The sequence below is a fragment of the Roseburia porci genome, from assembly GCF_009695765.1.
In the GTDB taxonomy this organism is placed as follows: domain Bacteria; phylum Bacillota; class Clostridia; order Lachnospirales; family Lachnospiraceae; genus Roseburia; species Roseburia porci.
This window is the reverse complement of sequence record NZ_VUNI01000002.1, coordinates 1-230686: the sequence shown is the minus strand read 5'-3', so window position 1 is coordinate 230686 and position 230686 is coordinate 1. Positions and strand designations below refer to the sequence as shown.

Annotated in this window: 236 protein-coding genes, 3 tRNA genes, 1 other RNA gene, 2 pseudogenes, 2 riboswitches and 1 other annotated feature (1 of these 245 cut by a window edge); of the genes and pseudogenes, 36 read left to right on the top strand and 206 right to left on the bottom strand. The window is 42.3% G+C overall.

Going from position 1 to position 230686, the window contains the following annotated elements:
• A riboswitch (SAM riboswitch) is annotated at nt 1-94 on the bottom strand; it reaches 8 nt to the left of the window's first position.
• Between the two features lie 204 nt (nt 95-298).
• Entirely contained in the window at nt 299-1426 is a 1128-nt protein-coding gene (locus FYJ75_RS02520) for an HD-GYP domain-containing protein (protein ID WP_154428496.1), read from the top strand.
• Nucleotides 1427-1500: 74 nt separating this feature from the next.
• Here FYJ75_RS02520 and FYJ75_RS02515 read toward each other — a convergent pair whose 3' ends face one another.
• From FYJ75_RS02515 to FYJ75_RS02480, 8 genes are all read right to left on the bottom strand, one after another.
• Nucleotides 1501-2802, bottom strand: a complete 1302-nt coding sequence (locus tag FYJ75_RS02515) for a UDP-N-acetylglucosamine 1-carboxyvinyltransferase (protein WP_154428494.1) — start codon at nt 2800-2802, stop codon at nt 1501-1503.
• A gap of 133 nt (nt 2803-2935) precedes the next feature.
• Entirely contained in the window at nt 2936-3469 is a 534-nt protein-coding gene (locus FYJ75_RS02510; RefSeq protein ID WP_154428492.1) for a shikimate kinase, read from the bottom strand.
• A gap of 90 nt (nt 3470-3559) precedes the next feature.
• The gene (locus FYJ75_RS02505) at nt 3560-4669 is read right to left on the bottom strand and encodes a peptidyl-prolyl cis-trans isomerase (RefSeq protein ID WP_154428490.1); all 1110 of its coding nucleotides are present in this window, start codon (nt 4667-4669) and stop codon (nt 3560-3562) included.
• 43 nt (nt 4670-4712) lie between these two features.
• On the bottom strand, nt 4713-8264 hold the full coding sequence (gene mfd / locus FYJ75_RS02500) for a transcription-repair coupling factor (protein ID WP_328596837.1): 3552 nt from the start codon (nt 8262-8264) through the stop codon (nt 4713-4715).
• A gap of 236 nt (nt 8265-8500) precedes the next feature.
• A complete protein-coding gene (gene pth / locus FYJ75_RS02495; protein ID WP_154428488.1) occupies nt 8501-9070 on the bottom strand; it encodes an aminoacyl-tRNA hydrolase in 570 nt (189 codons plus the stop codon).
• Nucleotides 9071-9276: 206 nt separating this feature from the next.
• Nucleotides 9277-9552, bottom strand: a complete 276-nt coding sequence (spoVG, locus tag FYJ75_RS02490; protein ID WP_154428486.1) for a septation regulator SpoVG — start codon at nt 9550-9552, stop codon at nt 9277-9279.
• A gap of 26 nt (nt 9553-9578) precedes the next feature.
• Nucleotides 9579-10694 carry a glucose-1-phosphate adenylyltransferase subunit GlgD gene (glgD, locus tag FYJ75_RS02485; RefSeq protein WP_154428484.1) on the bottom strand — a complete coding sequence of 372 codons (1116 nt, stop codon included), beginning with the start codon at nt 10692-10694 and terminating at the stop codon, nt 9579-9581.
• Nucleotides 10691-11965 (bottom strand): glucose-1-phosphate adenylyltransferase, encoded by a 1275-nt coding sequence (locus tag FYJ75_RS02480; protein ID WP_456300123.1) that lies wholly within the window; start codon nt 11963-11965, stop codon nt 10691-10693. Before FYJ75_RS02480 ends, glgD begins: the two co-directional genes overlap by 4 nt.
• Nucleotides 11966-12229: 264 nt before the next feature.
• Here FYJ75_RS02480 and murC point away from each other — a divergent pair, with 264 nt between their 5' ends.
• The 4 genes from murC to FYJ75_RS02460 all read left to right on the top strand — a co-directional run bounded on the left by murC (nt 12230) and on the right by FYJ75_RS02460 (nt 17285).
• Complete coding sequence (gene murC, locus FYJ75_RS02475; protein WP_154428480.1) at nt 12230-13609, top strand: UDP-N-acetylmuramate--L-alanine ligase; 1380 nt, start codon at nt 12230-12232, stop codon at nt 13607-13609.
• Between the two features lie 337 nt (nt 13610-13946).
• Nucleotides 13947-15038 carry a DnaD domain protein gene (locus FYJ75_RS02470; protein WP_154428478.1) on the top strand — a complete coding sequence of 364 codons (1092 nt, stop codon included), beginning with the start codon at nt 13947-13949 and terminating at the stop codon, nt 15036-15038.
• A gap of 39 nt (nt 15039-15077) precedes the next feature.
• The gene (locus tag FYJ75_RS02465) at nt 15078-16058 is read left to right on the top strand and encodes an ATP-binding protein (protein ID WP_154428476.1); all 981 of its coding nucleotides are present in this window, start codon (nt 15078-15080) and stop codon (nt 16056-16058) included.
• A 42-nt stretch (nt 16059-16100) separates the two neighbouring features.
• Nucleotides 16101-17285 carry a ribose-phosphate pyrophosphokinase gene (locus tag FYJ75_RS02460; protein ID WP_154428474.1) on the top strand — a complete coding sequence of 395 codons (1185 nt, stop codon included), beginning with the start codon at nt 16101-16103 and terminating at the stop codon, nt 17283-17285.
• 93 nt (nt 17286-17378) lie between these two features.
• Here the strand turns inward: FYJ75_RS02460 and FYJ75_RS02455 are convergent, their stop codons facing one another.
• The 31 genes from FYJ75_RS02455 to rpsJ form a co-directional block, all read right to left on the bottom strand.
• Entirely contained in the window at nt 17379-17915 is a 537-nt protein-coding gene (locus FYJ75_RS02455; RefSeq protein ID WP_154428472.1) for a bL17 family ribosomal protein, read from the bottom strand.
• Between the two features lie 177 nt (nt 17916-18092).
• On the bottom strand, nt 18093-19052 hold the full coding sequence (locus tag FYJ75_RS02450) for a DNA-directed RNA polymerase subunit alpha (protein WP_328596836.1): 960 nt from the start codon (nt 19050-19052) through the stop codon (nt 18093-18095).
• 172 nt (nt 19053-19224) lie between these two features.
• A complete protein-coding gene (rpsD, locus tag FYJ75_RS02445; protein ID WP_154428470.1) occupies nt 19225-19818 on the bottom strand; it encodes a 30S ribosomal protein S4 in 594 nt (197 codons plus the stop codon).
• Between the two features lie 19 nt (nt 19819-19837).
• Nucleotides 19838-20233, bottom strand: coding sequence for a 30S ribosomal protein S11 (rpsK, locus tag FYJ75_RS02440; RefSeq protein ID WP_154428468.1), 396 nt, complete (start codon nt 20231-20233; stop codon nt 19838-19840).
• Nucleotides 20234-20306: 73 nt separating this feature from the next.
• Entirely contained in the window at nt 20307-20675 is a 369-nt protein-coding gene (gene rpsM / locus FYJ75_RS02435; protein ID WP_154428466.1) for a 30S ribosomal protein S13, read from the bottom strand.
• Nucleotides 20676-20966: 291 nt separating this feature from the next.
• Nucleotides 20967-21080 (bottom strand): 50S ribosomal protein L36, encoded by a 114-nt coding sequence (rpmJ, locus tag FYJ75_RS02430; protein WP_003022746.1) that lies wholly within the window; start codon nt 21078-21080, stop codon nt 20967-20969.
• Between the two features lie 122 nt (nt 21081-21202).
• Complete coding sequence (gene infA, locus FYJ75_RS02425; protein WP_012741348.1) at nt 21203-21421, bottom strand: translation initiation factor IF-1; 219 nt, start codon at nt 21419-21421, stop codon at nt 21203-21205.
• Between the two features lie 47 nt (nt 21422-21468).
• Nucleotides 21469-22257 carry a type I methionyl aminopeptidase gene (gene map, locus FYJ75_RS02420; RefSeq protein WP_154428464.1) on the bottom strand — a complete coding sequence of 263 codons (789 nt, stop codon included), beginning with the start codon at nt 22255-22257 and terminating at the stop codon, nt 21469-21471.
• Between the two features lie 2 nt (nt 22258-22259).
• Entirely contained in the window at nt 22260-22904 is a 645-nt protein-coding gene (locus tag FYJ75_RS02415) for an adenylate kinase (protein WP_154428462.1), read from the bottom strand.
• Between the two features lie 64 nt (nt 22905-22968).
• On the bottom strand, nt 22969-24285 hold the full coding sequence (secY, locus tag FYJ75_RS02410) for a preprotein translocase subunit SecY (RefSeq protein WP_154428460.1): 1317 nt from the start codon (nt 24283-24285) through the stop codon (nt 22969-22971).
• Nucleotides 24285-24725, bottom strand: a complete 441-nt coding sequence (gene rplO, locus FYJ75_RS02405) for a 50S ribosomal protein L15 (RefSeq protein ID WP_154428458.1) — start codon at nt 24723-24725, stop codon at nt 24285-24287. Before rplO ends, secY begins: the two co-directional genes overlap by 1 nt.
• Before the next feature lie 24 nt (nt 24726-24749).
• Nucleotides 24750-24935: a 50S ribosomal protein L30 gene (gene rpmD / locus FYJ75_RS02400; protein WP_022749225.1), complete on the bottom strand. Its 186-nt coding sequence runs from the start codon at nt 24933-24935 to the stop codon at nt 24750-24752.
• Nucleotides 24936-24949: 14 nt separating this feature from the next.
• Nucleotides 24950-25459, bottom strand: coding sequence for a 30S ribosomal protein S5 (gene rpsE / locus FYJ75_RS02395; RefSeq protein ID WP_154428456.1), 510 nt, complete (start codon nt 25457-25459; stop codon nt 24950-24952).
• 69 nt (nt 25460-25528) lie between these two features.
• Nucleotides 25529-25897, bottom strand: coding sequence for a 50S ribosomal protein L18 (gene rplR / locus FYJ75_RS02390; protein ID WP_154428454.1), 369 nt, complete (start codon nt 25895-25897; stop codon nt 25529-25531).
• Between the two features lie 19 nt (nt 25898-25916).
• On the bottom strand, nt 25917-26456 hold the full coding sequence (rplF, locus tag FYJ75_RS02385; RefSeq protein ID WP_154428452.1) for a 50S ribosomal protein L6: 540 nt from the start codon (nt 26454-26456) through the stop codon (nt 25917-25919).
• Nucleotides 26457-26490: 34 nt separating this feature from the next.
• On the bottom strand, nt 26491-26892 hold the full coding sequence (gene rpsH, locus FYJ75_RS02380) for a 30S ribosomal protein S8 (protein WP_154428450.1): 402 nt from the start codon (nt 26890-26892) through the stop codon (nt 26491-26493).
• Nucleotides 26893-26995: 103 nt separating this feature from the next.
• Nucleotides 26996-27181 carry a type Z 30S ribosomal protein S14 gene (locus FYJ75_RS02375; RefSeq protein ID WP_154428448.1) on the bottom strand — a complete coding sequence of 62 codons (186 nt, stop codon included), beginning with the start codon at nt 27179-27181 and terminating at the stop codon, nt 26996-26998.
• 16 nt (nt 27182-27197) lie between these two features.
• Nucleotides 27198-27737 (bottom strand): 50S ribosomal protein L5, encoded by a 540-nt coding sequence (rplE, locus tag FYJ75_RS02370; protein WP_154428446.1) that lies wholly within the window; start codon nt 27735-27737, stop codon nt 27198-27200.
• Between the two features lie 22 nt (nt 27738-27759).
• Nucleotides 27760-28071: a 50S ribosomal protein L24 gene (rplX, locus tag FYJ75_RS02365; protein ID WP_154428445.1), complete on the bottom strand. Its 312-nt coding sequence runs from the start codon at nt 28069-28071 to the stop codon at nt 27760-27762.
• A gap of 11 nt (nt 28072-28082) precedes the next feature.
• Nucleotides 28083-28451: a 50S ribosomal protein L14 gene (rplN, locus tag FYJ75_RS02360; protein WP_014080983.1), complete on the bottom strand. Its 369-nt coding sequence runs from the start codon at nt 28449-28451 to the stop codon at nt 28083-28085.
• Nucleotides 28452-28469: 18 nt separating this feature from the next.
• A complete protein-coding gene (gene rpsQ, locus FYJ75_RS02355) occupies nt 28470-28724 on the bottom strand; it encodes a 30S ribosomal protein S17 (RefSeq protein ID WP_328596831.1) in 255 nt (84 codons plus the stop codon).
• Between the two features lie 32 nt (nt 28725-28756).
• Nucleotides 28757-28966: a 50S ribosomal protein L29 gene (gene rpmC, locus FYJ75_RS02350; RefSeq protein ID WP_154428443.1), complete on the bottom strand. Its 210-nt coding sequence runs from the start codon at nt 28964-28966 to the stop codon at nt 28757-28759.
• Entirely contained in the window at nt 28956-29393 is a 438-nt protein-coding gene (gene rplP / locus FYJ75_RS02345) for a 50S ribosomal protein L16 (protein ID WP_154428441.1), read from the bottom strand. The genes rpmC and rplP overlap by 11 nt, the downstream gene beginning before the upstream one ends.
• A gap of 2 nt (nt 29394-29395) precedes the next feature.
• Nucleotides 29396-30052, bottom strand: a complete 657-nt coding sequence (gene rpsC, locus FYJ75_RS02340; RefSeq protein ID WP_154428439.1) for a 30S ribosomal protein S3 — start codon at nt 30050-30052, stop codon at nt 29396-29398.
• 11 nt (nt 30053-30063) lie between these two features.
• Nucleotides 30064-30450: a 50S ribosomal protein L22 gene (gene rplV / locus FYJ75_RS02335; RefSeq protein WP_154428437.1), complete on the bottom strand. Its 387-nt coding sequence runs from the start codon at nt 30448-30450 to the stop codon at nt 30064-30066.
• Between the two features lie 28 nt (nt 30451-30478).
• Nucleotides 30479-30760, bottom strand: coding sequence for a 30S ribosomal protein S19 (rpsS, locus tag FYJ75_RS02330; RefSeq protein WP_154428435.1), 282 nt, complete (start codon nt 30758-30760; stop codon nt 30479-30481).
• A 16-nt stretch (nt 30761-30776) separates the two neighbouring features.
• On the bottom strand, nt 30777-31619 hold the full coding sequence (gene rplB, locus FYJ75_RS02325; protein ID WP_154428433.1) for a 50S ribosomal protein L2: 843 nt from the start codon (nt 31617-31619) through the stop codon (nt 30777-30779).
• A 127-nt stretch (nt 31620-31746) separates the two neighbouring features.
• Nucleotides 31747-32046: a 50S ribosomal protein L23 gene (rplW, locus tag FYJ75_RS02320; protein WP_154428431.1), complete on the bottom strand. Its 300-nt coding sequence runs from the start codon at nt 32044-32046 to the stop codon at nt 31747-31749.
• Nucleotides 32046-32666, bottom strand: coding sequence for a 50S ribosomal protein L4 (rplD, locus tag FYJ75_RS02315; RefSeq protein ID WP_154428429.1), 621 nt, complete (start codon nt 32664-32666; stop codon nt 32046-32048). Before rplD ends, rplW begins: the two co-directional genes overlap by 1 nt.
• Before the next feature lie 31 nt (nt 32667-32697).
• Nucleotides 32698-33381: a 50S ribosomal protein L3 gene (gene rplC / locus FYJ75_RS02310; RefSeq protein ID WP_154428427.1), complete on the bottom strand. Its 684-nt coding sequence runs from the start codon at nt 33379-33381 to the stop codon at nt 32698-32700.
• Nucleotides 33382-33536: 155 nt separating this feature from the next.
• A complete protein-coding gene (rpsJ, locus tag FYJ75_RS02305) occupies nt 33537-33854 on the bottom strand; it encodes a 30S ribosomal protein S10 (protein WP_154428425.1) in 318 nt (105 codons plus the stop codon).
• A 352-nt stretch (nt 33855-34206) separates the two neighbouring features.
• Here rpsJ and FYJ75_RS02300 point away from each other — a divergent pair, with 352 nt between their 5' ends.
• Nucleotides 34207-35064, top strand: coding sequence for a class I SAM-dependent methyltransferase (locus tag FYJ75_RS02300; protein ID WP_154428423.1), 858 nt, complete (start codon nt 34207-34209; stop codon nt 35062-35064).
• A gap of 222 nt (nt 35065-35286) precedes the next feature.
• Here the strand turns inward: FYJ75_RS02300 and FYJ75_RS02295 are convergent, their stop codons facing one another.
• The 21 genes from FYJ75_RS02295 to FYJ75_RS02195 form a co-directional block, all read right to left on the bottom strand.
• On the bottom strand, nt 35287-36228 hold the full coding sequence (locus tag FYJ75_RS02295; protein ID WP_154428421.1) for a magnesium transporter CorA family protein: 942 nt from the start codon (nt 36226-36228) through the stop codon (nt 35287-35289).
• A gap of 15 nt (nt 36229-36243) precedes the next feature.
• Nucleotides 36244-37335 carry a tryptophan--tRNA ligase gene (trpS, locus tag FYJ75_RS02290; protein WP_154428419.1) on the bottom strand — a complete coding sequence of 364 codons (1092 nt, stop codon included), beginning with the start codon at nt 37333-37335 and terminating at the stop codon, nt 36244-36246.
• Between the two features lie 365 nt (nt 37336-37700).
• Nucleotides 37701-39134, bottom strand: a complete 1434-nt coding sequence (locus tag FYJ75_RS02285; RefSeq protein ID WP_154428417.1) for a hypothetical protein — start codon at nt 39132-39134, stop codon at nt 37701-37703.
• Nucleotides 39134-39991 (bottom strand): ABC transporter ATP-binding protein, encoded by an 858-nt coding sequence (locus FYJ75_RS02280; protein WP_154428415.1) that lies wholly within the window; start codon nt 39989-39991, stop codon nt 39134-39136. The genes FYJ75_RS02285 and FYJ75_RS02280 overlap by 1 nt, the downstream gene beginning before the upstream one ends.
• A 54-nt stretch (nt 39992-40045) precedes the next feature.
• Nucleotides 40046-40399, bottom strand: coding sequence for a GntR family transcriptional regulator (locus FYJ75_RS02275; protein ID WP_154428413.1), 354 nt, complete (start codon nt 40397-40399; stop codon nt 40046-40048).
• A gap of 171 nt (nt 40400-40570) precedes the next feature.
• Entirely contained in the window at nt 40571-42253 is a 1683-nt protein-coding gene (locus FYJ75_RS02270; RefSeq protein WP_154428411.1) for a carbon starvation CstA family protein, read from the bottom strand.
• Between the two features lie 426 nt (nt 42254-42679).
• A complete protein-coding gene (locus FYJ75_RS02265; RefSeq protein ID WP_154428409.1) occupies nt 42680-43765 on the bottom strand; it encodes an NAD(P)H-dependent flavin oxidoreductase in 1086 nt (361 codons plus the stop codon).
• 136 nt (nt 43766-43901) lie between these two features.
• Nucleotides 43902-45278: a TIGR02679 family protein gene (locus FYJ75_RS02260; protein WP_154428407.1), complete on the bottom strand. Its 1377-nt coding sequence runs from the start codon at nt 45276-45278 to the stop codon at nt 43902-43904.
• Nucleotides 45268-49335 (bottom strand): TIGR02680 family protein, encoded by a 4068-nt coding sequence (locus tag FYJ75_RS02255; RefSeq protein WP_154428405.1) that lies wholly within the window; start codon nt 49333-49335, stop codon nt 45268-45270. The genes FYJ75_RS02260 and FYJ75_RS02255 overlap by 11 nt, the downstream gene beginning before the upstream one ends.
• Nucleotides 49328-50467 carry a TIGR02678 family protein gene (locus FYJ75_RS02250; RefSeq protein ID WP_154428403.1) on the bottom strand — a complete coding sequence of 380 codons (1140 nt, stop codon included), beginning with the start codon at nt 50465-50467 and terminating at the stop codon, nt 49328-49330. The genes FYJ75_RS02255 and FYJ75_RS02250 overlap by 8 nt, the downstream gene beginning before the upstream one ends.
• Nucleotides 50464-51939: a TIGR02677 family protein gene (locus tag FYJ75_RS02245; protein WP_154428401.1), complete on the bottom strand. Its 1476-nt coding sequence runs from the start codon at nt 51937-51939 to the stop codon at nt 50464-50466. Before FYJ75_RS02245 ends, FYJ75_RS02250 begins: the two co-directional genes overlap by 4 nt.
• A gap of 99 nt (nt 51940-52038) precedes the next feature.
• Nucleotides 52039-52764, bottom strand: coding sequence for an HAD family hydrolase (locus tag FYJ75_RS02240; RefSeq protein WP_154428399.1), 726 nt, complete (start codon nt 52762-52764; stop codon nt 52039-52041).
• 43 nt (nt 52765-52807) lie between these two features.
• Nucleotides 52808-54310 (bottom strand): S41 family peptidase, encoded by a 1503-nt coding sequence (locus tag FYJ75_RS02235; RefSeq protein WP_195838922.1) that lies wholly within the window; start codon nt 54308-54310, stop codon nt 52808-52810.
• A 219-nt stretch (nt 54311-54529) separates the two neighbouring features.
• Entirely contained in the window at nt 54530-55129 is a 600-nt protein-coding gene (locus tag FYJ75_RS02230) for a hypothetical protein (RefSeq protein WP_154428395.1), read from the bottom strand.
• Between the two features lie 949 nt (nt 55130-56078).
• Nucleotides 56079-56534: a GNAT family N-acetyltransferase gene (locus FYJ75_RS02225; RefSeq protein ID WP_154428393.1), complete on the bottom strand. Its 456-nt coding sequence runs from the start codon at nt 56532-56534 to the stop codon at nt 56079-56081.
• Between the two features lie 199 nt (nt 56535-56733).
• Nucleotides 56734-57111 carry a TnpV protein gene (locus FYJ75_RS02220; protein ID WP_154428391.1) on the bottom strand — a complete coding sequence of 126 codons (378 nt, stop codon included), beginning with the start codon at nt 57109-57111 and terminating at the stop codon, nt 56734-56736.
• A gap of 9 nt (nt 57112-57120) precedes the next feature.
• The gene (locus FYJ75_RS02215; RefSeq protein WP_154428389.1) at nt 57121-58641 is read right to left on the bottom strand and encodes a MobA/MobL family protein; all 1521 of its coding nucleotides are present in this window, start codon (nt 58639-58641) and stop codon (nt 57121-57123) included.
• Between the two features lie 325 nt (nt 58642-58966).
• Nucleotides 58967-59200 (bottom strand): complexin-2, encoded by a 234-nt coding sequence (locus FYJ75_RS14815; protein ID WP_154428532.1) that lies wholly within the window; start codon nt 59198-59200, stop codon nt 58967-58969.
• Nucleotides 59201-59316: 116 nt separating this feature from the next.
• On the bottom strand, nt 59317-60297 hold the full coding sequence (locus FYJ75_RS02205) for an AAA family ATPase (RefSeq protein ID WP_154428387.1): 981 nt from the start codon (nt 60295-60297) through the stop codon (nt 59317-59319).
• Between the two features lie 103 nt (nt 60298-60400).
• Nucleotides 60401-61477 carry a tyrosine-type recombinase/integrase gene (locus FYJ75_RS02200; protein ID WP_154428385.1) on the bottom strand — a complete coding sequence of 359 codons (1077 nt, stop codon included), beginning with the start codon at nt 61475-61477 and terminating at the stop codon, nt 60401-60403.
• A 14-nt stretch (nt 61478-61491) separates the two neighbouring features.
• Entirely contained in the window at nt 61492-61680 is a 189-nt protein-coding gene (locus FYJ75_RS02195; RefSeq protein WP_154428383.1) for a DNA-binding protein, read from the bottom strand.
• A gap of 164 nt (nt 61681-61844) precedes the next feature.
• On the opposite strand from FYJ75_RS02195, the gene FYJ75_RS02190 reads away from it, so the two are divergent.
• Complete coding sequence (locus FYJ75_RS02190) at nt 61845-62336, top strand: helix-turn-helix domain-containing protein (protein WP_154428381.1); 492 nt, start codon at nt 61845-61847, stop codon at nt 62334-62336.
• Nucleotides 62337-62533: 197 nt separating this feature from the next.
• Here the strand turns inward: FYJ75_RS02190 and tuf are convergent, their stop codons facing one another.
• The 14 genes from tuf to rpmG form a co-directional block, all read right to left on the bottom strand.
• Nucleotides 62534-63721 carry an elongation factor Tu gene (gene tuf, locus FYJ75_RS02185; protein WP_154428379.1) on the bottom strand — a complete coding sequence of 396 codons (1188 nt, stop codon included), beginning with the start codon at nt 63719-63721 and terminating at the stop codon, nt 62534-62536.
• A gap of 137 nt (nt 63722-63858) precedes the next feature.
• Entirely contained in the window at nt 63859-65976 is a 2118-nt protein-coding gene (gene fusA / locus FYJ75_RS02180) for an elongation factor G (protein ID WP_154428377.1), read from the bottom strand.
• Nucleotides 65977-66005: 29 nt separating this feature from the next.
• The gene (gene rpsG, locus FYJ75_RS02175) at nt 66006-66476 is read right to left on the bottom strand and encodes a 30S ribosomal protein S7 (RefSeq protein WP_328596828.1); all 471 of its coding nucleotides are present in this window, start codon (nt 66474-66476) and stop codon (nt 66006-66008) included.
• Between the two features lie 178 nt (nt 66477-66654).
• Complete coding sequence (gene rpsL / locus FYJ75_RS02170) at nt 66655-67074, bottom strand: 30S ribosomal protein S12 (protein ID WP_154428375.1); 420 nt, start codon at nt 67072-67074, stop codon at nt 66655-66657.
• A 165-nt stretch (nt 67075-67239) separates the two neighbouring features.
• Entirely contained in the window at nt 67240-71106 is a 3867-nt protein-coding gene (rpoC, locus tag FYJ75_RS02165; RefSeq protein WP_154428373.1) for a DNA-directed RNA polymerase subunit beta', read from the bottom strand.
• Nucleotides 71107-71125: 19 nt separating this feature from the next.
• A complete protein-coding gene (gene rpoB, locus FYJ75_RS02160; RefSeq protein ID WP_154428371.1) occupies nt 71126-75058 on the bottom strand; it encodes a DNA-directed RNA polymerase subunit beta in 3933 nt (1310 codons plus the stop codon).
• Nucleotides 75059-75198: 140 nt separating this feature from the next.
• The gene (gene mgtE / locus FYJ75_RS02155) at nt 75199-76626 is read right to left on the bottom strand and encodes a magnesium transporter (protein ID WP_235906982.1); all 1428 of its coding nucleotides are present in this window, start codon (nt 76624-76626) and stop codon (nt 75199-75201) included.
• A 401-nt stretch (nt 76627-77027) separates the two neighbouring features.
• Nucleotides 77028-77402, bottom strand: coding sequence for a 50S ribosomal protein L7/L12 (rplL, locus tag FYJ75_RS02150; protein ID WP_154428369.1), 375 nt, complete (start codon nt 77400-77402; stop codon nt 77028-77030).
• Between the two features lie 79 nt (nt 77403-77481).
• The gene (gene rplJ, locus FYJ75_RS02145; RefSeq protein ID WP_328596827.1) at nt 77482-78045 is read right to left on the bottom strand and encodes a 50S ribosomal protein L10; all 564 of its coding nucleotides are present in this window, start codon (nt 78043-78045) and stop codon (nt 77482-77484) included.
• 43 nt (nt 78046-78088) lie between these two features.
• Nucleotides 78089-78228, bottom strand: a sequence feature (ribosomal protein L10 leader region).
• A 103-nt stretch (nt 78229-78331) separates the two neighbouring features.
• Nucleotides 78332-79027: a 50S ribosomal protein L1 gene (gene rplA / locus FYJ75_RS02140; protein ID WP_154428367.1), complete on the bottom strand. Its 696-nt coding sequence runs from the start codon at nt 79025-79027 to the stop codon at nt 78332-78334.
• Between the two features lie 94 nt (nt 79028-79121).
• A complete protein-coding gene (gene rplK / locus FYJ75_RS02135) occupies nt 79122-79547 on the bottom strand; it encodes a 50S ribosomal protein L11 (protein WP_154428365.1) in 426 nt (141 codons plus the stop codon).
• Nucleotides 79548-79562: 15 nt separating this feature from the next.
• Nucleotides 79563-80081, bottom strand: a complete 519-nt coding sequence (gene nusG, locus FYJ75_RS02130) for a transcription termination/antitermination protein NusG (protein ID WP_154428363.1) — start codon at nt 80079-80081, stop codon at nt 79563-79565.
• Nucleotides 80082-80098: 17 nt separating this feature from the next.
• A complete protein-coding gene (gene secE, locus FYJ75_RS02125; protein ID WP_154428361.1) occupies nt 80099-80314 on the bottom strand; it encodes a preprotein translocase subunit SecE in 216 nt (71 codons plus the stop codon).
• 28 nt (nt 80315-80342) lie between these two features.
• Nucleotides 80343-80492: a 50S ribosomal protein L33 gene (gene rpmG / locus FYJ75_RS02120; protein ID WP_328596826.1), complete on the bottom strand. Its 150-nt coding sequence runs from the start codon at nt 80490-80492 to the stop codon at nt 80343-80345.
• Between the two features lie 300 nt (nt 80493-80792).
• Between rpmG and fliD (FYJ75_RS02115) the strand changes: the two genes are divergently transcribed.
• Entirely contained in the window at nt 80793-82097 is a 1305-nt protein-coding gene (gene fliD / locus FYJ75_RS02115; RefSeq protein WP_154428359.1) for a flagellar filament capping protein FliD, read from the top strand.
• A gap of 43 nt (nt 82098-82140) precedes the next feature.
• On the opposite strand, the gene FYJ75_RS02110 is transcribed toward fliD (FYJ75_RS02115), so the two are convergent.
• From FYJ75_RS02110 to FYJ75_RS02025, 18 genes are all read right to left on the bottom strand, one after another.
• Nucleotides 82141-82596 (bottom strand): hypothetical protein, encoded by a 456-nt coding sequence (locus FYJ75_RS02110; RefSeq protein ID WP_154428357.1) that lies wholly within the window; start codon nt 82594-82596, stop codon nt 82141-82143.
• A gap of 72 nt (nt 82597-82668) precedes the next feature.
• Entirely contained in the window at nt 82669-83829 is a 1161-nt protein-coding gene (locus FYJ75_RS02105; protein WP_154428355.1) for a CgeB family protein, read from the bottom strand.
• Nucleotides 83830-84068: 239 nt separating this feature from the next.
• Complete coding sequence (locus FYJ75_RS02100; RefSeq protein ID WP_154428353.1) at nt 84069-85238, bottom strand: glycosyltransferase family protein; 1170 nt, start codon at nt 85236-85238, stop codon at nt 84069-84071.
• A 63-nt stretch (nt 85239-85301) separates the two neighbouring features.
• Nucleotides 85302-87533 (bottom strand): hypothetical protein, encoded by a 2232-nt coding sequence (locus FYJ75_RS02095; protein WP_154428351.1) that lies wholly within the window; start codon nt 87531-87533, stop codon nt 85302-85304.
• A gap of 175 nt (nt 87534-87708) precedes the next feature.
• A complete protein-coding gene (locus FYJ75_RS02090; RefSeq protein WP_154428349.1) occupies nt 87709-88017 on the bottom strand; it encodes a hypothetical protein in 309 nt (102 codons plus the stop codon).
• A 91-nt stretch (nt 88018-88108) separates the two neighbouring features.
• A complete protein-coding gene (locus tag FYJ75_RS02085) occupies nt 88109-89293 on the bottom strand; it encodes a glycosyltransferase (protein ID WP_154428347.1) in 1185 nt (394 codons plus the stop codon).
• Between the two features lie 19 nt (nt 89294-89312).
• Nucleotides 89313-90467, bottom strand: a complete 1155-nt coding sequence (locus FYJ75_RS02080) for a glycosyltransferase family protein (RefSeq protein ID WP_154428345.1) — start codon at nt 90465-90467, stop codon at nt 89313-89315.
• A gap of 1 nt (nt 90468) precedes the next feature.
• On the bottom strand, nt 90469-92517 hold the full coding sequence (locus FYJ75_RS02075) for a glycosyltransferase (RefSeq protein ID WP_154428343.1): 2049 nt from the start codon (nt 92515-92517) through the stop codon (nt 90469-90471).
• Nucleotides 92510-93751, bottom strand: a complete 1242-nt coding sequence (locus FYJ75_RS02070; protein ID WP_154428341.1) for a glycosyltransferase family protein — start codon at nt 93749-93751, stop codon at nt 92510-92512. The genes FYJ75_RS02075 and FYJ75_RS02070 overlap by 8 nt, the downstream gene beginning before the upstream one ends.
• An 83-nt stretch (nt 93752-93834) precedes the next feature.
• Nucleotides 93835-94197, bottom strand: coding sequence for a molecular chaperone (locus tag FYJ75_RS02065; RefSeq protein WP_154428339.1), 363 nt, complete (start codon nt 94195-94197; stop codon nt 93835-93837).
• 97 nt (nt 94198-94294) lie between these two features.
• Nucleotides 94295-94726, bottom strand: coding sequence for a sugar 3,4-ketoisomerase (locus FYJ75_RS02060; protein ID WP_154428337.1), 432 nt, complete (start codon nt 94724-94726; stop codon nt 94295-94297).
• A 17-nt stretch (nt 94727-94743) separates the two neighbouring features.
• On the bottom strand, nt 94744-95922 hold the full coding sequence (locus tag FYJ75_RS02055) for a formyltransferase family protein (RefSeq protein WP_154428335.1): 1179 nt from the start codon (nt 95920-95922) through the stop codon (nt 94744-94746).
• A 14-nt stretch (nt 95923-95936) separates the two neighbouring features.
• Complete coding sequence (locus tag FYJ75_RS02050) at nt 95937-96986, bottom strand: CatB-related O-acetyltransferase (RefSeq protein ID WP_154428333.1); 1050 nt, start codon at nt 96984-96986, stop codon at nt 95937-95939.
• Nucleotides 96987-98186, bottom strand: a complete 1200-nt coding sequence (locus tag FYJ75_RS02045; protein WP_154428331.1) for a radical SAM protein — start codon at nt 98184-98186, stop codon at nt 96987-96989.
• A 12-nt stretch (nt 98187-98198) separates the two neighbouring features.
• Nucleotides 98199-99293: a DegT/DnrJ/EryC1/StrS family aminotransferase gene (locus FYJ75_RS02040; protein ID WP_154428329.1), complete on the bottom strand. Its 1095-nt coding sequence runs from the start codon at nt 99291-99293 to the stop codon at nt 98199-98201.
• A 16-nt stretch (nt 99294-99309) separates the two neighbouring features.
• Nucleotides 99310-101409 carry a glycosyltransferase gene (locus FYJ75_RS02035; RefSeq protein WP_154428327.1) on the bottom strand — a complete coding sequence of 700 codons (2100 nt, stop codon included), beginning with the start codon at nt 101407-101409 and terminating at the stop codon, nt 99310-99312.
• 158 nt (nt 101410-101567) lie between these two features.
• Nucleotides 101568-102218 (bottom strand): glycosyltransferase family protein, encoded by a 651-nt coding sequence (locus FYJ75_RS02030; RefSeq protein ID WP_154428325.1) that lies wholly within the window; start codon nt 102216-102218, stop codon nt 101568-101570.
• An 8-nt stretch (nt 102219-102226) separates the two neighbouring features.
• Nucleotides 102227-103207, bottom strand: a complete 981-nt coding sequence (locus tag FYJ75_RS02025; RefSeq protein ID WP_154428323.1) for a hypothetical protein — start codon at nt 103205-103207, stop codon at nt 102227-102229.
• 109 nt (nt 103208-103316) lie between these two features.
• Between FYJ75_RS02025 and FYJ75_RS02020 the strand changes: the two genes are divergently transcribed.
• Genes FYJ75_RS02020 through FYJ75_RS02010 form a run of 3 tightly spaced genes read left to right on the top strand, consistent with a single transcriptional unit; the run spans nt 103317 to nt 106854 of the window.
• The gene (locus tag FYJ75_RS02020) at nt 103317-104492 is read left to right on the top strand and encodes a CgeB family protein (RefSeq protein WP_154428321.1); all 1176 of its coding nucleotides are present in this window, start codon (nt 103317-103319) and stop codon (nt 104490-104492) included.
• Entirely contained in the window at nt 104489-105670 is a 1182-nt protein-coding gene (locus FYJ75_RS02015; RefSeq protein WP_154428319.1) for a CgeB family protein, read from the top strand. Before FYJ75_RS02020 ends, FYJ75_RS02015 begins: the two co-directional genes overlap by 4 nt.
• A 20-nt stretch (nt 105671-105690) precedes the next feature.
• A complete protein-coding gene (locus tag FYJ75_RS02010; protein WP_154428318.1) occupies nt 105691-106854 on the top strand; it encodes a CgeB family protein in 1164 nt (387 codons plus the stop codon).
• A gap of 53 nt (nt 106855-106907) precedes the next feature.
• On the opposite strand, the gene FYJ75_RS02005 is transcribed toward FYJ75_RS02010, so the two are convergent.
• The 13 genes from FYJ75_RS02005 to flgM form a co-directional block, all read right to left on the bottom strand.
• On the bottom strand, nt 106908-107720 hold the full coding sequence (locus FYJ75_RS02005) for a flagellin N-terminal helical domain-containing protein (RefSeq protein WP_154428316.1): 813 nt from the start codon (nt 107718-107720) through the stop codon (nt 106908-106910).
• Nucleotides 107721-107909: 189 nt separating this feature from the next.
• Nucleotides 107910-108395 (bottom strand): flagellar protein FliT, encoded by a 486-nt coding sequence (locus FYJ75_RS02000; protein WP_328596824.1) that lies wholly within the window; start codon nt 108393-108395, stop codon nt 107910-107912.
• Nucleotides 108396-108405: 10 nt separating this feature from the next.
• Entirely contained in the window at nt 108406-108783 is a 378-nt protein-coding gene (gene fliS, locus FYJ75_RS01995) for a flagellar export chaperone FliS (RefSeq protein WP_154428314.1), read from the bottom strand.
• Between the two features lie 57 nt (nt 108784-108840).
• The gene (gene fliD, locus FYJ75_RS01990; protein WP_154428312.1) at nt 108841-111645 is read right to left on the bottom strand and encodes a flagellar filament capping protein FliD; all 2805 of its coding nucleotides are present in this window, start codon (nt 111643-111645) and stop codon (nt 108841-108843) included.
• Between the two features lie 44 nt (nt 111646-111689).
• Nucleotides 111690-112109, bottom strand: a complete 420-nt coding sequence (locus FYJ75_RS01985; protein WP_154428310.1) for a flagellar protein FlaG — start codon at nt 112107-112109, stop codon at nt 111690-111692.
• A gap of 143 nt (nt 112110-112252) precedes the next feature.
• Nucleotides 112253-112558, bottom strand: a complete 306-nt coding sequence (locus FYJ75_RS01980) for a hypothetical protein (RefSeq protein WP_154428308.1) — start codon at nt 112556-112558, stop codon at nt 112253-112255.
• A 59-nt stretch (nt 112559-112617) separates the two neighbouring features.
• Nucleotides 112618-112836, bottom strand: a complete 219-nt coding sequence (gene csrA / locus FYJ75_RS01975; protein ID WP_154428306.1) for a carbon storage regulator CsrA — start codon at nt 112834-112836, stop codon at nt 112618-112620.
• 3 nt (nt 112837-112839) lie between these two features.
• Nucleotides 112840-113304 (bottom strand): flagellar assembly protein FliW, encoded by a 465-nt coding sequence (gene fliW, locus FYJ75_RS01970; RefSeq protein WP_154428304.1) that lies wholly within the window; start codon nt 113302-113304, stop codon nt 112840-112842.
• Nucleotides 113305-113402: 98 nt separating this feature from the next.
• Nucleotides 113403-114935, bottom strand: a complete 1533-nt coding sequence (locus FYJ75_RS01965; protein ID WP_154428302.1) for a flagellin N-terminal helical domain-containing protein — start codon at nt 114933-114935, stop codon at nt 113403-113405.
• A gap of 11 nt (nt 114936-114946) precedes the next feature.
• Nucleotides 114947-116836 carry a flagellar hook-associated protein FlgK gene (flgK, locus tag FYJ75_RS01960; protein ID WP_154428300.1) on the bottom strand — a complete coding sequence of 630 codons (1890 nt, stop codon included), beginning with the start codon at nt 116834-116836 and terminating at the stop codon, nt 114947-114949.
• Between the two features lie 38 nt (nt 116837-116874).
• On the bottom strand, nt 116875-118578 hold the full coding sequence (flgK, locus tag FYJ75_RS01955; protein WP_154428298.1) for a flagellar hook-associated protein FlgK: 1704 nt from the start codon (nt 118576-118578) through the stop codon (nt 116875-116877).
• A 21-nt stretch (nt 118579-118599) separates the two neighbouring features.
• A complete protein-coding gene (locus FYJ75_RS01950; protein WP_328596823.1) occupies nt 118600-119112 on the bottom strand; it encodes a flagellar protein FlgN in 513 nt (170 codons plus the stop codon).
• 25 nt (nt 119113-119137) lie between these two features.
• A complete protein-coding gene (flgM, locus tag FYJ75_RS01945; RefSeq protein ID WP_331467420.1) occupies nt 119138-119440 on the bottom strand; it encodes a flagellar biosynthesis anti-sigma factor FlgM in 303 nt (100 codons plus the stop codon).
• 184 nt (nt 119441-119624) lie between these two features.
• On the opposite strand from flgM, the gene FYJ75_RS01940 reads away from it, so the two are divergent.
• Complete coding sequence (locus FYJ75_RS01940; RefSeq protein ID WP_154428284.1) at nt 119625-119963, top strand: XRE family transcriptional regulator; 339 nt, start codon at nt 119625-119627, stop codon at nt 119961-119963.
• Between the two features lies 1 nt (nt 119964).
• On the opposite strand, the gene FYJ75_RS01935 is transcribed toward FYJ75_RS01940, so the two are convergent.
• Nucleotides 119965-120942, bottom strand: coding sequence for a dipeptidase (locus FYJ75_RS01935; protein ID WP_154428282.1), 978 nt, complete (start codon nt 120940-120942; stop codon nt 119965-119967).
• A gap of 106 nt (nt 120943-121048) precedes the next feature.
• Between FYJ75_RS01935 and FYJ75_RS01930 the strand changes: the two genes are divergently transcribed.
• Nucleotides 121049-121121 (top strand) — tRNA-Gly (locus FYJ75_RS01930).
• Between the two features lie 124 nt (nt 121122-121245).
• On the opposite strand, the gene FYJ75_RS01925 is transcribed toward FYJ75_RS01930, so the two are convergent.
• A complete protein-coding gene (locus FYJ75_RS01925; RefSeq protein ID WP_154428280.1) occupies nt 121246-122628 on the bottom strand; it encodes an MATE family efflux transporter in 1383 nt (460 codons plus the stop codon).
• 113 nt (nt 122629-122741) lie between these two features.
• Nucleotides 122742-122850, top strand: a riboswitch (TPP riboswitch).
• A gap of 216 nt (nt 122851-123066) precedes the next feature.
• Here FYJ75_RS01925 and thiS point away from each other — a divergent pair.
• The 4 genes from thiS to FYJ75_RS01905 all read left to right on the top strand — a co-directional run bounded on the left by thiS (nt 123067) and on the right by FYJ75_RS01905 (nt 126010).
• Complete coding sequence (gene thiS / locus FYJ75_RS01920; protein WP_328596822.1) at nt 123067-123273, top strand: sulfur carrier protein ThiS; 207 nt, start codon at nt 123067-123069, stop codon at nt 123271-123273.
• An 84-nt stretch (nt 123274-123357) separates the two neighbouring features.
• Nucleotides 123358-124134: a thiazole synthase gene (locus tag FYJ75_RS01915; protein WP_154428278.1), complete on the top strand. Its 777-nt coding sequence runs from the start codon at nt 123358-123360 to the stop codon at nt 124132-124134.
• A 24-nt stretch (nt 124135-124158) separates the two neighbouring features.
• Entirely contained in the window at nt 124159-125379 is a 1221-nt protein-coding gene (gene thiH, locus FYJ75_RS01910) for a 2-iminoacetate synthase ThiH (protein WP_154428276.1), read from the top strand.
• Nucleotides 125372-126010 (top strand): thiamine phosphate synthase, encoded by a 639-nt coding sequence (locus FYJ75_RS01905; RefSeq protein ID WP_154428274.1) that lies wholly within the window; start codon nt 125372-125374, stop codon nt 126008-126010. Before thiH ends, FYJ75_RS01905 begins: the two co-directional genes overlap by 8 nt.
• A 23-nt stretch (nt 126011-126033) precedes the next feature.
• Here FYJ75_RS01905 and FYJ75_RS01900 read toward each other — a convergent pair whose 3' ends face one another.
• The 4 genes from FYJ75_RS01900 to FYJ75_RS01885 all read right to left on the bottom strand — a co-directional run bounded on the left by FYJ75_RS01900 (nt 126034) and on the right by FYJ75_RS01885 (nt 129574).
• Entirely contained in the window at nt 126034-126846 is an 813-nt protein-coding gene (locus tag FYJ75_RS01900; protein ID WP_154428272.1) for a GTP pyrophosphokinase, read from the bottom strand.
• Nucleotides 126847-126944: 98 nt separating this feature from the next.
• Nucleotides 126945-127166, bottom strand: coding sequence for an HPr family phosphocarrier protein (locus FYJ75_RS01895; RefSeq protein ID WP_235906981.1), 222 nt, complete (start codon nt 127164-127166; stop codon nt 126945-126947).
• Nucleotides 127167-127240: 74 nt separating this feature from the next.
• On the bottom strand, nt 127241-128173 hold the full coding sequence (gene cysK, locus FYJ75_RS01890) for a cysteine synthase A (protein WP_154428268.1): 933 nt from the start codon (nt 128171-128173) through the stop codon (nt 127241-127243).
• Nucleotides 128174-128266: 93 nt separating this feature from the next.
• A complete protein-coding gene (locus tag FYJ75_RS01885; protein WP_154428266.1) occupies nt 128267-129574 on the bottom strand; it encodes an O-acetylhomoserine aminocarboxypropyltransferase/cysteine synthase family protein in 1308 nt (435 codons plus the stop codon).
• Nucleotides 129575-130081: 507 nt separating this feature from the next.
• On the opposite strand from FYJ75_RS01885, the gene FYJ75_RS01880 reads away from it, so the two are divergent.
• A complete protein-coding gene (locus tag FYJ75_RS01880) occupies nt 130082-130663 on the top strand; it encodes an ECF transporter S component (RefSeq protein ID WP_154428264.1) in 582 nt (193 codons plus the stop codon).
• A 117-nt stretch (nt 130664-130780) separates the two neighbouring features.
• Here the strand turns inward: FYJ75_RS01880 and mnmA are convergent, their stop codons facing one another.
• The 11 genes from mnmA to tadA all read right to left on the bottom strand — a co-directional run bounded on the left by mnmA (nt 130781) and on the right by tadA (nt 139773).
• Nucleotides 130781-131866 carry a tRNA 2-thiouridine(34) synthase MnmA gene (gene mnmA, locus FYJ75_RS01875; protein WP_235906980.1) on the bottom strand — a complete coding sequence of 362 codons (1086 nt, stop codon included), beginning with the start codon at nt 131864-131866 and terminating at the stop codon, nt 130781-130783.
• A gap of 7 nt (nt 131867-131873) precedes the next feature.
• Nucleotides 131874-132311 (bottom strand): Fe-S cluster assembly scaffold protein NifU, encoded by a 438-nt coding sequence (nifU, locus tag FYJ75_RS01870; RefSeq protein WP_075680266.1) that lies wholly within the window; start codon nt 132309-132311, stop codon nt 131874-131876.
• 58 nt (nt 132312-132369) lie between these two features.
• Nucleotides 132370-133554, bottom strand: a complete 1185-nt coding sequence (gene nifS / locus FYJ75_RS01865; protein WP_154428262.1) for a cysteine desulfurase NifS — start codon at nt 133552-133554, stop codon at nt 132370-132372.
• A 90-nt stretch (nt 133555-133644) separates the two neighbouring features.
• Nucleotides 133645-134334, bottom strand: coding sequence for a YoaK family protein (locus FYJ75_RS01860; RefSeq protein ID WP_154428260.1), 690 nt, complete (start codon nt 134332-134334; stop codon nt 133645-133647).
• A 43-nt stretch (nt 134335-134377) separates the two neighbouring features.
• The gene (locus tag FYJ75_RS01855) at nt 134378-134812 is read right to left on the bottom strand and encodes an RrF2 family transcriptional regulator (protein WP_154428258.1); all 435 of its coding nucleotides are present in this window, start codon (nt 134810-134812) and stop codon (nt 134378-134380) included.
• A 91-nt stretch (nt 134813-134903) separates the two neighbouring features.
• Complete coding sequence (gene nudC, locus FYJ75_RS01850; RefSeq protein WP_154428256.1) at nt 134904-135779, bottom strand: NAD(+) diphosphatase; 876 nt, start codon at nt 135777-135779, stop codon at nt 134904-134906.
• 27 nt (nt 135780-135806) lie between these two features.
• Nucleotides 135807-136634: an energy-coupling factor transporter transmembrane component T family protein gene (locus FYJ75_RS01845; protein WP_154428254.1), complete on the bottom strand. Its 828-nt coding sequence runs from the start codon at nt 136632-136634 to the stop codon at nt 135807-135809.
• On the bottom strand, nt 136634-138334 hold the full coding sequence (locus FYJ75_RS01840) for an ABC transporter ATP-binding protein (RefSeq protein ID WP_154428252.1): 1701 nt from the start codon (nt 138332-138334) through the stop codon (nt 136634-136636). Before FYJ75_RS01840 ends, FYJ75_RS01845 begins: the two co-directional genes overlap by 1 nt.
• Nucleotides 138335-138351: 17 nt before the next feature.
• On the bottom strand, nt 138352-138903 hold the full coding sequence (locus FYJ75_RS01835; protein ID WP_154428250.1) for an ECF-type riboflavin transporter substrate-binding protein: 552 nt from the start codon (nt 138901-138903) through the stop codon (nt 138352-138354).
• Nucleotides 138904-138957: 54 nt separating this feature from the next.
• Nucleotides 138958-139219, bottom strand: an RNA gene (gene ffs / locus FYJ75_RS01830) — signal recognition particle sRNA large type.
• Nucleotides 139220-139287: 68 nt separating this feature from the next.
• Nucleotides 139288-139773 carry a tRNA adenosine(34) deaminase TadA gene (tadA, locus tag FYJ75_RS01825; protein WP_154428248.1) on the bottom strand — a complete coding sequence of 162 codons (486 nt, stop codon included), beginning with the start codon at nt 139771-139773 and terminating at the stop codon, nt 139288-139290.
• A 57-nt stretch (nt 139774-139830) separates the two neighbouring features.
• Here tadA and FYJ75_RS01820 point away from each other — a divergent pair, with 57 nt between their 5' ends.
• Nucleotides 139831-140385, top strand: a complete 555-nt coding sequence (locus FYJ75_RS01820; RefSeq protein ID WP_235906979.1) for a GNAT family N-acetyltransferase — start codon at nt 139831-139833, stop codon at nt 140383-140385.
• A gap of 3 nt (nt 140386-140388) precedes the next feature.
• On the opposite strand, the gene FYJ75_RS01815 is transcribed toward FYJ75_RS01820, so the two are convergent.
• Nucleotides 140389-141441 (bottom strand): DUF6128 domain-containing protein, encoded by a 1053-nt coding sequence (locus FYJ75_RS01815; RefSeq protein ID WP_154428246.1) that lies wholly within the window; start codon nt 141439-141441, stop codon nt 140389-140391.
• 157 nt (nt 141442-141598) lie between these two features.
• On the opposite strand from FYJ75_RS01815, the gene FYJ75_RS01810 reads away from it, so the two are divergent.
• Nucleotides 141599-141985 carry a Fur family transcriptional regulator gene (locus FYJ75_RS01810; RefSeq protein ID WP_154428244.1) on the top strand — a complete coding sequence of 129 codons (387 nt, stop codon included), beginning with the start codon at nt 141599-141601 and terminating at the stop codon, nt 141983-141985.
• Nucleotides 141986-142034: 49 nt separating this feature from the next.
• Nucleotides 142035-142577 (top strand): NADH peroxidase, encoded by a 543-nt coding sequence (locus FYJ75_RS01805; RefSeq protein ID WP_154428242.1) that lies wholly within the window; start codon nt 142035-142037, stop codon nt 142575-142577.
• A gap of 380 nt (nt 142578-142957) precedes the next feature.
• On the opposite strand, the gene FYJ75_RS01800 is transcribed toward FYJ75_RS01805, so the two are convergent.
• Both FYJ75_RS01800 and FYJ75_RS01795 read right to left on the bottom strand, forming a co-directional pair.
• Nucleotides 142958-144316 carry a flagellin N-terminal helical domain-containing protein gene (locus tag FYJ75_RS01800; protein ID WP_154428240.1) on the bottom strand — a complete coding sequence of 453 codons (1359 nt, stop codon included), beginning with the start codon at nt 144314-144316 and terminating at the stop codon, nt 142958-142960.
• Between the two features lie 124 nt (nt 144317-144440).
• Nucleotides 144441-144698 carry a carbon storage regulator gene (locus FYJ75_RS01795; protein ID WP_154428238.1) on the bottom strand — a complete coding sequence of 86 codons (258 nt, stop codon included), beginning with the start codon at nt 144696-144698 and terminating at the stop codon, nt 144441-144443.
• Between the two features lie 333 nt (nt 144699-145031).
• Here FYJ75_RS01795 and FYJ75_RS01790 point away from each other — a divergent pair, with 333 nt between their 5' ends.
• Complete coding sequence (locus FYJ75_RS01790; protein WP_154428236.1) at nt 145032-145463, top strand: helix-turn-helix transcriptional regulator; 432 nt, start codon at nt 145032-145034, stop codon at nt 145461-145463.
• A gap of 222 nt (nt 145464-145685) precedes the next feature.
• Here the strand turns inward: FYJ75_RS01790 and FYJ75_RS01785 are convergent, their stop codons facing one another.
• The 4 genes from FYJ75_RS01785 to FYJ75_RS01770 are packed head-to-tail and all read right to left on the bottom strand — an operon-like array spanning nt 145686 to nt 147572.
• On the bottom strand, nt 145686-145988 hold the full coding sequence (locus FYJ75_RS01785; protein ID WP_154428234.1) for a Dabb family protein: 303 nt from the start codon (nt 145986-145988) through the stop codon (nt 145686-145688).
• Nucleotides 145989-146011: 23 nt separating this feature from the next.
• Nucleotides 146012-146497: an NADAR family protein gene (locus FYJ75_RS01780; RefSeq protein WP_154428232.1), complete on the bottom strand. Its 486-nt coding sequence runs from the start codon at nt 146495-146497 to the stop codon at nt 146012-146014.
• The gene (locus FYJ75_RS01775) at nt 146494-146913 is read right to left on the bottom strand and encodes a hypothetical protein (RefSeq protein WP_154428230.1); all 420 of its coding nucleotides are present in this window, start codon (nt 146911-146913) and stop codon (nt 146494-146496) included. The genes FYJ75_RS01780 and FYJ75_RS01775 overlap by 4 nt, the downstream gene beginning before the upstream one ends.
• A gap of 5 nt (nt 146914-146918) precedes the next feature.
• The gene (locus FYJ75_RS01770) at nt 146919-147572 is read right to left on the bottom strand and encodes a DUF3990 domain-containing protein (protein WP_154428228.1); all 654 of its coding nucleotides are present in this window, start codon (nt 147570-147572) and stop codon (nt 146919-146921) included.
• Between the two features lie 237 nt (nt 147573-147809).
• On the opposite strand from FYJ75_RS01770, the gene FYJ75_RS01765 reads away from it, so the two are divergent.
• The 4 genes from FYJ75_RS01765 to FYJ75_RS01750 all read left to right on the top strand — a co-directional run bounded on the left by FYJ75_RS01765 (nt 147810) and on the right by FYJ75_RS01750 (nt 150522).
• Complete coding sequence (locus FYJ75_RS01765; protein ID WP_154428226.1) at nt 147810-148058, top strand: hypothetical protein; 249 nt, start codon at nt 147810-147812, stop codon at nt 148056-148058.
• Nucleotides 148059-148293: 235 nt separating this feature from the next.
• Nucleotides 148294-148650, top strand: coding sequence for a PadR family transcriptional regulator (locus FYJ75_RS01760; RefSeq protein WP_154428224.1), 357 nt, complete (start codon nt 148294-148296; stop codon nt 148648-148650).
• Nucleotides 148637-149647: a permease prefix domain 1-containing protein gene (locus FYJ75_RS01755; protein WP_154428222.1), complete on the top strand. Its 1011-nt coding sequence runs from the start codon at nt 148637-148639 to the stop codon at nt 149645-149647. Before FYJ75_RS01760 ends, FYJ75_RS01755 begins: the two co-directional genes overlap by 14 nt.
• An 86-nt stretch (nt 149648-149733) precedes the next feature.
• A complete protein-coding gene (locus FYJ75_RS01750; RefSeq protein ID WP_154428220.1) occupies nt 149734-150522 on the top strand; it encodes a DUF4097 family beta strand repeat-containing protein in 789 nt (262 codons plus the stop codon).
• A 40-nt stretch (nt 150523-150562) separates the two neighbouring features.
• Here FYJ75_RS01750 and FYJ75_RS01745 read toward each other — a convergent pair whose 3' ends face one another.
• From FYJ75_RS01745 to FYJ75_RS01735, 3 genes are read right to left on the bottom strand one after another with little or no spacing between them, the layout of a single operon-like run.
• Nucleotides 150563-150943, bottom strand: coding sequence for a DUF3783 domain-containing protein (locus FYJ75_RS01745; RefSeq protein ID WP_154428218.1), 381 nt, complete (start codon nt 150941-150943; stop codon nt 150563-150565).
• A gap of 16 nt (nt 150944-150959) precedes the next feature.
• Nucleotides 150960-152747 carry an ABC transporter ATP-binding protein gene (locus tag FYJ75_RS01740; protein ID WP_154428216.1) on the bottom strand — a complete coding sequence of 596 codons (1788 nt, stop codon included), beginning with the start codon at nt 152745-152747 and terminating at the stop codon, nt 150960-150962.
• A gap of 12 nt (nt 152748-152759) precedes the next feature.
• Nucleotides 152760-154550, bottom strand: coding sequence for an ABC transporter ATP-binding protein (locus tag FYJ75_RS01735; RefSeq protein ID WP_154428214.1), 1791 nt, complete (start codon nt 154548-154550; stop codon nt 152760-152762).
• Between the two features lie 115 nt (nt 154551-154665).
• Here FYJ75_RS01735 and FYJ75_RS01730 point away from each other — a divergent pair, with 115 nt between their 5' ends.
• Entirely contained in the window at nt 154666-155547 is an 882-nt protein-coding gene (locus tag FYJ75_RS01730) for an AraC family transcriptional regulator (protein ID WP_154428212.1), read from the top strand.
• On the opposite strand, the gene FYJ75_RS01725 is transcribed toward FYJ75_RS01730, so the two are convergent.
• From FYJ75_RS01725 to FYJ75_RS01635, 20 genes and pseudogenes are all read right to left on the bottom strand, one after another.
• Nucleotides 155534-157957 (bottom strand): HAMP domain-containing sensor histidine kinase, encoded by a 2424-nt coding sequence (locus tag FYJ75_RS01725; protein WP_154428210.1) that lies wholly within the window; start codon nt 157955-157957, stop codon nt 155534-155536. The two genes, FYJ75_RS01730 and FYJ75_RS01725, sit on opposite strands and share 14 nt — an antisense overlap.
• Nucleotides 157950-158648 (bottom strand): response regulator transcription factor, encoded by a 699-nt coding sequence (locus tag FYJ75_RS01720; RefSeq protein WP_154428208.1) that lies wholly within the window; start codon nt 158646-158648, stop codon nt 157950-157952. Before FYJ75_RS01720 ends, FYJ75_RS01725 begins: the two co-directional genes overlap by 8 nt.
• 145 nt (nt 158649-158793) lie before the next feature.
• Nucleotides 158794-160392, bottom strand: a complete 1599-nt coding sequence (locus FYJ75_RS01715; protein ID WP_154428206.1) for a DEAD/DEAH box helicase — start codon at nt 160390-160392, stop codon at nt 158794-158796.
• Nucleotides 160393-160487: 95 nt separating this feature from the next.
• Nucleotides 160488-160805, bottom strand: coding sequence for a GIY-YIG nuclease family protein (locus tag FYJ75_RS01710; protein WP_154428204.1), 318 nt, complete (start codon nt 160803-160805; stop codon nt 160488-160490).
• Nucleotides 160806-161013: 208 nt separating this feature from the next.
• Nucleotides 161014-162648, bottom strand: a complete 1635-nt coding sequence (locus tag FYJ75_RS01705; RefSeq protein WP_154428202.1) for a tetratricopeptide repeat-containing diguanylate cyclase — start codon at nt 162646-162648, stop codon at nt 161014-161016.
• Nucleotides 162649-162662: 14 nt separating this feature from the next.
• On the bottom strand, nt 162663-163364 hold the full coding sequence (locus tag FYJ75_RS01700) for a M23 family metallopeptidase (RefSeq protein ID WP_154428200.1): 702 nt from the start codon (nt 163362-163364) through the stop codon (nt 162663-162665).
• Between the two features lie 99 nt (nt 163365-163463).
• Complete coding sequence (gene rsmA, locus FYJ75_RS01695; protein WP_154428198.1) at nt 163464-164330, bottom strand: 16S rRNA (adenine(1518)-N(6)/adenine(1519)-N(6))-dimethyltransferase RsmA; 867 nt, start codon at nt 164328-164330, stop codon at nt 163464-163466.
• 15 nt (nt 164331-164345) lie between these two features.
• Complete coding sequence (locus FYJ75_RS01690; protein ID WP_154428196.1) at nt 164346-164741, bottom strand: serine/threonine protein phosphatase; 396 nt, start codon at nt 164739-164741, stop codon at nt 164346-164348.
• Nucleotides 164742-164764: 23 nt separating this feature from the next.
• Nucleotides 164765-165541, bottom strand: coding sequence for a TatD family hydrolase (locus tag FYJ75_RS01685; protein ID WP_154428194.1), 777 nt, complete (start codon nt 165539-165541; stop codon nt 164765-164767).
• Complete coding sequence (locus FYJ75_RS01680; protein WP_154428192.1) at nt 165541-166083, bottom strand: NUDIX hydrolase; 543 nt, start codon at nt 166081-166083, stop codon at nt 165541-165543. The genes FYJ75_RS01685 and FYJ75_RS01680 overlap by 1 nt, the downstream gene beginning before the upstream one ends.
• Nucleotides 166084-166122: 39 nt before the next feature.
• Nucleotides 166123-168120, bottom strand: coding sequence for a methionine--tRNA ligase (metG, locus tag FYJ75_RS01675; RefSeq protein ID WP_154428190.1), 1998 nt, complete (start codon nt 168118-168120; stop codon nt 166123-166125).
• Between the two features lie 563 nt (nt 168121-168683).
• Nucleotides 168684-169049, bottom strand: coding sequence for a zinc-ribbon domain-containing protein (locus FYJ75_RS01670; RefSeq protein ID WP_195838921.1), 366 nt, complete (start codon nt 169047-169049; stop codon nt 168684-168686).
• A 253-nt stretch (nt 169050-169302) separates the two neighbouring features.
• Complete coding sequence (locus tag FYJ75_RS01665) at nt 169303-170292, bottom strand: calcium/sodium antiporter (RefSeq protein ID WP_154428188.1); 990 nt, start codon at nt 170290-170292, stop codon at nt 169303-169305.
• A 34-nt stretch (nt 170293-170326) separates the two neighbouring features.
• On the bottom strand, nt 170327-170911 hold the full coding sequence (locus FYJ75_RS01660; RefSeq protein ID WP_154428186.1) for a manganese efflux pump MntP: 585 nt from the start codon (nt 170909-170911) through the stop codon (nt 170327-170329).
• A gap of 276 nt (nt 170912-171187) precedes the next feature.
• Nucleotides 171188-172414 (bottom strand): tyrosine--tRNA ligase, encoded by a 1227-nt coding sequence (gene tyrS / locus FYJ75_RS01655; RefSeq protein ID WP_154428184.1) that lies wholly within the window; start codon nt 172412-172414, stop codon nt 171188-171190.
• 408 nt (nt 172415-172822) lie between these two features.
• Complete coding sequence (locus FYJ75_RS01650; RefSeq protein WP_328596838.1) at nt 172823-173794, bottom strand: MFS transporter; 972 nt, start codon at nt 173792-173794, stop codon at nt 172823-172825.
• Between the two features lie 9 nt (nt 173795-173803).
• Nucleotides 173804-174022: a hypothetical protein gene (locus FYJ75_RS01645; RefSeq protein ID WP_154428180.1), complete on the bottom strand. Its 219-nt coding sequence runs from the start codon at nt 174020-174022 to the stop codon at nt 173804-173806.
• A 219-nt stretch (nt 174023-174241) separates the two neighbouring features.
• The gene (locus tag FYJ75_RS14580; RefSeq protein WP_268878575.1) at nt 174242-174364 is read right to left on the bottom strand and encodes a hypothetical protein; all 123 of its coding nucleotides are present in this window, start codon (nt 174362-174364) and stop codon (nt 174242-174244) included.
• Nucleotides 174365-174404: 40 nt separating this feature from the next.
• A pseudogene (locus FYJ75_RS14810) lies at nt 174405-174670 on the bottom strand (HipA N-terminal domain-containing protein); the annotation flags it as partial.
• A complete protein-coding gene (locus FYJ75_RS01635; RefSeq protein ID WP_328596819.1) occupies nt 174657-174935 on the bottom strand; it encodes a helix-turn-helix domain-containing protein in 279 nt (92 codons plus the stop codon). The pseudogene FYJ75_RS14810 and the gene FYJ75_RS01635, both read right to left, overlap by 14 nt.
• A 212-nt stretch (nt 174936-175147) precedes the next feature.
• Here FYJ75_RS01635 and FYJ75_RS01630 point away from each other — a divergent pair, with 212 nt between their 5' ends.
• Nucleotides 175148-175966, top strand: coding sequence for a Cof-type HAD-IIB family hydrolase (locus tag FYJ75_RS01630; protein WP_154428178.1), 819 nt, complete (start codon nt 175148-175150; stop codon nt 175964-175966).
• Between the two features lie 58 nt (nt 175967-176024).
• Here FYJ75_RS01630 and FYJ75_RS01625 read toward each other — a convergent pair whose 3' ends face one another.
• From FYJ75_RS01625 to FYJ75_RS01610, 4 genes are all read right to left on the bottom strand, one after another.
• Nucleotides 176025-177371: an ATP-binding protein gene (locus FYJ75_RS01625; protein ID WP_154428176.1), complete on the bottom strand. Its 1347-nt coding sequence runs from the start codon at nt 177369-177371 to the stop codon at nt 176025-176027.
• Between the two features lie 246 nt (nt 177372-177617).
• Complete coding sequence (locus FYJ75_RS01620) at nt 177618-178181, bottom strand: DUF6591 domain-containing protein (RefSeq protein ID WP_154428174.1); 564 nt, start codon at nt 178179-178181, stop codon at nt 177618-177620.
• Nucleotides 178182-178258: 77 nt separating this feature from the next.
• The gene (locus FYJ75_RS01615) at nt 178259-178588 is read right to left on the bottom strand and encodes a MerR family transcriptional regulator (protein WP_195838920.1); all 330 of its coding nucleotides are present in this window, start codon (nt 178586-178588) and stop codon (nt 178259-178261) included.
• 503 nt (nt 178589-179091) lie between these two features.
• Entirely contained in the window at nt 179092-179895 is an 804-nt protein-coding gene (locus FYJ75_RS01610; protein WP_154428170.1) for an AraC family transcriptional regulator, read from the bottom strand.
• A 225-nt stretch (nt 179896-180120) separates the two neighbouring features.
• Here FYJ75_RS01610 and FYJ75_RS01605 point away from each other — a divergent pair, with 225 nt between their 5' ends.
• Nucleotides 180121-182133, top strand: a complete 2013-nt coding sequence (locus FYJ75_RS01605; RefSeq protein ID WP_154428168.1) for a beta-galactosidase — start codon at nt 180121-180123, stop codon at nt 182131-182133.
• Nucleotides 182134-182233: 100 nt separating this feature from the next.
• Here FYJ75_RS01605 and FYJ75_RS01600 read toward each other — a convergent pair whose 3' ends face one another.
• The 16 genes from FYJ75_RS01600 to FYJ75_RS01525 all read right to left on the bottom strand — a co-directional run bounded on the left by FYJ75_RS01600 (nt 182234) and on the right by FYJ75_RS01525 (nt 194272).
• Complete coding sequence (locus FYJ75_RS01600) at nt 182234-182968, bottom strand: hypothetical protein (protein ID WP_154428166.1); 735 nt, start codon at nt 182966-182968, stop codon at nt 182234-182236.
• Nucleotides 182969-183044: 76 nt separating this feature from the next.
• Nucleotides 183045-184328 carry an MFS transporter gene (locus FYJ75_RS01595; RefSeq protein ID WP_154428164.1) on the bottom strand — a complete coding sequence of 428 codons (1284 nt, stop codon included), beginning with the start codon at nt 184326-184328 and terminating at the stop codon, nt 183045-183047.
• Nucleotides 184329-184424: 96 nt separating this feature from the next.
• Nucleotides 184425-184832 carry an ATP synthase F1 subunit epsilon gene (gene atpC / locus FYJ75_RS01590; RefSeq protein ID WP_154428162.1) on the bottom strand — a complete coding sequence of 136 codons (408 nt, stop codon included), beginning with the start codon at nt 184830-184832 and terminating at the stop codon, nt 184425-184427.
• Between the two features lie 11 nt (nt 184833-184843).
• The gene (atpD, locus tag FYJ75_RS01585; protein WP_154428160.1) at nt 184844-186235 is read right to left on the bottom strand and encodes a F0F1 ATP synthase subunit beta; all 1392 of its coding nucleotides are present in this window, start codon (nt 186233-186235) and stop codon (nt 184844-184846) included.
• Between the two features lie 49 nt (nt 186236-186284).
• Nucleotides 186285-187145 (bottom strand): ATP synthase F1 subunit gamma, encoded by an 861-nt coding sequence (gene atpG / locus FYJ75_RS01580; RefSeq protein ID WP_154428158.1) that lies wholly within the window; start codon nt 187143-187145, stop codon nt 186285-186287.
• Between the two features lie 21 nt (nt 187146-187166).
• A complete protein-coding gene (atpA, locus tag FYJ75_RS01575; protein WP_154428156.1) occupies nt 187167-188675 on the bottom strand; it encodes a F0F1 ATP synthase subunit alpha in 1509 nt (502 codons plus the stop codon).
• Entirely contained in the window at nt 188672-189238 is a 567-nt protein-coding gene (gene atpH, locus FYJ75_RS01570) for an ATP synthase F1 subunit delta (protein WP_154428154.1), read from the bottom strand. The genes atpA and atpH overlap by 4 nt, the downstream gene beginning before the upstream one ends.
• The gene (gene atpF / locus FYJ75_RS01565; protein WP_154428152.1) at nt 189223-189756 is read right to left on the bottom strand and encodes a F0F1 ATP synthase subunit B; all 534 of its coding nucleotides are present in this window, start codon (nt 189754-189756) and stop codon (nt 189223-189225) included. Before atpF ends, atpH begins: the two co-directional genes overlap by 16 nt.
• Nucleotides 189757-189812: 56 nt before the next feature.
• Nucleotides 189813-190067: an ATP synthase F0 subunit C gene (gene atpE / locus FYJ75_RS01560; protein WP_154428150.1), complete on the bottom strand. Its 255-nt coding sequence runs from the start codon at nt 190065-190067 to the stop codon at nt 189813-189815.
• A gap of 120 nt (nt 190068-190187) precedes the next feature.
• The gene (gene atpB, locus FYJ75_RS01555; protein ID WP_195838924.1) at nt 190188-190877 is read right to left on the bottom strand and encodes a F0F1 ATP synthase subunit A; all 690 of its coding nucleotides are present in this window, start codon (nt 190875-190877) and stop codon (nt 190188-190190) included.
• Nucleotides 190878-190954: 77 nt separating this feature from the next.
• On the bottom strand, nt 190955-191359 hold the full coding sequence (locus FYJ75_RS01550) for a hypothetical protein (protein ID WP_235906978.1): 405 nt from the start codon (nt 191357-191359) through the stop codon (nt 190955-190957).
• Nucleotides 191352-191609 (bottom strand): AtpZ/AtpI family protein, encoded by a 258-nt coding sequence (locus FYJ75_RS01545; RefSeq protein WP_154428146.1) that lies wholly within the window; start codon nt 191607-191609, stop codon nt 191352-191354. The genes FYJ75_RS01550 and FYJ75_RS01545 overlap by 8 nt, the downstream gene beginning before the upstream one ends.
• The gene (locus FYJ75_RS01540) at nt 191606-192091 is read right to left on the bottom strand and encodes a deoxycytidylate deaminase (protein ID WP_154428144.1); all 486 of its coding nucleotides are present in this window, start codon (nt 192089-192091) and stop codon (nt 191606-191608) included. Before FYJ75_RS01540 ends, FYJ75_RS01545 begins: the two co-directional genes overlap by 4 nt.
• Nucleotides 192092-192105: 14 nt before the next feature.
• Nucleotides 192106-192735, bottom strand: coding sequence for a uracil phosphoribosyltransferase (upp, locus tag FYJ75_RS01535; protein WP_154428142.1), 630 nt, complete (start codon nt 192733-192735; stop codon nt 192106-192108).
• 11 nt (nt 192736-192746) lie between these two features.
• Nucleotides 192747-193196, bottom strand: a complete 450-nt coding sequence (locus FYJ75_RS01530) for an arsenate reductase/protein-tyrosine-phosphatase family protein (RefSeq protein ID WP_154428140.1) — start codon at nt 193194-193196, stop codon at nt 192747-192749.
• 23 nt (nt 193197-193219) lie between these two features.
• Complete coding sequence (locus FYJ75_RS01525) at nt 193220-194272, bottom strand: L-threonylcarbamoyladenylate synthase (RefSeq protein ID WP_328596817.1); 1053 nt, start codon at nt 194270-194272, stop codon at nt 193220-193222.
• Nucleotides 194273-194576: 304 nt separating this feature from the next.
• Between FYJ75_RS01525 and FYJ75_RS01520 the strand changes: the two genes are divergently transcribed.
• Nucleotides 194577-194747: a DUF362 domain-containing protein gene (locus FYJ75_RS01520; protein ID WP_154428138.1), complete on the top strand. Its 171-nt coding sequence runs from the start codon at nt 194577-194579 to the stop codon at nt 194745-194747.
• A 23-nt stretch (nt 194748-194770) separates the two neighbouring features.
• Here FYJ75_RS01520 and FYJ75_RS01515 read toward each other — a convergent pair whose 3' ends face one another.
• From FYJ75_RS01515 to FYJ75_RS01470, 10 genes are all read right to left on the bottom strand, one after another.
• Nucleotides 194771-195436, bottom strand: coding sequence for a MerR family transcriptional regulator (locus tag FYJ75_RS01515; protein ID WP_328596816.1), 666 nt, complete (start codon nt 195434-195436; stop codon nt 194771-194773).
• A 129-nt stretch (nt 195437-195565) separates the two neighbouring features.
• Nucleotides 195566-196897: a replicative DNA helicase gene (gene dnaB / locus FYJ75_RS01510; protein WP_154428134.1), complete on the bottom strand. Its 1332-nt coding sequence runs from the start codon at nt 196895-196897 to the stop codon at nt 195566-195568.
• A 16-nt stretch (nt 196898-196913) separates the two neighbouring features.
• Complete coding sequence (gene rplI, locus FYJ75_RS01505; protein WP_154428132.1) at nt 196914-197360, bottom strand: 50S ribosomal protein L9; 447 nt, start codon at nt 197358-197360, stop codon at nt 196914-196916.
• Nucleotides 197357-199408 carry a DHH family phosphoesterase gene (locus tag FYJ75_RS01500; protein WP_154428130.1) on the bottom strand — a complete coding sequence of 684 codons (2052 nt, stop codon included), beginning with the start codon at nt 199406-199408 and terminating at the stop codon, nt 197357-197359. Before FYJ75_RS01500 ends, rplI begins: the two co-directional genes overlap by 4 nt.
• Nucleotides 199409-199583: 175 nt before the next feature.
• Nucleotides 199584-200516 (bottom strand): SPFH domain-containing protein, encoded by a 933-nt coding sequence (locus tag FYJ75_RS01495; protein WP_154428128.1) that lies wholly within the window; start codon nt 200514-200516, stop codon nt 199584-199586.
• Nucleotides 200517-200519: 3 nt separating this feature from the next.
• Entirely contained in the window at nt 200520-200984 is a 465-nt protein-coding gene (locus FYJ75_RS01490; RefSeq protein WP_154428126.1) for an NfeD family protein, read from the bottom strand.
• Between the two features lie 47 nt (nt 200985-201031).
• Nucleotides 201032-202210 carry a sensor histidine kinase gene (locus FYJ75_RS01485; RefSeq protein WP_154428124.1) on the bottom strand — a complete coding sequence of 393 codons (1179 nt, stop codon included), beginning with the start codon at nt 202208-202210 and terminating at the stop codon, nt 201032-201034.
• A gap of 14 nt (nt 202211-202224) precedes the next feature.
• The gene (locus FYJ75_RS01480; protein ID WP_154428122.1) at nt 202225-202917 is read right to left on the bottom strand and encodes a response regulator transcription factor; all 693 of its coding nucleotides are present in this window, start codon (nt 202915-202917) and stop codon (nt 202225-202227) included.
• A 12-nt stretch (nt 202918-202929) separates the two neighbouring features.
• On the bottom strand, nt 202930-203871 hold the full coding sequence (locus tag FYJ75_RS01475) for a DUF975 family protein (protein WP_154428120.1): 942 nt from the start codon (nt 203869-203871) through the stop codon (nt 202930-202932).
• Between the two features lie 165 nt (nt 203872-204036).
• The gene (locus tag FYJ75_RS01470) at nt 204037-205188 is read right to left on the bottom strand and encodes a PucR family transcriptional regulator (RefSeq protein WP_154428119.1); all 1152 of its coding nucleotides are present in this window, start codon (nt 205186-205188) and stop codon (nt 204037-204039) included.
• A gap of 165 nt (nt 205189-205353) precedes the next feature.
• Between FYJ75_RS01470 and FYJ75_RS01465 the strand changes: the two genes are divergently transcribed.
• Nucleotides 205354-205515: a hypothetical protein gene (locus FYJ75_RS01465; RefSeq protein ID WP_154428117.1), complete on the top strand. Its 162-nt coding sequence runs from the start codon at nt 205354-205356 to the stop codon at nt 205513-205515.
• Nucleotides 205516-205777: 262 nt separating this feature from the next.
• Entirely contained in the window at nt 205778-207199 is a 1422-nt protein-coding gene (locus tag FYJ75_RS01460; protein ID WP_195838919.1) for an aspartate ammonia-lyase, read from the top strand.
• 78 nt (nt 207200-207277) lie between these two features.
• On the opposite strand, the gene rpsR is transcribed toward FYJ75_RS01460, so the two are convergent.
• The 10 genes from rpsR to FYJ75_RS01410 all read right to left on the bottom strand — a co-directional run bounded on the left by rpsR (nt 207278) and on the right by FYJ75_RS01410 (nt 212888).
• A complete protein-coding gene (rpsR, locus tag FYJ75_RS01455) occupies nt 207278-207541 on the bottom strand; it encodes a 30S ribosomal protein S18 (protein ID WP_154428115.1) in 264 nt (87 codons plus the stop codon).
• A gap of 48 nt (nt 207542-207589) precedes the next feature.
• Nucleotides 207590-208030 carry a single-stranded DNA-binding protein gene (locus tag FYJ75_RS01450; RefSeq protein WP_154428113.1) on the bottom strand — a complete coding sequence of 147 codons (441 nt, stop codon included), beginning with the start codon at nt 208028-208030 and terminating at the stop codon, nt 207590-207592.
• Nucleotides 208031-208048: 18 nt separating this feature from the next.
• Entirely contained in the window at nt 208049-208339 is a 291-nt protein-coding gene (rpsF, locus tag FYJ75_RS01445; protein WP_154428111.1) for a 30S ribosomal protein S6, read from the bottom strand.
• 183 nt (nt 208340-208522) lie between these two features.
• Nucleotides 208523-208714 carry a DUF951 domain-containing protein gene (locus FYJ75_RS01440; RefSeq protein WP_154428109.1) on the bottom strand — a complete coding sequence of 64 codons (192 nt, stop codon included), beginning with the start codon at nt 208712-208714 and terminating at the stop codon, nt 208523-208525.
• Between the two features lie 24 nt (nt 208715-208738).
• Nucleotides 208739-209461 (bottom strand): NAD-dependent protein deacylase, encoded by a 723-nt coding sequence (locus FYJ75_RS01435; RefSeq protein WP_154428107.1) that lies wholly within the window; start codon nt 209459-209461, stop codon nt 208739-208741.
• Between the two features lie 72 nt (nt 209462-209533).
• The gene (locus FYJ75_RS01430) at nt 209534-210184 is read right to left on the bottom strand and encodes a potassium channel family protein (protein ID WP_154428105.1); all 651 of its coding nucleotides are present in this window, start codon (nt 210182-210184) and stop codon (nt 209534-209536) included.
• A 13-nt stretch (nt 210185-210197) separates the two neighbouring features.
• Nucleotides 210198-211601 carry a TrkH family potassium uptake protein gene (locus tag FYJ75_RS01425; RefSeq protein ID WP_154428103.1) on the bottom strand — a complete coding sequence of 468 codons (1404 nt, stop codon included), beginning with the start codon at nt 211599-211601 and terminating at the stop codon, nt 210198-210200.
• Between the two features lie 17 nt (nt 211602-211618).
• A tRNA-Met gene (locus tag FYJ75_RS01420) sits at nt 211619-211692 on the bottom strand.
• Between the two features lie 93 nt (nt 211693-211785).
• Nucleotides 211786-212313: a spore maturation protein gene (locus FYJ75_RS01415; protein WP_154428101.1), complete on the bottom strand. Its 528-nt coding sequence runs from the start codon at nt 212311-212313 to the stop codon at nt 211786-211788.
• Nucleotides 212310-212888, bottom strand: coding sequence for a nucleoside recognition protein (locus FYJ75_RS01410; RefSeq protein ID WP_154428099.1), 579 nt, complete (start codon nt 212886-212888; stop codon nt 212310-212312). The genes FYJ75_RS01415 and FYJ75_RS01410 overlap by 4 nt, the downstream gene beginning before the upstream one ends.
• Nucleotides 212889-213090: 202 nt before the next feature.
• On the opposite strand from FYJ75_RS01410, the gene FYJ75_RS01405 reads away from it, so the two are divergent.
• A complete protein-coding gene (locus tag FYJ75_RS01405; protein WP_154428097.1) occupies nt 213091-214884 on the top strand; it encodes a DUF885 domain-containing protein in 1794 nt (597 codons plus the stop codon).
• Here the strand turns inward: FYJ75_RS01405 and rsmI are convergent.
• The 9 genes and pseudogenes from rsmI to FYJ75_RS01360 all read right to left on the bottom strand — a co-directional run bounded on the left by rsmI (nt 214863) and on the right by FYJ75_RS01360 (nt 222963).
• Nucleotides 214863-215702, bottom strand: coding sequence for a 16S rRNA (cytidine(1402)-2'-O)-methyltransferase (gene rsmI, locus FYJ75_RS01400; protein WP_154428095.1), 840 nt, complete (start codon nt 215700-215702; stop codon nt 214863-214865). The genes FYJ75_RS01405 and rsmI overlap by 22 nt on opposite strands.
• A gap of 237 nt (nt 215703-215939) precedes the next feature.
• Nucleotides 215940-216680, bottom strand: a complete 741-nt coding sequence (locus FYJ75_RS01395; RefSeq protein WP_154428510.1) for a tRNA1(Val) (adenine(37)-N6)-methyltransferase — start codon at nt 216678-216680, stop codon at nt 215940-215942.
• Between the two features lie 328 nt (nt 216681-217008).
• Nucleotides 217009-217911 (bottom strand): annotated as a pseudogene (locus FYJ75_RS01390) (PSP1 domain-containing protein); the annotation flags it as partial.
• 4 nt (nt 217912-217915) lie between these two features.
• Nucleotides 217916-218905: a DNA polymerase III subunit gene (locus FYJ75_RS01385; protein WP_154428091.1), complete on the bottom strand. Its 990-nt coding sequence runs from the start codon at nt 218903-218905 to the stop codon at nt 217916-217918.
• 15 nt (nt 218906-218920) lie between these two features.
• Nucleotides 218921-219361, bottom strand: a complete 441-nt coding sequence (locus tag FYJ75_RS01380) for a YaaR family protein (RefSeq protein ID WP_154428089.1) — start codon at nt 219359-219361, stop codon at nt 218921-218923.
• A gap of 12 nt (nt 219362-219373) precedes the next feature.
• Nucleotides 219374-219964 (bottom strand): nucleoside/nucleotide kinase family protein, encoded by a 591-nt coding sequence (locus FYJ75_RS01375; RefSeq protein WP_328596815.1) that lies wholly within the window; start codon nt 219962-219964, stop codon nt 219374-219376.
• Between the two features lie 33 nt (nt 219965-219997).
• Complete coding sequence (locus FYJ75_RS01370; RefSeq protein ID WP_328596814.1) at nt 219998-221410, bottom strand: aminotransferase class I/II-fold pyridoxal phosphate-dependent enzyme; 1413 nt, start codon at nt 221408-221410, stop codon at nt 219998-220000.
• A 12-nt stretch (nt 221411-221422) separates the two neighbouring features.
• Nucleotides 221423-222334: a hypothetical protein gene (locus FYJ75_RS01365; protein WP_154428087.1), complete on the bottom strand. Its 912-nt coding sequence runs from the start codon at nt 222332-222334 to the stop codon at nt 221423-221425.
• Nucleotides 222334-222963, bottom strand: a complete 630-nt coding sequence (locus FYJ75_RS01360; protein WP_154428085.1) for a type IV toxin-antitoxin system AbiEi family antitoxin domain-containing protein — start codon at nt 222961-222963, stop codon at nt 222334-222336. The genes FYJ75_RS01365 and FYJ75_RS01360 overlap by 1 nt, the downstream gene beginning before the upstream one ends.
• Nucleotides 222964-223228: 265 nt before the next feature.
• On the opposite strand from FYJ75_RS01360, the gene FYJ75_RS01355 reads away from it, so the two are divergent.
• Nucleotides 223229-223435: a hypothetical protein gene (locus FYJ75_RS01355; RefSeq protein WP_154428083.1), complete on the top strand. Its 207-nt coding sequence runs from the start codon at nt 223229-223231 to the stop codon at nt 223433-223435.
• Here FYJ75_RS01355 and FYJ75_RS01350 read toward each other — a convergent pair.
• Entirely contained in the window at nt 223424-224824 is a 1401-nt protein-coding gene (locus tag FYJ75_RS01350; protein ID WP_154428081.1) for a D-alanyl-D-alanine carboxypeptidase family protein, read from the bottom strand. The genes FYJ75_RS01355 and FYJ75_RS01350 overlap by 12 nt on opposite strands.
• 164 nt (nt 224825-224988) lie before the next feature.
• Between FYJ75_RS01350 and trmB the strand changes: the two genes are divergently transcribed.
• Nucleotides 224989-225630 (top strand): tRNA (guanosine(46)-N7)-methyltransferase TrmB, encoded by a 642-nt coding sequence (gene trmB / locus FYJ75_RS01345; RefSeq protein ID WP_154428079.1) that lies wholly within the window; start codon nt 224989-224991, stop codon nt 225628-225630.
• A gap of 62 nt (nt 225631-225692) precedes the next feature.
• Here the strand turns inward: trmB and FYJ75_RS01340 are convergent, their stop codons facing one another.
• Entirely contained in the window at nt 225693-226637 is a 945-nt protein-coding gene (locus FYJ75_RS01340; RefSeq protein ID WP_154428077.1) for an alpha/beta hydrolase, read from the bottom strand.
• Between the two features lie 139 nt (nt 226638-226776).
• Nucleotides 226777-226849: transfer RNA gene (locus FYJ75_RS01335), tRNA-Lys, on the bottom strand.
• Between the two features lie 595 nt (nt 226850-227444).
• On the opposite strand from FYJ75_RS01335, the gene pepT reads away from it, so the two are divergent.
• Nucleotides 227445-228668 carry a peptidase T gene (gene pepT / locus FYJ75_RS01330; RefSeq protein WP_154428075.1) on the top strand — a complete coding sequence of 408 codons (1224 nt, stop codon included), beginning with the start codon at nt 227445-227447 and terminating at the stop codon, nt 228666-228668.
• Between the two features lie 77 nt (nt 228669-228745).
• On the opposite strand, the gene FYJ75_RS01325 is transcribed toward pepT, so the two are convergent.
• Nucleotides 228746-229891, bottom strand: coding sequence for a hypothetical protein (locus FYJ75_RS01325; protein WP_154428073.1), 1146 nt, complete (start codon nt 229889-229891; stop codon nt 228746-228748).
• Nucleotides 229892-230048: 157 nt separating this feature from the next.
• The gene (locus tag FYJ75_RS01320) at nt 230049-230513 is read right to left on the bottom strand and encodes a hypothetical protein (RefSeq protein ID WP_154428071.1); all 465 of its coding nucleotides are present in this window, start codon (nt 230511-230513) and stop codon (nt 230049-230051) included.
• Between the last annotated feature and the right edge of the window lie 173 nt (nt 230514-230686).

Here is a 230686-nt window from a genome sequence, read left to right as displayed (position 1 = left end):
GTTCGATTACTCGCTCAGGTTGGCACCTTCCTGTCTCAGACGGGGTTGCCGTGACTTCATAGATCCTTTGTATCTCCATCACTCTGAATAAGAGAAAAGCTACAATATTGAATTTTCAAATCTCCATCGCATACATTACACCTATTTATATGCCTTGTCAACCCTAATATTCTACAATTGAGAAACTATTTCATTGACTTTCCTGCTTTACAATTTTATACTTAAAAGATGATGAAAGGATTCATCACAAACGCAATTTTCACTTTACATACAGCCTATGTACGAGGAGACATAATTTATGAAAATATACTCTGCAGAGCAGCTTAAACCAGGGATGACAACAGCTGCACGCGTAGAAACCGAAAATGGTCAGATTCTTGTATTGGAAAATACGGAGCTTACATCCCGTCTGATCAATCGTATCCGTTTTTATCGGATTCCAGAAATTGCAATCGTGGAAGAAGAGAATAACGAATCAGCCGAGCCAAATGAACCGGCTGCAGCTCCGGCTCCTCAGCCAAAGGCCGAGACCGGTCTTTTACAGAATTCCACTTTTTCACAGAAAATGAAACAGTCTGTTGCCTTCAAACATCAGCAGATTGATTATCTTTTCCTTACCGAGAAATTAAAATCCTGTCTTCAGGATATCGTTCATAATAACTCTGACGTAAATTTCGACGAACTTTTAAGTCTGACATCCGAACTTTTCCGTTCCAAAAAGACTGCGATCGAATTATTTGATTTTCTCTACAGTGTCAGAGGTGTCAACGATTCCGTTTATGCGCACAGTCTTAACGTTGCCATGATCTCCCGCATGATCGGAAGATGGCTGCACATGGATTCTCATGATCTGGATGTGCTCATGCTCGCAGGACTGCTTCACGATATCGGAAAGCTTCTGATTCCGGAAGAGATCTTAAATAAACCGGGCAAACTTACCGACGAAGAATTCCAGGAGATTAAAAAGCATCCGCGTTACGGATACGATATCCTGAAAAACCAGAATATTGATTCCCGTATTAAAAAAGCGGCTCTGATGCATCATGAACGCTGTGACGGCTCTGGATATCCATCCGGGCTGACAGAAGACACGATCGATTCTTTTGCCCAGATCATTGCTATTGCCGATGTCTATGACGCCATGACTGCTGCAAGATCCTACCGTTCGCCAATGTGTCCGTTCCAGGTAATCGGATGTTTCGAGAAAGAAGGCTTCCAGAAATACCACACCCGTTATATTCTGACCTTCCTGCAACATATTGCTTCCACTTATCAGAACTGCCGTGCGATTTTAAACGATGGCCGTGCATGTAATATCATTATGCTGAACAACAGTGCTTTATCTCAGCCAATTGTACAGCTCGATGATAATACCTGTATTGATCTTTCTACCCAGTCATCGCTCTATATTACAGCTTTGATCTAATATGAAATATCCGCACAGCAAAAAAGGATGCATCCTGTAACTCACAGGAATGCATCCTTTTATTTTATTTTGATTTAAGATACCTTCAGAATAAACTTCTGTAATTCTTTCTCCGAGGAAACTTTCTCTATACTCGCTCCAAGTGCTCTGAGCTTGCGATCCAGATCTTCGTATCCACGTTCAATGTAATAAATATCATCGACGATCGTAATGCCTTCTGCTGACAGACCCGCAATGACAAGTGCTGCTCCGGCTCTTAAATCCGGTGCGTTGACTCTTGCTCCGGTATATTTGTTCACACCACCGATGATTGCGATGTTGCTCTCTACTTTGATGTTGGCTCCCATGCGGGTAAGCTCATCGACATATTTAAAACGATTCTCAAAAATGCTCTCGGTCACTGTGCTGGTTCCTTCTGCGATTCCCAGTACAACTGCCATCTGTGGCTGCATATCGGTTGGAAATCCCGGATAAGGAAGTGTCGTAACCTGAGTATGCTGAAGATGCATTGGTGCTTTCGGTGCGATCACACGTACTGCATCATCCATTTCTTCTACTTCACATCCGACCTCAACAAGCTTTGCACTTGTTGCTTCCAGATGCTTTGGAATGACGTTCTTTACAACAATATCTCCACCGGTCGCTGCAGCAGCAAACATAAATGTTCCTGCTTCGATCTGATCCGGAATTACGGAATATTCCGTCTTATGAAGCTTCTCAACACCGACAATACGGATCACATCGGTTCCCGCACCACGGATATTGGCTCCCATGCTGTTTAAGAAGTTGGCAACATCTACCACGTGTGGCTCTTTGGCCGCATTCTCAATGACCGTCTTCCCCTCTGCCATTGCTGCTGCCATCATGATGTTGATGGTTGCTCCGACAGATACTTTATCCAGATAAATATGTGTTCCGTTCAGCTGTTTTGCTCTGGCTGTTACATGTCCATAAGCGATATCAACATCCGCGCCCATTGCACGAAATCCTTTGATATGAAGGTCAATCGGGCGGCTTCCGATGTCACATCCACCAGGAAGCGCTACCTCTGCACGCTTATACTTTCCAAGCAGTGCTCCGATCAGATAATAAGACGCTCTGATCTTACGGATAAATTCATTGTCCACGACTACATCACGGATAAATGATCCGTTGATCTTTACTTTGTGTACATCGATGCGCTCTACATGCGCTCCGATCTCTTCGATTGCCTGTAAAAGGACGTTAATGTCCCTGACATTTGGTAAATTATCTATTGTAACGGTCTCATCCGTCATAATTGCAGCCGCTAAAATAGCAAGCGCTGCGTTTTTCGCACCACCAATCTCAACTTCGCCACGTAATGGATGCCCACCTTTGATTACGTACTGTTCCATATCACACCTCAATGATCTATATACAAACGGGCCTGCGCCCTCAACAAAATTATCTTTACGAACAAGTAATTATACAAGAAATAAATAGCGTTTGTCAAGGCAACCACACTGGAAATCGCCTTCTTTATTTATACTATTCGTATTTTTGTTTATTGTTATTCAAAAACTGTAATTTTTCAATGAGTTTTTCAACAGTTTGTTCAACGTTTAAGTTCTCTTCTGACACACGTACATGCGCATATTTTTCGTAAAGAGGTGTACGCTCCAGATACAGGTCATGCAGTGTCTGTCCATCTCTTAAAACAACCCCTCTGCCCTTGATATCTGCAAGACGTTTTTCCAGGATCTCGTATGGCACTTCGAGATATACGACCGTGCCGATGTCACGCAGATGTTCCATTGCTTCTTTCCCGTATACCACGCTTCCGCCAGTTGCAATGATCGTATGCTCTGCCTCGATTCCGGCATTGACACGGTTTTCGACTTCAATGAATCCATCCGTTCCAACTTCCTCGATGATCTCACACAAAAGCTTTCCTTCCTGCTCCTGAATCACAAGATCTGCATCTACAAACTGATAGCCCAGCACTTTCGCCAGAATTACTCCTACTGTACTCTTGCCGACTCCCGGCATTCCGATCAAAACAATATTATTGTGTCCTTCCATTTTATCCCTTTCTCTTTCTGCATTGTAAAAGGCGCAGCATAATTTATGCTACGCCTTTTATGATAACGATTCTCGTATAGACTTGCAATATTAATTTGCACTTTCTGTGCCATCAATTGTTTCAGATGCGCCGCTTTCTGTTGTTGCTTCTGTTCCTGCGGTATCACCCTGTGACGGTTCTTCCGTCTCTGTTGATTCAGTCTGCTGTGTGAGTGAGTTCGTAAATTTGATCTTTGCAACGACTTTATCTTTTACTTTCCACTCAGCATCCTCTTCCCATTTGGAAAGTGTATCATTGTACAATGTATCTTTACGGTCTTTCAGAATGTCCTCGCGGTTCTTCTGTGTGGCTTCCTCATCATGGTCACTGTCAATACGCACAATGTAAAGTGCCTTATCGGTTGTGATCAGATCCGAGATCTCGCCTTCTTTTAATCCATCCATCGCGGTCTTCACATCGGAATCCAGATTACTGTCATCGGAATCATAGGTTCCTGTACTTACGGAAAAACCATACTGTTCTGCAACAGATTCCAGATCGGATGGCTGCTCAATCGCAGCTGCAACATCCTGTGCTTTCTGTGTCAGTTCTGCTTTCTGATCATCGGTATACTCTGTATACTGATAACTGCTGTCATAGGTTCCGTCTGTCGGAATCTTAAGCATGGAATATGCTCTCATGTTTGCTTCGTCATCCGAAATGTCTGTATCTACATCTGCAACGATCGCATCATACATTTTATCCTTGATCGTGTAAAGTGTAAGTACTTCCTCAACGATATCCTGTGTTGCTCCCATCTCCTCTAATGCATCCTTGCTGTTTGCATCCATAAAAGCTGTGGCTGCATCTGTGATGCTCTGTTTCTCATCATCTGAGATCGTCACCCCGTAATCGTCCATGTGAAGCTGAAGTGTGTACATTTCCTGCAGACTCTTCATAAGCTGGGACTTGGTTGTATCCTCAAGTGTAGAGCCATCTCCGTAAAGATCCTTGCTCCATACTTCATCCCCAAAATAGCTTTTATAGGCATCTTCCAGTCTTGCCTGCTGATATCTGCACATAAAGTTGGCAACTCCGAGTTTGATTTCCTGATCTCCAAGTGTTGCAACTGTTTCGTTTTTATTTAATGCACAGCCGGTAAATGCAGTTGTGCAAAGAACCCCCGCCAACAGCAGTGCTGCAAATCTTTTTATCTTCATATATCCTCCTAAGTATCTCCCGAATAGTCCGGAGCATTGTCTGCTATATTATAGTGCTTTTTTCGCTATCTAGCAAGATTTTTATTTGCATATCAGACAGCAGCTTCTCTAAGATTACAAGGACATCCTGTGTCTTTTCCCTCGAATTACCTTTCAATATATAGGAAAAATATGGATTTTTGGTGTCCATGGTAAACTTCAAAAACGGCGCATATGCTTCCAGCAGTTCCGGGATCTTTGCAGGGTCAACCTTTGCTTTTTCATACATTGTAAGCTTCAGTTCGTTGCCTTTTTGCACGATATCGGACACGTATACGCTGTGTGCTTTTGCCTTCAGTCTTGCGATCGTAAGCAGGTTCTGAACCGATTTCGGCGGCTCTCCAAAGCGGTCGATCAGCTCCTCCAGCATTTCCTCGGATTCCTCCATGGTCTCCACACCGGCGATCCGCTTGTAGATATCCAGCTTCTGAAGCTCGTTTGCGATATATGTGGACGGAATAAAAGCGTTGGTTTCCACATCCACAGAGGTGTCGAATTTTTCTGCCGGTGCGATTCCTTTTGCCTCTTTTACTGCTTCATTTAGCATTTTACAGTACAGGTCGTAGCCGACCGCCTCCATGTGTCCACTCTGCTCTGCGCCAAGAAGATTGCCCGCGCCGCGGATCTCCAGATCCCGCATTGCAATTTTAAAACCACTTCCCAGTTCGGTATACTCTTTGATCGCTGCAAGTCGTTTTTCCGCAACTTCCTTTAACATCTTGTTTCTGCGATACATCAGGAACGCATACGCAGTCCGGTTCGATCTTCCGACACGTCCACGCAGCTGGTAAAGCTGGGATAACCCCATGTTATCCGCATCATGGATGATCATGGTATTGACATTGGAGATGTCCAGTCCGGTCTCAATGATCGTCGTTGAAACCAGAACATCGATCTCTCCATTAATAAAGCTGTACATGATCCGTTCCAGCTCCGTCTCCTTCATCTGTCCGTGTGCAAATGCAACGTTTGCCTCAGGGACAAGCTGCTGGATTCTCTGTGTTACCTCATCAATATCCCGCACTTTATTGTATACATAATACACTTGTCCCTCGCGCGCCAGTTCCCTGGTGATTGCTTCCCGGACAAGCTCATCGTTATATTCCATAACATACGTCTGGATCGGGACACGGTCCATCGGCGGTTCCTCAAGAACACTCATATCACGGATTCCGATCAGGCTCATATGCAGGGTACGTGGAATCGGTGTTGCAGTCAGTGTAAGCACATCCACATTTGTTTTCAACTGCTTGATCTTCTCCTTATGTGCAACGCCGAAACGCTGTTCCTCATCGATGATCAACAGTCCAAGATCTTTAAATGTCACATCTTTGGAAAGCACTCTGTGTGTTCCTACTATGATGTCTACCTGTCCTTTTTTCACGCCCTCGATGGTCTTTTTCTGTTCTGCTGCAGACCGGAAGCGGCAGAGCAGGTCCACCGTTACCGGGAAATCCTTCATCCGCTGTGAGAAGTTATTATACACCTGCTGGGCAAGGATCGTGGTCGGAACCAGGTAAACGACCTGCTTGTTTTCCTGAACTGCTTTAAAAGCCGCGCGGATGGCGATCTCCGTTTTGCCATAGCCGACGTCTCCGCAGATCAGACGGTCCATGATCTTGCTGCTTTCCATGTCCTTTTTGGTTTCCTCGATGGCGATCTCCTGATCCTCGGTCTCCTCAAACGGGAAAAGTTCCTCAAATTCACGCTGCCATACGGTGTCCGGGCCATAAACATAGCCCTGCTGCTTTTCCCTTGCCGCATACAGTTTTACAAGATCCTGTGCGATCTCTTTCACAGCACCGCGGACACGGTTTTTCGTGCGTCCCCACTCCTGTCCGCCAAGCTTGTTTAATTTCGGTCTTTTGGCGTCTTTTCCGGCGTATTTCTGGATCTGCTCCAGCTGTGTCGCCAGAATATAAAGGTTGGAGCCACCCGAATATTCAATCTTGATATAATCTTTCACGGTTTTGTCGACTTCGATCTTTTCGATTCCTCGATAGATTCCAAGTCCGTGATTTTCATGAACGACATAATCGCCTACGCTTAAATCCGTAAAACTCTGGATTTTTTCTCCTTCGTAGGTACGGCGGCGCTTCTTCTTTTTCTTTTCTGAGCCGAAAATATCAGTCTCTGTGATGACAACGAACTGCAGGATCGGATATTCAAAGCCTTTGTGGATCTTACCATAGCACACCATGATTTCCCCTGGTTGTACGATATGGTCATAGTCCTCCGTATAAAAAGCTGAAAGTTCTTCATTTCTCAGGTCTTCTGCAAGTCTTTTCGCTCTTGTTCTGGAGCCGGAAAGCAGGATCGTCTTATAACCGTTCTTCCGATATTGCTTCAGGTCTTTGACAAGGAGATCAAAGCTGTTATTGTACGGATTGACATTTTTGCCGTGGATCGTATACTGTCCAATGTTCTTCATCCCGTTTGTTTTCATATCCAGCGCGTTGAGTGCCAGACATGGATAACGTTCGAGTGTTCCAAGAATCTCTTTTATGCCAAAGAGTTCTTTCATCTGTCCGGGGAGAATATATCCTTTCTCCAGGCGCTGTTTCATGCTTTCCGAAAATTCTGTTTCTGTCTGGCGTCCTCGTTCCACGCTGCGGCTCATCTCATCAAAAAAGACAATCGTATCATTTTTATCGAAATAATCCAAAAGTCCGTTCCGTTCCCCACAAAAATAGGATAAAAAAGCATCCATTCCGGTGCACATGGAGAGTTCCCCCCATTCTTCCGCCAGTTCGTCCACCATGGAAGTTGTGCGGTATGCTTCTTCCGTTTTCATATCTTTCCGAAGCTGATCTGCTGCTTTCTTCGCCTCTTTCCGTATCTTATCGATTCCGGCATTTTTCTGTTCTTCAGTCAGAACAAGCTCACATGCGGGATAAACCGTCAGTTCCTCCATAAGTTCTATGGATCTCTGGCTCTCGGTATCAAACGAGCGCAGTGTGTCTACCTCATCTCCCCACATCTCGATACGCACCGGATTTTCCTCCGTCAGCGGGAAAATATCAAGGATTCCTCCTCTTAAGGCAAACTGCCCCATGGTCTCAACCTGATATTCCTTTTCGTATCCCATGCGCACCAGCTGCGCAGTGATCTTTTTCAGATCCAGAATATCCCCGGAATGAATTGTAAGCACGCTGTCCCACATGTTCTGCGGAGGTGCCATCGTGTTCATCAGCGCATCAAAGGTTGTGATCAGTGTGACCTGCTTTTTCTCATGAATTGCCTTGAGCGCATTGACCCGCTCTGCCGTAAGCAGATTCCCGCGGATATCGGACTGATAAAAAAGCACATCTTTCGCCGGATAATATACCGCATCCGGATCAAAAAAGCTGTAATCCTCATACAATTCTTTGGCTCTTTGCTCATGAAAAGTAACAATGATCTTATTTTTCAGACCATTGTCCATCGCATAGATCATATGTGGTTTTTGTGCATCCGTACACCCTGAGACCGTGATCACACCACGTTCCTTTTCCAGAGTGTCCGCCATCTCCTGAAACCCTTGCAGTTCCTGAAGTGGTTCCAAAAAAGCTTTCACGTTCTTTCCTCCTGTTATTTTTATCAGACATTTGCGAAACTCTTACAAACAACTTATTTTGGCACGAACTGCGAATACAAATAATCTCAGGCACGTTCTCGCTGCTCATCGCTGGCAGCGGATACGTAAGCGACCAAAGTACGGTCGCTAAGTACCGGCTGCTCTGAAGCACCTGCGAGTTATTTGTATTCGCAGTTCATGCTCAATATATGCTTCAAGAGTTTCGCAATTGTCTGTTATTTTTTTCCATTAAAATTGTTCATGGCCTGGTCGATGTCCCCACGCAGAATCATGCCTGCTGCTGCGATTGCATCCTGAATGGCAGACTCAACGAGCTTACGGTCTTCCTCTGAGAATCGTCCGAGCACGTGATCTGCGAGATCCCATCCTTCCGGTTTTGCACCAACGCCGACTTTGATCCTCATGAAATTCTGTGTTCCGGCGTGCGCTATGATGTTCTTGATTCCATTGTGCCCGCCTGCACTTCCTTTTTTGCGGATACGGATATGTCCCGGGTCAAGACTGATGTCATCAAATATGACAAGCATCTCTGTTTCCGGGTCCATTTTATAGAAATTCAGTGCTTCTATTACACTTTCCCCGCTCAGATTCATATAGGTCAGTGGCTTTAAAAGCATAACCTTCGTGCCATCAATGACACCTGTTCCGCACAGACCTTTGTGCTTTTTCTCGGTTATACTGATATTATATTTATCTGCAAGAGCATCAATGACATCAAAACCGATATTGTGTCTTGTATGCTCATATTTCTTATCCGGATTACCAAGTCCCACGATTAAAAACATACTTCTTACCTCTTTATCTGTTTTCCACAATGACATTTATATAGTTTTCACAATGCCTGTGTTTTTTATCAGTATAGCGGATTTTTCCATATATCTCAATGAAACTTTCCTATAAAGCCGAAAAAGGGAGCGGCCTCCTTTCGGAGTCCGCTCCATGTAAAAACCATATGAAATTATACATTGTGTGCCTGCAGTGGCTGCCTGCATCATACCTCTTCAGGTACGGATGCCAGTTCTTCCTGATATTTATTGAGAATCAGTGTCTGAATCCTCTCTCTTGTACCGGAATTAATTGGATGAGCAATATCCCGGTATTCTCCATCTGCTGCCTTTCTGCTCGGCATCGCAATGAATAATCCTTTTTCCCCCTCAATCACTTTAATGTCATGAACAACAAACTCATCGTCAATCGTAATTGAAACTACGGCTTTCATTTTGCCCTCTTTATCCACCTTACGGATACGTACATCTGTTATCTGCATGTCCTTTCAGCCTCCTCACTTAATGTCTAAAGCATGTAACGTTCATTCTCCTCGGAAACAATCTTAATACCATTCTCTCCGCAATAATACGTATTTGCTTTTAATGTACCCCTGCTTTCCACAATACAATTTTCCACATGGGTATTATCCCCAATGTATGCGTCATTTAAAATGATAGAATTCTTAATTACGCAATTCTTTCCAATAAATACTTTTTTGAACAGGATGGAATTCTCAACTTTACTGTTGATAATGCATCCGCTGGCGATCAGGCTGTTGGATACATCAGACCCTGTATTATATTTAGCTGGTGGAAGATCATCCACTTTGGAATGGATCTTCGGCTCAGCACGGAAATAACTTCTTACTTCCGGATTCAAAAAGTCCATATTGGTCTGATAATAAGAATCTACACTTGCAATATTGCTCCAATACTCGTTTGTCTTGTAAGCATAAATTCTCTTAATGTTCTTATATCGGATCAGAACATCATTGACAAAATCGAAACGATTCTCTTCTGCCGCTTTCTCGAGTATCTCGATCAGCTGTCTTCTTCGGATTACATAAACACCTGTAGAAATGGTGTTGGACTGAGCCATCAGTGGTTTCTCTTCAAAATCGATGATTCTGGAATCTTCATTCATACGAATGACACCAAAACGGCTTACGTCACTTCCAACCGGCATATCTTTGCATGCGATCGTGATATCTGCTTTCTTCTCGATATGATAATCTAGGATCTTGTTGTAATCCATCTTGTATACACAATCGCCATTGGTGATGATGACATATGGCTCGTGACGTTTCTTCAGGAAATCAATGTTCTGATACATTGCATCTGCTGTACCACGATACCAGTCACTGTTCTCTGCTGTCACAGTTGGAGTAAACAGGAACAGACCTCCCTGTTTACGACCGAAATCCCACCACTTGGAAGAACTCAGATGTTCATTCAGAGAACGTGCATTATACTGTGTCAGCACTGCTACTGTCTGTACATGGGAATTGCTCATATTGCTTAATGCAAAATCAATACAACGGAAACTTCCGCCTACCGGCATTGCTGCAATTGCACGTTTTCTTGATAATTCTTTCATGCGGTTGCTGTTACCGCCAGCTAAAATAATACCTACTGCCTTCATTTTCTGTCACCTGCCTTAATAATCACTTCGCCGCTTGCCAGATTACCATCCGGATAATCCGCTTTTTCTGTCACACCTGAGATTGCTGTATTCTTGCCGATCTTAACTCCTTCCGGAATCACAGAAGCTTCTCCGACTGTTACAAGTCCAAATGAATAAATGCTTGCATTCAGTTTATTCGGAGCTTCCTCTCCTGTTCCAAGAACTGCGCCATCTTTAATCTCGCATTTTTCAGCGACAATGGATTTATCAATCGTGACATGATCTCCGATCATCGTATCCTGCATAACGATCGAATCACGGATCACGGTACCTTTGCCAATATGTACATTCGGGCCGATTACGGAATTCTCTACATCTCCGTATACTTCTGCCCCTTCCCCGATAATACTTCTCTCAACATGAGCTTCCGAAGCAATATACTGTGGTTCAATGCTGTCTGATTTGGTGTAAATCTTCCAGTACTCTTCATATAAATTGAATTCCGGAATCAGATCGATCAGTTCCATATTGGCTTCCCAATAAGAACCAAGTGTTCCTACATCCTTCCAGTATCCGTTAAATTCATATGCGAAAAGACGTTTCTTATTCTCAAAGCAGTATGGAATAATATGTTTACCGAAATCGCATCCATTCTGATCTTTCATGGCGATCAACGCATCACGCAATACCGGCCATGAGAAAATGTAGATACCCATAGAAGCGAGGTTGCTTCTCGGATGCTCCGGTTTCTCTTCAAATTCCATGATCTTTTTTTCCTCATCTGCAATCACAATACCGAAACGGGATGCTTCTTCCATCGGAACCGGCATCGTAGCAATCGTTACATCTGCATTGTTCTCTTTATGGAAATCAAGCATAACCTCATAATCCATCTTGTAAATATGATCTCCGGAAAGAATCAGAACATAATCCGGATTATACTGTTCCATATAACGTATATTCTGATAAATTGCATTCGCAGTTCCGGAATACCATTCACTGTTGTTGCTTCTTTCGTACGGTGGAAGTACGGTAACTCCACCATTGTTGCGATCGAGATCCCACGGAATACCAATCCCAATATGTGTATTCAGTCTGAGTGGCTGATATTGAGTCAGCACCCCGACCGTGTCGATTCCCGAATTAATACAGTTGCTTAACGGGAAATCAATGATTCGATATTTGCCGCCAAACGCAACTGCCGGCTTCGCAACATCAGCCGTCAGAACACCAAGTCTGCTGCCTTGACCGCCTGCTAACAGCATAGCTATCATTTCTTTCTTCATCACGTCAATCACTCCTCGTCTGTTCATGTTTTTGGGTAATTAAATTATAGCATATTGCCTTTTTAGTAACAACATTTTTCACAATATTTATTTTCATTTTTGTTTTTTTTCGTCAGATTACACAATTTTTACACTATTTTACATCTTTTGCGAAAATTCGATATGCTTCGCAGAAGAAACGCGGTAGTTTGTCTTTGCAAAATATGTGAATATGGTTATAATAATAAAGAACTTTTAATCCATTATATATAATAGGTAGGTAGTTTTATGTATAAATTAAACTTTAATCAGCCGGTTCATGTTCATTTTATCGGAATCGGCGGAATCAGCATGAGTGGTCTTGCTGAGATTCTTCATGAAGAGAACTTTACAATTTCCGGATCCGATGCCCATGAGTCCGATCTGACCAGAAATTTAGAAGCCAAAGGCATTCAGATCTTCTACGGTCAGAAAGCGAAAAACATCATTCCGGGAATTGATCTTGTCGTATACACAGCAGCAATCCGTGAAGATAATCCGGAATTTGTTGCCGCAAAAGAGAAAAATATTCCAATGCTCACCCGTGCAGAGCTGCTTGGCCAGATCATGGATAACTATGAACGCTCCATCGCAGTTGCCGGAACACATGGAAAAACGACCACCACTTCCATGATCAGCACGATCCTGTTAGAGGCAAAGGCAGATCCAACCATCAGTGTCGGAGGTATTCTCCAGTCCATCCACGGTAATCTGCGTGTCGGCAATTCGGAAGTTTTCATCACCGAAGCATGCGAGTACACCAACAGTTTTTTGAACTTCCGTCCAAGATACAGCATTATCTTAAATATAGAAGCAGAACATCTGGATTTCTTCAAAGATCTTGATGACATCCGCCATTCATTCCGTGAATATGCATCCAATACACTTGCAGAGGGCGCAACGATCATAAACGGAGATATTCCGGATTATCAGGCAATCGTGGAAGGTCTTCCACAGGAGATCATCACCTACGGTCTTACTGATTCATCCGATTATTACCCTGCCAATGTCCAGTTCAACGACAAGGCATGCGCTTCCTTTACCGTTATGCACAAAGGTGAAAAAGTCATGGACGTCAGCCTGAATGTTCCTGGTATGCATAATGTATCCAATGCACTTGCCGCCGTTGCTTTATCTGTGGATATGAAGCTTCCACTTGAAGCAGTCCGCCTCGGACTTGATAAATTTGGTGGCGCAGACCGTCGTTTCCAGTATAAAGGAACCGTCGACGGCATCACGATCATTGATGATTATGCACATCATCCAACCGAGATCCGTGCAACTTTAACAGCAGCCAAGAATTATCCACATAAGCGTCTTGTTCTGGTATTCCAGCCACATACTTACTCCAGGACCAAAGCATTTCTCAATGATTTTGCAGATGTGCTCTCCATGGCTGACATGGTTGTCCTTGCTGATATTTATGCAGCACGTGAGAAAAACACATTCGGAATCAGTTCCAAAGATATTCTTGCAAAGCTGAAAGAAAAGGGAACGGATGCACATTATTTCCCTTCTTTTGAAGAAATTGAGAAATTTTTACTGGAAAATTGTACCGACGGAGATTTGTTGATAACTATGGGCGCCGGAAACGTAGTAGAAATCGGCGAAAACCTGCTTGGAAAATAGTTTTTCCACCTTATCCACACAACAGACTGGATATCTTCCATCTGCTGTGTGGATTTTTTTTCATTAATCACCAGCTTATCCACGTTATAAAAACATTGGTTTTATTGCCAGATTTCCGCATTTTTCATGCGTTTCAGAGGTTTTCCACGTAGTTATCCACATTATCAACATTTTTGTTCACATCTTTTATCCAAAATATGAACACTCTATCCATTCGCTTTCGACCCGTTTGTGAATACTTACCATCTTCACTTTAAAATGTGATTGTGCTATAATGCCTACAGAATCCGGCTCGAACATGGTATTTTCATGTCGGGCCAATGAAAGAGGTAATAACATGGCAGCCATTCAATTACACAGTGATTGTCCAGATGCAATGACAAGTGTTTCCAATTATTTTATCGATCATTACATGCCGGAAGCCAATGGCGAATTTGTAAAAGTATACATATATCTGCTCCGCTGCATGGCATCTTCTTCCAAAACGGTGTCTGTGTCTGCAATTGCAGATCTTTTTGAACATACCGAAAAAGATGTTGTCCGTGCCTTAAAATACTGGGAGAAAGTTGGTCTTCTCAAGCTTGAATATGCCGATGACGCCTCGATTCTCGGTATTTATTTTCTTACAGTAAGACCGGAGACTTTGGATGCGACAGCTCCGATTCCGACCACGACGGTCCAGAAGGAAGCGGCACCAAAGGAGACTTCCACCGTCTCACAGAAGAGTGCTTCCAAAGCCCCTTCTAAAAAAGAGTATACGCTTGATGAGATCAAAGCATTCCAAAAAGATGAAGATATTTCAGAACTCTTTTTTATCGTGGAGACCTATCTGAAGCACCCACTGAATCCAACCGATATCAACACGATCCTTTACTGGCATGAGTCCCTGCATTTTTCTACAGAGCTGATCGTTTACCTTGTGGAATACTGTATCAGCAAGGGACACTCGAGCATCCGTTATATGGAAAAGGTTGCTCTTGGCTGGTGCAGCCAGAACATCACAACCGTGGAACAGGCAAAAGCCAATTCTGCCGCACACAGCCAGGTCTACTACGGTGTCATGAAGGCTCTCGGAATTTCCGGCCGGAATCTTGTGGAATCCGAGACAGTTCTGATCACCAAATGGACCAGGGAATTCGGATACGATATGGAACTCATCCAGGAGGCCTGCAAACGCACGATCACCGCAACGCATCAGCCGAGCTTTGAATATACCGATTCCATTCTCACAAGCTGGCATAAGAATCGTGTACATACGTTAAAAGACGTTGCAAGACTGGATTCCAGCTACAATCGCAATAAAAAGGCCGCAGCAGCTTCCAATACTTCAGCTCCGGCTTCCAAAAATAAATTCAACAATTTTAATCAGCGGGAGTACGATTACGACCAGCTGGAAAAAATGCTATTAACCACTTCAGTCCATGAATAATTTCCGGGCTGAATCACATGATATACCGGAGGAACACTCATGCCTTTAACAAATGCACAATATGATGAGATCATCCGCAGCTATGATGCAATCCAGCTGAAGAACTCCAGACGCCGCCAGGAGCGGTTAAAAGAGGTCTATGCGAAGGCTCCACGCCTGAAGGAACTGGACGACTCTATCGCATCCTGCTCGGTCGCACAGGCACATAAATATCTTGACGGACAGACTCAGGCACTGACAGAGCTGAAAGTCCAGCTTGCCAACATCCGTCAGGAACGCCAGGCTTTAATCCGCGGTCTTGGATATTCCACAGATTACCTTGCACCGATTTATGATTGTCCGGACTGTAAAGATACCGGTTTTATTAACGGCAAACGCTGTCACTGTTTTAAACAGGCAATGATCAACGTTGTCTATGCCCAGTCTAACATCCGACAGATACTGGAAAAAGAGAATTTTGACACCTTTTCCTATGAATATTATTCCGATGATGATGTCAATCCGGCGACCGGGCTGTCATCCCTTGCCACTGCCAAACACGCAGTTATGGAATGTCGGAAATTCATCGACCAGTTTGATAAGAAACCAAAGAATCTGTTCTTCTATGGTGACACCGGAGTCGGCAAAACTTTCCTCTCCAACTGTGTCGCAAAAGAGCTGTTAGATGCAGGTTATTCTGTTATCTACTTTACAGCCTTTCAATTATTTGATATATTAAGCAAAGGTGTGTTTGAAAAAGATTCCGATGCAATCGCTGCACACCAGAATATCTTTGATTGTGATCTTCTGATCATCGACGATCTTGGTACGGAGCTTTCCAATTCGTTTACCACATCACAATTATTCTTATGCATTAATGAGCGTATACTTCGCCAGAAATCGACGATTATATCGACCAATCTTAATATGAACCAGATGGTGGATATCTATTCCGAAAGGACTTTGTCCCGGATTTCCAGCAATTACACAATACTGAAGCTTTTCGGCGACGATATTCGTATCAAACGCCGTATGCGATAAATAAATAATAACCAATCAATGTTTTTATGGAGGAGTCATCAAATGCCAAAAGATGAAAAATTTTTAGAAACTATTCCACAGGGAATTCTCGCCCTCATTCCTACAGAAAGCTGTATCGAAATGGGTGAAAAGGTAGACCACTATCTTGCAAAGTGGAGAGGCAGAAGAGAACACGATCACCTCAACGATATCGCGTTTAAAGATTACGCAAAGGACAGCTATATCATCAAACCTTATACCCCAAGATTTGGTTCCGGTGAAGCAAAATGTGTGATCAACCACTCTGTTCGTGGTTACGATGTCTACATCATGGTCGATGTTACAAACTACAGCCTTACCTATTCTTTATGTGGACACACCAACCATATGTCACCAGACGATCATTATCAGGATCTGAAACGTGTCATTGCAGCTATCGGTGGAAAAGCAAGAAGAATCACTGTTATCCTTCCATTCCTTTATGAGAGCCGTCAGCACAAACGTACCTCCCGTGAGTCCTTAGACTGTGCTTTAGCTCTTCAGGAACTGATCGCAATGGGTGTTGATAACATTATCACATTCGATGCACATGACCCACGTGTACAGAACGCAATTCCTCTGAAAGGATTCGACACAGTACAGCCTGCATACCAGTTCATCAAAGGTATCTTAAAGAATGTAAAAGATATCAAGATCGATGCTGATCACTTAATGATCATCAGCCCGGATGAAGGCGCAACCGGTCGTGCAATTTATATGGCAAACGTATTAGGCGTTGATATGGGTATGTTCTATAAACGCCGTGATTATAGTACAATTATTGATGGACGTAACCCAATCGTTGCCCATGAGTTCTTAGGTGACTCTGTAGAAGGCAAGGATGTTATGATCATCGACGATATGATCTCCTCTGGCGAAAGCATGATTGACACTGCAAAAGAGCTGAAAAAACGTAAAGCAAAGAGAATCTTTGTTGTATCTACGTTCGGCCTTTTCACAAACGGACTTGAGAAATTTGACAAAGCTTACGAAGAAGGTCTTATTTACCGTGTTGTTACTACAAACCTTACTTATCAGACACCGGATCTTCTTTCAAGAGAATACTACATCAGCTGTGATATGAGTAAATATATCGCCTTCATCATCGATAACTTAAATCATGATGCTTCTATCAGCGAGCTCTTAAACCCATATGACAGAATCAAAAAACTCGTTAACGAATATAACGAGGAGCAAAAACAGGCATAATAAAACAAAAGAACCGGTTCACAAATCCATCGATCTGTGAACCGGTTCTTTTTATTATATCATGCATTCGCACAATACTGCGACAGCGGATAATTAAACTAACTCAAGAACTACTTCTAAAGCTCCGTCACCTTTACGCTGACCGATCTTTACGATTCTTGTGTAACCACCGTTACGTCCTGCATACTTAGGAGCGATCTCATCAAATAATTTAGCTGTAAGATCAACTTCTTTTGTATTCTTTTTCTTTCCAGATGCAGTAGTTGGAACTTCTTTTACAGTGTAGAGAACTTTCAGCATCTCTCTTCTTGCATGAAGACGTGAAGGTTTATCTTTCTTGATTGTCTTCTCAACTTCATCGTATACTGTAACTTTTTTTCCATCAACAACTTCTTTTACTCTCTTGCCATCTTTGTCCTTGCGGGCAACTTTAGCTTTTACAGTAACTTCTTCGAAGTTGTCTTTTTCTCTTACTGCAGAAGCGATAAGACCTTCAGCGATCTTACGAACTTCTTTTGCTTTTGCTTCTGTTGTAACGATCTTACCGTTAGCGATAAGTGCTGTTACCTGACCTCTTAATAATGCTTTTCTCTGGCTTGAGGTTCTGCTTAATTTGCGATACTTTGCCATTTTAATATCCTCCATTTGTGGAACATCCGGCCACGCTCTTTGGTCTTACTTACCGAATGTGTAATCTTGTTGTGGCAGCATTGCTGCCAGGTGCCACTCATGAGTTAGACATAGGCCACGCTCTTCGGTCTTACTGGTTCTGCCTATATGAGTTATAAAAAAGGGTTAGGCGATTGATTAGTCTTCACCCTGATTTAACTGTAATCCTAATTCTTTTAACTTCGCTAATACTTCTTCTAAAGATTTGCGTCCAAGGTTACGAACCTTCATCATATCTTCAGGTGTTCTGTTTGTAAGTTCCTCAACAGTGTTGATTCCTGCTCTCTTTAAGCAGTTGTAAGAACGTACAGACAGTTCAAGCTCATCGATGTTCATCTCAAGAACTTTCTCTTTTGCATCGTTCTCTTTCTCGATCATTACTTCTGCCTGCTGTGCAGCATCAGATAAGTCGATGAAGAGGTTCAGATGCTCGCTCAGAACTTTTGCTGCAAGTGATACAGCCTCGTCTGGCTCTAATGTTCCGTTGGTATATACATCTAATGTGAGCTTATCGTAGTCAGTGATCTGACCAACACGGGTATTCTCAATTGTTAAATTTACACGCTCTACCGGAGTATAGATAGAATCAACAGCGATCACACCGATTGGAGTATCCTCTGTCTTATTCTTATCAGCGCTTACATATCCTCTTCCTTTTGTGATTGTAAGCTCCATGTATAACTTGCTTTCAGCTCCGCCATTTAAGTGAGCAATTACTAAATCCGGGTTCATGATCTCGATATCGGAGTCAACCTGAATATCAGCTGCTGTAACAACGCCTTCCCCTTCGAATTCAATATAAGCAACTTTTGGTTCATTAGTAGAGCTATTATTTCTAATAGCAAGACATTTGATGTTCATGATGATCTCAGTAACATCTTCCTTAACTCCTGGAATAGAACTGAATTCATGTAAAACACCATCAATCTTAACCTGGCTTACAGCTGCTCCTGGTAATGAAGAAAGCATGATTCTTCTTAAAGAATTACCAAGTGTTGTACCATATCCTCTTTCCAAAGGTTCTACAACAAATCTGCCGTATTTTTTGTCTTCTGAAATTTCAGCGATTTCAATTTTTGGTTTTTCAAAATCGAACACTACAAAGTCCCTCCTTCTCGGGTATCGTTGCTAGTTTTTAAGTCATACTGCTTCCTCCGGTACTATTTTCCCGGAAAAATCATATATCTCTATAGATAGCCGGAAGCAGATTATGGTGCAAGCACCCAATCCGCTTCTGACAAAAGTTCTAATCCGCTTAATAACGGCTATATTATTTAGAGTATAACTCGACGATAAGCATTTCATCAACTGGAACGTCGATCTGCTCACGTGTTGGTAATTCTTTTACAGTTCCCTGTAATTTCTCAGCGTCAACATCTAACCATTCTGGTACGATTCTTCCGCCTGCAACTTCAACGATATCTTTCATACGCTGGATGCCTTTTTTGCTCTCTTTGATTTCGATTACGTCTCCAGCTTTTACTAAGTAAGAAGGAATGTTAACAACTTTTCCGTTTACTGTAACGAATTTATGGTCAACAACCTGTCTAGCTTCTTTTCTTGTACGAGCAAATCCAAGACGGAATACTACGTTATCCAGTCTGGACTCAAGAATTGTCATTAAGTTTGTACCAGTCATGCCTTTCATCTGGTCAGCTTTCTCATAGTAGTTATGGAAAGGTTTCTCTAATACACCATAGATGAATTTTGCTTTCTGTTTCTCTCTTAACTGAAGGCCATACTCAGAAACCTTCTTGTTTGCTCTCTGTAAATTTCTTTTGGATTTCTTATCATATCCTAAATAACTTGGTTCTAATCCAAGGGATCTGCATCTTTTCAGTACAGGTACTTTATTAACTGCCATCTTAATCTATACCTCCTAATTAAACTCTTCTGCGTTTTGGTGGACGACATCCATTGTGAGGTACTGGAGTTACGTCTTTGATGGAAGTAACTTCAAGACCACAAGCGGAAAGAGCTCTGATAGCGGCTTCTCTACCAGATCCTGGTCCTTTAACCATAACGTCAACTGTTTTTAAGCCATGAATTAAAGCTGCCTTTGTAGCTGTCTCAGCTGCCATCTGTGCAGCATATGGAGTAGATTTCTTTGAACCTCTAAATCCAAGACCACCAGCACTTGCCCATGATAAAGCATTACCCTCAGTATCAGTAATAGTTACGATTGTATTATTAAAAGATGACTGAATATGTGCCTGTCCGCGTTCAACGTTTTTCTTTACACGCTTTTTAGTTGTTTTCTTTGCAACGTTCTTAGCCATATCTAAACTAACCTACTTTCTTATTATTCAAAATGTTACGTTACTATATAAGGAATACCTCTGTATTCACCGATTATTTTTTCTTATTAGCAACAGTTCTCTTAGGACCTTTTCTTGTTCTTGCGTTGGTCTTTGTTTTCTGACCACGAACTGGAAGTCCTTTTCTATGACGGATTCCACGATAGCATCCGATTTCCTGAAGTCTCTTAATATTAAGAGCGATCTCTCTTCTTAAATCACCTTCTACAGTCTGTGTCTCATCGATGACTGCGCTGATTCTCTTTACTTCTTCGTCAGTTAAATCTCTAACACGAGTGTTAGGATCTACGTTAGCTGCTTCAAGGATACGATTAGAACTTACTCTTCCGATTCCGTAAATGTAAGTTAAACCGATCTCAACACGTTTTTCTCTTGGTAAATCTACACCTGCAATACGAGCCATGTGTGTTTACACCTCCATAAAATTTTCCTGATTATTATAGTAACGATATATCTGCAACCATATATCTCATCCGAAAAATACCCGCATACAGCTACGGTTGCACGCCCTGAAATGTGTGCATACGAATACTTTTACCATATTGTTCAATTCATCGCCTAAAGGCAGTCTTCGCATATTTCGGATCTACCACTCGGTATTATAGTAAATCCCCAGCTTATGCTGCTGTTTTATTATGAAACAGCACAATGGTATTGCGCTGCAGCCGCACATAATAAATAATTTGGAAGCCGATTAACCCTGTCTCTGTTTATGCTTAGGATTCTCGCAGATAATTCTGATGCTTCCTTTTCTTTTAATGACTTTGCATTTTTCGCAAATAGGTTTAACTGATGATCTTACCTTCACAGCAAATCCTCCTTTCTCTCTAAAAGCCCCAATTTAACGGCTTTTATAAGCTTTCATGGGTACTTTCCAAAAGTGTCCGTATAACATTATACACATCGGGCACCTGGAAGTCAATCACTTTTTTATTTGTCACGCCAGATAATTCTGCCCTTTGTCAGATCATATGGTGACATTTCAATTGTTACTTTATCTCCCGGTAAAATACGAATGAAGTTCATTCTTAATTTACCACTGATGGTTGCTAAAATCTGATGTCCATTCTCAAGTTCTACTTTAAAGAATGCATTTGGTAATTTTTCAACTACAACACCTTCTACTTCAATTACGTCTGCTTTTGACATATCTTAATTCCTCCTAATGAATTCCCTTCCGGGATCTATATTATCTGTTAAAAGAGATCCAGAAAACCTGCCGCTTTCTCGTCCTCTGTCAATGAAAGGATCTCAGGCCTGCCTTCTGTGATCAGGATCGTATTCTCATAATGTGCGGATAAGGACATATCCTCTGTCACAACGGTCCACTCATCATCCATCCATACAACTTCCGGTGTTCCCATGTTGATCATCGGCTCTACCGCAAGTGTCATTCCCGGGCGAAGTTTGATGCCTCTCCGGAACTGTTTGAAATTCGGGATCTCCGGATCTTCGTGGAGATGTGTTCCGATTCCATGTCCAACCAGGTCTCTTACGACTCCGTAGCCAAAGCTTTCTGCGTAGGTTCCGATCGCAGCTCCGATGTCATGAAGATGTTTTCCGGCAACTGCCTTTTTCATTCCTTCGAAAAAGCTCTGTCTCGTCCGGTCGATCAGATCCTGTGCTTCTTTACTGATCTCACCGACTGCAACTGTCCGCGCTGCGTCTGAATGATATCCTTTGTAGATGACTCCCGCATCCAGGCTCACGATATCGCCTTCCTGCAGGATCTTATCCTTACGTGGGATTCCGTGCACCACTTCTTCGTTTACCGAAACACAGATTGATGCAGGATAGCCACAGTAATTTTTAAAAGAAGGAATGCATTCATAGCTTCGAATCATTTCCTCACCAAGTCTGTCTACGTCAAGCGTAGACATTCCCGGCTTTATTTCTTTTCCCAGATCCTGATGTACTCTGGCAAGAATTCTTCCCGCCTCGCGCATCAGTTCGATTTCTCTGGCAGACTTAATCGTTACAGACATAATTATTCACCTAAAATTGTAACGATATCAGCGAATACTTTATCCATTGGCTGTGTACCGTCAACTGATTTTAAAATGTTCTGCTTCTTATAGTAATCGATAAGAGGCTGTGTCTGATCATGATATACAGATAAACGTTTCTGAACAGTTTCTGGCTTGTCATCATCTCTTAATACGGTCTTGCTGCCACAGGCATCACATACACCTTCTACTTTGGTAGGATTGAATACGATGTGGTATGTTGCGCCGCAGTTTAAGCATGCACGTCTTCCGCCCATACGTTTTACAATGTTCTCATCCGGAACATCAACGTCGATTGCATAATCCATTGTCTGGTTGATCTTTGCAAGTGCTGCATCCAGTGCTTCTGCCTGAGGAATTGTTCTTGGGAATCCGTCTAATACGAATCCGTTTGCACAGTCGTCCTGCTGGATACGATCCATAACGAGATCACAGGTAAGCTCATCTGGTACTAAAGCGCCCTGATCCATATATGTTTTTGCTTTCTTGCCTAATTCTGTTCCGTTTTTAATGTTTGCACGGAAAATATCTCCTGTTGAAATATGTGGAATCTGATATTTTGCTGCAATCTGTTTTGCCTGTGTTCCTTTTCCTGCTCCTGGAGCGCCTAACATGATAATTTTCATTTTCAATCTCCTATGTTTATTGCACGAATGGAGATACGGCAATGCCAGTATCTCCAAAGTACAATTAGTCGTTTAAGAATCCTTTATAGTAACGTACTAACATCTGTGATTCAATCTGTTTTACTGTCTCAATTACAACTCCAACGATAATGATGATGGATGTTCCACCGAAGGAAACGTTCGCACCAAATACACCATTAAAGAAGATCGGGACAAATGCAACAAACGCTAATGCCACAGCACCTATAAAGACAACATAATTTAATATTTGATTTAAGTAATCACTGGTTGGTTTACCTGGTCTGATACCCGGGATAAATCCACCAGAACGTTTCATATTATTTGCAACTTCAAGCGGATTGAATGTAATCTGTGTATAGAAGTATGCAAATGCAATGATGAGTATGATATATACGACTAAGCCAATGCTGTAGATCATATTGTCCGGATCACACCAGTTTGACTGGGATAATCCTTTTAATACCTTACTCCAAAATCCTGTTCCCTGTCCTTTACCAAGAATAGAAGCGATGATAACAGGAGTCTGCATCAATGACTGTGCAAAGATGACAGGAACAACACCACCGGTATTTACCTTTAAAGGAATATTGGTCTGCTGTCCACCAACCTGTTTTCTTCCCTGAATCTTCTTGGAATACTGTACAGGAATTCTTCTCTCAGCGCCCTGAAGTAACACTACGAATAATACCATTGCAACAATGATTGCAATAATAACAAGTGCTGCTACAGTTCCCTGTGGGATGCTTTTGCCCGAAATGAACTGATTCCAAAGGGAAAGCAGATCTTCCGGCATACGGGAAATGATATTGATTACCAATACGATAGAAATACCGTTTCCCACGCCCTTTTCCGTAATACGTTCACCAATCCACATCAATACAGCAGAGCCTGCAGTAAGTGATGTCACGATCATGATAATTGTAAGTGGGCTCTTATCTGTCAAGTATCCGCTTCTGTAAAATCCAATTGCCATCGCAATTGACTCAATGAGACCAAGTGCGATTGTTAAGTAACGGGTAATCTCAACAATTTTCTTTCTTCCTTCTTCGCCGTCACGTTGCATTTCCTCTAACTTCGGAATTGCAATCGTAAGCAGCTGCATGATGATGGAAGATGTAATATACGGTGTGATATTCAACGCAAACACTGACATGTTTAAGAATGAACCACCTGTAACTGCATCGAAGAAACTTAATCCGTCTGCTGTCTGGTTCTTGAACCATTCCGAGAATACCTTGCCGTCAACACCAGGAATAGGAAGCTGACTTCCTATTCTGATGACAATTAACATTAAAAATGTAAAGATGATCCGGTTACGGATATCTTTAATTTTAAATGCATTACGGACTGTTTCGAGCATTAGATCACCTCTGCTTTTCCACCAAGAGCTTCGATTTTTTCTTTAGCGCTTGCACTGAATGCATTTGCCTGAACTGTAAGCTTCTTAGTAAGTTCGCCATTTCCAAGAATCTTAACGCCATCTCTAACGTTCTTTACGATTCCTGCTTCTACTAATGTCTCAACAGATACTACTGCGTCATTATCGAATCTTTCTAATACAGAAAGGTTAATACCAACGATTTCCTTAGAGTTTCTGCATTTGAAACCTCTCTTAGGTAATCTTCTGTATAATGGCATCTGTCCACCTTCGAAACCTGGTCTAGGTGCTCCAGAACGAGCTTTCTGACCTTTGTGGCCCTTACCAGCAGTCTTACCGTTTCCTGAACCGTGTCCACGGCCTCTTCTGAAATTATCACTCTGAACTGATCCTTCAGCTGCTTTTAAACTAGATAAATCCATTACGGCACCTCCTTGTCTTTTTAATTATGCTTCTTCTACTTTTACATATGGTGCAACTTTACGAAGCGCGCCCTGTGTAGCTGCGTTATCTGGTAACTCAACTGTTTTGTTTAATTTTGTTAATCCCAGAGCTTCGATTGTTTTCTTGTTCTTAGGAACTGCACCAATTGTTGACTTAATAAGTGTAACTTTTACTTTCTTATCTGCCATCTTTCAATTCCTCCTTAACCCAAGATTTCTTCTACAGATTTACCGCGAAGTTTAGCAACCTCTTCTGGGGATCTTAACTGTTTTAAAGCGTCGATTGTAGCAAGTACAACGTTCTGCTTATTGTTAGATCCTAAAGATTTTGTACGGATATTTGAGATACCAGCGATCTCGCATACGGAACGAGCTGGACCACCAGCGATAATACCAGTACCTTCAGGAGACTTCTTTAATAATACGGAAGCACCTGTGTGTTTTCCAGTTACATCATGTGTAATAGAGTTATTCTCGTCTAATTTAACACTGATCATGCTCTTGATTGCGTCTTCTTTTCCTTTACGGATAGCTTCTGGAATCTCAGCTGCTTTACCAAGACCAGCGCCTACATGACCATTCTTGTCACCTACAACAACGAGAGCTGTGAAACGCATGTTTCGTCCACCTTTAACAACTTTTGTTACACGTTTGATGTCAACAACCTGGTCAACTAATTCTAATTGACTAGCATCAATGATTTCACGTTTCATGTTTGTTTCCTCCTAAAATTTTAACTCTTCCAGGGATTGCCCATGGAAGCAGGAGTTCATAGGGGACTCCTAGAACTCTAAGCCAGCTTCTCTTGCTGCTTCAGCTAATGCTTTTACCTTGCCCTGATATATAAAGCCACCTCTATCGAAGACAACAGTTGTAATACCTTTATCTAATGCTTTCTTTGCAATAACAGTACCAAGATGTGCTGCTGCATCAACGTTATTAGTCTTTTCTACTTCTGCCTTAACATCTTTGTCAAGAGTAGATGCAGAAACAAGGGTATTTCCAACTGTATCATCAATAATCTGAGCATACATATGGTTATTGCTTCTGAATACAGCTAAGCGAGGACGCTGTGCTGTACCTGCAAGATGATTACGCATTCTTCTATGTTTCTTTTCACGAACTTCAGTTCTTGATTTCTTACTAACCATTTCTTGTCCACTCCTTTAATTATTTTTTACCAGTCTTACCAACTTTACGTCTAATAACTTCATCAGCATATTTGATACCTTTTCCTTTGTAAGGTTCAGGTCTTCTCTTATCTCTGATTTCAGCTGCGTATTGGCCAACTTTTTCTTTATCGATACCTTTGATAATAATCTTATTATCCTGAACTTCTGACTCAAGACCTTCTGGATCTTCCATTTCTACCGGATGAGAATATCCTAAGTTTAATGTAAGTTTCTTTCCAGCCTTAGAAGCTCTGTAACCTACACCATTCACTTCAAGTGTTTTTGTATAACCTTCTGTTACACCAACTACCATGTTGTGAATTAATGTTCTTGTTAATCCATGTAAGGATTTCATTTTTTTCAAATCGTTAGGTCTTGTAACTACTACTTCTTCACCTTCTAATTTGATGTCCATCTCTGATGGAAGGGTTCTCTCAAGAGTTCCCTTAGGACCTTTTACAGTCACATGATTATTTTCTGCAATGTCAACAGTTACACCTGCTGGGATTGCGATTGGCATTCTTCCTATACGTGACATGCCCGTACCTCCTGTATTTTATAATGGTTAATTGTTACCAAACAAATGCTAATACTTCGCCACCAACCTGAAGCTTTCTAGCTTCTTTATCAGTAATGATTCCCTGGTTTGTAGAAAGAATAGCAATTCCTAATCCACCAAGTACTGAAGGGATTTCATCTTTACCAGCGTATACACGAAGACCTGGTTTAGAGATTCTCTTAATACCTGTGATGATTTTCTCGTTTTTATCTGCGCCATATTTTAAAGTAACGCGGATAGATTTGAAGTTACCGTCTTCAACGATCTCATATTTCTCGATGAATCCTTCGTTAACAAGGATATCAGCGATAGCAACTTTGATTTTAGAAGATGGGATATCTACTGTATCATGTTTAGCAGTGTTTGCATTACGAATTCTTGTAAGCATATCTGCGATTGGATCACTTGTTACCATGATGTATATTTCCTCCTTTGATCTGTTTATACATAACTTATATGGGGGAGTCTGGGTCAAGCTCCGCCTGTATCAGGCGCGCTTTCACCATATCGCTCTCGGCCTACCAAGAAGCTTTCTTAACTCCTGGGATCTGGCCTTTGTATGCTAATTCACGGAAACATACTCTGCAGATTCCGTATTTTCTTAAAACTGAATGTGGACGACCACAAATTCTGCAACGTGTATATTCTCTAGTAGAGAATTTAGCTGGACGCTGCTGTTTAACTTTCATAGATGTTTTAGCCATTAAAATTCCCTCCTAATTATTTAGCGAATGGCATATTGAACAGAGTCAATAATTCACGTGCTTCTTCGTCAGTTTTTGCTGTTGTAACAAAGATTACATCCATACCTCTTACTTTGTCTACTTTATCGTATTCAATTTCAGGGAAGATGATCTGCTCTTTGATTCCAAGTGCATAGTTACCGCGGCCATCAAATGCGTTAGGGTTAACACCTCTGAAGTCACGTACACGTGGTAATGCTAAGTTGATCAAACGATCAGCGAACTCATACATTTTCTCGCCACGTAATGTTACTTTACATCCGATTGGCATGTTCTCTCTGATTTTGAAGTTTGCGATAGCGTTTTTAGCCTTAGTTGTTACAGCTTTCTGACCTGTGATTGCTTCCATGTCTTTTACAGCTGCTTCAAGGATCTTAGCGTTCTCCTTAGCTTCTCCAACACCCATGTTTACTACGATCTTGTCAAGCTTTGGAACTTCCATTACATTTTTATATCCGAACTTTTTGATCATTGCGTCTTTGATCTCATTATCGTACTGCTCTTTAAGTCTACTCAACTCTCTGTCCTCCTCTCTTCAATTAATCGATAACGTCGCCTGTTGATTTTGCGTAACGTACTTTCTTATCTCCATCCATTTTGAAACCTACACGAGTAGCTGTTCCTTTGTGAAGATACATAACGTTAGATGCATCAATAGGTCCTTCCTGATGAAGGATTCCGCCCTGCTGGTTAGCCATGCTTGGTTTTGCATGTTTTGTAACCATGTTTACGCCTTCAACAAGAAGTGTATTGTTTTTTCTGTTTACAGCAATAACTTTGCCTTCTTTGTCTTTATCTTTTCCAGCGATTACTTTAACCATATCGCCTTTTTTGATCTTCATACTTGCCATCTTCGTTCCTCCTATAATACTTCTGGAGCCAGAGATACAATCTTCATAAACTGTTTCTCACGAAGCTCACGAGCTACTGGTCCAAAGATACGAGTTCCTCTTGGAGTTTTGTCGTCTTTAATAATAACTGCAGCGTTCTCATCGAATTTAATATAAGAACCGTCTTTACGACGTGCACCTTTTACTGAACGAACAACTACGGCTTTTACTACGTCACCTTTTTTAACAACACCGCCTGGTGTTGCATCTTTAACAGTAGCAACGATCACATCGCCGATGTTCGCATATCTTCTGGTAGATCCACCCATTACGCGGATAACAAGTAACTCTTTTGCGCCAGTGTTATCTGCGACTTTGAGTCTGCTTTCCTGCTGTACCATGCTTGTAGCCTCCTTTAATTATTTTGCTCTTTCCATGATTTCTACAAGTCTCCATCTCTTATCCTTAGATAATGGTCTTGTTTCCATAACTCTGACGGTATCACCGATCTTTGCATCGTTGTTCTCGTCATGAGCTTTTAATTTATATGTCTTTTTAACGATCTTGTTGTAAAGTGGATGTCTTACGTTGTCTCTTACTGCTACAACGATTGTTTTATCCATTTTATCGCTTACAACAACACCTACACGTGTTTTTCTAAGATTTCTTTCCACGGTCGAAGTCTCCTTTCTGATAGGATATTGGATTACTCAGCAACTTTCGCTTTTTCGGTGATAACAGTCTGAATTCTAGCGATGTTTTTTCTAACTTCCTTAATTCTGCTTGTGTTATCTAACTGATTTGTTGCGTTCTGGAATCTTAAATTGAAAAGTTCTTTTTTAGCGTTAACTAATTCTGTCTGTAAATCAGCTACAGACTGTGATTTTAATTCTTCTAAATATGCACTAGTTTTCATTTGATTCACCGCCTTCTAAATCTGCACGAGAAACTACTTTACATTTGCAAGGTAATTTATGTGTAGCAAGACGTAATGCTTCTCTGGCTACGTCTTCCGGTACACCGGAGATTTCAAATAATACTCTACCTGGTTTCACAACAGCTACCCAATATTCCAGGGCGCCCTTTCCTTTACCCATACGAACTCCCATAGGTTTATGAGTTACAGGTTTCTCTGGGAAAATTTTAATCCAAACTTTACCACCACGTTTGATATATCTTGTCATAGCAACACGGGCTGCTTCGATCTGGTTAGCTTTAATCCAGCATGGCTCTAATGATACGATACCATATTCACCATAAGTAAGTTTATTTCCTCTTAAAGCTTTTCCAGCCATAGAACCGCGGAACTGTTTACGATGTTTTACTCTCTTTGGCATTAACATAATTACTGAGCTCCTCCTTCCTTATTGGCCTTTGTAGGAAGTACTTCGCCTTTGTAGATCCAAACCTTAACACCAACTTTACCGTAGGTTGTATCTGCTTCTGCGAATCCATAATCAATATCTGCTCTTAATGTCTGAAGTGGAATAGTTCCATCAGAGTAGAACTCTGTACGAGCCATATCTGCTCCACCAAGACGTCCGGAACAAGAAGTTTTAATACCCTTGCATCCAGCTTTCATTGCACGACCCATGCAAGACTTCATTGCACGACGGAAAGAAACACGGTTCTCTAACTGTAATGCGATGTTCTCAGCTACTAACTGAGCGTCTTTGTCTGGTCTTTTTACTTCTTTGATATCTACTACTAACTTCTTGTCTGTAAGTTTCTGAACTTCTGCTTTAACCTTCTCGATTTCAGCTCCGCCCTTACCAATTACAACACCTGGTTTAGCAGTGTAGATGATAACTTTTACACGGTCAGATGCTCTTTCGATCTCGATCTTAGAAACACCAGCAGCGTATAATTTTTTCTTTAAAAATGTTCTGATATTGTAATCTTCAACTAAGTAATCAGCGAAATCAGCATCAGCATACCATTTAGAATCCCAATCTTTGATAACACCGACTCTTAAGCCATGAGGATTGACTTTCTGTCCCATGAATTGCCCTCCTATCTTTCATCAAGCACGATTGTAATGTGGCTCATTCTCTTTTCGATTCTGTAAGCTCTACCCTGTGCTCTAGGTTTGATTCTCTTCATTGTTGGTCCCTTGTTAGCGTAGCACTCTGCTACTACAAGGTTCTCTGCTTTCATACCATTGTTGTTTTCAGCATTGGCGATCGCTGATTTTAATAATTTCTCAATTACGCTTGAAGCGTATCTTGGGTTGTATGTTACGATTGCAAGTGCAGTCTCAACATCTTTACCACGGATTGCATCTAATACGAAGCAAGCCTTCTGAACAGACATTCTAGCAAAAGATAACTTTGCTGAAGGTCTTGTATCTTTAACTTCATTTCTCTCTCTTTTAATCTGGGATCTATGTCCTTTTGCCATGGATGAAACCTCCTTTCAATAAAAAATCTTATCTAACGCCTGATTTCTTCTCGTCTTTTCCATGTCCTTTGAAAGTTCTGGTTGCAACGAACTCTCCGAGTTTGTGTCCAACCATGTCTTCAGTAACATATACTGGAACATGTTTTCTACCGTCATGAACAGCGATTGTATGTCCAACGAAAGATGGGAAAATAGTAGAACGACGTGACCATGTCTTAATTACAGACTTGTCACCGGAAGCGTTCATAGCGTCTACTTTTTTCAGTAAGCTTTCATCAGCAAATGGTCCTTTTTTAAGTGAACGTGCCATTAATTTAACCTCCTAATTATTTTAACGCTCTACCGTCTCTTCTTCTTACGATGAGCTTGTTAGATTGTTTGTTCTTCTTTCTGGTCTTTAAGCCAAGAGCAGGTTTGCCCCATGGAGTACATGGACCTGGACGTCCGATTGGAGCGCGGCCTTCTCCACCACCGTGTGGATGGTCATTCGGGTTCATTACGGAACCACGAACTGTTGGGCGAACACCCATGTGACGTTTACGTCCGGCTTTACCAAGGTTTACGAGGTTATGGTCACCGTTTCCGATAACACCGATTGTAGCTCTACATCCGATAGGAACTAATCTCATTTCTCCTGAAGGAAGACGAAGTGTTGCGTATTTTCCTTCTTTTGCCATTAACTGAGCACTTAATCCAGCAGAACGAACTAACTGTCCTCCCTTACCTGGAAGTAACTCGATGTTGTGGATCTGAGTACCAACTGGAATGTTTTCAAGTGGTAAGCAGTTTCCTACTCTTACTTCTGCTTCTGGTCCGTTCATGACTTTCATGCCATCTGTAAGACCCTGAGGAGCAAGGATATATGCTTTCTCACCATCTGCGTAGCAGATCAGCGCGATGTTTGCTGTTCTGTTTGGATCGTATTCGATTCCGATTACAGTAGCTGGAATTCCATCTTTTCTTCTCTTGAAGTCGATGATTCTGTATTTTCTTCTGTTTCCACCACCGTGGTGTCTAACTGTGATTTTACCCTGATTGTTACGACCAGCGTTCTTCTTTAAAGAAGTTGTAAGGGATTTCTCAGGAGTTGTTTTTGTAATCTCAGAGAAATCAGAGCCAGTCATATTTCTTCTGGAAGGTGTATATGGGTTATATGTCTTAATTCCCATTGTTTTTCTCCTTTCAACGTTTTCATTATCGCGTCTTTACTGACGCATATGCGCGATAAGCAGAGTGTTGTGACTGTTTAAATGCAATCAGCAAGCTCGCTTCCGAGGTGCTCTGCTTATTTTATAATTATAAGCCTGCGAAGATCTCGATATCTTTGCTGTCAGCTGTTAACTGAACGATAGCTTTCTTTGTCTTAGCAGTTTTGCCAACTTTCATTCCACGTCTCTTGTTCTTTCCGTCAGAGTTCATTGTGTTAACTTTGGCAACTTTTGTTCCTTCGAACATTCTTTCAACTGCTTCTTTGATCATTGTTTTGTTTGCTTCTGGATGAACTAAGAATGTGTATTTTTTCTCAGCCATAGCTGCCATACTCTTCTCAGTTACTACAGGTTTGAGGATTACATCATAATACTGTACGTTTGCCATTATGCATACACCTCCTCGATTGTTGCAACAGCAGCTTTTGTAGCTACTACTGTGTCATATTTTAATACATCAAATACGTTAAGCTCATTTGTCTGAGTTGTCTTAACTGTTGGGATGTTCGATGCAGATGCGATTACGTTTGTATCCATCTCGTTTAATACAACTAAAGCTTTGTTTGCTTTTAAGTTGTTCATAACCTCAACAAATTTCTTTGTTTTGATCTCATCCATCTTTAACTCGTCTACTACAACGAATTTGCTCTCTGCCACTTTAGAAGTTAAAACAGATTTTAATGCTGCTCTCTTTTCTTTCTTGTTCAGTTTGAAAGAGTAATCTCTTGGTACTGGAGCGAATACCATTCCACCACCAGTCCACTGTGGAGCTCTTGTAGATCCCTGTCTTGCATGACCGGTTCCTTTCTGTCTCCATGGTTTTCTTCCGCCACCGCGAACTTCAGAACGTGTTTTTGCTTTCTGAGTTCCCTGACGATTATTTGCAAGCTGCTGAAGTACAGCCATATGAACTAAGTGTTCGTTTACTTCTACACCGAAGATTGCGTCGCTTAATTCGATAGTGTCTACTTCTTTGCCTTCCATATTATAAACAGCTACTTTAGCCATCGTAAAGTTCCTCCTTTCTTATTCAGCGCTATTAGCGAGCTACCTTGCATGTTTCTTTTACTGTGATAAGAGCTTTCTTTGCTCCTGGAACAGCACCTTTAACAAGCAGTAAGTTGTTCTCAGCGTCAACTCTTACAACTTCAAGATTCTGAGTTGTAACTTTTACGCTACCCATATGTCCAGGCATTCCTTTTCCTTTGAATACGCGGCTTGGTGAAGAACATGCACCGTTGGAACCCTGATGACGATGGAATTTAGAACCATGAGCCATAGGTCCTCTGTGCTGGCCTAATCTCTTAATAGCACCCTGGAAACCTTTACCTTTAGAAATTGCAGTAGCGTCAATTTTGTCGCCTTCTGCAAAGATGTCAGCTTTGATTTCATCTGCTAATTTGTACTCATCAGCGTTCTCGAATTTGAATTCTCTTACAAATCTCTTTCCGGATACACCAGCTTTTGCAAAGTGTCCCATCTCAGCTTTGTTAACGCCATGTCTGTTTCTGATTTCTTTTTTGCCGTTAGCATCTTTGTTAACAACTTTTTCTTTCTTGTCAACAAATCCAACCTGTACTGCACTGTATCCGTCGTTCTCAACTGTTTTGATCTGAGTAACAACACATGGACCAGCCTGAAGAACAGTTACTGGAACTAAAACGCCATCAGCGTTGAAGATTTGAGTCATTCCGACTTTTGTTGCTAAAATTGCTTTCTTCATTTCTTTACCTCCTGTTTTCTACAGCGGAACGCTTCATGCCCGACCCTGCGGTCAGAGTAGCGGAACCGTTCATCCTAGAGCAGTCATATAACATGTATATAAACCATTCGGGGATATTCATTTCATTACCTTAATAATAAGGATTGGTGAAAGATTTATTTCTCTTTCATTTTGATATCAATGTAAACACCAGCTGGCATCTCTAAACGAGATAATGCGTCAACAGTTTTCTGTGTTGGTGCAATGATATCGATAAGTCTCTTATGAGTTCTCTGCTCGAACTGTTCACGGGAATCTTTGTACTTGTGAGTAGCTCTTAAGATAGTAACAACTTCCTTCTTAGTTGGAAGTGGCACCGGTCCGCTCACCTGTGATCCGTTCTTCTTTACAGTCTCGATGATCTTCTTAGCTGAACCATCAACTAATTCATGATCATAAGCTTTCAATGTGATTCTCATTACTTGACTTGCCATAAAAAAAGTCGCCTCCTTTTCGCACTTTAATTTCAGTACGACAAGCGGTGACTGTACACATCTCCGTGTGTGTCATAAAAACTCTCACACGTTGTTTCTACTCTATGGTAGACCTTGTTGTTTGTACAGTGACTTGCCGTCAGTTTCCTAACTTGACATTCGCTCCACGGAAAACCTGCCATGTGGGCAGCAACCTCACGCTTCATAGCTATCATGCCACAGCAAGACATAGTATACACTAGTGTGTCCTGGATTGCAAGTACTTTTTTTATTTTTTTCAAAATGCTCTTGGTTTTCTAACAGATACCTATTATAATAGAAGAAACACATTTAAGAAAGGATCTATCAATTTATGTTTTTAGCAGATGGTTGGAAAGATTATGAAGTTATAGACTGCTCCAAAGGTGAGAAATTAGAGCGTTGGGGAAAATACTTACTGGTTCGCCCGGACCCTCAGGTAATCTGGGATACCCCAAAGAAGGAAAAAGGATGGAAGCACATGAACGGACACTATCACCGCAGTGCAAAAGGCGGCGGCGAATGGGAGTTCTTTGATCTGCCAAAGCAGTGGACCATCCACTATCAATCACTTACTTTTAATCTGAAGCCATTCAGTTTCAAGCACACCGGACTTTTCCCGGAGCAGGCAGCCAACTGGGACTGGTTCTCCGCTAAGATCCGCAAAGCAGGACGCCCAATCAAAGTCCTGAATCTTTTTGCATACACTGGTGGTGCAACACTTGCCGCCGCAGCTGCTGGCGCTCATGTCACACACGTGGATGCTTCCAAAGGTATGGTGACCTGGGCAAAAGAGAACGCCGTTTCTTCAGGTCTTAAGGATGCTCCGATCCGCTGGATCGTAGATGACTGTGTAAAATTTGTTGAGCGTGAGATCCGCCGCGGTAACCATTATGATGCGATCATCATGGACCCGCCTTCCTATGGACGCGGTCCAAAGGGTGAGATCTGGAAGATCGAGGATTGTATCTACCCTCTGGTTCAGCTTTGTGTAAAGCTGCTTTCTGATGATCCGTTATTCTTCCTGATCAACTCTTATACGACCGGCCTTCAGCCTGCTGTTTTATCTTACATGATGAATACCGAGCTGAAAAAGTTCCACGGAACTATCACCGCAGATGAGATCGGACTTCCAGTCTCCTCCAATGGACTTGTTCTTCCATGCGGGGCAAGTGGACGTTTCGAACGGTAAAAATCAAAATATCCATAAAACACATAAATATTTTCGGAAACTCAGAAGAACCTATGCAGTGAAATAAGCAGGTATTCTGCCACGGCTGGTACTTAGGCGGTGTTCTTTAGCGCCTTATGTACCATTGCCAGTGGCAACATAGCGAAAGCGTACCTGCGTTTTCATGCATAGGTTCTTTAAGTTCATTGTAAAGTATCATGTGTTTTATGGATATTTTTGATTTTACAGCATCTTCTTCTTCCTGAGGATGAAAAGAATGATGAGGCAGACGATCAGAATGAGCACACATATAATAAGGAAGCCGTGTGGTGTTTTGGCAAATGGCATCCATTCTGCGGCCACGTTCATTCCATATATTCCGGATATGATGGTCGGAATCGCCATAACAAGCGTGATCGATGTCAAATACTTCATGACGTTATTCAACCGGTTATCAATAACCGAAGACATCAGTTCTCTTGTTCCGTTTATGATGTCTCGGTAAATGCTTGTCATCTCGATTGCCTGTTTGTTCTCGACAATTACATCTCCAAGAAGTTCCTTATCTTCCGGATACTGCTCAAGTCTCTTGTATCTGGTCAGCCGGTCAAGCACCACCCCATTCGCACGAAGTGATGTTGCAAAATATACGAGTGTGGATTCCAGTTCATGAAGTGCGATCAGATCCACATCCTCGGTGTCCTCTCCGACACGTTCCTCAATCTCAGTACGCTTCTTGTCAATGACACGCAGATCACTCTGATACAGAGCAGAGATGCGATACAGGATCTGGTATACAAAACGCAGCTTTTTCTTTGTGGAAAATTCCTTTACGCGGTTATTTAAAAATGCCTGAAGCACCGGCGTATCCTCTGTACAGACCGTTACAATCTCATCCTGAGTTAAAATAATACCCAGAGGAATTGTTGTATAAGATTCTTTGTCATGGCGTATTTCGATCGTTGGAATATCGACCAGAATCAAAGTATAACCATCCTGCATCTCAATACGGGAACTCTCTTCCTCATCGAGAGCCGCCAGAACATCTTCGATATCGACATTCAGCTTTTCTGCGATTTCCTGTCCTTCCGCGACCGTTGGATTGATCATCTGTACCCAGACTCCATTATTCACCCATACTTCTTCATGGATCAGGCGATCATCTGTTTTCCAATATTTTACCATGACTGGCCTCCTTGTTTACCGGATGTCGGAGTACTTTTCAGCCTGTGCCCGAATGAGCTCCTCATCCTCAAAGTAATTGATTTTCATTGCACGTTTTACTTCGGATAATGTCTGTGCTGCAACTTCACGTGCTGCATCACTGCCTTTTTTCAAAATGTCATAAACTGTCGGAATATCCTTCTCATATTCCGCTCTTTTTGCACGGATCGGTGCAAGTTCTTCCTGGATGACATTGTTCAGGAATTTTTTAATCTTTACATCACCAAGTCCGCCGCGTTTGTAATGGTCTTTTAACTCATCCAGACAACTGTACTCCGGCAGATATTCTTCAAAATGTGCCTTTGTGCTGAATGCATCCAGATAGGTAAAGACCGTATTGCCCTCAATATGTCCCGGATCTGACACCTGAATGTGGGTAGGATCGGTATACATACTCATAATCTTTGTCTTAACGTCTTTCTCTGTGTCCGCAAGATAAATACAGTTGCCGAGTGACTTGCTCATTTTCTGTTTTCCATCAATACCAGGAAGACGCAGACATGCCTCGTTATCTGGCAGAAGCACCTCCGGCTCTACCAGAACTTCATCATAAATCGAGTTAAACTTACGAACGATCTCTCTTGTCTGCTCGATCATCGGAAGCTGGTCTTCGCCGACCGGAACCGTTGTTGCCTTAAACGCTGTAATATCAGCAGCCTGACTGATCGGATAGTTGAAAAATCCAACCGGAATGCTGGCTTCAAAATTACGCATCTTAATCTCGGATTTTACCGTAGGGTTTCTCTGTAAACGGGATACCGTAACAAGATTTGAGTAAAAGAACGTAAGCTCTGTCAGCTCAGATACCTGAGACTGAATAAATAATGTGGATTTTGCAGGATCAAGTCCGCAGGAAAGATAATCCAGTGCAACCTCAATAATATTCTGTCTTATTTTCTCCGGATTATCGAAGTTGTCTGTGAGTGCCTGTGCATCCGCGATCATAATAAAAATCTTATCAAATTCCCCTGAATTCTGCAGTTCTACTCTTCTCCGTAAAGAACCAACATAATGGCCAACATGAAGTCTTCCAGTTGGTCTGTCCCCTGTTAAAATAATTTTGTCCATGTAATTTTCCTCCTGTTATATGTATGTGAGGAAATTCGGTGAGATCATGCAGGAGTTCTTAAAAATCTCCTTTACATAAAAAGCCCTTATCCGCAAAGGGATAAGAGCTTACTCTATCAGCCACCTAAGTTTATCACATACTATCATATGCTCTCGAAATAACGGTTCGAATCCGTCAGCGCCTACTGATCTGTAACGTTCGGGCTGCCCTCATGAGTCCATTCCATATATCTTACGGTACCGCATTCCCAGCATCTGCAGTTCTCTGTGACTTTCCAATATATTTACTACTCTCAATCATCGGTTTCCACTCTTGATGCTATCAAAATTTCATGATAAAGTCAACCTTTCCGGCCCGATTTACCCTACATTTCCACATAGCTTCCGTCCTCCGTCGGGAAACTGTAGACCGAAAAACCGCCGCTTTTTGTATTGGCATCCTCCGGCGAAATTACCTTCACTGCATGTTTGGGACAGATTGCGGCTTTGGTCGGAATCGATTTGACACTGTCATCCAGCACATATACATAATAAATACGTAAGTTGTCTGCATCCGCCAGGGCATATTCACACTGATATTCGTCATCATAGCTTGCGATATAAGCATCATATTCGAACTTTTCCGTATCATACAGCAGATGATTTACCGGAACAGGAACCTGATCCTCGCCCTCGTAAGTAACGGTATAATCAGCCAGACGTCTGATCTCCTTTTGGTATTCCTCATCGGAATACGTTATTGCTGCAAAACGTATCACAGATGAAATACTGGTCCAGTCATCCCCATAGCTTTCATTCACGTGGGCATAATATTCCGTGCATTCTGCACCGGATGTCAGTTCCGGAAAAATCTGTCCATACGTATCCACCAGTTCTTTTGGCACATCGTTCCAGTAAGACTCCCAGTCATTGTAAGCTGACGGGTCATCTGCATTGATCTTCATGATTTCCCTGGTTTTACTGTTCAGATTTTCCTTCGTATCCAATGTAAAAAATACAATGAACATCGTCACTGCGATCAGAAGTACTGCAATGATAAGAAGTGTGCGTTTCCCAGACACCATATTGGATGTTGCTGCATCGCTTTCTTCAATCTCCTGCCAGGCCCCGGATTCCTGCCCTTTTACATCAGACCGGAAAAGTCTCAGACATCCTCTGTAACAGATTACTCCGGAAACGATCATAACAGCCAGCATCCCTGTCATCATCGCCCATACTGGTGCAATCCAGATCAGTTCCGATATCCGATAGGTTCCATTTTTTCCAGTGTATCTGATCCAGTTGGAAATTCCTATCACAAAGCCAATCCCAAGAAGCAGTTCTGCCACATTCCAGCACCATCTTGTTCGCTTCGAGCGGTGAAATGCTCCATAACAGGTCCAAAACCACGCAGTCATGGCAATCATCGTCCCAAATAAAACCTCCAGCAGATCTCCGCCACCAATCATACGGCTCCATACGGTGGTATCACCTGCGATAAGCGCTCCGATCCGAAACACCAAAAGTAAGATAATCCACGTTACCACCAGCAAAAACGGAAATGTTACAAACATCAGATTGGCCACCACAAAATGATCGGAAACCGGCAGTGTGCGGGCAGTTCTTCCTCTCGCCGCAACTGCCATCCCGCTTCCGACCAGGCAGTAAAAACATACCAGCCACACCGAAAGATCCAGCCGGACAGCGAGTTGGTTCCCGAATCCTGATATCAGGATCAGTAAAAGAAACATCACGACACCATTTACCGGTGCACACTGTTTGCTCAATAATTTCTGATATGCCGCAATTTTTTTCAACATCAGTCCCTGTTTCCCCCTTCCCCGTAAATCATAAGATCTTCGATTTCTGCACGTTTTACTTTTGCCCCCGGCAGATGGAGAAATATTTCCTTTTCACTGGTCAGTCCGGTATATCCAAAACTGTTTTCCCTGACTCCGGTCATTTTGCCGGAAAGTTCATCGGTCATTGCTTCTTTTCCAATCTGAACAACCGCATACCGTTCAAGCAGGGAATCCTTTTCTTCCATGAGCACCAGATGCCCCTCTGCGATCAGCGCAATATAGTCTGCGATTTTCTCCAGATCACTTGTAATATGCGTGGAAAAAATGACTGTTTTCTCCTCGTCCATCATAAATTCCTGGATCAGTTCCAAAAGTTCTGCCCTTGCTGCCGGGTCCAGTCCCGCTGTCGGCTCATCCAGAATCAGTATCTCCGGGTCACGCGCAAGCGCCATCGCAAACATAAACTTTGTTTTCATTCCTTTTGAAAAACAGCCCGTTTTCTTTGTGGCATTGATTTCAAAACGTTCCATAAGCTTCTGCCATTTTTCCATATCAAAACATGGGTACATTTTTGCCGCCCACTTGGCTGTTTTTACTGCACTCCAGTCAGCCGGATAACACAGGCTGTCGTATACAACTGCCATTTTGTTTTTGATCGCCTGTGCATCTTTGTTCAGCATAAGACCGTCATAAGACACAATCCCTTTATATGGAAGATACAGGTCTGTAATCGTCTGGATCAAAGTTGTCTTTCCTGCGCCATTCTTCCCCACAAGTCCGGTCACACAGCCCTTTGGAATATCCATATCAATGTTGGACAATGCAAAGCCCGGAAGCCGCACACTTAAATTTCTGATTTCAATTGCATGTTCCATGTTCTTCTCTCCTATCCTGATTAATCAGGTAATTAATAGCTAATTGCCTACTGGTTAACTTTCTTTCCAGATCTCATCTACTGCGTGCTGCAGTTCCTCTTTCGAAATGCTGGCGCCTTCACAAAATGTTTTGATCTCTTGCAGTTTCTGTGTCAGCTGCTCTAACCTTGCTGCCTTTTCCTGCTTTGCATTGATCTCGGCTACAAAAACGCCCCGGCCCTGAATGCTGACAAGCAGTCCTTCCTGGCACAGGTCATCATACGCACGCTTCACGGTAATAATACCAATTCCAAGTTCCTTCGCCATCCGCCGGATGGACGGAAGCATCTCATTTGCAGATAATTCACCGGAAAGCACCGACAGTTTTTCCGTATTTGGCGGTGTAATCCATGATTTTCTTTTGGGCACGGAGAATCTGTTATGTATTATGTGGAAATCTGCAATTTTTTGGGTGTAATAAATTATTTTCCGTTATTTACGGAGAATTTATTAGCCGCTCGCAATTTGCCCAAAACAAAAAACCTCCGGAGCTGCCTCCGAAGGTTTTGCTTTTGCGTATTATGTATGGAAAAATCCTTTTTATGCTTCTTCTTTCTTTGCTGTAAACAGTTTCTTTAAGCAGCTGAATGCAACAAGTACACCAAGTACCATCAGAAGAATTGCAACGATGAACTGAAGTCCGTCTACTAAGAAGGTAGCCTGGCCAGCTGCGATATTTGCAACAAGTGCGATCGTTTTCTGGATCAGAGCTGTAAATGTAACTGCAAGCATAACGAACATTGGGATATATAATGTCCAGCCGGTTCTTCCTGTTGTCTTTAAGAATACAGCCAGTGCGATCAGTACTAACGCTGCCAGTAACTGGTTTGCTGATCCGAACAGCGGCCATACATTGTTGTATCCGCCAAGTGTTAACAGATATCCGAAGAACAATGTGATTACAGTTGCAAAATATTTGTTTGTCAGCACTTTCTGCCATGTTGGCATTTTGGAAGTATCTGTTGTATCACCATAAAACAGTTCCTGGAAAGACATACGTCCGATACGGGCTACGGAATCCAGTGAAGTAAGGGCAAGTGCGGATACGCACATTGTCATAAATACAGTTGCAAGCTGAACTGGAAGTCCAAGTTTCTCTAAGAATCCTGCAACACCTGATGAGAAGATTGCAAATGGTGTTCCATCCGGTTTTGTTCCGTTTACAGCAACGGCACCAACAACAACCAGTGATACGATACCAAGTAAAGACTCAACGATCATTGCACCATAACCAACCATAGGCATATCTTTTTCATTGCTGATTGTCTTAGATGATGTTCCGGAAGATACCAGGCTGTGGAATCCGGATACAGCACCACAGGCGATTGTTACGAATAATGTCGGGAACATGTAGCTTCCGTTTACATTAAATCCATTAAATGCATTCAGCTGCATTGTTGGATGTGCAACAACGACACCAACAACAGCACCGATGATCATACCAAGCAGCATAAAAGTTGTCATATAATCTCTAGGCTGCATTAAAAGCCACATTGGCATTACAGATGCAAGGAAAAGATAAGCCATAACAATGTAGATCCATGTTGTTTTGGTTGCATACCAAGGAAGTTTCATTCCGATTGCAAACATTACAACCAGAAGAACAATTGCAACAATTGCACGAACAACTTCGTTCATTTTTACATGTTTCTGGATCACTCCGAAAATTACTGCAACTACGATAAATAACATAGAAATTGAAGCTGCTGCGGAGTTTGCATAACTAACTTCAGCAGTCATACCATCAACGCCTTTTCCCATGAAGGTTCCGGCAACCATATCGGTAAATGCTGCGATAACCAGAAGTGTAAATAACCAGCAGAATAACATAAAGAGCTTTCTTCCGGTTTTTCCGATGTACTTCTCAATGATCATCCCCATTGATTTTCCTTCGTTTTTAACAGATGCATATAAAGCACCGAAATCCTGTACTGCTCCGAAGAATAATCCTCCGATGATCAGCCAGAGAAGTACTGGAACCCATCCGAATACCGATGCTAAAATCGGTCCGGTGACAGGTCCTGCACCTGCGATTGATGAGAACTGATGAGAAAATACGGTGAACTTAGAAGAAGGAACGAAGTCCTCACCATCCTCATGTGTATAAGCCGGGGTTTTTGCATTTGGGTCAATTCCCCATTTCTTGGCAAGCCAGCGACCATAAAGCATATAGCCGGCGCCCAAAGCTACGATACCAATTAAAACTATAACTAAACCATTCATTGAATCTCCCGCCATTTGGCGGCTCCCTTCTATATATTCGCAAAGAGTATCCGAAACAAAAAACCTCCGTCCTTTTATAAAGACGAAGGTTTATACTTCCGCGTTACCACTTTACTTGCCGCATCAAACGGCCTCTCACTCTCATCTCTGCCATACATCAAAACAGAAATAAGGTTCCTTGTAACGGTAGGAAACCGGTAACACTTACTATTTCATAAGAAAATTCAGTGCACTGCTCGCAGAGGATAATCATCAGACGAATTCTCTGCCTCGCACCACCCGGCAGTTCTCTGTACGCATCCTGATTCCGATGATCGTATTCTGTTCTTTGCATTTACTCTTTGTTAACTGATACAATAGCACTGCCCATTTAGAAAGTCAATATTCCGCTGTATATGTAATTTTCATTTGTTTTATAACTTTTGGTTATGTTGCCTGGATCCCGGACAGAAGTTCCTGCATCAGGGCATGAACCGTCGTCATTTCATGGATTCTTCCGACATTTGCGCCACAGAACACAAGCCCGTTATCCACATCACCTTTTACCGCATCAATCAAAGCCTTTGTGATGCAGTATGGCACTTTGGCAGGATTGCATTTTTCCAGACAGTTGTAGCATTTTGAAATTGGCATTTTCGCCTTCTCGAGATGCTCTATAAAACGGTTTCGAAGTGCTCTGCCTGGCATTCCCACCGGGCTTTGTATGATCTGAACATCCTTTTCGTCAGCATGAATATATGCCTGTTTATATGCTTCAGAAGCATCACACTCCTCGGTCGCAACAAAGCGGCTCGCAATCTGCACGCCATCTGCGCCAAGTTCCAGTGCATGGGAAATATCCTTTCCGTCAAAAATCCCTCCTGCAACGATAACCGGAATCTCTTTTTCGTATTTTTCTTCGTATTCCTTTTTGCAGTCGATGATACTCTGGATTTCTTCATCAAACGATGCATCTGTTGTCTGTGCCAGCTGCTCTCTGGAAAATCCAAGATGACCTCCCGCCTTCGGTCCTTCTATCACAATAAAATCCGCTGTCCGGTCATATTTGTGTGACCACATTTTGAGGATCAGCTGAGTCGCTCTTTTTGAGGAAACGATTGGTGCAATCTTTGTTTTGCAGTTCTCACCGATCAGCCCCGGAAGGCTCATTGGAAGCCCTGCGCCACTGATAATTACATCCGCGCCTGCTGCAACAGCTTCTTTGACATGCTCCTTATAATGCTTGAGTGCTACCATAATATTCACACCAACAAGTCCGTTTCCACATGCAATCTCTTTCGCGCACTGGATGTGTTTTCGGATTGCTCTGCGGTTGCAGCCCGCCTGATCTTTCTCAAAGCCTTCCTCATCATATCCAATCTGTGCTGTCGAGATCACACCGACTCCGCCTTCTTTCGCAACAGCGCCAGCCAGCCTGCTCAGGCTGATCCCAACGCCCATTCCGCCCTGAATGATTGGAAGATTTGCAATTTTATCCCCAATCCGAAGTTCTTTCCATTTATGTTCGCCCATACTTATCCCTGACCTCCAATTCGCTTTAATAGTTTGATTATCAAACTATTTTAAGTATAGGCTTTTATGGTTTGTGTGTCAACGTTTAATTGTATGTTTTACTTTATTATGTAGTTTCAAATACTACTTGCTTGTTTTATTTTTGGCTGAGGTCATTTTCTCGTTTAGATGCGGGACTTTTTCTTTCCGTTTCGCTAACGATATCATTTAATAACTCCTGCAGGATATTTTCCTGATATCCGGCCTTTTCTTTCTTTTTTACAGCTTCCGCTGTCAGCTTTAACTGTGGATGATGGATATTTTCTAATTTACGGATTCCAACCGTTCCAATCACTTCGTTTGAACAACTCTTTTCGTAGTCCTCTGCTTCCATTCTCCATATGTGGAATCCATCTCCAAACTTCTGCCAGAGACGGTCTGCAATACGGATTCCATCTGGATCAATATCTCCACTATAATATATCTGTGCACCGCTTTTTAAAATCATAGGAAGTAACAGCTGTACTGCCGAACGAGGCTGCCCAGATGTGCAAAGCAACGTGTATTGCCGATTTCCAAGATTATGGATCAGATATGTAAAAACCATCTCATTTTCCACCACATAAACAGATCCGCCGGAAAACATATCTGCCTGTGTTCCAGCCGGCAGCGCACCCACAATTCCACACAGATTTTCCATTGTGATCACATAGGGTTCTTTTCTACTGCAAAACAATTCATACGCTGGATGCCAGCCTTCGTTTGTCAGCAGGCGCAGTCCGTATGCATGCACAAAGGATGAAATATTATCCGGAATAATATGTACACTCTGCATCAGCCTGCGCCAGCCATGAGCACTTTCCGGCAGCTCTGCTCCCTTGCAATAACAGATTCCATGAACGAGAAGCTGCCCCGGGATGGTGCCACGATCAAAATAATGCGGATTATCCGTTATATCGGCTGCAAAAACTGCTAAAGGAACATCAGTTTCCAGATCGTGCAGTTCTTCTAAGCGGATCAGTGCCTGTCCGACATTTCGCACAAGCTTTTTCGCCTGCCCCGGATTTTTCCCATATTCTTTTATGATCAGCTGATAACCGTATTTTTTTGCAATGGTGACATCCTTCATCCATTTGGAAGAGGCAGTGTCCTCACCTGCTGCACTGGAAACATAAGAAACCAGCTCACCGAAAAAATCACTTTTTCTTTTTTGTTCTTCTTCCATCTCTGATTGATGGGTTCTTAGCTTTTTCCCAAAATATTCTTCCAGAAGGATCTGCATATCAACTGGACCAAAACGTGTCTTCTGCAGACCTTCTTCAAATTCTGAAAATGAAAAACGAATGGTTTCCTCATAAAACGTTTTACCGATCATGCCTCCAATGGCCCTGCGCTCGGCTTCCGATGTATTCTTTAACGTAATGCGTCCGGCTATTCTTCCATAGGAGCGCCATTTTTTCCATAATTCCTGAAAGCACCTGTGATATGCACTCTGATTCCGGAAATATTGTGCACATTCTTTCTCATTGCTCATCCAGCACTCTTTCCCTTCCATTCCATGTATAGCGGATCACGGAAACTGTTTTCGAATTCTGTGGCCTTAATAATTCTGCAATCCTGAGTCTCTTTACCGTCTTAAAACAGCCCCATAATGCCTGGGAATTCATGATATAGTCAAAATCAAGTTTCTGCACCAGTTCAAACATACTGCTGATATTCTTGTCATCTACGCCAGCAAATGCCTCATCCAGTGCGACCATCCGCGGATGATCCTTCTTCTCCGCTTTCTGGTACTGTGCGTTTACTGCTGCAAACAGCGGAACATACATTGCCATTGCTTTTTCTCCACCGCTAAACCGGTTAAATGCAGCATTGGTCAAAAGCTTCTTAGGTTCTTCTCCCTTTCTGAAAAACATATGGAATTCAAACCATTTCCGATAATCCAGTGCATCCCGGACCAGATCCATGTAGTTGATTACTCCATTGTCTTCTTCCAGCTTCTGTTTTTCCATCCGGATCTTACTCCGGAAATGTGCAGCCACCCTCTCAATATCATCCATCGTAAGAAGTGCCCGGTCACGAAGCAGTATCTCCTCTAACTCCGCAGTATCAAGTTCCACATCATTTTCCGCTTTCCGTGGTTTCCAGTCCAGGGAAAAGCTGAGTCCCATCGACGTGTCCATCTCCCGCATCAGTTTTGACATATCCCATACCCATTTCCTGCTCTCTGCGATCCGGTCTGTCAGCTGCTGACTGATCGTCTGGGATAAAATATCCTCAAACAATTCTCTGTCCTTTTTCTGGATCAAAAGTTCCGTCTCATCAATTGCAGCCTTCAGTATATGATAAAATTCTTCCAGATATACTTTCTTGCCATTCCATGTGGATACAATACGTGCACGGCTGCGCAGGGCATCTGTTTCTCCCACCGGCTGGCTGATGTCCGCTGCAAAGCAGTTCTCGATCGCTGTTCCATAGCTTGTCAGGCTGCCATTGTGTCTCTGGTATGCAAGGTACAGTGACTGAAACATCTCAGACGGTGATTTATCCTTATCCCCTTCCCTGAGCAGCCCTACTGCCTCCCCTGCACAGTCAGAAAGTGCTTTGTTCTCCTGTTCGATAACAAGCTTAAGGGAAAGTTCTTCTTCAAAATAACTACGGAGCAGTGTCTCATGGGCAATTTTCTGCTGGAGCAGGCTCTTCTGCTCCGGCTCCTCATTTGTCAAATGCTCTAACCTGTCATTTAAAACAGCCATTTCTTTATCTATAGAAGTCATTTCCGTTTCCATATTTCGGAGTTCTTCCCGGAGCGTTTTCAGACGGTTTGCTTTTTCCACAATGTCTGGACGGTTCAGATACTCTTCACACTGCTGGATCTCAACATCCCTCTTTTTTACCTCCGTGCTGCATTTATCCCTTTGTGCAAATGCATCATCCATAGAATTCTCATCCTGTTCCACCATATCCTTTCTGGATATTATGCTGCTTCTGGTGTTCTCTAGGGATAGCAGATTCTGCCTGATCTCCTGCCATACACAGCCGAATTCCTCTGCTGCGTCAATCGCCTCATTGTATGCCCGCTCTGTTCTTCCATAAGGAAATGGTCTGCACTGTTGAAGCATGATCTGATACTGGTTGTTTTTCTCCTTCACCAACCTGTTTTCCTGCTGCAAGGTCTCCTGGTACTGTTTCTGGATCTGCTGCAGGGCAAAGCTGCTTTCTTTTTCCTGATCCAGTGAGGCATTGATCTGTGCAAAACCAGGCAGCTTCCCATATTCGCTCTCAAGCGCAGTAAGATTCTCGTTGAGCTGAGCAATAAGGGTATCCAGCTCTTTGATCGCTTTTGTCTGCTCCTCCAGGCGATTCGTAAGTTCACTGATTCTTTGTTCCTTACGTCTTTTTCTTGCAAGAACTCCGATATATTCAGCATCTCCCGCCTTATCAGCACGTCCAAGCAGAATCCCCTGTCTGTACCATCCATCCTGCTTCAGACAGATTCCTGCCTGTTTCTCATCCGATTCATAAATATTGCTGAGGATCTGCTGCACACTGTCCCGTAGATCTGACGCAAGTTCATCACCAGCCACTAATCCTGCAAAATCCGAATTACCGGGTTGTTCTATCGAAATAATGGAATCCAGAAATTCCGGGTACTGCTCCTTTATTCTGTCCAGATCTTCCTGCGATACAACCAGCGCATCCAGAATTCCTGCCTTCTGAAGCTGTGCTTCAAGCCTTGCACTTGCAGCCGGATCCAGTTCTTCGGAAAACTCCACGGTCTTATAAAACGGAACTGCTGGAATCCCAAGCTGCTGCAATGCCGCCCTTGATTCCTTTGTACACTCATCCCGCTCCGGTTCCAGTTCCTCCTGGTTACGGACCATATCCAGCTGCTGCAATGTCTGCTCCAGTGATTCCTGTTTCTGTCTACGCTCATTTTCCCTGTCATATCTGATATCAAGAAACTTCCGTCTCTGCTTTTCGTAATCACTTCGCAGCAGTTCCTGCAAAGTTCCTGCATCCTTCACAGATTGATATTCCCTTACCTTCTGCTCAGCCTCCTGCAAAACTGCCGGATCCGGCTGCCAGATAGCAGATGCCTTCCCAAGCTCATACAGATCCACGATCCACTTGTCGATGCTTCTTACAACCTGTTCTTTTGCCTCCTCAAGTGCCTGTTCTTTCTGAAGCTTCTGGCTTTTTTCCTGCTCCAGCTTCTGCGAAATGCTGTCATATCGTCTGCCCAGCTCTTCATACTCAGCAATCGCCTTTTTGCATTCTTCTAACAGCTTTTTTAAAACATTCAGGCTTTTTGCGACTTCTTCCGAAGCGCTGGTTTCCTCGTTTCTTACCATACGGATGGCACTCTCGAACTGATCCCATTGCAAAATCTCCTGCTGTTCTTCCAGTTCCTCTGTCTGCTCCTGTAAATCCTGCTGCTTCTGTTGTAAACACTCCTGCAGCTCTTTCAGCTGCTCATATCCAATCCTTATTTTCTCCTTATAATGATCGATCTTATCGACCCAATGCTGCATATCCTTTGCTGCCACAGCTCTTTGTTCCCTGGCCATTTCGAGTTTATGATCAATCTCCTCAAGATTCATGTCCATAAGACCGTTCCGCTCTGTCTCAGCCAGTATCTTTCTCTCCTTTAGCTGTCTGAAAAGCACTCTTTTTTCTTCACAGGAATCTGTCATCTGCCGGATCTGTGAGTCCATGGCATCTAACTTCTGTTTTGCATCCGAAACTTCCTGTTTCTTTTTCAGATATGCCTGTGCTTTCTTTGCAAGCATATACTGATTGTAGCGTGTGTACTCGGTCCGTATTGCCCTGATATCAGAAAACGCACGGTTAAGCATCTCAAGACTGTCCTGGATCTCATCCATTTTCTCCATGGCATCCACCATGGCTCTCAGATCCTCATCCGTTAATGTCTGTAAAGAATCATTTAAGATCTCGTATACCTTTGTCGGTTTAAACTCCTTGGAAAGCTTTGGCGCCCTTACCTTCACCAGAAGTTTAATAAACTGTTCATACTGTTCTTCTTTACGGAAGCCGAAAATATACTGGTTTACATGCTTTTTATACTCACTCTGACTGTCTGTAATAAAATTCTCCTCGCCAAGAGCGGCTCTCATCTCCCGCTTATCAATGGGAATCCTGCTTGTGCCAACCTCCTTATAAAGCCACAGATCCGTTCCGATCCGTCTTCCATCCAAAATAACAAAACCCCAGAAATCCATAGGCTTTCCGCGCTTCGCACGTTGTCCGATCCCGATCGTCCGATATTCCTTTGTCTCTCCATGCTCCTTGCTGAATTCGAGAAAAAGATAGCCGGTTGACTCATCTTTTCCTTCCTCACCCAGGAAATAATATTCCATTCTCCGGTCACTTGAGCCAAATGGATCTAACCGGCTTGGAGTGCGGTCTCCATCCAGTACAAAAGGGATAAAGCTTTGCGTGGTAATTGATTTTCCTGAACCGTTCTGCCCACGCAGCAACAGTTTTCCGTCTGCAAATTCAAAATCTTCCTCATCATATAACCAGAAATTCACAAATCCGATCCGGTTCATTTTCCAACGCTCAGTCATCTTTCGCTCCTCCATTAACATCAGACGGGTAGACTCCACTCACTCTTCCTGCGACTGGATATATTACGATCCGTTCATCCTCACACCTGATCATCTGCCAGTTTTTCATATATTCCTTCACGGTTTCTACGAATTTTGTTTTCTCCATTTCACGGAATTCCTTACTCCATGCAAAAAGCCACTTTTTACGGCAGGAGAGAATGATGTGCTCAAATTCATAACGATCCACATATATGCACTCATTGTCACTTTTTTTCAGGCTGCCCGCTGCCAGCTCGTCCTGAATGCTGCTGCAGACCAAAAGCACCACTTCCGGAAGCATCGCATTCCTCGGATGAACGCTTCCATAACAGTCATCCTCATCCAACGTCAGACATGCTGTATTTTTATATATATCCAGTTGTCCCCCCAGATTCTCTCTTAAATATTTTGCCACCCACTGTCTCTGGTTCTTGAGGTAGCGTGCATCTGCATCATCACTTTCTTCCCAGTACATTGCCGGGCACACCGCAAGCTGCCGGTAGACGCGGTTAATACGTGCCGCACCTCTGTCCTCCTGCACTTCTTCAAAATCGGTTGTCTCAAAATCCTTCCAGGATTGATATCCAGAAATATCCATTGGGAAACTTGTCGCAAAATATCTGGAATATCCGGTATTTTCATACAATACTTCCTGACCAGCTTCCATACCAAATGCTTCACTCTGCCCTTCGTATACCCGAAGCATCTGAAGCCGTTCCATATATTGCAAAACCCGTACCAGAGACTTCCTCTGGGTAAAAGAAGTCCAGTCAACCTCCATATAATCCTTCAACTGCGTTTCTACATAATCGATCAACTCTGAAAGCAGAAACTGCTCCTGCTCTTCTTTATCCTCCAGGTACATAAGTACGACACAAAGAATGCAGTAATCTCTGATCTCTGTAAATTCGCCGATTCCCATAAAAGGCTCTGCATGAGCCGGCCGCTTCTCCAGTTTCAGCAGATTCTCCGTATGAACCAGCTTCCAGCCAAGCTGTTCCCTGACAAAACGCTGAAATTGCGGAATATCCCTTTTTACTCTGTAATAACTTTCTTTATCTGTATCCCTGCAGATCCAGAACTTCTCAAATAATGTCCTTAATTCATTCATGACTCTTCAAACTCCAATATATACGCAGGCATGACCAGATCACCATCCTCGCACTTCAGCACACAATCCTCTTTTCCGCGGATCAACCGGTATTCCTGTCCATATTCTGTTCTTCCAAGCTTCTGCGAATTCATGTTTGCCTGAGCAATCCATTGTAAAAAAACAGTTCTTGTTTCTTCAGTAACAGGTTCTCTGATTTCAGAAAAAACGATTTTATGATCTTTAATATACTGCATGACAATTTCTTTTTGTCTTTTTGCCTGTCTGAGGTATGCTTCCCTTTGTATCATCTTTTCAAGAGATTTATCCTCAAATCCCCGCCGGTCCTTTTTCTCACGGTAGTTTCGTGTATGGGGTTTCAACAGAAATCCGGCTGATTCCTCTTCATATATACTGTTGTTAATAGAATCCTCTTCTCTTGGATAAATTGTTTTGAAATGCTGGATTCTCTGAACACCAAATACATGGGCTGACAATCTTTGCGCTTCATCCAGATCTTTACATTTCAGAAACAGTTCTAAGAATTTTTTGTAGTCGTCTTTCCGGCTGATTCCCCAGTTCTGGATCTGTACAATCAGCGCAGCATTCTGGATAATGCTCCGGATTACATCATTTGTGATTTTTAGTACCTTTTTGCACTCACACTCCCTTTTATCCGAATCCAGAAACCAATTTTTCAGGGAGTTCCATTTGCCCTCCACATTTTCCCTTATGCCAGGCTCTGCATTCCCCTGAAGTTCAAGAATTGCATGCGGAATATCAAGTTCACTTTGTACTACTTTATCCAGAATGATCCCTTCCATGATAGGAAGATTCTTGATCAGGATCTGCTCAATCCTATGGGAATGGCGCTGCATCTCCTGCACAAATTCAGTCAGATATTGGATAAATTTGTCTTTATGAACGACAAATTCTACGGATTTCATCAATTGATCCGACTTTCCGGAATAAAAGTCACGCAGATAATCTTGATAATTCTGGTTCAGGCGCTTAAAATCCTCCTGAAGCATACTCCACCATTCATTGACTTCTTTCATTGATGCCCGTTCCATCTCAGGCACCTCGCTCAAGCTCTTCTCCAACCGTACAAAAAAATTCGTGGAAAGGTTTCCGGATTCCAGAAAAACAGTTTCAAGCCGCACTGTCAGACGCTCAATCTCAACTGCATATTCTGACATTGTATACTGATACTGTTTATTTTTGTAATCTGCGATTGTATATACTCTGCCCGGATCCTGGATTGGTGTAAGATTCTTCCATTTTACCAGTGCATCCAGATCTAAAACCAGCTGTTCCATCGAATAATTTTCAAAAGCTTCATCCTGTTTCAGAAGTGCAAAAACATCTTCCTTATACAGCTGAAAATTCATCTTTTCGTACTCACGATAAAAACACCTCATAATCTTTCTATATACCGGTGCATTCGGGACGGAAAGATAAGAGGTTTCATTGATCTGCCCCAGGTACTCCATCTTAGTACTTCCTTTCGCGTATTTTTACCATTCATTTCTTAACTTTAGCATATCATAACGAAGTGTATCTATCTAGTATTTTTACGACTCGTTTTAAAGCTATCCTGCAAAAATATACATCAGCACATCCATCGGAGAATCAAGCTGGTTAAATGCTTCCTTTTTCTCGTCCAGAAACGGAACTTTACTGATATACCACCGCGCCTGCATGGCATGCATTCCGGCTTGCGATGCTGCTTCCAGTTCATGGCTTCCACCGTCTCCAATATACAGGCATTCTCCCGGTTTCACCTGCAGATCTGCAAGACAACGCCTGAAAATCTCCGCATCCGGTTTCTTCACACCCTGTTCATAAGACAGATATGCCTTATCGAAATACGGAAAAAGAAGGCTCTCCCGAATGGCATCCACTTCCTCCGAATAACAGTTACTGATTAAAGCCACCTTCATCTGCTTCTCCTTCAACGCATTTAACATCGGGATCATCTCCGGATGAAGATAGCGAAAACATGCCTTTTTTGCCTCTTTCCGGCTTTCAATGATCTTCTCAAAATGCTCTGTTGAATAACAGTTGTTCTCCTTCAAAATCCCCTCTATCGCCTCTTCCAGCGTGACCTGCCCTATTGTCCGCGCTTCCTCTGTCGGCTCCCAGCACGCATCAAATGTGTCTCTGTCGATCCCGGCGTCTTCTGCCATCTGTGCCCGGAAATATATGCACGGTCCATGCATCAAGTGCAGACCGCTTCGGTCTTTCGGAATATCTTTTGCATCCCCATACTGGGTGATGAGTGTTTCATACATGTCAAAAATTACTGCTTTTATCATGCTATTATCTCAACCATTCCTTCCATTACCTCGTTCATCGCCATCATTGTTTCTTTGTATCTATAATACTGTACAACTTTTCAAACTCATCCCCCGGACTGCATTCAAAATCCGGTTCGATCAGCTCTCCGTCTTTTTGAGGATCAATCCTGTACCATTTCTTAATGGAAACCGACATCACAAGTCCGGAATTCTTTAAATAAATCTGGCTGATATCTCCATAACTGCTTGGATTATTCCCTGATGCCTGTCCGATAATTTTTCCCATATTATTATCTTTTATATACATGGCAAAATCCATTGCCGATGAATATGTATACACAGATGTCAAAACGTATACATTACCTTTAAAAGTCAGGTCATTATATTTTTTGTTTTTACAAATCCCTTCATTCGCATTTACGTAAAAACAGCCATATCTTACTTTTGAGCCCATTCCCCTATATGTATCAACATTTAAATATCTGATAAATTCATTTACAACAGCGGACGCACCACCTCCGTTGTTGCGCAGATCTACTGCAACATTTTGTATATTTTTATCCTGAATTTCTGTAAACATACTTTTCAGGCAATTCCGATACTCCTGATTATAGTTACAGCTATTCAATGTTAATGTTGCAAGACTTCTGTCCGTATCAATCGTATAATAGACAAAAGGGTCTTCCTCATCCGATTCCTCTGTCTCATCCAGATTATTATATCTGCAGTACTGGTCATAGGTAACATAATCTTTTGTATAATAGGTTTCATCTGTTTTCTCACCGGAAGGCTTCAGAAATGTATAGGTAATTCCATCATCCGCATTATACCCAAGCATGGTCAGTGCTGATAAATCTGTTACATCATTACAAAATCTGGCATATCCGTATTCTTTTGAATCCGCACTATAAAGATTCAATTTTTCATCATATATGTTATCCACCCCAATACCATTGATCGCGATTATCTGATCACCGGCAATCTCATGTTTATACCATTCATTCAAGTACAGATAACTGTCATCATTCCAGATTGCTGCAGACGTATGGCCATCATGAAACTGCGACAAAATACTCTGTAGTTCAGCCTGTACTTCTGCTACTTCAACTTCATCCTTCCCCTTTAAATAATCAACTACATCCTGATACTGTTTTTCAACACCATCTGGCATTCCTTTATAGCATAAAGGATGGATTTTTCTTACATATTTCATGGCATAATCGATATCTGCAATCGCATCTTTACCTGATATTTTCTCATTATAGTTTAAAAAAGTATACGAATTCGGATGTTCAGAAATTGAATTCCACCATGGATTTAAATATTCTCCCGCAAGGCATATCATAATTGCGAATATTCCGATACACACATTCACAATTCTTACCGCAGTCTTTGCCTTTCCGTTTTTCCAGCCAACAATTATAAACATCAATAATACAAGTGCCACAGCTATCGGCAAAAAATCCGGCATTGACACACAAAAAATATTAATAAACGGCATAGCCATTGCTGCAATATAAAAAACAGTGATTACGCCAAAAATGATCCAATTGGCTTTTTTCATTTTCATCCTCCAGCTATCATCTATTGTTTATCACCTTTCTAAGATTCATTATAACGGATATGAACTCAAATTGCGAATGCCGTCTGTTTTAAGCTTCAACACATTACCTATGGAAAATAAACTGCCGCAACAGGATTATGGCTTTCAAAATTCTAACTTTGAAAATTCAGACTTTTGCACAATCATCATGGCAGATGTTCTGATAACCACATGCTGCCATTATAAGAAAAACTCTTGTATATATGATTCTACTATAGCAGTATTCAACGGCTCTTTGCTTGTCTCTCTTGTAATTATCAGGTTTTTCCCGATTAGATAGCCATTCTTTTCGTATAAATTTAATTTATGCATATTATTTTCCACATAATTGGCATCATCCATTCTGCCCAAATGTTCAAAAATATAAATTTTCCCTGTTCTTCTGTTCATAATTGTAAAATCCGGTCTGCATATAATTACCTTATTCCAATCCAACAGTTCAATCGGCTTTTCATATCGATATGGCACATCATATCTATATAATAAATCGGATATTAACATCTCGGATTTAGAACGCACTCTCTCCCCATTTGCTGTATAAAATTCTGACCGATCCTCTTCTTCAAAACTTCCTGCCGGATATTGATCCGTCAAAAAATTTTGTATCTTTTGCTCAAGAGGTTGGAATACAGGCATAATCAAATTTTTTCTTGCATTGCATAACGATTGGTAACTATTATTTATAATCTGATTCTTATAAATTTCATCAGCCAAATATAGTTTTGTTAACATTCCCTCTATTATGGGAATTATGTCTTCATAATACTCTCGCTGAGCCACTCCTTTTATCCACTTTATGTTCTTTTTGCTTACATATTTTCCATCTATAAAATACTGATCTGTACCATTGCTCCTTGAACAGCGCAGATGTCCTTTCGGTAATATTTCGACTTCTTCTTTTACTTTTTTAATGCCTTCTCTATTTCTTGAATCTCTTTATAAATCGTAACTATCGTTGCCCCCCTCTTTCTTCTCCCTTACTGTCTATTTTTCTCTTTCCTTTTCCCAGGCAGTAATTTATTTACTTTTTTGAATATTCTTATTTTCTCTTACTGCTTACTTTTCTTTTTTCTGTTTTCAGGCAGTATTTTCTTTACTTTTGGGACTTTCCGTCTTTTCTTTTACTGTCTAAAACCTTTCAATCTCAAAGTAAGCAGTAAATTTCCCCATTTATGTTGCCTTCTGCATTATTTTACTGCTTAGTTGCTACTTTCTGTTTTCTAGACAGTAATTGTCGAATTGAATGTCATATGCGGCTATATCATATATGGATTTGCTGTTATTTATGGCTTTGCTGTTTTACGTGGATTTGCTGTTATTTGAGTAACTTTCGACTCTGAATACGCTCCAGATTGGATATGAATTTACAAGTGCGAACACTTTATGATATGAAACAGAATATTGTAAGAAAATATATTATAGAAAATACAGGGGAAGTGAATATCACTTCCCCTGTATAAATGCTAGTTTATATAATAATCTATTGATTATTCGATAACTGTAGCAACACGGCCTGAACCTACAGTACGTCCACCTTCACGCTATATGAATAGCGTTTTTCGATATATTTTCTATGCTTTTTATGGCTAAAATCTGCATATTTTCTTTAGATTTAGCCGTCTTATTTTTATTTGCATGATTTCTTGGCACCGTTTTGGCACCGGAATACATCTCTTAACCAAACTGAAATTTGTCGAATGGAATATCTATACACTTTTATCTCGTAAACTTAATCTTTGAGACTCTTCTTATAAATAGTTACTTCCCCACCCATATATTCATACCCTTTACCAACAGCTATCCATCCCGTTTTTTCATAGTAATTAACTAAATCTGTATATAAGTAAATTTGTTCATAGTGTTTATTTCTACAATATTCTTCTATGAACTGTTGTAGTTGCTGACCAATCTTTCGATTTCTATAATTTCGGTTCACAACTAATGCCGATAACCACGGATATAAATCCTGTCGTGAAAGTAAATCCCCTCTCCAAAGACCAACTGTACCTACTAAAGTCTCATTCTCAATTGCCACAAATGTTATTGGAAGTTCATCTTCCTCCATACTATGTTCTATTAACTCTTTATAAAATCTGTAGCTTGTCTCACATCCAAATTCTTGATTCAGCCAGTTAATTACTTGCTCTTTATATTCAATGCAATCTCTTAATAGTTTAATATTCATCTAAATCTCCTTAAGAACTTTGTACATTGTACTCAATCTTTTTTCATATTTTCTAATCATTATGTTTTTATCACAAACCTATATCTTATATCCTTCACAAAATTCAAATTTTTCTCTTAGTCCAAAATGAGTATATCATAACAGAAGTTATTTTGCGCCAAGAATTTAAGAATGCGGAGCATTACGCTCCGCACCCACACTACACATATATCAACTCTTTTAATACGATTTCATCTGCCGAACTTCTCACATTATTCATCAGCCCTACCCACTTCATCTGGTCGGTAGCTTTTAATTCTTCCGTAATCCCTGTTCCGGCTTTCATCTGCTCTACAAGAAGTTCTAATCTCTCATAACATTGTGTATCAACCTCATGCAAATACTCATTCAATCTCCCATTCATAAGTAGCTTGATATATTCCCCTCTGCGGTGGTTCTTCAAATACTCCCACCGCATCCGTCCATACTTACCAATCTCATAGTGTGTCCCTTCTGGTATCTGCAAATCCGGATAATACAATCCATCCTCTCCAAGTGTGTAACTAATTCCATTTTCTCCAATGATGTGTTTCTCCATAAACTGCTCCTATCTGCCACCTCTATCACTCCTGTAATGATGGCTCTGTCTGTTGTTTTCTCGTTCCCTTACTTCCTGTGTCTTTCTTTGCAATTTTGCTTTTAAACTGTCCGGTTCTGCCTTATTTCCGGTCTGCTGTTCCCACTTTGCAACTGCCGACTGATAATCGCTATACTCTGCTTTGGACGCTCTGTATTCAGCCAGAAACTCCTTCACATTCTTATATCCATAACCCTGCACCATACTTGATAGGTACTGTTTCATATTGGCTATCTGTGTCTTTAGCTGTTCTGCCTGCTCCTGCAACTCCTTACGCTGTTTTGCCTTAAAGATGCCCTTTGTTCCAGCAAGCTCCTTCTCCACGCTGGCAAGCTGCTGTTCCCTCTCATAAATGGCTGTATTTTGTTTCTCCAGTTTATTATAAATATCTGCAAGTCTCGGATACTTGGAAGCAAGTGCTGACTTCTTAGGCATTTCCGGCACAAGCTCACTCTCTGCTTTTACAAATGATTTTATCTCCTTAACAGGTGTCTGTTCTGGTTCTGCTTTAATAACTGTTTCTATGCCCTTATCTGCCTTTTGTGAAGCCATCTTGAACACCTTGCCAATGAGAAGCTCCAACGCATAAATAGCGGTCATAATCAGGCTTTTTAGCAGTGCCGGATTTCTTCCCGACTTCTGAATGGAAGCCTTTACTTTCTGTCCGATTTCGCTCTGCTTCACTTCCAAAATCTGTCCCTCCGGCACACCGCTAATTAATGCTCTATCCACCGTCTGATTCCACATGACACGGTACTGGTTATCAGTTTTTATCTGCTCCGCTTTTGGGTTGTTCTTACCAATCTTTTTCGTAGGCAGATACACACCGTTTCTGTCAAAAACCTTGAGCTTTTGCCTGTCATCTTTTACATAAATATTGATAAGATCAGTGTAAGAGTGTTTCACTTCATCAAGGAAACTGTCGCTCTTAAACCTGCTGTCCTTGATAGTGAAAAGATTACGCTCGTACACTTCGCCCTTAGGGATAATTTTACAGCCACTCCGAAGCTGTCCGACTTCATCCAGTATCTCTTTTTTAGTTCGTACATGCTTACCATTTTCATCATAAAACATATTTCTTGTGGCAATCTTCTCCACCGGCTCATCAAGTAGCTTTCGCTCTGAAAAGATGAGATGGATATGATAATTGGTCTTGCGTTTATTATGGTGCAACGCTGAAACACACTCCACACCGTAACTCTGTTTGAAATGCTCCGTGAAAAGTTTCAGCAACTTGTCCGGCTCATAATCCACGAAACTTTCCGGTAGCGCAATGATAAGCTCCCTGGTTTCAATGCAGGTTCCTTCCGTTCCACTTTTCTTAAATTCCTCCTGATTGCACCTAGCAAGTTCTGTCCAAAATTTACGGTCAGTTGTTTCATAAACTGCGTACAAATTTTCCTGTCTTGCTTTGCTCGATATATAACTGATTCTGCCTTTTACATTTGGCAGTTTTGACATCTGTATAAATGAATTTCTTACAATAGGCATTGCCCCCTTTCTTTGAAAAAATGATAGTGGTTATGCTATCGTGAGTGGACACTTAGGTGCCCGTTTACGAACCTATTGCCGTATCCGGCATAACCACAAATGCGTTAGCATTTGTAAGGACAGCCACGCTGTCCTTTGCCCCCTGCAAGGGCGAAATACACAGAGCATAAAACGAAGTTTTGTGCGATGGGTGTATTTCGCTCTCAAACGCCGAGGGCTTGTGAGTGTAGTCCGCTTTTGCCATTACACCCTAATCCGGCTTTCTTCTTAACTGCCATATACAGGAGCGTGACACGCTCCCGTCCTACACACTGAGGGGAAAAATTTACCATCGGAAGCTTCGGTACATTCCCACCTTTTCCAGATACTCCTGCCTTGCCTTTTCTCTTTCTTCCTCAGTTGGAGCCGTCTTATATTTTGTGTATAAATCCCGCCTTACCATAGCTTCCAATTTTTCTTCCAAACCTTTCTTTATCTCCGGTAAAACATCATCTATTTCCACCAAGTGATATTTAAGGAGTGCAATAAATAATTCCTCTGAAATCTGCACATTCTTCAATCCTATCAATCCATCCTTTCCATCAAGACCGCAACAACGCAATGTCTATAAATTTTGCAACCTTGCAAGGTTCATTACCGCAAATTTTATATAGTCTGCATTGTTGCGTTCTTCCCTTAAATCTGCTTTATCTTATCCAGTTCCCAATACCATGAGTTATTGATTTTTCTTGCCCTGATGCCCAGCTCCTTTTTTGCATTTTCCAATGTTCTTTTAGAAATTCCCTGTTCCTCAGCCATATCAAAAATCTCATTACTCTGTACCGCATTAGAAGTCTCTGCCAACTCCCGAAGCATCTGCTTTGCCAGCTCCAGTTTATTTGCTTTTGGGGCAATACCGCCAAGTACTTCATCAGCTGTAATCTCATAATCTCCCAACCACTTAAAACCATTTTCCATCAGTTCAAATGCCTTGGGGTGTCCGAACTGTGCCAGATTATTTTTTATCTGAACAACTGCTCTGATATTGGGTTCTCCTTCCACTCTGCCAACTAGCAACACACTCCTTGCTACCGCAAAGAAATCAATGGAACCCATGCCCCTATAAGCCGCCTTATTACCGGATGCCTTATTCATATGACCGATAAGAATAATGGCACATTTGTATTTCTCTGCCAAAGCTCCTAAACGCTTCGTCATATCCCTTGCTTCATTTGCCCTATTCATATCCATGTCACCGCCCAAGTATGCCTGTATCGGGTCTAAAATCAACATCCTCGCTCCGGTCTGTATAATAGCTTCTTCCAGTCTTTCATCTGCCATAGAAAGAGACTTGTCGCTTTCATCAATTACCACTATCCGCTCACAATCTGCACCTGCTTTTTCAAGCCTTGGTTTTACAGTATCTGCAAGCCCGTCCTCGGCAGTCTGATAAATAATGTTCATTGGTTCCGTCAACTTCATATCATTATCCAGCCCCTCTCCATTGGATAACTTGGCTGCAATATTTAATATCAAGGTTGTCTTTCCGTCTCCCGGATCACCTTGTACGATTGTCAGCTTTCCATAAGGGATGAATGGATACCAAAGCCACTCAATCTCCTGCGACTGTACTTCTGACATCTTAATCATTTTCAGTTCTGTTTTCTTTTCTTCCATAAAGTCCTCCGTTTCCTAAAATCTCATTGTCACACAGAAGAACCTCTGTTATACTTATGCTGTGATTACATAGATGACAGAGGTTTTCCTGTTATCACAAGTCCTAGCAGTTGCCGCTGTTAGGGCTTTTTTCTTTTTCAAAATCCAGCATATCCGCTACTTTTCTTTGTTGATTCGGATATAAGTGTCCGTAAGTATTTAATGTGATACGAATATCCTTGTGTCCAACCCTCTCCTTTATCAGAATAGGCTCAATTCCTTTATTGATTAAATACGCCACATGTGAATGTCTAAGGTCATGCACACGAATATCCTTTACTCCTGCTTTTGCAATCTGACGTTTCAATTTATTCTGTACCGCTCTTGCACAGATTGGAAACAATCGCTCATCATCCGGAAATCCATATTTCTTATCACAGAACTCTTTAATCGCATCCCTTAAGAACTCCGGAATATCGATTGTACGAATTGATTCCGGTGTCTTTGGTGTCGTAATTACATCTTTTCCATCAATACGATAATAGGTCTTTGTGATATGCAATTTACAGTTCACGAAATCAAAATCCCCTTTTGTGAGTGCAAGCATTTCCCCTTCTCGAATACCTGTCCAAAATAAAATCTCAAACATTAGATAATAGTGGTCGCTTTCATCCATTGTCTCAAGAAATGTCTCATACTCATCCACCGTCCAAAATGTCAAACTTCTAGGAGCATCCTTTCCCATGCGTTTAACCTTTTTACATGGATTATTGCTCAAATCATAAACATTCATTGCATGAGTAAATAAACTCGTCAGCTGATTGTTAATCATTCGCAAATAGCTTTCTGAATACCCTTTCTTATACATCTCATTCTGCCACTTGATGATTTGAGGAGCCGTGATATCACACATCTTCATGTCTCCAAAGTATGGAATAACATGTCGCTCCATCATCTGCTTTTTACTTCTGACACTTCTCTCCTTAAGTTCGTTCTGCTTATCCTCAAAATACTGTTCCATGAAGTCCTTTAGGAGCATATTCATGTCGCCTTGTTCCTTTAAGGTTCTTTCGTTTTCATACAATTTAGCCTCTCGCATGGTTTTAAATCCACGTTTCTTACGTCTCTTCTTTTTGCCATACATGTCTACCTCGTACCACTGGGCAACCCATGTTCCCGTTGTTTTGTCTTTACAAGCCATAATCTTCCTCCTTTCTACGATGCTTCAAAGCCATAAAATTTTTCTGCGAAGAATTTGCGTGGCACTTTGCCAGCTTCTACTTCGTATCCCATGGATGCAAGTTCAAGATTCAATTTCTTGATAACCTTGTATGCATGGTCTCTGGAACATTCCAGATAGTCCTTAACATCATCTGCCGTTAATAAATACTTTGTACGATTCATGGTCTCACCTCCTTTTTAGAATGTACGATTTTCGTACTGTTTATATTGTCATTATAGTGTACGAATTTCGTACTGTCAATCATTTTTCGTACATTTTTAAATTTTCTATGTACTTTTTTCGTACACCATGTTATAATCCATAAGTAGAAAGGATGGTGTTAGCCATGGGAGACGGACAAAGATTAAAGGAAATCCTTGAACAGAAAGGTAAAAGTGTACGTTGGGTTGCGAGAGAAACCACTATAAGCCCAACGACTATATACTCAATCATTCAAAAAGATACTTCTATTCGTTTTGATTTCGCATTACGAATTGCCAATGCTTTAGGTATCGAAGTATCTGAGATTTGCTCAGATGCATCTCTCAATTCAGAGAATTGGGACAAAAACGATTCTATCACTCTACCAGAACTTCCATCCGGCATGGATGAAATTTTGGATGGGAACCGAATCAAACGATACCTCAAAAATACCTTATATCCACTTATGTGTTTGTTTGGGAAAAATAATATGCCTAAATTAGATGAACATCTGACAAACTACTATCAGTTATCAGATGAAGGCAGAAATGATGTAGACCAATATATCAAAGCACAGCTGTCTATCAAGAGAGACCCTGACCGTGCAGCTGATATAAAGAAAATAACAAAATGGTAGGAATTGAATCCCTTAAGTGTCAAAACTTAGGGGATTTTTTATGTCCAAAGATTGACGAACACAAGTATTATCACGTATCATGGAGCCATTTTGGAGCCACTAATCAAAATTTATTACGTGCAAACGTAAAAAAGGCTCTCCGTGTAAAAACACGGAAAGCCTTATAATTACTAGCTTTGTGACACTATCAATTGAAATTATTCAACGATAGTAGCAACTCTACCAGAACCTACTGTACGTCCACCTTCACGGATAGCGAAAGTAAGACCCTGCTCCATAGCTACTGGATGGATCAGTTCGATTGTCATCTCTACGTTATCACCAGGCATGCACATTTCAATACCAGCTGGTAATTCGCAAACACCTGTTACGTCTGTTGTTCTGAAGTAGAACTGTGGACGATAGTTGTTGAAGAATGGAGTATGACGTCCACCTTCGTCTTTTGTTAATACGTAAACCTGAGCTGTGAATTTTCTGTGGCATGTAACTGTTCCTGGTTTAGCAAGAACCTGTCCACGAACGATCTGATCACGGTTGATACCACGAAGTAATGCACCGATGTTATCACCAGCCTGAGCCTCGTCTAACTGTTTACGGAACATCTCGATACCAGTTACAACTGTTTTCTGAACGTCTTCTTTAACACCTAAGATCTCAAGTTCGTCGTTAAGGTGTAATGTTCCTCTTTCTACTCTACCTGTAGCAACAGTACCACGACCTGTGATTGTGAATACGTCCTCTACTGGCATTAAGAATGGTTTATCTGTGTCACGGATTGGATCTGGGATGTACTCATCAACAGTATCCATAAGTTCCATAACTTTGTCGCCCCATTCTCCCATTGGATCTTCAAGAGCTTTTAATGCAGAACCTTTGATGATTGGGCAATCATTGAAGCCGTACTCTTCAAGCTGCTCTGTTACTTCCATCTCTACTAACTCGATAAGTTCTGGATCGTCTACCATATCGCATTTGTTTAAGAAAACAACGATGTAAGGTACACCTACCTGACGGGATAATAAGATGTGCTCTTTTGTCTGAGCCATAACACCGTCAGTAGCAGCTACTACTAAGATAGCTCCGTCCATCTGAGCTGCACCAGTGATCATGTTCTTAACGTAGTCAGCATGTCCTGGACAGTCAACGTGTGCGTAATGTCTTTTCTCTGTCTCGTACTCGATATGAGCTGTAGAGATAGTGATACCTCTTTCTCTTTCTTCTGGAGCTTTATCGATGTTCTCGAAATCAGTAGCTTCGTTACCAGCAACTCTTGCTGCTAATACTTTAGAGATAGCTGCTGTTAAAGTAGTTTTACCGTGGTCTACGTGTCCGATTGTACCAATATTACAATGTGGTTTTGTTCTTTCAAACTTAGCTTTTGCCATTTTTGAACGTCCTCCTTAATTTTGTGCCCCTTATGGGCTGGGTTTTGATTTGATTATATAAAATAATTCGCGCTTTTTCAAGCTATTTTATAATGTAACTCCCCGTTTTTTCGGGGAATTACAATATTACTGTATTACTATTTCTGAATACCGGAAAGTACTTTCTCCTGTACGTTCTTTGGTACTGGCTCATATTTCTCGAAGAACATAGAGTAGTTACCACGACCCTGAGTCTTAGAACGAAGGTCAGTAGCATATCCGAACATCTCTGCCAGAGGTACGAATCCACGAACGATCTTTCCACCGCCGAGATCATCCATACCTTCAATACGTCCACGACGTGAGTTGATATCACCGATAACATCACCCATGTACTCTTCTGGCATAGTAACTTCTACTTTCATGATTGGCTCAAGTAATACAGGAGCTGCTTTCTGCATAGCCTCCTTGAAACACATAGAACCAGCGATGTGGAATGCCATTTCAGAAGAATCGACTTCATGGTAAGATCCATCGTATACAGTAGCGTGGATACCAACTACAGGGAATCCGCCAAGCAGACCAGCCTGTGTAGCTTCTTCGATACCTTCGCCGATTGCTGGGATGTATTCCTTAGGAATAGCACCACCGACAACAGTAGAGTCGAATTTGAATAATTCTTCTCCGTTGGCATCCATTGGCTCGAATTTAACTTTACAGTGTCCGTACTGTCCACGTCCACCAGACTGTTTTGCATATTTGTATTCCTGATCAACTGCTTTGGTGAATGTCTCTTTGTATGCAACCTGAGGTGCACCAACGTTAGCCTCTACCTTGAATTCACGAAGCAGACGGTCAACGATGATCTCAAGATGTAACTCACCCATACCAGCGATGATTGTCTGACCAGTTTCCTGATCTGTATGAGCACGGAATGTAGGATCTTCTTCTGCAAGTTTTGCAAGAGCCTCACCCATCTTACCCTGTGCAGCTTTTGTCTTAGGCTCGATTGCGAGCTCGATAACTGGTTCAGGGAATTCCATAGACTCAAGGATTACTGGATGCTGCTCATCACAGATTGTATCACCTGTTGTTGTAAATTTGAAACCTACAGCAGCTGCGATATCTCCGGAGTAAACAACGTCAAGTTCCTGTCTCTTGTTGGCATGCATCTGAAGGATACGTCCAACACGCTCTTTTTTATCTTTTGTTGCATTTAATACATAAGATCCTGATTTCATTGTTCCGGAGTAAACACGGAAGAATGCAAGCTTACCTACGAATGGGTCAGCCATGATCTTGAATGCTAATGCTGAGAATGGTTCGTCGTCTGAAGAATGTCTCTCAACTTCGTTACCATCCAGGTCAACACCCTTGATAGCAGGGATGTCTGTTGGTGCTGGCATATATTCGATAATTGCATCCAGTAACTTCTGAACACCTTTATTTCTGTATGCAGAACCACAGCATACTGGAACTGCTGTACACTCACAGGTTCCTTTTCTTAATGCTGCTTTCAGATCTGGGATAGATGGCTCTTCACCTTCCAGATACTGCATCATTAAATCATCATCTAATTCGCAGATTTTCTCGATCAACTCTGTATGATAAAGTTCTGCCTCATCTTTCATATCCTCTGGGATATCTGTGATAGAGATGTCATCACCCTTCTCATCATTGTAGATGTAAGCTCTCATCTCGAATAAGTCAATGATTCCTTTGAAATCATCTTCTTTACCGATTGGTAAGTAGATAACGATTGCGTTCTTTCCTAATCTTTCACGGATCTGATCAACAGCGCCGTAGAAGTTTGCACCTAAGATATCCATCTTATTGATGAATGCCATACGAGGTACATTATAGGTATCAGCCTGACGCCATACGTTCTCAGACTGTGGCTCAACACCACCCTTTGCACAGAAGACACCAACGGCGCCGTCTAATACACGAAGGGAACGCTCTACTTCAACTGTAAAGTCTACGTGTCCAGGAGTATCGATGATGTTGATACGGTTCTCCGGAGCACCTGGCTTCGGTTTACCATTCTCTTCGATTGTCCAGTGACATGTTGTAGCGGCTGAAGTAATTGTGATACCTCTTTCCTGCTCCTGCTCCATCCAGTCCATGGTAGCAGTACCTTCATGAGTATCACCGATTTTATAGTTTACACCAGTATAATAAAGAATACGCTCTGTTAATGTTGTTTTACCAGCATCGATATGAGCCATAATTCCGATATTTCTGGTTCTCTCAAGTGGATATTCTCTTCCAGCCAAGATTTTTTCCTCCTATAATTGTGCGAAAATTAGAAACGATAATGAGCAAAAGCTTTGTTTGCCTCTGCCATTTTGTGCATATCTTCTTTTCTCTTTACAGATGCACCAGTATTGTTTGCTGCATCCATAATCTCGTTAGCCAGTCTTTCTTCCTGGGTCTTCTCTCCTCTTGCGCGGGAGAATGTTGTTAACCAACGAAGACCTAAAGCCTGACGACGATCAGGACGAACCTCGATTGGTACCTGGTATGTTGCACCACCAATACGTCTTGCTTTTACTTCGAGAACTGGCATTACATTGTTCATTGCCTCTTCGAATACTTCAAGAGCTGGTTTTCCTGTTTTCTCTTCTACTTTAGCGAAAGCTCCGTATACAATTTTCTGAGCTACACCTTTCTTACCATCTAACATGATGTTATTGACAAGCTTTGTAACTACTTTGCTGTTATACATTGGATCTGCTAAAACGTCTCTTTTTTGAGTATGTCCTTTACGTGGCACGGTACTTCCCTCCTTAATCATGATTTTTTGATTTTCGATTAATTCAACGGTACTCACATGTGTCTTTCTAATGTGTTCGTGCGGAATTTATATTCCAATAAGTGAAATCCCCGGCATTTCAGGGCAATCCCAACACTAACCTATTTAGTTCTGTTTGTGATACTATTGTCTGCTAAAATTATTTAGCGGCCTTTGGTTTCTTAGCACCATATTTAGAACGAGCCTGTTTTCTGTTTGCAACACCTGCTGTATCAAGTGTTCCACGGATGATATGGTATCTTGTACCTGGTAAGTCTTTTACTCTACCACCACGAATCAGAACAACACTATGCTCCTGTAAGTTGTGACCTTCTCCTGGAATATAAGATGTTACTTCGATTCCATTTGAAAGACGAACTCTGGCGATCTTTCTAAGAGCTGAGTTAGGTTTCTTAGGAGTTGCTGTTTTAACAGCTGTACATACACCTCTCTTCTGTGGAGACGCATTATCGATTGGTCTCTTCTGTAAAGAGTTGTAGCTCTTCTGAAGTGCAGGTGCTGTAGACTTCTTAACAGATGTCTGACGTCCTTTTCTTACTAACTGGTTGAATGTTGGCATTATTTTCACCTCCTGTAGTTTATCTAAATGTGCGCGAATGTATGCACACTATCTGATTATATAAACGTTTTTCCCTGTTGTCAAGAAAAATTTCCAACGAATTTTCTGCCTGCTCCAAAAAAGAACCCCATACAGTTTCAGACTGCATGGAGTTCCTTTTGTATTTTATTCTTCGGTTGTTTCTGTTTCATCTGCGATATCAGTCATCGCTTCTGCTTCATCTGTATTTACAGCTTCTGCACTTTCTTCGGTCTCAAAATCAAGATCGTCCATATCATCGAATGTTAATTCGTCATCCTCATTGATATCACTGTCAAGTTTGATATTGCGATATCTCTTCATTCCAGTACCAGCCGGAATCAGTTTACCAATGATTACGTTCTCTTTCATACCGATCAGTGGATCGATCTTTCCTTTGATTGCAGCCTCAGTAAGAACTTTGGTTGTTTCCTGGAATGATGCTGCTGATAAGAAGGAGTTCGTTGCAAGGGAAGCTTTTGTAATACCAAGTAATACCTGGGATCCAACTGCCTGTTCCTTACCTTCTTCTTCCAGTTTCTCATTCAGTTCAAGGAAGTCAAGAGAGTCAACCATGCTTCCTGGAAGCAGATCGGAATCTCCGTTCTCTTCGATACGGATCTTCTGTAACATCTGGCGAACGATAACCTCGATATGTTTATCGTTGATTTCTACACCCTGTAAACGGTATACACGCTGAACCTCACGGAGCATGTAATCCTGAACAGCACGAACACCTTTGATCTTTAAGATATCATGTGGGTTTACAGAACCTTCGGTCAGTTCATCACCGGCTTCAAGTACTGCACCATCCATGATCTTGATTCTGGATCCGTAAGGGATCAGATATGTCTTGGATTCGCCTGTTTCTTTATTTGTTACGATAACTTCACGTTTTTTCTTTGTATCTTTAATGGTAGCAACACCACCGAATTCTGTGATGATTGCAAGTCCCTTAGGCTTACGTGCCTCAAAAATTTCTTCGACACGAGGAAGACCCTGTGTAATATCGTTACCAGCTACACCACCGGTATGGAATGTTCTCATGGTAAGCTGTGTACCTGGCTCACCAATGGACTGTGCTGCGATGATACCGATTGCCTCACCAACCTGTACTGCCTGGCCGGTTGCCATGTTGGCACCATAACATTTTGCACAAACACCCATATGTGATCTACATGTCAGAATCGTACGGATCTTCACCTGAGTGATTGGATCACCGTTCTCATCCACACCTTTGCTCATAACCTCAGCTGCACGCTTTGGTGTGATCATATGGTTGGCTTTTACGATAACATTGCCATCTTTATCACAGATTGTATTGCAGGAGAAACGGCCTGTAATACGTTCCTGTAAGCTCTCGATCTCTTCTTTTCCATCCATGAATGCCTTAACAACCATTCCTGGAATCTCACGACCGGTTCCTGCGCAGCAATCGGACTCACGTACGATCATGTGCTGTGAAACGTCAACCAGACGTCTTGTCAGGTATCCGGAATCGGCTGTACGAAGAGCTGTATCGGACAGACCTTTACGGGCACCATGTGCGGACATGAAGTACTCCAATACGTCAAGACCTTCACGGAAGTTTGACTTGATTGGCAGCTCGATGGTTCTACCTGTTGTATCTGCCATCAGACCACGCATACCTGCTAACTGTTTGATCTGTTTATCGGAACCACGGGCTCCGGAATCAGCCATCATAAAGATGTTGTTATATTTATCAAGACCTGTCAGAAGTGCTTTGGTAAGCTCATCATCGGTCTCTTTCCATGTCTCAACAACTTCTTTGTAACGCTCTTCTTCTGTAATCAGACCACGTTTGTACTGTTTTGTGATCTTATCAACCGTATTCTGAGCGTCCTCGATCATCTGTGGTTTCTGAGGTGGTACGGTCATGTCGGAAATGGATACGGTCATAGCAGCTCTTGTAGAGTATTTATAACCCATTGCCTTTACATCATCCAGTACTTCCGCAGTTGTTGTTGCTCCATGAATGTTGATTACTTTTTCAAGGATCTGTTTGATCTGTTTCTTACCTACATGGAAGTCAATTTCCAGCTTCAGAAGGTTCTCAGTCTTTGTTCTGTCAACAAATCCAAGATCCTGTGGAATGATCTCATTAAAAATCAGAAGTCCAAGTGTAGTCTCAACAAATCCGGTAACTTCTTCACCGTCAGCATTTTTTGCTCTACGGAAAACATAAATTTTCTGGTGAAGTGTGATCTCTCCGTTCTCATAAGCGAGCAGAGCCTGATTCATGCTGCTGTAATGATATCCGAAAAGATCCATTGGTGTACAAAGTACGCGGCGGTTACCATCTGTCACGTCTTCAAACCAGATCATATCGTATAATCCAAGTTCAGCTTTTCCATCTGCACCAGGAGTTGTAAGCTTTTTGAGCTCTTCCAGATCATTGTATACAGTATCCGATACTGCATGAACATCTTTATCCTCTTTATGATCTGCAAGTTTTCTCATAGTCAGGTAATAGATACCAAGGACCATATCCTGAGAAGGAACGGCTACCGGGCCACCATCGGATGGTTTCAATAAGTTGTTCGGAGATAAAAGCATAAATCTACACTCAGCCTGTGCCTCAACAGACAATGGAAGGTGAACAGCCATCTGGTCACCGTCGAAATCGGCGTTGAATGCGGTACATACTAATGGGTGAAGTTTGATTGCTTTACCTTCTACCAGGATTGGCTCGAATGCCTGGATACCTAATCTATGCAGTGTAGGAGCACGGTTTAACATAACCGGATGCTCTTTAATTACTTCTTCAAGCACATCCCAGACCTCTGTCTGAAGTCTTTCGACCATCTTCTTTGCGCTCTTGATGTTATGTGCGGTTCCGTTTGCAACGAGTTCCTTCATAACGAATGGTTTGAATAATTCGATTGCCATCTCTTTTGGAAGACCACACTGGAAAATCTTAAGTTTTGGCTCTACACAGATAACGGAACGTCCTGAGTAGTCAACTCGTTTTCCAAGTAAGTTCTGACGGAAACGTCCACCTTTACCTTTTAACATGTCTGATAAAGATTTGAGTGCTCTGTTTCCAGGACCTGTAACTGGACGTCCACGACGGCCGTTATCGATCAGGGCATCAACAGCTTCCTGAAGCATACGTTTCTCATTACGGACAATGATATCCGGTGCGCCAAGATCCAGCAGTCTTCTCAGACGGTTGTTACGGTTGATGATTCGTCTATATAAATCATTCAGATCGGATGTTGCAAAACGTCCACCATCCAGCTGAACCATAGGACGTAAATCCGGTGGGATAACAGGGATAACTGTCATGATCATCCACTCAGGTTTATTTCCAGATTCGCGGAAAGCTTCTACAACTTCCAGTCTTTTGATGATACGTGCTCTCTTCTGTCCGGTTGCATTCTCAAGTTCTGCCTTTAATTCAGCAGAATCTTTCTCAAGATCAATGCTCTCTAACAGCTCACGGATTGCTTCTGCACCCATTCCAACACGGAATGCACTTCCGTACTGCTCTCTGGCTTCCTGATATTCTGCTTCAGAAAGAACCTGTTTGTATCCAAGTCCTGTATCACCAGCGTCCAATACAATGTATGATGCAAAATAAAGCACTCTCTCTAATACACGTGGAGACAGATCAAGGATAAGTCCCATACGGGATGGGATACCCTTGAAGTACCAGATATGGGAAACAGGAGCTGCCAGCTCGATGTGTCCCATACGCTCTCTACGTACACTTGATTTTGTGATCTCTACGCCACAACGGTCACAGACAACGCCCTTGTAACGGATCTTTTTATATTTACCACAATGACATTCCCAGTCTTTGGTCGGTCCGAAGATCTTCTCACAGAATAAACCATCTTTCTCTGGTTTTAAAGTTCTGTAGTTGATTGTTTCAGGCTTTTTAACCTCTCCGTGAGACCATTCTCTGATCTTCTCCGGAGATGCTAAACCGATCTGAATTGCATCGAACTGAACAGCCTGGTTCATATCTTTAACGTTTGTTTCTGGCATTTACGACACTCCCTTCCTTCTATTCTTCGTCAAGAGCTTCTGAATCACTGTAGAACTCAGAATCATCATCAAACTCAGGTTCTGCCTCTGCTTCTTCTTCCACATTTACCAGCTCTTCATTTTCAGCATCGAATTCCTGCTTTGTAAATCCATGCTTTTCGAAGGACTCACTGTCTTCAAATGCGAAGTCTTTATCGTTACCGATGATCGCATTGATATCGGTATTACCATATTCACTGGTTTCAATGAGTTCTACCTCATTACGATCCTCGTCAAGTACTTTGACATCCAGACCTAATGACTGAAGCTCTTTTAAGAGAACCTTAAAGGATTCTGGAATTCCCGGTTCAGGAATATTATCACCTTTAATGATTGCTTCGTATGTTTTAACACGACCTACAACGTCGTCGGATTTTACTGTCAGGATCTCCTGCAGAGTATATGCAGCACCGTAAGCTTCCAGTGCCCAAACCTCCATCTCTCCGAATCGCTGTCCACCGAACTGGGCTTTACCACCCAAAGGCTGCTGTGTAACCAGAGAGTAAGGACCTGTTGAACGTGCATGAATCTTATCATCTACCAGATGATGCAGTTTCAGGTAATGCATGTGTCCGATTGTTACTTTACCATCGAAGAATTCACCAGTACGTCCATCGCGGAGCTGTACTTTTCCGTCGCGGGAAAGTGGAACACCTTTCCAGAGTTTTCTGTGTTCTCTGTTGTCATACAGATACTGCATTACATCTTCACGCAATACATCTTTGTATTTATCTTCAAATGTATCAGAATCCGGATTGCCGTCTGCCTCTGCTTCTTCTTTGTTGAATGGAAGGTTTACATAGTCATTTGCAAGTTCCAGAGTATCCTGAATATCAATCTCTTTTGCTCCATCAAATACAGGAGTTGAGATGTTGAATCCCAAAGCCTTAGCTGCAAGGCTTAAGTGAATCTCAAGGACCTGACCGATATTCATTCGGGAAGGTACACCTAATGGATTCAGTACGATGTCAAGCGGACGTCCGTTTGGCAGGAATGGCATATCTTCTACTGGTAATACACGGGAAACGACACCCTTGTTACCATGACGACCAGCCATCTTATCGCCGACAGAAATCTTTCTCTTCTGTGCGATGTAGATACGAACTGCCTGATTAACACCTGGAGATAACTCATCTCCGTTTTCTCTTGTAAATACTTTGGCATCTACAACGATACCATATTCACCGTGTGGTACTTTTAAGGAAGTATCACGAACCTCTCTTGCTTTTTCACCGAAGATTGCACGAAGCAGTCTCTCTTCAGCTGTCAGCTCTGTTTCTCCCTTCGGAGTAACTTTGCCGACAAGGATATCTCCCGCACGTACCTCAGCACCGATACGGATAATACCTCTCTCATCAAGGTCTTTTAATGCCTCATCACCAACGCCAGGAACATCGCGGGTAATTTCCTCCGGTCCTAATTTGGTATCACGTGATTCTGCTTCATATTCCTCGATATGGATGGATGTATATACATCATTCTGTACAAGACGCTCACTTAAAAGAACAGCATCCTCGTAGTTGTATCCTTCCCATGTCATGAAACCAATCAGTGGGTTCTTACCAAGAGCAAGCTCTCCGTTTGATGTAGAAGGACCGTCTGCGATTACCTCTCCTGCTTCCACATGCTGACCTTTAAATACGATTGGTCTCTGGTTGTAGCAGTTTGACTGGTTACTGCGTGAGAATTTTGTAAGGATATATTCTCTCTTATTTCCGTCATCTTCTTTAATTACGATGCGGTTTGACTCAGAACTTTCTACGGTACCTGCAGCTTTTGCAACGACACAGACACCAGAGTCAACGGCAGCTTTTGCTTCCATACCTGTACCTACTACAGGAGCTTCTGTTGTCAGAAGTGGAACGGCCTGACGCTGCATGTTGGATCCCATCAGAGCACGGTTCGCATCGTCGTTCTGAAGGAATGGGATCAGGGCTGTAGCAACTGAGAACACCATCTTAGGAGATACGTCCATGTAATCAAATGCAGTCTTATCGTACTCCTGTGTCTCTTCTCTGTAACGACCAGATACCGAATTACGTACGAAATAACCATTCTCATCCAGCTTTTCGTTCGCCTGCGCTACATGATAGTTATCCTCTTCATCCGCAGTCATGTAAACAACTTCATCTGTTACACGTGGATTCTTAGGATCTGATTTATCGATTTTACGGTATGGTGCCTCAACAAAACCATACTCATTGATTCTTGCATAACATGCAAGAGAGTTGATCAGACCGATGTTAGGACCTTCAGGTGTCTCGATTGGGCACATACGTCCATAATGGGAGTAATGTACATCTCGAACCTCGAATCCGGCACGGTCTCTGGAAAGACCACCAGGTCCTAATGCTGATAAACGTCTCTTATGGGTCAGCTCACCAAGTGGGTTGTTCTGATCCATGAACTGTGACAGCTGGGAAGAACCAAAGAATTCTTTTACAGCAGCTGTTACCGGTTTGATATTAATTAAGGACTGAGGAGAAATTCCTTCAAGATCCTGTGTTGTCATTCTTTCACGGACAACTCTCTCTAATCTGGAAAGACCGATACGATACTGGTTCTGTAACAACTCACCTACCGCACGGATACGTCTGTTTCCCAAGTGGTCGATGTCGTCTTCTGAACCACATCCCCACTCCAGATGCATATTATAGTTAATTGATGCGAAGATATCCTCTTTTGTAATATGCTTTGGGATCAGATCTGCAATATCTCTCTTGATTGCTTCGATACGCTCTTCAAGAGTCTCATTCTCTTCCATGATCTGGGCAAGCACTGGATAATAAACAAGCTCATGGATGCCAAGACTCTCCGGATCTTCAATCTCCGGAATCCATGTTCTGATATCAACCATCATAGAAGAAAGCACTTTGGTATTTCTTGTTTCTGTCTGAATCCATACATATGGAACCGCTGCGTTCTGGATCTGATCAGCCATCTCTCTTGTTACCGTTGTACCAGCTTCTGCAAGTACTTCACCTGTAGATGGATCTAAAACATCCTCAGCAAGGATCTGACCATTAATACGGTTTCTCAGTGCTAATTTCTTATTGAATTTGTAACGTCCGACTTTTGCAAGGTCATATCTTCTCGGATCGAAGAACATTGCTGTAATAAGGCTTTCAGCACTTTCTACAGAAAGTGGTTCGCCCGGACGAATCTTCTTATATAACTCTAACAGACCAGCTTCATAGCTACCCTGTGGATCTCTCTCGGTGATTGTCGGATCCTTTGCAAAAGAAGCAAGAATCTTTGGTTCCTCGCCAAACATATCAAGAATTGCCTGGTTTGTGCCCACACCAAGAGCACGTAATAATACCGTAATCGGCACTTTACGTGTTCTATCTACTCTTACACTGAAAACGTCATTGGAGTCTGTCTCGTACTCTAACCATGCACCACGGTTAGGGATTACCGTACAGGAATACAGAGTTTTTCCCACTTTATCGTGAGCAATTCCGTAATAGATACCAGGGGAACGAACCAACTGGCTTACGATAACTCGCTCAGCACCGTTGATTACAAATGTTCCGGTCTCTGTCATAAGAGGAAGATCACCCATGAAAATTTCATGTTCGTTGATTTCATCTGTCTCTTTGTTATGAAGTCTTACCTTAACCTTTAAAGGTGCGGCGTATGTTGCATCTCTTTCTTTGCATTCCGGAATTGTGTATTTCACATCATCTTCGCATAATGTAAAATCAACGAATTCCAAGCTAAGATGACCGCTGTAATCAGCGATCGGAGAGATATCTGCAAATGCTTCTTTCAGACCTTCGTCTAAGAACCACTGATATGAATCCTTCTGGACTTCGATCAGGTTTGGCATTTCCAAAACCTCTTTTTGTCTTGAGTAACTCATACGCATGCCTTTTCCAGCCTGGACTGGACGTATTCTGTTTTTCTCCATTGACGTTTCACCTCTCGTTTTTATTTTAAAACCCACTTTTCAAGGCTTTTACCCCGAAAAAAGGACATAATTAAGCCTATTGCACCACAATAGTGCAACGTATAGTATACAACAAGAGATATTGAATTGCAAGAACTTTTTTAAAAATGCATGATACCCAGAAGGAATACCCATGCAAGTCCATAATAGGTCACAACAGCGACCAGGTCATTGATCGTCGTGATCAGCGGTCCTGATGCAACTGCCGGATCAATATGGATCTTTTTAAAGAACATTGGAACAAGCGTACCGATCAGACTCGAGATCAGCATTGCCAAAAGCAGCGACGCTCCGATGCAAAGCGATACGGCAAACGCAAAGTCCCACGCATATCCTTTGAAAAAATGAATATATAACCCGATCAGAGCAAGAGAAAACGATCCTAGGATCAATCCGTTCACAAGTCCAACACGTCCCTCTTTAAATACCAGACCAAATTTCTGTTTTGTTGTCAATGTTTCATCCATCAGCACACGGATGGTTACGGCCAGTGACTGTGTTCCGACATTTCCCGCCATATCAAGGATCAATGACTGAAAACAGATCACAATCGTAAGTTCCGATACAACATTTTCAAACAGACCTACAACCGAAGATACGACCAGTCCAAGTCCAAGAAGAATAACCAGCCACGGAAGACGTTTTTTTACACTGTCATGTAAAGATTCTTCCAGGTCTTCTTCTGCAGTCAGACCTGCGAACATCGCATAATCTTCGCCCATCTCATCATCTACAACCTTGATGATGTCCTGTGCCGTAATAACGCCAAGGAGTTTATTGTCTTCATCCAGTGCAGGAATGGAATCCTCCGAATAATCTTTGATCCATTCGATACAGTCATCAATCTCTTCCTTCGCATATACGAACGGATAAGATGTAACGATCAGGTCATCCAGATTTTTATCCTGTCTTGCAATGATCAGATCATTCAGGCTGATTGCACCACAGAAAACATTCTGTTCATCCACTATATATAAAGTAGAAATATTATCATTATCTGCTGCCTGACGAATCAGTTCTTTCATCGCCTGCTTTACTGTCAGATTCGATGTGATCGAAATAAAATTCGTCGTCATCCTGCTTCCGATCTGATCTTCATCGAAGGATGCGATCAGTGCTACATCCTTTTTGGTTTCATTGTCGATCAGCTCGATCAGCATTTCACGTTCTTTTTTGTCAAGCTGCCTGAGCAGATGTACCGCCTTGTCTGCATCCATTTCCGAAACAATTGCAGCTTTTTTTCGAATGTCCATCTCTTCCAGATAACCAGCAACATCATCTTCATCTACATATTCGAAAATTGTAGAAAGATCTTCAATATCCAGAATCCGATAAAGCCGCTGTCTTTCCGAAACGCTCATTTCATCAAGCGCAGCTGCAATATCGTTTTCATGGTAATCCATCAACCGGTCTTTCATAGCCTTCGGCGACAGATTGCTCCGGATTACATCTGCGATTTCTTTCTCATAATCCGGTTTCTGAACAGCCATTTCTCCAGCCGTCATTCCTTCAAATTTCTTTTCTTCCATCTCATTCTACCTCCACGTTCCAGAGAGCAGGTAAAGCTCCCGTCTAACAACCCGGTTGTCTGCGAACGAAGAACAAGATTTCCGCCCCGGCGTAAAATGCCGGTTACACTTTTATCATCAAAAAGAGACCCGGACGGAATACACCGCGGGCTGAAAATCCATACTTCTGTTTTACACAGACAACCATGCTACTTTGCCCATAACTGTCATCCGTCATGGTCTCACCTCATTTCTTATCGTAAAATTCTTTATTGCAGCGGTCTTAACCGCCTTGGTCATTATACCATTTCAATATATAAAATAAAAGGACGAATTGAACACATATTTTGGCGCACACGCAAAAGAGCCACACCGGAATCCGGTGTGACTCTATCCATTCACTTTATCTTAAATAATCGAAATTATTTTAAAGTTACTTTAGCGCCTTCAGCCTCAAGTTTAGCCTTAGCATCTTCAGCGGAAGCTTTATCAGCTGCCTCTTTGATTACCTTTGGAGCTCCGTCAACTGCGTCTTTAGCTTCTTTTAATCCAAGACCAGTGATCTCACGAACAACTTTGATAACCTTAACTTTGTTTGGTCCAACTTCTGTTAATTCAACGTCAAACTCTGTTTTCTCTTCAGCTGCTGCTGCGTCTCCGCCTGCTGCTGCAACTACAACGCCTGCTGCTGCAGATACGCCGAACTCTTCTTCACAAGCTTTTACTAAATCATTTAATTCTAATACGCTTAACTCTTTGATAGCATCGATAAATTCTGCTGTTGTTAATTTTGCCATTTTATTTTCCTCCATTATAAAAATAAATTCGTCTGTGGTCATCTTCCACAGTGCATTTCATTTGGTTCCAGTGAATATATTATTCTGCTGGAGTCTCAGCTGGAGCTTTTGCTTCTGCTGCTTCCTCAGCTGGTGCTACTTCTACTGCTGCATCTGCTGCGCCGCCTTTCTCAGCGATCTGGTTAAGAACGCGAGCAAGATTTGTAACTGGGGACTGTAAGCTTCCAAGTAATTTGGAAAGAAGAACTTCTCTTGATGGGATAGAAGCGATTGTCTGCATAGCTTTCTCATCATAGTATGTTCCTTCTACAACGCCGGCTTTGATCTCTAAGTTAGGAGCTTTCTTAGCGAATGCTGCTAAAACTCTTGCTGGTGCTGTTGCATCATCTGTAGAGATAGCGAAAGCGTTTGGTCCTTCAAGTACTTCTCTCAGGCTTTCGAATTCAGTTCCGTCTACAGCACGTGATACTAAAGTATTTTTGTATACTTTGTAAGAAACGCCTGCTTCTCTTAACTGTTTACGTAACTCTGTATCTTCTGCAACGGTAAGTCCACGGTAGTCAACAACTACTACGGAAGCTGCATCTTTGATACTTTCTGAAATTTCCTGTACGATAGGCTGTTTAAGTTCTACTTTTGCCACGAATCGTGCACCTCCTTATTTTATTTTGCATAAAAGACGTGAGGTATAATCAAAGAAACCTCCCTGCCTGACGACAGAGAGGTACAAGTTCATCTCAAGATGTTACCATCTAAAAATTCCTCGGTAGGCCACTCGGTTACGCCTTTCGGCACCTACTGTCTTCGGCAATATGCTTTGCTATTATAATACGTTATATTACGGATGTCAATAACTTTTCCGCAAAAACTTTGCTTGCTTTTCATAGGTCTTATTCGGTCAGATCTCTGACCGGATCTGTTCCCAGATATTACTGAGAGATTTTAACTACGTTTAACTTAACGCCAGGTCCCATTGTAGAGGTTAATACTGCGCTCTTAATGTACTGACCTTTTAAGCTAGCAGGTTTTGCTTTGTTAATTGCACCCATAAGAGACTGGAAGTTGTCGCTTAATTGTTCTTCTGTGAAAGAAGCTTTTCCAACTGGCACATGGATAATATTTGTTTTATCTAATCTGTACTCAATCTTACCAGCTTTGATGTCGTTAACAGCTTTGGTAACGTCCATTGTAACAGTTCCAGCTTTTGGGTTTGGCATTAAGCCCTTAGGTCCAAGGACACGTCCCAAACGACCTACAACACCCATCATGTCAGGTGTAGCAACAACAACATCGAAGTCTAACCATCCTTCGTTCTGGATCTTAGGAATTAATTCCTCGCCACCAACGTAGTCAGCTCCAGCTGCCTGTGCTTCATCTACTTTTGTTCCTTTAGCGAATACTAAAACTTTTACTGTTTTACCTGTTCCGTGTGGTAATACTACTGCACCACGGATCTGCTGCTCTGCATGACGTCCATCACAACCGGTTCTAAGATGAAGTTCGATTGTTTCGTCAAATTTTGCTGTAGCATTCTTCTTAACAATGCTGATAGCATCTGCAACATCATAAAGATTTGCCTTATCGAATGCTTTTACAGCGTCTTGATATTTCTTTCCTCTTTTCATTGAAAATAACCTCCTGGTGGTATTATCGGGAGAGGGCCCTCCCACTTTCTATAGTTACATCATCCCGCTTACAGCGTGGATCTCTGACTGTCTGTTAGTCTACTACTTCAACACCCATAGATCTTGCTGTACCAGCGATCATGCTCATTGCTGCTTCGATAGAAGCTGCATTTAAGTCTTTCATCTTAAGCTCTGCAATTTCCTGAACCTGAGCTTTTGTGATCTTTGCAACTTTTGTTTTGTTTGGTTCACCAGAACCAGATTTGATGTTGCAAGCTTTTTTGATCAGTACTGGAGCAGGTGGTGTTTTAGTAATGAAGCTAAAACTTCTATCTGCATATACAGTAATAACTACAGGGATGATTAAGTCGCCCTGATCGGCTGTCTTTGCATTAAACTGCTTTGTAAATTCTACGATATTTACACCATGCTGTCCAAGAGCTGGTCCAACTGGTGGAGCTGGAGTTGCCTTACCAGCAGGAATCTGCAATTTAATATATCCTTCAACTTTTTTTGCCATTTGGAATTTGCCTCCTTAATTCATTTTCTTAACATCTGCGAAACTTACTTCTACCGGTGTTTCGCGACCGAACAGCTCTACATTGATTGTAACTGTCTGTTTGTGTTGATTCATCGAAGTGATCACACCACAGGTATCTTTCCAGACGCCTCCGATAACAACGATCATATCTCCTTCTTCGAAATCAACCACAACGTTCTCAGCCTTGATACCCAAAGGTCTCATCTCGGCATCAGTGAGTGGTACTGGCTTGCTTCCTGGTCCAACGAAACCGGTAACACCTCTGGTATTTCTTACGACATACCAGGTATCGTCATTCATAACCATATGAATCAGCACATAGCCAGGAAACATTTTCTTGGAAACCTGTTTCTTAACTCCGTTCTTAACTTCAGTAACATCTTCCAGTGGAACACGTACTTCTAAGATCTGATCTTCAAGATGTCTGTTCTCAATTGTTTTATCAATGTTCGCTTTGACTTTGTTCTCATAACCTGAATAGGTATGAACTACATACCAGTTTGCCTCTGCCATAAATCACTTTGCCTCCATTATAATGTAAAACCTACAAGGAAATTCACACCGTACTGAATCAGTGTATCCATCAGTGCGATAATAAGACCAACGATAACAGAAACAGCCACTACCGCAACAGTCTGTCTAACAAGTGATTTCTGTTCAGGCCAGATGATCTTTTTGAACTCAGCCTTGAGACCGGTAAACCAGCTCTGTTTAGGAGCTTTTTCTACTTTTTCGGTTTCTCCCATGTTCTCACTCCTTCACTCAATCCTCAGACTATTTTGTTTCCTTATGCATTGTATGAGTCTTGCAGAATCTACAATACTTTTTGGTTTCCATTCTGTCCGGATGAGCTTTCTTGTCCTTTGTCATGTTGTAATTACGACGCTGACACTCTGTGCATGCTAATGTAATTTTTGTGCGCACAACTTCCACCTCCGTTTAATTTCTTTGTGTTGTTTGTTTCTTTTGTGCCTAAAAAAAGGCATAAAAAAAAGACCTACTTCCAAGCCTGTTCACTGTATCACAATCCTTACTCTATGTCAACACTTTTTCTTCTTTTTCTATATTTGTAGTTGCATAGTGCAATCGCGTGATATATAATAAATCTGTATAAATGGATTTATTAACAGGTACATCCCCACAGATTCAATGCAGCATAACAGAACCAGGAACGGTTTTTCGCATTGTTTTTGTCTATTTCAAGGAAGAAAGGAGGGGGATAGATTGTCTAAGATTGACACTGCGTACGCATATTATCTCATGACGTACGGTAATAAAGCGACTTCACGCTATGATTCCCATAAGAAGAGCGAACTTCGTAACATCTATAACCGCATGGTCAAGACGAACACCGATTCCCCGCTCTATAAATTGAATAACCCGGATGATGCCAAGGTTTATGCAATAGACATCAAGGAAAGTGCCAAATCGATTGAGAATGTGGTTTCCTCCTTATCGGATACTACCGACAATTCGATTGAAAGTGCTTTTTTAAAAAAAGTTGCCGTTTCCTCGGATGAAGATTCCGTATCGGCCCGCTATATCGGTGATGGTTCTGAGGATGAATCCGCAGATCATTTCCAGATCGAGGTTCAGAAGCTTGCCGAGCCTCAGGTCAATACCGGTAACTATATTGATAATTATGCTTTTTCCATTATGCCCGGAAGCTATTCTTTTGATCTGAATACTTCGTCCGGCGCATATGAATTTCAATATAATGTAAACCTGAAGGAGAATAATCTCGATGTCCAGACCAAGATTGAGAATCTGATCAACAATTCCGGTCTCGGCCTCGATGCCCGGATCATCACCAACGAAGAAGGACGAAGTGCTTTGCAGATCACTTCCAGACAGACTGGTCTGGCATCGGATGAGGATTCGTTGTTTAAAATTACACCGAGTGCAAATGCCGAATCGATCCATGCCATGGAAGTTCTTGGCTTAAACAGGATCTCTTCTCCGGCTTCCAATTCTTCTTTCTTATTAAATAATGTAGAGCAGAGTTCTCTGTCCAATACATTCACGATCAATCAGGCTTTTGAGCTGACTTTAAATGAACCTTCCAAAGATGGTCAACCAGTCGATATCGGCTTCAAGCCAAATGTCGATGCGGTTGCGCACAATATCGGGACTCTGATCGATGCTTATAACCAGATGCTCTCCATCGCGGAAAAGCATTCCGGCTCCGGCATCCAGACCAATAATCTGCTGTTCCACGACATCAGCGGAATCTCGCTTCATCACAAGAGTGATCTTGAAGCGATCGGTATTATGGTCGATGATCACGGAGAGCTTTCGATCAACAAAGAGGCACTTGAGCCTGCCATCGCTCCGGAAAATGCAGACAGTACATTTCAGACCTTGTCGCAATTAAGGGATTCCATGAATGTCAAAGCAGAGAATGCATCCATCAATCCTATGCGGTATGTAGACAAGGTTATTGTGGCTTACAAGAACCCGGGTCATAATTTTGCCACACCATATATTACCTCCATCTACGCCGGTATGATGCTAGACAGTTACGCATAAAAGCAGCACACAGAAATTTCGATTTCCATGTGCTGCTTTCTCTTTATACATATGCTTCCAGTTCTTCCAGCATGTCTTTTTCAATATTTCGCAGTTTCTCCGCAATCGCAAGCGCCCGGTGGTCTGCGCCGGTATATTTGTTCATGTATTCACTGATCGACTGAATCCCCATACTGCAGCCATCCATCAAAAGCTTTGCTGCCTGGTGTGTATCTCCATTCAAAGTCATTTTTACTCCGGTCTGCGCTTTTGCCCAAAAAGATGCCATCGGATCCGGATCTTTATCTTCCACTCCCACCTCACAGAGGATATGATGACATTCCTCCCCGAGCTTGATGTGTTCATTATTTTTTCCCTCCAGCAGCTTCTTCAGGTCCTCATTCCCAATGTACGACATCATCTGTTCCATGCTGTTTGTGGCCATTTTACTTCCTGCTTCGCACTCCCGTAAAAGTTCCACCGTATCTGTATTCATTGCCTTTTTTGTTTTATGGCACATACTTTGTCACTCCTTTCGCAACACTGTTGATTTTCTATCATCAGTTATCAGTGTATGCAAAAAAAGTGCAGCTTATCCATAAATTGTCTCAAGCATCGTCTCAATCCGATTCTGATAGGTATGATGCTCACAAACCTTGCGATAGCCATTTTCCGCAATCTGTCTCCGCTCTTCCTCATGAGTAAGATAATATGCCGTTTTCTCCCGAAGGTCCTCAACCCCGTCAAAGCAGACAAGATCCTCTCCTTCTTTAAAATAAAGGGGAATCTCCGCCTGGTAATTTGTCATCAGGAAACCGCCTGAGCCAAGAACATCCCACATGCGCAGCGGGATTCCACTTTTGATGTTCGGAATCGTGAGATTCAGATTGATCTTTGATTCACGGAACACCTGTGGCATTTCACTCCAGTAGTCTACGGAACCGCAATAATGCACACGGATCAGATCACTCACGTTGCTGTTGCTGTATACATTCACTGAAAAATGCTTGGAAAGCTCGATCAGCGCACGCCTTCTCTGGATCTCTGCCACCTTAAACCCAAGAACCGTTGTCTGGAAAATCAATCCCAGATCTGAAAAAGATCCCTCTGATTTGTCCAGTTTAAAATATTCCTGCAGCTGTTCTAAAATATCCGCTGTCAGCATAGGTTCTATAATATTCGCACCGCTGATGTTCAGCTGCGCCTCCATTGCCGCGTCAAAATAGCCTTTCAGATACTCCGGCAGCGTCGGTTTGATCTTATCATAAGAATTTCTTTCATACAGGCTTCCAACAAAAGCAACATCCCCACGGTATTTTCCAGGGTGCTCGCAGTTGGAACAGACAAGATCCAGCCTTTTTGCATCGACTGCAAGCGGCAGATACCAGATATGTTTTACCCCCATGTTGCGAAATTCATAATAATTGGTCTTGTCAAATGTAAAAATATAATTACAGTCATGAAAAACCGACTCATGATACATGCTGATCAGCGGATTGTCACAGGTCCAGGATACGTATTTCACGCCGAGTTTCTCGCATACATTGGAAATCAGCGCAAAATAATTCACCGTAAACACCATATCGTAATCGCCGTGAAGCAGCAATTGTTCAATTTTCTTTTCAAACTCCGGGTCGATGTCATAATTGCCGAGTGGCTGCTCAATGTTGTCGACCGAATGCCCCATCATGCGAAAGGTCTGCTCGATGTCACGGTAATTGTATGCTTTCCAGCGGTACATCAAAATTCTCATTGCATTCTCCTCATTATTCTCATTCAAGCCATTTCTTGTAAAATTCTCGCTATGTTCTCAGAGATTGTACAAAATAATAGAAAACTTTGAAGACACGCTTTCGCTACGTGTCGCTCGCAGTGGTACTAAGCGACCAAAATACGGTCGCTAAGGACCAGCGGCTCCCCAGTGTCTTCAAGAGTTTTTATCATTTTGCACAATCTAAGCCGTCATGGCGACAAATTTTAGATGAAACGCTTTCATTCCATCATTGCGCAGATCTCCTGCGCGCGGTTCTTCCAGGTATGAGAGGCGCGTGCCGCCTCATAGCCGCGGTCGGCGAGTTCCTGCAGCTGTTTCGGATGCGATAGCAGTTCATAGACTTTTTCGGGAAGTTCACGCATCTGTTCCAGGCAAAACATCGATAGCTGCTGTCCATCTGTAAAGATGTCATTTAAGTACGTGGAATCGTCTGTCACAACTGCTGCCCGCGCTAACATTCCATTAAAAATGCGGTCATGCGCGCCCGCCTTGAACCATGTCAATGTGTTGAGCACGATCTTTGAATCATTCATAAGTGGAAGGATTTGAGGCGCCAGCACTTTTCCTCCATAGATCAGGTTCGGATTATCACTCCATTCGCACTGGTTCCAGCCGACACCATATGCCGTGACGGAAATTCCATTTTCCACCAGGCTTCGCACCGCCTGTTCCCGGAAAAAGGATGTTGCATAAGAATCCAGAAACCGCATTGTGACAATTAACTCATGCAGCCGTTCATCCGATATGTCTCCCCTCACTGACCGGACATACTCTTCAATCGCCTGCTCCGTTGTCTTATATGGATGATGCACCAGCTCTGCAAGCACGGTCTGCGCCATGTCTTCCCCATCCACCTCCGGGATTGAACGCAGATCCGGAATCATTTTTGACACGGTATAGATCGGAAGTGCACCGGCATAAAGCACAGATATCTTTCTTGTTTCAAGCGCACCGCCATGAGGAACATATTCCACTCCGGCATGCGGAAGGAAACCGCATTTTCGGATATTCGGGAAAAACCGTCTGATATATGCCACATGATTCCTATCGGTGCACAGAATCACTGCCATCTCTGGCATATGAGACAGCGGCTTGCCATAATGAAACGGGTGATCCATCAGAATATCAACATACGGCACATTGTATACATCCCAGATATTACGTCCATCCGCAAGATCCAGATTATAGCCAAGATTATTAAATGTAACGACCGCTGCATCATCAGACTTCTCCAACAACTTCAACAGTTCTTCCTTGCTTTTCTCCTGATGCGAAGCATGATAAACAAATGTTTCCATTCCCATCTGTGAAAATGCCTCGATCAGACTGTCCGTAAATAAATCAAGGGTGTCATAGACACCCTGAAAAAATATCATTGTTTTGCTCAAATCGTCCCTCTCCAAAACACTTTTTAGCATCATATCCGGATAAATATTCCGTATTTTCAATTCTTATTTTACCATAAAAATCAGGGTGTCAAAAGGGAGTTTTTTATTTTTGGACCAGCAAATTGCACAAAGCCAGCAGATTATGAACATACCGACTAAAAATGACGCAAATAATCCACATATATCCGGTGTATCATCCCCTGTGTCCGGTGCATAAGTGTGTGTAATCGATGGCTCTGTTTCCTTTTCCGTCATCTCTGTCGATAACACGGTCATATTTTTTCCTGAAACTGGAGCTTCTTCTGATTCTGTCACCGGCATTATCTCAGGGATTGTCTCAACTTCCTGTTCTGGTAATTTCTCAGGCATTTCTTCGCGTTCCTGCTCTGGTACATCTTCCGGAATTGTCATAGTTCCACGTATCACAGCAAACGTTGAAAACCGATCGGTCATAAACCGTAACAAAGCACCTTCTTTTTCACAATCCAAAAGGGCGTATTCCAGCTCACCTGTCTGCGGATTCCGATGCATCCGTACAATATAATATTGTATCAACGCAGGTTCTCTGGAAAAATAACTTTCCTTCTGTATCCACTCATCCGGAAGCCGCATCTGAAACTCCACCGGCTCCGATGCCATCCTATGCCATGCCCCCGCATCCTCTGTCATGTATAAGCCATCTTCCGTCTCATAATAACTCATCGGTGAAAGTGCAAATGCCAGCCCTGCATAATCCAGATGTTCATCCGTTTTCCCGCAAATCTGAGCCAGAATATTCTTTTGCTCTTCCTCCGTCAGTAAAGCCATCGAAAACTCCATCCCCAGATTGTCAAATGCGATACGATTATAGTAATTCTGCTGTCCTCTGTAATCCACCCCAAATCGTGCCGCATTCTGCTGAGGACTGCCACTGATCCGATAACCAGCTCCGCTGCAAGCCTCATCTTCATAGAAATAAATGCCTTCAGCCGGCATTCCATCCGCCCATATCAATCCACTTTCCTCTTTTGCAATCGAAAAATAAGCATACCCCAGCTCATCCGGTCCACGCACACAGGAACTTTTCCTCCCCACTCCGATACTTCCGTTAATGATCAGCTGTGTATCCACACAATCGCCAAGAAGCACCAGTCTTGAAACATCCCCGTTAACACGAACCTCTAATCCCCCTGTCTCAGGGAAAAAACGCGTTCTGTCCTGGATCACAAGTTCCTTCACATTGCCCATAACCTCAATCAATCCCGTGCGGAGCGTCAGGTTATCATAATTTCCGTTCAGTTTTACTGGTTTGGTCAGATCTCCTTCTATGATAAGCCTGCTGTCCGCAGGAATCCTATCCTGTGAAAATGCCTCTTCAAGCTCATATGATGATAAATATCTGCCATCTTTTTCTGCGGTCCGCTTCCAGTGCATTTTTCCATCCGTAAAACTGCCCTGATAAGCAAATACATATCCCTGCTCTTTCTCATAGTTCTGCTGCCAGTCAGTCCTTTTCTCAAGCGGAAAAAGTTCCGAATTCCACTCACCCTTTCGGAATAACGTCGGCTCCGCATCCTGCATACCATACGGCATTTGATCCGCTGGTGCAAATTCCTTGCAAAGCAGCACATCTTTTTCCAGAACACCATCATAATAATATTCGTACAGATCAATATTTCCAACCGAATATCCCGGTTCTAATATACAATCCCCTGCATAATTGTTGTAATCCTGTGCGCCTCTTACGCTTTCCGTTCCATAAATATAATCCGAATCCATCGTCTTATGAAGGACGGAAAGGCTTTGCACATCTGCTCCAATCTGCACATGTTGCAGAATCTCATTCTCACAAATGCGCCCTTTCTTCTGTCCATCGATTTCTCCAAGCGTGAGCGTTTTAAGTGGCTCATTTGTTGCAATCTTTGCATTGCCGCCAATAACCCGAACCTGGTCTGTGCGAGCATCCTGTTCCACGCAGACAGCCGGTGCATGCTCCGCGTCTGCCTCTGTGGACACATATTGCAGCACGATCTCATCAAATGTTCCATGCGTAATATGAATATCTTCCAAAGGCTCCACGTAAAATGTCAGTTCTTCAAGCTTTGTCTCCTGTGGAATCTGCTCCAGAATCTCCTGCATTTTGTTGTTTGTAACCGCATACCCAATCTTCAGAGAATCTCCTTCGGAAAGCACATCCATTTCCGCGTCATTCCGGTCAACCACACACTCCTTCGCCTCAACCTGAAGCGGACTACTACCAAGCCCTAATGCGGCCAGCATCAGCGCGTAGGAACAAATTCTTTTTGTTTTTGTCATAAACAGCTCCTTATCTGTAACTCTTGTTATGATCATTCCTCGCGAGTACTGACCTGCTATCGGTATGAACCGCCGGTCATATCTCCAATGTACAACGAGTCCTCAGATAAAAGCAACAAAAATCAGCCCCTGCCACATAACTTTGTGAGAAATAAATAATTGAAGCTAAAAGTGTTTATGCAGAACGTATATTATCTGTATGTAATTTCTTCCGCAGTACATTCAAAAGACGGTAATAACTGCTCCAGGATCTGATCTGCGTCATAATCCGGCGCCATCTTCTCTGCAATCTCATATATCCGCCGAATTGTATAATCTCGTCAATCGACATATCTTCAAACTGTGGAATGATTGTTTTAATAATATTAGCCAGAATCTGTGGATCTGCCAAAATACATTTTGCATAATCATCACACATTGCCTTTCCCCGTTCCACCTCATTCAACGTCTGAGCCAGATACGTGCCTGCTTTCCTGTAAATCATAGCCCCTTCTCCTTTTTGCACAAAAGAGAATTCCACAATAAAAATTCTCCCATGTTATTCAGTTACAGTATTATCGGAATCTTCGGCTGAATCAGTTTCCAATATTCGACAGCTGTCTGCCTGCTGGTGGATATGAACCACATTTTTGATAAAAACTCTTTGCCCTTTTCTGATCCCCCAGACATTCATAAATTACCCCGATATTGTAGTAAGCAAGATATGAGTTTGCCCCTTTGGTTCGCCCCTCCGGCATCTTTACCGCCCTTTTGAATTCTTCCACTGCGGCATCAAACATCTCATTCTTCATATAAATTAATCCCATAAGGAATTTAAAATCCGCCGTATTTCCAAATTCTTCATAGATATTCTCAAAAAACAATGCCTGCTCTGCTTGACCTGAATTGATCAGTGCATATCCATATGTCTCCACCATATCAATGACATATTCCAGTTTTGGATTAAGGTCAAAATACAATCCACATTCGAAATATGCACACGCCATCTGAAAATCGCCAGCCATATAATAGCCTTTACCCAACTGATAAAGAATGTATGGTAGTCTGTCATCATGCTGCAATTTTTCTGCCTGTTCATCTGCCTGAACAATGATATTTGAAATATAACTCAAACACGCCTTTGCATTCAGCTTTTCAAAATCATCTTTTGTAAGTTCAATGCCACCCTTGTAACTTAACACCAGACGCTGCAATTCCAGATCAAGAAGATCGATATTTCGTTTTGCCTTCTTCTTACGTTCTTCCTCTGACAGATCATACCCACTGTGTAGTATTGTCACCGGCGCTTCATACGTTTCATAGTCTTCTTTTCCATTCAAATCCGTCACCTGCTCGTGGATTCTTCCCTCATAATGAAACTGTTTTCTGGAAAATATCCGATTGATCCATTCTCTGTTTTCCTGCTGCATATCATTTCTGTGAAAAACATTTCTTCGTTTTATTCTTCCAACCTGATCCACATTCCGATCTATTAACTGATTCAACGCATCCAGATCAATCTGATCCAGATATTCATCACTGTCTATCACCATAACAGTGTCATTGGAAGCTTTGGAAATTGCAAAATTTTTAGCAGCCGAAAAATCATCGCACCATTTAAAATCATATACATTAGATGTGTATTCTAATGCAATTTCTTTTGTACGGTCTGTAGAACCAGTGTCAACTACAATAGTCTCAAATCCTGTATTCTGAAAAGAAGTGAGACATTTTTCAATATTCAGTTCTTCATTTTTGCATATGATACAGATTGATAACATTTTTCTCGTTTCCTTATATCTAATCTTTAAATGACCAATTTATCATCTTTCTTAACTGCACATCATAGGAAAAATTCCTTTTCACCTTTTCATATCCACATTTTGCAATCTGTCTGCGTTCCTCTTCGTGTTTCAGATAATAATCCAACTTCCACTGCATGTCCTGAACACTGTCAAAAAGTACCAGTTCCTGCCCATCCACAAAATATTCAGCCAATTCTGGCTGATAATTTGACATAAGAAATCCACCAGCTCCCATAATATCCATGGCACGAAGTGGAATTCCACTTGTAATGGAACGAAGCGTAATGTTCAGATTAATTCTTGAATGGCGAAATACGTAAGGCATCCCCTTTTCATAGTCAATTATGCCCCGTTCCTGTATCCCATGATTTGGGAATTTCGATGCAGAATATAACGCCACAGTTCCAATTTGTGCTGCTGCACACAGCAATTGTTCCCGATCTCTTGCCGTAATTTCCGCGTTTAACATGTTGGAATAAAGATAAGCTGCTGAAACCTGGTAACTCCCATCTAAATCCATTTTTATATATTTTTTTAACTCAAGGCTTTTCTCTCCTTCAAGAATTTCATCCACGAAATTATAGCCATATACTTTCTGCTGCGCAGAAATAACCCCTTCCAGATAGCCTTTTATATACTCTGGCACATATTGCACCTGTCGATAAGCATTGTTTTCATATAAACTTCCCACAAAACTGATTTGCTCTGTATATGGGATTTCGCCACCCATAGGACCTAAAAGCTCATCTAACCGGGCAACATTTACTGGCAATGGCATATGAAATAATCCTGTTTTTTTCCGCAATTTAATTTGTTCATACTGATTCTTATCAAAAACAAATAATTTTACATAATCGCTCTGCGCGGAAGGTGAAAAGACCGTCAAATGCGGAGTATCGTAAACCCAGGATATGTATATTTTCCTGAGGCGTTCTGCACTTTTAGCTATCAACGGAAAAAAATCAAATGACAAAAAGCAATCACACTTTTGCTCGACAAATATGTTCTCAAGTGCCACAGAAAACGCTTCATCTGCCTCATAATCAGAAAATGGAATATGGCAGCATATAACCTCATATCCCAGTCTCACAAGAGATTCTGCCATATCCTTCTGTGAATTTTCATACCATGTATAATACAAAATACGCATGTTAAAGTTCTCCAATAATTAACTGTTGTACCTTCTTCTGGAAACATTCGGGTGAAAAATATTTTTCATATATTTTTCTTCCTTCCTGCTTGACATCACGCAACTTCTTATAATTTATAACAATATATTTCATTATATCTTTCAATGCCTCAATATCTCCCACCGGAAATATGAATCCATTTGTGCCATTATCCATATATTTTGAAATACCTGTTGTCGTTGTGCAGATACAGACTTTCTCCTTCATAAATCCTTCGACCATCACAGCCGACATCGACTCGATCCGAGATGGGACAACAATGCAATCTATCTCTTCATAGAATTCATATAACTGCACCTGTTCCATAGAATCCAGCAAATGGATGCATGGAAATAATTTTTGTGCCCTCTTTATCATCTCTATGATTTCCTTATTGGCTGTCTGCATCGAACCACAAATATAAAATTCGCAACAACTTCGTATTTCTTCCGGCAAAGAAAGAATTGCTCCAAGAAAAACTTCCTGACCTTTCATTCCATCGATCAATCCTATCTGGGCAAAACGTATCTTATCATGCTTGTATGTTACGCTCTGTTTCCGTATATCAGGAATGCATATGTTAAGCAACTTAGAATCGCATGCCATATATTTCTTTATCTGTTCCTGAACATAATAACCAGCCGCCAGAACGCGAATATTCTTTTCGAGCTTTAACTGTTTGAGATAGCCTTTAATCTGCTCAAACAACAATTCATTTTCATGAATCCACCAATACACATTTTCATTTTTTCCACTAAAAAACTGGCAGATTAAAGCTCCTGCTAATGTATTCACGATAATTGCATCATAAACTCCAAGAAGTTTCGCCAGTTCTTCTTCATTTTGCGTCAGATTCTCGATGACCCAGCAGGCAATTCCAAGCTTATCGTACTGAATTTTTTGCTCCCCATCCTTAAACGATATGACATCTACTGTGAAACCGTTTTCTAACAAAGTCTCCGCAAGCTGCATAAGAGCGACCGGTGCTCCAGTATATGACAGCTGATGTGTAATCAATAAAATCTGTTTTGTTTTTTTATTCCATTTTTCTGCCAACTTATGTCGATTGATATCAATTGTTTGTTTTAATTTAGCAGTATCTCGTGCGAAATTTTGACCTCCCCAATGTAATATGAAAGTATTTCGACATAATACATTATAAAAGCCTGCTTTTTGCACTCTGAGTCCATAGTCATAGTCCTCGTAATTGCCAGGCGAAAAACGTTCGTCCAATGTTCCAACTTGTGAAATCATCTTATTTTTTATGAGCAATGCAAATCCTACGAGCCATGTTTTATACTCATATGGCGATTCCATCGGCACATTTATATTTTTTGCTGCCTTTAAATAACCATCCGGTGTCGGATCATCAATCAGTATCTTTTGACCATTTGATGCATAATTTGTTATACTTCCTGCTGTTCCGACCTTCCCATCGCTATATAATCCCATTCTAAGCCAGAACACAGCATTTGGTGTAAGCACAGTATCATTATTTAACAAAAATATGTCATTGCCTTTGACGGCTGCTCTGATTCCCTGATTACAGCCTTCTGGGAATCCACAATTTGTCGTATTCAGTATAAGACGGACATCCTCCTGTTCTGCAAGCCACTCACGAATTCCATCTGTCGATGCATTATCTGCTACTATAATCTCATAAGTGCCTTTTTTCAAAGTAGCACGAATACTTTTTATGCATAACATCATAAGATCCCGGATATTATAAGAAACAATAACAATAGATATATTTCTGACATCCACCTGAAATTGTTCTTTTACATATTCTTTCATATGGATAATTTCATGTCTATCATCATTATCACAATATAATTCAGCTTGTTCATAACACAAAAAAGCCTGTTCATATTGTTTTTTCATGTAATGATAATTTCCAAGCATGTAAAATAATTCATAATTTTGTCCGTCCAGCTTCATTGCTTCCTTTATACAAGCAAAAAGGCCTTCCAAATCGCCTGTGCTTTCGCAATCAGCCCCTTTAATAATTAATTCTTTTACCTTGTCAAGCATTGCGTTCTCCTGTATTATGTCTGCTTCTTATCTTCTTTGCTGCCCGTTTACTGTATGCCAGAATGGGTCCTGTTCTTTCTATATTGCGAATTATCATTTCTATTTTACTTACCTCACCCTGATTTCCACTTTCATGATACCAGTTTTCTACTTGCCTAAGAACCTTTGACTTATCCAGGCTAAAATGCAGGATCAGATTGATCACAGAATCAAACGACAAGGCGCCGCCATATATTTTGTCTTTTAGATCCTCATAATCCAATTCTGGCATATCGCATTCCATTCTTAACAATCTAAAACGTGTCTTACAATATTTCTCCATCATTTCATCTAATGTATGAAGTCCATCAAAGAAAGCCGGTTTATACTGATTTTCGCTATCACGAATTGCAAGTTCCAGCATAACAGCATACATTTCCAGCCTGGAATTTTTCATTTGACCTTTGCGATATACTGACAACACATCATCGATCTGCTTCCATTCCTGCTTTTCAACAAGGTTCCCTACCATATCAGCAAGTTCATCACTCAATTCTTCCCATTCTCTATGATATACAAATTCAAAATCATCCTGTTCTGTTAAAAATTCAGGATACTCTTTTTGACATATTTTCCGATTGCTATCATAGTTTTTTAACTTTGCATAATTGCATTCATGAATCACCCAGGGTTCTCTTTGATATGGCACAACAATTTTATAACCTGCACGTCGCATCTCAAATGATTGGGAAACATCATAAAAATCAAAATTCTGAAACAGATCTTCACGCCATGGAATATCAACTTGTGTTGCGATCAGTAGACCATCAATTGCATCCACTGCCATATCCTTTTCCTGATTTGGCGCACATATCATCCGATACGCAGCATCTGGTTCTCTGGTATCCACACACCCTGCATTCCATGCCAGATAAGTCACAGCATTCTGTGGCATTCCAATTCCACCGACCATACCGATCATCCCAATTGATGGATCTGAACGAAAAATATTTACAATATCTGGAATAAAATTCCGATTTCGAATAAAAACGTCCTGATGTAAATATATTTTATATTTTGCATCTGATTGTCTCATTCCCTCATTGTATCCCCCACACATTGACTGTGCTCCACGGATACATATAATGTCAACTTCCATATCATACGGGCACTGCAGATTTTTTATGTAATAAGTACATTCATTCAGATATATTTCATTCGATGCACAAATAATAAAGCATATCTTCTCTTTCATCGTCCAGTTCCCTCACTTATACATCATATAAAAAACAACAAGAGATATGTTTTTACACATATCTCTTGCAAAAAAACAATAAATTACGCAATTACTTCCTGCGCTGCATTCCCAAGATTCTCAAACTCCGGTATCAATTGTGTGATTGCATCAGCCATTTTAGTATCATCCTTATCCTTGATGGCTGCTCCAAGATTTAATATTTTATTATTAAACTCTTCTTTATCGACACGCTGTTTTCCCTCGTTTAGTAAAGACATTGTTCCATTCATAACATTGATTTCCCAGTTCATTGCATCAACAATTCCTTTCAGGAATTTATCTGTGTCATCGAGACGCTTTCCTGATAACTCCTTCACAATAATGTTCATGTTCTTTACTAAACGCTGGTTAAATTCAACTAATGTTTCCAGTGCTTCTTTCTGTTCACTTCTGTTTTCTCCCATGATATTCCTCCCTGCATGTACTACTCATATTTATATCGGCAATTCTTTAGTTTTCATAACGCAATATATCGTAAGATATAAATAATTACCCATATGTCTATTTTTCTTCATTCTCCATATCTTGTATTTCTTTTGTAAACTCTGCATAATCCCGTATATATTCCTGTGGATCATAGTGCTCACTTGCTAAACATAACAATACACTATCCTCTGAAAAATCGTACATATCTTTCCAAACCATTGTCGGAAGATATACTCCTGTATGCGGACGATTCAGACAATATATTGCTTCATTTCCCATGCCATCTTTCACTTTTACTTTGCTATTTCCAGCAACATTAATTAAAACAAATTCTGTTTTCCTATTTGCATGCTGTCCTCGTACAACATCCTTATCTGAACCAAAAATATAAAAAGCGCGTTTTATATCAAATGGGATATCCTGTTTCCCCTCTATAACGACCAGTTTTCCTCTCTCATCACCTTTTTGTTGAAAGTCTAACATCTTTACTAAATTCATATTATGCATAATTCCACCCCACACTTTTACATTTTACTTAATAATTCATCTAATTTATATCCATCATCTTTTAAATAACTTTCTAAATTTTTTCCTCTATAATCCTCTCTTTCTATATCTACTCCCAAATCAAAGAATTTTTTTAGTAATTCAATATCGTCATACTGCAAATATGCAGCCTTCGCATACATCAATAAATTCGTTCCATTATTATTAACAGCAAAAATGTCTGCACCATTAATCAATAAATAATCTACAACTTTTTTTTGGTTATTATATGTGGCCACCATCAATGGTGTCCAACCATGTTCATCACATTCATTTATATGTTTTTTTACAGAGCATATATCTTTCACCAAATCCAGGTCACCTGTTTTACATGCTTCCAACAACTCATAAAATCTATCTATATAAAGTATAATATTATAATCAACAGATGCAAACATTATCCCGTTTTCATTTTGTTCAACAATTGTTCCTGCTTTTTTTAATGATCTAATATCCGTAATTTTACTATCAATAATCTTCTTTCCACATACAACAGGTAATTGATACTCTCGAAAACTAAATGCTCGAATTTGTTTTTGTATTCCCAAAGCTGTTTGGCGTAAATCAATTTTTAAATTTGAATAATCAATATATTTTTTCGAATAATAGGTAGACCCTTTTGCCTCCTGCGGATATGCATGTACCTTATCCTGTATAACATTTTCAATCTGACTTAACACAAGCTGTGTGCCATTCGATATGTATTTTGAATATAGATCCCGACTTGTATCCTGTTGATCAACCTTTATTTTTTTCTGTGCAATAATATTTCCTGTATCAATTCCCTTATCAATCTCATGAAATGTCACTCCAACCATCTCTTCTCCATTTAAAATAGGAATTGCTGATGTGTACATTCCCTTATAGCTCGGTAAAAGCGAAAAATGAATATTATACAGTCTTGCATCTTTAAACAAGTCCGGATTAACAATTTTATCAAATTCTAAAGATATAAATATCAAATCATCTCTCATGTACATATCTTCCAAATGATATTCTGGGACATTACATCTTTGCGAGAAAAAACGTAAAGATTTTTGCCATGAATTTTTTCCAGTTTCTGTTTTATTACAAACAACACCTAATTCATATCTGCCATTATTAATTCTAATCAAATATTCCAATACATCAACTGCTATATTATTTTTCCCTGCCACACATATAAACACCTTTAGTAACCTCCAAAAATAGGAGTATCCACTCCTGATATAATCTCAACATTATCTCCATATACTTCTGCCCAACACATAAGTTGAACTGTCTCTGTTTTTCTATTTATAATCAAATGTTTTATAAACGGAATATAATTTTTAACTTCCTCAAAGGATACCTTTTCTACACTCAAGGTACATTCAAATGCATTATTTTCTTCCATAATATGTTGAATTTTTTTAATGTTTTCCATAACCATATCATCTGTCTGAGGTTCTTTATTTAACACAATTAATAGAAGTTCTTTATTTTTGTCCTTTTTAAAGCAAGCCAAAAATTCATCTATAACATATGATAAAATTGAATAATTATCATCGTCATCTACTAGCATTAAATATCTGTCTTTATCATCAGAGCAACCCAAATCTTTGATTTTATTTATCTGCTCGTCAGCCTCCAAATAAAATTGTTTACAGAACTTCTCAACTTCTCCAAAATCTTCTGCATATTTTTTTATTTTTTCCTCATTCCAATACCACCATTGTATTTTTTGCAATTGCTGAATAATATTTTTTTCAAAACGATAACCAATAACTTTCGCTGGATTTCCTCCAACAATAGCATATGGCGGTACATCTTTTACAACATGGGAATTTGCTGCGACAACAGCTCCATTATGTATAATTACTCCTCCCATAATAGTAACTTTATTTCCAATCCAAACATCATTTTGAATAATCACGCTTCCATGTTCCCCATGATCGTTATACCCTTTATGAAGTGATTCGAAAACCTTCGCTGCTGACATTGTTACATTGTGATAATTCTTTCCTCTTCCAACAATAATGTACAGATCCTTCGCTATTGAACAGTATCTTCCAATTTGCAAGTTATAAATCAATCTTCCAACAGGAATCTGTCCCTCATCTGAATTTTCTATAGTAGCATTCACTATATAGCTTTCCTTATCAATAGAAAATAATTTATATTTTGGATATTCTTGATATTGACATAAACAATTTTCTATTTTTTTCACAGAATACGGTGCTATCGCTATTGTATATACCATTTATACCTCTCTCACCTTTACTCTATTATCCTCAATCTGCTCAGCTACTGGTATATGACATTTATTTCTGGTTCCCCATCCTTTACAATGTCTGCATATTCTAAGGAATCCATTTTGAACATATCCCAGATTATATTCTAATATCATTGATTTCGTTAGATTTTCATCTCTAAAGTTAATTGCCTCATCATCATCTAAACCTTCTTTCGAATAAAATGCACTGTTCGCCCAATGTCCATGCCCGCAATAATATAATTTTCCATTTATATACGCTCTACAAAAATTCCCACATTCATCAAAATATGCTTCCATTTCCTGATTGTCTTTTCTTAATGTGGTTTCTCTAAATCCAAAATCTATCCACGAAGATGCTTTCACCAAATATGCCGGTATCTTCCAAGCGTTTAATGTATCAATAAAAGCATCACATTTTTCCTTCCATCCAGATACTGTTTGATATTCTGATATGCTAATGTCAAGCATATCTTTATGTTCAGCAAGAAAACGTAACATATTGTCTGTCGGTATTACTGTCGCATTTGTGGTTATTGCAATCTTTCCAATTCTGTCTCCATAAAATTGCAATAGATAACTTAAAACCTCCACTAATTTGTCTGATACAATAAAGGTTTCTCCCCCTGTGCAATCATATGTATAGCAAAAATCAACTTTGGAAAAAAATAAATCAATTTCCCTTTTCATCTGCTCAACATCTGGATTTTTTTGTTTTAAATAAGGAATGCTTGCCGAACAATTTTTACATTTTAATGTGCATGTATAATTTGGAATATGATTGATAAAATTTACATAGCATTTTCCATATGAATAATATGCCCATAATGGCAAATATACCCTTTCAAATACACCAGCTTCAAAAAAGTCCTCATTCTCTTTAAGCTCTTTCAAAATAAGTTTCTTTTTTAAAAGAATCTGTTCCTCTCTGTCATCTGTTGTTATTACCAAAAAACTTTCTTTTTGTAATAATTTTGGCAAAATCTCATCTAATGTATAAATTATAGAGGATCCAATACTTTGTCCAGCTAAATTTCCATCACAAAATATTACATTACATCTCAAAAATTCTACTTTACGGAATATTTCAATTGTTTGCTCATCAACGCCATAAAAAATAATGGTTTTCTTTTGTTTCATTTTAGCGCCAATTATTTCAAGCTCGCTGCCTCTATTTTCCCACTTCATTTTGATCCTTCCCTAGTTAAATGCATTTAGTGCATCTATAACTCTCTTCTGTTCTTCTTCTGTCATACCATTATATAACGGTATCGACAAAACTGTATCCGCATATTGTTCTGTTATTGGCAGTGTACCTTTTTTAATGTGTAAGTATTGATATGCTTCTGATAAATGAGGTGGAATAGGATAATGAATAATGGTTCCTATTTCCTTTTGCTCCAAATAACTGATCAGTTGTTCTCTTTTTTCTGTTCGAATGACAAACTGATGCCAAATATGTGTCGACTTATCTCTTATTTTCGGTAAAGCTATATTTTCATTTTTAATTTCATCTAAATAGCGCTCACACAGAACAATTCTTTCCTGCTCCAGTTCTTTTAAATGTTTAAGCTTTACTCTAAGTAATCCTGCCTGTATTTCATCCAACCGTGAATTTGCACCAACTACTTTATTATAGTATCTTTTTTCGCTACCATAATTTCGAAATATCTTAACATTATTTGCAATCTCTGCATCGTTTGTAACAATAGCTCCGCCATCTCCATATGCGCCTAAATTCTTAGATGGATAAAAAGAAAAACAACCTATATCTCCAAATGTTCCTGTTGTTTTTCCATCGTAACATGCTCCATGTGATTGTGCGCAATCTTCAACAACCCTTAAATTATATTTTTTACTGATCTCCATAATTTTCTGCATGTTAGCAGCTTGTCCATATAAATGAACAACCAAAATTGCTTTTGTCTTATCCGTAATCTTTTCTTCTATTTTAGATGCATCAATATTATAGTACTCATCTGGTTCAACAAAAACAGGTGTTGCCCCATTTATAGTAATCCCCATAACACTAGCTATATATGTATTTCCCTGCACAATTACTTCATCACCTTTTCCAATTCCCAAAATTCGAAAAGCAATCCATAATGCATCCAATCCACTTGCTAAACCGACACAGTATTTGGCACCAACATAATTTGAAAACTCTTCTTCAAAATTACTTACTTCTTTCCCTAAGACATACCACCCAGATCTTAATACCTCCAAAGCTTTCTCCTCATACTCATTTTGGAACATATAAAATCCTCTGTCTAATCTATTTGGCATAATTTTCATAAATAATTTCCTCCCCTCAGTCAAAATATCTTGGTTCAGTGTTTAATTTATAGAAATCCTGTAATCCAAATCCATACTGTTTGTCCAATATTTCTCTGTATTCCTCATCTTCCAGTAATTCTATAAACCATTTTTCTGCAAAACAGTTTCCCCTTTTCCAAAGCAGAAAAGCTTTTTCACATATAATTTCCTTTTCACTTACTGCATTCGGATTTTTCATTTCGTCTTTAAATACTTTTTTAAATTTTGTAGGAGTCATTCTTTTTATAATATCTTCACAAATCCACTGTGTTTCGTGTTGATCCCGCCTTTGAGTACTCGGATTAATTTCACTCAAATTCTTACCATTTGCACTAAATCTTCTATATAACGTCAATTTTTCTTGCAGTATATATACTGGAGCTTCTAAAAGTACTTTCATCCACAGATAATAATCCTGCAACTGAACAAGTCCATATCTATAAAATCCCACTTTATCAACAACACTTTTTCTTACACATGCACTAGGTGCGCAAAAGAAATTCCCCTGAAAAAATAACGTTCTAAGCCAACTGTTTTCATCCCTGTTACTGCTTATAAATCTATGGTATAATCCAAGCCACTCTGAATTATTCACCTCATCATTTTCATTAATAATGTCAACCCATGTAAAACAAGCTCCATATGTTGGATGTTCCTCTAAAAACATAATCTGTTTCTTCAGTTTATCCTTTTTCCACACATCATCATGCCCTGCAATGGCAATATACTTTCCGTTCGCTCTTTGAACGCAGGCATTGCCTCCATAACAAAGATTATGATTTCGGGTGAAGTATAAAGCTTTTACTCTATCATCCTTTTTCTCATATAATTCAATTATTTCTCGACTTTTATCCGTTGAAGCATCATCTGAAATAAGTATCTCTATATTTTTATAAGATTGATTCAAGATGCTGTCTATCGTTTTCTGTATAACATCTTCTCCATTGTATACCTGTATAACAACACTAACTAATGGCTCATTTATTTCATGCGAACAAAGAGTATCGTTTATTAATTCTGAATTTTTTCCAATTACTGTAGATATTTTTCTTATGGCATCTTTTGAAACTCTTCTTTGCATAAGCATCTGCTGAAGTTTGCAAATTCTATCATCACTTTTTTCATTTGCAATTCTCAACATCACCCACCGAACCCATGTATAGTACTCGTACATTTTTGTCCATGATCCACACTCAAGCCACTCAGTCTGTACATTCTCTATGCTTTCTTGTTCAAGTTTATGTATTTCTGTAATAGCAATAATTGCACGTGTTTGTTCATCTAATCCACATATTCTTCCTGCTTCTAAAGCAATCTCTTCTATCTGATCATATGCCTCAGCTTCAATTAACTGAACAAATCCCTTTTGGATATTTTCTATTTCTTTCCTCTGCTTTTGTGCAGTGTACACTTCTTCTTTATTTATCTTCGCATTAAAGCAATCCTGATATTCCTCAATTGCCTTTTCCCGATAATAATCATATTCTGATAATTTTGAAGTGCCACAATCATGATAACACCATGCTTTTTCCTGATATGGAACAACTACTTTATATCCACTTTTTTTCATTTCCAAGGATTGTGAAACATCATAAAAATCCCAACCATCAAATACATCTTCACGCCACATCACATCATATTGTGTAGCCATGATGAGACCATCTATTGCTTCTACCTCAGTATAAAGTTTTTCTGGATTTTGTTCTAACTTATTATTCAACGTTGTCTGTCCGTCAAATGCTTCTACATACCCTGTATCCCACTTTAAATAAGCATTAGCATCTTCTGGCAATTTTTTACAGCCAATTGCCCCTATCATTCCAATCAAATTATCGCTTTCAAAAATATGAATTATATCTTCAATAAAATGAGAATTTAATATAAATGTGTCCTGATGCAAATATACTTTATATTTTGCGTCACTTGACTGCATTGCCGCATTATACCCTTCCGCCATCGAATTGGCCTCTTTCACACATACAATATCTGTACTATAACCATCTGGTACGATCAAATCCTCTATATATTTTACACACTCTTGATAATACTGTTCATTGTTGCTGCAAATAATAAATGCAATTTCTTTTTTTTCCATCTCTCTTCTCCACTATAAATAAAAAACTGCCACATTGTTCTACTGACAACGTAGCAGTCTTTATGTATCTTCCACTATGATGCCTCCATGCATATGTAACATTCCTTAAATATATTATCGGCATTTTTTGATTATCCATAACCTTTTCGCCATAATAACTATTTTTTGTACTCCTCAAGAAATACTTTTCGTGCATTATAATAATTTTTGAGGTTAAAAAAGCCATCATCATGAATGCACCACGGACGCTTCTGTTTTGGCACAACCACTTTATATCCAGCTCTTAAGAACTCCTGGCTCTGGGATATATCATAAAAATCCCATTTATCAAACAGATCTTCCCTCCACGGAACATCATACTGCGTTGCCATTAACAGTCCATCAATTGCTTCCACTTCCTGATATGTTTCCTCTATCTCACCAATCACGCTTTCTCCTGACTGATAGATCATATTAAAATACAGCTTTCCTACTCTTGGTCCATTCCACATAATACAGTTTTCCGGCAATTGCGGTGCCCCGACCATTCCGACCATTCCAACTTGTACGTCTTCAAAAACATGCAGAAGATCTGCTATAAAATTCTTATTAACGATAAACACATCCTGATGCATATATACTTTATATTTCGCATCACTCGCATACATCCCCTCATTATAACCAGAGGTCATGGATCTTGCTTCTCTTACAGACAAAATGTCAATCTCATATCCTTCCGGAACATTCAGCCTGTTTAAATACCTCATTTGCTCCTGTTCATATGCATCATTGTTTACACACATAATAAAACAGATTTTTTTCTCATTCATATGTTTCATTACCTCGTTAATTTCTGACATTGCTGCAGGATACCATTAATCATTGTATTATCCGGAATTCTTTGTTTCCCTGTTTCCAGTGTCTTTATTGCATAATCGATCATTTTATGATCCAGAAATTCATTCGACAAAATAAGATAAAACTCTTCTGATTCCACACCTACATCCTGTAATAGCATGCTCCACACATATGTTGATATCTTATCTTCCAGTATTCTGTGACTAATGTCTTTTACTGCTTCCATATCTTTATAACGGAATTTCCACAAATCTTCCTGTAATAAAAGACATTTTTCATCGTGTTGATATAATGTTTGAAGTGCCTCTGATATTTTCTCAATACATTCTCTTGCAAATTGTGCATGACCTGTCCTGTCATACAAATCCGCAAGCTGGATCAAAACCCGATGGTTTCCATTCCATCTCTCATTAATAAAATTCCGAACCCAGAAAAGTTCTTTATACATAAAATTACGTGTGAAAATTTCTTCCAGTTTCAGCGCCAGATTCATTGGGCGCATAGCAGCCGTAGTCATCATGGTCTCCAGAGTGATAACAGAGGTCTGATTTTTTTTTAAAAATGTGACAAATTCCTGCTCTGATAACTGATCTATGGAAAAATCAATTCGGTACAACATGAATTTCATCTGTTGCAGATAATCCATTAATTCTTCTACCGTATTTCCGCAATCCAGAATCGTGGACGGATAATGATCCTTCCATTCCCGTTCATAAATCTGCGTCACAACATACATTGTTGCAACTGCATCCGTCTGTTTATAATGTTCAAAAAAACTTTTATCCAGAAACATATTATGAAGTTCCATCCGGCTCTGATCCGTTGCTGACTGCAGCAGTTGATTCATAATCTGAACAACATCATTCAGTTTTGTTCCGTATTGTTTCTGCCATTTTTCCTCCCTTCGTGCTTCCTCTAGCGCAAACTTTTCCGTCTTTCTAAACTCCATCTCATCCTGCATATTCTTCTCCCGAGATTAATTATTAAAAATACTATTGTGTCTTCTATTTTTTTTCGCTAAGATATACTTATATATTGCAAAGCAACCGTTGTAAGGAGGACTACTGATTATGGATTTTCTATTTGTTCCATCTAAAAATTCCATTTTTGACATACCATGGACATTACAAAAAATGTCAGAACATACCGTAGATATCTTAGAATGCAATCCATTTGATCCAAATATATCTGACAACAATCAAAACGATACCCTATCCAGACAGTTACTAGAGAAGCCGTATGATTGTGTTATATCCTATCTATTTATTCCTCCTGTATCTGATATCTGTGCTAATCAAAATCTGCCATACATATCATGGACTTATGATTCGCCTCTTATCGCATTATTTACACCTTCTGTTTTTCATAGTACAAATTATACATTTATTTTTGACAAAAAGCAATGTGAACGCCTGATAGAAGCCGGTGTCCCTCACATATACCATATGCCTCTTGCCGTGAATCTTGAACGCACCGGTGCACTTGATATCACGCCGGAGGATGAAACCGCATTTTCCCATGATATCAGTTTTATTGGTGGACTTTACGAGAATAATACCTATAATGCCGTCATCCAGCAGTTCCCGGATTATCTGCAGGTAAAATTAAAGCTTTATCTCATGCAGAACATGTGCCATTGGGAGTCATCCAGACCATGGCCCCAATTTCCTCAGGAATGCATTGACTATCTCTACAACAACTGCCATATTGAAAGCTGGAATCCTACATCATTGATGGACGACCCTACTTATTATGGGCAATTATTTTACCCTAGAAAATTAGCTGAATTGGAGCGTATAGCTGTTCTCAATACGCTGGGAAATCATTTTGATGTTCATCTTTACACAAACAGTCCAAGCACTTACCTTGAAAATGTCCATGTGCATCATGGTGTAAGTTATTACACAGATATGAACAAAATCTTCTATCTCAGTAAGATTAATTTGAACATTTCCCTCTCCTCAATTGAAACCGGAATTCCCCAACGTGTTTTAGATATTATGGGATGTGGAGGTTTTGTATTAACCAATTATCAGCCTGAAATCGAAGATCTGTTTGAGATTGGGAAAGAAATTGAAGTATTTCACAACGTGGATGAATTAATTGAAAAATGTAACTATTATCTGACACACGAAAGAGAACGGCTTACAATTGCAATGAACGGATACAAAAAAATCCGTGATGCATTCTCTTATCCAAATCAGCTACAAAAAATGATTTCCCTTATGCAGGAGAATACATTATGAAAATACTATTTTACCGATATGGCAGTATATGCGAACCCGATATTATAAAAGGATTTGAGGAGCTTGGACATACTGTCTCACAGATTACAGAAGAAATAACAAATAAAGATTTCCTATTTGGCGACTGTGCCCGGGTTGTTGGTAATTTTCTGATGGAACATCCTCAGGACTGTGTTTTTACCATCAATTTTTTCCCTATCATTTCAGATGTTTGTAATATTTTCAAAATCCGATATATCTGCTGGTCCGTTGACTCACCTGTCATGGAACTTTTTTCTAAATCAATTCAGAATCCATGCAACCGTATCTTCTTATTTGACCGGATGCAATATACGGAAATAGCCCCATTAAATCCGGGAAATGTATTTCATTTCCCATTGGCCGTGAATGTAACCGACAAACAAAATGTCATACAACAAGCTTCTATTTCTGATCTTGAACGGTTTTCCAGTAATGTTTCATTTGTTGGTTCACTTTATACCGAGAAATGCCCCTATGACCGGCTAAGCACTCCACCAGCCTATCTCAGTGGTTATCTGAACGGACTTATGGAAGCCCAGCTAAAAGTATATGGCTATTATTTTGTAGAAGAATTATTACCAGATAATATCGTGGAAGAATTCAAAGCACACATGGAACACTTTTACACATATCCGCTTGAAACCTACCTGACTGACCGCCAGACACTGGCGCAGCTTTATATCGGAAGCAAAATTACAGCTATTGAACGTGTAAGAACTTTCACCATGTTATCCGAGCATTTTGACGTTGATCTATATACCGCAAGCGATACTTCTTCTCTTCCTCGTATTCATAACCGGGGACTGGCAAAAACGCTTACAGAAATGCCAATCATTTTTCATGAAAGCAAGATCAATCTGAATCCAACCAGCCGTTCCATCCGCAGCGGGCTTCCGCTTCGAATTTTTGACATTCTTGGCTGTGGTGGATTTGTTCTGACAAATTACCAGCCGGAACTCCCGGAACTTTTCACTCCAGGTGAGGATCTTGTTGCGTATAGCAGTCTGGAAGAACTGAACGAACTGGTTGCTTATTACTTAGAACATGAAAATGAACGAAAAGAAATTGCTTACAATGGACTGCAGAAAGTGAAAACCCATTATACCTATCCGATACGTCTGGAACAGATGCTCCAGCTCGCATTTGGACTCATATAAAGAAAGACGAGGAAAACGATATGCGTATCTTATTCTTAGATTGGCCCTGTTTTGGGAAAGTAGATACCCAATTCACCTTAGAACAGGCGGGGCATGAATTTGTACCATTTTTTCATCCGGATTATCAGGAACGGGAAAGTAAGGCATTTGATGAAGCATTTACTAATTTTGTCGGAGATACTTACTATGATTGCTGTTTCTCTTTCAACTATTTCCCGGTTGTCTCGAATAACTGTCAGAAACTTGGGATAAAGTATATCTCTGTAATCTACGACAGCCCCTATTTAATGTTGTACTCTTATACGTTGGTCAATCCGGTAAATTATGTATTTATGTTTGATAAACAGGAATATCTACGCCTGAAAAATGGCGGTATCCCTACTGTTTACTACACAACCCTTCCATGTAACAGTACTATCATTGATTATCTTATGCAAAAAACTTTCGATCAGGAAAAATTGTCTGCGGATGTCTCTTTTGTAGGCTCCTTATATAATGAAGATCACAATTTTTTTGACCGTCTGACAAATATTAATGACTACACCCGTGGATATCTGGATGCAATTATGGAATCCCAGTTAAAAGTATATGGTTACAATTTTATTGAAGATCTGCTGACCCCTGACATTCTTGCCGAGCTTCAGCGCGCGGTTCCTTATCAGCCGGTTCCTTCTGGTGTGGAATCTCCGTCTTATGTATATGCAAACTATTTTATAGACCGCAAACTGACATCTATTGAACGTCAGCGGCTTTTAACTGCGGTTGCTCAATATGTTCCATTAAAGCTTTATACACTTGACCGGAAAGTTTCACTCCCGAATGTAACAAATATGGGACCTGTTGATTATTATTCGGAAATGCCATATGTCTTTGCCAACAGCAAGATTAATCTCAACATTTCTTTGCGAAGCATACAATCCGGAATTCCGCTTCGGGCAATGGACATCATGGGAGCTGGCGGATTTCTGCTCACGAATTTTCAGGAAGATTTTCTTGATTGCTTTATTCCAAATGAAGACTTCGTTTATTTTGAAAGTGAGGAGGATTTATGTGAAAAAGCGCAATACTATCTTTCACATGAGTCACTTCGTAAAGAAATCGCACACAATGGTCACGAAAAAGTAAAACAGAATCACAGTTATGAGAAATTTTTCTCCCATCTGTTTTCTGTCGTTTTCCAATAATTCCAGGCACAAAAAAAGAACCGGCAGAACCGGTTCTTTTTCGTTCTTCATAATTACTGAAGTAATGATAATACACCCTGAGTAGACTGGTTAGCCTGAGCAAGCATGGACTGTCCTGCCTGAGCAAGGATGTTGTTCTTGCTGTAGTTAACCATCTCTTCAGCCATATCTGTATCACGGATACGTGATTCAGCAGACTGAGTATTCTCAGATACGTTATCTAAGTTCGCAATTGTATGCTCCAGTCTGTTCTGTAATGCACCAAGTGCAGAACGCTGTGTAGATACTTTGTCAATAGCTGACTGAATCTTTGTCATAGCTGAACCAGCCTCATCGAATGAAGATACAGATAATGCGTTAACACCGATAGAAGTTGAATCCATACCACTAATAGTGATCGTGATATTCTGCTTCTCTAATGAACCGATCTGTAAGTTCTTTCCGGAGAATGATCCATCCAGTAAGTTCTGTGTATTGAACTGTGTTGTAGAACGGATACGATCGATCTCAGATGTTAAAGCATCCATCTCTGCAGAAATAGCTTTTCTATCAATGGTGGTATTAGTATCATTAGCTGCCTGAGTAGCTAATTCGTTCATACGCTGTAAGATAGAATGTGTTTCATTTAATGCACCTTCAGCTACCTGGATAAGAGATACACCGTCCTGAGCGTTATCAGAAGCTTTGTTCAGTCCTCTGATCTGGCTTCTCATCTTCTCAGAAATAGATAATCCTGCTGCATCATCAGCTGCACGGTTGATCTTGTAACCAGAAGATAATTTCTCTGTTGATTTAGCCTGTGCGCTTGTTGTGATTCCTAACTGTCTGTTGGCATTAGCTGCCTGCATATTATGCTGTACTACCATAATTTGTTTCCTCCTTGAATATAATGCAGCATCCATGCTGCATGTACTTAATTTGTTCTGACTTCCATTCTCCCGGCCGTACGCTCCATTCGAACTTCCATCTTCAAGTAATTATCCTTACTTGATTTATATATCGGACGATTGCCCCGATACTTTATAGAAAAAAGAAAATTTTTTTATTTTCTTTCTCTATTTCTTATTATCCAGAAACTGTGGATCCGCATATGCATTCTTCATCATATTGCGGTAATACTGGTTCACCACTTTCTGACTCTGACGGATTTCTTTTACCTGTTTATGAACCGAATTGAATTTCTTTTCCATCAGGTTTTTATTTCTGGCTTCCTGAGCCTGAATCTCCATACTTTTTGCGGTAATCTGGCGAATCTTTTCCTGCATCTGGCGGATTTCCGTCTTGTAGTCCTCTTTATGTTCTCCGATTTCTTCCTTTACTCTGGCGAATATCTGTTCAAATCCATCGTCCAGGAGTTCCAGTTCCTCAATCAGTTTTGCCTTCGTCTCAACTGTCTTGTCGAAATCATCCGGATCAAGATTGGGATCTTCTAATTGCTGCATCTGAATCTGATCCTGGTCAATAATACGATTTAAAACGCTGATCTTTTTATCAAGACTCTGATCTAATATATGTATATATGTCTTTGCTGTATTATCCACAAGCCTTCTCCTATTTACTATGTGCCGTACGCATAACTTCTTTCCAGGTATCCCGCATGGTACGAAGATGCTTTAAAACTTCCTCCAGAATCTCTTTATCCTTTTTCATGTTTGCTTCCCTGAGACGAATCATCAGATAGTTATACACCTCGTCAAAATCCTTTGCAACCGGATACTTATGATCCAGAGTCGCCTGAAATTCTTCAATAATACGCTCTACTTTAATGATGTTCGTGTGTGCTTTCTGAACATTTTCTTCTTCAATTGCAGATATTGCAATATTGCAGAACTTAATTGCTCCATCATAGAGCATCAATGTAAGTTCTGCCGGTGAAGCTGTCATGATTTTGTTGTTTGCATATGCTGCGTAACCCTGATTTGCTAACATAGTATTCTCCTTACCCTATACAAGGCATATCTTTCCCGATATGCCCTGCGTTTATTTTTATGAACCGAAATAACTGCTGAATGATGAAGACTGGCTGTTCAATTTCGTCAAAGCCGACTCCATACTTGAGAATTTCTTGTAATAGTAGTCTTCCTTGTCTGATAATTTTTCTTCCCATTTCTTAATCAGACTTGTGTAATCGCTGTATTCGGAAGCCATTTCCTTATCATTATACACGGTATAAATACTGCTTACAGAAGATGATTTCATTTTATCTCCAACAGCATTGTATAGACCAGTAGCTAGCTGTTGCATAAAAGACACTACCGTATCCGGATCATTTGTAAGAGCGGTCATCAGTTTGTCTGTATTTCCAGATACTACCGAATCATCCTCATCTCCATCAATATGATAAGCATACTGCTGGTTCTTCGGTGCGTTCAGATATCCTAACGTGCTGATTCCGAAGCTTGACAGGCTGTAACTCTTGCCATCCACCTCATAGCCCTTACTCATAGCATTAGTCATGGCACTCATCAGACCATCCAGCGTATCATCGCGCCGTAACAGAGAAGATTTGATCTTTTCTTCCCACTTCTCAACCTCTTTATCGGACATTGCGCTCTTTTCATCATCGGTCAGAGGCTCATATCCTTTTGCGGAATCTGCGTTATAAAGAGAGGTGATCTCATTGATAATGGAGTTGTACTGAGACAGGAATTCCTTGATCTTATCGTACATTCCCTGTGTATCGGTCTTGGTCGTGATCGAGATGGCATTCGCATCGCCGTCTCCGGTGACTGCCTGTGCTTCGATGTTCAGGCCGTTAATAGAAAAAGAATTGCTGCTGCCTTCATACTCAATGCCATTTAATGTGATTTTGGCATCTGTTCCATCGATCTTCACTGCATCTTTATTATAAGTGGTACTTGTGCTGATATCATGTGCAGACTGTACCTTCTGCACAAAATCAGCAATTGCATTATCTTTCTCGGTTCCATCTTTCATTGCTGCGATATCTGCCAGCACCTGGTTATTTTTCATAACCGTCTGATAACTTGTTCTTCCAGTAGATTCATCATCTACTGTCATATTTGTATTATTCTGGCTGATCACATTTGCAAATCCATTCACGTATGAAGTTACGCCTGTTGCACCATTCGTCTTATATGCATCATGTACCGCTGATACAATGCTCTTTTTGGAATATGTATCGTCATCCTTCAGTACAGTATCTGTTGCAGATTCATAATTATTGACAGCTGTAATATTACTGGTCAATGTACTGATGAAGGCGTTCAGATCTTCATCTTTTTTGAATGAAGCATTTTTCTTGATGGAGGTCTTCATATCCGATAAGGTATCTGCTGCTGTCTTAACACTGTTCATTTCAGCTCCAGTGGAGTATTTTGTCTGCATAATATCCGTTCTGTCGCTATCTTCAAAGCTTATCTCTTTGCCACCATCAACTCTGGTTACATTGCCGTCAGAATCTTTCGTAACCTCATACAGCTTATTCGCACCGGATGCAAGTTCATAAAGTTTACCGTCAGAACCAAGCCATGTTTTACCATCATCATCCTGTTTGTAAACAGCATCCCCAACCTTAATCTGATCATATCCGCTGTCCACTTCACTTGCAGTCGATGCGTAATAATTCGTTGTTGTTTTAATGCTGATTTCAGTGGTAAGTCCCTGTTTTGTATTTGCATACATCGGATTACCGTCTTTATCTTTTTTTCCGGTTGCCTTGTATTCATTTCCATTTGCATCTTTATAAACACCGGTTTCCGCATCCAATGTATAAGTTTGATTGTCACTTCCTGTATATGTGTTGATGGCTTTTATGTATTTCTTTGTTCCATTATCATCATAGGAATAGATCGTGTTGCCATCTTCATCACTGGTCTCTGCTGTATAAATATTGCCGTCAGAACCAATAATCGAATTGTTGCGTGCAGCATCTGACATCGATAAAAGTTTTACAAGCTGATCCTTCTGTGTATCCGTCAACCCTGTCTTTGTAAGAGCATCCTGCATTGCAGAATATGCAGATGCATATCCATATGCTGATGACATATTGCTGTTCTGTGCATTCGCCTTATCGTATGCGCTTTTTGCATTCTGATATGCTGTAATTGCATCTTTTACGTTCTGGTTGAGCTGTGTTCCATCTGCATTATAGTACTGTGTATAGGACTCATATGTTGCTTCTGTTGCCGAGGAATTCACGTTTAAGCCAAGAGCTGTCAGTGCATTGGCGCCATCCACATTTGCTCCGGTAAGTGTAAAATCATTGTCTACACCTGTCTCTTTGGAGCTGACATAGATACGGTTATTTGTCGTATCATAGTTGGCGCTGACGCCCGCATCTTTTAAGGATTTGATAAAGTCGTTGACCGTTGTTCCCTGACTTACTGTGATCGTTTTCGTTGTTCCATCTCCCAGTTTCAGGTCAACTTTACCATCACCACCGGTATATCCAAGCTCCGCAAGTGTTGTTCCTGTTGTTGTGCTGCCTGCCAGCTTTCCTCCGGTCAGATATCCAGCCTGTGCGATCTTAAGAATATTAAGCTTCTGTGTACCATTTGGCGCAGTTCCGGAAGCAGTGACCTTTGCTTTTGTTGCATCCGACACACTGGTTGATTTCAGATTGTAGCTTTGGGTAAAGCGCATGGAATCAAGACTGGTATACAGACTGTATACCTTTGTGTTGAGTGCTTTCCATGCATCCTGTTTCCAGGAAAGCTTGGTCTGTGCTTTCTTATATTTGTTTGTTTTATAGCTGTATGAAGATACCAAAGCCGAGATAATGGATTCGGTATCCAAGCCGGATGTTAATCCCGTAAGTCTGATTGCCATAATTCACTCCATTCTGATATGTCTACATATCATTTCATCTGAATTTACATCTTCTCATCCACCATAAGACCTGCCATCTCCCATACCTTGGCGATCATGTCAAGTGTCTTCTCCGGTGGATATTCCTTGATTACTTTCTTTGTATCTTTGTCAATGATCTTGATCATAACACGATTCGTCTTATCGTGAATACCGAAAATTGCTTCGGAATTCACTGCTTTTCGGTTGATTTCATCAATTGTCTTGCGAATCTGTTTCGATGCTGCTTTCTGCTTCTCTTCCTGTTCGTTTTTTTCATTGTCCACAGATTCTTTTCCTGCTGCCTGACTACCGTTTACACTATTTTGTTCAGTCTGCTCGGTCACCGCAGCTGTATTGGCAGTATTTGAAACACTGCTTTTATCTTCTGTCTGGGCTGTACTTCCCTGATACGTTACGCCCGTTTTTATTGCTTCAATTGCCATTCTATAACACCTCCGTGTGATACTTCATCTGCAATATCTAAAATCTCTAAATGTTATATCGGTCGTTTTGCATAATAATTTAGAGTTTCTTCTGGAAAAAGCCCTGCCAATGCAGAGCTTTTCTTCCAGAAATCCTATCGTTTTTAGCCTTTTACTTCCTTCTCAATTTCACGAAGTTCCTCATCCGTTAAAGCAGAGGCGCATTTTTTTATAATCTGATAAGCAATATTGTTTTTAAACAATTCACGTGCGGTCTCACGCGCAGTGTCCCTTATATTCTTCTCCACAGCTTCTCTTTTTCCTTCTTCCAGATATTCCTGCAATTCCTTACACATACGTCTCTCTCCTTCCTCCGAATTTTTAAACTGATTTTTACGAGATGAAGTACACGGAAATCTCTGATAATCATAAGCATCTGCATCTATAAACAGTTTCATCAGTTCAGACACTTCCGTTCCCTCTCCATATATTATACCCCACATTTTTCAGCCGTAAAACCCCATAATCATTATTTCAAAAGATTGTTAATAGCAGCCACGTTGTCCACATTTAATGCTGCCTCATTCTCCTTCTGGATCTGTAAATATACTTCCTTACGATAGATCGGCACATCTTTCGGTGCTGAAATACCGATCTTCACCTGATCTCCACGAATGTCAAGCACTGTGATCTCAACGTTATTATTGATAACAAGGGATTCACCCTTTTTTCTGGTAAGTGCCAGCATCTTTTACTCCACCTTCCCTTCTTTTTCCGCCTTAAGAAGGTCATAGATTTTGTATTTTACCGGATAATCGTCTTCTACGATCAGCTGTACCGCTTTCTCATTATCTGTATTTACAATGATCGGAGCCTTCAGATTGACTGCCATCTGTTCTATTTCTTTTGGAACGGTTACAGTTACCAGAAGAAATGTATTGTCCGGAGTAAGGTCTCCAAGCGGTGTGATCATTTCTTCGCTGACTTTCGGATTATAATCCGGTTTTATCTTTGATGGCATCATAACCGGGAAAGCCACAACCGGCTCGTCCATGGACTGAAGCCACATAATATTACTGTTTTCCAGTCCCCGCTCCTCATCAAAAATCAATGCAAAATGCTGAAGATCCGGGAATCCGATCATCCCCTTCTCCATCGTGATCAATTTATCATCTGCAATATCAATTGTTCCAAATAATCTTGTATCTGCCCTCATGGTCTATTCTCCTTTCCCGTCTCCGACAGGGTATATTTTCTTATCATGCGCTGACATCCAGGGATCTGAATCCCCAACTATCCAGTCCTGTTCTGCATTTATCTAAGATAATCAAGCAGCGAGGTTGACCCCACCTGGCTTGCTGCTGTCAGTGATGACTGGTAGGCATTGTATGCAGCGTAAAAATCGATGATGATATCCGAAAGGTCTCTGTCTTCATTGCTGGATTTCAGGTCTTTTAATGTCTCCTGCTGGTTTTCGACACGGTTCTGTGTCAGTTTCACACGGTCTTCAATACTTCCCACATTGGTAATTGCCTTGTTGACCTGTTTCAGATGCTCATCAAATCTGGTGATACCAGATCCAAATGTCTTCTGGAGGTTGTCATCTGCATAATCCGCTTCCTTCTGTGCCGCATCCAGATAGGTCTTTAACGTAGCCTGGGATGCTGCGTCGGAATACTCTTCCTTCTTCATCATCTCTTTGATCTTATCAACCTTGTCATTCGCGTTGATTGCTGCATTCACGCAGTTCAGCAGTTCATTGACATCCTGCGCAACAGCCGGGTCAAACGCATCACTCGCAAGTGTATTGACCGGTATATTGATTCCGGTTGAGATCGTATATTCGATCTGCTGCGGATCTCGAACGCCGTCTCCGTCTTCGTCCTGCTTATATTCGATCGGATTTGCCGGATCAGAGATATCTGTGCAGTCATAGAAATATTCCGGTCTGACATCGCCTTTGTTAAATCCGGTTTTCTGATATTCTACATTAATATCTGCGTGATCTGTTTTCAGGGACGCGCTGATATTTTTGCCAAGCACCAACTCTCCCGAACTTGCGATAAATACAACCTCATCGTCGCCTACGGTCTTTGTGCCACCGCATGCTGCTTCCCACGCATCCTCACTCTCATAAACGGTCGGTGTGATATCCGTTGTTGTTTTTGCTCCGGTAGACTGATCTGTTACCGTGTAGGATACTTTCAGATTATCCTTTGAAACCTGATCGTAACCAAGGCGAAGTCTGTCATACGCCTGTTCCGAAATCTTTGTTGTACAGTCTCCAACTGTTGCATCCAGCTTTGCAGGAACGTCCACGCTTCCGGAATAATAGCGTTTTTCCTCAATATCTTTATAAGAAAACTGCTGTTTGATATCATATTCCGTTGTTGTCTCATCGGTTCCAAATGTCAGTTTGCAGTTTGTGCGGTATCCTGTAAATACGGTTCTTCCTGCATAATCAGCGTTGCCTTCCGTATAAATCTGATCTGAAAGCTGGGTTAGTGCATTCAAAATGGTCTTACGGTCATCTGCGGTCAGCGTATCGGATGATCCCTTTACGCACTGGGTACGGATGTCGGTAAGAATGGACTTCGTATTTGTAAGTGCTGTTTCTGTGACATCCAGCCATGAAAGTGCATCCGGAATATTATTGTCCACATACTGATCTACGTGTGTCAGATTCGTTGCCAGACGAAGTGCACGCATCGCTACAACCGGGTCTTCGGAAGCTCTGGAGATCTTCTTCTGGGTTGTCATCTGTGTATTGTATTTATCAACATTGATTTTGTTCGCATTGACGTTGTTTTTGGTGTTCGCAACGATCATATTATTTGTGATTCTCATGTGCTCCTCCTTTATACAACACCAGTCTCATTAATGAGCTTGTCATACATCTCAGCCATTACAGAGATTGTCTTGGCTGCAAGGTTATATGCGTTCTGGAATTTAATCAGGTTCATAGCCTCCTCATCCTCATCTACACCGGAAATTGATGTTCTGTGTGTATCGACAGAGGAAGCGAGATTATTATAATTATTGTAAAATGTTTTGGTTTTATCAACATCGACGGTCACATCGGAAAGCAGTGTTTCCAGGAAAGAAGATGCCTTATCTCCGCGGAACATTGTTACATCGGACTGCAGGGATTTTAACTTCTCCACCAGATCGTATGCATCAGTTCCTTTTGTAATATCTGTCGTTGTGGCAAAATATTTCGGGTCTGTCAGCGATTTGTTGTTTACACGGATGTTTGCCGTGGTGAGTTTATAATAGCTGTCCATATCCGAAGTTACTTTTGTAACAGGATTCTTGGTGATAGAACCATCCGCATTGGTAGTTGCCGATACGTATTTGCCTTCACTGTCCACATAAGCACCATTAAAATTATAAAGTGTGCCTGTCGTAGTCTCACCCTGGAAGAACGTCCCCATCGGTTCACCGTCAAGTGTCTGTCCGTCTTTCTCAATGCTGTTGAACATTTCTGCAAAGTTGCGCAAAAATTCATTCATCTGCTGCTGATAATAGACAATTCCTTTGCTGTCATAGCTTACCCCATCAGATGCAGTATTTCCGATCGCATTCGCAAGCTGGTCATCGGTCAGTTCGCTCTCCGCGGTCAGATTAAATTCCATTTCTGTGATTTTACCATCTGCATCAAGTGTTGCGCTCCATCCGTTATAGCTGTATTTCTTTCCATTTAAGGTCAGTTGTCCGCTTTCCGGAACATTGAGCGCATTCAGGTTCTGAACAGATGTATTTTTTAATACTAATTTGTTGTTTGTGGAAGTATCCGCAACCGTTCCTTTTAAGTTGTCGTTGTTATTACCATCGCGGATCTCGAATAATGCTTTCAGGCTTCCGCTGGAATTGCTGTTTGCCTGTGCAAAGCTCATTCCTGTATCTGCCCATACAAGATCATAAAGGCCATTGGCATCGGTCTTATTCACTGCCTGATCACGTGCAACATAGGTAATTGTACGGTAATCGTCGCCATCCACAAGTGTCTGATCATTAATAAGTACCTTAAAGTTGGTTCCTCCGAGATTTTCTCCATTCTTATTCTGAATCTCAGTTTCTACGGTCTGGACATCCACAATCTTGGAGAGTTCGTCTAAAAGGTTTGCTCGCTGATCTCTCAGTTCGTTGGCATACGCACCACGGATCTCAATATTATTGATCTCACGGTTTAACGTTGCGATCTTTTGTCCGATCGCATTGATATTCTCTGTGGTACTCTTGATCTCTTCGTTGACATCTTCCTGCATTTCCGTAAGGCTTGTGGATAACGCATTAAAGTACGTACAAAGCTGCTGTGACTGGTTGATAAACTGGTTACGTACTGTTTCGTCTCCCGCTTTGGTCTTCAGGGTATCCAGTCCATTGAACATTTTATTGAAAATGGTCGTAAATCCCTTCTGTGTGGTATCATCCTTGAAATAATCTTCGATCTGATTCAGATAATACAGCTTCTGTTCATACAGGCCTTTGCTGGAGTTTGCTTCCCAGTATTTGGAATCATAATACAGATCTCTCTCCTGTTTAATGGAGACCACCTGAACTCCAGTACCCATACTTCCGTAGCGTGCTGCCACACGAAGAGCTGCCGTAGACTGCAGATTGGCTGTCTGTCTGCAATATCCGGTTGTTTTTAAGTTTGCGATATTATTCGCTGTCGTATTCACTGCTGCCTGAAAAGAACCAAGCGCAGATGATCCGATATTTAATCCGAAAAAAGTGGAAGCCATATTGCTCCTCCTTATTTTATCCTAATGTCTGGCTGCAATTATATTAATCCGGTTACAATCAGTTCAGTCATTTCACTGATTACCGTAATGAAACGGCTCGCTGCATTGTATGCGGACTGAAATTTTACCATATGTGTCAGTTCTTCATCCGAAGCTACCCCAGTTACCTGTGAGCGCTGATTGTCCACCGCCTCAACCGTGTTCGACAGCGTATCCATTACTGAAGAATATACATTACCGACAGTTCCAAGCATATCCACAACTTTATTGTAATAATTCTGGAATGTACAAGGTGTATTGTCGTATGGATTAATCGTCATATCCTTTGCTTCCCAGAGTGCAGTCAGCTTCTTTCCGAGCTCATAGTCTACCGCTCCATTCTGCGTATAAACCGGAAGTTTGGTAATCTGTGCCTGTATCTCAGGGTTGATCTTTGTACTGCCGATCATATACTGTTTGGAAGTATCTGACATATCTTCCTCATTATAGATGTAATATGTTTTACCATCTGTTCCGGTAACGGTCGTATAACGGTCACATCCGATTCTTGAAAAAAGTTCCTGTGGTGGAAGCTGTTTATCCTCACCAAGTGTACAGTTGTCTACATCAAGGATCCTGGTTCCCGCTGCATAAGTCTGTCCATCTGTGGTTGTGATTGCTGTCTGCAGTTCTGTATTCGGGCAGAAAATATCATTCAGTCCCGTTGCAATGCTGTGGAACAGTTTATCGATCTGTGCCTGCGCTTCCATAACCGTATTATTCTCGATTGTTTTGTAACTCGTCTCATCGTCCAGATCCGAATATTTACCATAGGTTGTTCCTCTGGACACCATAAGACCTTTGATCTTACCGACATCGGTATTAAATTCGGATGAAATATCCCGGTCCATACGAAATACCGGCACATATTCACCGGAATCGACATCTGAAAGCTGTCCCCAGTATGGTGTATAAAAGCCGGTCTCTTTATCCGCTTTCATCTGGATCTCATAGCAGCGGTTATCATCCACAAAATCGACATTTTCAAAGGTTACGGTCACTGCTCCAAACTGGTCTTCACTCGCAGTAACATTGCCATAGCCGGCAAGTTTATCCAAAAGAGCGTCCCTTTGGTCTCTGAGTGTCATTGCAGTTTCCTGTCCGCCCGATTCCACCTTAATAATGTCGTTATTGAGCTGGTAAATCTGTTTTCCGATATCGTTGACCGTCTGGATATCATCATAGATCTGATTGTTCAGATTGTTCTGATAGCTTTTTAAATCCGAGTACAGGGAATTGCAACGGCTGATAAAAAGTTCTGATTTCTGTACAACCAGGTTCTGATTGGTCGAATTCATGCTGTCTTTTGCCAGCTCCTGAAATGCCGACCATAAATCATCGATGCTCTCTTTAAATTCTTCTCCATGCAATTCCTGGAACATGTCCTCTACATTCGATACATTCTCATACATCGTGCTGTAAAATCCATATCTTCCGGTCTCTGTCCGGAATGCTTTATCCAAAAAAATATCTCTCGCATGCACAACATCTCCGATTGAGACACCAAGTCCCGACTGCTGCATCGCAGTCTTCGGTGTTGCCAGCTTGAGATTGGAATAATTCTTATCTGCGAAACGTACCTGCTGACGCACATATCCTTTTGTATCTACGTTTGCCAGGTTGTTGGCCGTAACGTTTAACGCATTCTGCGCGCTCTGTAGCCCGGACGTTCCAACATATAAGCTTCCGAATCCGTTTGCCATACCTTTTTCCTCCTAAAGTTTCTACTGTTTGGCATCAAATCCGCTATTGCCTAAAAGCATTCCTGTATTGTAGGCATTGCGGTCGTAATTTGCCGTTTCTGGTGCCTGCCGCATACTCTTGAATAAGGTAATGTCAAACTCCAATAATTCCATAGCCTGATGAATAAGGATCCCATTCAGCTCATTCTGACGGTTTACAAGTTCTGCCGTCTCGATCAGATGATCTCTCGCCTCGCTGAGCTTCTGCTGCACCCCTGGCTGTTCCTCTAAAAAACCGATCAGTCTGGTAACTGTGACCTCCTGTGGGTTCTTTCCCAGCACTGTTGCAATATCATTCAGAAGCTCTGTCTGTTTGTTACTGAAAGCCAAAAGCTCTGTGCTTGCTTCCTGTTCAAGAACTGTAAGTTTCTCCAAAGCAGGGACATCCGACTGGATGAGTATCTGACGCTTCTGCTCTCCTAACTCTGCCAGTTGTTCATAAATATGAAGTTCTTGTTCTAATACGCTTACGAGTTCTTCTACTAAACTTGCCACCTGTTATCCTCATTTCCTGTTACTTTCACATCATATTTGCCTGATACTTCTCAATCAGCTTGCTTGCAAAATCGCCTGGCTCAACATGGTATGTTCCGGAGTCGACCTGTGCCTTTAACTGTGCGACTTTATCTTCCCTGACATCTGAAGATTCTGATACTGCACTTTTTGCAATCTGATAGTCACGGCCAGTCTGTGAAATGGATACCTCATCACGTACGGAATGACTTCCCTGTACTTTCTGTGTTCTTGATATATTCTGTGTTCCATAGATCTGCGCGATCTGATTATATGCATCTATACGCATAACAGCATCTCCTTTCTTCATCCTCCTGATGAAGTTTGTTACTATTTTTATCGGACGATAACTTTTTTTCTTTAGTTTTTCTTGAATTTTAAGAATACTTTTTCGCATTTTCTTAGTACTCCAAAATTCGTTGACGACCATTTTTCTGAATAATAAGATAGGAAACAGAAGATACTATATCGGGTAATTGGAGTAGAGACAAAGTATGCGAAATGACAGAATTGGACAGGTTTTAAAAGAATATCGTAAACGACGTTCCCTGACAGTCAGCGATGTCTCTGTCATTTTTAAGAACGACTATCATATGAATGTTTCTGAAAAAACAATTTATGGATGGGAAAGCAATCAGTCACATCCTTCTTCCGATAAATTTCTTGTTCTGTGCGAGATCTACCAGATCAAGGATATCTTAAGAGCCTTTCAGGGACAGGAAGCTTCCGATATTGCACTGTCCGATGACGAAAAAGAACTCATTGATGTGTACCGCGACCAGGACGCCAATATCCAGCAGGCAATCCGGCGCGTACTCGGAATGAATAAATAACCTACATGCTTTCGTGACAGACACGAAGCGCATTTTTCCAGAAAATTCCATCGATCTGGCTGGATGTAAATCCAGCCTTTTTCAATCCGTCTGCAAGAAGTTCCATCTCCAGTGGATTTCTGATCTCCAGTGTTCCCTCGATTCCATCAAAATCTGTTCCAAGCGCGACAACGTCCATGCCACCTGCATTACTTTCATGGCGTGCCATTGCCACCATACGTTCTACCGAACTTACGGGGTCTTCCTTTTCCTCCAAAAAAGCAGGACAGAAGTTGATTCCCATAACACCACCATTTTCTCCCAATGCACGGATCATTTCATCTGTCATGTTTCTTGGATGGTCACAGACGCTTCTGGCATTGGAATGTGTTGCAACAACCGGTTTTTTGACAATCTTTATCACATCCCAGAATCCCCCATCTGACAAATGACTGACATCGACAAGCATTCCCAGCTCCTGCATATAAGAAACTGCTTCTTTTCCAAATGGTTTCAATCCCTGTTCCATGATCTGACGATCTTTGGAATTGGGATATCCAAAACAATTCTCATAGTTCCAGGTAAGGCTGAGTGCCCGTACACCGAGGTCGTAATACCGCTTGAGATTTTCCATTTTTCCATATACCGCTGCTCCGTCCTCCATTGTGAGCACTGCACTGACCCTGCCATTTTTATAATTCTGTTCGATCTCTCCGGCATTTCGCGCACGCGCAAGTGTATCCGGATTCTCCCGGAGTGTCCGCTCAAAAATCTGCACGCATCCGTCAATGTAATCTTCATAATCCTTTGCCGGAACATGAGCTTCCTTATAGTCCTGCTCCCGCAGCATAAAAATTGCAAAAAACTGTGCCCATGCACCTGCTTTTACCAGACGCTCCACATCCACGGAAAGCTTTGGGCATCTGGTGACGCTTCCTGCCTTTCCGTTCTCGATCAATTCGCACATTAATGTATCGCAATGCATGTCGATTGTTTTCATAGAAACCTCCTGCAAATAGAATTTTCAAATTTTTTCAAAAAGTATATTGACAATATACAATTCCTTTGTTATTATAACTAAGCACTGTTGAGAACGCAGTACACATGCGATAGTGGCGTAGTTGGTAACGCGCGACCTTGCCAAGGTCGAGACCGCGGGTTCGAGCCCCGTCTATCGCTCTTATATAAAAGACTATCGTTGATGCGATAGTCTTTTTTGTTATATATAAATTATAGAAACGAAACCGTTTGCCCATCGAGTTTCACTTCCACAAGTTCATCCCCGACATAGCGGAGCTTCAAGCTAAAAAACGCTTCCCTCTCTTCCAGAAGCCGGAAAATCTCTTGTAATATTCTGCAGCCAGGTTCCCTTTTTATAATGATAAAATATGAACGGCATCTTCACAAATTCATCCAGACACAGGATAAAATAAACCGTCATTGGTGAAAGCTTCCACACAAAGGCAGCCAGGAATCCTACCGGCACCATAACGCCCCACATGCAGATAATATCGCAGATCAGTCCATACCTCGAATCGCCGCCTGCACGGAAAACTCCACAGATCACGCAGGTATTGATAAGCTGCCCGATCAGATAATAGCAGGAAATAAAAAGCATCTGTTCCAGATATACATTGGCTGTATCCGATAAAGATACCATTGCAAAAATAACCGGGCGGACAAGAAGAAGCAGAATTGCTCCTATGACACCGCTGATCAGTGTGATCCAGATCAGTCTTGATGCGTCTTTTCTGGCACGGTCCATTGCACCTTCTCCGATCGTCTTTCCGAGGATGATCGCACCACCATATGCGATTCCGTATCCAACGACCGCAAACAGATCACGAACAACCGTTACCACCGAGTTGGCAGCAACAATGTCCTCATTCAGATGTCCCATGATAACGGTGTACAGCAGAAACGCCACGCCCCAGACGCACTCATTTCCAACCGCAGGAAGTGAATATTTCAGGAAATCCTGGAACAGAAGCGGTTCCGAATAAAAAAGACTGCCGATATGAAAATGCACTTCTTTCTGCCTCTGGTTATCAATGACACAGACGATCACCTCAAATGCTCTTGCAATTGTTGTCGCAAATGCAACACCGATCAGCCCAAGCTTCGGGAGTCCGAAAAGCCCGAAGATAAAGCATGCATTTAATATAATATTCACAAGCACCGCACATGTGCTGGTGATCGTTGAAAATTTCACACGTTCAATACTTCTCATCATACACAGATACATCTGCGAAAATCCCATAAGCACATAACTGACACCAAGAATACGAAGATACTCACTTCCAAGCGTGATCAAATTGGTATCATTTGTAAAAATATGCATGATCTGCGACGGAAATACAATTGCAGCCACGCAGAAAAGCATGGAGATCGGCACAGAAAAACGCAGTGCAATTCCAAGAATATGTTCGATCGTTCTCGTATCCTTTTTGCCCCAGTATTGGGATACGAGCATCGCAATTCCAGAACCAAGTCCTGTAATAAAAATATTCAGAATAAACATCACCTGGTTTGCAAGTGAAACAGCTGCAATCGCCGACTGGCTGACATAACCAAGCATCAGTACATCCACCGAATTGACCATAGCGCTGATCAGATTCTGAATTGCAATCGGCAGCACAAGTACAAAGAGCTGCCGGTAAAAAGCTGGTATTTCCCTTTTTCTCATACGTAAAAATCCCCCTTGTTTCATCCTACCTATGTCATTATGATAAGCCATAAACTTTAGAAAAACAAGCCACCCCTTGACAATCTTTCCAGAAAGTGTATACTTCTTTTTGTAAAATTGAACAGGGGAGCTTATGTTTGTAGGCTGAGAGGAAGTCATCAACTTCGACCCATATACCTGATTTGGATAATGCCAACGTAGGAACGTAGAATATGAATTTACGGGAGATGTTAAGGCATCTCCCTTTTTATTGCGTCAACAGGTACTTCAAAACACCGATTTTACATCATAATTTCATATGGATAAACGAGAGTGAACAGAGTTCATGAAGGGGTGCACCACCGCGGGTGTATTTTTTCGTGAACTCTTTTTTGATACCAAGATCAATAAGGGACAAAATACCGTTCCAGGCTCTCTTCTATCCGGAAAGGAGGAACCGTGGTCAGAATCAACGGAAAAGATGCGCCGGATGTTGTTTCTTTGTCTGTTCTCGAATATCTGAAGCAGAGCAGCTACAAACTGCAGCATGTGGTGGTGGAGCTTAACGAAGAAATCCTGCCAAAAGAAGCCTATGGCAAGACCATCTTAAACGATGGTGACGTTCTTGAGATTTTAAGCTTCATGGGTGGCGGATCGGGCGCATAACACTGCATTACACACCATTTCATAATGCGAAATGAGGGGCAGACCCTCATATCATTAAAAATTATCAGAAAAGAGGAAATCACTATGAGCACCACAAACGATAAACTGATTCTTGGAGGACACGAATTTACCTCCCGTTTTATTCTTGGATCCGGCAAATTTTCACTGGACCTCGTAAAAGCATGCATTGAAAAAGCCGATGCACAGATCATCACCCTGGCTCTTCGCAGAGCAAACGAAGGCGGTCTTGCCAATATTTTAGACTATATTCCAGACAATGTAACATTACTCCCAAACACATCCGGCGCAAGAAATGCCGATGAGGCTGTCCGCATCGCCAGACTTTCCCGCGAACTCGGATGCGGTGATTTTGTTAAAGTCGAAATCATGCATGACTCCAAATATCTGCTTCCGGACAACTATGAAACGATCCGTGCAACCGAGATTCTTGCAAAAGAAGGCTTTATTGTTATGCCTTACATGTATCCGGATTTAAATGTTGCCCGCGAACTCGTCAATGCAGGCGCTGCAAGCATCATGCCACTCGGCGCACCGATCGGCTCCAACAAGGGAATCTGCACCAAAGAATTTATTCAGATTCTGATCGACGAGATTGACCTTCCGATCATCGTTGATGCCGGAATCGGCCGTCCATCCCAGGCATGCGAAGCCATGGAAATGGGTGCTTCCGCAGTTATGGCAAACACAGCAGTCGCTACCGCTGGTGATGTTGAAGTTATGGCAGAAGCCTTCAAAAAGGCAATTGAAGCCGGAAGAAGCGCTTATCTGGCCGGATTCGGACGCACGCTGTCAAAAGGTGCAAGCGCATCCTCACCGCTCACCGGATTTTTACATGACTAATCACGCACAGAAAGGAAAAGAGAAATGACTGCAAAAGACGAGCATTTTAATGACAGTATCGTAAATGAAGTGATCCTTGAGGATATGAAGAAAAACCGGATCGATCACATGAAATACCTTCCGGGAATGGAGGTTCTTGAATCCGATGTCATGGACCAGGTCATCGCCGCAATGGACGCATACGATTATGATCAGTACACACAGGCAGATGTAAGAGCTGCACTCGCACATGACAATCGCACTCCGGAGGATTTCAAAGCACTCCTGTCCCCTGCTGCACTCCCACTTCTGGAAGAGATTGCACAGGCTGCACAACTTGAGACCAGAAAACATTTCGGAAACAGCGTTTATATGTTCACTCCGATCTACATCTCCAATTACTGCGAAAACTATTGTATCTATTGTGGATTCAACTGCCACAATAAGATCAACCGCGCCAGATTAAATGCAGATGAGATCGACCGTGAAATGGAAGCGATCGCCCAAACCGGACTTCAGGAGATTCTGATTCTGACCGGTGAAAGCCGCAGCATGTCCGATGTCGAATACATCGGCGAGGCATGTAAAATTGCAAGAAAATACTTCAAAGTCATTGGTCTTGAAGTTTATCCGATGAATTCCGATGAATATGCATACCTGCATGAATGTGGCGCCGACTATGTAACCGTTTTCCAGGAAAGCTATAATTCCGACAAATATGAAACACTGCATCTTGCCGGACACAAGCGTATTTTTCCATACCGTGTCAATGCACAGGAGCGTGCATTGAAAGGCGGTATGCGCGGTGTCGGCTTTGCCGCACTTTTAGGTCTCGACGACTTCCGCAAGGATGCGTTTGCCACCGGATACCATGCATACCTTCTCCAGAAGAAATATCCGCATGCTGAAATCGCATTTTCCTGTCCACGTCTGCGTCCGATCATCAACAACGACCGGATTAATCCAAAAGATGTACACGAAAGACAGCTGCTTCAGGTAGTCTGCGCTTACCGTCTGTTTATGCCATTTGCAAGCATCACAGTATCCACACGTGAAAATGCCCGAGTCCGCGATAACCTTGTAAGCATTGCAGCAACCAAGATTTCCGCCGGCGTAAGCACAGGAATTGGAAGCCATGTAGACGATATTGAGGATAAAGGAGATGACCAGTTTGAGATCTCCGACGGAAGAAGCGTAGACGAAGTATACAATGCACTTCTCGAGCATGATCTCCAGCCTGTCATGAGTGATTATATTTATGTATAATAATGATGTTAAAAAAACAGAAACTGACTGTTTCTGCTCTGGAACTGAGCATTTGTGTTCCGGAGCAGATCTCTCACACATCATCGCCGTTTCCAACCGCCATCTGTGTGAAAGACCTTATCTAAAGCAGGTTGCGCGCGTCTGCAGACAGCACCCAAAAGCATTTATTTTAAGAGAAAAAGATCTGCCAGAAGAAGAATATCTTCTCCTGGCAGATCAGGTAATGGATCTATGCAGACAATACGAAGTTCCCTGCATTATTCATAATTTTTTGTCCGTAGCACGAAGACTGGATACTTCCACCATCCATCTTCCGCTTCCGGTGCTTCGTGAACACCCGGATGCCACAGACGAATTTCGCTGTGTCGGCACTTCCGTGCATTCTCTTTCCGATGCACTCGAAGCAGAAAAACTAGGTGCTTCCTATATAACGGCGGGACATATTTATGCGACCGACTGCAAAAAAGGACTTCCTCCGAGAGGACTTTCCTTTCTGCAGGATGTCTGTTCCCATGTCACGATCCCGGTCTATGCGATCGGCGGAATCCACCTTGGTACACCGCAGATCACAGAAGTCATGGACTGTGGTGCCGCGGGAGCCTGCATCATGTCGCAGATGATGCAGATATAACTATTGAAGGAGTGTTGCTGTCCCTATTCTGCTGATGACGGTGTTTTATCATCTCTTAATTCGCCGAGCAGCCGAATCGGACGCGGTGCTCCTAAAAGCTGCACAGAGCGATTCTTCTGTGCATTTGCCTTTTCACGGAACTCCTGGCTGTTCATGCGGTTCCTTATATTCTCCATGCGGGTGTCCAATGCCGCACTGATCTGTGCACATTCCTGCAATTCAATTGCCAGCTGTTCTGCCTCATCGTCCGGAATATCTTTTTTATAACGAAGCTTGTGCTCCAGACTTGCCCAGAAATCCATGGCGATCGTGCGAAGCTGGACTTCAACTTTCATCGGACGCTTCTCATTTTCCAGGAAAATTGGAATCTCAATGATCAGATGAAGGCTGCGGTAACCGCTCTCCTTCGGGTTCTTAATGTAGTCTTTCCGCTCGATCAGGGTAACATCATCCTGCTGCAGCAGACAATCTGCCAGCATGTAAATATCCTCTGGGAAAGAGCACACGACTCTTACACCGGCAATGTCTTTGATCTGTTCTTCGATCGCATCAAGATTCAGCGGAATATTCTTTCTTCGCACCTTTTTTAAAATGCTGTCCATGGACTTGGTACGACTTTTGATGGATTCGATTGGGTTACGATCATACTGTAAGGAGAATTGTTCATTCAACACCTTAAATTTGGTCTCCACTTCCATGATCGCACACCGGTAATACGCCATTCTGCTTTCAATCGGTTCTATGTTTTCCTGCATCATATCCAGGAATTCGTCAGATAATAAACTGTCGCGAATAAACTGCTCTTTCGCCTGCTCAAAGTACTTCTCTATTTTCATGTTGCTGCCTCTCCAATACTTTTTCTCTTTCGATGCCTCTATTATATCGTTTTTCAGCAGCGTCGTGTATAAAGATTGCATGAAAATTTTATGAATTATTATGTGCTGTAGCGACAAAGCATCTGTTCCAGCTGACCTGTCATGTCATCCTTCTGGACTCTTACCTCAATCGGTTTCGTCAGATCCAGGCTGAATACTCCAAGCAGCGATTTGCCATCGACTTCATAACGTCCGGAGATCAGATCGATCTCACCTTCACACGACTGTATATTATTAACAAATTCTTTGACTTTTTCCACAGAATCGAGTCTGATATACATACTTACCCACCGTACTTTCCTTTTTTCACTACGTATTAAATATATGCCGGTGGGCATCTATGTATGACAGTTTTTTAATCTTTGAATAAATCGGTAGAGTAATAACGGTCTCCGCTGTCTGGAAGAAGTGCAACTACGGTCTTGCCTTCAAATTCCGGTCTCTTTGCTACCTGGATTGCAGCCCAGAGTGCAGCACCAGAGGAAATTCCAACCAATACGCCCTCTTCTTTTGCGATCTCTTTTCCAAATGCAAATGCATCATCGTTTGCAACCGGAATGATCTCATCGTATACTTCGGTGTTCAGTGTTTTTGGCACAAATCCGGCGCCGATTCCCTGAATCTTATGTGGTCCGGCGTTCTCTCCAGATAAAACTGCAGATGTTGCAGGCTCTACAGCAATGATCTTTACGTCAGATTTCTTGGATTTTAAATACTCGCCAACACCGGTGATTGTTCCACCAGTACCAACACCAGCAACAAAAGCATCTACTGCTCCGTCTGTGTCAGCCCAGATCTCAGGACCGGTTGTTTTGCGGTGTGCAGCCGGGTTTGCAGGGTTTTCAAACTGCTCCGGGATAAAGCTTTCCGGAATCTCTTTATGAAGCTCTTCTGCCTTGGCGATTGCACCTTTCATTCCTTTGGTTCCATCTGTCAGTACAAGCTCTGCTCCATATGCTTTGATGATATTTCTACGCTCAATACTCATGGTCTCTGGAAGCACGATGATGATCTTATAGCCTTTTGCTGCTGCAATTGCTGCAAGACCGATACCAGTGTTACCGGAAGTTGGCTCAATGATCGTATAACCTGGTTTTAATTTGCCGTCCGCTTCTGCCTGTTCGATCATTTCCTTCGCAATACGGTCTTTTACGCTTCCTGCCGGGTTAAAATATTCCAGTTTTGCTAAGAGTTTTGCTTTTAAACCGTATTTCTCTTCAATATGTGTAAATTCTACTAATGGTGTGTTTCCAATGAGCCCGATCGCTCCCTGATAAATATTTGACATTTTGTTCCTCCTTTTACTAAAATCAGTTGTCCAGCAGAACCGCCTCAAAATGCGGTTCTTACTGCACAACCTGCTGTTTACGATATCTGATTATTACTGTACTGCTTTGAATGCTTCGTCAAGGTCTTCGATAATATCATCGATATTCTCTGTTCCGATAGACAGACGGATGGTATTTGGTTTGATTCCCTGATCTGCAAGTTCTGCCTCATTCAGCTCAGAATGTGTGGTAGATGCTGGATGGATTGCAAGGGATTTTACATCTGCTACGTTTGCAAGCAGAGAGAATAACTCAAGGTTATCGATGAAATCCTGTGCTTTCTTTGCATCACCTTTGATCTCGAATGTAAAGATAGATCCACCACCATTCGGGAAGTATTTCTTATATAATCTCTGCTGTTCCAGATCTTCGGATACAGATGGATGATGAACAGCCTCTACCTGTGGGTTTTTAGACAGGTAATCAACAACTTTTAATGCATTCTCTACATGTCTCTCTACGCGGAGTGATAATGTCTCTAATCCCTGAAGGAAGATCCAGTTGTGGATTGGAGAAAGAGTTGCTCCGGTATCTCTTAAGAGGATCGCACGGATTCTTGTAACGAATGCTGCAGGACCAGCTGCATCTACGAAGCTGATTCCATGGTAACTTGGGTTTGGCTCAGTAAGCTGTGGGAATTTACCGGATGCTTTCCAGTCAAATTTACCACTGTCTACGATAATACCACCGATGGTTGTTCCATGTCCGCCGATAAACTTGGTTGCAGAATGTACAACGATGTCTGCGCCATATTCGATCGGACGAACCAGATAAGGCGTTGCAAATGTGCTGTCGATCACAAGTGGAATGTTATGTGCATGGGCAATCTTTGCGATTCCTTCGATATCTGCTACTTCTGAGTTTGGATTACCAAGTGTCTCTATGTAAAGTGCTTTTGTGTTGTCCTGAATTGCATTCTCGAATGCGCTGAGGTCTAACGGATCAACGAATGTAGTTGTAATTCCGTAATCTACAAAGGTATGTGCCAGGAGGTTGTATGTACCACCGTAAATGTTCTTTGCTGCAACAATGTGATCTCCAGCTACTGCAAGGTTCTGGATGGTATAAGAAACTGCTGCTGCTCCGGATGCTACTGCAAGTGCTGCAACTCCGCCTTCGAGTGCTGCAAATCTTTTCTCGAATACATCCTCTGTCGGGTTGGTAAGTCTTCCGTAGATGTTTCCTGCATCTTTTAATGCGAAACGATCAGCTGCATGCTGTGAGTTATGGAATACGAAAGATGATGTCTGGTAAATCGGAACTGCTCTTGCATCGGTTACCGGATCCGCATTCTCCTGTCCAACGTGTAACTGTAATGTTTCAAATTTTAAATTTCTATCTGCGTAATGTTTTTTTGCCATGTCTATAGTCCTCTCTTTCTTTCTGCTTTTATCTCCTGTTTTCCTATTTTGTTAGTAGGAATTGCTTTGTTGTACTTATCATATCCTACAATTCCTACTAAGTCAATATGTTTTTAATGAATTCGCTATCTTCTTTTCTTATAACCAGTTATTACTCCCCATCCTCCTGTTGTCTGTTTTCATCTGACCTTATTTTTTTGTACGAAATTGGGTATATACATATGTTCAATTTCGTATATGATAGGTTTTAAAATTCAAAATAGACATTTTTGAAGCTATTGAACTCTAAATTAAGCATGTACTATGAAGTATAAGTAACTCGCAGGTGCTTCAGAGCGGCCGGTACTTAGCGACCGTACTTTGGTCGCTTACGTATCCGCTGCCTGCGATGAGCAGCGAGAGCGTGCCTGCGATTATTTATACTTCATAGTACATGCCAAAGTAAGTTATAAAATAGTTTCAAAAATGTCTATTGAAAATTCAAAGCAACAAAAGGAGTTTTATATTATGCGAAATGAAAAAGTTTACAAACTGACACTTACTGCATTAATGGCAGCGTTATCATACGTTGTTTTCACATTCCTGCAGATCAAAGTTACCCTTCCTGGTGGAGATGCTACTTCCTTCCATCTTGGAAATGCGGTATGCGTACTTGGAGCACTTCTCCTCGGTGGCGTTTACGGCGGTATCGGCGGTGCAATCGGAATGACAATCGGCGATCTTTTAGATCCTGTTTACATTGTATATGCACCAAAGACATTTATCTTAAAATTCTGCATCGGTCTGATCACTGGTCTGATCGCACACAAGATTGGAAAGATTTCTACTTCCAACGATAACAAACACGTTTTCAAATGGACTTTGATTGCATCTGTCTGTGGTATGGTATTCAATGTGATCTTTGATCCATTATTCGGTTACTTCTACAAACGTGTGATCATGGGCAAACCTGCTGCTGAAGTAGCACTTGCATGGAACATCACAACAACAAGCGTCAACGCAGTCATCTCTGTTGTTGCTGCAGTCATCATCTACATGGCACTCCGCCCTGCATTAAAGAAAGCAAATCTTTTCCTGGAGATCAAATAATCAGCCCGTATGGGCTGCATCCCTCCCGGAGCATTTTCCTATAAACTCAAAAAAGCGTATGTTTTACAGATCTGAATGATTTGTAAAACATACGCTTTTTAATTCGGTTCTAAAATTCTATAATGTTCCACCACAGAGTACATGGTCTCCGTCATAAAAGACGGCTGCCTGACCTGGTGTGATCGCTCTTTGCGGCTCATCAAATACACATTTGATCCTGCCATCCGGCTGTGCATAGATCCGACAAGGTGCACCTTTGTGCGAATAACGGATCTTGCCAATTACAGGGATTCCTTCCGGATGCGCTTCTACTTCCGCCTGTTCCATCGCCATATAGTTGATGTTTTCCACATAACAGGTGTCTGTAAAAAGCTCCTCAGACCGGCAGATCACGACCTCATTGGTCTGTGGACGGATCTCTTTTACAAAAAGAGGCGTATCCGCGGTGATTCCGAGACCTTTTCGCTGGCCGATCGTATAATGGATGATTCCTTTGTGTCTGCCAAGTACACGGCCGTGTGTATCTACAAAATTACCCGGAACACTCTTCTTTCCTGTCTCTTTTTCAATAAAACCGGCATAATCATGATCCGGGACAAAACAGATATCCTGACTGTCATGCTTTGCTGCAACAGGAAGTCCGATCTCCTCCGCGATCTTTCGGATCTGTGGCTTTTCGTATGCGCCGACCGGCATCAGTGTACGGGAAAGCTGCGCCTGCGTCAGATTATAAAGCGCATATGTCTGGTCCTTCGCTGCTGTTACGGAATTCTGAATGGTATATCTTCCGTTTGGAAGCTTCGTGATTCGCGCATAATGCCCTGTCGCAATATAATCAGCCCCGATCTCCATGGAACGGTGTAAAAGCGACTCCCACTTCACATAACGGTTGCAGGCGATACATGGATTCGGAGTATGTCCCTTCTCATATTCCCCTACAAAATAGTCAATGACGTTCTTCTGGAAATCCGAGCGGAAATTCATGACATAATATGGAATTTCAAGAATATCTGCGACTCTTCTTGCATCGTCTACTGCAGATAAACCACAGCAGCCGCCATTACACGACTGCTCAAATACGTTTTCCTCCTGCCAGATCTGCATGGTCACACCGACGACATCATATCCCTGCTCTTTCAGCAGATATGCTGCAACCGATGAATCCACGCCACCTGACATTCCAACAACAACTTTTTCTTTCATGGAACGATTAATATTCCTCTTCTTCCTCTTTCTCGCTGATATCGTTAACCGGTTTTTCCAGTCCTTCGATCTTGATATGGTTACGTTCTGCATAATCCCATAATGCAGCATGGATTGCTTCCTCTGCAAGTAATGAGCAATGCACTTTTACAGGTGGAAGTCCGTCTAATGCTTCCATAACTGCTTTATTGGTAACTTCAAGTGCTTCCTGAATCGTTTTTCCTTTTACAAGTTCGGTTGCCATACTGCTTGTTGCAACCGCTGCACCACAGCCGAATGTCTTGAATTTTGCTTCCTGGATGATGCCGTTGTCATCAATATCCAGATACATTCTCATGATATCACCACATTTGGCATTTCCAACTGTACCAACACCACTTGGGTTTTCCATCTCTCCTACGTTTCTCGGATTATTAAAATGGTCCATGACCTTTTCGCTATACATACTCTTATTTATCCTCCTGATTCCTTTGTGCGCTGCCATATCGGCATATGCTTATACCTTACTCTTTGTGATTCTTTACAAAATCCTCATATAATGGTGACATGCTGCGGAGTCTCTCAATGATTCCTTTCAGCTTGTCCACAGTATAATCAATGTCCTCTTTTGTGGTCTGCTCTGACAAAGTCAGGCGGAGAGAACCATGTGCAATTTCATGAGGCAGTCCGATTGCAAGAAGTACATGGGATGGATCCAGTGATCCTGATGTACATGCAGATCCGCTGCTTCCGCAGATTCCGTTCTGGTCAAGAAGGATCAGCATAGATTCTCCTTCAATAAAACGGAAACAGAAGTTTGCGTTATTTGGAAGTCTGTTTGTCTCATGTCCGTTTAATCTTGTGTATGGAATCTCGTCTAATACACGTTTAATCAGATAATCGCGCAGCTCAGATACGTTTTTGATGTTATTGTCCATATTGGCTTTTGCAAGTTCTGCTGCCTTGCCCATTCCGACAATACCCGGAACATTATGTGTACCTGCTCTTCTGCGGCGCTCCTGTGCTCCACCATGAATAAAGGAACGGATTTTTACACCTTTACGGATATACATGATTCCGATTCCCTTTGGTCCGTGGATCTTGTGTCCGCTTGCGCTTAACATATCGATGTTCATCTCATCTACATTGATCGGGATATGTGCAAATGCCTGTACTGCATCGGTATGGAATAAAACACCGTGTGCTTTTGCGATTGCACCGATCTCTTTTAATGGCTGAATAGTTCCGATCTCATTATTTGCTGCCATTACAGAGATTAAAATAGTATCCGGACGAATCGCAGCCTCTAACTCATCGAGTTTGATGGTTCCTTTCTCGTCTACATCGATATATGTGATCTCATATCCGCGTTTCTCCAGATACTCGCAAGTATGAAGAATTGCGTGATGCTCGATCTTGGAGGTAATGATGTGCTTGCCCTTGCTCTCATATGCCTCTGCTGTCGCAACAAGTGCCCAGTTGTCTGACTCACTTCCGCCACCGGTAAAATAAATTTCATCTGTGTTTGCACCGATCAGATCCGCAATTGTGCTTCTGGACTGATCAACAGCTTTCTTAGCCTCATTCGCAAAACTGTAGATTGCGGATGGATTACCATAATGTTCTGTAAAAAACGGTAACATTGCGTCCAGCACCTGTGGATATACCTGTGTGGTCGCTGCGTTATCCAAATAGATTAAACGATTCATATTTTTTACCTTCTTTCAAATTCCTACCTGCCTGCTAGGTTATACTTATCATATACTCCTTAATTCCTATTGTCAAGGTAGGGTATGTTTTTATTGACGTACATTTTGTCTTTCTTCTTTTTCACGATCAATGAACATCATGCAAAATACAAGGAACAAAAATACAGATGCAATGCGGATTGCACTCTCTGCGACCATTTTTACACACATATTTCCAATTACCGCACCTATGATAAAGCATAATATGATTCCATAATAAAGTAAACCTTTTCTTACAAATTTGCCCTCTTTGGTATGGAAATATTCGCACATGTTCTGTGTACCGCTTCTTAAGTTGCCAATACACATTGTCGTCGCAATTCCGTTTCCATGAATTTTCCGGAAACTTTCCACCTGAATTCCGCACGCAAGCGAAGTCAGGCTGTTTGCGAGCAGATTAATATTCTGCGGCATAAAGCTGACTGCAAATAAGATGATTGCCTCAAAAAATACCGCCAACTGTCTCCAGTGAATCTTTTCGTAATCCCGTAAAACAAACTTCACAATATCGGAAATCGCAATTCCTGCCGCGAATGCCACGACCGGACATAGATAATGCAGGGCTAATGACCATTCTCCCTGCGATACATGAATTCCGAACAGAAGCATATTACCCGTCTGTGCATTCGCAAATACCTCACCTCTGCAGATATACGAATAGGCATCCATAAATCCGCCGGCAAGCGCCAGCACAATACCAAGTTCAATGGATTCTGACATCTGAATTTTTCTTTTGTTCATAATTTCACTTCCCAATATTTATTGTTCCAGTGAATAGTAACACTTAAATGATATACTGTCCATTCTTTTCACTCTGCCAGTTGATCAGATCTGCCAGCGTGATATTGTCAACAACACCGTTGACCGCGTCATTGATCTTCTTATAAACAATTGCTGTAACACAGGCATCCGCACGATCGCAGACGATCTCATCGTCCTCGATACAGGAAACCGGCGCAAGACTGCCTTCGGTCAGACGCAGGATCATTCCTACGGTATACTCTTCCGGCTCTTTACGAAGCAGATATCCACCCTGTGCTCCACGAACACTGCGTACATATCCGGCTTTGTGAAGAATGGAAATGATCTGCTCAAGATACTTATCCGAAATCTCCTGACGCTGTGCCACATCCTTCAGACTGACCGGCTTGCCGTTGCTGTTCATTGCAAGGTCGATCATTAATCTTAATGCATATCTTCCTTTTGTTGAAATCTTCATATATACACCTCTACTATGCTCATTATATATCCTATATTTCCTAGTAGTTTACTATACTTTAAAGATTCCGCATTGTCAACTGTATTTTCGCTTATTGCGGATAATTCCCGGAAATAAAACGGCAGATCATCTCATTCGTCAGGCTCAGATCTTCCGGCTGAACATCGATTTCATCCCGCTTCTCCCATTCTGCAACGGAAAGCTCGTCCTGGTCCATTGTGATCGTGGCATCGCCATCGAGATCGCAGAAATAACCTGCAAGAATATTATCCGTAAATCCCCATGGCTGTGATTTATAATAACGTATATTTTTTACCCGGAGTCCTGTTTCTTCCATAACTTCACGTGCTACGGTCTGTTCCAGATTCTCACCGATCTCATTGAAACCAGCAACAAGCACATACTTTTTGTATTCTCTTCCACGGTATTTTGTGAGCAGAAGCTCATCTCCGTTTGTCACTGCAACAATAACAGCCGGATTGATCCTTGGAAAAATCATGTTTCCACACACCGGACAGCGCATCATCCGCTCTTTTTTATCATGTACGAGTTTGCCACTGCACGCACCACAGTACTGGTTTTTCTCATACCAGCCGTTTAAATGCAGACCTGTGATCGCAGCAAATGCATATTCCTTTGGTGCCGCTGTCCTGAAAAAATTCCGTTTTTCATAGCTGCAGGAAACTTTCTGTCCTGCTTTCTGAAGACAGTCCATCACCTTTTTGGCATCTATATTCTTTTCGCCTGAACGGAAAAACAAACGATCATCCACGGAAAACAGATAGGTAAGCTCGCCTGCCAGTTCCTTTATCTTTCCAAATTCTGGAAAAAGAATCCGGTTCGTATCCTCTGCGTCATGAATTACCAGAAGTTCACCATTTTGAAAAAAGAGGACAAAACTGTCCTCCTCTGGTGTCGCCTCCCGATAAGAATTATTCAGTTTATGCGGTGCAATATCCTGTATCATAATTCCTCCTTATTGCAGTGTGTTCAATTAAAGAAACGGGTTATAGAAGCGGCTGCCATCATGATAAGTGATGACAAGGGCTGCTGCCATAAAAATAAGTGTGACCGCGATGGTCATGTAGTCTGCCTTCTGCAGCTTTCTGCCCGTATACCAGGTACGCTTTTTGTGTTTTCCGTATCCGCGCAGCTCCATCGCATTACTTACCGTGTCGATCCGCTCCATGCTGGTGAAGATCAGCGGGAAGATAATGGACGCGGTGTTTTTCACTCGGTCCATAAATTTTGCTTTGGATGACATCTCGATTCCCCTTGCCTCCTGTGCATTCCGGATCTTATGGAAATCATCCTGAACATCCGGAATATAACGAAGTGCAACGGATATCGCATATCCGATGTTATAGCTGATTCCAATCCGGTTTAAAGATGCCGCGAACTCTGACGGATCCGTCGTTACAATAAAGATAAATACCGATGGCACAATCGTAAAATATTTTAAAAGAATATTCAATTCATAAAACAGCTGCTCTGCGGTTACTACGTAATTCCCGGCGATTGGAAAAAGCACAGTTTCTGTTCCATAGATCCTGCTTCCCTGCTCCGGGGCAAAAATAAAAATTGCAAGCAGATTGATGATCATAAAAATCATGATCAGTTTAAAAATTCCGCCGACCTGCTTCCAGTCCGTTTTGGACAGCTGGAAAAGAACCAGGCTGATCACAAACATTACGGCTAACACCCTGGTGTCATAAGTCAGCATACTCGTGATGGACCACGCCAGAAAAAAGATCAGCTTTGTGACACCACACAACCGGTCGATCCAGGTATCCTTTTTCTCATAAGTCAATAACTTTGCCATTACCTTACTGTCCTTTCATAGCTGATAAAATGCTCAACGAACTGGGAAGGTGATGGAATCTGGCATTTTACTGCCATTTCGTAAAGCGACGTTTTCTTAAGATAAGCACGATCCGCAATCTCATCATTCGTCAGAATCTTTGCAGGCGTATCATCCGCAATCAGCTCACCATCTGCGATTACGAATGCACGGTCTGTATACTCGAGCATAAGATGCATATCATGTGTGATCATAATGATCGTCGTTCCCCGTTCCTCGTTGATACTCTTTAAAAATTCCATGATCTCTGTGTAATGACGGTAATCCTGTCCGGCGGTAGGCTCATCCAGAATCAGAATCTCCGGATTCATTACAAGGATGGAAGCGATTGTAACACGTTTTTTCTGTCCAAAGCTGAGCGCCGAGATCGGCCAGTTCCGGAATGGATAAAGCCCACAGATCTTCAATGTCTCATAGACGCGCTCTTTGATCTCATCCTCTGGGACTCCACGAACCTGCAGACCAAGGGCAACTTCGTCAAAGATCATAGACTTCGAGATCATCTGATTTGGATTCTGCATTACAATTCCGATATGTTCGCCGCGCTCTTTGATCGTGAGCGGAGAAATATCCTCACCATTTAAATAAATGGACCCACTATTCGGAGTTAAAAATCCACAGATCAGGCTGGAAAGTGTTGTTTTTCCTGCACCGTTTTTGCCGACGATCGCCATCATCTCTCCTTTTTTCACGGAAAGATTGATGTTTTTTAAGATCGGCTGGTCTTTGCGGTAAGAAAAATTCAGATCCGTGATCTGAAGCACAGCCTCGCCTGAACATTCTTTTTTCGTATTCTGGCTTTCTGCAAACCAGTTCTGAACCTGCGCCATGTAAGGTGCAAATTCCATCGTATCTACATGCTGCGGATGATTCTCCGGACGGATTTTGCATCCTGCATGTTTTAAAGCGGTCACATAAAGCGGCTCACGGATGCCTTCCTGCATCAGAATATCTCCCGCCAGCAGTTCATCCGGTGTTGTGTCTGCAACAATTTTTCCTTCGCCAACGACAACAATACGGTCGACATCACGGTAAAGCACATCCTCGAGACGGTGTTCAATGATCACAATCGTCTTATTCTGGTCTTTCTGGATGCGGTCGATCAACTCAATCGCGCGTTTTCCCGTTGCAGGGTCCAGATTGGCAAGCGGCTCATCAAATAAGAGCACTTCCACATCATCGATCATGACGCCACCCATCGAAACGCGCTGTTTCTGTCCTCCGGAAAGCTCTGTCGGTGCGTGATCGAGCAGATTTTTCACATCGACGACCTCTGCCACTCCGTCTACCATGCGGTGCATGTCCTCCGTCGGCACACAGTCATTTTCCAGTGCAAACGCGATGTCCTCCGCAACAGTCAGACCGATAAACTGTCCGTCCGTATCCTGCAGTACGGTTCCAACGATCTTGGATAATCCGAAAATGCCGAGTTTATTCGGGTCCTGCCCCTTAATGGTAAGCGTGCCCTCTGTGTCTCCCGAATACGAAAAAGGGACCAATCCGTTAATGCAGTTGGCAAGGGTAGATTTGCCTGACCCGGATGGTCCGATGATCAAAACCTTTTCTCCGGGATAAATCTTCAGATTGATATCCCGGAGTGTAGGTTCTACCTGTGATCGATATTTAAAAGTGTAATTTTTAAATTCAATAATAGGTTCCATAATATTTCCTTTGTTTCTTAATCTTCTTTCTCAAGACTGGATGATTTTGCCCCAATCTTTGTATATCCAACAGCAAGAAGTGTTCCAAGAATTGCAATGATAATCACATTGCCAAGCCATGCGAAAATACCCTGTACGAATACTTTTTTAGCTGGTTCTGCATTCATTACAATGTCAAGTACCGGTGCAAGTACGATCCATGCGATTGCGTTTGCAATTACCTGTACTCCGTTGAATAACGCGATCTTACCGCCTTCAAATCCGCCTTCTTTGATTGCAAATTTCTTAGCAAACAGACCTACAATGATACCGAATACAGCGTCCGGGAATACCCAGCTCCACCATACAGATCCATAGAAAAATGCATCACCAAGTGCATGTCCTGCAAAACCAACGATTCCACCTACTAACGGTCCGTAAACTGCGGAAAGGAATGTAAGAAGCGCTGCTCTTACCTGCAGGGATGTATTTGGAATAAATCCAAGTGGAATCTGAACTTCTGTCAAAACTACGAACAGAGCGGTTCCGATACCAGCTGCTACTACTTCTTTGATACCAAACTTTTTCATAATAAATTCCTCCTGTCTTCTGAATTCATTCAGATGATACCTAAAATATAAAAACCGAGCGTCCTGCTTCGAATCCCTACAATAGACGTTACCTCCACAGTTAACTCAGCCCAGGCACCCTCGCGGCACACAGAAGGTTCCGCTTAGGGCTGCTATGTTCCCATCCTGACCCGGTTCACAGAGTTCTGTTGCGCGAGACCCAGGCATCAACGCCACTTATGAAGGGCGGCTCTACCGCCGAAAATCCTCTACAAGACATCACCCCAACTATAGCGGATTGTTGGTTCAAGGTACCGCTACCACCCCGGCTGCTCGGAGATTTAAGTATAAGCTATAACCTACAGAATTGTCAAGATTTCATGTGGTATTTGTGCATTTTTTATATCACTCCTGTTGCTGCATCTTTGCTCGTTTTTTCTTCTCTCTAAGCTCCTTAAAAAAAGCCGAAAGCATGGCAGAGCACTCCTCATCCAGCACACCCTTCTCGATTTCAACCTGATGATTAAACTGTGCCATCTGAAGAAGGTTCAGAATCGAACCCGCGCAGCCCGCCTTCGGATTCATCGAAGCGATCACCACACGTTTCAGACGGCATTGGACAATTGCACCCGCACACATCTGACACGGTTCAAGCGTTACATACATCGTACAGTCCTCCAGGCGCCAGTCCCCTGTCTTTTTGCTTGCTTTGCGGATCGCAGAAAGTTCTGCATGCGCCAGCGTATTTTTATCCGTATTTCTTCTATTATAACCGCGGGCGATAATTTTTCCGTTCTGCACAATCACACATCCAATTGGCACTTCATCCAGGGCATACGCCTTTTTTGCCTGTCGGATGGCTTCCTTCATATATTTTTCATCCTGTGTCATAGACTTTCCCTTCCAAAATGATATAATGTAAACATATTGTATTATAAAGAAGGAAAGATGGCAAACATGCTCTTTGAATATCAGACCAGACGGCTCCGGCTTCGGATCTTAAAACCAGATGCGGCCTCTCAGGTATTAAATTTCTACCTTCGGGACCGCGAACTTTTTGAAAAATATGAGCCCGACCGTGTTCCACAGTTCTATACCGTGGATCATCAGCGGACGATTTTAAAATGTGAATATAACCTTGCATTCCGGCTTCAGAATATCCGTTTTTACGTGTATCTGAAGGAAAATCCGAATCTGATTATCGGGACAGTATGCTTTCATAATATTTCAGGTTCCTATTATTCCAGCTGCGAGGTTGGATACAAATTCTCCAGCGCATTCTGGCATCATGGATATGCTTCCGAGGCCTTAGAAAAAGGCATTGAAGTCATGTTTGATGAACTGAATCTGCATCGCATCCAGGCATTCGTGCTTCCAGACAATGAGCCTTCCATCCGTCTTTTGGAATCCCATGGTTTCATGCGGGAAGGCATCGCACGTTCTAATCTGTTTCTTCAGGGCGAGTGGCGCGATCATGCGCAGTACAGCCTGATCCGTGAATAACATTCACTCCATTTCGACGGTATGTATCCAATAGCCGAATGGTTCTGCGCCATTCTGGCTGTTGAAAAATTCCGGAAATCCAAAAATCGTTGCCATCACTCGTTCCTGCTGCTGATAAAATCCCGGAACTCCAAGATACCACCTCTCTTTGTCCCCGTCCATCTCTCTTCCAAGAATCAGATAGTGATAATTGAAAAAACCATGTACAAGAAAACTGTTATTGCCCAGATACCAGTTGCGCTTTGGAAGGGACCGGATTGCCTTTATGTCCATTTTGATCCAGTCACCATTCCGTTCTTTGCGAAATTCAAGTTTTTCATTCTGCGCTTGCAGCTGTTTCCATGTCTTCGCCCAGCCCGTTTCCTGTGCAGCTGATGCTGTTGGCTGCTTCGCCGCTGATGCTGCTGACTGCTGTGTTGCTGATGCTGTTGACTGCTTCGTCTCCAATGACGCTGACCGCGGAACTGCTGACTTCGATGTTTCGACCTGCTTAATCTGAGTTTGCGCACCATCTGTTCTCAATTGCGCTGATTGTTGGGCAGACTGCTCCGACTGCTGAGCCACTGGCTCTGAATACGTCTCCTTCTTGATCTGCGCTGCTGACGCATCTGCTTTGGGCTGCAATTTTTCCTGTTTTTGCAGATTTTCCTCCGGTTCCAGCTGTGGCGGCTCCCAGATATGAATATCCTGAAGTGCGAACTGCAGATTCGGATCTTCTTTCCATTTTGAAGCTGCCATCTGATGATCTCCATACGTCACACATACGCCTGCGATCTGTCCAAACCGGTAAGGACTATCCCCGATCGGATTACATTTTATAATTGTTCCATAATCTCCCTGGCCTCTTAAAATCTCCATCTCTCCTACCTTCACTCCGTTTAATCCGGAATCTTCTATAATAAAATAGAGGATTCCCTGCTCTGTGACCTGTCCAAGCCCCCGCACGTGAATTTCCAGTCTGCACTGGTTTCCACGCATATCAACTTTTACAAATCCCGCATTTTTTCCTTTTACCGCTCCTGTATAGTCATATAGATAGGTAATAAACCGTTTCAATTTTGTCCCCGCTTGTTTTCCACTGTATTGTTACTATATATATGCAACACCTGAAAAAAAATATCAGTTTTTTATCATTTTCTATTGACATTTTTCCTCATAGGCTTTATATTAATATCAGTAACAATTATTGTTATTGTTTTAGAAAGGAGGCAAGATGATCAAGTATAGTAAGCAGAGGGAAGTTATTAAGACGAATCTCGCGAATCGATACGATCACCCAACCGCTGAGACTGTGTATCTGGATGTGAAAAACGAATTCCCCAATATCAGTTTAGGCACGGTTTATCGCAACCTTTCACTGCTCACCGAGCTCGGCGAGATCCAGAAGATCTCAACCTGTATGGGACCGGATCGGTTTGACGGTAATCCAGCTCAGCATTATCACTTTTTATGCAGGAAATGCGGATGTGTCATGGATATTGACCTTGAGAATCAGGATTACCTGGATAAAGCAGCTTCCGAAGTTTTCCCCGGAAGCATCGAGGGACATTCCGTACAGTTTTATGGCGTCTGTCCGGAATGCATGAAGAACCCTCAATAACCAAGCTAACCAATTTATTATTTTTTATTCATTTAAGGAGGATTTTATTATGGCTAAATTTGTATGTACTGTATGTGGTTACGTTTACGAAGGAGATGCAGCTCCAGAATTCTGTCCTGTATGTAAAGCACCAGCTGACAAATTCAAACTTCAGGAAGGTGACAGAACATGGGCAGCTGAGCACGTTGTTGGTGTTGCAAAAGGCGTAAGCGAAGATATTCTCGAAGATCTGAGAGCAAACTTCCAGGGTGAATGCTCAGAAGTAGGTATGTATCTTGCAATGGCAAGAGTTGCCCACCGCGAAGGTTATCCGGAAATCGGAATGTACTATGAGAAGGCAGCTTATGAAGAAGCTGAGCATGCTGCAAAATTTGCAGAATTACTCGGTGAAGTTGTTACCGATTCTACAAAGAAAAACCTGGAAATGCGTGTAGATGCAGAGCACGGCGCAACTGAAGGCAAAACGGATCTTGCAAAACGTGCAAAAGCAGCAAACCTTGATGCAATCCATGATACTGTTCATGAGATGGCCCGTGACGAGGCTAGACATGGAAAAGCTTTCGAAGGATTATTAAAGAGATACTTCGGCTAATCCATTTGAATCGCATATTTTAAATAGTCCCAAGGGCGTGTGAAAAACTTTCATTTTTTCACACGCCCTTTACATTCTATCTGTATTCTGCTTCTGTTTCTCCGTAATGCGCATATAAGATACCGATTACACCCATAACCACTCCCAAATCCCTCTATGTAAAACGCCAATTCTCCGTAAACCTGAAAAAATCCATGATTGCACCGACAATTTTTGCATATTTGGCGGTGTAATCGAGCAGAATGACCTGTCTACGGAGAATTGGCGCTTTTTGTAAGATATTTTCTTGTTATTTTAGGTGTAGAGGAGATTTTTCTCCACATTACGGAGAATCCCCCGGGAATTGCTCCGGGGGATTCGCTTCCTCATTTCTGGTATGATTACTGTAACAGAGAAAGTACTCCCTGTGTAGACTGGTTTGCCTGTGCAAGCATAGACTGACCAGCCTGTGCAAGAATGTTGTTCTTGCTGTAGTTTACCATCTCTTCTGCCATATCAGTATCACGGATACGAGATTCAGCAGAGGTTGTGTTCTCAACAACATTGTCTAAGTTGCTGATTGTGTGCTCCAGACGATTCTGAACAGCACCAAGTGCGGAACGCTGAGAGGAAACCTTCTTGATTGCGTCAGAAATTGTGTTTACAGCGGAATCTGCGTTAGCAGATGTTGTTCCCGTTACTTTAACGCCATCAACACCAATGCTTTTAGCACTCATACTCTCCATCTGAACATCAATTTTGTTTTTTGTGTCTGTCTCAGCTCCAACCTGAAAACTCAATGTTAACGCTTTTGCAGACTCTGTAAGTTTTACAGTACCATCTTTGGCAACTGCTGCATAAATGTCGGTAGTTTCACCTACTGCTGTACTTCCAGTATAATCTCCTGTTAAGGTCACATCTGCAACTGCTGCTGCCTCTCCTTCCTTGGTAAAATCAGTTAATGTCTTTGTCACATTAGCTGTTTCATCCTTTCCTAAAGTAACAGTTGTACCAAATCCATAATTAGCCAAATCAGCTTTTGCTACTCCTGTTTTTACGCTTCCATCCTGCATGGTAAGCGAATACTTTTCTGCACCATTTGTAGCATCTGTACATGTAACTGATTTCACATTTGCCGCTTTCGTTTCGTCACCTGCATTTGTTCCTATTGTCAGCTTTGTAGAATCAGTTTTTACTCCAACCTTTGCTGTATAATGATCTCCATCTGCAAATTTTGCTGTTTTTGTAGCATCTACAGCAACTGCAACTCCGGCCACTGTATCAACTGTTGTTGCCGCTGCACCACCAGCTTTTGTTGTCTCATTTCCATTTCCGTTTCCTTTATCGCCCTTTAACAGATAAGTCTCATTAAACTTTGTTGTTTCGGAAACACGATCAATTTCAGTTACAAGCTGATCAATTTCATCCTGCACATTCTGACGATCATCCTCAGACATTGTACCGTTTCCAGCTTTTACTGCAAGTTCATTCATACGCTGTAACATAGAATGCACTTCGGTTAAGGCACCTTCAGCTGTCTGTACGCAAGAAATACCATCCTGTGCATTATCAGATGCCTGTGACAGACCACGGATCTGTTTTCTCATTTTCTCGGAAATAGATAAACCTGCTGCATCATCTGCTGCACGGTTGATTCTGTATCCAGAAGAAAGCTTCTCCGTTGATTTTGACTGTGCGCTTGTTGTTACGCCTAACATTCTGTTCGCATTCATTGCCTGCATGTTGTGTTGTACTACCATAATATGATCCTCCTTGTCCCGCATTGCGGGTTATTATGAATGATCTCCGGAAATCCTTTTCCGGAGAGATGTCTATTTATAACAAACAGAGCTTCCCGGGTGTCTCCCTGTTTATTACCGAAAGTTAGTTTTTCCCTTTCTGACGTTCGTTCCACAAGATCCGCCGGATCTCATTCTGCGCCTGTCTGGAAATTTCAGGTTCTGGATAATAGGTATCTTTTTTACGCTCCGGATTCTGCTCCACCGTGCTTCTAGCAATTCTTATCTCTCTGGGTGCATCAATCAAAAGCCTTCCATGATTGCCGGATCCCCCTACATAGACAACACGAATGTCATCACCAATATTTACATATTGTCCTTCTTTTAATGAAATCTTTAACATTTTCCCTCCATGTTCGGTGTTGCATTTTATTTGCAATTCCATTTGCTACGTTTTGTATCCTTTATATCGTCATTATGCAACCATATATTAACATCTTATTTTTATTTTTGCTACAGTTTGTTGCTTTTTAACAATAAAAATCCATTTTCTGTAACATACGTATGTTAATTTTTTATGCAAAATTACACATATTACATTTATATGCGTAACAATCTGTTACTGTTTTTGCCTTATTTCAATTAACATTTTAACTTTTGTTGTTGCATTTGCTACGTATTGTAACATCCAATAGGACAATAAAAATATACTTAAATGAAAGGGGGTTATTTTTATATGAAGAGCAAATTGCTTCCACAGAAGCTGAAAGAATTGCGTAAAATCAACAATTACACGCAGGATTATGTTGCCGAAGTACTCGGTGTTGTGAGACAGACCTACAGTCATTATGAGACGGGGAAGCGGACTCCGGACGCTAAAGCACTCTATAAACTTGCCGGGCTTTATAATATTTCGATTGACGATCTGCTGCATCTGACAATTGACATTGACCGGGATGAGTCCTATGATGCACCTGCTCCAACGCAGACCAGCACCGATCTTGCAGAATTTCTTGAATTTTTTAATGAACCATCGAACAAGAAAAAATATATGTTCAACACCAATTTAGAGCGCGAACTGCTCTTTTATTTTGATAAGATTTCTGAGGAAGATAAGAAAGAAATTATTGAATTTACAAAGATCAAGGCAAAAAAGCCTTTTCATTAGAAGCACAATCGAAAGACCATAGTAAAATGCCAATTCTCCGTAAACAGGAAAAAATCCTTGATCACACCGACAATTTTTGCATATTTGGCGGTGTAATCGAGCAGAATGACCTGTCTACGGAGAATTGGCGTTATTTATGAGATGTTTTCTTGTTATTTTAGCGGTAGGGGAGATTTTTCACCACATTACGGAGAATCCCGCAATACCGAGCCCTGCAAACTTCTATAACGTTGTCGCAAGATCGCCACACAGACGGTCTGTCACGATATCCCTGCAGCGTTCACGATGTGCGACATGAAGTGGATGATCCCTGAATGCTTTGAGCGACTCTTCATCGCGAAGTTCAGCATAAAACACCAGATCATAACCTCCAGCAACGTTCGGTCCGATTTCTGCATGAAGCAATCCATCAATATTTCCGTTCATTGTCTCCACGGAATCTTGCAGGAAACGGAGCATTTCAGCTTCTTTTCCTTCGTCTTTTACTTTTTTCGTATAATTCCAGAATAAAATATGTCTTATCATAAGTGCCTCCTATTTTCACCAGATTATGCTCTTAATTTGATATTATTTCGTACCATCATTAGTGTATATCCAAGCAGATTCAGTCCTTTCCATTTCGTGAAATCCAGTCTTGCCGGATCCGTCATGGATAAACCGATTCCCCAGATTCTGTCTCTCACTGCACATTCTGCAAGTACGGCATCCTGCGTTTCCAGCAATTTTTTGCATAGATTATCATTTTGCGAAAATTTTGCCAGTAACCCTTCATATACAATAATCTGACGTATTCCACTCCAAATGCTGTCATTGTATCCAGTCACCTGGCGGCCACATTCTTTCATTACTGCGACATCATTTGTCGACAAAATCTGCTGCGCCATCTCCATGTCCTGAAAGCACACAGCCTTTTTATACATCATAAACTGCTCCATGGATGAAAATTTCATCCCATCAGCCATGAAATCAGAAAGATACCAATTACTTAAAAACCCATTTTCTTCTTCCGGATTATGAAAACAAATCACATTCATTCTGCTTCGCCAACCTTTTTTACAGCCAGATCAAGTTCCAGATCATGAAGCCCATAATATGCCTTTTTCAGAAAAGAAAGCGGAACCTTTTCCAAAACTTCACGGCTTGGAATATTATAAAACCACTGATAGTATGCATAAAATTCGCCTATCCAGTCTGGCATGAAGCCCTGTAATGCTTTGCCTGGTTTCAGCCTGTATTGTTCTGTGCGTACAAAATACTCCCATAACTCTTTTGCATCCATTGTATTCACATATGCCTGAGACTCATCGATACATTGCCTTGTTCTGCTGGACATATACTTGTTTATAAAATCTTCTGTATCTTTATCTGGATATGTCTGTGCTACAAAGTCAAATAACTGTCCCTGATTTTCCACAACATCGTCTAAATATGCGTCTGCATATGCTCTCATGAATATCACCTCTCAAAAAGTGTGCTAAATACATTTGTTACTTTATTTGCATCCGATTCAACAAGTTTTCTCATGTTGTTTCTTGCCTCAATATCTCGATGATTATACTTATCGTTGAATTCTTCATAATTAACAGGAATTAATGCCTCATTTATCTCATGCAGCCGCGTATAAGCCAGTTCTGACTTAATGCAATACTGAATTCCCAGCCCTCCCAATGAAAGCAACTGTTCAAGAATTTCTACATCGATATTATCCCGGACAAATTCCTTTGCAATGTAGAAATACGAAGCATCTGCTCTCCATCCTTTTATTACATCATATTCGCTGGTGTCTATTCCATATTTATCAATAAATTTAGCTGCCAGCATTCGATATCGTTTTGAATTTGCAGCATCCCGATGTTTCATAAGTTCCGCAAGCCATGACAAAATGGATTTTTCTTGAAAATCAAGTATCTTTAAACCATCATAATCCAGTTCATACTTATGCACCCATCCATTTGACTCATTTGGCTTACATACAGCCCACTCTTTCGCCAAATCCAGATTTTCTGTTAAATAAAATCCACGTCCATAATCATGCTTGTCATCCCCTCCTCCGAAAAATGGAGTGACAACTTTATCCGAAGTACCATGATATAAATATAGATTTTTCATTCACATTCCTCCATATGCCAAGGCTTCGTCCACTATGTCTGTCAACAATACAATTTATAAAAACTATTTTTATTGTATCATAATCACCTCTGCGTTTCCAACCAGCTCCAACATTTCAGATTGTATTTTCATTTATACATTTCCCAATTAAATTTACACCTCTATCTTCCGGTGATATAATTTGTCAATAAAAACATTTATGGATTGATCATCAGAATGATTTAAGGAGTGATACCTATGAAAAAATACGAAAAACCAGAAGCAATATCTTTATCCACCAGCGCAGAAGGAATCTTTATGGCAAGCGGTGACACGTTAAAAACATGCCGGTTTGGAAGGACCAAAGCAAGTGCTGGCTCTGACACATGTCAGGAATGTTCCAAAAGCGCCGGATTACGTTCGACACCACTTCCGGGTGAAGAATCCGCCCGCAAATCCGACTTTAAAAAATGCGTAGATCATCTTCCAAGTAAAGACGAAGAATAATATGAAAATCATTGAAATCACATACAATAATAATGAATCATACGCCCCTTTTCCCTGGTCTGTCCAAGTGAAAGGGGCTTTTTGTTACCTTTCCAAAACCTTAAGATTTTGCAAAATTCCGTATTTCTGTTGACATTCATTTTCCTGCGTGTTACTTTTACTACGACAGACATAGTACGGCACACGTAGTACGATACGCGTAGTACGATGGATGAAGTATGATGGAGGTGAAGCAATGATCAACATCAGCAGTGATGTCATCCGCGGATACAACGACACGATCATCTTAAGTCTGCTCTGCGAAAAACCGTCCTACGGTTACGAGATTTCCAAACAGATCCGACAGATATCCGAGGAAAAATATGTAATAAAAGAAACAACACTCTACTCCGCATTTACCAGAATGGAGAAGAACGGATACATCGAGTCCTTTTCCGACAGCGACCAGTCCAACGGGAAACGGCGGACCTATTACCGCATTACCGATGCCGGCCGCTCCTACTATAAACTCAAATGTGATGAGTGGAATCTGACACAGGAAGTTATTGAAAAGTTTATTAAAAAGGGGGAAACACTCTATGGAAACAATTAGAAATTATCTGGAATCCATGTTTTCCAGATTACCGAACACTCCGGAAGTGCAGAAAGCCAAATATGAGCTGGCACAGATGATGGAAGATAAGTACACAGAATTAAAAAAAGAAGGAAAATCCGATAATGAAGCCATCGGTATTGTAATCTCTGAATTTGGCAATCTGGATGAACTTGCAGAAAGTCTTGGAATCCGGAGTTATATGAATCCGGGCAATCCGACTCCGACCGCCAAAGTATTTCCAATGAACGAAGCTTCGGAGTATCTGAAGAAAAATGCACAGCGTGCATATCAGATGGCACTTGCCGTACTTTTATGCATTATTTCTCCGGTTGGCACGATTTTTACCAGTGCTCTGGAAGATAACACCGCATTCCACTCGGAATTTGCCGATGCTCTCAGTATTCTTTTCCTGTTCGTATGTATTGCAGCTGCAGTCGGACTTTTTATCGCAGCTTCGTTTACACTTGGCAAATGGGAATATCTGAAAACAGAACCTTATTGTACGGATTTTGCAACTTCCAAATACATCCATGAGCAGAAAGAAAGCTATCGCACCACACATTCACTTTTACTCACCGTCGGAATCATGCTCTGCATCTTAAGCGCAGTACCTTCTGCCGTGATCGACTGTTTGAATTTTTCCAGTGATTTTCTGGAAGATCTTTCCGGTGCATTTGTCGTCATTTTTGTTGCGATCGGTGTATTTATGATTGTCCTCACCTGCACCAAAAACGGAGGATTTGACCATCTTCTCAAGCTGAACCAGCACGGAACCGTCGGCGCTAATTTTGTTCCGTCACAGCAGGAAACCACACATTACGAAAATAAAACGATTGCAGCAATTATGAGCGTTTTCTGGCCTACAGTCACATGCCTATACCTGATCTGGAGTTTTCTCAGCTTTGACTGGTATATTACCTGGATCATCTGGCCAATTGCCGGAATTATCAATGCTCTTGTAAAAAACATTCTTGGCAATCATCACGAATCCTGATTTTATCCGGATTCTCTGTACCTGTAACACTATGTGCATTGCACATGATTGATCCACTGGCAATATCATTTTAGAAGGGAAATGCTATGAAAAAAAATATTTATCTGACAGTTATTACAATTATAACCATTATCTGCATCATCGCTGGCACCTGCTATCATGTCATCGGATGGGGTGTACACTTTTTCTCGGAACAGCCGTTTATCTCCCATATACTCGGAGATAATGACACCGAGTCAGAAAGCCTGAATCAGACCACAGAAACGCTGGATTCTTTTGACAATATGAAACTCGACATCAGCGTATCCGATCTTACCATTACCACCGGAGATTCTTATTCGATCAGCTATGACACCAACCGTGCGGTCCTGATTCCGAAATATGAAGTAAGTCATGGAACACTTACCGTAACACAAAAGAGCAAACACAACAACTTCTGGGGAAGCACCCATTGCGCAATCACAATTACTGTTCCTGAAAGCGCTGTTTTAAGCAATCTCACCGCAGACGGAAGTGTCGGAGATGTTTTGTTTCAGAATATTCAGGCACAAAAAAGTACGCTTGATTTCTCAGTCGGTGATCTCGACCTGGAAAACAGCGCACTTGGCGATTGCAGCATTGACACCTCAACCGGAGATATCGATGTCAGAGACTGCACATTTGATAATATGGAAATTGATACCAGCGTTGGCGATGTAAGTGTATCTGTCTCACAGGATCTTGCTTCCTATGACATGACACTTGATACCGGTGTCGGTGAAGTTACCGTAAACGGCGACTCTCATAAGGATCACTATGAATCCAAAGGAGATTCCTCCAATACATTTACGGTTGACAACGGCACAGGTGACATCTCCGTAAACTACGGCAAATAAGCCTCTGACCTCTTTGTAAAAACGATCGTAAACAACCCGCCTACCTTTTTGTAAAAAACATATGCTCCTGCAGAAGCTCGCGGAAAAGCTGATCTGCAGTCCAGAATACATTATCAGGAGTCAGGATTGCCTTGCATCCGATCGGGGCAAGATGAGACTCCCGATATGTTTTTAAGAAAACATCCACCTGATCGGAATCCATTCCGGAGAATACCAGCATTTCAGCAGGAAGCTCAGTTCCCTGATAAATGGCATTCTCCTTTTTGAATCCTGCGATTCCGGCAAGGTATCCAAGCTTTTTCGCATAATCCTTTTTATCCACAGTCTGTACTTCGATTCCAAGTGTTTTGCACATTTCCCGGATCTTCTGTTCCTTTTCTGTTGATACATGAAATAAAAGAATTGTCTGCTTTGCTGCCATACCTTACCTCCAAATTTCAGCCCGCTGTCTGGATGTCATCCAACTGAGCCGTATATAATCTGTAATAATAACCTTTCTTTGCCATGAGTTCTTCATGCGTTCCTGTTTCCATGATTCCGCCCGCATCAATATACATGATCTTATCGCAGTTTCGGATCGTAGAAAGCCGGTGTGCAATAATAAAGGATGTCCTTCCTTCAAGCATTGCATTCAGACCTGTCTGCAGTGCTTTTTCTGTCTGAACATCAATGCTGGATGTTGCCTCATCCAGGATCAGAACAGCCGGGTCAGAAAGAAGCGTTCTCGCAAACGAGATCAGCTGTTTTTGTCCCTGGCTTAACATGGAACCTCGCTCGCGCACCTCGGTATCGTATCCGTCTTTCATCTTTGTAATAAATTCATCCGCACAGACGATCTTACTTGCTTTTACGATCTCTTCCCTTGTTGCATCCAGTTTTCCATAACGGATATTATCCTCGATCGTTCCGGAAAAAATAAAGCTGTCCTGCATCATGATTCCCATCTGGGAACGAAGGGAATGGATCGTAACCCTGGAGATATCCTGATCGTCGATCAGCACGCGTCCTCCATTTACATTGTAAAATCTGGAGATCAGGTTTACAATCGTGCTTTTTCCGGCTCCGGTCGGGCCGACAAGCGCTACGCTTTCACCCGGATTTACCGTGAAGGAAACGTCTTTTAAAATGGTCTTGGTATCATCATACGCAAATTGTACATGATCAAAGGTCACTTTTCCGCGAATCTTTGGCATTGGAACCGCATCTTCGGCATCCTTTACAGTTACCGGCTCATCGATCGTCTCAAAGATTCGCTCCAGATAAGCAATATTGTTGATAAAGTTGTTAAAAATATTGCCCAGGTTCATGATCGGCTGCCAGAAGTAGGAAGCATAGCTTGAGATAGCCACAATCGTACCAAGGGATTTATTGCCCTGTCCAAAGATCACAAGTCCAAACAGGAAGATTGCCGCCCGGACACAGACCGAAATGGAATCAATTCCAGGCCAGACAAGGTTTGAGTAACGTACCGCTGTATTCCATGTGCGTCTGCAGTCTTTGGAAAGCTCATCGAATATCTCTGCATTTTCGTCTTCTCTTGCAAAAATCTGTGTGATCCTTGCCCCTACAATATTCTCCTGAAGATATGCATTGAGGTTGGAGTTCTTATTGGATACCGCCTGCCATGCTTTTCTCTGCTTATTCTTGATCCAGAACATGAAAACTGCCAGAACCGGAACTCCGCACAATACGACGAGCGCCATCTGAACATCTACCATGAACATGAAAATCACGATAAATAACAGGTTGAAGCATTCCAGAACAATATTGATCAGTCCGTTGGAAAGCATATCCGAAACCGAATTCACATAATTGACAACACGGATCAGAATTTTGCCGTGTGGTCTGTCATCATAATACTGGAATGGAAGTTCCTGCAAATGCTCAAACAGGTCTTTTCGTATATCGTAAATAATATTCTGACTGACGTCAACCATGATCCGGCTCCGGATCGTGGTGAACACGACGCTGACCACATAAATGCCGATCAGCACGCCGACAAGCGTAAATAATAACTGCATATTTTTATCCGGAATCGCAATATCAAGTGCCCTCTGGATGATCATTGGTGCGATATATCCAAACGCACCACCGATTCCACTCAGAACAATCGCAAGTATCATGCGCTTCATGTATTTTTTGATATAGGAAGAAGCCCGGAGCAGATGTTTGATGTCAAACGGTTCTTCTAACGCTTCATCCTGTTTATACGTATTCTTTGCCATATTCCCACCCCCTTACAACTCTTCTGCGCCGGTCTGCAATTTGACCAGTTCATAATAATATCCTTTTTTGGCGAGCAGTTCTTCATGTGTACCGGCTTCACGGATATATCCATCCTGAAGCACGAGTATCTTATCTGCAGCCTTTGTCGTTGAGATCCTCTGTGCGATAATGATCTTTGTGCACGGGAAATCAAGCTCCCGTAACGACTGCTGGATCTGTTTTTCGGTCTCCATATCAACTGCCGATGTCGTATCATCGAGGATCAGAATGGAAGGTTTTACCGCCAGCGCACGCGCGAGTGAAATTCGCTGTTTCTGTCCTCCGGAAAGTCCGACGCCGCGTTCACCGACGATCGTATCGTATCCCTCCGGCATCTTACTGATAAAATCAGAAGCTGCGGAATATTTTGCAAATTTCATGACCTCGTCCAGATTGATCGTGCTGTCTCCGTAGGCAATGTTACCCTCGATCGTATCCGAATAAAGAAGTACATCCTGTGTCGCAAGACCGATATTTTTACGCAGATCGGCAAGCTTCAGCTTCCCGATTGGGATTCCGTCGATGCGTATCTGACCTTTGGTCGGCTCATAAAATCTCGGAATCAGGTGGATCAGTGAAGTCTTGCCGCACCCGGTCTCGCCCATGATCGCAACGATCTCATTCGGTTCCACGGTAAAATTAATATCATGAAGTACTGGAAGATCTCCATCTTCATACTGAAAAGAAACATCCTCAAACTCGATCTTCCCTTCAAAACGCTCTGGATGAGCGACTGCATCTTTCGCATCTTTGATCTTTGGCTCGGAATAATAGATCTCCATGACTTTCTGGGATGCAGCTGAAAATCTCTGAAATTCATTCATAATATTGCCCATCTGACGCATCGGGTTCGCAATTGCCCAGATCAGGCCGGAAAATGCAACATATTCACCCATTGTCAGCTGTCCCCTGATCAGAAAAACGCCGCCGACTGCCAGCATAACAACCGGCATCAGATTCGCGATACTTTCCACGTATGGATAAAATTTCAGCCATACCATTCCCGTTGCTTTATTGGTCTCTGCATAATCCTTATTGGCTTTATCAAACTTCTGAATCTCATAATCTTCTCTTGCAAATGCCTTTACCACACGGTTTCCGGAAATATTCTCCTGCGCATAGGTATTCATCTGTGCCAGCTTTTCACGGAGCAGCGCATGCATCGGTGCAACCTTATTCTTAAACAGGTAAATAATCCAGAAAACAAATGGCGAGATCACAAGCAGACACAATGCCATCTTCCAGTTAATGTACAAAAAGAAGATCGCAGCCGCGCCAAACAGGGAAAAGGATTCGATCACCATTCGGATGACCCATGCCACCATATGCCGCACTGCATCAAGATCCCCCGTCACCCGCGTCATCAGATCACCTGTGCGGTACGTGCTGTAAAAGGTCATATCCTGACGCTCAATCTTATTATACAGATAATTTCGAACGCGATAGAGAACGGTCTGTGATACATGTTCATAGATCATACAATCGAGATATACGATAATGGTCCGAAGAAATGTGAATCCCACCATCGCGATCAGCAATTTATAGAACAAATCGCTATTCGTTCTCATATTCTCCCGGGCGTTTTCCCCCGTCAGGAAAATATCCACGATCTTTCCTGAATAATATGGAACGGTCAGCTGCAGTACATTGTATACAATCGTGCCAAGCATTCCAACAATGTAGATGCCCCTCGTTCCCTGCATATTTTCCCATAGCCATGCAAGCTTTGTCTTAGGGAATTGCTGCGTTTTTGTCTGTTTCATTCTGTTTATCCCCCTCTGTCTCAAACATTTTCGATATTGTATCAATTCTATAACGGGTATGATATAATTCGATTATACAAAAATTGAACGTTTCTATTCTAATCAGGGGGTTTTTATGGAAAAATTATTTGAATACAGCGATATGCTCCGCTCACCGATCGAAGCATTTTTCTGTGGCACCGGCTATTATGAACAGCCTATTGAATCACACTGGCATTATTTCCTGGAAATCATCTACATGCAGGAGGGATCTGCGACGGTAAGCTGCAATGATGGGACCTATGAACTTCCCACCGGCTCCTTTATTCTGTTTCCACCCCAGTCCATCCACTCCATCTATGCGGATACCACAGAACCTTACCGTTATATCTGCTGCAAATTCAACTTAAACAAGATCCAGTTGAATGGAAGTTACCTTCCAAACCTGAATTTTGCTTTTCATAAAATTGCAAATATGGAGCTTCCTCCGGTTCTTTTTCATGGAAATGATATTCCCGAGCTTGATTTTGATTCATTTTTTATGGAAATTCTAAAAGAAGTGCAGGAAAAAAGATATGGATACAACGCATATGTCTATTCGATGTTCTCCATGCTGATTGTAAAAATCCTCCGTATCTGGCATAACGAAGGAATTCAGTTTGGTCCTGAGAAGATTTCAGAGTCTGAGGAACTGACGATTCAGGACGTACTTGTCTATATTGATGAACATTCGCAGGAAAATATCAATGTCGAGGAGTTAGCCCATACCTATCATATGAGCTACTCCTACTTTGCCCGGCTCTTCCATAAACACTATGGTCAGAGCTGTAAACAATACATTGAATTTGTGCGGCTGAACAAGGTGGAAAACCTGCTTTTATTTACGGATTATGATCTGAGCTTTATCGCAACAGAAACAGGTTTTGCGGATTGCAGCCATCTGATCCGCTCTTTTAAAAAACGTTACGACACCACACCGAAGCAGTTCCGTCTGAAGCACCAGACTACTCATCCATAAGCTGTGCAAAGGTCAGAATGACTTTAAACAGATCGCCGTCGACCTCGAGACGCATGGTTCCGTTCATGAGCGTTGTCAGACTTTGCGCGATGGAAAGTCCAAGACCGTTTCCTTCGGTATTTCTTGAGCTGTCGCCTCTTACAAAACGCTCCATCAGCTCTTCGCTTGTAATGTTGAGCTGATATCTGGAAATATTGCGGAATGTGATGACAACATCCTGTTTTACCTGCTCGAGATTAATGTATACGCGGGTTCCAGGCTGCGCATATTTGCAGATATTGCTCATCAGATTGTCAAATACTCTCCAGAGATGGCGTCCGTCTGCCAGGATATACACCGGCTTTTCCGGTCCGGAAACGATCAGGTCCAGATGATTCGCCTGCGTACGTTCCTCAAACTCGCCAACGACCTGCGTCAGCATGACACTCGCATCGAATTTCTCCAGATGCACCGGAAGGTTTCCTGTGGATGCCTTGGATGCCTCCATCAGATCCTCGATCAGCTTCTTTAATCTCGCAGACTGGCGGTCGAGTACATCGATATATTCATCAAGCTTCGGATCATCAAACTGCTCTTTTTTGATCAGATCCGCATAATTGATGATCGAAGTCAGCGGAGTTTTGATGTCATGGGAGACGTTTGTAATCAGTTCCGTTTTAAAATGCTCGCTCTTCATCCTTGCATCGACTGCAAGAGAGATTCCATTTCCGACTTCATTGATATTTTCTGCATGTTTTTTGAATTCCCAGAACATGTTATCCGTATCAATCGGCTGGCTGTAATCACCCTGGGCGATACGTTTTCCACCTTCCTTCAGGCGGTTCATCTGAAGTGCTGCCCAGAGAGTAACCACCGCAGATACGATCATAAACAGCGTAAACAAAACGATCTCTACACCCGGAGCATAGCCGGTCACAACAATGAAAAAGATTCCCACCAGATATATGCCAAGCAGAATCAGTTCCATTTTCCATACAAGTGACACATTTTCCTTCGCTGCCTGTCGGATCTTTTTTACGGAAACGCCAAGCCAGTGTAAAAGCTTTCGCACCGGCAGAAAGATGTAATGAATCAGTGTATAACGCCAGAAACAATGGTTTTTCAGACGGACTGCCGTGCTTAAATAAAAGGCAAGAAACAGTGCCATCCAGAGAACAGCAATCTCAAATTCCAGAATAACAAACAGTGTCTGATCCATACGGCCAAGCGCGGTCATGAATAACGCAATATTTCCTGTTATGCCGCCTCCGATTCCAAGTGCCACAAGAACGGTGTAGATCTCATACGGGAAACGGTCAATCCCACGCAGATGGATGTCTTCATCCGTACTGCGGTGTCCGGCTCCAAAACTCAGAAAGACAAGCGATGCCACAAAGAGAAGCAACGATACAATCTGGAAAACGACCATATGATTCCAGAACCAGTTTAATCTATTGATCACATCAGACGCCTGTGTATAATAATCGGTAAGTCCATTATTCATGGTAAGTCCTGCCTGTGGCACATCTTTTACCTTCATGTATACATAATACATCGGCTGTACTGTCGGTTGTTCCTCATATTCTAACACATCTCCATCCAGTACATATTTATCCGCACTGAGCTCCCAGATCTCACCCTGAATATCTGAGGATTTTGCAAAAAGAAGTTCGTGATTCGTCGAAGTACTCTGATGTCCTGGCTCAACATATTCGCTGTCTTCCATGCTGACCCCGATCCATGTATCATATGCAGACGCATCCAGTTTTTCATCATTATAAGTGGAATAATAAGCCTGTTTGTTGTCATCCCACACATATTCAACATAACTCTCCTGCGTATCCACCTGAATGCTGTGCAGCAGCACGTAGGTATCTCCGCATTTTGCATACATTTTTCCAGCTTCATAGTCAAATACATAGCCATCCAGAATCATGGAAACATAGGACGTATCTGTCTCATAAGTATCCGCATGATAGAACATCGCTTCACACAATGACCGCGTTGAATAATAATACTGCACATTGTGTGCTTCTGTTGATGGTCCACTGAATACATAATCATAATTGTCCGGGTTTACATCATAGTTGTTATTGCTGTAAACCTGTTCTCCTTTTGATGCATCCGTATCGCCGGCCGGAACTTTTACGACCGAATACAGCAGATTGCCTCCGTCCAGTGCATCATAATTATCATTCGAAAGACTCTCCAGCATATATGCCGCATAATTGCCCGACAGATTAGCATATACCATATCTGTCATTTCTTCTCTTGACCCGGATGTAAAACTGTCTGCTCCGGATGTGGATCTGTCTATGGCCGCATAATATGTTACGATTCCAGCCAGGCTCGCAATCATTACAATCCCGCTCAGAATGCAGACGATAACAGCAATGAATTTTGCCCATGGTTTATGGGTCAGTTTAATCATGGTTTTCTCCCTCCATCTTATAACCACGGCCCCAGACAACCTTTAAGTATCTCGGTTCCGCAGGGTTATACTCTACTTTTTCGCGAAGATGACGGATATGTACAGCAACCGTGTTTTCTGTGCCATAAGGGTTATCCTTCCAGACTTTTTCATAGATTTCATTCGGAGAGTATACCTGCCCCGGATGTTCCATTAAGAGCTTTAAAATATCATACTCGGTTCTTGTAAGGTTGACCTTTTCTCCATCCAGCGTGACTTCCTTGGATTTGTCATCCAGTTCGATTCCGCCGATCACAAGCTTACTTCCCGTGTCATTCCCGCTTCCAAGCTGCATGTAGCGTCTGAGCTGTGATTTCACTCTCGCCTGCATCTCTACCGGGTTAAACGGTTTGGTAATGTAATCATCCGCTCCAACCATAAGTCCGAGCACTTTGTCGGTATCTTCACTCTTTGCAGTCAGAAGAATCACCGGAACATTCGATAATTCCCGAATCTTTACCATGGTCTGGATTCCATCCATCTCAGGCATCATGATATCCATGAGCACCAGATGGATATTTTCCGTACGGATATATTCCAGGGCTTCCTTTCCGTTATATGCTTTAAAAACACGGTATCCGTCACTTGTCAGGTAAATGTCAAGCGCAGACACGATATCCCTTTCATCATCGCAAACTAAAATATTATACATAACTTTCCTCCGGAGGTTTTACAGGCTTTTTTGCAGTAAAAAACCGCTGCCTGTATTTTTATGAATTCATCATAAATACATTGTAGCGGTTTTTTTATGAATTTCCAATCAGGTAACTCATTAAGACTTTTTTAAGATTTATAATTTACTTACGGTTTGCAGGCTCCACATTGATGGATTTTCCTTTGATCTTTGCATTTTTCATTGCACGCAGAACCACTTTTGCGTATTCATCCGGAACTTCGACGAATGTATAGTTGTCGTACATGTCGATCGCGCCAACCATTTTGCCAGGAATCTTGGCCTCTCCGGCAACCGCTCCAAGAATGTCTCCAGGACGGATCTTCTGGTTCTTACCGATATTGATGAAAAGACGTACCATGCCTTCCTCAGCTCCGGTATCTCCAAAGTCTGCGGTCTCATAATCTCCGTCATTTTTCGATAATTCCACGCCTCCGATGGCCTGTTTTAAAAATGCAGCGGCAATATCCATGGCAGTGTAATCCGAATTATTGACCTGCTGCTCGATGATGTCGATCATGTCACGCAGTCCGCCTGCCTCAATGATCTCACCGATCTCTTCCATGATCTTTTCTGCCTTGATCTGTGCAACATCATCCGAAGACGGGATCGGCTGTGCTTTGATCTTGGTCTTACAGTATCTCATGATATCTTTGAGTTTGTATACTTCTTTTCCTTTTACGAAGTTAAAGGCACGTCCCGTACGGCCCGCACGACCGGTTCTTCCGATACGATGTACATAATATTCATCATCCTGTGGAAGGTCATAATTGAATACGGCTTCTACATCATCTACGTCGATTCCTCTCGCAGCCACGTCGGTTGCAATCAGGATCTCTGTCTTTCCATTACGGAAATTGCGCATCACGCGGTCACGCTGCTGCTGCTTCATGTCTCCGTGAAGTCCTTCTGCCATATATCCACGTGCCTGAAGCTCTGATGCAAGTTCATCTACCATACGTTTGGTATTACAGAATACCAGAGAAAGCTTCGGTGAATAATAATCGAGAAGACGTGTTAAAACGTCCAGCTTGTCATGTCGTCTGACATCATAATAATACTGCTCGATATTCGGAACAGTAAGTTCCTTTTTCGTGATCTTGATCCGCACCGCATCCTTCTGGTATTTTCTTGTGATATCAAGGATCGGCTTCGGCATTGTTGCAGAGAAAAGAACCGTCTGTCTTCCCTCTTCCGGAATGTATTCAAGAATGGTCTCGATGTCCTCTCGGAATCCCATATTTAACATTTCATCTGCTTCATCAAGCACGATCGTGTTGACTTCATCGCAACGGATCGTTCTTCTTCTCAGATGATCCATCACACGTCCTGGTGTTCCGATAATGATCTGTGCTCCACCCTTTAAGGCTTTGATCTGTCTTCCGATATCCTGTCCGCCGTATACGCACAAAACCTTGACTCCATGCATATATTTGGAAAATTTGCGGATTTCCTCAGCTACCTGGATTGCAAGCTCTCTGGTCGGTGATAATACGATCGCCTGTGTTTTCTTATTATTTGGATCTACTTTCATAAGAAGCGGAATTCCAAAAGAAGCGGTCTTACCGGTTCCTGTCTGTGCCTGTCCGAGTACATCCGCTCCACTGATCACTGCAGGAATTGCCTGGCTCTGGATCGGAGTTGCCTCTTCAAAACCCATTTCCTTGATTGCTCTTAAAATCTGTGGATAAAGATCGAGTTCTTCAAATTTTACTGTTTCCATATATTTCCTTTCAAAACGAGGTCGGGAAAGTCTGTATTCCTTCCCAAAAAAAGAGACACTGCGTCAGTGTCCCTGGTTACTGAATTGATACGTGTTTATTTACTTAAACAGCGTTGGTTAGCATAACAGTTATTCGGCGTTTTGTCAAGAAGTTCCTGCTTCTGCCCGTGTGTCAGCTGCTTGAGATGATACTCTCTGCTCATAGCCTCCTGTTTCGTCCGGAAAGTCTCATAATAGACAAGCTCGACCGGACGCCGCGATTTCGTATACTTGGCACCGTTGCCACTGTTGTGGGCTTTGATCCGCTTTTCCAGATGATTCGTCCATCCGATATAAAAGCTTCCATCGCTGCATCTCACCATATATGTGTAATTTTCTTCGTTTTTCTGTTCCTGTGTGTTTTCTTTTTTCATAATCTCTCAGCCGTCTCTTTGTTATGTACTGCAGGGCCTGCAAACCTCCCCTGCAGGTATCATAAAGCAATCGTTATATGATACGTACTTTCCCATAAACGCCTTCTGGCGCATCCCAGTCTTCTGGTAACATCCCATTCGGCTGTAAAACTGTAAAAAGGAAACGATTGCGGATATTTGATGTTACACATTCTATATTATGCACGGATCAGCTGTTGGTTCCATCTTTTTTCTTGTATACAGCATCCAGTCCACCGATCCGGTAATAGTTACGGCGCTGCTCCTTTACCTGATAAAGCATCATGTCGGCGCTGTGTATGTAATCCCAGATACGGCTTACCGAAGTCGGGATATCCCAGCACAATCCCTGGGAGATTGTAACAAATGGTTCTGCCTTCGAATATTTATGTTCCAGATTCAGGCTCATAATATCTCTTTTTAACTCAGCTGCACATTCTTCTGCTTCTTCTCTTGTAAGATTCTCGTAGATCAGCACAAACTCATCGCCACCATATCTGGAGCAGAATGCACCATGACGCTCTGCAAGTTTGCGGATTGCCTGCGAGACCTTGATCAGACATTCATCGCCTTTCTGATGTCCGTAATTGTCATTATATTCTTTGAAGAAATCAATATCAAGAATCTCAAATGTCAGGCTTGTATGATTCATGCAGGCTTTCTGGAATGCTTCCTCGGAATAATCATTGAACCGGTAGCGGTTGGAGAGACCGGTAAGCGGATCTTTCTGGGATTTTTCCAGCAGACGTTTATTCTGAAGTTCCATCTCCTGTCTTCTCTGGTTTGCCATTTCCAGGTTCTTACGCATCTGAAATACGGAATTCATCATCTTCTGGACTTCTTTTTCCTGAAGCTGTGACAGTTCAAAGTACAATCCTGCTGCCTGCAGATATTCTGCATTCTGTTTATGTATCCGGTAATATCTTACCTTCAGCGAAATGATCTTAAGCTGCAGGTTACTCAGGTTCGAATTCTTGATCAGCGGCTCAAAAGTGTCAAGTATATGCCAGAATGCTTCGTCCTTATCCGTCTCAAGAAGCATCTCACAGTAATCGTAATAATCATCAAAAATATCCATTACCGTAAGATGGTTGGATGTTTTCTCCTGAATCGATGCAATGCACTTATTCCGGTTTTCCACATCGTTTTTTATATGATAGTAAATAGCCTCCGCACACCATACGGAAAGCTTGTCTAAATCTTCCGCGTATTGCCAGTGGTCGCGGTATATATATTCCATTATCTTTGGAACTGCATCCAGTTTCTTCTGAAATGTAAGAGATTTGATCAGATTGCTGTATATACACAGCATAAATGTATGATACCACTCATCCTTTGGCTGTTTTTCCACATAATGCAACGCTCTCTCCAGATAACACTGAGCCTCGGCATATCGTCCACACATCAGATCCAGCGAACCAATGTTGACGTTGATGATACTCTCTTCTTTTTGCAGATGATATTTTTTGCAGTAATGGATGGCATTCATGTAATAATCCAGGGAGATCAGGGTGTTTCCACGGTTGCATGCCACAATTCCAAGGAAGTTATACGATTTGGTTAAAAGCTCCCACTCCTGCACGGTGTCCAGATAAGATACCGCCTGTGTGATGCATTGAAAAAAATTCTCATTATCATTTAAACAGTAATAGGTTTCGCCCGCATAAAAGTAGGCGAAACCTAATAATTTACTGTCCTTTGTCTGTACTCCGTAGGAAATAATCTCGTTACAGGATTTCAGTGTCTGTTCCGCATCTACTCCGCGACTTTCCAATACTTCATTTGTCCATTTTCGAATTCCATCACTATATTCACTAAAATCCATTCGGATTTCCTCCTTTATTCAAGATATTCAAAGGGGTCCGTCGGCTGACCATCCTTTAGAAGTTCAAAATAAACATTGCTGCCTTCCACAGAATAATATTTGGTAGGTTCACTGACATATCCGATGACCTGTCCTGCTTCTACCATATCACCAACGTCAAAATTTAATTCTTTCAACTGTCCGTACACGGCGGAAAAACCATCTCCAAGATCCTCTGTCACCGTAAGCCCGGTAACCTCGTTGGTGGAAATATCCGTGATTTTTCCTTTTGCCGCAATATACACCTTGTCATTGACATCTCCATGAATGACAATGGCAGGATTATACTGATACTGCTGCAGCGTCGGGAAAAAAATCGTCGAATCCATGCTATAATTCAGAAGAACATCCCCATCAAGCGGCCATGTCAGACCATCCTCTGCCGCAAAATGCAATGTCTCCTGCGAAACCGTCGGCTCCGCCTCTGGCTCCTGAGGGGTCTGTGGCTCGACCGACACCTGCTCCGGTTCTTTTTCCTCCGTTTTTGGCTCCGGTTCCAAAATATTGGATGCCTCATAAGACTCCTCGGTGTCCTGCTCCTGGGCCATCTGTTCCTGTCTGGTCTGTTCTTCCTGTGCCCTTCGCTCCTGTGCTTTCTCTGTAGAATATACTCCCACAAAACCAATTGCGCCTGCAACAAGACAGGCGACAGCTGCTATATATTGTCTTTTTCTCATCGGCGTCTCCTCCATAGTCAAAATTTATGTTCTAACTACAGTGTTTCCGCCTCTCGTTTTTTTATACAGATTGTTTTCTGATTCTTAGCGAATGAGTTTTTACAATTTTTTCTTAATAATGTTACTGAGTCTGGCAAACTGCTCGAGTGTCAGCGCTTCTCCGCGGATATTAACCGGAACACCAAGCTCCTCAATGCTTTCCTGGATCAGCTCTTTGGAAAGCGGAATTCCGCCATAATTGTTGAGTCCGTTGGCAAGTGTTTTCCGTCTCTGGTTGAACGAGCCACGGATCACCTGGAACATCAGCTTCTCATCCTCCACATCCACCGGAGGTTTGGCATGACGGGTCAGCCGTATCACTGCGCTTCCTACCTTTGGCTGTGGCATAAAACAGCTCGGCGGTACATTGACCACGATCTCAGGCTTTGCATAATACTGTACAGCCAGCGACAATGCACCGTAATCTTTGGTTCCAGGTCCTACCTGCATACGGTCTGCAACTTCTTTCTGTACCATAATCGTAATGCTGTCGATCGGAACATGGCTTTCAAAAAGTCCCATAATGATCGGTGTCGTAATATAATATGGAAGGTTTGCCACAACTTTGATCGGACGATCTTCATTCTTCTCATGCGCAAGTTTGTTGATATCCACCTTTAAAATATCCTGATTCAGCACTTCTACATTATCGTATTCTTTTAAGGTATCCTGAAGAATCGGAATCAGATTCGTATCAATCTCAACCGCAACCACTTCTCTGGCTGCCTCACACAGATACTGTGTCATCGTTCCGATTCCAGGTCCGATCTCCAGCACAAAATCATCCTTGGTGATCTGCGCTGCATCAATAATCTCCTCTAAGATTCTGGTGTCGATCAGGAAGTTCTGTCCGAATTTCTTCTGAAAATTAAATTTGTATTTCTGTAATACCTCTATGGTATTTTTCGGATTTCCAAGTGTTGCCATCTGTATCCTCCCTGACTATTCGCCGAAAAATGTATCAAACATTTCATTCAAAAATTCCTGATACAAACGCTGGTATTCCTCATGAAAGGTCTGAGCGACATTGTTATCTTTCTCGCCAGCCATCTGTGCTTCCTCATAAATTGCAAAAGCCGTTTCATAAAGTTCTGGATTCTTCTCGTAAAAAGCCTCGGTCAGTGTATCCTGAAATGTAAACTGTGCAGTCTGCGAAAGATTATTCATGAAATCTGCTTTTGCGATGCTTCCACCCTCTTCATAGTCTGAAAGGAAAATGTGCTTTTCTGCTTCTTTTACATAATTTTCAAACTCTTCCTGCACATCTTTATAGCTGAGAGGCACATAATTCTCATTCCAGTATGCATCAAATGCCTCACGATCCTTAAATTGTTCCATATTTATGTTCTCCTTTTAAAATATCACCGAACCTTCGAAAAAAGGCGGTATGCGTTCTGCTCCGTGATGCTGCAGACTTCTTCCGCAGAAATTCCCTTGAGTTCTGCTATTTTTGCGGCAACATAAGGGAGATTTAACGAACTGTTTCTTGTGCCGCGGTGTGGCTCCGGTGCCATATACGGACAGTCGGTCTCGAGAAGTATCCGCTCGATCGGAATTTCCTGTACGGTCTGAACAAGTTTTTTGGCATTTTTAAAGGTGACGACTCCGCCTACACCGATATAGTAACCCATTTTCACGAATTCCTTTGCCATTTCCGGCGAATACGAATAACAGTGGATCACGCCAGGAATCTCCTCCGCATGGATCTCTTTCATAATGCGCATTGTATCCTCGGCTGCATCTCTGGAATGGATAATGACCGGAAGATCTGCCTCACGGGCAAGTTCCATCTGTTTTTGAAACCAGATCCTCTGATTCTTCTGAACCTCAGGCTCTTTATCCCAGTAGTAATCCAGACCGATCTCACCGACTGCCACCGTTTTATCGAAACGGGTCTGTTCCGCAAGCCATGCAAAAGTCTCTTCATTCAGCCCATCCACATCACTTGGATGCACACCGACCGCTGCATACATAAAATCATGCTTTTTCACAAGTTCGAGCGTCGTTTTTGTGCTCTCGATGGAAGCTCCGACATTGATTACGTGACCGATTCCGGCTTCCGGAAGCTTTGCGATCAGTTCTTCTCTGTCCCCATCAAATTTCTCATCATCATAATGTGCATGAGTCTCAAAAATCATCAAAAATGCTCCTTAATCAGTTCAAGTTCTTCAATATCAATGCAGTGCTTGATCTTGTTTGTGCGCACATCTTCCATACACTCTTCAAAATCAAGCCACATGACACTTTCGAGTTCTTCCTTCTGAATATGAAGATCCTCCACTTCTACGTCTTTCCACAAAAGAAATACCCGGCTTACCTGGTTATCCACAAATTTTGCTCCATGAAATGTTGCATTTGCGGATAAATCGTGTAAACCACAGTCGATCAGCTCAGAAGGAGAAACATCCAGTCCGAGTTCCTCCTTCAGTTCACGGATTGCCGATGGCACATAATCGACACCGGCAGGAATATGTCCCGCACTTGAAATATCATAGCATCCCGGGAAGGAATCCTTCTGCTCACATCGTTTCTGCAAAAGGATCTGGATTCTTCCATTTTTTCTTCTTACAATCCACACATGGGAAGTACGATGGCGGCATCCTTCACGGTGCGCCTGTGTTCTTTCTACTGTTTTGCCGGTTGGGTTGCCCTTTTCATCTACGATATCCAGATACTCCATAGCTGATACCTCTCTTTTGCATTTTCTTCTATTTGTATTTTAACAGATTTCTGCTCCACTTGGCATAGATTTTTCCGGAGTCATCAGTGCAAGTTCTCCATTTTCGTCTTCTGCGCAAAGCAGCATTCCTTCTGAGAGTACACCGGCTAATTTTGCAGGTTTTAAGTTTACAAGAACCATAACCTTTTTACCAACCATTTCTTCCGGTGAATAGTATTTGCGGATTCCGGATACGATCTGTTTTACCTGGCTTCCGATCTTAACCTGGGAGCAAAGCAGTTTTTTGGATTTTTCTACTGCCTCACAGGCAATGATCTCGCCTACCTGGAACTGCATTTTTGTAAAATCATCAAATGTGATCTCATCCTTGGCTTCGATGTCGATCACCGTCTCATCTCCATCACTGGAATCGGCGTTCTCACCGGCAAGCTTTTTCTGTTCCGCTTCATACTCTGCTTTCTGGGCAGCCTTGATTTCTTCGATCTTAGGCATAACCTCTTTTGCATCCAGACGTGCAAATAAGATTGCAGGAGTCTCTGTCACTTTGTTTCCGTTCTCGTAAAGACCGAACTGATCCAGATCATCGTAATCGCGAAGTGTCGTATTTAACTGTGCCACGATCTTCTCTGCGGTCTCTGGAAGGAAGCTGTGCAGAAGGCTTGCTCCGATCGTAATGGACTCAACGAGGTTATAAAGTACCTCACTTAAGCGGTCTTTCTTTGCCTCATCCTTTGCAAGTACCCATGGTGTTGTCTCATCGATGTATTTGTTGCAGCGGCGGAAAAGTGCAAACACTTCTGTGATGGCATCTGCCACACGGAGTTTCTCCATTTTCTCAGCAGTACGTGCTTTTGTTCCGGTCACAACAGCCTTTAAGTCTGCGTCCACATCCTCGGTTACTCCTGTGCTCTTTACTACACCATCAAAATATTTGTTGCTCATGGATACAGTTCTGTTTACCAGGTTTCCAAGGATATTCGCAAGGTCAGAATTGTAACGCTCGATTACAAGATCCCATGTGATCACACCATCGTTTTCGAATGGCATCTCATGCAGTACGAAATAACGTGTTGCATCTACTCCGAAAAGATCTACAAGATCATCTGCGTAAATAACGTTTCCTTTGGATTTACTCATTTTCTCACCGCCCTGAAGCAGCCATGGATGACCAAATACCTGCTTTGGAAGCGGAAGATCCAGTGCCATTAAGAAGATCGGCCAGTAAATCGTATGGAAACGGACAATGTCTTTTCCGATCAGATGCAGATCTGCAGGCCAGTTTTTCTTGAAAAGATCAGAAGATCCGTCAGGATCATAACCAATCTTCGTAATATAGTTGGTCAGTGCATCCAGCCATACATATACGACATGTTTTGGATCAAAATCTACTGGAATTCCCCAGCTGAAAGAAGTTCTGGATACGCACAGATCCTGCAGGCCAGGAAGCAGGAAGTTGTTCATCATCTCGTTCTTTCTGGATACCGGCTGGATAAAGTCCGGATGTGTATTGATATAGTCGATCAGACGGTCTGCATATTTGCTCATTTTGAAGAAATATGCTTCCTCTTTTGCAGGTTTTACCTCACGTCCGCAGTCCGGGCATTTTCCGTCGACGAGCTGTGACTCTGTCCAGAAGGACTCACAAGGTGTACAGTATAAGCCTTCATAAGAACTTTTGTATATATCCCCCTGATCATACAGTTTCTTAAAGATCTTCTTTACGCATTTTTCATGATCTTCATCGGTTGTACGGATAAAGTTGTCATAAGACGCATTGACAAGATCCCAGATGCGTTTTACCTCTCCGGATACCTGATCTACGAATTCCTTTGGAGTGATTCCTGCTGCTTCAGCCTTTTCCTGGATCTTCTGTCCATGCTCATCTGTTCCAGTCTGGAAATATACGTCATATCCCTCCGCACGTCTGTATCTTGCGATCGCATCCGCAAGAATGATCTCGTATGTGTTTCCAATATGCGGTTTACCTGATGTATAGGCAATCGCAGTTGTCATATAAAACTTACCTTTTTTGCTCATTTTGCTCATCCTTTCTCAAATAACAAAGTGGGCAAGCCCACTTCAGCTTCCATTCCCTCAATCTTGAGGGGCTTGACCGCTTTGCGCGCTGAGCACAGCTGCGAAGCAGCACATTCCTTTTGTGCGAGTGCGCATCCTTGCGGAGCATTTTTATTTGATAGGAATTTCCTATCAAATAAAAAAAATCCCGTCCCCATATACATGAAGACGAGATCTTACTTCCCGTGTTACCACTTCAATTCGCTGGCTCCTCACGAAATCAGCCTCTGCAGATGTCAACCAACATCTTCCGCTATAACAGGCGGTCCCGTCAGAACTTATCTGCCTCCTGCCACATGCGGCCTGTCAGTTCAGTTCTGCCACTCCAAAGCCATCTTCCATCCACATTCCTTCTTTCCCTCTCAACATCCTTCCGGTGGGAAATTCTCTGTAAAATTCCTGCAGACGTACTCTCTTTTTCAACGTGTTATAAAAGTGTATTCTGTTATTACCAATTATAATAACTGGCTATCAGCTATGATTACGTTATCACTCGATTTTCAAAAAGTCAACCTTTTCCTGTATTACTCTTCAAAAATACTCAGATGTGCACCGCATTTATCACAGTATGTGTGCTCTTTTGGCTGTTTTGCACCACATTGCGGGCAGATAACGGCTCCCTGTGTCACCAGAATTTCATCTTTTAATGCCTGGATCTCGCCTAATGTCTCAGCAATGGATGCAAAGCATTCCTGCTCCGGAACTTCTTCCTCTTTATGTGCTTCATAATACAGCTTTCCAAGTTCCGCATACTGCTTCTGTAAAAAATCCTCCTTGGAACGGATATCCAGACGGATCTTTGCTGTGGAGGATGCCTCTTTCGCTTTGTCTCCTACTTCTTTTCCTGCGGATACAATCTTGTTTTTCATATCTTCAAAATCAAATGCCATAATGAGTTCTCCTTTTCTATCAGATTCACAGTAGGTAATTGCGGAACTGTTTTAAATTTATACTGGCATGTACTGTGAGTACAAATAATCGCAGGCACGCTCTCGCTGCTCATCGCTGGCAACGGTACATAAGCGACCAAAGTACGGTCGCCAAGTACCGGCCGCTCTGAAGCACCTGCGAGTTACCTGTACTCACAGTACATGCTCACTTCAGATTTCAATAGTTTCGCAATTACCTGTCAGTTTCAATATACTACCGCATGCAGATGTATACAACATACACGGCATACAGGATTACCATCACCCAGCCTTCTTTTTTACTGAGCTCATTTTTGGTCCATGCCATGATCCATACGATTGCACTGAATGCCATGAGGATCACAATATCAATGATGTTTTCTGTGATAAATGCCATCGGACTGATCGCAGCTGCAATACCAAGTACCATCAGGATATTAAAAATATTCGATCCGATGGCATTGCCGAGTGCCATATCCACTTCATTTTTCTTTGCTGCCATAATGGATGTTGCAAGCTCCGGAAGACTGGTTCCAAATGCAACGACTGTAAGTCCGATCAGTGTCTGGCTGACGCCCATTGCCTCAGCGATCGTTGTTGCACCATCAACTACCCAGTCACTGCCAAGTGCGATTGCCACACAACCAAGCACGATAAAAATAATACTTTTTGGCATCGGCATAATCTGGATCTCTTCCACCTCAAGTGCAAACTCTGTCTCTTCGACATCCATATCTTTGTTATCCTTGCGGGATTTCTGTGCGGATTTTATCATATAAAGAATAAAAAGCGCAAACAAAACGATAAAGATTGCACCATCCACATGTCCAAGCATCATTCCGATTGCGCCAAGCACAAGAAGTAATGCCGCACAGACAATGGAAAACGGAAAATCAATTTTCAGTGTTTCTCTTCTTACTGCGACCGGTGTCAGAATGGCACATACACCAACTACGATCATCAGATTAAAAATGTTGGAGCCAACCGCATTGCTGACCGCAAGTGCATTATTTCCTGTAACGGATGCGGTGATGCTTACTGCAGTCTCCGGAAGGCTTGTTCCCATTGCTACAATGGTCATGCCAATGATCAGTGATGGAACCTGAAACCTTTTTGCAATACTGCTGCAGCCCTCTACAAAGGCATCTGCCCCTTTTACCAGAAATGCAAATCCAAGAATCAGCAGGATGACTGCAAATGGTACGCTCTGAAATAATTCGTTCATTTCTTACTCCTTTTCGTCAATTAAAATGATATCATTAAAATGCAATTATACCGAGGTGCTCGAACAGGATCTTAATCCCAAGCAATACAAGGATCAATCCACCGGCAAGCTCCGCTTTATTCTTGTATTTGCTTCCAAAGAAGTTGCCGACAGCAACTCCTGCGATGGATATGAGCATTGTTGTAATTCCGATGATGGTGATCGCTTCAAGGATCGGTGTTCCAAGAAATGCAAACGTAATTCCGACTGCCAGTGCATCAATGCTTGTAGCGATTGCAAGTACAAGCATGTTTTTGTGATTGATCGGCTTATCCTCGACTTCCACAACGTCTTCCTCATTCCAGCCTTTTACAGCCTCCACGATCATTTTTCCGCCGATCAGTCCAAGCAGGATAAATGCGATCCAGTGATCAATGCTTGTGATGTAACGCTGGAACTGGCTTCCCAGAAGCCATCCGATAAACGGCATAAGTGCCTGAAAGCCGCCAAAATACAAACCGATCACGACTGCCTGTTTCCTGTTCAGTCTGGACATGCCAAGTCCCTTGCAGATTGACACAGCAAATGCGTCCATCGCAAGTCCGATGCCCATTAAGAGCAGCTCGATAAAAAGTGCCATAATCGTATCCTCTTTTCTCTATAAATAAAGTGTGCATCCATCCAAAAATTATCCAGTAGTATACATTTACGTAGAAAAAAAGAGACCCACGTATGGCTTATCGGATAAGCCATACATGAGTCTCATTCTTTAAGATTTGCCAGGTACGAATACCGGGTTTGTTGACAAATCACACGTTCGTGCGAACTACTCCCTCACGGATAATTCTCAAATTAGATTATCACTAATATATCGAATGTGTGGGTATTTGTCAATAATTTTTATCATTATATGCCGTTATTTTGCGATTAATTTTGCGAATTTTTTCTTACCGCGTTTTACGATTTTTCCTTCCCCGGCAAAATCATCCAGCTTGTAAGAAGCTGCGATATCTGTTACTTTTTCGCCGTCTACGGTAACGCCGCCCTGCTGTACTGCACGGCGTGCATCGGAACGGGTTGTTGCAAGCTCTGCTTTTACTAAAACAGCCATGATGTCCATGTCTCTTTCCGCAAAGTCATCCGCAGTTACTTCCACGGTAGGCATATGCGCCAGATCACCTGCGCCACTGAATAAAGCGTGGGAAGCCTCTTTTGCTTTTTCTGCTTCTTCCTCACCGTGAACAAGCTTGGTCAGCTCGAATGCAAGAATCTCTTTTGCCTCATTTAACTGGGCTCCTTCCCAGCTTTCCATTGCTTCAACTTCTTCCAGTGGAAGGAATGTCAGCATACGGATGCATTTTAATACGTCGGAATCAGCGACATTTCTCCAGTACTGGAAGAACTCGAATGGAGAAGTCTTGTTTGGATCAAGCCATACTGCACCGGACTGTGTTTTACCCATTTTCTTTCCTTCGGAATTCAAAAGAAGGTTGATGGTCATTGCATATGCGTCTTTTCCTAATTTACGACGGATCAGCTCGGTTCCTCCAAGCATGTTGCTCCACTGGTCATCTCCACCGAACTCCATGTTACATCCGTATTTCTGGAATAAGGTGTAAAAATCGTAGCTCTGCATGATCATGTAGTTGAACTCTAAGAAGCTTAATCCTTTTTCCATACGCTGTTTGTAGCACTCTGCTGTCAGCATACGGTTTACGGAAAAGTGTGCGCCAACCTCACGCAGTACGTCGATGTAATTCAGATCCATTAACCAGTCTGCATTGTTGACCATAAGGGCTTTTCCGTCACTGAAGTCGATAAAACGGCTCATCTGTTTCTTGAAGCAGTCACAGTTGTGCTGAATTGTCTCCGGTGTCATCATCTGACGCATGTCGGTACGTCCAGATGGATCTCCAATCATTGCAGTTCCACCACCGATCAGGGCGATCGGCTTGTTTCCTGCTGCCTGAAGACGTTTCATAAGGCAAAGTGCCATAAAATGTCCTACGTGAAGGCTGTCTGCTGTTGGATCGAATCCAATGTAAAATGTTGCTTTTCCGTTGTTGATCAGTTCTTTGATTTCTTCTTCGTCGGTTACCTGCGCAATCAGACCGCGGGCAACTAATTCATCATATAAAGTCATATTTTGATCTCCTTTTCTGAAATGGAACTATTTGGAATCGGATAGTTTCCGCATACGCCTGAATAGTTACCATGAAATTAAAAAATCCCCGCCCTGTAAAAGGACGAGGAATCAAACTCGTGTTACCACCTTAATTCACAAACAGCTCACGCTGCCTGTCTTAGCGAGTGTCCGACAACACTCCGGTTCTTCTAACGTGAACCACTCCGTCACAGCCTACTATTGTCTGCATATCTTCCATGCAAAAACAAATTTGGTGCGAAGCTCGGGGATGTATTCGGAATCTGCTTTCCATGCGCCTCTCATCAACCGGCTGCTTTCTGTATGTTCCACAAACTACTACTTCTTCCCGTCAAAGCCTGTGTATGCTTCAATTATTTTTATTATAGCCACTGAAAAATTAATTTGTCAATGTTTATTTTGCGATGAGGCAGTATATTTCAGTGCCACAAAAGCAGTCACAATCAATAAACAACCTAACCCGCAAAAGATTTTGTTAAGCCCGACAGATTCGCCCAGATAACCAACAGCGATCATTCCAACCGGACCTGATGCAAAGGAAACACAGCGAAAGGCACTAAATACTCTTCCCATCATTTCTCGCGGAGTATTGATCTGCAATAAAACGCCGTTCATAATGGAAACAAAGCCGTTTGAGATTCCATACAAAAATCCAGCTATGACCGGAAAGGCAGCATGATGATAGAAAAACATTAACATAATTCCACAACCGCCAACGGCAAATCCAAGTGCAAACAACCGGTTCATAGGTATCCTGTCTTTTAATCTGGTAAGACTCCAGGTCCCAATAATTCCTCCAATCGCGATTGCCGCCATGAATACAGAATACATATATTTTTCCGTGAAAAAATTTGAAAAATAAGCAACCGATAACGTATCGACCGGAGAAGCAAAGATATTTCCCATAAAGGTCACAACCAAAATGGCAATTATCATTCTGCTGGTAAAAATGAACCCAAACCCTTCTTTGATCGTTTGCGAAAAATTCATTTCTTTTCTGCAATTGCTGCTTATTTCTGTATATTGTATACCAAACGCTAACCCCCCTGCTGCAAAGAAAGTGACAATATCAATCAGTATGGCACCGGAAATTCCTACGAACGTTATCAGCGCACCAGATCCAACATAGGAAAATATTTGTATAAATTGTTGAAACATACTGTTCGACGCTCTTGCAGTGATCGCATCATCATCAGAGACAAGAAGCGGCAAAAGAGCATTTTGCGCAGGTGTACTAAATGTGCTGAATATCGTCTGGATCGTAACAAATACAATCAATATAAACGTTGATATATAGCCGGTGTTGTATATGAAAAGCAGCATTAACAGTACAATTCCCTGTCCAAATGATGTTACAATTAATATTTTTTACTTGTTGTTATAATCAACGATCGTTGACGTGAACATGCTCACGAACGAGAGAATCATTTTTATGGCAAACACATAACTGGTGATCAGCGTAGATTCTGTAAATTTATAAATCAACATGGAAAATGCGATATCATCAACATAATCACCAATCCCACTAATGCAGGATGCCTCAAAAAATATTCTGAAATTTCGATTTCTTTTCAGGAGTTCAAACATATCATCATCCTTTCTGTAACCCTCTATAGAGCAAAAAAAATCCTCGTCCTGTAAAAGGACGAGGAATCAACCCCGTGTTACCACCTTAATTCACAAACAGCTCACACTGCCTGTCTTAGCGAGTGTCCAACAACACCCCGGTTCTTCTAACGTAAACCACTCCGTCACAGCCTGTCTTGCTTTAATTTCTGTTATTATAAGCATTGAAAAATTAATTTGTCAATGTTTATTAAGATATGCTCCAAGCATCTCTTTTACACACTTCTCAATACTCTGGGCAATATCAAGGCATTTTTCCTGCTGCATTCCAGCTGTAATTCCAACTGCAAGCAATTCCTTCATCCCTGGATTTTTCCCATTTCCATCAACGGTTGTTGTGTGTTCCCCGTTTTTTTAGTAATCTGCTTAACAACAATCGCCCCCATGCATCCGGAAGACTATCTGAAAAAACGCCAAATAATCCATGAAAATAATCTTTCTGCGGAATAAAAACCTGCCTTTTCAGCGGAAGAGAAAATGGACTGATTGAAAATCCATTTTGAAGCCAGTCATCGCAATATTCAAATGCCACTTTATGAGACGGTGTAAAAGCAACGTTCCAACCAGTTTTTTGTCAAAAAAAACACGAATCACCTTATTTGTTTTCATTAATTACCTCCTGAATATTGCGGTATGGGATTTCCGTAAACAGATTTCTCAAATCATCCGCAATTCCTAGCGCTGTCGCAATTTTGGTAAGTGATATAAGAGATATCTGTCCCGTTGATTCAAAACGTTTTACAGATCCATAACTGACATTGCTCATCTCTACAAGTTTTTGCTGCGAGATGGACCGACGCTTTCGAATCTGGCGGACACGGTCCGCAATCTTTTTATCCAGTTCCTCAGATGTCTCCCATATAAATTCGCTCACTTCCCAATACCTCTTCTCTCATTACTGCTAATATATTATCCAAATTATATGTTATTATTCAAATATAGATCATATTTTATCTATTTTTATTAGACAAAATCAGGTAGAATTCTGCAATTCATTTAATTCGTCGCTCATTTGAGTTTTTTACCCATTCATGTTAGAATGACTTAAAAATTTAAAGACACACAATATTATGAAGGAGAACAGAAATGCAGCAGAAAATCGTATTTTTAGATATCGACGGAACTATGGTATGCTTCGACGGTTCCATTCCGGAATCCGCGCAAAAAGCAGTAAAACAGGCAAGAGCCAACGGGCATAAGATGGTTGTATGCTCTGGACGGAGCCGTTTCCAGGTGTCCGACGAACTGCTTTCACTCGGCTTTGACGGAATTGTCTGCGGCGCCGGCGCCCGTGTCGTTGCTGACGGGAAAGACATTTACCATGCTGTGATCTCAGAAGAGCAAAAGAAAAAGAGTTTTGATTATCTGGAAAGTAATGGTTTTCTGTTCTGTTATCAGGGTGAACACGGTCTGATCGTGAACAAACGCAGTATGGAAGGTATCCTGAAAAAATATGAAAATACCGGAATGACTGAGAAACAGGCTGCCCAGCTCCAGGGACAGCTTACGGTCTGTGAAGATGTGTGGAAACAACCGGATCTTGAAAAGATCATCTTCTATGATTCCCCTTTCCCGGTAAAAGAAGTACACGAACAGCTGCTTCCGTATTTTGACACTGTTCCACTGAGTCTCGAGGGAGCAGACGGTTATGCCGGTGAGATCGGAATCAACGGCATTCATAAAGCAACCGGAATGCAGATCTATCTCGATTATGTCGGAGCCAGCAGGGAAGATACAATTGCGATCGGAGATGGACCAAATGATCTTCAGATGATGGATTTTGCCCACACCTCCGTTGCCATGGGAAATGCCCTTCAGGCCGTCAAAGACCGCGCCGATCTTGTTACGACCAATATTGATGATGACGGAATCTATCACGCATTTGAGAAGCTTGGGCTGCTGTAATGACCGACAAAGGTCCGGAACAGATTTTGAAATGTTTCATTTTCTGTTCCAGACCTTTTTATAACCCGCTTAAGTCAAGCTTATATATCGTATTTTCCAGCTTTGTATGATCCAGAAACATGATCATATAAATTGGCATATAAATTCTTTTTCCATCGATCTCAATGTTTCCCTCCGAAAAAACATATGCTTCCGGGATTTCATAATCTTCATTTGCCAGAACATTATTTAATGCGGAATGTCTTTTATAATCTTTACCCGATTTGATTTCCAACGGCACCACTTTTCCGTCCAATTCCACTACGAAATCAAGTTCTCCCTGCTTCTTACTGTTAAAATAATATCCCTTATGTCCTTTTGCGGTAAGTTCCTGCGCAACCGCATTCTCAAAAAGTGCACCATTATTGATTGACTTTTCTTTATTTAGAATTGCAATTTTTACCTGATTGGAATAACAACTTGTAAGCAGACCAACATCTGAAAAAAACAGTTTGAACAAATTACGGTTCTCACTAATAATAAGTGGCAGCTTTGGCTCCGCAATATTATAGACCGGAATTGCCACGCCGGCATCTTTTAACCATAAAAAGGCATTTTCTACGCGATTATAACTAAGTCCTTTTCCAATACTGTTTAATTGAAAACGTTTATTTTTCTGGTCAAGCTGCCCAGGCATTGCATCATAAATCTCCTGCAGTTTAAGTTTATATCTGATCTCATATTTTGAAAAATCCTTTTTATATAAACGGATAATGTTTTTATGCACCTGCCCGACTTTTGCAAGGTCATTGGTTTTTAAATAAACATCTACTGCTTCCGGCATCCCTCCGACAATCAGATACAGATAGAATACATCCATCATTTTGGAATGGACAAACGTATCTACCGGCGTTCTGTTTTTAAAACTTTCCCGCAAAGTATCCATGATCTCATCATGAATTCCAACTGCTTTTGCAAACTCCATGAAATTGAGCGGATACATATCACATATATTCATATATCCAACCGGTGCTGACCGGAGATCATTTAACTCCACTCCCAGCAACGAGCCACTCATGATATAACGGAAACTCCCGTCTTCAACAAGAAACTTTATCCGCGTAACAATATCTTTGAATTCCTGAATTTCATCGAGAAAAATAATTGTTTTCCCTTTTTCCAACGGCTTTTCAGAGGCCAGACTCAGCCGCATTAAAAGCTCCCTGGCATCCTTTGCACCGGAAAAAAGTGCAATAAGTTCCGGCTGCTCAATAAAGTTAAATTCTACATACGGATAATGACTTTCTTTCAGACATTGCCGGATCAGATATGTTTTTCCAATCTGTCTTGCCCCTGTCACCAAAAAAGCGCTTTTCCCGGTAGCAATCCAGTCCGTTATTTCTCTTTTGGCACATCGTTCTATCATAGTGCTCACCTCATTATATATAATATGCAACTTTTCCAACCTTATTATACATATATTTTGCAGCTTTTCCAACCTTATTTACTACATATTTTGCAACTTTTCCAACCTATTTTGTGTATTTTATTCAACTTTTCCAACCTTCGAACATATATGTCCACATAACAAATTAAGAGAAGACCTCCTGGCCTTCTCTTAATCCGACTACTTGATTATAGTTTTCCACAATTATGGCTTTTTGAGTCAGTCTTATTGACTGACTTCTAACAGTTTCTGGTTAATCCTGTTTACAACCTCCAGATAATATGCAGCTTCGCTTGTGCTCAGACTTCCATCATCCAGCTTATCGAGTTTTGACATCATATCCGCATACTGCGCCATGTATTCCGTGTATTCGCCGAGCATGCTCATTGTATCATCCGACTCCTGATACTTTTTCATGAAATCCACATATTTGTCAAAAAATGCTTCATAACTGTCGAGCGCTTCTTTGAACTCCGGACGGATATCTGCATTCGAATCATCTGCTCCTGCCTCCTGTGCATTAGCATCTCCACCGGCATTGGCATCCTCACTGGCATTGGCGTCTGTTCCAGCATCAACACTGCCTTCGGCTGTGGTGCTGTCCGCCTGTTCAGTATGCTCTGTTGCTTCTGATTCCTGAGTATTAAATGACTTTGCATTCGTCTGCTGCTCTGTTTTTGTATCAAAGCTATGATCCGATGTGTTCTGTTTTGTTCTACATGCAGAAATCGCTGCAATACATATTACTACAAGTACAATTACCATTAATTTTTTCATTTTCTTTTTCATAATCTCAACCTCTCTTTTTTAATTTCAATTCGCTGCTTATGGAATCTGATAACAGCCGTATCATCATTGCTTATCCGTTACTGTTCCTCAATGATTTTTTTCATTCGTTCCAGAAGTCTGGTCAATTCTTCAATTTTCCGCATCAGCTCCTTTCTCTTGTCGCACAGTGCATTTTTCTTCACATCCGCAGGCGCGTCGATCAGCTCTTTAATCTGTTTCACCTGAAACCCTGCGTTCTGATAAAATCGTATCTCCCGTATCCGTTCAACCATCTTTTCGTCATACAGAAGATAACTCATTTTTGTTTTTCCCGTGGGCGCTACCAGTCCAAGTGCTTCATAGCCCTGAATGGCCCGCCTGGATATTCCATATTCCTCCTTAATTTCCCTTAATGTTCTCTCTTTCATCATTTTCCTTCTTAGCATGAAACTGCACGCAACGTGCAGTCAACCGCAATTACATGACCGGCAGTTATCGATTCCTTAACAGGGCCTGTAATTTTCGCGAATTGCTTTTCTGGATCAGGATGTCAAAAGATGAATTTTATTTCTTGAATTAGCAAATTGCACAAAACAGTGCCTATTATGTTCCATTGTCCGAAAATAAGAAAATCTAAGTTTACCTGATTTGTATTTTTTCAGAGTGACGTGTACGTCTTAAACGCCCCGTCCATGGGGCGTTAAGACTTTTGCTGCCATCCATGGCAGCAAAACACTGGTTATACACAAGTAAACTAAGATTTTCTAATTTTCTTCCAGGTCACAAAATCAGTCACTGTTTTGTGCAATTTGCCAGACACTAAGCGAAAAGCCACCTTTTGACCCCCTGATTCTTTTTGGGGAAAAAGCGCAAAAAAAGAGACGTAAAAGTGCCTTTCAACACTTTTACGCCTTCAAATATTATAAATCTACTATATGTGCAGCCGCCGGAACTCCACCGGCGTCATTCCCGTGAGTTTCCGGAACATCACGATAAAATGGCTGGCATCCGTATACCCCACATCGTGCGCAATCTCCTGGATCTTGCGGTCGCGCTTCATCAAAAGCTTCTTCGCCTGATTAATCCGGTAATTGGTCAGATATTCGTATACCGAGCAGCCGACATAGCGTACAAAAAGCCGCGACAGATACTGTGGCGAAACATACACGCTCTTTGCGAGCTGCTCTGCGGAAAGATCTTCCATATAATTGCTTTCAATCTGTTCCACGACAGGGCGGACATATTTGTCCCACGCCGGCTGCGCTGCTGCCGAGTGCGGGATTCCCTCAGAAAAAAGCAACAGCAGATGATAACAGTCCATAGACAGCTGCCTTGTATTGCCCGGAGTTGTCTCAAACAGCTTCACTGCGCCTGCAATCACCCGCTCGATCTCGGCTCCCTTCTCTTCCCCGATCAAAAGATAATCATCGGTTCCGATCATCGTCTTCAGATATGGCTCCATCGAACCGGTAAATGTTGCAAATTCTGTGATCCAACGCCCTTCCCACGCCCGATAGCTGTGCGGCACAAACGGTGCAAAAAGAATCCCCTGCCCCTGCTCCAGAAGAATCGTTTTCCCTTTTACGGACACACATCCGCTTCCGGATTCCGTCTGAAGATAATGATACATCGGAAAACCTTCCGGTCTTGTTACAAGTTCCTGTGTCCAGTGATTGCCGACCGAATCAAACTGAAACGCCTCTCGGCTAAAATGATTTCCAAAATAAATTGACATTCCATTTCCCCCTGCTGCTTGTGATACGGTGTTTCACATTTTGCTTTACCAAATAGTTTCAAAATATTATATAAACTGTTTGTTCCTGTTATACAATTTTGCAGGAAATTATATTATGATAAGCATAAATCAAGGGAAATAAAAAGGCAAGTGATATACGCCTTTCAGATTCAAAAAACGCAATATTTAAAACATTATGATTTTTAAAAATGGGAGGTTTTTACAATGGAATCCAAATTTAAAAGAATCCTCTACGGAGGAGATTACAACCCGAACCAGTGGTCGGAAGAGATCTGGGAAGATGATATGCGCATTTTCAAAGATGCCCATATCAACACCGCAACGATCAACGTTTTTTCCTGGGCAAAAATCCAGCCATCTGAGCATGAATACGACTTTTCCTGTCTGGATAAGATCGTGGATATGCTTTCACGTGAAAATTACGATATTGTTTTTGCAACATCGACTGCAGCGCTTCCTGCATGGATGGTCAAAAAATATCCTGAGGTCATGAGCACCGATTACGAAGGCAGACATCACAAATTCGGTGGCAGACACAATGCCTGCCCGAACTCTCTTGTATACCAGAAATATGCCAGAGCGCTTGCTTCAAAACTGGCTGAGCGTTATGCTGATAACCCACACGTTACCTGCTGGCATATCAATAATGAATATGGCGCAGAATGCTACTGCGACAACTGTCAGAACGCATTTCGTGTATGGCTGAAGGACAAATACCACACGATCGATGAACTGAACACCGCATGGAATATGGAATTCTGGGGACACACCATCTATGACTGGGATGAGATTGTTGTTCCGAACGCGCTCAGTGAAGGAATCGGAAGAGACAAGACCGCTTTTGCCGGAATCTCGATCGACTACCGCCGTTTTTTGTCTGACAGCCTGTTAAATAATTATAAAATGGAACGCGATGCAATCCGTGAGCAGAAGCCGGATGCACTGATCACAACGAATCTGATGGGAACCTTCAAGGGTCTTGATTATTTCAAATGGGCAAAAGAAATGGACATCGTATCATGGGATAACTACCCTGCATATGACACGCCATGGAGCCAGGTTGCCATGACACATGACCTCATGCGCGGATTAAAAGACGAACCATTCATGCTGATGGAGCAGACTCCGAGCCAGCAGAACTGGCAGAAATACAACTCCCTGAAACGTCCGGGTCAGATGCGCGCCCAGAGCTACCAGACCATGGCACATGGCGCAGATACGATCCAGTTTTTCCAACTGCGCAGAAGTGTCGGCGGCTGTGAAAAATTCCACGGTGCTGTCATCGCCCATGTTGGCAATGAAAATACCCGCGTGTTCCGCGAGACGGCACAGCTTGGCAGAGAATTAGAAAGCTTCGGCACGAAAACTCTCGGCTCCAGAAATCCTTCAAAAGTCGGCATTATTTTTGACTGGGATAATTACTGGGCGCTCGAATATACAAGTGGTCCTTCCGCCGATCTGAGATACGTTGATCAGATCCACCAGTACTATGAGTTTTTCTATAACCGCAATATCTCTGTCGACATGATTCCAGTCGATGCAGATTTTTCAAAATACGACATGATCGCCGCGCCTGTTCTTTATATGGTAAAAGACGGTATGAAAGAGGCTCTGGAAAGCTTCGTAAAAAACGGCGGTACACTGATCACCACTTTTATGAGTGGCATTGTCGGACAGTCCGATAACGTACATCTCGGCGGTTATCCTGGCCCGCTCCGCGATATGGCAGGAGTCTGGGTTGAAGAGATTGACGCACTTGCACCGGAGCAGCATAACACCGCACAGTTTGCCGATGGCACAAGTTATTCCTGCGGACTGCTCTGCGACTTGACGCATCTGGAAGGTGCCGAAGCACTCGCTTCCTACGGTGAAGATTTCTATGCCGGAATGCCAGCTGCCACAAAAAATACATTTGGAAAAGGTCACGTATACTACATCGGAACCCAGCTTGAGAAGGATGGTCTTGCAAAAATCCTCTCCGAAGCAGTTTCCGAGGCTGGTGTAAACTCTGTGATTCCTGAGACAACTGCACTTGAAGTCACTTGCAGAGTCAGCGATACCACACGCTTCTACTATGTGATGAACTTCTCCGGTACAGATCAGCCGCTTCCAGAAAGTCTGTCCGGAAAAACGGATCTCATCACCGGAAAAACTGCACCAGCCGGCAGTGTTCTTGCCCCATGGGATGTCATGATCCTGCAGGAACCGCTGGCATAACATAAGTCCCCATTTCCTTCCTTTCCTTTACATAGCTATCGGCAAAATATATCCACTTTTACGCAAAGTAATCGTGTTATATTTTGCCGATAAATACAGATTATGATCTGCTTATTATTGTTTCATTCACAAAATCCACAACATCCATGTTTTTTGTCATAATATTGGAATCCTTCTGCATCTCTGATATCGTCATCCAAAAATAATGTACTCCATTTATTACAAAATCATCTTTTTTCATATCATCTGTAAATCTATTAATCACCACTTCATATAACCTGTGATTATAAACTCTCGTTTCATCATGACTCACCGAGTATTTTTCCTGCACTCTCGATGTAAGATACCTTGCACTAATGTTTTCTTTTGGAATCTGTAAAGATGCCGACACCCGTTCCAGTATGGCAGTCTCATTATCTCCGTTCACAGTTTTAAAATTTAAAAATAATTTACAATCCCATCTCTCATCATAATAAACAAGAAAACGTCCCGCTTGCTGTTTAAAAGTATCTCTAATCACAACAAGTGAATGGTTATGCTGTATCATATCTAAACTTATAATATCTTTTGTCAGTTTTTTATGATCATATTTATTTTTATTCCATTTCAAAAGATCTATAATAATTTTCAACGTATAACAAATACCAATAAAACAAAAAACGGTTTTCACAACCATTCCATTAATTCCCAGAATGCTGTCATAATTGGCAGTAAAAGCAGATAGTAAAAAAGATATCGCCGCAATAATTGCATCGACTGTAACCTTATTACCTATATATTCTCTTTTTTGTTCTAATAAAAGTTCAAGTTTTGTTTTATCAATTAATAATTGCATTCATCTCACCAACATATCTGTTTACCATTACAATACTATCAAAGTTATTGTACCATATAGCAACTTCAAAAAACTACTATTTTTTATATAAAGAAGTATTGTTTAACATACCTGCTGCTGTAAGAACGATCACAATGCATACTGCCACGATCAGGAATACCTTATCCATTCCGCAAAACTTAAGCAGCACTCCAGTAGCTGCGGAAGCCACAGGAACAACCGCCTCACCAATTGCAGTATAGATGGTATTGGTTCTTGACATATATTCCTGATCCGTATATTTCATCAGTAAAATTCCTAATCCGGTCGTCATAAATCCGGCAAAGACGCCATAGCATAAATAGCACAACGCAATTCCGTAATACCATATTCCTTCGGCTGCAATTTGTCTGATCTCCATTACAGCAATCAAAACATACAAAAAAGCAATAAACAGTCCACTGATTCCAAACAGCACTCTGGAACGAACCTTCTTCTGGATGATTGGATAAACTGCACCTCCCAGCAGCACTCCGACTGTCAGACAGATATTTAACAACGACAGATACGCTGCATTTTGTTTCAAAATATCCACCACAACAGGTGTCTGCAAAGAGTCAATTGGCGCCATCACCGCATTTGCAAAGACCGCAAAAAGGATAACCCGGATCAATATTTTCTTACTTTTTACATATTGAAGTCCCTCTTTAAAAATGATAAGACTGTTTTTCTTTTCCAGATTTTCAGCAATCGTTTCTTTCTTCATAATCATCCAGATCATCACAATCGACAGTACAAATGTCGCAATATCAACGACAAATGCCGCATTGATGTTCAGGCAGCTGATGATCAGTCCTCCAATTCCTGTACCAGCAACCTCTGCCAGCATGGAAACAAGCACGTTCAGGGAAACCCCGTATGAAAGCTCATCTTCATCCAGAAGCTGTGTGATAAAAGATACTCCGGCTGGAATACGGAAAGCCTCCGCTGCCGAGATCAGAAATGAGAAAAGAATAAGTACAATCAGACTCAGTGTGTTCGTATTCATACAGATCAAAAGAACTGCAACAAGCAATGCGCGGATCATGTCACAGAGGATCATAATATTTTTCTTGATCTTCTTTTCCACATACGCTCCTGACAATGGCAAAAATAAGACCGAGGGTATTTTATTCACCGCAAATACGATTGCCGCCCATGTTCCCTCTCCGGTAAACGCATATACCAGCCAGGGAAATGCCAGCGTGTCCACGGAATCTCCAAGCCGGTTTATCATATTTGCGAAAAACAGACGTCGGTAGTTCTTATTTTTGAGTAATGTTCTATAGGTTGTTTCCATAATTGCTGTCTGTCCTCTCTCGTGTAATATGTTATATTCCATGATAACATATCACCCCATATGCGACAATAAAATCACCCCGAATCACAAGTATCCTCGTGATCCGGGGTGGTTTATTGTCCGTATATTAAATTTGCTCTATCGGTACTCTGCCGCACTGATACGTGTCAAAGCTTTATGCAGGGCAAATTCTGCGCGCTTGATGTCAAGCTCGGCATTTTTGCTGATCAGACGCTGCTCGGCACGCTCTTTTGCTGCCTCAGCGCGGGCAACATCGATCTCCTCCGGCCACTCAGCGACCTCTGCCAGAAGTGTGACACGGTCATTTAAGATCTCTGCAAAGCCGGCATGCACTGCTGCTACTTTCTGCACATCTCCTTCATGGATCGTGACAAGTCCCGGCTCAAGCACTGTCGTGAGCGGAATGTGATTCCTGTATACACCGATCTGTCCCTGTACGGTATTAAATTCGATCATGTCTGCGTCCCCGGTATAAAATACACGGTCCGGTGTAATGATCTCTACTTTAAACATATTATCTGCCATAGCCTCACCTCTTACTTCATGCGGGCGCGTACGTCATCGATACTTCCTGCATTCAGGAAATGGCCTTCCGGAACATCATCCAGCTTTCCTTCGAGGATCTCACGGAAGCCACGGATCGTTTCTGCAACAGATACATAGATTCCAGGGAATCCGTTGAACTGCTCAGCTACGTGAAGTGGCTGTGACAGGAATCTCTGTACTTTTCTTGCACGGCTTACGACAAGCTTATCTTCCTCTGATAACTCGTCCATACCAAGAATTGCGATGATATCCTGTAATTCACGATATTTCTGGAGGATCTCCTGAACTCCACGGGCTACCTCGAAATGCTCCTGACCTACGATACGTGGATCAAGAATTCTTGATGTAGATGCAAGCGGATCTACCGCCGGGTAAATACCAAGCTCTGCGATGGAACGCTCCAATACCGTTGTTGCATCCAGATGAGCAAAGGTTGTTGCCGGTGCTGGGTCTGTCAGGTCATCGGCCGGTACATAAACTGCCTGTACTGAAGTGATGGAACCATTCTTGGTAGAAGTGATTCGCTCCTGAAGAGCACCCATCTCTGTCTGCAGTGTCGGCTGGTAACCTACTGCGGATGGCATACGTCCAAGCAATGCGGATACCTCAGATCCTGCCTGTGTAAATCGGAAAATGTTGTCAATGAATAACAACACGTCTTTTCCACCTTTGTCACGGAAGTATTCTGCCATGGTAAGACCCGTTAAGGCTACACGCATACGTGCTCCTGGCGGCTCGTTCATCTGTCCGAACACCATGGTCGTTTTATCGATAACTCCCGACTCTTTCATTTCATAATAAAGGTCGTTACCCTCACGGGTACGCTCTCCAACACCGGTAAATACCGAGTATCCACCGTGCTCTGTTGCAATGTTATGGATCAGCTCCTGGATCAGTACCGTTTTACCAACACCGGCTCCTCCGAAAAGTCCGATCTTTCCACCTTTCTGATATGGACAAAGAAGGTCTACGACCTTGATTCCTGTCTCTAACATTTCCTGTGATGTTGCCTGCTCTTCAAAAGCCGGAGCCGGTCTGTGGATCGGCCATTTTTCTTCCGTCTTTGGTGCATCGATCTCATCGATCGGATTACCCAATACATTAAACATTCTTCCTAATGTATCTTCTCCTACCGGAACAGAGATCGGAGCTCCCGTCGCAATGGCTTCCATACCGCGGACAAGTCCGTCGGTCGGTCCCATGGCAATACATCTTACGGTATCGTCGCCCAGATGCTGAGCAACTTCTACGACTAATGTTCCGCCGTCTTTCAGTGGAACATTGACCGCATCGTTGATCTCCGGCAAACCGCCATCTACGAATTTAATATCGAGAACGGCACCGATAATCTGGGTAATTTTGCCAACATTATTATCTGCCATTATTTCGTCTCCTTATGATGATTATTATTTATGTGATTGCTGCAGCACATTATTCGATTGCATTCGCACCGGCAATGATCTCCGTTAATTCCTGCGTGATCGAACCCTGACGTGCTCTGTTATACTTCAGGGACAGATCACTGATCATATCCTCCGCATTGCTGGTCGCAGAATCCATCGCCTGCATTCGGGCTCCGTTTTCACTGGCTACTGCCTCTACCAAAGCTCCGTAAAAAAGGCTTGTTACGTATTTCGGAATGATCATATCAAGTGCTTCTTCCTCATTTGGCTCATAGTTCATAAGAACATTGGATGCCTCGTCGGTCTCTTCCTGTGCTTTAATGTCTACCGGGAGCAGACGGATCAGCTTAGGTTCGTGACTGACAGTATTTTTAAAATGAGTATAAGCAAGATAGATCTCACCGATCTCTCCCTTTGCAAAGGAATCCAGCACCTTTTTGCAAAGTGCCGCTGCATCCGGGTAAGATGGTGCTTCCATAATTGCAGAATCATCCGAAACAATATGGTAACCGCGGCGGCTTAAGCCTTCTACACCTTTTCCACCGACTGCATAAATCTCCAGATCCTCTTTCTTCAAATCCTCATTGCCTGTGATAAGTTTCACAATGTTCGAATTGTATCCACCGGCCAGACCACGGTTCGATGTGATCACAACCACTGCCTTTTTGGTGGAATCGCCCCCCGTAAGATACGGGTGGTTGATATTTCCGCTTTTGGCAAGCATTGAACTTACGGTATGGTACATGTAGTTGAAATATGGATCTGTCTGTTCTGCATGACTCTTTGCCTTTTGAAGTTTTACGGTAGAAACGAGCTTCATGGCTTTGGTGATCTGCTGCGTACTTTGTATGCTGCTTTTTCTTCGCTTAATGTCTCGCATGGAGGCCATTTTACCACCTACTTTCTGCCATTATTTCTGAAATTCTGCTTTGCATTCTTCAATTGCCTGAATCAGCTTCTTCTCGGTTTCCTCATCCATCTGCTTTGTTGTTGCGATGGCTTCCGGAATCTCCGGATATTTGGTATCAATATAATCAAACAGCTCGTCCTGGAAACGAAGTACATCCTCGACCGGCAGGTCGATCAGATATTTTCTGGTCGCTGCATATACGATGATAACCTGTTTCTCAACCGGCATCGGCTGATACTGTGGCTGTTTTAAGATCTCGCGGATTCTTTCTCCCTGACGGAGCTTTTCTGTCGTATCCGCATCCAGTTCAGAACCAAACTGTGCAAATGCGGCAAGCTCACGGTACTGTGCCAGCTCAACTCGGATTGGAGCTGCGATCTTTTTCATCGCTTTGATCTGGGCAGAACCACCAACTCGGGATACGGAAAGACCTGCATTGATCGCCGGACGGAATCCTGAGTTAAACATCTCTGTCTCAAGATAGATCTGACCGTCTGTAATGGAAATAACGTTGGTCGGAATATATGCAGATACGTCTCCTGCCTGTGTTTCAATGATTGGAAGAGCGGTCAGTGAACCTCCACCAAGCTTATCGGAAAGCTTTGCAGCACGCTCTAACAATCTTGAGTGCAGATAGAATACATCTCCAGGATAAGCCTCACGTCCAGGTGCTCTCTTCAAAAGAAGGGATAATGTACGGTATGCTGCTGCATGTTTGGTCAGATCATCGTATACTACGAGTACATCTTCTCCGTTCTCCATCCATTCTTCTCCGATCGCACAGCCGGAGTATGGTGCAATATACTGAATTGGTGCAAGCTCACTTGCTGTAGCTGCGACAACGGTCGTATATGCCATTGCGCCGTATTCTTCTAATGTTTTTACAATTGTGGCAACTGTAGATGCTTTCTGTCCAATTGCGACATAAATACATTTCACACCTTTGCCCTTCTGATTGATGATCGTATCGATCGCGATCGCTGTCTTTCCGGTCTGTCTGTCACCGATAATAAGCTCTCGCTGTCCTCGTCCAATCGGTACCATGGCATCAATTGCCTTAATACCTGTCTGTAATGGTGTATCTACGGATTTTCTTGAGATAACACCGGATGCAACTCTTTCTACTTTACGGAATTTGCTGCTCTCGATCGGTCCCTTGCCGTCAATCGGCTGTCCCAACGCATTTACAACTCGTCCTAACATTGCATCTCCAACCGGAACTTCTACAACTCGTCCGGTGGTCTTTACGGTATCGCCTTCGTTGATATTTCTCTGGGAGCCTAAAAGTACGGCACCTACGTTATCTTCCTCAAGGTTCAATACCATTCCGTAAACTTCTCCTGGGAATTCCAAAAGTTCTCCCTGCATTGCATTCTCCAGTCCATGGATACGTGCAACACCATCGGCAACCTGAATAACGGTTCCCACATCTGCTACTTCGAGCTGAGAAGCATATCGTTTAATCTGCTCTTTGATCACGGAGCTGATTTCTTCTGGTTTTAAATTCATGGAGCGCATTCACCTGCTTTCAACTGTATTTGGGATAATTCACGGGTCAGCTTTTCTAATTTGGTTTTTACACTGCTGTCTACAACACGATCCCCGATGCGAATTATCATACCGCCAATAATCGCGGCATCGACATTATAATGCATTTCGAATTGTTCGTATTCTGTGGTCTCTAACAAGCGCGCCTTCACATTCTCTTTCTGTTTCTCTGAAAGCTCCATTGCGCTGGTCACATATGCCGTTCCGATATGATTGTGCTCTTTTACTTTTGCGGTAAAATAGGAAAATACACTCTGCATATCCTTATAGTGGCCTTTTTCCACCAAAAGACGCATCAGACCTACAAGTTCTCTCGAAACACGTCCATTAAAAATGTCTTCGATCATTTTCATTTTTTCTTCTTTATCGATCTTTGGATGATTCATTACTTTGGTCAGATCCGGGTTTTCTTCGATCGCTTTCGATACTGCGAGGACTTCCTCGGAAAGTTCATTCAGGCGTCCATCCTCCAGACCTGCCGCAAATAATGCATCCCCATATGTTGCACTTACCTGCTTTGCCATGTCGATTCACCCATTTCTTTTAATGTTTCGTCTACCAGGGTATCCTGAATCTGGGTATCGATCGATGCGGATACAACTTTTGCCGCCATCATCGATGCAATCTGGATCATCTCCTGTTTAACATCATCCATTGCGTGTTTCTTCTCAAGCTCAGCCTCTGACTGTGCTCTTTTGATGATACGGGAAGCTTCTTCTTTTGCTTCATCCACGATCTTAGCCTGATTTCGGATGGCTTTCTGACGTGCCTCTGCAAGAATTGCTTCCGCTTCTTTATTGACGTCCTTTAATTTTGCTTCATACTCAGCTTTTAATGCCTTCGCTGCTTCTTTGTCTGCCTCTGCAGATGTAATATCGTTATTGATCCGGTCCTGTCTGTCTTTTAACAGCTTTCTTGCAGGATTGAACAATAAGTAGGATAAAAGCAGGAATAAAACAAATATGGAAATTGCCAGTAATGCTGAATCAAACAAAAGCTGGGCATCAAGATTAAATAGTCTTAAATATTCCTGTGCGAGCAATCTTAACTCTCCTTTCCACGTGATTTGTTCCGCTTACGCGTGTTTCCAAACCATTTTTAGCCTAATGGTTTTACGAAGAGTAAAAGCATTGCTACGAGCAGACCGTAAAGACCGGTTGTCTCGGCAACTGCCTGTCCTAAAAGCATGGTAGACATGATATCTCCTTTTGCACCCGGGTTACGTCCTACAGCAGATGCACCATAACCTGCTGCAATACCCTGTCCAATACCAGGTCCGATACCTGCGATAACTGCTAATCCTGCACCAATTGCTGAGCATGCTCTGATTAAATCCTGTCCTGTAATGTTCATAATGTAGAACCTCCTAATATAATTCTTTGTCGTATACCGGCAAAGCCGGCAGTGTGTGTTTCTGAGTTTCTGATCCCCTTTCAGAGACTGCGGAAGCCTGCCGCTTCTATTTTTGTTACCTTACTCCTCGGCATCACATGCCTGAGCGATGTATGTCATGGTCAACATACAGAATACGTATGTCTGAATTGCTCCGGAGAACAAGTCAAAATATACATGGAGTGCTGCCGGCCAGATCACAGCGATCTTTCCAAGCAGACCATACACGAGCGCCATCATAACGGTTCCTGACAAAACGTTTGCGAACAAACGCAGTGACAGTGAAATCGGAACTGCAATCTCACTGATCAGGTTGATTGGGAACCAGATAGGCAGCCACGGTGGTAATGGTGAACACATGTCTCTCCAGATCTGTTTTCCGCTCTGATGCTTGAACTGATTGATATGAATCAGGAAAAACGTAATCAGACCAAGTGCAAGCGTAGTTCCATAATCTGCTGTCGGCGGTCTTAATCCAAACAGACCGGATATGTTACTCATCAGTATGAAAATAAAGATCGTACTGATATAGTTCACAAATTTCGGTGCCCATTTACCCATGGTACCGCTGACCATTCCATCAAGCTTTTCTACAATCAGCTCGACAACATTCTGAAATCCGCTCGGGATCTCACTTGCGTGTGCCAGTTTACGATTTGCAACAATTGCAAAAATAAGTATGATCGCCATAACGATCAGAATGCACACATGTGATGTCGTAATCCAGATTTCCTGTCCAAAAAGATGAAAGGAAAATATACCGTGTATCATAAAATCGATATTATCGGCACTGGAGGACAATAAAATTGCTTGATTCACAAAGTCACCTCCTTATAAAGTTTTACTATTTATGATTCGGAAGCTTGTTCGCTTCCACCTGATATTCTGTCTGCCAACCGGTAAAACACCGGCTGAAGATACGCGGATACCTTCAGGCCGAATACTCCGATAAAAGCGGTAAACAGATTTCCCAGTTTAAAATAGCCTAAAATAAAAAACAGAATTACCACTATGACGTAGCGCAATACTGACTTTGTGATAATTCTGCGATTCGCGCCCTCTGTGGATTCCATCTCCACGGAGTCGCGTATGACGGTAGCAAGATTGATTGCCATCCCAATTGCGGCTGCAATTCCAATCCAGAGTCCTGTGGAATAACGGAGTTTATCCGCTACAAACCACACCCCTGTAAACTGGATCACAATCCCATAGACAATGATGCCTATGACAAGCCCCGGTAATGCATTATTCATTCTTCTCAGCATTCTTCTTACCTTTTCCATTATGTGTCTGGTACATTTTCTTTGTCATCCGGTAAATGTTCTGGCCCCCCGCCAGAGCTCCCATAAAGAACAACGGAATGACAATCCACGAAATGTCAAATTTATCACCGATCCACACGCCGATCAGCGTGCACATCACAATTGGCACGATCATATTGATGCCAAACTGGAAAACAAGGATCAGTGAATCCCAGACCTGTCTATTATTATTCTGCTTCATAATGTCATCTCAATTCGTCTTCCGGTATATTCATACCGCTTGAATTTCACGCCAGCGGATTTTAACATCCTCTTTGAGGCGATCACTGACATTGTGTGCTCGTATTTATCATCTGCATAAATAAGTTCTTTTATTCCGGCCTGTATAATCGCTTTCGCACATTCGTTACATGGGAAAAGCGTAACATACATGGTCGCTCCCTCGAGGCTTCCGCCACGGTAATTCAGAATTGCATTCAATTCACTGTGCGTTGTATAAAAATACTTATTGTCATCGCCCTCTCTTGTCCATGGAAACTCATCATCCGAACAGCCTGTCGGAAATCCGTTGTATCCCATGGAAAGAATCTTGTGCTCCGAGCTTACAATGCAGGCTCCAACCTGCGTATTCGGGTCTTTCGACCTCATGCCGGATAACATTGCGACTCCCATAAAATATTCATCCCAGCTAATATAGTCTTCTCTTTTTGTTGTCTCAGCCATAAATTTACCCTCGATTATTTGGTGCCGAAGATACGGTCTCCTGCGTCTCCAAGTCCCGGAACGATATATTTGTGTTCATTTAAGTGGTCATCTAAAGCCCCAATGATCAGATCCACATCCGGGTGCTCTTCTTTCATGCGTTTTACACCTTCCGGTGCTGCAATGATGCACATAAAATGGATATTTTTTACGCCCTTGTCTTTGAGCATCTGGATGGCAGCCACTGCGGAACCACCGGTAGCAAGCATCGGATCTACAACAAACACTTCACGGTTTGCGCAGTCTTCCGGAAGTTTGCAGTAATATTCTACCGGTTCTGCTGTCTCAGGATCACGGTAAAGTCCGATATGTCCAACTTTTGCAGCCGGGATCATTTCAAGCATTCCGTCTACCATTCCAAGACCTGCTCGTAAAATTGGTACAACTGCAAGCTTCTTTCCTTTTAATTCTTTCACAGTCGTGGTGCAGATCGGAGTCTGGATCTCAACATCCGTAAGCTCCAGATCTCTCGTCGCCTCATAACACTCAAGCATGGCAACCTCGCTTACCAGTGTACGGAAATCCTTGGATCCGGTATCTGTTCTTCTCATGATTCCAATCTTGTGCTGGATCAATGGGTGATCCATTACTACTACTTTTGACATATTTATTCTCCTTAGTTCAACATATTTACTAATTTTTTGATGCTCTTACGCAAAGTCTCATAGCAGAGACCGTATGCCTGTAATGCGCCCCCATACGGATCAAGAATCTCAAGCTCATCTCCAACAAATTCGGTCAGAACCTGGATATTCTCCGGGAACTGTGGCTCATACTGTTCAAGAATCTTCTCTTTCTGCGCTTCTTCCATGGCAAGCACCAGCGTATCTTCTGTCAGATCTTCTTCCGTCAGCTGTACCGAGATAAAATCCTCCGTATTGATTCCGTTACTGATGAGTACTGCTTCTGCTTTCTGATTCATCGGTTCCGGAAAAAGTACCACAAGCCCTCTTGCCAGAACTTCGAACGGTCTTCTGGTTGTAAAATCCTGAAATATTCCTGCCGCCATCGGTTCACGGCTGGTTCCGCTCTGTCCGACAAAAATAATCCTGTTATATTCCTTCATATTTTTTCCTTTTCTATTCTGTCCTATACATGAATCACCTGATGTCCTGCCGCCTTGAGCAGCCGGTTCATAATTGCCTGTCCGATTCGTGGAGTAACAAAACTCTCTGAATAGATGGCATCTACTTCAAGTTCGTCACAGTCTCTTAAGATCTTGTACAGATGCTGTGCGATCGAATCTTCATCCATGCGGCTTCCGATACATAAAATAACGTCCGCCTGATATGCATTCCTTGTTTCCTCTGTCGCGATAACAGCGACCTTCTTACCTGCTTTCTTCTTCTCTCCGGCGAGTTCATTGATTTTTGCAATGACTGCATCTTTTGCTCCATCCACAAGAACAAGATCTGCCTTCGGTGCATAATGTTTATATTTCATTCCTGGTGCTTTCGGCTTCCTTGTATCGTCTGCCGCGATAATTCCAGGATCGATCTCTACCGGTTCACCCAGTACTTCCGACAACATCTGCGGTGTGATATATCCAGGCCGTAATATCATCGGTGTCTTCTCTGTAAGATCAACAATTGTAGATTCGATTCCGATTTTCACCGGTCCTCCATCCAGTATCATTGCGATCTTTCCCTCCAGATCCTCTGCAACATGTGCAGCCTCTGTCGGGCTTGGTCTTCCGGATGTATTGGCACTCGGTGCTGCGATGAGACATCCGCTCTTTCGAATCAGTTCCAGAGCAACCGGATGATTCGGCATCCTTACTGCAACCGTATCCATTCCCCCGGTTGTTGCATATGGGACACTGTCATTCTTCCACACGATCATGGTAAGCGGTCCCGGCCAGAATGCATCTGCAAGTTTCCGCGCCTGTTCAGGCACTTCCTTTGCGATTCTCTCAAGATCCGAAAACTCAGCGATATGTACGATCAGTGGATTATCCGATGGTCTTCCCTTAGCTGCATAGATCTTTTTTGCAGCCTCCGGATGAAGTGCGTCTCCCCCAAGTCCATATACCGTTTCGGTCGGAAATGCGACCAGTTCTCCTTCTGCGATCAGTCTGCCTGCATGCTCCATTGCCTTCTCGTCCATATGCAATGGATCGATTTTTGCCAGTTCTGTTTTCACAAGTCTTACATCCTTCCTGATATCCTGCAGCGCTTCCGCTTATGTCACAAATATTTTGTCTGTGCATAAATACATAGATATTTATTTAACATGATTAATTATACCATACATAACTGACAGATTAAACAAAAATGTGCTGATTTTGGCGGAAAAATAGTCATTGCTTCCATATTTTGTTATTTGTTTCACATTGTTCCAAATCGAATACACATTTATGAAGTCTTGTATTTTTATTTTTTTTGTTATAGAATAAAAATAGTCATTAAGACTAAATAATGATCATTATTTTAAGGAGGAACTCATTATGGCATACGTTATTTCTGATTCATGCGTTAGCTGTGGAACATGTGCTGGAGAGTGCCCAGTAGGCGCTATCTCAGCTGGTGATTCCCAGTACGAAATCGATGCAGCTTCTTGCGTTGATTGTGGAACATGCGCTGGAGTTTGCCCAACAGGAGCAATCGCTCAGGGTTAATTCCCCAAACAAAAAGACTGTCGCTATTGCGACAGTCTTTTTTTGTTGTCTTCTTTTTTGGATGCACCGGACTTCTTGTCTTTTTTCCGGAAAAGGGAATGTCTCTTCTGCACATTTCCGCGAATCGCGGCATCCAGCTTGCGGAATCTCTCTTCCTCAGCATCTTCCTGCGCTCTTGCAAGATAATCCATTTCCTTTAAAATGCGTTCCTGAACTTCCTGGCTGATCGCCACACTCAGTTCCTCATTGTTGAGTGAGATTGCATGTCCAACGATCTCTGCCATCAGTTCCCGGAACTGTGTCATCCGGTCTTCAGCATCCATCTGCTGGACACTCTGTTTCAGTACCGGCTGTGCACTCGCTACAGAAGCCGCCGGCACTTTTACTGCCTGTCCGGCTGAAACCGGTTCAGGTGGTTCCATCGGATGATCTGCCGGATGATCCACCGGCGTAAATTCCTCTATATTTCCATTATGTATCAGCATTCGTATTGCCTTAAGCTGATATCCTTTATCCTTAAGCTCTTTGATTTTCTGGAATTCCTTAATATTTTCCTTGGTGTAGTATCTGTGCCCCATCTCATTCCTTGGAATGGTTAAGGCAAGTTCATCTTCCCAGTAACGTAACACATGTGTCTCGACATTGACAAGATTTGCCGCATCCGAAATCATGTAACGTACTTTTTCCACCTCAGATTTCCTCCCTTCTGTTCCACCTCCATTATAGCTTTCTGCATATGCTGAATCAAACATTTTCCATCGTGTTCTTTCGACAGGAAAATGTAAAGATCACACCTCTTCGCAGTTCTGCGATAAGTTTTAGTGTTCCAGATTGGCGAATTTGGTATATTCCGGGAGCCATGCAAGGTTTACGGTTCCGATTGGACCGTTACGTTGTTTTGCAATGATGATCTCAGAAATTCCTTTTAAATCCGTGTCTTTATTATAGTAGTCGTCTCGGTAAATGAACATAACCACATCGGCATCCTGCTCGATCGCTCCGGATTCTCGAAGATCCGAAAGCATCGGTCTGTGATCCGGCCGCTGCTCTACCGCTCGTGACAGCTGGGACAATGCGATAACCGGAACGCTCAGTTCCCTCGCAAGTGCCTTTAAGGAACGGGAAATGTCTGAGATCTCCTGCTGACGGGAATCCGAACTTCTTCCAGAGCCTGACATCAGCTGAAGGTAATCGATAATAATTAATTTTAAGTCATGTTCCAGCTTGTATTTACGGCATTTACTCCGCATCTCAGAAATGCTGATACCAGGTGTATCATCAATGATCAGCTCAGAATTACCGATAATTCCAGCGCCTTCTACAAGCTTCTCCCAGTCCGCATCGGAAAGATTACCGGTTCGAAGCGCCTGCGCATCTACTCTTGATTCCAGGGAGAACAGTCGGTTTACGAGCTGTTCTTTTGACATCTCGAGAGAAAAGATCGCGGTACACATATTCTCATGAAAAGCCACATACTGGGCAATATTCAATACAAAAGCTGTTTTTCCCATAGATGGACGGGCCGCAACGAGGATCAGATCGGAAGGCTGAAGTCCTGCGGTACGATAATCCAGATCGATAAAACCGGTCGGAATTCCTGTTACAGTTCCAGACTGTTTGGATGCCATCTCGATCTTTTCAAGGGCGTTCATAACAACCTGACGGATCGGCACATACTCGCCGCCGGTTCTGCTTGAAAGCAGCGCAAAAACGTCATGTTCTGTCTTGTCCAGAATGCTTTCTAGGGACTCCTTCCCTGCATAACATTCATTCTCAATGTCATCGATCGTCTTGATCAGACTCCGCTTCATCGCATTTTCTTTCACGATATTGGCATAATATTTGACATTTGCAGATGTCGGAACAGACGTGACAAGATCACGCACAAACTCAAGACTTGAGATCTCCTGCGGTACATCTTTTTCTTTTAATTTATTCTGCAGTGTAACCAGATCGACCGGCTGCCCTGCATTATATAATTCGATCATGGAATCAAACAGGATTCCATACTGTTTATGGTAAAAATCATCCTGTACCAGCATCTCCATTGCTGTAACAATGGCATCTTTATCCATGATCATGGAACCAACGACTGACTGCTCAGCCTCTAAGCTGTTGGGCATAATCCTTTTGATCAGTGTATCTTCCAAGGATTTTTCCTCCTGACTAACCTTCTACAACGTGAACGGACAGCTTTGCTGTTACCTGTGGATGCAGTTTCACCGGCACTTCATACACTCCAAGTGCTTTGATTGCCTCTGGCAGATGCATTTTCTTCTTGTCTAAATCCATTCCCGTCTGCTCTTTTGCAGCTGCAGCAATTTCTTTTGTGGATACGGAACCGAATGTTCTTCCGCCTTCTCCGGATTTAATCTTTACAACGACTTTCTTTGTCTCGATCTCTTTTGCAAGAGCCTTGGCATTCGCAAGATTCTCTGCTGCCACCTTCTCGGCATGCTGATTCTGAAGCTTTAAGTCGTTCAGATTCTTTGTTGTTGCTTCTACTCCTAATTTCTTTGGTAAAATGGCATTTCTTGCATAACCGTCACTTACGGTCACGATCTCGCCTTTTTTGCCTAATGATTTTACATCTTCCAATAATATTACTTTCATTCCTGTATGTCTCCTTCTTTTAGCATTTCGTCAAGGGTATCCTGAATAATGTGTTTTGCCTGTAATACTGTACAATTTGTCAGCTGCGCTCCTGCAACATTCAGATGGCCGCCGCCGCCCAGACGTTCCATGATCAGCTGGACATTGATCTCATCGATTGAACGGGAACTTACATAGATTCTTCCATTGTACTCTGTCAGAACAAACGAAGCCTTGATTCCAACGATATTTAATAATTCATTTGCAGCCTGTGCTCCTACGATCGTAGGACTTTCCACATTCTCACCCGGGCAGACCGAGATCGCAAAGGAACCGCGGTATACCTCTGCATTGCGCACCGCTTCCGCTCTCGCCTTGTATGCTGCCATGTCATTTCGTAACATCTTACGAACCCTGGTAACTTCTGCGCCGGAACGTTTCAGATATGCAGCCGCTTCAAACGTACGCACACCGGTCTTTGTCATAAAGTTGTTGGTATCGATCAGAATTCCGGCGTAGATGCAGTCTGCCTCGCTCGGCTCTAATTTCAGGCCATTCTGAAAATACTGAAGTACCTCTGCAACCATTTCACATGCGCTGGACGCATATGGCTCAATATAAGATAACAGCGGATTCTCGATAACTTCGCTGTTCTGTCTGTGATGATCGAATACAACGATGGAATCCGTCTTTTTCAAAAGTTCCGGACATTCTGTGTAGCTTGGACGGTTCGTGTCAACAACCATGACAAGCGTGTTCCTGGTTGTCATCTCTAAAGCCTGCTCACTGTTTACAAACAGATCTTCCGGATAACCTTTTTCCTCGGTAAAACATTCCATCAGTGGTCGCACTGATGAGGTCGGATCATTGATTACGATCTGCGCTTTCTTACCAAGCACCCTGGCCGCACAGAATATTCCGATTCCGGCGCCAAGAGAATCAACGTCCGAAAGGCTGTGTCCCATGATCACAACATTCTCATTATTCTCCATGATCTCATGGAGCGCCTGTGCTTTCACCCGTGCTTTTACTCGTGTATTACGTTCTACCTGTTTTGCCTTGCCGCCGTAGTAGGATACCTCTTCGCCTTCTTTTACAACGACCTGGTCACCGCCTCGTCCTAATGCAAGGTCGATGGCATTGCGGGCGTAAATATAATTCTGATTATAGTTATCACCACTCATACCTACACCGATGCTGAGCGTGACAGCCATCTCATTTCCGACTTTTACCGTCTTGACATCCTCGATCAGACTGAATTTGTCCTCCTCGAGTTCTTTCAGATATTTGTATTTAAATACAACAAAATATTTGTCCTTCTCGATCTTGCGGACAAGTGCATCAATATTGGAAAAGTACTTGTTTACCTTACGGTCAACCAGTGCAACAAGCAGAGACCGTTTTACATCCTCGATGCTGTCGAGTGCCTCATCATAGTTATCGATGTATACCAGTGCTGCAACCAGCTTCTGTTCCTGGTTCTCGACCATATAACGGTTCAGTTCTGTCTCGTCAAAAAGATAGATTGCTGTAAGAAATTCCTCACAATCCCCAAGTTCAAGCATTTTGCTGTCTTCCGTGATCATATCAAAAGAAATACGATTCAGCGAAATGCGGAATTTGCGGCCCTCTTTCTCGAGATATACATTCTGCGGCTCATCCGTTTTCTTTAAAAATTCCCTTGTAATCATCGGGAACAGTGTCGTAATCGACTTGTGATAGTTCTTGCTGACACCTGTCACCTCTGAAAACTGCTCGTTAACCCATAAAAGCTTGCCGTTATAGTCCAGCAGGGCATACGGAATCTCAAATTCATTGAGCAGACGTTTCTGTACTGTAGCATACTGGGTCGCAAAGTTAATCAGTTCGTTCACCAGAACCGGTTTGTTCTTATGGTAAGATACCATAACAACACCAAAATAAATAATGATAAAAAATGTAACTGCTGCACCGCTTTTTACATCATAGCAATACAGCGGTATATTCAGAACCACAAGAAGTACGGTAAGCATCACCGGCAGCTGCAGGTAATTCCGTAGTTTCCCCCTAAATCTGATATTACTCTTCATCCATTTCCCTCCGCTTTTGGCTTTTCTGCCCCATTCTGTCGTTTGGATAAAAATTCACACTTAAAGGAATTATACCATTTTGACACCCCCAAAGGAAGTCCTTCCGCAATAAAATGAAAATCTTCATCAAATAGCACAAAAAAAGGACCCATTCCGAAGAATGAGCCCTGATATTTTACGCCTCTTTGTCTTTTGCGATCTCCGCAATGGATTTGGTGAGTCCGGCGATTCCCTGGATCTCGGATGGAATAATGATCTTTGTCGCTTTTCCATCTGCTGCCTTTGCAAATGCCTCAAGACTCTTTAACTGGAGAACTGCTTCATCCGGTGCAGCTTCTCTTAACATCTTAAGACCATCTGCATTTGCCTGCTGGATCTTAAGAATAGCTTCTGCCTGACCTTCGGCCTCTTTTACAGTAGCCTCTTTCTTCGCTTCTGCGCGGAGAATTGCTGCCTGTTTCTCAGCCTCTGCATCAAGAATTGCAGATTCCTTATTACCTTCGGCAACGAGGATCGTAGATTTCTTCTCACCTTCTGCACGTAAGATTGCCTCACGACGTTCACGCTCAGCCTTCATCTGTTTCTCCATCGCATCCTGGATGGCTTTTGGCGGAATGATGTTCTTTAATTCGACACGGTTAACTTTAATTCCCCATGGATCTGTTGCAACATCCAGTGTTGCTCTCATCTTCGTATTGATTGTCTCGCGTGATGTCAGAGTCTCATCCAGCTCCAGATCACCAATGATGTTACGAAGTGTTGTTGCAGTCAGGTTCTCAATTGCCATGATCGGATTCTCAACGCCGTATGCATACAGCTTTGGATCTGTGATCTGGAAATATACGACCGTATCAATCTGCATGGTTACGTTATCTTTTGTAATAACCGGCTGTGGCGGGAAATCCACAACCTGCTCTTTCAGCAGTACATTTTTAGCAACTCTGTCGATAAATGGCACTTTAAAATGCAGACCAACCTGCCATGTTGCCATGTATCCTCCCAGCCTTTCAACGATCACTGCATGTGCCTGTGGAACGATCTTCACACAGCTTGCAAGGATTGCAAGTACAATGATCAAAATAATGATTCCAGCAATAATGCCTCCCATAAGTTACTCCTCCTTGTTCTTTTTCACAATTAATTTTACACCGGCGATCCGGACGATCTTTGCAAGCTCGCCTGGTTCGATCACCTCTTTATCATCATCGGCACGCACGGTCCATTCCTGCCCATGGACAACCGCAGTACCGGTCTGATCTATATTGCTCACACGTTCCTTAATGCTGATCACTTCTCCGATCAGACTGTTCGAGTTCGTCATCGTTACTCTGGAGTTTACGAACTTCTTCGCCCACGGTCTCGTTGCACACAAAAGAATGACCGAAACCACGAGAAATACTGCGATCTGAACACCAAGTCCTGCTCCAAGAACAGCTGCGATCAAAGCGACAAGTGCTCCCGCTGCAAACCAGATCGATGTCAGTCCAACGGTAATCAGCTCAGCTACAACAAAAACAATCATAAGCACAAGCCATAATGTAATATACGAATTTATCCCCGAAAAAACACAAAACATACAAATTCCCTCCTATCTTTTCTAATTCTACCTGTTTTCACCAAAAACTACAAGGAAATATCAATGAAAAATGCTTTTGTATATCCTGGATAATTTCCCAGTGAAAGCTTCCATCCATGCATGGCTACGATCTTGGCCGCTATGGATAATCCCAGCCCGCTTCCACCTTTGGAATTTCTGGATTCATCTCCCATTGCAAACGGTTCAAACAAATGCTCGGCAACCGATGGTGGAATCTCCTTTCCATTGTCTGCGATCACGATACGCGCCTTGTCATCTTCACATTCTGCCTGAACCAGAATCGTTGTCCCGGCGTCGTTATGACGCATTGCATTCGTCAGGAGATTCGTGACTACACGTGACAGTTGAAGTCTGTCCGCTTCTACCTTCCATTCCTTCTCCGGAAGATCGATCACAAGCTCCATGCCGTTTTCTTCCATATCGGAATAGAGCATTGCTGCATTCTCCCTCAGTAATTCTATGAGATTTAACGGTTTTTTATCCAGATGAAATCCCTCGCTGTCCAGTTTCACATATTCAAACAGCAGGTTGATGAGCTCATTCATCCGCATGGATTTTGCCTGGATTACCGAAAGATATTCGTCCATTTTCTGTGGATCCGTCACCATTCCATCCTGAATCGCTTTTGCGTATCCGGCAACCGTTGTCATCGGCGTTCTCAGATCATGCGCAATGTCTGAAAGCATAAGATTACGGTTTCTGTCATATTGCTCATGGATCTTCTTCTCACGTTCCGTGATCTTTCTGACCTCCTTTGAAACAATAACAGCAAAATACATCGCTGCAACTGCGTAAGGAAGCAGTATCATAACGATCATGGCAAAAATGATAAGCACCAGAAGAAGCGCCTGATACACATCCATCTGTGTGACGGATTTGTTGCCATGAAGTCCCGGAACGAGTGAGATCATTCCTCCCTCAATCTCCTGAATTATATATTGAATTCCGGAAGCTGCAATCGCCGGAAAGACACTTTTTAAACCAAGCAGAAAAAGCTCCACCAGAATCGATATGATCACAAGTATGATCTGCCATGTCGGAAGCGAACGGTTCCACGTATTATTCGCAAAGTAGTATTTCTGCACCATCGGAATAATAAACTGATTTAACAGTTCCATAACAATCCGTTCCGCAAACCCGACAAGAATCAGAATGATAATGAAATTTTTAATAAGAAAACCTCTTAAGTGATTCTTGTCTTCCATTCCCTTTTTATCCTTTATTTCTCCAGCCGGTAACCAAGTCCACGAATTGTTTTGATATAGGCGGATGGATCTTCATCCAGCTTGGCACGAAGCTTACTGATACATACCATAATATTATTGTCCGCGATAATATATTCCTCGCCCCATCCATATTCATAGATCTGCTGTTTGGTAAATACCTTTCCAGGATGTTCCATAAACAGCTCCATAATACGGAACTCCACGGACGTCAGTTCGATCTGTTTTCCATCTTTTTTCAGGACACAGCTATCCTTATCCAGCATCAGATCTTTGACTTTGAGCAATGAAACTGCCTGGTGATCAGCTTCTCCATTGCCAAGTGTATAGAATCTGCGGATATTGGAATTGATCCTTGCTACCGCCTCCAGTGGATTGAACGGCTTCGCAATGTAATCATCTGCACCAAGATTAAGTCCCAGTATTTTTTCGGAATCCGCATCTTTGGCAGATAGGATAATAACCGGAATATTGCTTTCCTTGCGCAGCTCCCGAAGCAGATGATAACCATCCATTTTCGGCATCATAATATCCAGAACGCACAGATCGATCTTGTTCTGATGCAACAGTTCAAACGCTTCCTGTCCATCCTTTGCTTCCATCACCTGATAGTTTTCATTCTCAAGATACAGGCGAAGAAGTTCTCTGATCTCTTTTTCGTCATCTGCAATCAATATCTGATATGCCATTTTTCCCTCCTGCTATTGTCCGACAGCCATATTGTTCATCTGTGCATTTGCAGAAAAATCCGCCGGCTGTCCATATCTAAGTGTCTCATATAATGCCGCTTTTGTCGAATATTTATATGGGTTCACATAAAACAGTCCGAGAATTCCAAGTGTAAACATCGATAAGATCGACCATCCAAGGAAAGAAAGATCCAGCACAAATGCCTTCCACTTCTGACCTTTCATCATCTGTCTGCTTATTGCAAATGCCTGTTCCTTCGGCATATCCGGCTGCTCTGCAAGCAGAAATGGGATCATCTGGTATTCATACGCTTTTACAATACCCGGAATGATAAATAACAGAGACCATAAAAACGTATAAAGATCACGGAAAAACAGTGTTTTCACGATATTCATATAGGAATGATCAAAACTGAAGCATACCTCTTTCACTTCCGCTTTCATATTCAGATTCCGCAAAAAGAATCGCTTGCAGCCGAGTTCCAGCGGATTTAAAAGGAATGCTGATATTGCGAATGCAATCGCAAATGCGACAACAAAGATCACAAGAAATACCAGTATAAACCCAATCAGTGCGGCCATTCCCGCTCTTATCACATCAAAGTCCTCATCGGATGTTCCATCCACACTGTTATATCCCTGCTGAAAGCCTGACATGAAATCGTCGTCCCAGTCATCGTCGTCCCAGTCATCGTCGTCCCAGTCATCATCGTCCCAGTCATCATCGTCCCAGTCATCATCACTGTCTGTGTCATCCCATCCCATGATATGATCTTCCGCTTTGCTGATCTGATCCGAAAGGAAATCATCCGTTACCGAGGATCCACCGGCTCCTCCAAAGGAAAAGCTGCCAGCTGCAATACAGCTGATGATAACTGCTACCAGAACCGACTTCCAGTAATTCGCTCTAAATCCGAATTTTCCCCTTTGTTTTACCTGTGCTCTCGTCCACATATCCCATCCTCCTTCTATACCTTCACTTTTCTTAGACATTTGCAATTGTCTATTTCCATTTTCTATCTGGCAGGATATTATTTTCTATCGTGAGAGAATCTTAACATTCCAGTCTTATCAACATACACGAAACACCTTAATATTACCTTAAATATACCGTTTTTTCTACATTCGGTAGATATAAAAAGCCATCTGATACGGAAGTCTTTCCTCCGGTGTCGCAAGCTCACAGCCGAGCAGTTTTTTGATGTTTGTAATACGGTAAATAACCGTATTGCGGTGTGTATACATCGCATTGGATACCGCCTGGATGCTTCCGTTATATTTCAGATACATTTCGAGCGTTTCCAGGTAATTGCTGTGGTGTTTTTTATCATAATGGATCAGCGGAGCAAGCTGTGATTCCACGATCTCCTGTAAAAGAGACTGATCCTCCACCGCGTACAAAAGCCGGTACAGGCCCATCTGGTCAAAATACAAAAGTCCGTCATGTTTGTTCTGCGCCATCGTGACTGCCGCTTTCGCCCTGTGATAACCAATTGACAAATTGGATATGTCCGTAACACGGCTTCCAACGCCGACAAAAAGCGGGATTTCCGGCATTCTGCGCTGTGCGCGCGTGCACATTCCCGTTACAATCTCATCCAGATCCTTGGAAGAAACATCATTGACAACCAGAATAAAATTGGAATCGTAATAAAAAAAATTACCATTATGCGTGATTTTTTCCAGATAAACCTGAATCCGATAGGAAAGTTTCTTCCGTTCCACGGTATCCATGGTATCGAGATCGCCTGTAGAGATCAGCACCACCTGGAAAGTTCCATCCACATCAAAATATGGAAGCAGCTCTTTCCGGTAGGATTCCTGATTATCCGGCTGTTCCACCGCACTGATCAGGGCATTGGATATCTGTTCATCCGCATTTCCCTGCAAAAAAATACGGATACTGAAATCCTTGATCATATCGGAGAGAAAGATCTCCCACGGAACAATCATAAGCGGGAAATCATTCGTGTTACAGTACTCGATGATCTCCTGCGGCACTTCCATAATATATTTTCCCACATTAATAATCAGCCCTGCTGCATGATGCCGGATCAGATCCTCCAAAAGTTCCTTCAATGCTCCGGTTGTTTTAAACCCAAGGCCAGTCGTCACCGCAAGTTCTTTGCCCCAGAAATGCTGAATGATCGTGGTATCCTCCAGCAGATGCACCCAGCTGATGGAATTTGACCATCCATTGTCTCCTGCGATCATCTCCATTTTGTATCTGGTTTTGGATAAAATCAACATATCCTCTATCGTAAAGCCCATATTTTTCCCCTCTTTGAAGCCTTTTTTCTTCATATTTTAACATAAATATGTACTGATAGCACATATTTATGTTCTGTTTTTTATATATCGGGTCCATTGGATTATACCGGAATTCTGGTACTATATATATAGAAAGAAACAAGAGATTTAAGGAGGGCGTTTTTTATGACAACAATGTATTATTCATTAATGACAATACCAGAAACAAATGTAACACCAAACTGGATGCGTGAAGAACGCTATCAGTACTGTGATCAGTCTGCACCGGAACTTCACCACGGAAAAGGAACATCCATCTGGTCCAGAATTAAAAAAGTTTTTTCATAATATAATTCCTAATAGATTCGGGAGGCTGTCACAATGTGGCAGTCTCTCATTTTTTATATCCTTTCATTCAGATGCGGCACTTTAAAAAACACCGGTTTTACCAATCACACTTTATTTTTTTAAGTCAAAATCCATGTTTTACTATTCTTTTTACAAATCCCGCTTAACGTATTTACCTTTTTCCCAAAGAGTGCTATTCTCACCCCATTGAAAAAAGCGCGCAGTCAAACAAATCAAAAAGAAAAAGGAGTATCACAAGATCATGAAAGAAAATATGCGTTTGGAATCAGATTCAATTGGAACACTGGAAGTACCTGAGGATGCCTACTATGGAGTACAGGCCCTTCGTGCAAAAGAAAATTTCCCGATCACCGGGCTTACCGTTCACCCTGTTTTTATCCAGAACCTTGCCCGGATCAAACGGGCTGCTGCCATTACGAACCGGAAAGCCGGAAAACTCAAACCGGAGATTGCCTATGCGATCGAATCTGCCTGCAATGAAGTCATCTGCGGCATGTTCGCATCCGAGTTTATCGTAGATGGAATCCAGGGTGGCGCCGGAACAAGTGCCAACATGAACATGAACGAAGTCATCGCAAACCGGGCAATTGAAATGCTCTGTGGCCGAAAAGGTGATTATTCGATTGTTCACCCAAACGACCACGTAAACATGGCACAGTCCACCAATGATGTCATTCCAACAGCCGGAAAGCTTACCGTTCTTGATCTGCTTTCTCCTCTCGACAAAGGACTTGCACGCCTGGAAAAAGCATTGTACGCAAAAGCCGATGAATTTGACCATATCGTAAAAATCGGACGTACACAGCTTGAAGACGCTGTTCCAATGCGCCTTGGACAGACTTTCCATTCCTACGCATCCATGATCTCCAGAGACCGCGACCGCTTAAAACAGGTTCGTTCAGAAATGTATACCGTAAATATGGGAGCTACTGCGATCGGAACCGCAATCAACACCTCATCCTACTATTTTGATCACATTGTCCCGACGCTGCGCCATATCACAGGCTATCCGCTGACTCAGGCAGATGATCTCTTTGATGCGACCGAAAACCTGGATGGATTTGTCCGGATTTCCTCCTGCCTCAAAGCCTGTGCTGTTAATTTATCAAAAATGTGTAATGATCTCCGTCTTCTTGCAAGCGGACCAAAAGCAGGTCTCGGAGAGATCACACTTCCAGCTATGCAGAACGGTTCTTCCATTATGCCTGGAAAAGTCAATCCGGTTATTCCGGAAGTAGTATCCCAGGTTGCATTCCATATCATCGGTCACGATACTACGATCACAATGGCTGCCGAAGCTGGTCAGATGGAATTAAACGCATTCGAGCCAGTCATTTTCTATAACCTTTTTGATTCGATCACAACACTGACACATGCCGTAAACACTCTGACCGATAACTGCATCCTTGGAATCACTGCAAACGAAAAACGCTGCAGCGAACTGCTTCATGCAAGCGTCGGCATCACCACAGCGCTCTGTCCGTACATCGGCTACAAAAAAGCCGCCAGCCTTGCAAAAGAATCCTTAAAGACCGGAGTTTCTGTAAAAGAACTTGTCTTAAAGTACGAACTTCTCGACGAAGAACAGCTGACTACGATCCTCGATCCTTATTCCATGACGGAACCTGCAAAGGAAGAAGCTGGAATTCAGGCTGTTTCATAAACCTGATTCAACAAACCAGATATAAGAAATGCAAAAAGACCAGCTGTCCGAAAACAGCTGGTCTTTTTAAACTCTGAATTATTCGCAAACGTATGGCATCATTGCTAAATGACGTGCTCTCTTGATTGCTACTGTAAGAGCTCTCTGATGTTTTGCACAGTTTCCTGTGATACGACGAGGAAGGATTTTTCCTCTCTCAGAGATGTATCTCTTTAATTTGTTGATATCTTTATAATCGATTGTGTTATCTTTTCCGCAGAATACACAAACTTTTTTTCTTCTACGCATTGGTCTTCTCTTCATAGAAGATCCTTCACGATCAGCTGCTTTATTGAAAGCCATGATAGTTACCTCCTTTTAAACTTTGTCACTCTATCTGGTGACAACCGATTAGTTAAATGGTAATTCTTCATCAATTCCATCCGGAATATTCATGAATCCATCTCCAGCGGCTCCGCTTGGTGATGGTGCTGAGGACGGAGCAAATCCACCATTGCTTTCGCTGGATGCTTTGCTTTCTGCGAACTCAATATTCTCCACAACGACGTCAGTTGTATATACCTTCTGACCCTCTTTGTTGGTATAGCTTCCCGTCTGGATACGGCCCTCTACAACAAACTTTGTTCCTTTACGGCCGAATCTCTCAAGAAATTCACCTGTTTTTCCGAATGCGACGCAATTGATAAAATCAGCACTCTGATCCTGATTATCGCGTCTGAAACGACGATCTACAGCAAGAGAGAATCTTGCGACTGCAGTTGCATTTTCACCCTGTGAATAACGAACCTCAGCGTCTCTTGTCAAACGTCCCATAAGAATTACTTTATTCATACGATCTCCTCTTTTCTATTATGCCTCGTCTTTTCTAACGCATAAGAAACGAAGAACATTGTCCATGATACGAACGTCCTGCTCAACTTCAGCTGGAACGGTAGATTCTGCATCGAACTGGATGAAGTAGTAGAAAGCTTCGCTCATTTTCTGAACTTCGTAAGCTAATTTCTTCTTACCCCATTCTTCAACTTCTGTTACAGTACCGCCTGCACGAGTGATGTACTCTTTTGCTTTCTCAACGGTTGCTGTTCTCGCATCATCTTCGATCTTTGCACTAACAACGAGTGCTAATTCATACTTGTTCATCGAAAATTTTACCTCCTTTTGGTCTCTGGCTCGCAGAGAAAACTCTGCGGACAAGGAATTTATAATATACCACGAGGTTAGATTTTAACATGTTTCTTTGCTGATTGCAAGAGCTTTTCTACATTTTGTGATTTTTTCGCAAATTATTACTTTTCACAGGTGTCCGGTCTGAATCTTATCTGCTTATGCCTGCTCCGGTTTGCGGATATTCTTTGTGTTTTTCTCTACAAGCTTTCTGGCGATCATGATCTGATGACCACAGCCCAGACATTTCAGACGGAAATCTGCGCCGACACGAAGAATCTCCCATTCACTGCTGCCGCATGGATGCTGCTTTTTCAGTTTTACAATATCGCCAACTTCGTACTGTGTCATATGTTTCTCCTTTTTTAAAAATTGTTATACCTCAATCTGCGAAAATACGCTGCCAAGCCCCTGCTGGATCAAAAGATCTGCCTTTGCATCCATTGGTGTGGTCGATTTGTTAATCAGAACAAGCTTATTTCCACGATAATAATCGATCAATCCTGCTGCAGGATACACAGCAAGTGAAGTTCCTCCAACGATCAGAATGTCCGCATTGCTGATATAACGCACTGCATCTTCTAACGTTTTCTGGTTCAGACCTTCCTCATATAACACGACATCCGGTTTGATCGTTCCGCCACATTCGTCGCAGCATGGAATTCCCTCCGAATGAAGGATCGTCTCCATCGGGAAAAATTTACCACAATTCTCACAATAGTTGCGCAGAACGCTTCCGTGCAGTTCCAGAACATTTTTACTTCCTGCTTTCTGATGCAGTCCATCGATGTTCTGTGTGACAATTGCTTTGCATTTTCCTGCTGCTTCAAGCTCTGCCAGCTTCTTATGTGTGATATTCGGCTGCGCATCCGGGCACAGCATCTTATTGCGGTAAAACCGGTAAAACTCCTTCGGATTTCTTCGGAAAAAGGTATGGCTTAAGATCGTTTCCGGCGGGTAATCATACTGCTGGTTATAAAGCCCGTCAACGCTTCGAAAGTCCGGGATCCCACTCTCTGTGGACACACCTGCGCCCCCGAAAAAAACAATATTGTCGGATTCCTTCACCATTTCCAAAAACTTTTCTACTTCTTCCATGACACATCCTCCTTCTGGATTCCTGTTTTTTTACACTGTTAACTATTTAACAATGTGTGTATTCCGCCCGGGCTACATGTGATTTAACAGTTTTTCGACTGTTTTGTGATCTCCAATGATCATAAGATGCTCCCCATCCTTAAATATATAATCCGGCTCTGGAAGAATATTTGCTGTCTCTCCCATTTTTGTTCCGATAATATTCACCCCGTATTTTTTACGGATATCGATATCGCGGATCGAATGTCCAACCCATTCTTCTGCTGTCGGAATCTCATAGATAGAATATTCGTCGTCGAGTTCAATGTAGTCAAACACATGATTTGCGCTGCATCGTCTTGCAAGTTTTTCCGCAATATCGCGATCCGGATAAATCACCTCGTCCGCTCCATTCCGCAGCAGGAATTTGGCATGCACATCACGATTCGCTTTACTGATCACATATCTGGCTCCCATTTCTTTCACCAGGCTTGTAATCTCAAGACTGCTCTGGAAATTGGTTCCGATGCATACAAATACGATGTCAAAATTGCCGACCCCAAGATTCTTTATCACCTGCGGATTTGTACAGTCTCCGATCTGCACATTGGTCACAAGTGAGATCAGGTCTGAAACCCGTTCCTCCTGCTGATCAATGATCATTACATCATTGTCAAGTGCGATCAGATCTTTGCACAAATGATGTCCGAATTTTCCCATACCAATAATAAGTACTGATTTCATCTGATTTTCTCTCCTATCCAATTGTCACTTTCTCCACAGGGAGCGTAATCTGCGCCTTCTGCGGGCGGTAAATAAATGATAACGCAAACGTCATACTTCCGATTCTTCCACAATACATAAGAAGTATGATCACAATCCTTCCAATCGTGTTAAGCTGTCTCGTGATGCCGGTTGACATGCCCACAGTTCCGATCGCAGAAAATACCTCAAACAGGATATCTTCCATCGGAAGTGCATTCGTTGCAAGGATCACAAGGATCGCACCAACTGCAAGAAACAGGTTCAGGCTGAATACCATCGCTGCTTTATTGATGATCTCTGCACTGATGCGCCGGTGAAAAACATTGCAGCCGGATTCATTCCTCAGATTGGAGAACAAAAAAATCACCATAACCGCAATCGTAGTTGTCTTGATACCGCCCGCAGTAGATCCCGGGCTTCCTCCGATAAACATCAGAATCATGGTAACGATCTTCCCAGCCGGGGAAAGCAATGCCGTATCCACCGTGTTAAAACCGGCTGTTCTGGCAGTCACTGCGCCAAATAAAGATGCCCAGAACTTTTCTCCCGCACTGAGACCTGCAAGCGTGTATCCGCGCTCCACCAGATACAGAATCAATGTTCCTGATACGATCAGGATCAGTGTGACAGTTAATACCAGTTTCGTATGTAATGTATATCTCTGGAATTTCAGCCTGTTTGTGTAAATGTCGCTCCACACAACAAACCCGATTCCTCCGATAATGATCAGCAGACATATAACAAGATTCACGACCGGATCGCCCACATAACTGCTCAAAGAGGAATACTGCTCCTTATACCCCATGAGATCAAAACCAGCATTGCAAAAAGCCGATACCGCATGAAAAATCCCATAATAGATTCCCCTGGCAGCTCCCATCTCCGGAATAAAACGGATGGACAGGATCACCGCTCCGATACCCTCAAACATAAAAGTTCCTATTATGATCCTTCTTGCAAGTTTGACGATTCCGCCAATTTCAAGTGCATTCACGCTCTCCTTCAGCAGATCTCTCTGCCTCAGACCGATTTTCCTGCGGAATAACACCGCAAATGCAACACCGATCGTCACAAATCCAAGTCCGCCGATCTGGATCATGAGCAAAATTATGATCTGGCCGAACAAAGACCAGTGCGTCCACGTGTCAACTACGATCAGTCCCGTCACACAGGTCGAACTCGTTGCCGTAAATAATGCACTGATAAAATCAGTTCCCTGTCCGTCTCTTGCAGACACCGGAAGCATCAGAAGCAGTGCTCCGCTTATAATAATGATAAAAAAACCAAGTGCCATAAATTGTACCTGATTTAATCTTTTTTTCCGAACTTTTTCAAACAGATCCATCGCCTTTTGACATTCCAATCCTATAAAGTAAAAAAGGTGGCTATATCTCATATACAGCCACCTCAGAGTTGCGGGGACAGGATTTGAACCTGTGACCTTCGGGTTATGAGCCCGACGAGCTTCCAGACTGCTCCACCCCGCGCCATTGAAAACATTATTATTATAGTTCTCTGCCTTTCAAATGTCAACCTCTCTTTCCCAATACTTATTATATGTCTTTTTTTCCAGTTTATTCCTACAAAATATAATCAGCAAGCCAGACGCTTGCTGCCATTCCAGCAAAGGCTGCCACCATGGCTCCCGCAAGGGTGTAGCGTGTGCGTTTTACCCCGGCTGACATAAAATAGACCGACATCGTGTAAAAGATCGTCTCGGTACTGCTTAACATGATCGATGCAATCAGTCCGTTTCTCGAGTCCGTGCCAGATTCCTTAAAAATATCCAGAAGAAGACCGGTTGCCGCAGAGGATGAAAACATCTTTACAATGGCAAGCGGAACCAGCTCCGCCGGAAAATGCGATGCCTGAAAAATCGTTCCAAGTATCTCTGCTATAAAATCCAGAAAACCCGATGCACGCAAAATACCCACCGCAACCATGAGCCCGATCAGGGTCGGTGCGATCTCAAATACCGTTTTTAAGCCTTTTACCGCTCCGTTTACAAACTCGTCATATACGTTTCTTTTCCGGCTGATTCCGGCCGCAACAATACAGAAAATGAAAATCGGAATAATTGCCTCCGACAAAAAAAGAATAAATTTCATTTTGCCAGTCCTCTTCTTATTTTCATAAATATAATTGCAGCTGCCGTGGAGATCGTTGTCGCCACGATTGCCGGTCCGACGATCCGGGATGGATTCACCGATCCGTACTGGCTGCGGTATGCGATCATATTGACGGGAATAAACTGAAGCGAAGATATATTCAGGATCAGAAAATCACACATCGCATCCGATGCATCGGTATCCTCCGGCTTCTGCAGCTTTTTTAATTCTTTCATGGCCGAAAGCCCCGCAGGAGTTGCCGCCCATCCCAGCCCGAAGAAGTTTGCCACAACATTCGTTGCGATCGCCTCCCTCGCCTTATGCCCTTTTGGAATATCCGGGAACAAAAAGCTCAAAACCGGATCAAGCCTTGCCGAAAGACCACGGATGATCCCCGCCTGCTGTGCAATTTCCATCAGCCCCACCCAGAAAGCCATAACCCCTGCCATCGTAATACAAAGTGTAACTGCCTCCCCTGCCGAATTCAGTGCCTGTTTGGTCACTGCAGTCAGATTTCCCGTAAATGCACCATACACCACACCGATCAGGATCATTCCCGCCCATAAATAATTCATATGCCGTTATCCCGCTTTCCACATCCTTGCTTTCATTTTATGTGTATATCTTGTAATTATTCTGCAATTATGTGGATAACATGGACTGTGGTGCCTGCATTCTACCTGGAGCCACAGTCCGGTGTATTTTTCATAATCGAGGATAACCGCATAATAATACGCATAAAATACACTAACATTATTTTGTCTGGAATTCTTTGTCATGAATTTATCAAACTCCAAACACTTCCAAAAATGGCATGTGCTCATATGCCTTCTTCTTACCCTGCTGCTCGCCGGATGCAGTCTGCCTTTTCTCACTCCGGGAAACAGCAGTTCTTCCACAGAATCCATTCCAAATACGGAAACTTCGGAAGAATTCGCTGCCTGTCTGAATGAGATTTTCCGTTCCGAAGTGACTTCCAGCACTTTAAACCTGCATTACACCTTAAAAGATCCCTCTTCCTATGGAATCACGGATTATCCGGTCACATTCGGACATATCACCACTGCCTCCGACAATGCTAAAACGCTGAAGCAGACACAAAAGAAGATCCATTCTTTCTCCAGAGACCAGCTCCCGTTGAAACAGCAGTTTACCTATGATCTGCTTACGGACTATCTGACGCTTCAACAAAAGCTCTGCCAATACCAGAACTACGAAGAGCCTCTGATCCCCTCCAATGGCATTCAGGCAGAACTTCCGGTTCTTCTGGTCGAGTACGCCTTTCATACCCCGGGCGATGTCGATGACTATCTGGAACTGCTCTCACAGACGGACGATTATTTTGAAGAACTTCTGGATTTTGAAAAAGAAAAAGCAGCCGCCGGACTTTTCATGTCCGATGCAAACTGCGATAAAGTCATCTCAGAATGTGAAGAATTTATTTCTGATTCCAAAAATCATTATCTGATCACGACTTTTTCCGATAAGATCGCTGCCGTTGACGGCCTAAGCGCAAAAGAGATCCGTCATTATGAGAAAACGAATGCCAAAATCGTCCAGAATTCGGTTTTTCCAGCCTACCGTTCCCTGATTGACGGATTAACTGAACTTATGGGAAGTGGAAACAACGACTGGGGCGTGTGCTATTATCCAGACGGAAAATCTTACTATGAACTACTCGTTTATTCGGACACCGGCGATCATGACGACATGAAAACCATCCAAAGAAAAATCGAAACGCAGCGCACCGATGACATCCGTGCCTGTGCAGACCTGATCCAGAAGAATCCGGATATTCTTCAGAAATGCTCTGCGCAGACGCTGTCCCAGACCGATCCCATACAGATTCTGGAATCCTTAAAGCAGTCCATGCAAAATGATTTTCCAATGCCTCCGGATGCAGGTTATGACGTTCATTATGTGGATCAATCGCTTCAGGATTACCTTGCTCCGGCTTTTTATATCACGGCTCCCATCGATGATTATTCCAATAACAGCATCTATATAAATAATGCGAAGGGGAACTCTGGAATTTCTGCGTTTACGACACTTGCTCACGAAGGCTATCCCGGTCATCTTTATCAGACGATCATGAGCTATTCCTCTGGCATGGAACCTGTGCGAAGCCTTTTAAATTATCCGGGTTATGTGGAAGGATGGGCAACCTATGTAGAAATGATGAGCTACCGCTATGCGGGCCTGGATACGGATACCGCCGATCTGCTTATGCATAACCAGTCTGCGACTTTAAGCCTTTATGCATCTTCTGACATTGGTATCCACTATGACGGCTGGACCGCCCCGGATATGTATAAATTCTGGGAAACATACGGTATCACAGACCATGATGCCATAGACGAGATTACCGGGCTCATTGTATCTGATCCCGGTAACTATCTGAAATATTATGTTGGTTATCTGAATTTTCTTGCATTAAGGGAAAACATACAGTCCTCCTATGGTGGCAGCTGTTCGCTCACTGATTTTCACAAAACACTGCTGACCATGGGGCCTGCACCATTTTCTCTGCTGGATTCGTATTTTGATTCCTATTTTAAAAGTGCCTGGTAAATGTCACGTTTGCTGACACCGCGGTCTTTTGCCACAAGCTTCATTGCCTCTTTATGTGAGATTCCCTGTGACTCATAATGTGCCATATGATCCTCAATGGACATTGCTTCCCAGCTCTGCTGCTGTTCCTTTACCAGTTCCTCGCGGCTTCTTCCGCAGATGACCATAACATACTCTCCGCGCGGTTCCTGCCCGTTATAAAGATCAAGTACGCCGGAAAATGTGGTCTGCAGTTTTTCTTCATGCTTTTTGGTAAGTTCGCGGCAGAGCGTAAGTCTGCGGTCTCCAAGTGCATTCATAAGCTCTGTTACGGTCCTGATCAGGTGATGCGGGGCTTCATATAGTATGATCGTCCTTGTCTCGTCCTTTAATTCCTCAAGAACTGCTGCACGCTCTTTTTTATCTTTTGGAAGAAATGCCTCAAACGCAAAACGTCTTGTCGATCTTCCGGACATCGTAAGTGCAGTAATGCATGCCGCCGCTCCCGGAAGCGATGTGACAGGAACACCCTGTTCATAGCAGATGCGCACAATATCTTCGCCAGGGTCAGAGATTCCAGGTGTTCCCGCATCCGTGATCAGTGCGATGTTTTTTCCCTCTTTTAACTTCTCCACAAGCTGATATGCCTTGTCGATCTTGTTAAACTCATGATAGCTTGTCATCGGAGTCTTTATTTCAAAATGATTCAGCAGTTTGATGGAGTTTCTGGTGTCTTCTGCTGCGATCAGATCCACTTCTTTTAGTGTGCGTAGTACGCGGAATGTGATGTCTTCCAGATTTCCGATCGGTGTTGCACACAAATATAATGTTCCTGTCATATTTTCCTCCTGTTGGATTATCTAATCGGACATTTACAAAATTCAAATTTCCTTACGCATGGGCTACGAGTATAGATAACTGCAGGCACGCTTTCGCTGCTCATCGCTGGCAGCGGATACATAAGCGACCAAAGTACGGTCGCTAAGTACCGGCCGCTCTGAAGCACCTGCGAGTTACCCATACTCGCAGTCCATTGCGAACTAAGTTTATATGAGTTTTGTAAATGTCTGTTTTATCTAATACCCGTATATAGAATAGATTTCATCGGTGTACTGTCCTGGTGCTTTGTATACGATCAGGGGTTTTTCCACGGTCAGTCGGGATTTTCCACCTCTTGCACCTTCGATAAGTACCATATTTGGTTCTTTATCAACATATGGATACACCAGCTGCATCCGTTTTGGTTCTATGCGGTATTCGATCATCCTGCTGAAGATCTCTGCAAGCCGGAATGGGCGATGTACCATATAGAATCTTCCTCCGGGACGGAGCAGTTTTGCGCTTTCCCTTAAAATGTCATCCAGTGTGCAAAGCACCTCATGTCTCGCAATGGCCTTGGCATCCTTGGGATTGGCTATTCCATGCTGACCGATCATATAAGGCGGATTGGTCGTCACTACATCAAAAGAAGATGCTCCGAAGCGTTTCGAAGCATCTTTGATATCGCCTGTAACTATGGAAATGCGCTCTTCCAGATGGTTCAGCTGTACACTTCGTGCTGCCATGTCCGCACTTTCCGGCTGGATCTCAAGGCCGGTAAAGTGCTCTCCTTTTGTTTTTGCCTCAAGGAGGATCGGTATGATCCCGGTTCCTGTCCCAAGATCGAGTGCTTTCTCTCCCTTTTTAACATTGGCAAATCCGGACAAAAGCACGGCATCCATTCCAAAGCAGAATCTTCCCGGATCCTGAATGATGGAATAACCGTTTCTCTGCAGCTCGTCCACCCGCTCATGTTCATGTACAAGCTTATTCTGCATCATGATTCTTTGACTGTTCCCTCCGTTTTTCTCTGCCTTCAAAATCACGTCTGTTGTTCTTCTTCCGGTTGCGGTTCTGATAATGTGATTCTCTTCTGTTATCGCTTTGCGAACGATTGTCACCTTGTGAACGATTCTCACTTTGTGAGCGATTGTCGTTGTGCACGCGATTGTCATTCTGTGCATGATTATCGTTCTGTGAGCGGTTCTCACTTTGTGAACGGTTTTCATCCCGTCTGTCCGCACGTTTGTAATCTCTGCGGTTTTCGCGCTGTGGACGATCCTGGTTTCGATGGTTATTCGGACGGTTTCCGCGGCTGCCACCGTTATTATCCTTTTCTTCTACTTCATTCTGGTCGTCTTCCAACGCCTTTAATTCTTTCATTTCTTCCGCAGTCAGTTTTACGTCTTTTCTTCTTCTCGGACGGAAACTGAGCTGTTCTACATGGTACTCACGGAGTTCTTTCTCATCTCCGTTATCGATCAGCACCTTAACCAGCTGGCGGAGTACACTGACACTGTTGACTTCACCCTGGAAACCGTCATCCGTCTGAACCGTATCTCCAACTACCGGCAGACGGCTGTTTAAGTATTCGTAAGTCTCCTGCTCGTTTTTCAGGCAGCACATCAGTCTTCCGCAAACACCTGAGATCTTGGTCGGATTCAGGGAAAGATTCTGCTCTTTTGCCATTTTGATCGACACCGGCACAAAATCTGTAAGGTATGATTTGCAGCAAAGCTCTCTTCCACAGATTCCGATTCCACCCATGATCTTGGTCTCATCGCGGACACCAATCTGGCGAAGCTCGATTCTTGTACGGAATACCGCTGCAAGGTCTTTTACCAGTTCACGGAAGTCGATTCTTCCGTCTGCAGTAAAATAGAATAACAGTTTATTATTATCAAATGTGTACTCTGCCTCCACAAGCTTCATCTCAAGATTGTGCTTCTGGATCTTTTCTTTGCAGATCTTAAATGCTTCTTTTTCTTTTTCGCGGTTCTTCTCGACTACCTTTTCGTCCTCATCCGTTGCAACACGGATCACCGGTTTTAACGGCTGGATGACCTTGTCATCCTCAACTTCCTTTGGTGCGATCATTACGGTACCCATTTCAATACCGCGTGCCGTCTCCACAATTACATGCATTGCAGGATCCAGATCATAATCGAGTGGATCAAAATAATAGATTTTTCCTGCATTGCGAAAACGGATTCCTACTACTTTTATCATATTATTAATTCTCCTTAATCGTCAGTAACAGTAATTCGATCACAAGATCGAAATTCACGTTTGCATTCAGACGTATCTTTGCCTTTGACAGCGCTTCCAAAATATTTTCAATTCCGTTATAGGACCGTTTGGCAGCCTGTTTTTTAATATCATAGACCTCATCTTTAAAAATAAGGCCGTTTACATCATTGGTTGCTTTCATATAAAGAATATCGCGGAACCAGATCATCATAAGATCAAAATAATCATTGATCTGGAGCTTGTATTCGCTGATCTGTTTTACCGCAGAACTCATCTCATAGAGATCGATATCATCCAGCCGCTTCATGAGCTGCAAAGCGGCAGCTTTCAGCTCATTGAACGAATCAGAGGAAGCAAGCTGGATCGCTTTTCCAACATTGCCCTGCGCAAATGCGGTACAGACATCCGCCTGATAATCCGGGATCTTATATTTGTCCATAAGAAAACTCTTGATTACATCATCCTTGACTGCTTTCAGGTTGAGTGTGATGCATCTCGACAGAATGGTTGGAAGAAAACTGTCCGCATTTGTGGTCAGAAGAAGAATGACCGCATAAGCCGGCGGTTCTTCAATCGTCTTCAAAAGCGCATTCTGCGCCTGCTGATTCATTTTCTCCGCTTCATCCACAATATATACCTTATATTTGCTGCTGTATGGTTTGATCACAATGTCATTATTCAGCTGTGTACGGATATCATCGACACTGATGGTGTTTGGTTTCTCATGTCTTACGTATATGATATCCGGCTGGTTGTGATCCATCGCCTGTTTACAGGAACGGCACTCAAGGCATGGTTCCGCCTGATTCTTTTCACACTGCAAAGCCATTGCAAAAGCCTCAGCGATCATCATTTTCCCAGACTCTGCCGGTCCATTCAAAATATAAGCATGGGATACTTTATCCATACGTATTGCGTTTTCCAGATGCTCAATGATCTGTTTATGTCCTATGATATCTTTAAATCCTGCCATAAAAACTCTCCAATCCTAAGTCAGTATATCAAGCAAAAGCCCCTGGATCTCTCCGATGCGATCCAGAATCGCGATATGATCCAGCTCTTCTTTGAGCAGTTCTCCCGCCAGTTCATCCAGATTGCTGTCGATCAGACGGATAATTCCATACACTCTGTGTCTTCCACGCCGGTCAAGGAAATTCTCCCTTGAAAACTTATGGGAACGATATACGACTTCATTTAAAAAATCTTTGATCAGGGAACGATATTTCTTCATATCCCGGATATCCATATGCCGGGCAATGAGGTTTCCCTGTACGGTAATGTCCTGCAGCAATGCATCTACTTTTGCCTGAAGATCTGCATCCGTGATCGCACTTGCCAGTGTAAATTTAAAGGAACCATCACCAAGTTCCGTTTTTGCAGTGTCCGGAACCTGTGAGACCTGATTGACATTGTTTACCTTTAAATCCATGAAAACTCCCCCTTAACAGACCTGTTGTCTGATATACGCTGCCACCTTGTCGATGGTATTTTCAAGCTTCTCATTTTCAAATCTTACGGAAACTCCTGCATCCTTAAGCTTCTCCTCGGAAAAATCCTCCGAATCCGCAAGAAATCTCCGACACATCTCCGTATACTTTGGTATCTTCTGTTCTTTCTCCCTCGCAATCGCCCGAAGAAGCCTTTCACCATCTTCTACCTCGATATAAACCGGAACAACCTGCGCGGCTCCATAATACTGTCGTATCTTTACATACGTCTCCAGTGTGCCGATCAGAAGATAGCTGTTGTCTGCCAGATCCACCTGTCCGTCATCTACGGTAAAATACTTCCATACGCCATATACGGTATCGTATGCGCGGAGTTCCACGATCTTATTCGCATTCTGAAACTGCGCAACCTGATCTTCATTGCAAAAATGATACTCCCTGCCTTCTTCCTCGCCTTCCCGGATTGGCCGGGTCGTATATGGTATGATCTTTTTTAAAGAAATGTCCTGTCTTTTGAAAAGTTCACGGTAGATCGTATCTTTTCCGCTTGAACTTTTTCCCATTAAACAAAATATTTTACCCACGTTTTCTATCCTTTAAGTATAATATAGTCCGCTTCAATTGACAATTGTTATCCGCCCATCGGGAGAAAGTCCCTCAACATCCAGCCCAAGCTGAATGCACTGTTTCATATCTTTTACAAACTTCCCGCTTATCTCTTCTCCCGGTACAATGATCGGAATTCCAGGCGGGTACAAAAATACAAAGCCTGCGGACACTTTTCCAACAGATTCCTCAAGCGGGATCTCCTGCTGCGGCGCATCCTCCGCATCACGCATCTGCATCACCTTTTTATTTTCAGTATAAACTGACCTCGATTCAAGTTTTCCAGCGGATTTTCTATTCTTTTTCTGTTCCAATTTCTGATCAATGTCATATAATGCATGAATCAGCCGGTCAAACCCTTCCTGTGTATCCATGATGCTGGTCATCGCCACCACGTATTTGTCAGTGACCATCTCCATCTGAAGGCGGTACTCAGATAAAAGCATGTCGTACAGTTCTTTGCCGTTCAGATAGTCCGGGGCCGGGAACATCAGAATCTTTCCATCATCAAATGCATAACTTTCGCACTCCGACAGGTCCGCTTTCGACAGAACATGGATATGTGCAAGCTTTCCGGCTTTTGCATAAAAATCATCCAGAAGCTTCCGGTAATTACTGAACAATTCCTGCCCCTCGTCTTTCACCATGCGGATACATTTTTCCATTCCCGCCATAAAAATATAAGACGGCGAACTTGTCTCAAAGATTCCGAGATATTTTGCGATATCCTTCTCTTTGATGCGGTCTGAGCAGACATGAAGTAACGCGGTCTGCGTAAAAGACGGAAGCGTTTTGTGCAGACTTACGATCACAACATCAGCCCCAAGCTTCACCGCATTCTCCGGAAAACCTCCGCCAAAGCCAAAATGTGCTCCATGTGCTTCATCCACGATCAGCGGGATTCCGCGCCGGTGTACCGTTTCCGCAATACTTCTGATATCGGAAACAACCCCATCATAGGTCGGCGATGTAATCACAACTGCCGCAATATCCGGATACAGAGTGAGTTTCTCTTCGACTGCGTCTGCTGTGATCTGCCCCTGAATTCCAATATCAGCAACCTCAGGATAAAGATATACCGCATCATATTCATTCAGAAAAATCCCGTGGTATACCGCTTTGTGACTGTTTCGTGCAACCAGAATCCGGCTCTTCTTTGGTGCTGCTGCACAGATTGCAGCCAAAAGTCCACAGGTACTTCCATTCACCAGATAAAAGCTTCGTTTTGCCCCGTATAATTCCGCCGCTCTTTGCTGTGCATCGCGGAGTATCTCCTCTGCATGATGCAGATTGTCAAATCCATCGATCTCCGTAATATCGATCGTGTAGGGATTTGGAAAATCGATTGGCCGTCTTTTATGCCCCGGCATATGAAACGGATAAATATTCGATTGTGTATATTCGATCAACTTCTGATCCAGCACAGATATTCTCCTTTACCCAAGAAATCTTTCCAGTTCCGGCATCCAGTCGTCAAAGAAAATCTCTTTTTTGCAGACAGCCCGCCATACGGGCTCTGTAAATTTCACAAGACGATCCATCACATCCTGCCATTCCGGTAATTCGCGTTTTGTCGCTTTTGCATATTTTTCCCAGCGCTTTTTCATATAAGTGTAATCCCGATAGGATTCCAGCTGCTGCATTCGTTTGAGCCGAAGGATCTTTGGCATCTTTGCCGTCAGATCGGTCAGTTCATCGACCAGTCTTCGTCCACTGATCGACTGTGTCCGCAAAATCTCATCGACAGTCTCGTAAGCTTCCATGGAATCAATCAGTTCCAGCTGACTCATGATCTGACACAGATTGTCAGCGAGAAGATTCTCGGAAGGATATTTGCGGTAAACGATCGTCTTTTTTTCTTCCATAAAAAGAGGCAGCTCGCCCTTTTCCGAGATGCAGTTGCGGTCTTCGAATGGAATCAGTTTTACCTCAAGCGGCACTTCCATGCCATCCATTTCGCCCATCAGATTCCACTGGAATCCATGCTCTTTCTGCACAGCCATGCCTTTCCAGCTGATATGGACGGAACGTTCCTTGCAGAATATAACTGCGATCATATACGTTGCCAGCTTCCACGACATTTTCTGCCCCGGGATCAGTTTATTCTCCGGAATCTTTTTACTGCTCTCCATATAGTAAAATTGAAGGCAGCCATTCTGTCCCTTTTTATAAGAATCCAGTCCAAGAATCTGCGGATTTGCAAGCCACATGAAGTCCGCATACTCCGATTCACTGATCAGCCGCATAGTTTCTTCAAGCACATATCCATAAAGCAGATTTGGAAAAGGAATCTGAAGTGAAACACATTTTTCCTTTAAAGCGGTCTCATCAATTATTCCAAGTTTCATTAGAGCCACACTCCAATCATGTTCTGTACTTTCTTTAAAACCTTCCGCTCTTTTGCATAGTCCAGCAATGCAGAAATATCCTTATCCGGATCCTTGATGTATTCCTGGATTGCGGTTTTAAAGGTCTCCCGCTCCATCTTGCTTTCGTATTTTAAACAGTCACAGATCATGCGGTCTTTGTCATAAATCTGAAAATGGTTCCCATTCAGAACAATTTTTGAAGCACCGATCTTCATGGATTCCGGTTCTGTATAATATGGGATAACTTTTGGGTAATCCATTTTAAAACGGGATTTGGAAGTATTCTTATCCACCGCAAGACTCCATCCAAACGGCTTCTGTTTGAGATACCCATATGCATACAGAGCACTCTCCATACACAAAAGCGCATCCGGGAAAAGGCGTGCGATAAGCTCTTCTTCCGAAAAACGGTCTGCGCGGTCGGTATAGTATCCGTTTTTGATACGGATCAGCTGTCCGTTTTCCACAAAATCAAGTATTCTCCGATAATCAATTCCAAGACTGCTGAGCTCTTCTTTTTTCACAATTCCGCCCTGCTTCTCAATATAACCATAAATCTGATCTAATATTGCTTTTGATGTATCCTTTCTTTTGTAGTTCGTTTCCATTTTTTCCGCTCCATAATTATTATAGTGGTACTTATTATATATTCTACCTTTATTTGAGCATTCCGTCAATCGAGACGTGGACCAGCTTGAGAATTATGGTTTTCCATAGAATAGGGTTGCAAAAGACATCTATTTATATAATTTGACAGATTCACAAAATGATTGTTCTTTTGTGACTTGGGAGAGAATTAGAATTTCTTAATGTATCTGTCATAGACAGCAATGTTCTGCCATGGATGGCAGAACAAATCCTAACGAGCCACGGATGGCTCGTTTAGGATGGTTGCGTAAAGAATATACACGTTCGAAACAGATACGTTTAGAAATTCTTATTTCTCGGACAATGGAACAAAAAATAATATTTTGTGAATCTGTCCAATATAAAAGACTATGGATGTCTTTTGCAGCTTCTTCTAAAAAAACAGCAACACCCCTGCAATGGGATATTGCTGTCAAATGTTTATTTGAATAACCGGTCTTTCTTATTGTATTTCTTTTTCTTCGTCTCGCGGAAACGATCCTTCCGATCTTTCTTTACCGTGCGGTTATGACGGATCACATAGATATTGTCATAGATCCTTTTTATAAAGAAGATTAATGCGCAGATTGCAATCACTGCAAGAACAATGCCAAGTACATAGATCGGCTTGATCACAATCGTGCGTCCCGCATCCGAATCTGATGCCTCCGTTTCGTCAAACATGGTGTCCGGAGTATCCACCTGTGCAGCGATGATATTGGCAGATCCAACATCGTGTCCTGCATAGGTATACTGGATCGTTGCCACAGAATCATCATCCGATTCTTCTACATTCATTGTGGACGTTGCATCTGTAAATGACGCAGTCTTCGGAATTACAATATAAGAAGAATCATCGAGTGACACAAAGGATTGATGGTTATTTAAAATTCCTTTATCTTTCAGACTCTCGTCAGAAATTGTCGACTCATTCTGTGCAATATTTACAGCCTGGAAATTATTAAAACAATAATCTAAAAGGCTTGTCGTATCCAGATAATGCTGCGGATTGGTGCTGTGCATGATCACACACACAAGTGTCAGTCCATCTTTTTCCGCATACGTTACCAGCGTGTTTCCGGCGTCATCTGTAAATCCGGTCTTACCACCAGTACAATATTCGTACAGATACTTTCTCGTTCTGGACGGATACAGCATCTGATGATCATTACTGAGCGGAGTCGGCTCTGCATGCTTATTTGTCGGTGGAATCTCATAAGTTCCGGTTCCAACAATCTTGCGGAATGTTTCATTTTTATAAGCTGCGCTGGCAATCAAAGCCATATCATGTGCGGAAGTCCAGTGATTTTCGTCTGGAAGACCGTTTGGATTGTTAAAATGTGTATTGGTGCAGCCGAGATCTTTTGCAGTGCTGTTCATCAGATCGATAAACGTACTGTAATCTCCACCAAGCTTCTGGCCCACATGCTCTGCCACTGCATAAGCACATTCATTGGCTGACTTCAAAAGAACTGCGTAAAGGCACTGTTCCATCGTCATCTGTTCATCCAGGTCTCTGGCAATATGGGAAGTTGCACCTTCATTCTTAAACACCGCATCAGCAGAAAACGTAACCGTCTCATCCATCGAGCAGTTCTGAACTGCCAGATATGCGGTCATGATTTTGGTGATACTTGCCGGATAATTCACTTCATCCGAATTTTTATCATAAAGAATCGTGCCGGAATTGACTTCCATTACGATTGCCGAAGGGGATACAATCTCCACTCCTTCCGGCCAGTAGGCATCATCTGCTTTTGTAATCTGCGGATTTATCTGTAAAACACAAAGCGCCGCAAGCAGTCCTGCTGTGACTCTCTTCAGTTTCTTTGTAAACTTCATCTGAACTATTTTCTCCTCTTTTTACTCAACTTCTTAAGTATAATCGCATCAAAAAAACAATGCAACCTGTTTATGAAAAAAGACTTTTCACCCCAGGCAAATTATAATACAATAACTCTAGTATATGGATTTCTCCATAAATATAGAAAGGAAATGAATGACAAATGAGACTCCGCAATATTCCGGGCGCAGATGAGGTCATCTCAAACAGCGCTTTTTGTATACAAAATCCAATCGAGTTAAAAGGAAAATGGCATGAATTTTTCGGAAACACCAATCCGATCCACATTGAAGTCGGCATGGGAAAAGGACGGTTCCTTATGGATCTCGCAAGACAGAATCCACAGATCAATTACATTGGTATTGAACGTTATACCAGTGTTCTTCTGCGCGCCGTTCAGAAAATCGATGAAGATCCTTTAGATAATGTACATTTTCTGTGCATCGATGCAGCCACACTTCCTGAGATTTTCGACCATAATGAAGTTGACCGTATCTATTTAAATTTTTCCGACCCATGGCCAAAGGACCGTCATGCGAAAAGACGCCTGACTTCCCGCGAATTTCTTGCCCGCTATAATGAGATCCTTACCGCTGATGGAAGAATCGAATTCAAAACGGATAATCAGGATCTTTTTACCTTTTCACTCGAAGAGATCGAGGCTTCCGAGCTCTGGCATTTAGATGCCTCCACAAGAGATCTGCATCATGATCCAAAGATGAATCAGGGCAATATCATGACCGAATACGAAGAGAAATTCTCCTCCAAAGGCAATCCGATCTGTAAACTGATTGCCTCCCGCTAACAAAACAGATAATGGAATGATTCCAATCCTGATCTGCATCGGACTCGCGATCTATCACTTATTTATTTAAAGATCTTTCTGGCAAAATTGTAAAGTGCATTTTGCCAGACAACCGTCTGATGTCCACCTTCTGTATCATAAAAAATATGTTCAATATTCTGCTGATTCATGTAATCATTCAGCTCATACGTCACTTCTCCGCAGACATCGTCAGATTTTCCAACTGCTAACATCAATACATCAAATGGCTTTTCTTTATTGACCGGAAGATTCAGGTCATGCAGTGGTGCCGAAATCATGCTGGTATCGTTTGCTTCCTCAACCGCTGTTGCCGAGGAAAAAGCGCCAACATATCCGAACAGTTCCGGATAAGTATACGCCATTGCCAATGCATTTCTTCCGCCCATGGAATTGCCCGCAACTGCTGTATTTTCCCTTCCCTGTTTTACAGAATAATGAGAATTGATATATGGCATCAGATACTGAACGACCTCTTCTGTTGTATGATCAAACGGTTCGATACACGACCAGAAATCCGTATCATCCACGCTTTCCTCCTTATTAACATTACTGTTTGGACAAACCACGATCATTTCCGGAACATCTTCAAAATAACTGAGATTCTGCAGGATCACATTGGCTTTTTTGTTTCTCCACGTCCTGTGGCTTCCGCCGTAACCATGAAGCAGGTATAAAACCGGATAACTTTTCTTATCGTCATAATCCGCCGGGAGAAAAACCATCGCATGTCTCATCGTCTGCGTAATCTCCGAATAATAGGCAATCATCTGTGGCGAGCGGTATTTGTACCCTTTCTGTTCCTCAATAAAATAAGGATCTGGTGTTTCTTCCACAATTCCTTCTGCATTTTCCTGCTGTTTCAATTGAGCAATTTCTGCCTCTACAGCACGTTTTGACTTTTCTTTCTGAATGTTTGTGATCTGTCCTGCAGCAAGGACAGCGATCAGCAGCATGATTCCTAAGATACGATAAATTTTCTTGCGCATATTTCCCCCATAACCCCGAATCAATGGATTCCGTTTACTTTCAGTATCTCCAAATTTATATAATAAAAAACCCTCAACGAATCGCTATGTTCGTCAAAGGTCTTTTCGCATACTCATATTCAGCTATAAATAAGTCGAGTGCGCCACCAGGGGTTCGAACCCTGGACACCCTGATTAAGAGTCAGGTGCTCTGCCAGCTGAGCTAGTGGCGCATACGTTGCATCTCAGTGCACGGTTTATTATATATGATAGATTTTATAAATGCAAGTCTTTTTTTTAATTTTTTCAAATTTTTTATTTGCATGTATTTTATATGTATTGCACAATTTTTCTATTTCATTTTCAGGTAAACCGTGTATGATATGAAATGGTAGTTACGTTACACTTCCTGGTTCACTAAATCCTCATTTAACGAGCGATTTGTTGCTTCAAAATCGTATTGACAAAATCAAAACACTTAATATAATATACTTACCCAGGCAGCTGGAGGACGTGTTCTCATCTGATCCGAGCCTTACGGAAAGGATGATTATTGATACCAACAGAAAACATAAGAAATAGCCGTCCTGCTCTCGTCAAAGTTTAGGAACGGCTATCTCTTGATAACTTAGTATTAAATTCGCCGGGTCGGGTGAAGCGCACTCACCTTCCGGCTGCCTCGTTAAGCATATTATATGGTACACCTACATTTTTGTCAAACTTAACACTGTCCTGTTTACAGGGCTTTATCCATTTTAAGTTTCACATTGTCTATATCTATTTAATATGAGAAAGGAGCAGATATCACCCTGATACCTGAAAAACACTATGAAAGTTGAAGAAAGATTATTAAAATATGTATCCTACTGGACAACCTCCGATGAAGGATGCAGCAAAATTCCAAGCAGTGACCGTGAATTCACCCTCGGACGCGAACTGGAAAAAGAATTAAAAGATCTCGGACTCTCAAACGTCACACTGACCGACCACTGCTATGTCTATGGACTTCTCCCTGCCACTCCCGGCATGGAAAAAGCAAAAGCGATCGGCTTTATCGCGCATATGGACACCGCTCCTGATTTTTCCGGAGAAAATGTTAAACCTCAGATCATCCCGGATTACGACGGCGGTGATGTACTGTTAAAAGGTTCCGGTGCAGTCCTTAAAGTATCCGACTTTCCTACACTAAAAACTTTAAAAGGAAGAACTCTGATCACCACAGACGGCACAACACTGCTCGGTGCTGACGACAAAGCCGGTGTTGCCGAGATTCTTACCGCTGTGGAACAGCTGATCCAGGAAGGAACCCCGCACGGCGATATCTGGGTTGGAATCACACCGGATGAGGAAGTTGGCGCCGGCGCAGACCTTTTTGATCTGGATTATTTTAAAGCAGATTTTGCATACACCGTTGACGGTGATTATGAAGGTGAAGTTGCATACGAAAACTTCAATGCCGCAAGTGCTGATTTTGTCGTAAAAGGCGTGAATGTTCACCCTGGCGAAGCCAAGGATATCATGGTCAATGCGGCTCTCATTGCATGTGAGATCGCCGGGAAACTCCCGAAAGACGAAACACCTTCCCACACCGAAGGCCGTGAAGGCTTCTATCATCTCTGCGATATGTCCGGCGATGTTGCAGAGGCAAAGTTATCTTATATTGTACGTGATCATGATAAAAAACGTTTTGAAGAGCGTCTTAACTTCCTGCGTTCCCTGGAACAGGAATTTAACCAGATGTATGGCGAAGGCACTGTTTCCCTGACCATTACGCATTCCTATGAAAATATGTTATCTGTCATCGAGAACAACTTCTATGTGATCGAGCTTGCCCGCAAAGCGATCGCTTCAGTCGGACTTGAACCAATCTCCCGCCCTGTCCGCGGCGGCACAGACGGAGCACGTCTTTCCTTTATGGGACTTCCTTGTCCAAACCTCGGAACCGGCGGCTATGGATTCCACGGTCCTTTTGAGCACATCAGTATAGAAGGCATGGAAACTGCGGTACGCATCATCAAAGCAATCGCTTCTAACCCGGTTCTTCCGAAATAATTCATATGTCACTACGCAAAGAGAGCCTGAAAACATAAACTGTTTTCAGGCTCTCCTGTAACTCTATCCTTTTTCAACTACATATTCGCAATCAGTGCTGCGATCTCTTCCGGTGTCATCATCCGGTTTGGATCTGACAGATCCGGCGCCGGTGTGTCATTTACCGGTTCCGCTTCAACCGGAGTCTCTTCCGCAGCCGGTTCTACAACTTCTTCTACGATTGGAGCTTCCTCGACAGCCGGCTCTACAACTTCATCTACGATTGGAGCCTCCTCGGTGGCCGGCTCTACAACTTCTTCTACAATTGGAGCCTCCTCGGTGGCTGGCTCTACAACTTCTTCTACAATTGGAACCTCCTCGGTGGCTGGCTCTACAACTTCTTCTATAATTGGAGCTTCCTCAACGACTTCCGGCTGAACTACAGATTCCGGCTCAAGAACTTCTTCCTCTACAACCGGTGCTGCCTGAGCTTCTGTTTTCACAGCTTCTTTTGCCACAGATGCCGCCTCTGTCTTAACTTCAGAAGCAATCTTCTCTGCCTGATAAGCTGCAGCTTCTCTGATTGATTCCTCAATTGTCTTCTCCAGCTGGGATTTCAGATCATCCTGAATCTTTCCGGATTTCAGGTATTTGTCAAGCTCACTGATATTGGAAAGCAGTTCCTGCTGCTTGGACAGAATATCCTGATTATTCTGATCGATCAACGTCTTCTGGTTATTCATCAAAGCTTCATTATTCGCATGGAACTTCTCCTGAAATGCCTCTAACATATCCATAACCTGATCATTGGAATTAAGCAGTGCCTCTGCATTCTCGCGGTTGCGGTTAATCGTCACCTTCGCGATCGCTTTCTGAGCATTGATGATGTTATCGGCCGGAACAGATGCCGTCTGCTCCATCTGACCCATCCTTTTTTCCATCATCTCGTATGTCTTCTTTAACATCAGATAAGATGCCTTCTCAGATCTGAGAATCATATCATACTGTTCCTGCATACGTGTTTCCTTCTGATACATCTTCTTCTGAATAGAAACGATCAGAAGATATAATGCAACCAGCATCAGAACGCCAAATATTCCAAGCATTCTGTAATCTGTCGGGAAATTGAGCATTACATATAATTCTAATATAAACAGAACTGCTAATGCTATAGCCGAAAAAATGATCTGAACACTGGAAAAATCCGCCTTCTTCTTTGAACCCGCTGTTTGTTCTTCGCCCATTATTGTATTCTCCATTTTCTTTCGTATCAATACGTAGTGTGGATGCTCTATATAACTGTAACTTCTCTAAATATTGATGCTGTTCATTTTATGATTTACAGGATAAATATACCATAAAAATATAAAATCTACAACCTTTAGCCTATTTTGTGTCATTCTACAGTGCTTTGATCACTTCAACCCTTGTAATAACCTGATCCCTCATGCTATCCACACGCAGCGCACAGTCTTTGTAATATGTACATGCCCCAATTGCAATACTTTTGTCCTCTCTCTTTAATCTTTCCGCAAGAACATCCCTTAAAAGCCTTGTTTTCTCTTCCGGTATTTTAACTCCTGAAATCAGATTTGCATGTCCAACTGTTTGGCTCCCCCTGCATATAATATGATCTGTCTCATCAAAATTACAGAATAAATATTTCCGAATCGCAAAAAGTCCAGCAATTGCAATAATCCCAAGTAATGTCTGAACACCATTTAAATGTTCTACAACCATCTGTCTGGATGTTGCAAAAAGAAGTACTTCGATAATTGTTCCCGGTGTATGCGTACATAACATTTTGACAAATTCAATTCCTATTGCCAGGGACATTGCATATTCCATATAATAGTTTAATTCCATAGAATCCCCTAATATATGAAAAATGCTCTGACACATTAATTTTATAACTAAAACTTCCCACACCGATACGATGTGTTGAACCTTGAAAATTCAATATTTCAGCCAATAAAAAAGGCATAAACCTGTTCTGTTTGGTATAATGGAATTGACTAGAAACCATTTTAACAAAGGAG

What these genes read in the sequence shown, in the direction of transcription:
- FYJ75_RS01800 (WP_154428240.1), bottom strand. Translation starts at nt 144,316, where the DNA reads ATGGTAGTACAACACAACATGCAGGCAATGAATGCGAACAGAATGTTA.
- FYJ75_RS01735 (WP_154428214.1), bottom strand. Translation starts at nt 154,550, where the DNA reads ATGAAACAGACAAAAACGCAGCAATTCCCTAAGACAAAGCTTGCATGG.
- FYJ75_RS01880 (WP_154428264.1), top strand. Translation starts at nt 130,082, where the DNA reads ATGCGAAATGAAAAAGTTTACAAACTGACACTTACTGCATTAATGGCA.
- nudC (WP_154428256.1), bottom strand. Translation starts at nt 135,779, where the DNA reads ATGATACAGGATATTGCACCGCATAAACTGAATAATTCTTATCGGGAG.
- FYJ75_RS01715 (WP_154428206.1), bottom strand. Translation starts at nt 160,392, where the DNA reads ATGGAAACAGTAAAATTTGAAGAACTCGATCTTTATCCACAGATTTTA.
- FYJ75_RS02195 (WP_154428383.1), bottom strand. Translation starts at nt 61,680, where the DNA reads ATGAATCGTACAAAGTATTTATTAACGGCAGATGATGTTAAGGACTAT.
- flgK (WP_154428300.1), bottom strand. Translation starts at nt 116,836, where the DNA reads ATGGCTTCCACTTTTTTCGGATTAAATATCGGATCATCTGCGCTTGGT.
- FYJ75_RS01775 (WP_154428230.1), bottom strand. Translation starts at nt 146,913, where the DNA reads ATGAGAGCATATGCAGACGCATATTTAGACGATGTTGTGGAAAATCAG.
- FYJ75_RS01385 (WP_154428091.1), bottom strand. Translation starts at nt 218,905, where the DNA reads ATGGCAGGATTTAAAGATATCATAGGACATAAACAGATCATTGAGCAT.
- map (WP_154428464.1), bottom strand. Translation starts at nt 22,257, where the DNA reads ATGTCTGTAACGATTAAGTCTGCCAGAGAAATCGAACTGATGCGCGAG.
- FYJ75_RS02015 (WP_154428319.1), top strand. Translation starts at nt 104,489, where the DNA reads ATGAAAATACTATTTTACCGATATGGCAGTATATGCGAACCCGATATT.
- FYJ75_RS02040 (WP_154428329.1), bottom strand. Translation starts at nt 99,293, where the DNA reads ATGAAAATTATGCCAAATAGATTAGACAGAGGATTTTATATGTTCCAA.
- FYJ75_RS01355 (WP_154428083.1), top strand. Translation starts at nt 223,229, where the DNA reads ATGGCTCGTTTAGGATGGTTGCGTAAAGAATATACACGTTCGAAACAG.
- flgM (WP_331467420.1), bottom strand. Translation starts at nt 119,440, where the DNA reads ATGAAGAAAGGAGATGCTGTTATGCGTATAGATGCATATAATCAGATC.
- FYJ75_RS01615 (WP_195838920.1), bottom strand. Translation starts at nt 178,588, where the DNA reads ATGAAAGAGAGAACATTAAGGGAAATTAAGGAGGAATATGGAATATCC.
- FYJ75_RS01325 (WP_154428073.1), bottom strand. Translation starts at nt 229,891, where the DNA reads ATGGGCGAAGAACAAACAGCGGGTTCAAAGAAGAAGGCGGATTTTTCC.
- glgD (WP_154428484.1), bottom strand. Translation starts at nt 10,694, where the DNA reads ATGAAGGCAGTAGGTATTATTTTAGCTGGCGGTAACAGCAACCGCATG.
- FYJ75_RS01425 (WP_154428103.1), bottom strand. Translation starts at nt 211,601, where the DNA reads ATGAGATATAGCCACCTTTTTTACTTTATAGGATTGGAATGTCAAAAG.
- atpB (WP_195838924.1), bottom strand. Translation starts at nt 190,877, where the DNA reads ATGATACACGGTATATTTTCCTTTCATCTTTTTGGACAGGAAATCTGG.
- rpmD (WP_022749225.1), bottom strand. Translation starts at nt 24,935, where the DNA reads ATGGCAGATAAGAAAGTAAAAGTTACACTTATTAAGTCAACAATTGGT.
- FYJ75_RS02045 (WP_154428331.1), bottom strand. Translation starts at nt 98,186, where the DNA reads ATGAAGTGGGAAAATAGAGGCAGCGAGCTTGAAATAATTGGCGCTAAA.
- rplN (WP_014080983.1), bottom strand. Translation starts at nt 28,451, where the DNA reads ATGGTACAGCAGGAAAGCAGACTCAAAGTCGCAGATAACACTGGCGCA.
- FYJ75_RS01320 (WP_154428071.1), bottom strand. Translation starts at nt 230,513, where the DNA reads ATGGAATTAAACTATTATATGGAATATGCAATGTCCCTGGCAATAGGA.
- FYJ75_RS02515 (WP_154428494.1), bottom strand. Translation starts at nt 2,802, where the DNA reads ATGGAACAGTACGTAATCAAAGGTGGGCATCCATTACGTGGCGAAGTT.
- FYJ75_RS02035 (WP_154428327.1), bottom strand. Translation starts at nt 101,409, where the DNA reads ATGGAAAAAAAAGAAATTGCATTTATTATTTGCAGCAACAATGAACAG.
- trmB (WP_154428079.1), top strand. Translation starts at nt 224,989, where the DNA reads ATGAGACTCCGCAATATTCCGGGCGCAGATGAGGTCATCTCAAACAGC.
- FYJ75_RS01915 (WP_154428278.1), top strand. Translation starts at nt 123,358, where the DNA reads ATGAGCACCACAAACGATAAACTGATTCTTGGAGGACACGAATTTACC.
- rplD (WP_154428429.1), bottom strand. Translation starts at nt 32,666, where the DNA reads ATGGCTAAAGTAGCTGTTTATAATATGGAAGGCAAAGAAGTAGACACT.
- FYJ75_RS02030 (WP_154428325.1), bottom strand. Translation starts at nt 102,218, where the DNA reads ATGAATGAGAAAAAAATCTGTTTTATTATGTGTGTAAACAATGATGCA.
- rpsK (WP_154428468.1), bottom strand. Translation starts at nt 20,233, where the DNA reads ATGGCTAAGAACGTTGCAAAGAAAACAACTAAAAAGCGTGTAAAGAAA.
- FYJ75_RS02510 (WP_154428492.1), bottom strand. Translation starts at nt 3,469, where the DNA reads ATGGAAGGACACAATAATATTGTTTTGATCGGAATGCCGGGAGTCGGC.
- upp (WP_154428142.1), bottom strand. Translation starts at nt 192,735, where the DNA reads ATGTCAAAAGTAGTAGTAATGGATCACCCATTGATCCAGCACAAGATT.
- FYJ75_RS02260 (WP_154428407.1), bottom strand. Translation starts at nt 45,278, where the DNA reads ATGAGCAATGAGAAAGAATGTGCACAATATTTCCGGAATCAGAGTGCA.
- FYJ75_RS01785 (WP_154428234.1), bottom strand. Translation starts at nt 145,988, where the DNA reads ATGATAAGACATATTTTATTCTGGAATTATACGAAAAAAGTAAAAGAC.
- atpH (WP_154428154.1), bottom strand. Translation starts at nt 189,238, where the DNA reads ATGGCAAAGCAGGTAAGTGCAACATATGGGGATGCATTATTTGCGGCA.
- FYJ75_RS01690 (WP_154428196.1), bottom strand. Translation starts at nt 164,741, where the DNA reads ATGGAACAATTTAAGGATCGTGAGGCATTTGATGCATACTGGAATGAG.
- FYJ75_RS01395 (WP_154428510.1), bottom strand. Translation starts at nt 216,680, where the DNA reads ATGCAGAATAAGCTTGTACATGAACATGAGCGGGTGGACGAGCTGCAG.
- FYJ75_RS01820 (WP_235906979.1), top strand. Translation starts at nt 139,831, where the DNA reads ATGGCAAACATGCTCTTTGAATATCAGACCAGACGGCTCCGGCTTCGG.
- nifU (WP_075680266.1), bottom strand. Translation starts at nt 132,311, where the DNA reads ATGTATAGCGAAAAGGTCATGGACCATTTTAATAATCCGAGAAACGTA.
- FYJ75_RS01985 (WP_154428310.1), bottom strand. Translation starts at nt 112,109, where the DNA reads ATGGCAATTGAAGCAATAAAAACGGGCGTAACGTATCAGGGAAGTACA.
- FYJ75_RS01780 (WP_154428232.1), bottom strand. Translation starts at nt 146,497, where the DNA reads ATGAATGTGATTTGTTTTCATAATCCGGAAGAAGAAAATGGGTTTTTA.
- FYJ75_RS01900 (WP_154428272.1), bottom strand. Translation starts at nt 126,846, where the DNA reads ATGAAAATAGAGAAGTACTTTGAGCAGGCGAAAGAGCAGTTTATTCGC.
- rpoC (WP_154428373.1), bottom strand. Translation starts at nt 71,106, where the DNA reads ATGCCAGAAACAAACGTTAAAGATATGAACCAGGCTGTTCAGTTCGAT.
- rplF (WP_154428452.1), bottom strand. Translation starts at nt 26,456, where the DNA reads ATGTCACGTATAGGAAGAATGCCAATCGCAATCCCAGCAGGTGTAACT.
- tadA (WP_154428248.1), bottom strand. Translation starts at nt 139,773, where the DNA reads ATGACACAGGATGAAAAATATATGAAGGAAGCCATCCGACAGGCAAAA.
- FYJ75_RS01625 (WP_154428176.1), bottom strand. Translation starts at nt 177,371, where the DNA reads ATGATAGAACGATGTGCCAAAAGAGAAATAACGGACTGGATTGCTACC.
- rsmI (WP_154428095.1), bottom strand. Translation starts at nt 215,702, where the DNA reads ATGACAGGAACATTATATTTGTGTGCAACACCGATCGGAAATCTGGAA.
- FYJ75_RS02010 (WP_154428318.1), top strand. Translation starts at nt 105,691, where the DNA reads ATGCGTATCTTATTCTTAGATTGGCCCTGTTTTGGGAAAGTAGATACC.
- flgK (WP_154428298.1), bottom strand. Translation starts at nt 118,578, where the DNA reads ATGGCAAACGGATTCGGAAGCTTATATGTTGGAACGTCCGGGCTACAG.
- FYJ75_RS02090 (WP_154428349.1), bottom strand. Translation starts at nt 88,017, where the DNA reads ATGATTTACAGGAAAGCAGGCACGTATCTGGCTCAGACGTTGAATGAG.
- rpsR (WP_154428115.1), bottom strand. Translation starts at nt 207,541, where the DNA reads ATGGCTTTCAATAAAGCAGCTGATCGTGAAGGATCTTCTATGAAGAGA.
- FYJ75_RS01720 (WP_154428208.1), bottom strand. Translation starts at nt 158,648, where the DNA reads ATGTATAATATTTTAGTTTGCGATGATGAAAGGGATATCGTGTCTGCG.
- FYJ75_RS01645 (WP_154428180.1), bottom strand. Translation starts at nt 174,022, where the DNA reads ATGTTTGAACTCCTGAAAAGAAATCGAAATTTCAGAATATTTTTTGAG.
- secE (WP_154428361.1), bottom strand. Translation starts at nt 80,314, where the DNA reads ATGGGAGAAACCGAAAAAGTAGAAAAAGCTCCTAAACAGAGCTGGTTT.
- FYJ75_RS02285 (WP_154428417.1), bottom strand. Translation starts at nt 39,134, where the DNA reads ATGTTGAAAAAAATTGCGGCATATCAGAAATTATTGAGCAAACAGTGT.
- FYJ75_RS02460 (WP_154428474.1), top strand. Translation starts at nt 16,101, where the DNA reads ATGCCAAAAGATGAAAAATTTTTAGAAACTATTCCACAGGGAATTCTC.
- FYJ75_RS01845 (WP_154428254.1), bottom strand. Translation starts at nt 136,634, where the DNA reads ATGGCAAAGTTATTGACTTATGAGAAAAAGGATACCTGGATCGACCGG.
- FYJ75_RS01600 (WP_154428166.1), bottom strand. Translation starts at nt 182,968, where the DNA reads ATGCAATTATTAATTGATAAAACAAAACTTGAACTTTTATTAGAACAA.
- trpS (WP_154428419.1), bottom strand. Translation starts at nt 37,335, where the DNA reads ATGGACAAAATTATTTTAACAGGGGACAGACCAACTGGAAGACTTCAT.
- FYJ75_RS01435 (WP_154428107.1), bottom strand. Translation starts at nt 209,461, where the DNA reads ATGGAAGAAGTAGAAAAGTTTTTGGAAATGGTGAAGGAATCCGACAAT.
- pth (WP_154428488.1), bottom strand. Translation starts at nt 9,070, where the DNA reads ATGTTTTTAATCGTGGGACTTGGTAATCCGGATAAGAAATATGAGCAT.
- FYJ75_RS01760 (WP_154428224.1), top strand. Translation starts at nt 148,294, where the DNA reads ATGATCAACATCAGCAGTGATGTCATCCGCGGATACAACGACACGATC.
- FYJ75_RS01860 (WP_154428260.1), bottom strand. Translation starts at nt 134,334, where the DNA reads ATGAACAAAAGAAAAATTCAGATGTCAGAATCCATTGAACTTGGTATT.
- FYJ75_RS01840 (WP_154428252.1), bottom strand. Translation starts at nt 138,334, where the DNA reads ATGGAACCTATTATTGAATTTAAAAATTACACTTTTAAATATCGATCA.
- FYJ75_RS01475 (WP_154428120.1), bottom strand. Translation starts at nt 203,871, where the DNA reads ATGTGGACGAGAGCACAGGTAAAACAAAGGGGAAAATTCGGATTTAGA.
- nusG (WP_154428363.1), bottom strand. Translation starts at nt 80,081, where the DNA reads ATGGCAGAGGCAAACTGGTATGTAGTTCATACCTATTCAGGTTATGAG.
- pepT (WP_154428075.1), top strand. Translation starts at nt 227,445, where the DNA reads ATGAAAGTTGAAGAAAGATTATTAAAATATGTATCCTACTGGACAACC.
- FYJ75_RS01660 (WP_154428186.1), bottom strand. Translation starts at nt 170,911, where the DNA reads ATGGCACTTTTTATCGAGCTGCTCTTAATGGGCATCGGACTTGCGATG.
- FYJ75_RS01480 (WP_154428122.1), bottom strand. Translation starts at nt 202,917, where the DNA reads ATGGCATATCAGATATTGATTGCAGATGACGAAAAAGAGATCAGAGAA.
- FYJ75_RS01965 (WP_154428302.1), bottom strand. Translation starts at nt 114,935, where the DNA reads ATGAGAATCACAAATAATATGATCGTTGCGAACACCAAAAACAACGTC.
- FYJ75_RS01685 (WP_154428194.1), bottom strand. Translation starts at nt 165,541, where the DNA reads ATGATTTTTGAGACTCATGCACATTATGATGATGAGAAATTTGATGGG.
- FYJ75_RS01595 (WP_154428164.1), bottom strand. Translation starts at nt 184,328, where the DNA reads ATGGAATATAACATATTACACGAGAGAGGACAGACAGCAATTATGGAA.
- FYJ75_RS01755 (WP_154428222.1), top strand. Translation starts at nt 148,637, where the DNA reads ATGGAAACAATTAGAAATTATCTGGAATCCATGTTTTCCAGATTACCG.
- FYJ75_RS01430 (WP_154428105.1), bottom strand. Translation starts at nt 210,184, where the DNA reads ATGAAATCAGTACTTATTATTGGTATGGGAAAATTCGGACATCATTTG.
- FYJ75_RS02205 (WP_154428387.1), bottom strand. Translation starts at nt 60,297, where the DNA reads ATGGAAGAAAAGAAAACAGAACTGAAAATGATTAAGATGTCAGAAGTA.
- atpC (WP_154428162.1), bottom strand. Translation starts at nt 184,832, where the DNA reads ATGGCAGATAATATGTTTAAAGTAGAGATCATTACACCGGACCGTGTA.
- atpA (WP_154428156.1), bottom strand. Translation starts at nt 188,675, where the DNA reads ATGAATTTAAAACCAGAAGAAATCAGCTCCGTGATCAAAGAGCAGATT.
- FYJ75_RS02085 (WP_154428347.1), bottom strand. Translation starts at nt 89,293, where the DNA reads ATGTTATCAATCTGTATCATATGCAAAAATGAAGAACTGAATATTGAA.
- FYJ75_RS01530 (WP_154428140.1), bottom strand. Translation starts at nt 193,196, where the DNA reads ATGAAGGAATATAACAGGATTATTTTTGTCGGACAGAGCGGAACCAGC.
- FYJ75_RS01750 (WP_154428220.1), top strand. Translation starts at nt 149,734, where the DNA reads ATGAAAAAAAATATTTATCTGACAGTTATTACAATTATAACCATTATC.
- rplB (WP_154428433.1), bottom strand. Translation starts at nt 31,619, where the DNA reads ATGGGAATTAAGACATATAACCCATATACACCTTCCAGAAGAAATATG.
- FYJ75_RS02235 (WP_195838922.1), bottom strand. Translation starts at nt 54,310, where the DNA reads ATGAAAAAAGCCAATTGGATCATTTTTGGCGTAATCACTGTTTTTTAT.
- FYJ75_RS01670 (WP_195838921.1), bottom strand. Translation starts at nt 169,049, where the DNA reads ATGGCATTTGATTTTGAAGATATGAAAAACAAGATTGTATCCGCAGGA.
- rplC (WP_154428427.1), bottom strand. Translation starts at nt 33,381, where the DNA reads ATGAAGAAAGCAATTTTAGCAACAAAAGTCGGAATGACTCAAATCTTC.
- FYJ75_RS01745 (WP_154428218.1), bottom strand. Translation starts at nt 150,943, where the DNA reads ATGGCAGCAAAGCAGACAATTCTTTTATTTCATGTATCAACAGAAAAG.
- FYJ75_RS02300 (WP_154428423.1), top strand. Translation starts at nt 34,207, where the DNA reads ATGTTTTTAGCAGATGGTTGGAAAGATTATGAAGTTATAGACTGCTCC.
- FYJ75_RS01935 (WP_154428282.1), bottom strand. Translation starts at nt 120,942, where the DNA reads ATGAAAACAATCGACATGCATTGCGATACATTAATGTGCGAATTGATC.
- FYJ75_RS01705 (WP_154428202.1), bottom strand. Translation starts at nt 162,648, where the DNA reads ATGGATTTTAGTGAATATAGTGATGGAATTCGAAAATGGACAAATGAA.
- FYJ75_RS02050 (WP_154428333.1), bottom strand. Translation starts at nt 96,986, where the DNA reads ATGGTATATACAATAGCGATAGCACCGTATTCTGTGAAAAAAATAGAA.
- FYJ75_RS02470 (WP_154428478.1), top strand. Translation starts at nt 13,947, where the DNA reads ATGGCAGCCATTCAATTACACAGTGATTGTCCAGATGCAATGACAAGT.
- tyrS (WP_154428184.1), bottom strand. Translation starts at nt 172,414, where the DNA reads ATGACTTTATATGATGAATTAGTTGCCCGCGGTCTGATTGCGCAGGTA.
- FYJ75_RS01450 (WP_154428113.1), bottom strand. Translation starts at nt 208,030, where the DNA reads ATGAATAAAGTAATTCTTATGGGACGTTTGACAAGAGACGCTGAGGTT.
- rplA (WP_154428367.1), bottom strand. Translation starts at nt 79,027, where the DNA reads ATGAAAAGAGGAAAGAAATATCAAGACGCTGTAAAAGCATTCGATAAG.
- FYJ75_RS01520 (WP_154428138.1), top strand. Translation starts at nt 194,577, where the DNA reads ATGGCATACGTTATTTCTGATTCATGCGTTAGCTGTGGAACATGTGCT.
- FYJ75_RS02240 (WP_154428399.1), bottom strand. Translation starts at nt 52,764, where the DNA reads ATGATAAAAGCAGTAATTTTTGACATGTATGAAACACTCATCACCCAG.
- FYJ75_RS02465 (WP_154428476.1), top strand. Translation starts at nt 15,078, where the DNA reads ATGCCTTTAACAAATGCACAATATGATGAGATCATCCGCAGCTATGAT.
- spoVG (WP_154428486.1), bottom strand. Translation starts at nt 9,552, where the DNA reads ATGCAGATAACAGATGTACGTATCCGTAAGGTGGATAAAGAGGGCAAA.
- rpsL (WP_154428375.1), bottom strand. Translation starts at nt 67,074, where the DNA reads ATGCCAACATTCAACCAGTTAGTAAGAAAAGGACGTCAGACATCTGTT.
- FYJ75_RS02065 (WP_154428339.1), bottom strand. Translation starts at nt 94,197, where the DNA reads ATGGGAGAAAACAGAAGTGAACAGAAAGAAGCACTGGAAACATTAGTT.
- nifS (WP_154428262.1), bottom strand. Translation starts at nt 133,554, where the DNA reads ATGAATCGTTTAATCTATTTGGATAACGCAGCGACCACACAGGTATAT.
- FYJ75_RS02270 (WP_154428411.1), bottom strand. Translation starts at nt 42,253, where the DNA reads ATGAATGGTTTAGTTATAGTTTTAATTGGTATCGTAGCTTTGGGCGCC.
- FYJ75_RS01350 (WP_154428081.1), bottom strand. Translation starts at nt 224,824, where the DNA reads ATGAAGTTTACAAAGAAACTGAAGAGAGTCACAGCAGGACTGCTTGCG.
- FYJ75_RS02295 (WP_154428421.1), bottom strand. Translation starts at nt 36,228, where the DNA reads ATGGTAAAATATTGGAAAACAGATGATCGCCTGATCCATGAAGAAGTA.
- FYJ75_RS01710 (WP_154428204.1), bottom strand. Translation starts at nt 160,805, where the DNA reads ATGAAAAAAGAAAACACACAGGAACAGAAAAACGAAGAAAATTACACA.
- FYJ75_RS01490 (WP_154428126.1), bottom strand. Translation starts at nt 200,984, where the DNA reads ATGTTTTGTGTTTTTTCGGGGATAAATTCGTATATTACATTATGGCTT.
- FYJ75_RS02005 (WP_154428316.1), bottom strand. Translation starts at nt 107,720, where the DNA reads ATGGTAGTACAGCATAATATGCAGGCAGCTAATGCCAACAGACAGTTA.
- FYJ75_RS01855 (WP_154428258.1), bottom strand. Translation starts at nt 134,812, where the DNA reads ATGAAGATTTCAACAAAAGGAAGATATGCATTAAGATTAATGATCGAC.
- rplK (WP_154428365.1), bottom strand. Translation starts at nt 79,547, where the DNA reads ATGGCAAAAAAAGTTGAAGGATATATTAAATTGCAGATTCCTGCTGGT.
- FYJ75_RS02080 (WP_154428345.1), bottom strand. Translation starts at nt 90,467, where the DNA reads ATGCGTATTTTGTATTATACATGGTATGAAAATTCACAGAAGGATATG.
- FYJ75_RS01835 (WP_154428250.1), bottom strand. Translation starts at nt 138,903, where the DNA reads ATGAAAAAGTTTGGTATCAAAGAAGTAGTAGCAGCTGGTATCGGAACC.
- tuf (WP_154428379.1), bottom strand. Translation starts at nt 63,721, where the DNA reads ATGGCAAAAGCTAAGTTTGAAAGAACAAAACCACATTGTAATATTGGT.
- FYJ75_RS01380 (WP_154428089.1), bottom strand. Translation starts at nt 219,361, where the DNA reads ATGGATTTAAAGGTAAACAATGTCAATCAGGTCTCACAGGTTCCGGAC.
- FYJ75_RS01365 (WP_154428087.1), bottom strand. Translation starts at nt 222,334, where the DNA reads ATGAAACTTGGAATAATTGATGAGACCGCTTTAAAGGAAAAATGTGTT.
- FYJ75_RS01415 (WP_154428101.1), bottom strand. Translation starts at nt 212,313, where the DNA reads ATGAAATTTATTCTTTTTTTGTCGGAGGCAATTATTCCGATTTTCATT.
- FYJ75_RS01495 (WP_154428128.1), bottom strand. Translation starts at nt 200,516, where the DNA reads ATGGGAGGCATTATTGCTGGAATCATTATTTTGATCATTGTACTTGCA.
- FYJ75_RS01725 (WP_154428210.1), bottom strand. Translation starts at nt 157,957, where the DNA reads ATGATTAAACTGACCCATAAACCATGGGCAAAATTCATTGCTGTTATC.
- FYJ75_RS02025 (WP_154428323.1), bottom strand. Translation starts at nt 103,207, where the DNA reads ATGCAGGATGAGATGGAGTTTAGAAAGACGGAAAAGTTTGCGCTAGAG.
- infA (WP_012741348.1), bottom strand. Translation starts at nt 21,421, where the DNA reads ATGTCAAAAGCAGACGTAATTGAAGTAGAAGGTGTTGTAGTTGAAAAA.
- FYJ75_RS01700 (WP_154428200.1), bottom strand. Translation starts at nt 163,364, where the DNA reads ATGAGAAAAAGACAATATATAGCAGCTGTCGCCTGTCTTGTTGCAGGC.
- rpsD (WP_154428470.1), bottom strand. Translation starts at nt 19,818, where the DNA reads ATGGCAGTTAATAAAGTACCTGTACTGAAAAGATGCAGATCCCTTGGA.
- FYJ75_RS01440 (WP_154428109.1), bottom strand. Translation starts at nt 208,714, where the DNA reads ATGACACAGTACGAAGTTGGCGATATTGTAAAACTGAAAAAGCAGCAT.
- atpG (WP_154428158.1), bottom strand. Translation starts at nt 187,145, where the DNA reads ATGGCCTCCATGCGAGACATTAAGCGAAGAAAAAGCAGCATACAAAGT.
- atpE (WP_154428150.1), bottom strand. Translation starts at nt 190,067, where the DNA reads ATGAACATTACAGGACAGGATTTAATCAGAGCATGCTCAGCAATTGGT.
- FYJ75_RS02220 (WP_154428391.1), bottom strand. Translation starts at nt 57,111, where the DNA reads ATGGAGAAACACATCATTGGAGAAAATGGAATTAGTTACACACTTGGA.
- FYJ75_RS02280 (WP_154428415.1), bottom strand. Translation starts at nt 39,991, where the DNA reads ATGGAACATGCAATTGAAATCAGAAATTTAAGTGTGCGGCTTCCGGGC.
- FYJ75_RS01485 (WP_154428124.1), bottom strand. Translation starts at nt 202,210, where the DNA reads ATGGAAGACAAGAATCACTTAAGAGGTTTTCTTATTAAAAATTTCATT.
- FYJ75_RS02215 (WP_154428389.1), bottom strand. Translation starts at nt 58,641, where the DNA reads ATGCCTATTGTAAGAAATTCATTTATACAGATGTCAAAACTGCCAAAT.
- mnmA (WP_235906980.1), bottom strand. Translation starts at nt 131,866, where the DNA reads ATGAAAGAAAAAGTTGTTGTTGGAATGTCAGGTGGCGTGGATTCATCG.
- rplX (WP_154428445.1), bottom strand. Translation starts at nt 28,071, where the DNA reads ATGGCAAGTATGAAGATCAAAAAAGGCGATATGGTTAAAGTAATCGCT.
- fliD (WP_154428312.1), bottom strand. Translation starts at nt 111,645, where the DNA reads ATGGCAATCAGACTTACGGGATTAACATCCGGCTTGGATACCGAATCC.
- fliW (WP_154428304.1), bottom strand. Translation starts at nt 113,304, where the DNA reads ATGAGGGCAGATACAAGATTATTTGGAACAATTGATATTGCAGATGAT.
- rplW (WP_154428431.1), bottom strand. Translation starts at nt 32,046, where the DNA reads ATGGCAAACGTACAGTATTATGATGTAATCCTCAAACCTGTAGTAACT.
- FYJ75_RS01610 (WP_154428170.1), bottom strand. Translation starts at nt 179,895, where the DNA reads ATGTCAATTTATTTTGGAAATCATTTTAGCCGAGAGGCGTTTCAGTTT.
- FYJ75_RS01765 (WP_154428226.1), top strand. Translation starts at nt 147,810, where the DNA reads ATGAAAAAATACGAAAAACCAGAAGCAATATCTTTATCCACCAGCGCA.
- FYJ75_RS01730 (WP_154428212.1), top strand. Translation starts at nt 154,666, where the DNA reads ATGGAAAAATTATTTGAATACAGCGATATGCTCCGCTCACCGATCGAA.
- FYJ75_RS14580 (WP_268878575.1), bottom strand. Translation starts at nt 174,364, where the DNA reads ATGAAGGAATTGCTTGCAGTTGGAATTACAGCTGGAATGCAGCAGGAA.
- FYJ75_RS01460 (WP_195838919.1), top strand. Translation starts at nt 205,778, where the DNA reads ATGAAAGAAAATATGCGTTTGGAATCAGATTCAATTGGAACACTGGAA.
- FYJ75_RS01470 (WP_154428119.1), bottom strand. Translation starts at nt 205,188, where the DNA reads ATGGGCTTTACGATAGAGGATATGTTGATTTTATCCAAAACCAGATAC.
- rplP (WP_154428441.1), bottom strand. Translation starts at nt 29,393, where the DNA reads ATGTTAATGCCAAAGAGAGTAAAACATCGTAAACAGTTCCGCGGTTCT.
- FYJ75_RS02520 (WP_154428496.1), top strand. Translation starts at nt 299, where the DNA reads ATGAAAATATACTCTGCAGAGCAGCTTAAACCAGGGATGACAACAGCT.
- murC (WP_154428480.1), top strand. Translation starts at nt 12,230, where the DNA reads ATGTATAAATTAAACTTTAATCAGCCGGTTCATGTTCATTTTATCGGA.
- FYJ75_RS02095 (WP_154428351.1), bottom strand. Translation starts at nt 87,533, where the DNA reads ATGACAAAAACAAAAAGAATTTGTTCCTACGCGCTGATGCTGGCCGCA.
- FYJ75_RS02245 (WP_154428401.1), bottom strand. Translation starts at nt 51,939, where the DNA reads ATGGAGTACCTGGGGCAGATCAATGAAACCTCTTATCTTTCCGTCCCG.
- FYJ75_RS02225 (WP_154428393.1), bottom strand. Translation starts at nt 56,534, where the DNA reads ATGAATATTAAACTATTAAGAGATTGCATTGAATATAAAGAGCAAGTA.
- rpsE (WP_154428456.1), bottom strand. Translation starts at nt 25,459, where the DNA reads ATGAAACGTGAAATCATTGATGCTAGTCAATTAGAATTAGTTGACCAG.
- FYJ75_RS02200 (WP_154428385.1), bottom strand. Translation starts at nt 61,477, where the DNA reads ATGGCTTGTAAAGACAAAACAACGGGAACATGGGTTGCCCAGTGGTAC.
- FYJ75_RS01770 (WP_154428228.1), bottom strand. Translation starts at nt 147,572, where the DNA reads ATGAAAAATCTATATTTATATCATGGTACTTCGGATAAAGTTGTCACT.
- FYJ75_RS02415 (WP_154428462.1), bottom strand. Translation starts at nt 22,904, where the DNA reads ATGAAAATTATCATGTTAGGCGCTCCAGGAGCAGGAAAAGGAACACAG.
- thiH (WP_154428276.1), top strand. Translation starts at nt 124,159, where the DNA reads ATGACTGCAAAAGACGAGCATTTTAATGACAGTATCGTAAATGAAGTG.
- FYJ75_RS01905 (WP_154428274.1), top strand. Translation starts at nt 125,372, where the DNA reads ATGTATAATAATGATGTTAAAAAAACAGAAACTGACTGTTTCTGCTCT.
- rplI (WP_154428132.1), bottom strand. Translation starts at nt 197,360, where the DNA reads ATGAAAGTAATATTATTGGAAGATGTAAAATCATTAGGCAAAAAAGGC.
- FYJ75_RS01465 (WP_154428117.1), top strand. Translation starts at nt 205,354, where the DNA reads ATGACAACAATGTATTATTCATTAATGACAATACCAGAAACAAATGTA.
- FYJ75_RS01410 (WP_154428099.1), bottom strand. Translation starts at nt 212,888, where the DNA reads ATGAATTATTTATGGGCGGGAATGATCCTGATCGGTGTGGTGTATGGT.
- rpoB (WP_154428371.1), bottom strand. Translation starts at nt 75,058, where the DNA reads ATGGAGAAAAACAGAATACGTCCAGTCCAGGCTGGAAAAGGCATGCGT.
- fliS (WP_154428314.1), bottom strand. Translation starts at nt 108,783, where the DNA reads ATGTTAGCAAATCAGGGTTACGCAGCATATGCAAACAACAAAATCATG.
- secY (WP_154428460.1), bottom strand. Translation starts at nt 24,285, where the DNA reads ATGCTCGAAACAGTCCGTAATGCATTTAAAATTAAAGATATCCGTAAC.
- FYJ75_RS01795 (WP_154428238.1), bottom strand. Translation starts at nt 144,698, where the DNA reads ATGTTAAAGATTTCATTAAAAGAAGGACAATATGTAAATATTGGTGAT.
- FYJ75_RS02505 (WP_154428490.1), bottom strand. Translation starts at nt 4,669, where the DNA reads ATGAAGATAAAAAGATTTGCAGCACTGCTGTTGGCGGGGGTTCTTTGC.
- FYJ75_RS01550 (WP_235906978.1), bottom strand. Translation starts at nt 191,359, where the DNA reads ATGAATAATGCATTACCGGGGCTTGTCATAGGCATCATTGTCTATGGG.
- rplL (WP_154428369.1), bottom strand. Translation starts at nt 77,402, where the DNA reads ATGGCAAAATTAACAACAGCAGAATTTATCGATGCTATCAAAGAGTTA.
- FYJ75_RS01405 (WP_154428097.1), top strand. Translation starts at nt 213,091, where the DNA reads ATGAATTTATCAAACTCCAAACACTTCCAAAAATGGCATGTGCTCATA.
- FYJ75_RS02110 (WP_154428357.1), bottom strand. Translation starts at nt 82,596, where the DNA reads ATGTGCCATAAAACAAAAAAGGCAATGAATACAGATACGGTGGAACTT.
- FYJ75_RS01605 (WP_154428168.1), top strand. Translation starts at nt 180,121, where the DNA reads ATGGAATCCAAATTTAAAAGAATCCTCTACGGAGGAGATTACAACCCG.
- FYJ75_RS02255 (WP_154428405.1), bottom strand. Translation starts at nt 49,335, where the DNA reads ATGACTGAGCGTTGGAAAATGAACCGGATCGGATTTGTGAATTTCTGG.
- FYJ75_RS02455 (WP_154428472.1), bottom strand. Translation starts at nt 17,915, where the DNA reads ATGGCAAAGTATCGCAAATTAAGCAGAACCTCAAGCCAGAGAAAAGCA.
- FYJ75_RS01630 (WP_154428178.1), top strand. Translation starts at nt 175,148, where the DNA reads ATGCAGCAGAAAATCGTATTTTTAGATATCGACGGAACTATGGTATGC.
- FYJ75_RS02070 (WP_154428341.1), bottom strand. Translation starts at nt 93,751, where the DNA reads ATGAAAGAGAAGATATGCTTTATTATTTGTGCATCGAATGAAATATAT.
- FYJ75_RS01805 (WP_154428242.1), top strand. Translation starts at nt 142,035, where the DNA reads ATGGCTAAATTTGTATGTACTGTATGTGGTTACGTTTACGAAGGAGAT.
- FYJ75_RS01940 (WP_154428284.1), top strand. Translation starts at nt 119,625, where the DNA reads ATGCGAAATGACAGAATTGGACAGGTTTTAAAAGAATATCGTAAACGA.
- FYJ75_RS01790 (WP_154428236.1), top strand. Translation starts at nt 145,032, where the DNA reads ATGAAGAGCAAATTGCTTCCACAGAAGCTGAAAGAATTGCGTAAAATC.
- FYJ75_RS01740 (WP_154428216.1), bottom strand. Translation starts at nt 152,747, where the DNA reads ATGGCAAAGAATACGTATAAACAGGATGAAGCGTTAGAAGAACCGTTT.
- FYJ75_RS02375 (WP_154428448.1), bottom strand. Translation starts at nt 27,181, where the DNA reads ATGGCTAAAACATCTATGAAAGTTAAACAGCAGCGTCCAGCTAAATTC.
- FYJ75_RS02075 (WP_154428343.1), bottom strand. Translation starts at nt 92,517, where the DNA reads ATGCTTGACAAGGTAAAAGAATTAATTATTAAAGGGGCTGATTGCGAA.
- rpsC (WP_154428439.1), bottom strand. Translation starts at nt 30,052, where the DNA reads ATGGGACAGAAAGTCAATCCTCATGGCTTAAGAGTCGGTGTTATCAAA.
- FYJ75_RS01360 (WP_154428085.1), bottom strand. Translation starts at nt 222,963, where the DNA reads ATGGAAACGAACTACAAAAGAAAGGATACATCAAAAGCAATATTAGAT.
- FYJ75_RS01665 (WP_154428188.1), bottom strand. Translation starts at nt 170,292, where the DNA reads ATGAACGAATTATTTCAGAGCGTACCATTTGCAGTCATCCTGCTGATT.
- FYJ75_RS01620 (WP_154428174.1), bottom strand. Translation starts at nt 178,181, where the DNA reads ATGAAAAAGAAAATGAAAAAATTAATGGTAATTGTACTTGTAGTAATA.
- FYJ75_RS01340 (WP_154428077.1), bottom strand. Translation starts at nt 226,637, where the DNA reads ATGCGCAAGAAAATTTATCGTATCTTAGGAATCATGCTGCTGATCGCT.
- metG (WP_154428190.1), bottom strand. Translation starts at nt 168,120, where the DNA reads ATGAGCAAAAAAGGTAAGTTTTATATGACAACTGCGATTGCCTATACA.
- rpsH (WP_154428450.1), bottom strand. Translation starts at nt 26,892, where the DNA reads ATGGTAACAAGTGATCCAATCGCAGATATGCTTACAAGAATTCGTAAT.
- FYJ75_RS01925 (WP_154428280.1), bottom strand. Translation starts at nt 122,628, where the DNA reads ATGAGAAAAAGGGAAATACCAGCTTTTTACCGGCAGCTCTTTGTACTT.
- FYJ75_RS02020 (WP_154428321.1), top strand. Translation starts at nt 103,317, where the DNA reads ATGGATTTTCTATTTGTTCCATCTAAAAATTCCATTTTTGACATACCA.
- FYJ75_RS01680 (WP_154428192.1), bottom strand. Translation starts at nt 166,083, where the DNA reads ATGGAGTATCTGGATATCGTAGATGAAAAGGGCAACCCAACCGGCAAA.
- rpsF (WP_154428111.1), bottom strand. Translation starts at nt 208,339, where the DNA reads ATGAACAAGTATGAATTAGCACTCGTTGTTAGTGCAAAGATCGAAGAT.
- rpsS (WP_154428435.1), bottom strand. Translation starts at nt 30,760, where the DNA reads ATGGCACGTTCACTTAAAAAAGGACCATTTGCTGATGAAAGCTTACTG.
- rpsJ (WP_154428425.1), bottom strand. Translation starts at nt 33,854, where the DNA reads ATGGCAAGTCAAGTAATGAGAATCACATTGAAAGCTTATGATCATGAA.
- rplV (WP_154428437.1), bottom strand. Translation starts at nt 30,450, where the DNA reads ATGGCAAAAGGACATAGATCCCAGATTAAAAGAGAGAGAAATGAAGTT.
- csrA (WP_154428306.1), bottom strand. Translation starts at nt 112,836, where the DNA reads ATGCTGGCACTTACCAGAAAAAAGGGTGAATCCCTTGTTATCAATAAT.
- cysK (WP_154428268.1), bottom strand. Translation starts at nt 128,173, where the DNA reads ATGTCAAATATTTATCAGGGAGCGATCGGGCTCATTGGAAACACACCA.
- FYJ75_RS01895 (WP_235906981.1), bottom strand. Translation starts at nt 127,166, where the DNA reads ATGTATATCAGACTCGATTCTGTGGAAAAAGTCAAAGAATTTGTTAAT.
- mgtE (WP_235906982.1), bottom strand. Translation starts at nt 76,626, where the DNA reads ATGGAAGAAAAGAAATTTGAAGGAATGACGGCTGGAGAAATGGCTGTT.
- atpD (WP_154428160.1), bottom strand. Translation starts at nt 186,235, where the DNA reads ATGGCAGATAATAATGTTGGCAAAATTACCCAGATTATCGGTGCCGTT.
- FYJ75_RS01540 (WP_154428144.1), bottom strand. Translation starts at nt 192,091, where the DNA reads ATGGCTGAGACAACAAAAAGAGAAGACTATATTAGCTGGGATGAATAT.
- FYJ75_RS01545 (WP_154428146.1), bottom strand. Translation starts at nt 191,609, where the DNA reads ATGAAGCAGAATAATAATAGACAGGTCTGGGATTCACTGATCCTTGTT.
- rsmA (WP_154428198.1), bottom strand. Translation starts at nt 164,330, where the DNA reads ATGGCAACACTTGGAAATCCGAAAAATACCATAGAGGTATTACAGAAA.
- rpsM (WP_154428466.1), bottom strand. Translation starts at nt 20,675, where the DNA reads ATGGCTCGTATTGCAGGTGTAGATTTACCAAGAGAAAAACGTGTTGAG.
- FYJ75_RS01500 (WP_154428130.1), bottom strand. Translation starts at nt 199,408, where the DNA reads ATGAAGAGTAATATCAGATTTAGGGGGAAACTACGGAATTACCTGCAG.
- FYJ75_RS02265 (WP_154428409.1), bottom strand. Translation starts at nt 43,765, where the DNA reads ATGGGCGAACATAAATGGAAAGAACTTCGGATTGGGGATAAAATTGCA.
- FYJ75_RS02190 (WP_154428381.1), top strand. Translation starts at nt 61,845, where the DNA reads ATGGGAGACGGACAAAGATTAAAGGAAATCCTTGAACAGAAAGGTAAA.
- FYJ75_RS01810 (WP_154428244.1), top strand. Translation starts at nt 141,599, where the DNA reads ATGATCAAGTATAGTAAGCAGAGGGAAGTTATTAAGACGAATCTCGCG.
- FYJ75_RS02105 (WP_154428355.1), bottom strand. Translation starts at nt 83,829, where the DNA reads ATGAGAATTTTGATGTACCGCTGGAAAGCATACAATTACCGTGACATC.
- rplR (WP_154428454.1), bottom strand. Translation starts at nt 25,897, where the DNA reads ATGGTTAGTAAGAAATCAAGAACTGAAGTTCGTGAAAAGAAACATAGA.
- rplO (WP_154428458.1), bottom strand. Translation starts at nt 24,725, where the DNA reads ATGGATTTATCTAGTTTAAAAGCAGCTGAAGGATCAGTTCAGAGTGAT.
- FYJ75_RS02250 (WP_154428403.1), bottom strand. Translation starts at nt 50,467, where the DNA reads ATGAATGAATTAAGGACATTATTTGAGAAGTTCTGGATCTGCAGGGAT.
- rpmC (WP_154428443.1), bottom strand. Translation starts at nt 28,966, where the DNA reads ATGAAAACTAGTGCATATTTAGAAGAATTAAAATCACAGTCTGTAGCT.
- FYJ75_RS01885 (WP_154428266.1), bottom strand. Translation starts at nt 129,574, where the DNA reads ATGGCAAAAAAACATTACGCAGATAGAAATTTAAAATTTGAAACATTA.
- FYJ75_RS02060 (WP_154428337.1), bottom strand. Translation starts at nt 94,726, where the DNA reads ATGCATAATATGAATTTAGTAAAGATGTTAGACTTTCAACAAAAAGGT.